Source organism: Cellulomonas sp. GTC20042, from assembly GCF_055389595.1.
Map to the genome: position 1 here is coordinate 2161197 of NZ_AP043678.1, position 229629 is coordinate 2390825.

The window sequence follows — 229629 nt, forward strand, 5'->3', positions numbered from 1 at the left end:
AGCCAGCGCTCCAGCCCGCGGATCGGCCAGACGTCAGCCGCCGACCGGCGCGGGGAGAGGCGAGGTGTGGGCAACACCAGTGAGGCCATGCGCGGTCTTCTCCCAGTAGTGCGGCTTGGTGATCAGCTGCCAGAGCGCCTTGTACGCGGCGACCGAGTGCAGCAGCCAGTAGAACGGGTTGGCGAGCCCCCACAGCACCAGGCCGTAGCGGCGGCGCTTGAACGCACCCATCATCGAGACGTAGATCATCAGCGCGCTGCCGACGCCGAGGTTGAACATGCTCAGCCAGAGCACCCACCCCGGGAACAGGAACTCCAGCGTGGCGGGGTCGGCGAACAGCGACAGCACGAACACCGCGTACAGCAGCGGCACCGCGAGGAAGGTCGCGGGCGTGCCGCCCACCAGGAACAGGAACGACAGGGTCTGCCGCAGACCGGCGATCCGCACCAGGCGGAACGGGTTGCGCAGGTGCACCAGGGTCGTCTGCATGTACCCCTTGATCCAGCGCGAGCGCTGCCGGACGAAGTTCGGGTACGAGGTGTTGGCCTCCTCGTAGGTGGTCGAGTCGATCACCCCGACGTGGAAGCCCTCGGCGCTGGCCCGGATGCCCAGGTCGGCGTCCTCGGTGACGTTGAACGGGTCCCAGCCGCCGAGCCGGCGCAGGCCGCTGACCCGGAAGTGGTTGGAGGTGCCGCCCAGCGGGATCGCGAGCCTGCCGTACTCCAGCCCGGGCAGCATGTAGTCGAACCAGAACGAGTACTCCAGCGTGAACATGCGGGTCAGCGGGTTCTCGTCCGCGTTGAAGTAGTTCAGCGCCGCCTGCACGCACACCAGGTCCTCGCCGGCCTCGCGGAAGGCGAGCACGGCCTTCTTCAGCTGGTCGGGCTCCGGCTTGTCCTCGGCGTCGTAGATCACCAGGAACTCGCCGGTGGCGAACTCGAGGCCGACGTTGCACGCCTTCGGCTTGGTCTGCGGCTGGCCGGCGGGCACGGTGATGAACCGGAAGTGCGCCGGCGGGTTGGCGGCCTCGGCGGCGGCGCGGGTCTCGGTGTCGTCCTCCTCGACCAGGATCAGCACCTCGAGCAGGTGCGCCGGGTAGTCCAGCGCGCCGAGGTTGCCGATCAGGTTCGCGACGATGTTCGCCTCCTTGTACACCGGCACGAGCACGGTGTAGCGGGGCAGGTCGTCGTCGTCCAGGGCGGCCAGGGCGGCCGGGTCGGTGCGGGCGACGTTCTCCATCCGCGCGCCGCGCAGCGAGGCCCAGAACTTGAAGCCGGTGCCGATCAGGAACGCGATGCCGACCACCACGGACAGCGTGACGATCGCGACCCGCGGGGCGGCGACCACGGCCAGCACCAGCAGGACCAGCAGGATCACGCCGACGACGCGCTGCCAGCCGACGAGCACCGTGCGGGCGGACTGCGCGGGCGAGCGGCCCCACAGCCCGAGGCTGGCCTTGTCCCGCAGGTCGCCGCCGAAGCGCTCCAGCACGGCCTGCTGGAACTCCCACTGGTCGGCGAGCACCAGGAACGGCTCCTCGCCCAGGCGCTCGGCGATCCGGCGGCGCATGGCGTCGCTCGGCACGTCCAGCACGGCGACCACACGGCTGCCGTCGGCACGCTTCTCCAGCGGCAGCCAGCCGTCACGCAGCAGCTCCTCGACGTCGACGTCCTCCAGGTCGCCGTCGACGGGCGCGCTGCGGGACGGCACCACGTAGGGCAGCCCCCACAGGTCGGCCAGGGCCCGGGTCAGCGACTCCGAGTCGACCGCACCGATCGCGACCAGCACCTCGCCGACGCGGGCACCGCTGACCTTCGCCACCGACTCCGCCGCGTCCAGCGTCTCCGGTCGCACCAGCCCGCGGTCGACCAGGTAGTCGCCCACCCGGCGGTCGTTGTCGTGGCGCCCCACGGCTCCCCCCTCGTCGTCCGGCCGTCGTCCCGTCACGGTACCGATCGGCACCGACGTGCGCTCGCGCAACGATTGCGCCGGTCAGGACCTTCATGATCGGCTCGGAACGACCGATGGTGAGGGGGTGAGTCCCCTGCCGACCCTGGAGCGGCGACGCCCCGGCCGGCAGCCGGTCCACGAGCTGCTGGCGACCGGCGGCGTGCACTGCGTGTACCAGCCCGTCGTGGAGCTGGCCACCGGCAGCCTGGTCGGCCGCGAGGCGCTGATGCGCACGCCGGAGGGCTCCGGCTGGGACTCCCCGCTGGACCTGCTGGACGGCGCCGAGCGCGCCGGGCTGCTCTGCGAGCTGGAGACCGCGTCGATGCGGGCCGCGCTCACCGACGCCGAGCGGACCGCCGCCGGCGCCGCGCACACGCTCTTCCTCAACATCGAGCCGCGCACGCTGTCCCGCCACCTGGTCGCCGTGCTGGAGACGCTGGACCGCCGCGCGCCCGGCGTGCGGATCGTGGTGGAGATCACCGAGCGCGCGCTGGCCTCCGACCCCGCCGGGATCCTGGACGCCGCCGACCGGCTGCGCGAGGTGGGCTGCGTGATCGCCCTGGACGACGTGGGCGCCGAGCCCGCCTCGTTGGCGTTCCTGCCTCTGCTCGCCCCCGAGGTGATCAAGCTCGACCTCGGCCTGCTGCGCACCCTGGAGGACCCGGCCACGATCACCGTCGCCGACGCCGTGCGCGCCCGCGCCGAGGCCACCGGCGCCCGCGTGGTGGCCGAGGGGATCGAGACCCGGGACGACCTGACCCGGGCGCTGGTGCTCGGCGCCGACCTCGGCCAGGGCTGGTACCTGGGTCGCCCGCACCGCCCGGTGCCGGAGGGCGAGCGGCACACCGCGCGCATCCCGCGCGCCGAGCCCACCCCGTCGATCGGCTCCACCCCCTTCGAGGTGGTCGCCGCCCGCCGCGCGGTCCGGCCCGCCCCCAAGCACCTGCTGCTCCCGCTGTCCCGCACCCTGGAGGCCTCCGGGGTCAGCGGCCGGGTGCCGCCGCTGGTGCTGGGCTCGTTCCAGGACGAGCGCTTCTTCGCGGGGAAGACCAGCGAGCGCTACCGGCTGCTGGCCGAGCGGCTGCCCTTCGTCGGCGGCCTGGGCGTCGGCGTGCCCGCCGACCTGCCCGAGGGCGTGCGCTGGGCCGAGGTCGCCGGGGACGACCCGCTGTCCCGCGAGTGGTCGGTGGTGGTGCTCGGCGCGCACGACTCGGTGGCGCTGGTCGGGCGCGAGCTCGGCGCCGGACGCCCCGGCCGGCGGGACGCCGCACGCGAGTTCGCCTTCGCGGTCACGCACGACCAGACGCTGGTCACCGCCGCCGCGCGCTCGCTGCTGGAGCGGTTCCGCGCCGAGCCCTTCGGCTGACCCGCCCGCTACGACGCCCGCAGCTCGATCGTGCGGCGGGTGCGCTCGGCCAGCCAGCCGCGGTCGACCTCGTGCCCCAGGCCCGGGCCGGTCGGCACCGGCACGATCCCGTGGTCCGCGACCACCGGCGGCACCACCACGTCCCGGGCGTAGTACTTGTCCGAGCCGGAGACGTCCGAGGGCAGGGTGAACCCGGGCAGCGAGGACAGCGCCACGTTGGCCGCACGCCCGATCCCGAACTCGTGCATCCCGCCGCACCACACCGGCATCCCGTGCCGCCGGGCCAGGTCGTGCGCGGCGCGGGCCGGCCCGAGGCCGCCCATCCGGGAGACCTTGATGTTGAGCACCCGGCCGGAGCCGAGCTCCAGGGCCAGCGCGAGGTCCGCCAGCGTCTCCACCGACTCGTCCAGGCAGACCGGGGTGGACACCGTGCGCTGGAGGCGTGCGTGGGCCAGCAGCTCGCGGGGGGCGAAGGGCTGCTCGATCATCGTCAGCCCGTGGTCGTCCAGCGCGCGCAGCGCCGCCAGGTGCTCCTCGGCCTCGGTGTAGGCGCCGTTCGCGTCCACGTGCAGGTCGAGCCGCGAGAAGGCCGCCCGCACGGCGCGCACCGGCTCGACGTCCCAGCCGGGCTGGATCTTCAGCTTGACCCGCGGGTACCCGGCGGCGACCTGCGCGGCCACCTGCTCGACCAGCGCGTCGATCGTCGGCTCGATCCCGAGCGACACCCCGGCCACGACCTGGGTGCGCTCCCCGCCGAGCGCCGTGGCCAGCGACTCGCCGCGCGCCCGCGACCACAGTGCCCACACCGCCATGTCCACCCCCGCCCGCGCGAAGGCGTTGCCGCGGACCTTCGCCCAGGTGGCGGCGGCCTCGTCCGGGTGCTCCCAGCGGGCGCCGAGCAGCGCGGGCAGCAGGAACTCCTGCGCGATCGTCCAGCAGGTCTCGACGGTCTCCGGGTTGTAGTAGGGCGCGGCCGCCGAGGCGATCTCGCCCCAGCCCTCGACGCCGTCGGCGTCGACCAGCCGGACCAGCACGTGGTCCAGCCAGGACTTGCGGTGCGAGGAGGTCTGGAACTCGTGCACGAGGTCCTGGCGGACCAGGTGCAGCGAGGCGGTGACGACGCGCACGGGGTGCTCCCTAGAGGTAGAGGCCGAGGTCGTGGGCCAGCCGGTCGCGGGTGGCGATCCGGCGGCGGGCACCCTTGGCCGAGGCGGCGGCCAGGGTGGCGAGCACGTGCGACACCGCGACCACGGCGGTCGGCGAGTCGGCGTAGGAGGCGGACTCGGTGTCCACCACCACCGTCTCGGCGGCCACCTCGGCCAGCGGGGCCCGCGAGTGGTCGGTGATCGCGACCAGCACCCCGCCGGCGGCGGCGAAGTGCCGGGCGAGCTGCACCGTCTCCCGGCGGTAGCGGCGGAAGGAGTACGCCACCAGCACGTCGGTGGATCCCACCTCGCTCAGCACGTCGAGGGCGGGGACCGTGGCGCCGTCCACCAGGTGCACGTGCGACAGTCCCACCGCCAGATCGCCCGCGAGCAGCGCGGCGTGCCCGTAGGACTTGGCGGTGCCCGCGACGAACCGGCGGCGCGCACCGACCACCAGCGCGGCGGCCCGGGGCAGCGACCCCCGCTCGACCACCGCGGCCAGCGCGCCGGGCAGGTGCTCGGCCTCCTGCGCGGCCACCCGGCGTTGCAGCGCGTCGGCGCTGCCGGTCCCCGCGGACCCGCCGAGGCGCTGGGCGTACCGCTCGTCCGGCGTGGCCGGGTCGCGCGGCGCGGCCGGGTCGCGTGGGGGCGTCATCGGTCGCCGGCCGGGTCGAAGCGGTACACCGAGGTCGCGGTGTCGATCCGGCGGCAGGAGGCTGCCACCAGCCCCTCGGCGAGCAGCGCCGGGACGGCCTCGTGCAGCAGCGCGCGCACCGAGGCCGCCAGTGCGGGGTTGCGGGCGTCCAGGGTGGCGATCCGGGCGGGCAGCGGCAGCCAGCGCGAGCCGTCCCCCGCGTCCAGCGGCAGGCCCCAGGTCTCCGGACCGGCGTCCACGTGCGGGGCGGGCGGATCGCTGTGCCCGGCGCCCGCGTCCGAGCCGGCGAGCTGCCACTCGACCACCAGGCGATCCGTGCCGGGGCCGTAGAAGTCGGGGTGGAACCAGCGGGCGTGCGCACCGAGCACGTCGAGGTTGAAGTGCGCGTTGCGGGCCACCGCCGGGTCGTAGGACCAGCGCATCGTGCTCGCGCCGTGCGCCAGCGCGATGGCCGCCTGCTCTCGCTTGAGCCGCCGGCCGATCCCCTGCCCCTGCACCGAGGCGTCCACCACCGCCGCCTGCGAGTAGTGGTAGGTCCGCCCGTCCGGGTCGGCGCCCGCGAAGCCGTAGGCGAAGCCCACCACGCGGTCGTCCGGGGTGAGCACGCCGACCACCGATCCCCCGTTCGCAGCCAGGGCGGCCAGCAAGCGCGGGTTCACCCCGTGCGCCGGGTCCTGGTAGCCGAACACCCGGCGGTACAGCTCGGCGGCGTGCTGGAGCTCGTCGGGCGCGGTGAGCGTGCGGGCGACGAGGCCGTCGGGCGCGGGGGTGGCCGCAGTGTCCACGAGGGGGCACCTCTCTGCGTGGATCGGATCGGGAGCGGGTGGATCTGCGGGTGAGCGTAGACCCGATCGCGCGGATACGTGACGGATGTTCACCGGTCGGATCGACGGGACCTCGTGCTTGCCCGGTGTCGGGCGCGGGTCTACGTTGCGTATCCATGGACCTCACCGCCGCCGCCCAGGCGCGCCTGCCGCAGGACGTGGCACGCCTGCTCCGCTATGCCGGCCACGAGACCCCCACCGGCGACGCCGCCGCGCTGGACTCCTTCGCCGACGTGCTGGTCGCCGACGCGGGTGCGCTCGGGATGACCGGCGGCCGGGTGCCGCTGGGGGCCACGGGGGCGGCGTCGGGATCGGGCTCCGGCGACGCGGTGCGGCTGCACCTGGCGGGGACGCCGGGTGCCGACCACCGCCCCGCGCTGCTGCTGGTGCACCACGACACCGTGCACCCGGTCGGCTCGCTGGCCGGCGCCGTGCCGCTGCGCGAGGACGGCGACCTGCTGCACGGGCCCGGCACCTACGACATGAAGGGCGGGATCGTCGTCGCCCTGGCCGCCGTCGCGCTGCTGCGCGACCTCGGGCTGCCACACCGCCCGGTGGTGCTGGTCAGCACCCCGGACGAGGAGGTCGGCTCCCCCACCTCCGCCGACCTGGTCCGCGCGAGCGCCGCCGACGTCGCCTACGCGCTCGGTCTGGAGGCGCCGATGGCCGACGGCACGCTGAAGACCTCCCGGCGCGGCTCGACCCGGCTGCGGCTGCACGTCACCGGCCGCGCCGCCCACGCCGCCGTCGACCCCGGTGCCGGCGTCCCGGCGATCGACGAGCTGGTCGACCAGCTGATCGCCGTGCGCACCGTGCTCGCCGACCACCCCGACGTGCTCGCCAACGTCGGCACCGTGCGCGGCGGCACCCGCACCAACGTCGTCTCGGCGGCGGCCGAGGCCGAGATCGGGCTGCGGTTCGTCACCACCGCCGAGGAGGAGCAGGTGCTGGCCCGGCTGCTGGCCCCCGCACCGGTGCGCCCCGGGGCGGTGGTCGGCGTCGACGTGCTGTCCCGGCGGCCCGCCTGGGGACCGGGCACCTCCGACGCGCTGCTCGACCGCGTCGCCGAGGCCGCCGGCACGATCGGTCAGCAGGTGACCGGTGCCGCCGCCCCCGGGGCCGCCGACACCAACCTCACCGGGGCGCTCGGCGTGCCGACCCTCGACGGGTTCGGGCCGCTGGGCGGCGGGGCGCACGCCGTCACCGAGCACGTGCGGGTGGGATCGATCGCGGAGCGCGCCGCGCTGCTGGCCGCGGTGCTGCACCGGGCTTGACTGCGCGCGCGGGCGCGCGGCCTGAGCCCGGCGCCGCACTGCGCGATCGGGCCGGGCGTGTGGGCGGCAGCGCCTACGCTCGTCGGGTGACGACCTCCGACCCGCAGCTCCTCGTCCCCAGCACCGCCGACGCCGCCGGTGACGTGGAGCCGAGCCCGGAGCCGCGCGTCCCCGGGCTGTCGCCCTCGCGGGCCAACGACTACCAGCAGTGCCCGCTGCTGTTCCGGTTCCGGGTGGTCGACCGGCTGCCCGAGCCGCCGAGCAGCGCCGCCGCCCGCGGCACCCTGGTGCACAGCGTGCTCGAGCGGCTGTACGACCTGCCGCTCGGCGAGCGCACCACCGCCGCCGCGCACGATCTGATCCCCGAGGCCTGGGACCGGTTGCTGGAGCGCTCCCCCGAGGTGACCGGCCTGTTCGCCTCCGAGGAGGAGCGCGAGGCGTGGCTCGGCACCGCGCGGCTGCTGCTCGACACCTACTTCACCCTGGAGGACCCGAACCGCCTCCAGCCCGGCGAGCGCGAGCTGTCCGTGCGCACCCAGCTCGACGACGGGCCGCAGCTGCGCGGCATCGTGGACCGCCTCGACGTCGCCCCCGACGGCGCGCTGCGGGTGGTCGACTACAAGACCGGCAAGTCGCCGAACCCCGGCTACGAGGGCTCCGCGCTGTTCCAGATGCGCTTCTACTCCTACGTGCTCTGGCGCGAGCGCGGCGTGCTGCCCCGGATGCTCCAGCTCGTCTACCTCGGCAACGGGCAGATCCTCCGGCACCAGCCGTCCGAGGAGGAGATGCGCACGCTGGAGCTGCGGCTGCGGTCGCTGTGGGAGTCGATCGAGGAGTCCGCCCGCACCGGGCAGTGGCGCACCCGGCGGTCCCGGCTGTGCGACTGGTGCGCGCACCGGGCGATCTGCCCCGAGTTCGGCGGCACGCCCCCGGAGATCCCCGAGGGCGCCGTCGAGCGGGCGATCGGCGTGGTGCCGATCGCGTCCTGACGGCCGCTGGATGCCCGGTCAGCGGCCGAGCAGGTCCAGCACGTCGCCCCGGCCGATCCGCAGCAGGTCGTCCACCGTCACGTCCGCCAGCGACCCGGTCACGCTCAGCCCGGGCAGCGCCGGGATCTCCCGGAACACCTCCACCGCCAGCACCCGCGCCCCCGAGGCCACGCCCGAGGTGATGCCGGTCGGCGAGTCCTCCACCACCACGCACCGCGCGATGTCCACGCCCAGGCGCTGCGCGGCGGTCAGGTACGGCTCCGGGTCCGGCTTCGGCGCCCGCACGTCGTCCCCCGCCACCACCACGTCGAACAGCCCCGCCGTCGCCGCGAACGGATCGGCCAGCTCGCGGTAGGACGAGGTCACCAGCGCCTGCGGCACGCCCAGCGCCGCCACCGCCGTCATCAGCTCGCGCGCCCCCGGCTGCCACGGCGTGTCCGCCGCCACCGCCGCCGCCACCCGGCCGTTGAGGAAGTCGATCACCTCGTCCACCGACAGGCCCACGCCCCGGCCCCGCAGCACCTCCGCCGACACCCGCATCGGGTTGCCGACCAGGGTCAGCCCGTCGTCGTGGCTCCAGGTGCCGCCCCAGGACTCGACCAGCTCGCTCTCGGCCGCCATCCACAGCGGCTCGGAGTTGATCAGGGTGCCGTCCATGTCCCAGAGGATCGCGGCGGGCAGGGCGGTGTCGGGCAGGGCGGTGGCAGTCGACTCGGTCACCGCACGAGGCTAACCGGAGCGTGGGACCGGCCGGTGAACGCCAGGGAAGTCGACCGGCGAATCCACCCCCGCAGCAGGCCCGCCGCTCCTAGCATGAGCCCCGATGACTCAGGCGGCCGAACTCACCGCGTGGCTCGGCATCGACCTCGACCGAGCGTGGCTCACCGACCAGGTGCGCCGGCACCTGGCCGGCCACGCCCAGCACCTGCTGATCACCGGGCGGCGCCGCAGCGGCAAGTCGACGCTGCTGAAGCGGCTGCACGGCATGCCCGGGCTGCTGCCCGGGGCACGGCACACCCTCCTCCACGTGTGCGACCGCGAGACCGACGGGTCCGCGAACCCGGTCGCCGACTTCCTCATGTCGATCGAGGTCGACCTCGACCGGCAGGACCCGCAGCCAGCGACCTCCGGTGCGGATCCCCGCCTGGAGGGCCCCGGCCCGAGCCACCGCTGGCGCAAGTACCTGCTCCCCCGGCTGCGCGCTCTCGCGGCACGGCTCGACCCGGACCAGCACCTCTACATCTGCGTCGACGGGCTCGACCAGGACCACACGCGCACGGGTCAGCGCCTGGTCGCGTTCCTGCGTGACGACCTGGACGACCTGCCCCCGCAGATCCGTCTCGTCATGACCTGCCAGGACGTCGACACCGAGGCGATCGGCGCGCTGACCTCGGCCCTGCCGGTGAGCGTGCTCGAGCTGACGTCCGACACGTTCGACGGCGAGTGGCGCGACGACCTGCTCGCGTATGCCGCCGAGGCGCAGGCTCGTGGGCTCCCGGTCCGGCCGCCCGAGCGGCTCTCCGGCATGGAGGTGGTCTCCAAAGACTTCACATGCCTGCGCGACGTGCTCATCGACGGCACGGCAAGGGAGGCACCGGTCGGCCGGTTCGACCCACGGCTGCGTGAGGACGTCCAGGCGTGCTTGCACCGGGTCGGCGACGGCGAGCAGCGCGAGCTCGCCCGGCGCCTCCTCGTCGTCGCGGCCGTGCTCACCGGCCCGGTCCCGCGCGACGTCGTCCGCGAGATGCTGCGGACCGACGAGCGCCGGTTCGCCGAGGCGCTGCGCGCAGTCAGCCCTTTCGTGCGGGTGCACGCAGGGACGATCTCGATGCACTCGGACCACTACGCCGTGGAGATCCTGCACGATCGGCTGGACGACGGCCGCGAGGCGTCCGCGCACGGGCATGCCATCGTCGCGAACCACCTCGCCGCGGTCGGCCGCCGAGGCGGTCGGGGCGTCACCGATCCGTACCTGTTCAGCAAGGGCCTGTACCACGCGGTCGCCGCGGACCTCACCGGCGGCGACTACGACGCCCGGCTCACCAGGATCGTGAGGATCGTCGGCGATCGGCTGGTCCACCCCCTCGACGACCACCCGCGCGCCCTGGTCGAGGCTGCGACCGAGAGCTACGTCCGCGCCCTGCTCACCCGAGCGACCTGGACCTCCAGCGCCCCACGCAGGTTGATCCGCCTGCTGGGGTCTCCCAGCGGCGTCGTCCAGGACCGGCTCGCCGTCATCGGCCCCGACCTGATCGCGGCGTGCGGGCCGGGGCTGCGACATCGGGTGCTCCGGGCGCTCGCGCGCAGCGGGCTCCCCTCGGCCGCGAACCTCTGCTCTCGCACGCTCCCGCTCATCACCGACCGGGAGGCCCAGGCGGCCGAGCTCTGGTGGGTCGGCACCCGGGGACGCGGCGCGCGGAGAGCCGACCTCGGCGCCCGGATCGGCCACGACTGGGTGCGCACCGACGAGGTCGGCACCCGCGTCGGCTCCGCCCTGCTGCGCGCCGCCACCGCGCGGCGACCGCGGTCGTGGCGACCGGCCGCGATGCTCACCTTCGGAAGGTTCGCCGCCGACGTGACCATCGGGTCGTGGATCTCCGACCCCCGGTCGACGGTCGAGATCGAGGCCTCGTCGGTGTTCTGGGAGACGATCCTCATCGACCGCCTGCACCTGCCCGGCTGGCCCCCCGTGCTGGCGCGCGGACTCGCCCGGCTGTTCGCCGGGCAGATCGGGGCCACCCTCGGCCGCACGGTGACGACAGCCGGGCTGGCCGTCGGACCGGTACCCGCGCAGGAACGTGCCCTGACGACCGCGCTGCTCGACCAGGCCGCTGACGGGGTCCTCGACGCGCGCAGCATCGCGGTCGCGATGTCCGCGGCCGGCGACTGGTCGAGCCTGGTCCTGGGCTGCGCCGCCGCGTCGACTGCCTTCCGTGACGCCGACGAGTACGTCGCCGCCTTCGCCGAGGTCGTGCAGGCACCGCTGTCGCCGACCGCCGTCGCCTTGATGCTTCAGTCGGTGCTCGCGGTCCCGGTCGAGCAGCAGGTCGCCGTCCTCCCGTCGGTCGAACGACTGCTCGACGCCCACTGGGCCACCAGCCACCCGCTCGGCAGGTCCGACGGACTGACACCCGTCGTCGCCGCGGTCGGCGCCTCGCACGACGCGGGGGCGCTCCTCCCCGGCCTGGTTGCGGCGCTGTCGGGCGCGCGCGGCCCGATCGCCCGCGACGAGGCGGTGGACGCGGTCGCCGCCGTGGTGTCGCTGCGACCCGAGGCCCTCGCCGTCCTGCTCCCGGGGATCACCGCCGGCCTCGGGCGTGGCGGCGCCGAGGTGATCCGGGCCCGGTGCAGCCCCGCGCTGGGCGAGCAGCTGCGCGACGTCTCCCGCTTCGCCACCGCAGCCGCCCTGGCGGTCTTCGAGTACCCAGGGCTTCGCGACGCACTGTTCATCCCGGCGGTCGACCGCGCCGTGCGGTTACGCAGCGCGCGGCGCTGGTCCCGGACGATGCCGGTGACCTTCGTCCGTGCCGTCGCTGACCGGGGATACCGGATCGGCCTGCTGTTCGGATACGACGGGAGGACGCCGTGACGGTGCTGGGCCGCGCGGACCGGGTCGCGCGGGACATCGGCCAGTTCCTCCGGCTTCCGCTGGCGATCACCACCCTGGTGCCCAGCGTCGTCGGCGCGTTCTGGACCGCACGGGCCCCGAACGCGGCGGATGTGACCCTCGCGATCGGCTTCGGTCTCGGCGTCCACCTGTTCAGCGCCGTGCAGAACGACCTCGCGGATCTCGAGGTCGACCGCACCAGCGCGCGCCGCTCGGTGATGCCTCTGCCGTCGGGACGAGCGCCGCTGTGGCTGGCGCACACGGTGGTGCTGCTCGGCGCCTCGTCGGTGCTGCTGATACCCCTGCTGCTGCACGCGTGGACGGCACTCGCGCTCGCCGCGGCGGTCCTGCTCGGCTTCGCCTTCTATAACTACCGGGGCCGCACCGACTCGCACCCCCTGCTGGCCGACGCCGTCTGCGGGCTGGCCTACGCCTCGCCGGCACCGGTCGCCTGCGCACTGGCCGGCCGGCTCGACCTCGCCGTCCTCGTGTGGACCGTCGGCTACGGGCTCCTGGTGGCTCTCTACACCGGCTTCTACGGCGGCTTCCGCGACTACGAGAACGACCGGATGCACGGCCGGATCACCACCGCCGGCTGGCTGCTCGCGTTCGCCCCCACGGTGAGCGGTCCGCGAGTACGGCGCGCCGGTCCGGTGGGTACCGCCGGGATCGCGACCGCCTGCGTGGTGACGGGCGTCGCCGCCGTGCTCGTCTCCGGCCCGCAGCGGCTCGTCCCGACCCTCGGCGCCTGGGCGCTGGCGGTGGTCCCGGCACTCGTGCTCGCGCACCGGGGCCACCGAGCGTTCCCGGACCTCGAAGCGGTCGTCCGTCCGACCGTGGTGATGCTGCCCCTGACCTACGTGGGCGCGCTCGCCCCGGTGGTGGCGTTCGGGCACCCGGTTCCGTGGCTGGTCTGCACCGCGGCGCTGGTGCTGGTGTCGGTGCTGTCACCCACCGGACGCGGACGGGCCGAGCAGGGCTTCGGCCGCTCGGTCGCCGGCGCGACGGTGCGCTCAGACCACGTCTGACACCGTCAGCGTCTTCCGGGCCTTCCTGCGCCACCAGCGGGCCCACTCGACAGTGGTGACGACCTCGTCCCAGGACAGCGGGGCGAGGTCCACCTCGAAGGAGAAGGGAGCGCCCGGCTGGACCCCGCTTGCGAGCGGGAACGGGTTGCGGTGCACGACATAGAGCCATGCGTCCTCACCTGCCCGCTGCCAGAGCAGCCGCACGTCCCGACCGGACCAGCGCCCGCTGTTGGTCAGGGTGACGACCCGGCTCCCCGGGCGCTCCTCGTGCGGACGGGAGGTGACCGCGAGCTCCACCCGGAAACGGGTGCGCACCGCCGCAGCAGCACTGCCGACCAGGGTGACGACCGCCACGACCATGGTGACGATCCCCTCGACGCTGTTGACGTCGAGCCAGGCCGGGAGCGCTGAGATCGCCCCGCCGGGCACAGGCGGCGGCCCGGCGAGCGCCGACGACGGGGTCATGAGCAGCACCGTGGTCAGCCCGACCGCCACCACCGCGCGGCGCGCCAGGATCGCCGCGGCCCTCGTCCTGGCCATCGCCCTCACCCCGTCCGTCCGCCCGCGCGCCCGCTGCCGTCAGGATGACGCGAGGCTAGGGGAAGGCCGGGAGGCCGGACAAGGGACGATCGGCCCCGACCTGCGCGCTCAGTCCCAGTCGTCGATCTTCAGGTCGTACGGCCCCGGCCGCCCCGCGCCCCGCTCGACCAGCTCGCGCAGGCTGAACAGGTACGCGGCCCACTTGGTCGAGCAGTGGTGCAGGAACTCCACCGGCTCCGCCCAGCCCTCGTGGGTGAACAGCACCACGGTCTGCTCCCCCGGCCGACTGAGCCGGAAGTCGACGTGCGTCCCGATCCACTCGGCCGGCCCCTCGACCACCCGCCAGCGCACGTGCGTCGCCGGCTCGGCGGTCACCACCTCGACCAGGTACGGCTCGGGGGCGCGGAACGGCAGCGTGAGCCGCCCCCCGAGGCTGCCGTCGCCCTGGGTGCCGCTGGACCACCAACCGGCGACACCCTCGCGGGTGGCCAGGGCGGCGTAGACCGCGTCCTGCGATGCCCGGATGCCGATCCGGTGCCGGATGTCGACCATGGTGCTCTCCTTCTGGTGGGTGCTGGCGGATCAGTGCGTGCTCTGCTGGTGGATCGCCTCGGCGATGCGGGCGATGCGGCGCAGGCGCGCGTCCCAGGCCCGGCCGACCGCGTCCAGCTCGGCCGCCGCCCGCGCGAGCTGCGCCTCGTCCACCCGGAACCGCCGCTCGCGCCCCTCGGCGGAGGAGCGGACCAGGCCGGCCCGGTCGAGCACGGCGAGGTGCTTGGCGACCGCCTGCCGGGTCACCGGCACGTGCGCGGCCAGGGTGGTCGCCGTGCCGGGGCCCTCGGCGAGCAGCACGTCGAGCAGCCGGCGCCGGGTGGGGTCGCCGATCGCGGACCACAGCGCGTCGTCGGTCATCACGCGCCCCCCGTGCCCTGCGCGACCGCCTCGGCGTGGGTGACGAGGCGGGGCAGGAAGTGCGCCCAGCCCGCGACGTGGTCGGCGTAGGCCTGCTCCAGCACGGCGACCTCCCAGCCGCGCTCGCGGAAGCCGGTCTCGGTCATCCGCAGCAGCGTGCCGGCGCCGTCGTCCTCCAGCGCGAAGGTCACCAGGTAGGACGTCGCCGGGCCGGCCGCCGACCCGGCGGGGTGCCCCCAGCGGAAGGTGAAGGAGCGCGGCGGGTCGGCCTCGACCACCTCGAAGCCCTCGACCACCGCCTCGGCGCTCCCCCGGTCGCCGAACACCAGCGACCCGCGGGCACCGGGGCCGGTGCCGTCGAGGTCGACGTCGTCCGACCACCAGGCGGCGATGTGCTCCGGGGTGCTGACGACGGCGTAGACGACCTCGGGCGTCGCCGCGATGCGCAGCGTGCGCTCGATGCTGCCGGTCTCGTCGGTGGTGGTCATCGCATCCTCCTGCAACGGTTGGTTGCAGACGAGGCTACGACGCGATCCGGTGATGCGCAACCAGTTGTTGCACGAGCGCTCAGGCGAGGACGGGCGAAGCCGGCTGATCCCGGGGACGTGTGACACCCCACCGATACAATCGCCCCGTCGAACTCGCAGGAGATCGCCGTCCGGTCCGTGCCGGGCGACGGCTCCCGTGCCCCGGTCAGCGCCGGGGTCGACCCGCCGGCGGGCGGGGTGCCGAGCCGGACATTCGCACCGCGCACGAGGTGAAGAATGCCGTTCAGCGAAGGCCAGACGATCGTCCACCCCCACCACGGACCGGTCCGCGTCGACCGGGTGGTCGAGCGGGTGATCGGCGGCAGACCGCGCACCTACCTGGAGCTCGTCGCCGGGACGCCGACCCACCCGCTGACGATCAGCGTGCCGGCCGACCGCGCCGACGACGTCGGGCTGCGCGAGGTCTACTCCCCCGCCCGGGTCGCGGAGCTGCTGGCGCTGCTTGAGGCGCCGCAGACACCGGTGACCCAGCAGTGGGCGCGTCGGATGAAGGACCACCAGGAGCGGCTGTCCCGCGGCGACCTGGAGCAGACCTGCCTGGTGATCCGGGAGATCGCGGCGAGCGGCGCCAAGCCCGGGGCCACCGCCGAGGGCCAGCTGCTGCGGCAGGCGCTGGCCGTGGTGGCCGCCGAGGTCGCGCAGGCGCTGCGGATCACCCCGGAGGAGGCCGCGGCCGCGCTCGGGGCGGCGCTGCACCGCGGCGGGCACGCCCCGCTGGCCGTGCCCGCCTGACGCTTCAGCGCGACGCGAAGGCCGCGTCGAAGGCGGCGTCCGGCGGCTCGAACGCGAGTCGCCGGACGAAGGCCAGCGCCTCGGGCGCCCCGACCAGCCGGTCCATCCCCGCGTCCTCCCACTCCACCGACAGCGGCCCGTCGTAGCCGATCGCGGACAGCGCGCGGAACGCGTCCTCCCACGGGACGTCGCCGTGCCCGGTCGAGACGAAGTCCCAGCCCCGGCGCGGGTCGGCCCACGGCAGGTGCGAGCCCAGGCGTCCGTTGCGGCCGTTGGTCATCCGCTTCTTCGTGTCCTTGCAGTCCACGTGGTAGATCCGGTCCCGGAAGTCCCAGAGGAAGCCGACGGGGTCGAGGTCCTGCCACACCATGTGGCTGGGGTCCCAGTTGAGCCCGAACGCCTCCCGGTGGCCGATCGCCTCCAGCGTGCGGACGGTGGACCAGTAGTCGTAGGCGATCTCGCTCGGGTGCACCTCGTGGGCGAAGCGCACGCCGACCTCGTCGAAGACGTCCAGGATCGGGTTCCACCGGTCGGCGAAGTCCTGGTAGCCGGCCTCGATCGCGGCGGCGGACACCGGAGGGAACATCGCCACGTACTTCCAGATCGCCGATCCGGTGAAGCCGACGACGGTGCGCACGCCGAGGCGTGCGGCCAGCCGGGCGGTGTGCTGCATCTCCTGCGCGGCGCGCCGTCGGACGCCCTCGGGGTCGCCGTCGCCCCACACCACGTCGGGCAGCATGTCGCGGTGCCGCTGGTCGATCGGGTCGTCACAGACCGCCTGGCCCTTGAGGTGGTTCGAGATCGCCCACACCTTCAGCCCGTAGCGGTCGAGCACGTCGAGCCGGGACCGCACGTAGGCGTCGTCGTCCCAGCGCCAGGGGTCCAGGTGGTCGCCCCAGCAGGCGATCTCCAGGCCGTCGTAGCCCCACTCCGACGCGAGCCGGGCCACCTCCTCGAAGGGCAGGTCGGCCCACTGGCCGGTGAACAGGGTGATCGGTCGTGCCACGGTTCGTCCCTCCTCGTCGGTCACAACGCCACCCAGCGGCTGGCGTCGGCAGCGCTGCGCTCCACGGCGTCCAGCACCCGCTGCACGTGCAGCCCGTCGGCGAACGAGGGAGCCGGGTCGTCCCCCGCGCCGATCGCCCGCACCAGGTCCACCGCCTGGTGGGTGAAGGCGTGCTCGTAGCCGAGGCCGTGCCCGGCGGGCCACCAGTGCGCCACGTAGGCGTGCTGCGGCTCGGTGACCACGATCCGGCGGAAGCCCGCCGTCGCCGGGTCCTCGGTGGCGTCGTGGAAGTGCAGGACGTTCATGTCCTCGAAGTCGAAGGCCAAGGACCCGAGCGATCCGTTGACCTCCAGCCGGATGGCGTTCTTGCGCCCGGCGGCGACGCGGGTCGCCTCGAAGACGCCGAGCCCGCCGCCGGACAGCCGGGCGAGGAACACCGCCGCGTCGTCCACGGTCACCGGCCCCCGCCCCCGGCCGGACGCCGCCGAGCCACCGAGGCCGCCGCCGGTCCCGCCCGCACCGACCGCGGCCAGCGGACGCTCGTGCACGAAGGTCTCCAGCACCGCGGACACCCCGGTCAGCCGCTCCCCGGTGATGTGCTCGGCCAGGTCCACCGCGTGCGACCCGATGTCACCCAGCGCCCCCGAGCCCGCGCGCTGCCGGTCCAGCCGCCAGGACAGCGGCGTCTCCGGATCGGTGAGCCAGTCCTGCAGGTAGGCTACCCGCACGTGCCGCACCGTGCCGATCCGCCCCTCGGCGACCAGCGTGTGGGCGAGCTGCACGGCGGGCACCCGGCGGTAGGTGAAACCGACCATCGACCGCACCCCGCGCGCGGCGGCGGCCTGCGCGGCGGCGGTCATCGCCTCGGCCTCGGCCAGGCTGCTGGCCAGCGGCTTCTCGCACAGCACATGCTTGCCGGCCTCCAGCGCGGCCACCGCGATCTCGGCGTGGGTGTCGCCGGGGGTGCAGACGTCGACCAGGTCCACGTCCTCCCGGTCGACCACCTGCTGCCAGCCGACCACCGCGCTCTCCCAGCCCAGCCGCTCGGCGGCGGCCTTCGCCCGGGCCGGGTCCCGGCCGCCGAGCACCCGCATCCGGGGGTCCAGCGGCAGGTCGAAGAACCGGGGGGCGGTCCGCCACGCCTGGGAGTGCGCGGCTCCCATGAAGGCGTGGCCGACCATCCCCACCCCGAGGGTCTGCGCCGGCATCAGGACTCGAAGGCCGAGTCGAGGTACTGCTGGACGTTGTCGGCGGTCACCACCGGTGCGTACAGCTGGACGGTGCGCGGCACGCCGGAGGACGCCAGGTCGCTCATCGACCGGTCGCCGTGCGCGATCAGCCGGGCCAGCTTGATGCCGTCGGCCGCCTGGGTGGACGGGTAGATCACCGTGGCGCGGAGCACGGAGTCACCGCTCTGGATCTCCCGCATCACGTTCGCCGACCCGGCACCGCCGACCATGAAGAACTCGTCGCGCCCGGCGTTCTCGATCGCCGCCAGCACGCCGACGCCCTGGTCGTCGTCGTGGTTCCAGATCGCGTCGATCTGCGGGGCCGCCTGGAGCAGGTTGGTGGCCGCCTGCTCGCCGCCCTGCACGGTGAAGTCCGCCGCCACGCGGTTGCTGACCTGCAGGCCGCAGCCGTCCAGCGCGTCGGCGAAGCCCTGCGAGCGGTCCTGGGTGAGCGGCAGCGAGTCGATCCCGGCGATCTCCGCGATCACCGCGTCCGGCTGGTCCCCGAGCTCCTCGCAGATGTACGTGCCGGCGCTGACCCCCATGCCGTAGTTGTCGCCGAGCACCGTGGCGCGAGACGCGAACGGGCTGGAGAACTCGCGGTCGACGTTGATCACCGGGATCCCCGCGTCCATCGCCTTGGTCGCCACGTCGGTCAGCGCGGCGCCGTCGAAGGGCAGCAGCACGATCGCGTCCACGCCGTCGTTGATGAACTGCTCGACCTGGCTGATCTGCAGGTTGACGTCGTTCGTGCCCTCGGCGACCCGCAGCTCGACGTCCTCGTAGCGGTCGGCCTCCTTCTGCGCGGCCGAGGTGATCGCGCCCATCCAGCCGTGGTCGGCCGCCGGGGCGGAGAACCCGATGACCACGGTGTCGCCGGGCTCGTCGTTGTCCGAGACGGCCTGCGGGGCACTGGTCCCCGCGTCGTCGTCCTCCTCCGGGGTGTTCGAGGTGCAGCCGGTGACCACCAGCGCCGAGGCGAGGGCCAGGGCGGCGAGCGGCAGGGCGCGTCGTGCGGTGCGGTGCGACATGAGATCTCCTTCGATCAGGTGCGCGTGCGGGACGAGAAGCGCTGCTGGAGCAGCACGGCGGCGATGATGATCGCGCCGCGGCAGATCGCCTGGACCGAGGAGTCCAGGTTGTTCTGGATGAAGAGGTTGGTGAGCGTCGCGAAGATCAGCACGCCCAGCACGGTGCCGACGATCGTGCCGCGACCCCCGGCGAGCAGGGTGCCGCCGACCACCACGGCGGCGATGGCGTCGAGCTCGTACAGCTGGCCGTTGGTGGACGACCCCGCGCCGGTGCGGGCCAGCATCATCACCGCGGCGATCCCGGCGGCCAGCCCGGACAGCGCGTACAGGGCGACCAGGTGGCGGCGCACCGCGATCCCGGCCAGGCGCGCGGCCTCGGGGTTGCCGCCGATCGCCACCGTGCGCCGCCCGAACGTGGTGCGGTTGAGCAGGAACCAGCCGGCGACGGCCACCAGCACGAAGATCCACACGATCTTCGGCATCCCGAGCAGGTCGCCCTTGAAGGTCTCGTCGAAGGACCGCACGTCGACCAGCTGCGTGCGCCGGCCCGCGATCAGCTCGGCCAGCCCGCGCGCCGCCACCAGCATCGCGAGGGTGGCGATGAACGCGACCACCCGGCCGTAGGCGATCAGCACCCCGTTGACCAGCCCGGCGACGGTGCCGACCAGCAGCGCGCAGCCGACCATCACCCACGGCCCGTACTGCTCCGCCATCTGCTGCGTGGCCAGCGTGCTCGCCCACACCGAGGCGAGGCCGAGCACCGATCCCACCGACAGGTCGATCCCGCCGGCGGTGATCACGAAGGTCATGCCGATGCTCAGCACGCCGATGATCGCGGCCTGGCTGACGATCACCGTGAGGTTGTCCAGGCTGGCGAACCGGCTGCCGGCGGTCAGGTAGCCGACCACGCCGAGCAGCACCAGGGCGACGACGAGGCCGAGCGTCCGGGCCACCGATCCGGACAGCACGCCGCCGGGACGCGGCTGGTCCTTCACCGCCTGCTCGACACGGGCCGACTCGTCGACCGCCGGGCTGGGCTGATCGCTCACGCGCGGGCTCCTTCCATCACCAGGTCGAGCACGGCGTGCTCGTCGATCGACGCGGCGGGGGCCTCGTGCACCACCCGTCCCTCGGACACCACCAGCACCCGGTCGGCCAGGCCGAGCACCTCCGGGATCTCGCTGGAGACCACCACCACGGCGGCTCCGGAGTCGGCCAGCCGGCGCACCAGCGCGTAGATCTCCGCACGGGCGCCGACGTCCACGCCGCGGGTCGGCTCGTCCAGCAGCAGCACCCGGCAGCCGTGCACCAGCCAGCGGGCGAGCATCGCCTTCTGCTGGTTGCCGCCGGACAGCGTGCGGATCGGCCGCTCGACCCCGGTCGGCCGCAGGTCGAGGGCCTCGGCCTGCTCGCGGGCGGCGGCGCGCTCGGCCCGCTCGTCCAGCCACCCGGCGCGGGCGAACCGGCCGAAGGTCGCCAGCGTGACGTTCCGGTACACCGGCTCGTCCAGCAGCAGCCCCTGGCTCTTGCGCTCCTCCGGCGCCAGCCCGACCCCGGCGGACACCGCCGCGCCCACCGCCCCGGCGCGCAGCCGTCGACCCGCCACCGTGACCGTGCCGGCGGTGGCCCGGCGCGCACCGTAGACCGTCTCCAGGATCTCCGAGCGCCCCGATCCGACCAGCCCGGCGAGCCCGACGATCTCCCCCGCCCGCACCCGGAAGGTGACGTCCGCGAAGGTGCCGCGCAGGGCGAGGCCCTGGACGTCCAGCACCACCGGCGCGTCGGGGGCAAGAGCGGTGTCCGGCGGGAAGACGTACTCCACCGAGCGGCCGGTCATCAGCCGGATCAGCTCGCGGGTCGGGGTGCCGGCCACCGGCAGGTCGCGGGCGACGGTGCGGCCGTCCTTGAGCACGGTGATCCGGTCGCCGATCGCGCGGATCTCCTCGAGGCGGTGCGAGATGTAGACCACGGCCACCCCGCTCGCGGTGAGCTCGCGCACCACCCGGAACAGGTTGCCGACCTCCTCCGCGTCCAGCACCGCCGAGGGCTCGTCCATCACGATCACCCGCGCGTCGTGGGACAGCGCGCGGGCCATCGCCACCACCTGCCGCGCCGCCGCCGACAGCCGGCCGACCTCACGGGACGGGGAGATCTCCGGGTGACCGAGCCGTGCCAGCAGCTCGCGGGTGCGCCGGTGCGCCGCGCGGCGCCGGGAAAAGCCCGCGCTGGCCAGCTCGTGCCCGAGGAAGACGTTCTCGGCGACGGTCAGCCCCTCGACCACGTCGAGCTCCTGGTACATCGTCGCCACGCCGAGCCGCAGCGCCGCCACCGGGTGCGGGATCGTCACCGGCTGCCCGTCCACCAGCACCTCGCCGGCGGTGGGCTGGTGCGCACCGGCCAGCACCTTGATCAGCGTCGACTTGCCCGCGCCGTTCTGCCCGAGCAGGCAGTGCACCTCGCCGGGCAGGACGTCCAGGTCCACCCCGTCGAGGGCACGCGCCCCCGGGAACTCCTTGACGATGCCGCGCATCTCCAGCAGCGGCTGCGTGCGGTCCTCGTTGACCATGTGTCGGAACGTACCCGCACTTCTGTCGGCTGGCAATCATAAGTCGGTGGTCGATCGACGAAGTTACCGAACCGAGACCGACACAAGTGGCCTGACTTCGTGGTTCACTGAGGCCCATGCAGGATCTCATCAGGCTCGCCCCCCGGCAGACCGGTGCCGGCGCGATGTTCCAGCTGCTCCGCGACGGCCGCCCGCGCACCCGCGCCGACCTCGCCGCCCTCACCGGTCAGGCCCGGTCCACCATCGCGCAGCGCGTCGACGCCCTGATGGCCGCCGGCCTGATCACCCCCGCCGGCGAGGCCACCTCCACCGGCGGCCGACCCCCCGCGACCTTCGCCTTCCACCCCGCCGCCCGCGTCGTGCTCGCCGCCGAGCTCGGCGCCACCCACGCCCGCCTGGCCGTCACCGACCTCGCCTCCACGATCCTCGCCGAGACCAGCGCCGACCTGCCGATCTCCGACGGCCCCGACGTCGTCCTCGACTGGGTCGTCACCCACGGCCGCGCGCTGATCGCCGAGACCGGCCGCAGCACCGAGGACCTGGTCGGCGTCGGCGTCGGCCTGCCCGGGCCCGTCGAGCACTCCACCGGCCGGCCGATCAACCCGCCGATCATGCCCGCCTGGGACGACGTCGACGTGCCCGGCATCCTCGCCGCCCGCCTCGGCGCCGAGGTGCTGGTCGACAACGACGTCAACGTGATGGCCCTCGGCGAGCACCGCACCGCCTTCCCCGACGTCGACGACCTGCTCTTCGTCAAGATCGCCACCGGCATCGGCTCCGGGATCATCGCTGACGGCCGGCTGCGCCGCGGGGCCCAGGGCGCCGCCGGGGACATCGGTCACATCGCCGTCCCCGGCGCCGCCGACGTCCCCTGCCGCTGCGGCAACGTCGGCTGCCTCGAGGCCGTCGCCGGCGGGCGCGCCGTCGCCGAGGCCCTCACCGCCCAGGGAGTGCCCGCCGCCGGAGGCACCGACGTCGTCGCCCTGGTCCGCGCCGGCGACCTCGCCGCCAGCCGCGCCGTCCGCCAGGCCGGACGCGAGATCGGCACCGTGCTCGCCGCCTGCGTCAGCCTGCTCAACCCCTCGATCGTCGTGATCGGCGGCGTGCTCGCCGAGGCCGGGGAGCACCTGCTCGCCGGCATCCGCGAGGTCGTCTACCAGCGCTCCCTGCCCCTGGCCACGCAGCACCTGCGGATCGTCACCTCCCAGGCGCGCGCGCAGGTCGGGCTGATCGGGGCGAGCGCCATGGCGGTGGACCACGTGCTCGCGCCGGACGCGGTGGAGCGGCTGATCGCGTAGGGCGTGGGGGCAGGCGTCTCGCGCATCGAGACGAATGCGCCGAAACGGCTAGGGCTATCCCTCAACATTGGCGCAGGCCTTGCCATGCGACACATTCGGCCAGAATGCTCGACGACACCGCCACCTGGAAAAGCCGGGCGGACGTCGAGAATGTGGACGTGGTTCCACGCACGAGGCGAGCTGTCCTCGCCACGACGATCGCGGCAGCGATGTGCTGGACAGGGATCCCCGCCGTCGCCGGCACCGATCCCGACGAGAACCCCGGGGTGGACACCGCGACCTCGGTCGACGGCCTCGATGCCCTGGCAGCGCTCGGTGGCGATGTCGCTGCCGAGCAGATCGCCGATCTGATCGGCGACACCGTCGTGCCGGACGGTTCGATCGCCGTCACCGAGCAGATACTCACCGCACTGCCCACGACCGGCGACACCTCGGTCGAGACGGTCTCGCTCGTCAGCGGTGAGACCGTCTCGTTCGACGTCGAGGGTCTCGACGTCGTCGAGCAGTCCGGAGGCGCCGTCACCGGCGAACTCGACCTCGACCGGTCCGTGATGGTGCACGCCACCGACAACGGCGTGCAGATCGTCGCGGTCATCGAGGATGCGGCGCCGACCGCCGACCTCGCGATCTCCACGGAGGTTCCCGCGGGGGCGACCTGGCACGCGCAGGAGGATGGTGGGCTCCGACTCGTCGGGACAGACGGACTGCCGATCATGGTCGTCGATGCCCCGTGGGCGCTCGACGCCGACGGCAAGGAGCTGCCGACCTCGTTCTCCGTCGAGGGAGGCGCCATCACGCAGCACGTCGACACCACCGGGGCGACCTTCCCCGTCGTGGCCGATCCCTCCGCATGGTGGTGGGTCAGCACCACGGCGCAGTGCGTGGCCGGGGTAGCCACCATCATCTCGCCGCTCGCGGCCTCCAAGGTCGCGACCGCGCTCGCCAAGGCGGTCACGGTCATCAACAGGTCGGCGACCGCCAAGAAAGCACTCTCCGCACTGGGTGGGATCAAGGCTGCATTGGGTAAGGTCGCGCAGTACGTCAAGGACAAGTCAGCACTCACCGCCGCGCAGCGAAAGTCCGTCGAGAATCTCATCAAGTTCGGCGGATCGACCGCGCTCGAGGTTCTCGGGATCGGCGGGTGCTGGTCTCTCGTGAACGAGCTGAGGAAATGATCACACTCTCCGCCGCTGTCGCGATGCTCGCCTCGGCCGCCGCGATGCTCGCCCTCGGGCGCCTCCGCGGCGGCCGAGGCGGAGTCGCCATCGCGTCGACCGGGTTCCTCGTCGGCATCGTGGGAGCATTCGTCCTGGACAGCGCACTGGCCCCGTTCGGGCGGGACCTGACCTTGCTGTCGTTCCTGGTGATCGCCGGTCCCCTGATGTGCGTCGTGACGCTCGCGGTGCACCTCGGCGCGCGCCTCCGCGGTCGACGCGGTGGGGACGACGGCTGACATCTGTTTCCAGGTACCCAGGAGCAGCCGGCCCGAAAACCGTTGCCGCTGGCGTGTCGGATCGAGCAGCCTCCAGGCGTGCACCCCGACGACCGCCCCCGGATCGACACCGACCTCGTCCGCCGACTGATCGCCGCGCAGCACCCCCGCTGGGCGCACCTCGACGTCCGACCCATGGAGCAGGACGGCTGGGACAACCGCTCCTTCCGGCTCGGCCCCGACCTCACCGTCCGGCTGCCCAGCGCCGCCGGGTACGTCCCGCAGGTCGCCAAGGAGATCGCCTGGCTGCCGCACCTCGCCGCCGCCCTGCCGCTGTCCGTGCCGGAGATCGTCGCCGTCGGCGAGCCCGGCGACGGGTACCCCTACCCGTGGACCGTGCGTCGCTGGATCGAGGGATCCACCCTGCTCGCGGCAGATCCGGTCGATCCGGGGCTGCTCGCCGACGACCTCGGGGCGTTCCTGCGCGCGCTGCGCGCTGTGCCGACCGCCGGCGGACCCGGACCGGGCGAGCACAGCAGCGGACGCGGGGCACCGCTGGACCAGTGGGACGCGCAGGTGCGGTCCACCGTGGCGGCGCTCGGGGATCGGATCGACGCGGAGCGGGCGCTGGCGCTCTGGTCGGACGCGCTGGACGCGGGGTCGGGGATCGTGCCCCGCTGCTGGTTCCACGGCGACGTCGCCCCCGGCAACCTGCTGCTCACCGACGGACGGATCTCGGCGATCATCGACCTCGGACTGGCCGGCGTCGGCGACCCGGCCTGCGACCTCGCGATGGCGTGGACCGTGCTCGGCGCCGAGACGCGAGCCCGGTTCCGCGCGGCGGTGGACGTCGACGAGGCGACCTGGCGGCGCGGGCGCGGGTGGGCGCTGTGGAAGTCGCTGATCAGCCTGGACGACGCGGTGCACGGGCCGGGCGCCGTGCGGGCTCTGCTCTCGACCGGGGTGCTGCGGGGCCCGGGTGCTGCGCCGGCCGGGTGACGCCCGCGGCGTTCCGCACCGTGCCAGGCCCGGCGCTCGCTACCGTCCAGCCAGGTCCGCCCCTCCCGGCGACCGGAGGAGGGTGGGATGCGCCGCACGTTGATCGGCGGATCGCTGCTGGTGCTGCTGCTCGCCGCCTGCGGGTCGCCCGAGGGGCAGCACGGCGTGTTCGAGTCGATCGACGGCGTCGGCACCTCGGCGCGGAGCGGCCACCCGATGACCGACCGGACCGTCCTGGTGCTCCCGACTGCGGCCGCCGACCTCCTGGGCCCCGGCACAGGACCCGACGGGTCGCCGCCCGAGGTCGGCTACGCCGAGGTCACCGCCGACGAGATCGAGGGCGCGGGCGGTCAGGTCGTCGTCACCGACGACCGCGGGCGCTTCACCCTCGACGTGCCGCCCGGCACCTACTACGGCTGCTGCGCCGAGGGCGATCCCGGCCGTGACCCGCTGGGGATCTACCAGTGCGCGGAGGTCGACCTCGGCGAGGACGCCGAGATCCACGTCGCCTGGGGCGAAGGGTTCGGGTTCTGGGTCGAGGAGTGAGCGCCTCGGGCCACTGGTCGTGCCCACAGTTGTGACCGGCGACGTGCGGCGATCCGGCAATGCGACGCACTTTGTCTCGCTTGGCACAATGAACGACAAAACGGGCACAGGGAAAACACTGGTCCGCGCGCGCGAATGCCTTGATCGATCCTCTGCGGCTGTGCCAGGATCAATTAACACCGCAGGAACACACCCGAACCGAAACGCACGGAGAGGTGCATCTCGATGAATTACTTCATGCAGAAGGCTGTCGCGACCGAAGTCGGTGCCCGGAGTGCCGTCGAATCGCTCCAGGCCAGGATCGACGGCGCGCTCGTCCGCTACGACGCCTGGTTCGTCGTCCTGCTCGCCGTGCTCCTCGTCCTGGCGATGGTCGTCGCGACGGCGCTCGCCATCTGGTGCACGGTCTACAAGAACAAGAGCTTCACCGGCAGCTGGAACTGGAAGTGGACCGGCGTCTCCGTCAACGTCCAGTGCGTCTAGCCGCGTGATCGGGTCCCGTCGTCACCGATGACGGGACCCGATCCGGAAGGAGCTGATCGGGATGTCCGTCCTCGAGGTCGAACACCTCACCTACTCGTACGACCGCACGACGAACGTCCTGCTCGACGTCTCGCTGACGGTGGAGCCCGGAACCATCGTCGGTCTGATCGGACCCAACGGGTCCGGGAAGTCGACCCTGATCAACACCGTCTTCGACCTGCTTCGGCTCCAGCACGGCCGCATCCGGATCGACGGGATCGCCCACGACCACCGCGACGCACGGTCACGGGCCATCCACCTCGCGTCCGACGGCTACCTCCCCGACTTCCTGACGGCACGCGAGTACCTCTCGATGATCGCGCAGCTCTACGACGTCGATCTCGACCACACGGTCGCCGGGGCGCTGCTCCGAGACTTCGCCATGGAGGGTCGCTACGACGACCTGATCGAGGACTTCTCGCACGGCATGCGGAAGAAGACGCAGCTGATCTCCGCGCTCCTCGTCCGGCGACCCCTGACAGTCATCGACGAGACGCTCAACGGCATCGACGTGGAGGCACTCGACCGCGCGGCCGCCGAGCTCATGACGTTGCGATCCGACGGCCACGCCGTGCTGCTCTGCACGCACGACTTCACGGTGCTCGAACGGGTCGCCGACAGGATCGTCCTGCTCGACTTCGGCGTGACCGTGCTCGACGAGCCGGCGGAGGCTCTGCTCGAGCAGGGCGGAGGGCTCGCCGAGTTCGTCATGGGGTACCTGAAGTCCGGGTCCCGGTAGCGATGCGGATCGCTCGTGCGCTCGTCGTGGCGCGGATGCTGCTCATCTTCTTCGTCAGGCGGGCGCTGTCGGCCGGCGCCCTCCGGCTCCGCTCCGTCCGCATCGGGATCACCCTCGCCGCGACCGTCTACGTGGCGGGGACCACGGCAGCGGCCTACCAGTTTCTCGACGGCCTCACCGAGGACCCAGCGGTCTGGAGCCTGCTGTTCGACGCGACGACGGTCTCGACGATCGTCTGGGTGCTGATCGCGCTGCTCATCGTCAAGGTGCTGTTCGTCCACGCCGACGGGATGCTCGAGCTGACCTTCCAGCTCCCCGTCACGAACCGCGAGCGTGCGCTGGCGCTGCTGGTCTACGAGGTCGCGATGACCGGGGTGATCGCTGCGGGCGGGTTGTTCGCCCTCTGCGCCTGCTCGATCGCGCTCCTGGGCGTGGCCTCCGTCGAACCGGTGCTCACCTCGCTCGTCCTCCCGGCGGTGCTCACCTACCTCGTCGTGTCGGTCCTCTACCAGCTGCTGACCCGGCTCTGGGTCGTCCTGCGGCTGGATCGCATCGCCGGCGTGCTGAACATCGTCGCCCTGTTCGGGCTCGTCATCCTGGGCACCGGTCGCAGCCAGGCGCTGGTCGGCGAGATCACCGGCGCCTACCTGCAAGGGCGGGAGGCCCACCTCTGGGTGACCACCGTCAGCCGGCTCCAGCGATCGATCGGCACCGTCCCCACGATGCTCGCAGTCCTGCTCGCGGTGGCGGCTCTGTCCGCCCTCGTCGTGGCGCTGTCCCCCCGACGCCACGTCCACCAGGGCCGCTACGTACGGCTCTGGACCGGCCGGAGGTTGCGTCACCTCCTCAACCCCTACGACCTGAGCCTCCTGCGCAGCTCCCAGACCGTCACCGCGGTCGTCCTCGCGCTGCTCGTGCACGTCTGGCTGGCGGCACGCGGGACCAACCCCGTCTGGGCGATCACGGTCGTGCCCTTCAGCGGCCTCTACCAGTTCAGCAGCACGACGCCACTGCGCGTCATCTACGGCAGTCGGCACTCGCCGCTGCACACCTTCGGCCTGATGATCCGGGCCCAGGCGGTGCTCGTCGTCCCGTTGACCGCAATCTTCGCCGCGGTCGCGGCCTGCCTCGACACCGCGTGGGCCGGTGCCACCTGCACTGCGCTCGGGGTGACCGTGGTCACCTCCGTCGTGATGGTCGGCATCGGCGTGATCTTCCCCACCGAGAAAGACAACCCCCTGGCGGTGCTCGTCGGGGTCACCTCGGTCGCGATGGTCTCCGCGCTCGGCGCGATGGCGATCGGGATGCTCAACCTGCCCGCGGCTGCCGTCGTGACGATCGCGTGCTTAGCCGTGCTGATGTTCGCCACCTATTCCGTTCTGGGAATATCGGCAGACAATTCAAGGAGACGTCATGAAACGAGTTCTTCCGATCGTCAACATCGTCGTCGGATCGGCGATCCTGACGCTCATGATCTGCGTGGGATCGCTGCTGATCATGATGTTCACGGGAGACAACTCCGGTGACGTTCACCGCACCGGGTTGTTTGGTGCGCTCGAGTTCCGGTCGGTCGAGAGCTCGGACGGAGCGGTGGATCTGACGCTCGGCGTCACCAACGCGGTCCCGGTGCTCGTCGTGTTCCTGGCGACCGCACTGTGGCTGACGCTCGTCCGCGGGACCTACCGCTTCCTCGCGAGGCGTCGCGCGGCGCTCATCGCGCAGAAGGCCGCCGCCGGCCTGGACGTGAGCTAGCGGACCGTGCGCCCACGGCAGGGCGTCCGCGCGGCGCTGCTGACCACCACCGGCGCGGTGGTGAGACTCGCCTGGCCCGCCTACACGGTCCTGATCCCGCTCACGCTCGGCAGCCTGCTCTGGTGGATCTGGTCGGGCGACCACGCCTTCATCGCCTTGACCGCGAGGTGGTGGACCGTCACGCTCGGCGGCCTGGTCGGATCATTCCTCGTGCACGAGCTCGCCCACGCGCTGGTCCTCCTGCGGATCCCCGGGGTGACGCGCGTGCGTCTGGAGACCTCCGCGCTGCGCGTCTCGCAGATCCCCGAGGGCTCGCTCACCCGGGCGGAGAGTGTCCTCGTCGCCCTCGCCGGCCCGATCGCTGCGGGGACCGTGGGAGCGGTCCTCCTGACGATCGGCAGCGCGACGGGATGGTGGTACCTGATGCACCTCCTCTTCCTGCTGCCGCCGTTCGGTGACGGCATGGCGCTCCTCGGCGCCGCACGATCGATCATCGCGCGAAGACAGGGGGCACCGCACTGAGGGCACCCGTCGTCAGCCGAGGGCGCAGCAGCTCACCAGCCGCTCGCGCAGCACCGCCGACCGCACCGCGAACCCGCGCTGCCGCCGCACGTACTCCGCCTTGCCCTCCGGCGTCTCGATCGCCACCGGCTCCAGCCCGAACCGCGACACGTCGTAGGGCGAGGCCTGCATGTCGGTCCGGCGGATCTCCGCGGCGAGGGCGAAGCAGTCCAGCAGCAGGTCCCCCGGCACCAGCGGCCCGAGCTTGAGCGCCCACTTGTACAGGTCCAATCAGTGTCGGTTCCTGCATCTGACCCTAGTGTCGCACCCGGGTCGTACCGTCCCCGCTATGAGAGACGAGACCGACGACAAGCGCCCGTGCCGCGCCTGCGGGAAGCCCATCACCATCGACCCACGGATCATGACCGAGGGCACGCTGAGCGGCCAGCCGGAGACCATCGGCATCCGCGTCTGCCTGAACCCGAAGTGCCCGAGCAAGGTGGGCGGCGGAGAGGTCCCGCTGAACTTCCGCGTCTGAATCGGCCACGCGGGCGCTGCACTCGACCTAGCCTCAGGGCATGACTATCGAGGGCTACACCTGGAAGGCAGACGCGCACGCACTGCTGCTCCGCGACGACATCCTGTCCCCGTTGCCAGAACTGTTCCCGCCGGACGAGGATCCCATCAGGGTGCAGACGTTGGCCTCACGGGACAAGGAACCGGAGTACAAGTTCATCCCTCGTGAGGAGTTCGTCCGCTTGTACCTGGAGCGTGTGCCGGTGCCAATCGTGGCGGTCAAGCCCTCTACGCCCCTGGATGGCGTCCTTCGGAACATGGAGTTCCGCGAGGAACTAGGTGAAGCCCTGCTGCGCGACATAGGCGAGAACGCCGACCCGAACGACCCAAACCGGTTCGTCGACTTGAAGGTCACTGGTGACGAACTCGACCTCGTGAAGCCTCCTAGCCCCACCACCGCCGACGACGCTCCAGCGCCTCGACCCGCTGACCCAGCGCAGTGAGCGTGTCGCCCTGTTCCTTCTGAGCGGCCTCGATCCGGTCCAGGCTGTCCTTGATGTGGTTCCCGCCGTTGTTCGTCGTGAGCGTCTTCTTCACGTCGTTGACGGCGGAGGCGGAGCGCCGGGCCTGGACCCACGCGCCCACCTGGGGCACGAAGAGCACGCCGACGATGAACACCACGAGCACGAGGGCCTGCCACGGGTTGACGATCGCGCTGAGGTCGATCTGGTCGGGGGTCACGCGGGCTCCTCGGTGGGCTCGGGGTCGGGCTCGGTGGGTGCGGGGTCGATCCGCTCGTGGAACTCGACATGGGTGTCACGACCGGGGTCGGGCACGAGGACGCCGCATCTGAGGCAGGACCGGGACCCGGGCTCGAAGTAGGGCATCAGGAGGCCGCGAGGAAGGTGCCTGCGATGGCGGTGGGCACGGTGCCCGGCTGCACGGTCACGTTGCCGCTCACGGTGAAGGTCGGCCACAGACCGGTGGTCGCCCACCCGATGGTCTGACGAGCGGGGCGGAAGCCGACCGGCAGCGTGAACGCGGTCTCGCCGTTCACGACGGTGCCGGACTTGGTGACCGCTCCGGCGACGTAGACCGTGCGCCCGACCTTGCGGACGACGACGCCGTTCCAGCCTCCCCCGACGTAGCCAGACCACCCGGTGTTGAAGGTCGTGATCTGGACCCAGTCGGTATCGGTCTCCAGCGTCGTGAGCCGACCGGCCTGGGCCTGCACGTCGGCGTCGATCTGCTCGGCGAGCCGCTGGCTGATCAGAGCGAGGTCGTTCGCGTCGCCGGACGTGGCGTACGTGTAGCCGCGCTGGCTGGTGGATGCGGGCATGGGATCACTCTCCAGTGCTGATCGTGACGTTCTCGGGCTGACGGGTGGTGACGTGCCCCCGCCCGCTAGGGATGTCGAAGTCGATGCGCCTGACCAGGTGCCGCTCCTGCGGTCCGGTCGGCAGGCCGACGGTGATGGTCTGGCCAGGGCGGACCCACCAGGGCGCGTGCTCGAATTCGATGCTGAGCGAGCGGCCACGGGACACGGTCCGGCGCACGATCGACGCGGCTGCTGCCTTGGCCTGCGCAGCACTGCCCTGACGCTCGATCGTGACCGTCTTGACCTTCCGGCCCACGGCGGGCACGGACAGCGGGCCGTCGGTGACCTCTGCCCACCCGAACGCCGTGCGACTCTCGCCGTCGTACCACTGGTAGACCACGACGACGGTGTTCGCCCACTCCTCACGGGAGAGGTCGGCCTGCGACCTGGTGATGGTTCCCAGCGCCCCGACGTTGAGCATGGCTGCCGCCGAGCCCGCATTCACCGGCTGGGGCACGACATGGAACGTGCCGAGCCCGTCGTGGTAGGCCCAGGCTCCGATGCGGTCGGCGATGTCGGAGATGGTGGGCCAGAACTCGTCCTCGCGGTCTACGAGGAGGGTGTCGGCTCCGGTGACGAACTGCCCGCTGGCCGACACCTTCACGGTGGCACCGGGGACGGCCCAGCCGATGAGTGCGGCGATGGCCGCTCCCCCGTCAGACGCGGCGGTGAACGACATGCTCGTGGCGATCGGCTTGGTGTCCTGCACGGCGTGCTCGCCGGAGACGGCCACGATGGTCATCGTGTTGTCCGGGCGGTTCACGACGCGCGACAGCAGCCGCAGATCGGCCAGCACATGGCTCTCGCTGGTCCCCGGGACGCGGTAGCCGGTGGTGAGCACCAGGCGGCGGACCAGCCGAGGATCGAGGGCGTCGAGGGTCGCCTGGGTGTCGGGGACGCGGCAGGTCAGGGTGGCCACGATGTGCGGAGCCGCGTCCTCGTCGTAGGTGACGGTCCCGTCGATCACGTCGAGGGTGATCGGGTCGATGCCGGAGCCCGTCACCAGGACGTTGGTGAGCATGGTCAGTGCCCCGCCGAGTCGCGAGGACCAGGCGGGGTCGAAGGGTGCGGTCAGCGTGCTCACTGCGGACCGATCAGCAGATCGAGGACCGTCGGGAACTCCGCCCGGGATGCTGCCAGCGTGGGGTTGCGGGCGGTGCTCGCGGCGATGGTCCAGCCGATCGAGCCCCGCAGCGGCGTCGTCGGGGCAGCCACCTCCGTGTACTCGACTTCGAGAATCCAGCGCCGGGGGTCGGTCGTCTCCGGCTGGAGGTCCAGGGAGGTGCTGGTGCCCACGATGTACATGTCCTGCCCGAGGTAGTCGGGCTGCCTGAGCAACACGGTCTCCCCGGCGTTGAACACGCGCTCCAGCGCCGTCCCCGCCTGGTAGTCAGGAGCCCAGATCTTGAGGGTGCCCCGGCGCAGCGTCTGACTACCGAGCGTCACCAGCGGGTCGGGGCGGTTGATGACCTGCGCGACGGTCGTCGTGGTCTCCCGGCCCAGGGTCAGCCCGGGTGCCAGGTCGTACCACTCGCCCTGAGAGGGCAGCGAGGCCGGGGCGATGCGCGCGCGGGTCACCGCGCCGTCCAGGGTGGCGGTGGCCGTCGCGGTCTCGGTGGTCCCAGTGATCGAGTTGAAGACCTCGACCGAGTACACCAGCGGCCCGAGCATCGACGGCTCGAAGTCGGTCGCGACGAACTCACCGGCGGACAGGTCCGAGCCCTCGTAGATCCGCACCGGCCGGGTGCCGTTGGCGTCGGCGCGGGTGAAGGTGCGCAGGGTGTAGGCGTCGTCGGCGTCGGGGACCGAGTCCAGGCGCAGGTACCCCAGCCGCAGCGAGGCGGTGTCCCCGGCAGCGAGGGACTGCGCGAACTTGAAGGTGATGGACAGGCTCGCGGCCGGGCTCGTGGCGACGAACTCAGCGGAGAGCCAGGTCGAGGGACCCGACTCCGGTGCGACGCTGGTGCCCGAGATCGACAGCCGCCATGGACCGGACCACCCGATGCCGGTCCCGTCACCCTTGTCGGCGATGTAGCCCCCGGCGGCAGCAGCCACAGTCACCCGGTACCGCACACCGACGGTCAGGCCGGTGAGCACCTTCATCAGGCCCAGGTGTGTCGGGACGACCACCGGGCCCGACGTCGGGGCGAACCGCGCGGCGATGTTGCCGACGGGCTCGAACACCCGCGTTGCCGACAGCCCGGCCGGTGCGGTCGCGGTCAGGGTCACGCTGGTGTCGTCGGCCATGAAGTCCGACTGCGTCAGCGTGGTCCCCGTGACCACCGGCACCACGCGCAGCCAGATGAACCCGAACTGGATCGGCTGGTTCGCGGCCAGGTTCGTGAACTCCATGACGTGGCTCGTGGCCGTTGCGGTGAAGTCCAAGACGTAGGGGGTGTCCGGCATCGCCCCGGAGTTCTGACCGACCGGCCACGCGCCGTCGTCCTCGAAGTCCGGCATCCCGTGCCGCAGGACGGTGGTCGCGCCACCCATGCTGACCTCGATCGGCCCGTCGTACGCGCCCGACGGATCCAGACCGATGTAGACCAGGTACCGCTGCCCGACGGTCAGGCCACTGATCGTGCGACGCACCCCGTGGGAGCGGGCCGGGTAGGTGCCCGGGGTCGTCATCGTGTAGGCCTGGAACTGGAGGGAGCCGAAGGCACCGACGCCGTTGGCCGTGATCCGCCAGTTCCACGGGCCGAAGGTCGTCCACCGGCTCGCCGTCGCGAGGATCGCCGCAGCGTCCAGACCGGTCAGGGTCTCCGACACCACCGTCGGGTAGGCGGGCACCGACGCCGAGGCGTGCAGGCGCACGGCAGCCTCACCGGGCAGCGGGGTCGCGGTCAGGGTCACGGGCATGTCAGGGCCTCCGGAATCCGGCGATGGCATCGAGCGCGACCTGGACGGTCGGGCGAACCCCGCGCAGTGCGGCATCCACAGCGGTCTGTGCCTGCGAGCGATCGACGTTGACGGTGGCGGTCACGTACGGGCTGGTCGATCGCGTCCAGGAATTCAGCGTGTCCTGAGCCGCGTTCGTGAACAGTTGGACGTCGGTGCGCTTGCCGCTCGGCAACTCCGACAGCGCCTGGTCCCACAACTCGGTCTTGGCCCGGGCGTTGTCGGTGGACTCCATCACGCCCTCCAAGCCATTCACGATGTCCTGGAGACGGGACTTCCTGGCCCGGTCCTCCTGCGCCAGCGGAGCACCGTCGTACGCCGTGGTGATCTCGTCCTGCTTGGCCTTGGTCTTCTCCAGGACTTCGTTGATCGCGTCCTGGTCACCGGCCCACGCCCGCAGCATCGTGGACGTCGAGACACCCGCCCGCTCGGCGCTGTCCTCCACGTTCTCCAGCGACGTCGCAGCCCCGTCGGCACCCGTGATGATGTCGTTCATCGCGTCCTTCAGGTACTGCTCCGACAGGTACTTGTTGCCGCTCTCCGTCATGTCCTCGTACATGTCGGAGATCCGCTGCTGGGTGGCCTCGCTGTTCTCCCGCCAGGCGTTGTAGAACAGGCCGGCGGAGGCAGCCAGACCGCCGAGCGCGAGGCCGACCGGACCGGTCAACGTGCCCGCCAGACCGCCGAGCGTGCCCTGCACCAGGTCGACGGCAGAGTCCATGTCGCCGCTGAACGAACTGGCGACCTCGGAGAAGTTCTGCCGGGCCTCGTCCTTGAACTCCCCGGTGGCGTCCTCTGCCTCGCGGGAGCCACGGCGGACGTTGTCGCCCAGGTCGTCCCCGGCCTTCTTCGACTGCCGGTCTGCCTCGCGGGCAGCGTCGCGGAAGGCATCTTCGAGCGCGTCCAGCGCCTTCTCGGCGGTCCTCGTGCCGCTCTTGACCTCGTCGCCCAGGGAGTTCCCGGCCTTCTCGGTCGCGCGGTCGGCGGACTTCGCGAGGTCCTCGAAGACGTCCACTGCGTTCTCGATCGCGTCAGCCGCCTGCTGGCCGCCACGCTTGAGCGGGTTGACGTCCCAGTCCATCTTCCACAGGAAGCCGCCTGCCACGTCACGCCCCCTTCTCGAACGCCTCGAAGATGAGCCGGATGCTGGTCTGGCTCCAGAGCGCGTAGACGCGCGGACCGATGTCGTTCACCGCCGGGTAGAGCACGCGCCCGCCCTTGACCTCGTTCGGCACCTGCCGACGGGTCCGGCGGGTGATCGAATACTTCGCGCCCTTCGGCGACGTGCCCTGGTACTCCCTGCGCAAGTTGCGGGCCGGGCTGCCGAACTCCCACGCGGCCCACGCCCTCGCACGCCCGGGGGTGAAGCCGCCGGAGAGCGGCCGGGTGGAGGACGCGGCGACCAGAGCAGGCCTGGCACCGACATTGACCCGGGCGCCCTTGGCGAGCACGAGGCCATCCATCTTGGTGCGCACGTTGCTCTGCACCGCCCCCTGCCAGGCCGGGTTCACCACCTCGCGCACGGACCGGTTCAGGGCCTTGCGGGTGGTGGCGTCGATCGAGCGCAGCGCGACCACAGCAGCCCGCGCCTCCCTCGGCCCCTCCACCCGCGACGCCACGTCAGGAGCCCGAGGCCGGGACGAGCGTCGGCTTGCCCTCCATGCCGAGCGTGACCGAGGCGGTCGAGACGGCGTTCACGGCGCCACCCACCGCGCCCGAGGTCACGATCACCACGCCCTCGAACGAGGGCCCCGAACCGTGGGTCGGGGTGAACTTCACCGGGATGTGCTCGCCCTCGTGGTCCCAGAAGTAGCGCGAGAGCGACTTGGCGGAAGCCCAATCCTGGGCGTAGTCGACACCGCAGGTCCAGGTCGGGACGGTGGCGTCGGTGATGGTGTTCTGCTTGCCGCCCGCCCAGGTCACCGTGCCACCCGATGGGGTGAAGGTGACGCTGGAGGCGTGCGCGGCGAAGTCGTCCGGCGTGCCCGTACCGAACAGGAGGTCGAACTCCTTGAGCACCAGGGCCTTCGGAGAGGCGAGGACGGTCATGGTCAGTTCTCCTTCTGAGTCTGGACGGTGAGCGTGAGCGAGTAGGCGTTGAATCGGTCCTGGATCACGCCCCGGACGGCCTCACCGACGGACAGCGCGGGCAGGTCCCCGACAACGTCCAGCAGCGGCAACAGCGCGTCCTCCAGGGCGTCCTCCGCCTTGGCCGGGTCCTCCGCACCGACAGCGAGGCTGATGACCACCTCGACCTCCAGCAGCCCCCAGGCAGCGGTGCTGGGCCTCACGCTCTTCTGCTCGACCATCACGGTCGGGGCCTTGCCGACCCCGTCCAGGTCGCGGCCGTAGGCGTAGATCCGCCAAGTGTCCGGCAGACGGTCGGTCAGGAAGTCGGCGATCTCACTCCGGAGGCTCATCGCGGACCCCTGATCCAAGGCGGTCGCAGCAGACCCTTCACCGTGCGGTCGAGCGGGTAGACGGTGATCCTCATCCCGTCGGGACCGATCTGGTCGTCGGCGCCCGCGATGAGCGATCGGTAGATTGCCCGGGCCTGCATGACGAGCGCGACCTTGTACCGGGCGGGCACCTCGGCGTCCTCGGCCAGCGTCGGCGCGTAGGCCGAGCACTGGTCCTGGGCAGCCTCCAGCACGATGGTGAGCGTCTCGGTGGACAGGGCGGCGGCGTCCGTCCACAGACCGTCCAGCAGGTCACTGTCGGGCTCGATCCACAGCACGGACGCCACCTCCCTCCGTCTCGTCGGGCGCTCGGTCAGGCGGTCGGGGTGACCAGGGCGACGGACTTGGCGTCGTTGGACACCCCCGCCCAGTAGCCGAAGACGCCGGTCTCGACGCCGCCCGTGGCGATGGACACGGTGTCCACGCGGATGGGGCTGCCGGGCAACTCGTAGAGCGTCGCGGCCTCCTTGGCCCCCACGACGACCTTGTTCGTCAGCGCGGCGTTGGCGGTCGGGACGATCTGGAAGCCCGTCAGCGACCCCTCCTCCAGACCGAGCGCGGCGTTGAGGTAGGCCAAGGTGTCGTCCGCGCGGGTGAGCAGCATGTCGCGGTAGAGCGCGGAACCGACGATGGCGAAGGTCGGCAGGCCGCGCTCGGCGTTGATGACGCTCAGGGCGCCGTCCACGATGAGCGCGGCGGCCCGGGAGACACCCGACGGCGTCGTGGCCAGCGAGGAGTTGACGGCGGTGAAGTTGCCCGCCGTGGTGAGCAGCGAGATGACCTTGCCGTCGATCTTGCGCTCGTAGTCGTTGGTCGCCTCGCGGTAGAAGCCGCTCCAGAACCCGTCAACCTTGAAGTCGACGAAGGCCCGGTCGACGGCCGCCGCACCGGCGATCCGCGAGGCGTCAAGGGTGACCGCCTCGGTCTTGACCTCGGTGGAGGTCGGCTGCGCCGGGAAGCCCGCGTAGTCGCCCACCGTCGGGGTCTTGCCCTCGGTGAACTTCCACCCGACGGCGTGCAGGCCCGTGAGGTCGCCGTGGCTGATGAGGTTGGCGAACCGCCGCTGGTAGGTCCGCGAGGCGTACACCTCGCCCAGCCACTGCTTGACCTGGGCCGACTCGGCGTCACCCTGGATCACCTGGTCCAGGGCCGCCAGGAGGCGCCCGGAGTTGATCGAGCCGTGGGCCTCGGCCAGGCGCGCGAACAGCGTCCGGCCGTCGTTGCCCTTGGCCTTGGTCGGGTTGGTGCCGCGCATCCCGCCGGGGAGCGACGCGGTCAGCGTCTGGCGCTCGTCCTCCGGGGCGTCGGCGGTCGTGGTCTCGTCCACGGTGATCTCCTCGTCCGCCGCGCTCGCGGCATCGTCCTCGGGCTGGTCGCCCTCGGGGGTCTGGGGGTCCTGCTCGTCCTCGTCGTCGAGGTCGCCCGCGTCGGCGGCCATGAGGGTCGCGCTCGGGAAGGCACCGGCCAGTACAGCGGCGGCGGCGTACAGGCGTCCGGCCATGGCCTTGCCCGCGCGGATCACGACGCCGGAGACCTCGGCCGACAGGGAGTTGCGCTCGCCGCGCTCGACCTCGTCCAAGTAGGCGTCGCCCTCGGCCGTGCGGGCCACGGAGAACGCGGCGACGATCCCGGCGTCGGTGTCGGTCAGCGTCAGCGCACGGCCCACCGGCTGCTCGGAGTCGTGCTGGAGGTTGAGCGTCACGACCGACGGGTCGGCCGGGATCTCGAACGCACCGCGCGGGACGGCGAACTTGCCGAGGTTCGTCCGTCCGACCTCGCCGTAGGGCAGGAGCAGCCCGGAGACGACGCGGTCCGCGCGCGACGCGGTGAGCGTCCCGGCGACGATGGTGGCGTTGGTCATGGCTCAGTCCTCCGAGGGCGACGGCAGGCCCGAGTTCGGGCCGGACAGGTGGGAGATGTCGAGCGCGATGCGCGTACCCGGCGCGGTGCAGTCGTCCATCGAGAGGCGGGAGTCGACCAGGGAGGCCCAGCCCCGCAGGCGGTCCAGCAGGATCGAGCGCGTCGCCTCGGTCGACTCGTAGGTCAAGGACGCAGCGACGCCGCTGGCATCGAGGAGGTTCGCCGGGATGCCCGTGAGCCGGGCGACGTCGAGCGTGCTGGCGTTCCGGCCCTGCTCGTACAGACCGATGTCGGCCTGCCCGAAGGCCTCGACCGCGATCCCGAAGGGGACGTAGACGACGCTGCCCGTACGGGGGTCACGGCGGGCGTTGATGTAGCCGTCGATGAGGTCCTTGACCTCGTTCTGCGGCTCGCCGGTCTCCGGGTCGATGGGGTCCTCGGGAGAGCCGTCGGACCGGCCCGCCTCGTTCTGCTCCTTGAGGAGCGTCGTGGGGACCGGCGTGCGCACTCGCTGGCCCACGGCCGCCGAGAGGTCCAGCGCCTGTCGGATCGTGTCGGAGCCGGTGATGAGCAGGCCCTCATCCCGGCCGGTGAACAACACGACCTCACCGGCCTTGGCCTCCTCGTCATCGACGAGGATCTGGAACTGCTCGTCGAAGTCCCACCGCTCCGGCGGCACCCGCATGGCGTCGCCGATCTGCCCGTTGCTGGCGCGGTCGACGGCCCAGAGCGAGAACCCGCCGAACAGCAGGTCGTCGAACGTCCAGGCGAGGCGGCGCTGGGGCGGCATCTCCGAGTCGGTGCGGGTCAGCCACCGGGGCTGGCGCGCCATCCGGGTCTCGTTCTGGAACGCCCGCAGGACGCCACCGGCCAGCGACTCGGTGATGAGGTTGCGCGCGCCGACCACGGCCGGGACCCGCATCGCCTCCTCGCGCGTCGCCGGGAGGTTCTGCGCTCCGAGCCAGTCCGCCGCCATGACGTTGACCGACATGCCGGGCGACCACGGCGAGTGAATCCGCGCTCGACGACCGGGCGACAGGATCTCCGCCGCCTGCGTCGAGGGGACACGCCCCATGCCGAAGATCCGCACAGGACAAGCCTGGTGCGAGTGGTTATCACTCGCGGGTGCGTCGCCTCGCCCTGGCCCGCGCCACCTGCCACGCCTTGCTACGCGGGTGCTGCTGCTGTTCGTGCCTGACCCCGGCGGCGACCACCTCGGCGCGCGTGGATGCGACGATCCGCCACGGGCAGCCCGGCAGCCCGCACACGCCGACCGCCGACGCTGGCGTGGTGTCGACCATCACGACGACGCGATCCGTCCTGCTCGGCGCACCGGCGTCCCGTCCAGCAGCCAGAGAGCGTGCGAGGCGGCCACGATGGCCGCGATCTCACCCTTCCCGGTGCGCCGCATGAACGCCCGGCCGTCGCGCCCCAGCGGACGCCAGGCCACCGACTCGACGGCGGCGTTGAGGTCGGCCTGGTCGTAGTGCTCGACCCGCCCCTCGCGGATCTCGGTGGCCAGGTGCTGCGCCGCTGCGCCCACGTGCAGCGTCTTCGGCTCGACCACCTGGACGGCCGGACGCACGAACCTCCGCAGCGCCTGCGCGGTGCCGACGTTGCCGCCGCCGATCCCGTCCACCGCGATAGCCGCCCGAGCCTGCTTGGCGACGTCGTACGCGAACTTCGTCGCCCAGGTGACTCCGGGCCGGAACGCCAGCACCTCGATGCACGCCTTGCCCGCGTCGTTGCGCCAGACGGCCACCACGGCCGTGCAGGTCTGATCCTTCGGGGTCTCGACGCCGATGACGACCCGGCTCCCCCGCGCCTCGGGAAACGGCGCCGCCGAGCGCTTCCACGCCTCGACGTCGAGCGCTCCGGTCGTCGCGTCAGTCGGCCAGACGCACAAGTACTCGCGGCTGAACGAGATCAGGTCCATCGTCTTCCGGCGCTTGTCCAGGACCTTCATCGGCGTGAGCGCGGTGCCGTCCGGCTTCCGGCTCGACGGGCCGGGGTGCACGCGGCGCCAGACCTTGAGGTCCTCCGGGTCCTCGTCGTCCCGAGCGGAGTAGTCGAGGATGCCCAGGTCCCGGTCGGCCTTCGTCCGGCCCTGGACCAGCAGCCCCCAGAACAGGCCGGTCCTGGTCTTGCCCGGTGTCCCGCTCACGATCAACTGAGCCAGTGGGCCGCGCGTGTCCTGGAGCGGACGCACGGCGTCGAGGAAGTCCTGGCCCTTCGGTCCGTCGAACTCCCCTGCCTCGTCGATCACGATGTCATCTGCCGCTGCCGATCGCACGGCACCGGCCTCCGGCGGCACGACCCAGATGCGGGACCCGTTCGGGAAGTCGATGTGCTCGCGTCCGCCGTTCCTGAACACGATGGCCACGTCGGCGCCGCTGCGCGCCTCACGCGACTCGACAGCGTGCCCGCTGGCGATGAGCAGCGTGGCGTGCTCCAGCAGGATGCGGGACGCGACGTTGCCCGACTGCGCCGTGACGACGCACCGGTAGCCCGGCCGGGTCAGCGCCCGCCCGATGAGCACCGCCCACAGACTTGTTGTCTTCGTCGAACGCCGGGGCATCTGGATGACGGCGGTGTCGTACTTCACCCCGCCGCCGCGCCCACGGGCCTCCAGCAGCCGGGCCACCCGCTCGCCCTGGTCGAACAGCGGCAGCCCGAGGGCAGCAGCGCCGAGGTGAGCCGCGGAGATGTCGGTCTCGCGCGGCACGGCGGACGCGTAGGTCGGCCTAGCCACGGGCCACCTCCACACGCACGAAGGCAGAAGCAAGCGTGCGTGGGCTGCCAGCGAGACTCAAAAACCAACCCCTGATGCCTCGGTCTCGCTCCGGCGCCATGCCCGGGGACGCGGCCGGACGCTCCGAGCGACGGGCGTTCACGATGCGTGCGCCCAGCCGTCCGCCTGCTGACATGTTGCATCGAGCATGCTCGGGGGCCTGGTTGTGGTGGCCGTGGTCACCACCCAGCGCGAGATCCTCGACGTGCCCAACCTGCCAGCCATGAGCGGGTGCGTCGGGGATCGGGACGATCAGCCGGCCGCAGCGCCAGCACACGACCTCGCCCGCCTCGACCAGGGGCCTCCACCTGGCACGGGCGGTGCGCACCGTGGCGCCGTTCCACCCGCTCACCGGCTGAAATCCTCTCGCTGAGCCGCCATCTCGGCTACGACCTCGGCCAGCACGGCGCGCGCCAGGTCGCGGGCCTCGCGCGCTCGCATCCGGTCGAAGGCGTCGGCGATGCGGCGGTGGGCGGCGTCGTCGGCACGATGGCAGGAGACGCACAGGGGCACGTAGCGCTCGGGATCGAGGCTGTACCGCACGCCACCCTCGGTCTCCACCTCGGCCGGGTCGCCGTGGTCGTATGCCCATTCGTCTGCCGGGGCACCGCACGACCGGCATCCCCAGGCGTCGGCGGCAGCACGGCCACGCGCGGCTCGCACTCGGCGGTGCACGCCGTTGTACGGCTGGCGGGGGGCCTGCGGGTGGGCGTCGCGATTGCCGCACGAGCGCACGTAACCGGCGCGGAGATGGTCGGCGCGTGCCCGGGTCCTGGCGCCGCAATCGCAGGCGGCCGACCAGACCGGGGTGCGGTGGCCGCCCGGCGAGACGTACGTGCCCACGCGCCCGACGACGGTGAGCGCGCCGAAGCGGGCGCCGGGGTGGACGGTGGTGGTGCGCATCGTGTCTCCTCGAAGTCGGGGGCTCTCATCTCTTCGATGGAGACGCGCCGTGCCGGACAGGGTCACCACCCCGCCACCGCCGCGACCGGCTCCGGCTCCACGCGAGGACGCCACACGAGCACCTCGGCCTCCGCCTGCCTGGCGCGCTGCCGGACCCTGCTGGAGCCCACGTCGATCGACCACGGACCGTGCCCGAGGAGCGCTGAGCCGTAGTAGCGACCGGCGACCACGAGCCCCGTGCCCGCGATGGCATCCATGGCCCGGAACGCCGCGCTCCGACTCAGCGGCGTGAGCGCCATGAGGTCCTTCGCCGAGATCGGACGGTCGACCGGCCCGAGCAGAGCGGTAGCCCTCCACCAGTCGTAGGCGTACCTCCCCATCTCGGACCACAAGTCGTTGCCCGGCTGGAGAGCGACCAGCCAGCGCCGCTGTTCGAAAGGGCTGAGGGCAGGTCGCAGTCCCAGTTCGCCCCCACCCACACCTTCATCCATGTCCACATAGGCAGCACTGTGTTCAACGGTGCTAGTAGAGGTATCTGAGACGGTGGGGGCGAACTGGGACTGCGACGGCATCTCGGTCGACCAGCGACCCACCTCGACCAGACCATCGGCGCGACCGGAGCGTCCGGGCTCGAAGGCGAGCAGACCCCGGTCGATCGCTTCGGTCAGCGGCCAGCGGCTGTGGTCGACTCCGGTGTAGACCTCAACGGTGCGTCGATCGATGCGGCGGTGCTGCCGGTCCTCGCCGATGAGGTCGCGCACCGTCCACGCGAAGGCGAGCGCGCGGCTGGAGATTTTCTTATCTTCCAAGGCCGGTCGCCATTCCGTGGGTCGCTCGGGTGCGGTAAGTTCCTGCATGTCGATCCGTTCTCGTCGGGTCGTCCACGCCCCCGGATGTTCGCGCATCGCGGGGGCTCCTCATGCCCACGCTAGGCGTGAACATGCAGGTAGTCGAGTCGCTCGGTCACGATTCGGTGACATTCTGGTGACGGGTTTGATAAACCCTATAGTCGCTATAAGGAACCTTCACAACAATGTCGGGACCGTGTGAGACGGTCGCCGCGTGAAGATGGACTCCGAGACGATCGAGGTCGTCCGGCGCGCTGCCGTGGCGTTCCATCGCCGACACGCTCGGCGCGATCAGATCGACCTCGACGACCTGGTCGGCGAGGGGTTGCTGGGGGTCGCCGAGTGGTTGGCCAAGACCGACCGGGACGAGGTCGCCCCGGGGGTGATCTACCAGCGCGCTCAGTGGGCGATGAGCAGGTGGGCGCGCCACCGGTTCCACTACCAATGGCGCCGGTCCACGCCCTACAGCGAGCCCGCGTTCGACCCCCACGTCCTGGCGCGACTCGACCTGCCGGACCGTCAGGACGTCGAGCGTGAGGTCATCGAGCGCGACCGGTTCCGCGCCTACGCCCGCGCGATCGGCCGCCTGAGCCCGGGCTACCGCGCTGCGCTGCTCGTGCCCCTGACCGACCCAGACGACTGCCGCCTGATGCGACTGTCGGCAGGGACGCGCTCGCAGGCCAAGGCGGTCGTCCGTCGCTGGATGCGCGATGGCGTCACGCCGCTGAGGCGGCCTCGCGGCGCGTGATCCGGACCGACTCGGGCTGCCGCCGCGTGCGGGGCTCGATCGGCAGCACGACCACATCGAACCGCGACCGCACGAAGGCGCGGCGCCTCTCGTCGTCCAGGTCGTGCCAGGCTCCCGTCGGCGCGAACGTCTGACCCTCAGCAGCGATGGCCTGGAGCCGGGCGAGGTTATCGGCCAGCCGTCGCTCGATGTCGGCGCTGGCCTTGAGCACGACCGCCATCGACAGGCCGTCGGCGGCAGCGGCGGCGATCTCCTCCAGGCGTGCGCGCAGTTGCGCAGCCTCGTCGCCCAGCCGGGCCTCCTCCGGCGTCTCCCCGGGGGTCCGGAAGCGCGGTCGGCCGCCCGGGGTCGACTCGGGTCGACTCGCCACCTCGGCGACCCACTGACCGAGCAACTCGGACTTGATCGAGAGGTGCCCACTCGGGCACCGATGCGACTGGTACTTGTACGGCGCCTTGCCCTGCCAGTGCGCGATCAGGCCGCGCCCGCACCCCTCGATGCCGCAGCGAGCAACGCCGGTGAGCCAGTGCTTGCGGGGTGTCCCGCCCTTCCCGCGCTGAGGGTCGGCGAGCACGGCCTGGACCGCCGACCAGGTCCCTTCGTCGACCAGAGCGTCCCAGCCACCCGATCCAGCGATCTCGCCCCGGTACGACTGGAGCCCGGCGTTCCTCGGGCTCTTGAGCACCTGGAGCACCGACGTCCTGATCCAGGACTTGCCGCGAGCCGTGAGTGCACCGGCGCTGTTCCAGTCTCGCGCGATCTGCGCGATGGTCTTGCCCGCCAGGATGCCCTCGTACGCCTCGACCACGAGCGGGGCGTCGGACGATGGCGCCCCGTCCCTGGTGAAGCCGAACGGCGCGACTGGCCACCACGGACGTCCAGCGGCGACGCGCTGACGATGGGCGGCTCGTTGCCGTTCGGCCTTGTGCTCGCCTTCGAACGTCGACCATGCCGTAACGGTGCGCGCGACGGCTCGCCCGGTCGGGTTGCTCAAATCCAAGGTCCCCGCGCGCACGGTGTGGACATTCACCCCCGCGTCCAGGACCCGCTCCAGGTCGCGCGAGACTCGCACGAGCCGGTCTTGATGCCAGGCGAGCACATCGCGCCCGGCTGCCAGCGCGGCCTCGAAGCCGGGTCGCACTCTGCCAGTCGTCGCCGAAACGTCGTTGTCGACGAACACCTCAACGATGTTGAGCCGGTGCGCGCCAGCGTGCTCGCGGCACTCGGCCTCCTGGCGCTCGATAGCGACACCATCGCCCGTCGCGTCCAGAGACTGACGCAGGTAGAGACTCACATCGTTCATCGCGCGTACTCCGAAACGATCCTGCGCACCTCGGCGGCGGTGAGTGTCTTCTTCTCAAGCAGGGCTCTAGCGACCTCGGTGATCGTTGCCATACCTTCGGCAACCCAAGCGACCTGGGCTGCGAGCCACTCGGGGTCGTTCTTGTGAGCGTCGTCGATCGCGGCCATGTCGTCTCGTCCGGCCTCGAACAGGACCGTTGCAACATCAGCCATGTCGATGGATCCGTCGCCGCTACGCATCGCACTGAGCATCTCCGCGCACGGCCCCGCAAAGTGCAGCCGGTCTCCGATACTCGACCTCTCACGGCGAGCGCCGTACCTCACCAGTTGACCCTTCACCCCTGCGGTGCGCGGTCGAACGGTGACGTACCGGAACGGCACGAAGAGCACGGCGTGAGCCCAAGCACGCCCCGACTCGTGGATCGCGGTTCCGATGTCCATGAGTCGATCATGCAGCAACCGACAGTCTTAGTCCATGTTCGCGTGCAGGCACCCCGGCTGCTCCATCGCGACCTGCGTCTCACGCGTCGGCTGCACGGTGTTGCGGGCCACGGCGTCGGGGGTGAAGAACCGGAACGCGTCGATGTGCGTGCAGCGGATCCGGTGCGCCTCCACCACCGCGTCGGTCCCGTCCTCGCCGAGTCGCAGCGGCAGGGCGTGCCGATGCTCGCCGGGGCGCTCGCGGTAGACCATCGCCCACTCGTGCAGGCCGAAGCAGCCGGTGGCGGCAGGGCGGGACGCGGTGGCGGAGAGCAGGGCGTGCACGTAGCGGATGGTGTCACCGCGATCGGCGAGAAAGGCCTCGACGTCGAGCGTGACCGTGCCGGACGGATCCGTGCGGTACCAGCGCCACGCGGCGTGAGGGGCGGGCGCGCCCGGGCCGGGCCGCAGGTGCACGCCCGCGCCGGGGTGCCAGCGGCGCAGGTGCGCGGGCTTGGCCGGGTAGTACTCGAACAGGAAGTCCTCCACCGCGTGCCGCTCGCCACGCGCCCGGCGCTCGCGGTGCCCGGCGGTGAGGGCGTCGGCGCGCTCGGCGTGCGCCTCGGCCAGGGCGGTCCAGGTCGTCGGGTCGAGCGCGGTCATGCCGTCCAGGGTAGGAGAGCCCGCCGCGACCGGGATCGCACCGGCACGGTGAGCACCGCCAGGCAGGCGGCGACCAGGCCGACCCCGATCCACCCGCCGGGGGCCAGCCGCTCCCCCACGACCAGCACCGCCAGCACGGCCGCCACCGCGGGCTCCAGCAGCGAGAGCGTCGTCGCGGTGGACGCCGGCACCCGCGCGAGCCCCCAGCCGAACAGCACGTAGCCGAGGAACATCGGCACCACCGCCATGTACAGGCCGACGGCGGCGTTGCCCCAGGAGCCCAGCAGCGGCCCGCCGGTGACGGCCAGCACCGGCAGCAGCAGGATCCCGCCGATCCCGAACACCGCACCCATCGCCCCGCGGGAGGGCACACCGGCGCGCATCAGCCGGTGCGCGACCCAGGAGTACAGCGCGTACGTCAGCCCGGCGACCAGCCCGAGCAGCACCCCGACGACCACGTCGGTCCCCGCACGCGATCCGTCGGACGCCCCCGCCTCCGCGGTGCAGAGCAGCACCATGCCGAGCAGCCCGAGCCCGGCGCCGACCACCCACCGGGGGGGCAGCCGCCGCCGATCGACCACCCGCTCCACCAGCGCCGACGCCAGCGGGGCCGAGCCGATCGAGACGACCGTGCCGACCGCCACCCCCGCGAGCCGCATCGACGTGTAGAACGCCAGCGGGTAGACCGCCACGGCCAGCGCTCCCAGCAGCACCAGGCCACGCCGCCGCACCAGGATCGATCGCGCCGCCCGGATCGCCCCCAGGGCCGTCGCCGCCTGGAGCAGCCCACCGATCCCCATCGCCGCCGCGCCGATCGCCAGCGACCCGACCTCCGGCGCCAGCGCCGCCGCGGTGCCGGTGGTCCCCCACAGCGTCGAGGCGGCCAGCACCGCCCACGCTCCGCGAGCCGCCGATCGCTCGGCCGTGCTCACCCGCAGGCCAGCAGGTCCGCCGCGATCCGGCGCGCGCGCAGCAGCCGGGTGTCCACCCCGTCCAGACCGGCGCGGGCCATCGCACCCTCCAGCAGGTAGGACAGGTGCTCGGCGAGATCGGCGGCACGACCCGGGTCGTCAGGGTGGATCGCGGCCAGGTGCCCGGCGATCAGCGCCTCGACCTCCTCCTTGTGCCGACGCACCGCGTCCCGCCCGGGATCGCCCACCGGCAGCTCGCCCGCCGCGTTGAGCAGCCCGCAGCCCCGGAAGCCCCGCTCGTACGCCTGGTCGGCATGGTCGGTGTACGCGTCGAACACCGCCAGCACCCCCGCGACCGGGCCGTCGGCATCCGCCAGGCGTGCCTGGTACAGGTCGATCCACTCGGCGTGCCGGGCGGTCAGGTACGCGGCGACCAGCTCGGCCTTGGAGCCGAAGGAGTTGTACAGGCTCATCTTGGCGACACCTGCCTCGGCGATCACCGCGTCGATGCCGGTGGCGGCCACCCCGTCGGCGTAGAACCGGCGGGCGGCGGCGGCGAGCAGGCGCTCGCGGGCTGGTGCGGGCACGGCGCGTCTCCTGATCGTGAACTAGACAGACCGGTTTATCTACTTCGCGTCAGCGTAGGACTCCACCACGTTCACGTCCAGGGCGAACTCCACCGGCGTCTCGCCGAACAGCAGCCGGCCCGCCTCCACCGCGGACTCTCGCACCGCCTCCGCCACCTGATCGGCGATCGGCTCCGGGGTGTGCACCATGATCTCGTCGTGCAGGAAGAACACCAGGTGCGGCCGCCCCGGCATCCCGGCGATCCGCAGCCGGAGCAGCGCCATCCAGCACAGCGCCCACTCCGCCGCCGTGCCCTGCACCACGAAATTCCGGGTGAACCGCCCCCAGTCCCGTGACCGGCGTCGCGCCACCCGGACCTCCTCGGCCGACGCCCCCTCCGCCGAGGCCGCCTGCCGGTTCGCCAGCCACTCCGCACCCGGGGTCGGCGACGACCGGCCCAGCCAGGTCGTCACCTGCTCGCCGCGCTCCCCCGCCCGCGCCGCCGCCTCGACCTCCGCCACCGCCCGCGGGTACGCCCGGGTCAGCTGCGGCATGAGCGCGGCGCTCGCCCCGGTGGTCGCCCCGTAGATCGCGCCGAGCATCGCGTACTTCGCCTGCTGCCGGTCCTCGACGATCCCGGCCTGCACCACCCCCGCGTACAGATCGCGGTGCCGCCCCGCCGCCGCCATCGCCCCGTCGCCGGACATCGCCGCCAGCACCCGCGGCTCCAGCTGCGCCGCATCCGCCACCACCAGCAGGTGCCCCGGATCGGGCCGCACAGCAGTCCGCACCTGCGCCGGCAGCTGCAAGGCCCCGCCGCCGCTCGACGCCCACCGCCCGGTCACCACCCCGCCGGGCACGTAGTCCGGGCGGAACCGGCCGTCCGACGCCCAGCGATCCATCCACGCCCAGCCGTTCGCCGACAGCAGCCGCGCCCGCTTCTTGTACTCGATCAGCGGCGCCGACACCGGGTGGTCCAGCGCGGCGATCTCCCAGCGCCGGGTCGACTCCACCTCCAGCCCCGCCGCCCGCAGCGCACGCAGCAGGTCCGGCTGCGAGTCCGGGTTGAGGCCCGGACGGTCCAGCGCCGCCGCGACCTGATCGGCCAGCTCCTGCAGGCGCGCCGGGCGCACCCCCTCCGGCGGGCGCGGACCCAGCACCTCGGTCAGCAGCGCATCGTGCACCTCCGCCCGCCACGGCATCCCGTCGAAGCGCATCTCCGCCGCGATCAGCGCCCCCGCCGACTCCGCCGCCAGCAGCAGCCGCAGCCGCCCGTCGTCCCCGGCCTCGTCCATCGAGCGCAGCTGCCGGGCGAGCTCGGCCGCCACGTCCAGCGGCTCGTCCGCCTGCTCCGGCTCCACGTCGAACAGGCTCGGCGTCTCGTGCTCCGGCGCCCCGCCCGGCGCGCCGGTGGGATCCGTGACGACCGTCAGCCGGTCCCAGGCGTCCGCCGGCCCGCGCGCGATCGTCGTGCCCGCCGCGCGGGTGCTGCGGCGCAGGATCACGTGGCACAGCCGCAGGTCGTGGCAGCGCTCCACCCGCACCCCCGCGGTCAGCAGCGCCGGGTACCAGTGCTCCGTGTCGTCCCACACCCAGCGTGGACGGTCCGCCGCCTCCCGCGCGGCGACGTGGGCGGGCAGATCGGCAGCCGACACCCGCACCGGATCACCCAGGTCCCCGGCGACCGCCGCCGCCCCGTCCACGGCCTCGCGCAGCACGGCACCGCCCGGCAGGCCGGGATCCGCGGCGACGAGCACGAGGGGCACGGTCCATGGTCGCAGCCGGCACCGACACGCTGGTCACACCGCTCCCCCCGCGCGCGGCCTACGCTGGGACGATGAGCGTGCAGCCGAGCCTCCCCGAGCACGAGACCATCCTGCTCGCGGCCTTCGAGGGCTGGAACGACGCCGGGTCCGCCGCCAGCCAGGCCCTCGAGCACCTGCACGAGGTGTGGGGCGCCGAGCAGGTCGACGAGCTCGACCCCGAGGAGTACCACGACTTCCAGGTCAACCGCCCGGTGATCGGGCTCGCCGCCGACGGCTCCCGCGAGATCACCTGGCCCACCACCGCCGTCGCCGTCGCCAGCGCCCCCCGCTCCGGCCGGCGGATCGTCCTCGTGCACGGCATCGAGCCGTCGATGCGCTGGCGCCGGTACTGCGGCGAGCTGCTCGACATCGCCGCCGGGCTGCGGGTGACCACCGTGATCACCCTCGGCGCCCTGCTCGCCGACGTCCCGCACACCCGGCCGATCCCGGTCACCACCACCTCCGAGGACACCCAGGTGCGCGAGACCCTCGACATCGAGGCCAACACCTACGAGGGCCCCACCGGAATCGTCGGCGTCCTCCAGCACGAGGCCGCCGCGCGGGGGCTGCGCACGATCTCCCTGTGGGCCGCCGTCCCGCACTACGTCGCCCACCCGCCGTCGCCCAAGGCCACCCTCGCGCTGCTCGGCGCCGTCGAGCACCTCAGCGGCGAGCCCGTGCCGCTGGGCGACCTGCCCGAGGACGCCGCCGCCTGGCAGGACGGCGTCGACGAGCTCGCCGGCGAGGACTCCGAGATCGCCGAGTACGTCCGCCAGCTCGAGGAGGCCAAGGACACCGCCGACCTGCCCGAGGCTTCCGGCGAGGCCATCGCGCAGGAGTTCGAGCGCTACCTGCGCCGCCGTGACAAGGGCATCGGCGGCTGATCGGCCCGTTCTGTGCGGGTCAAGCCGCTACCGTCGAGGTCGTGACCAGCAGAATCGCGGCCTTCGGACTGATCCTGATCCTGGCGCTCGGCCTCGCCGCCTGCACCGGCCCCTCCCCCGGACCCGACGACGCCGACCTCGTCGCGGCGATCGAGGACCTCGACGGCGTCGTCCAGGTGCTGCCCGAGCGCGACTCCGAGGACGACGCGCTGCTCTCGCTGGCCGTGCAGACCACGCTGCCCGGCACCGACGACCTGATCGACCTCGGCACCGCCGTCGCCGACCTGGTCGACGCCCACGACGGACCGCCCACCCAGCTCTGGCGCGACGAGGCCGACGACGTCGCGGGCGTCCGGGTGGCGCTCGGCACCGGGGCCGAACCCGCCGAACGGCTGGACCAGGTCCGCGCGTTCCTCGCGCTCGCCGGGGTCACCGGCACGCAGATCCAGGGTGAGAGCGACTCCGTCTCCGTCGTCGCCGCCGCCGACCTCGTCGCCGTCGCCGAGACCGCGCAGCGCCTCGACGTCCCGCTCGCCATGGTCGCCACCCACGCCCAGCGCGTCACCGGGTACCTGCCCGACGGGGCGTTCACCCCGGCATTCGCCCGCCTCGTCGCGCAGATCGATGCGTGGGACGGCGTCACCGGCATGTTCCTGTCCGGCGACGGCGGCCTGCGCGTCGACGTCCAGGTGACCGGCGACGACCGCGTCACCGCCGTCGCCGACGCCCTCACCGCCCTCGACGCACCCGAGGGCGAGGAGATCGCGTACTCCGTCGGGTCGTCCTTCCGCTCGCTCGGCGGGGTCGTCGGCCGGGCCGCCAGCCCCGCCGACCCGGCCGCTGCCGACAGCACCCCCGGCGACGTCTGGCCCGACGACCCCGGCGCACCCGCCTGCGGCCCCGGCGACCTCGCGATCACCAGCACCGGCCTCGACGCCGCCGCCGGCCACCGCTACCTCACCCTCGTCGCCACCAGCACCGCCGACCATCCCTGCGCCGTCGAGGGCACCCCGGCGATCACCTTCCTGCGCGCGTCGGGCACCCCCGTCCCCGACGTCGAGACCGGCACCCCTACCGGCAGCCCCGTCGGCGCCCGACAGGTCCTCCCCGTCGGCGGTGCCGTCCAGGCCGCGGTGGAGTGGCGGGCCATGTCCACCTCGCAGGACCCCGACGTCACCGTGTCGCTCCGGGTCACCGCCGTCGCCGGTGGGCCCGAGGTGGACGTCGCGGTCGCCGCCGAGCTCGACGTGCTCGCAGGGGCGGCCGTGCAGATCGGGCCCTGGCAGAAGCTCTCGACCGCCGGATGAGGGCCGGATCCGCTCGTGGAGCGGGTGCCGACGCGTCCACAGGCCCGATCCGCCGTCGTCGTCCCCAGGGCTGTGCTGGCGGGGCGACGGTGGATCCGTGTGCGTGCCTAGCCTGCCCGGCATGGACCTCGACCAGCACGCCCCCGCGCCGCCCAGGCCACCGGGCGACCCCGACCTCAGCGGGATCGCGACCGGCAGCGCGCTGGCCGTGCTGCTCGAGTCCCTCGACCCCCGCACCGCCACCGACGCGGCGCTCGTCGAACGCGTCGCCGCTGCCCGCCGGCTCGAGTCCTGGGCGCACGCGCTCGCTGCACGGGACGCCGCCGAGCTCGCCGGACGCCCGTCGATGAACCCCTCCTGGGACCCCGCCGCCGGACACCCGCCTGCCCAGGCCTGCGTCGCCGGCGACGAGCTCGCCATGCGGCTGTCCTGCTCCCGCCGCGAGGCCACCCGGCTGGTCGACCACGGGCGCGCCTTCACCCGCGACCTCACCGCCACCGGCGAGGCCCTCGCCGCCGGAGCGATCTCCACCGTCGCCGCGGGCCTGATCGCCGACCGCCTCGGCGACCAGCCCAGCGAGATCGCCACCGCCGTCGAGGCGCGCGTGCTGCCCGAGGCACCGTTCCGCACCCCCACCCAGCTCGCTCGCGACCTCGAGCGCGCCCTGATCGAGATCGACCCCGCCGAAGCCGCCCACCGCATCGAACGCGCCCAGGCGGGGCGCCGCGTCTACCGCCCACGCCCGCTGCCCGACGGGCTCGCCTCGCTCACCGCCATCCTCCCCGCCGCCACCGCCGCACGGATCGACGCCACCCTCGACACCGCCGCCCGCGCCGCCCGGTCCGCCGGCGACCCCCGCACCCTCGACCAGCTCCGCGCCGACGGCCTGCGCGACCTCGTCCTGCCCTCGGACCAGCCCGCCGACGGCGATCCCACGCCCAGCACCGGGCGCGCACGCGGCCACCACCGCACCGAGGTCCGCATCACCATGCCGCTGACCACCGTGCTCGGACTCGACGACCAGCCCGCGGACCTGTCCGGCATCGGGCCGATCGACGCGCACAGCGCCCGCGAGGCAGCCCTCGCCGCCGGCGCCGTCTGGCGCAGGATTGTCACCGACCCCGTCACCGGTGCCGTCCTCGACGTCGGACGCACCACCTACCGGCCACCCCGCGCCCTCGTCCGGCACATCCACGCCCGGGACACCCAGTGCGCCCGGCCCGGCTGCTCCACGCCCGCCGAGGCCTGCGACATCGACCACACCGTCGAGTACCACGCCCCGCCCGACGGATCGCCCCCCGGTGCCACCGCGCACGACAACCTCGGCGCGCTGTGCCACCGCGACCACCGGCTCAAGACCGACGGCGGGTTCACCCTGCGCCAGACGTCGCCCGGGGTGTACGTCTGGACGACACCTACCGGCGAGCGGCACCTGGTGCAGCCGGGGGCTGACGGGCGTCATCGGCCGCTCGGGGTGGCCGGCGACGGCGGCGACGGTGGGCAGCAGCCGGCTGCGGCGCCGGGTGAGGCCGCGGTAGCGCCACCGTTCTAGGCAGAGTGGTTCCCAGAAGAGGCGTGCTCAGCCATCCCGTGTCGGGAAGCGCGATGCCACGCAGTGGCGCATCCGCTCAGACGCTCGCCTCGCCGTACGCAGACACCCGGGGGCCATCCGCGAGGAGCGCGTGCCAGCGCTCGATCAGCGCGCGCATCCGAGGGTCCGACTCGACGCGTAGCTGGTCGTGCTCGTACACCGACCTGTCGCGGTACTCCATGATCTCGACGAACGCGTCCGGGTCGTCGAGCGACCACTGCAACCGCACCCTGATCCCGTCCGGCTCCTCGTACACCGGTCGCGCCTCGGCGAGGAACCGCTCCAGGTCGGCGCGGCGCCCTGGTAGGACGCGTCCGTGCAGGTAGAGGGTGATCACGCGTGCCATCCTGCCAGCGACCGCCCGCTGCGCGCAGGCAGACCGGGCCGCGAGAACTCGCCCCGTACGCCCGCTACAGCCGCACCCCGAGCAGCGCGTTCACCGCCCGCGCCACCACACCCGGCGCCCCGAGGTGGTCCTCCGCCGCATCCTCGGCCCGCCCAGCGAGCGCCCGGTCGGCCCACGCGTCCACCGCCCGCAGGGCCCGCGGCGCGTCGAGGTCCTCCGCGACGGCGTCCCGGATCGCGGCGAGGGTCTCGGCTGCATCGGGCCCCCCGTTGCCGGACACCGCGGCCCGCCAACGGTCGAGCCGCGCCTCCGCCGTCGCGAGGCCCTCCGCCGTCCACTCCCAGTCGCTGGCGTAGTGGTGGTCGAGGATCGCCAACCGCACGGCCATCGCGTCGACGCCCTGCTCGCGCAGTCGCGAGACGAGCACGAGGTTGCCGAGAGACTTGCTCATCTTCTCGCCGTCGAGCCCGACCATGCCGGTGTGCACGTGGGCGCGCGCACCGTGGCCGGCGTCGAGCAGCCGCGCGTGCGAGGTGCTCATCTCGTGGTGCGGGAACCGCAGGTCGGACCCGCCGCCCTGCACGTCGAAGGGCAGTCCGATCCCGTTGCGGGCGATCACGGCACACTCGATGTGCCAACCGGGGCGCCCGGCGCCGAGGGTGCGGCCGTCCCACGAGGGTTCACCCGGCCGCGCCGCCCGCCAGAGCAGCGGGTCGAGGGCGTCGCGCTTCCCCGCGCGCACCGGGTCTCCCCCGCGCTCGCCGAACAGCGCGAGCATCTCGGGTCGACCGAGCCGCGCGACCGCGCCGAACGCCGCGTCCGACGTGAGGTCGGCGTAGATGTCGTCCACACCCTGTCCCTGCGCGTCGGGCACGCCGACCCGGTAGGCGGCACCAGCGGCGACCAGTGCCTCGACGGCGTCGACGACTGCGGGGACGGACTCGACGGCGCCCGTGTAGACGTCGGGCGGGACGACGCCGAGGGCGGTCATGTCCTCGCGGTAGAGCGCGGTCTGGTCGGCGGCGAGGTCTTGCCAGTCGACACCGGTGGCCTCGGCGCGCTCGAGGAGCGGGTCGTCGACGTCGGTGACGTTGGAGGCGTACCTGACCCGCTTGCCCTCGTCGAGCCAGCCGCGCACGAGCAGGTCGAAGGCGACGTAGGTGGCGGCGTGGCCGAGGTGGGTGGCGTCGTACGGGGTGATGCCGCAGACGTAGAGCGTGGCGTCGGCCCCGGGGGCGGCGACGACGAGCTCGCCGGTGGAGGTGTCTCGCACGCGGACGGGTCGGCCCTCTCCGGGCAGCTGGGGGATCTGCGGGGCGGGCCAGGTCAGCACGGCAGGAAGCCTAACCCGGGTGACCGGGGTGTCTGTGCGGCGCGTCGCCGAGCGGTCGTGCCCGGGGCACTGGGACGATGCCGGACGTGGAGAGCGCGTGGGTGAACGGTCCGGACGGCTGGACGGCGACGGAGCCGGAGGGTCTGCTGGCGTTGCTGGCGGGGCCGCAGCCGCCGTCGGCGTGGGTGCACGTCGACTCGATCGAGCTGCTGGCGGACGCGGCGCGGCAGGCGGGTGTGCCGGAGTCGGTGGTGCGCCGGTCGGTGGACGTGCCGGGTCAGCGCGACCCGCGTCACCCGCAGCTGCGCAAGCTGCCCGGCGGCGGCCGCTACCTGCTCAGCCCGACGCTGGCCTACGACGCGCAGACCCGGGACGTGCGCACGGGCACCTGGGCGTGCCTGGTGGTGGACGACGTGACGATCACCGCCGAGGAGGGCCCCGCCGGCCTGCTGGACGAGGTGCTGGACCGCCTGGGTGACGACGAGCACCTGCCGCAGGACGCGCAGAGCCAGGTGTTCGCGGCGGTGCTGATGGCGCTGGTGGGCCGGGCGAGCGATGTCGAGCTGGGCATCGGCGAGGCGGTGGCGGACGTCGAGCAGATCGTGTTCTCGCAGGACTCGCCGGACCCGGCCGCGGACGTGTACGACCTGAAGCGGGAGATCGCGGAGGCGCGGCGGGCGCTGGTGCCGCTGCTGGCGGCGTTCCCGGATCTGGTGGCGGAGCAGGAGGACCAGCAGCGGGAGACGAAGACGATGCGCTGGATGCGTCGGCTGGACACGATGCTGAGCAAGGTGGACCGGCACCTGGACTCGAGCGACGCGCTGCTGGGCGACATGCTGTCGGTGCATCTGTCGCGGATCTCGGTGCGGCAGAACGAGGACATGCGCAAGATCTCGGCGTGGGCGGCGATCATCGCGGTGCCGACGCTGATCGCGGGGGTCTACGGGATGAACTTCGACCACATGCCGGAGCTGCACTGGCTGGCCGGCTACCCGCTGTCGCTGCTGGTGATGGGCGCGGCGGCGTTCGCGCTGTTCCGGCAGTTCAAGCGCGCCGGCTGGCTCTGAGCCGGTCGGACCAGGCCCAGCCGGCTCAGGCCCCGGCGAGCGGCTCCAGCACTCCCGACACGAGCAGCAGCGCGACCACGGCGGCGAGCCCGATCCGGTAGACCACGAACGGCCGGTAGGACCGTGTGGACACCAGCTTGAGGAACGCGATGATCACGACGTACCCGACGACGAACGCGATCAGCGTCGCGACGAGGGTGGCGGCGAGGCCCGGGGTGCCGGCGGCGCCGAAGTCGCCGACGCTCTTGCCGAGCTGGAACAGCCCGGAGCCGAGCACGGCGGGCACGGCGAGGAAGAACGAGTACCGCGCGGCGGCCTCGCGGGTGTAGCCCATGAGCAGGCCGGCGGTGATGGTGCCGCCGGAGCGGGAGACGCCGGGGATGAGCGCCATGGCCTGCGCGAGGCCGAAGTAGACCGCGTGCTTCGGCGTGAGCGCGTCGAGCGGCAGCTCGCGGCGGGACCGTCGGTCGGCCCAGTCGAGGATCAGCGCGAAGACGACGAGGGTGAGCACGATCAGCCAGAGGTTGCGGAACGGCTGCTCGATGACGTCCTGGAACAGCAGGCCGAGCACGACGATCGGGATGGACCCGAGGGCGATGAACCAGGCCATCTGCGCGTCGGGGTCGCGCTGCCCGCCGACGGGGGCGCCGAGGCGGGACCGCCAGTCGCTGCCGAGGTCGCCGCGGACGGCCCGCCACCAGTGGGTGATGATCCGGGCGAGGTCGCGCCGGAAGTAGAGCAGCACGGCGGCCTCGGTGCCGATCTGGGTGATGGCGGTGAAGGCAGCGCCGGGGTCGCCGGAGCCGATCAGCTCGCCCACGATGCGCAGGTGCGCGCTGGACGAGACGGGCAGGAACTCGGTGAGCCCCTGCACCAGGCCGAGGACGATCGCCTCCCAGATGCTCATGGTCCGCCACCCTAGCCGCGGCGTCTGCGGTCGCTGACCAGCCACCCCGCGCGTCGCGCCCGGTTACCCTTCGACGCATGGAACAGCGCCAGCTCGGACGTACCGGCCTGCGGGTCTCCCACCTCGGTCTCGGCACGCTGACCTGGAGCCGGGACACCGAGGAGCAGGACGCGGCGGAGCAGCTGCGCGACTTCGTGGACGCGGGCGGCTCGCTGGTGGACACGTCGGCGTCCTACGCGGACGGTGGCGCGGAGGAGCTGCTGGGCTCGCTGCTGGGCACGGTGGTGCCGCGCGAGGACGTGGTGCTGTGCACGAAGGCCGGTGTCCGCCGCACGCCGGAGGGCGGGGTGGTGGACGCCTCGCGCGGGGCGCTGCTGGACACGCTGGACGCGTCGCTGCGTCGGCTGGGCACGGATCACGTGGACCTGTGGCTGGTGCAGACGCCGGACCCGCGCACGCCGCTGGCGGAGACGGTGAGCGCGCTGCGCCGGGCGGTGGACTCGGGGCGGGCGCGCTACGTGGGGCTGTCGAACCACGCGGGCTGGCAGGTGGCGCGGGCGGCGACGCTGCTGGCCGAGGACCCGGGGCTGGCGGCGGTGGAGGCGGAGTACTCGCTGCTCCAGCGCGGGATCGAGCGCGAGGTGCTGCCGGCGGCGGCGGACCTGGGCGTGGGTGTGCTGGCGTGGTCGCCGCTGGGCCGTGGCGTGCTGACCGGCAAGTACCGACGCACGGTCCCGGCGGACTCGCGGGCGGCGTCGGCGCACCTGGCGGGCTTCGTGGAGCCGTACCTGGGGTCGGTGGCGGCGGCCGTGGTGGAGGCGGTGGTGACGGCGGCGGACGGCCTGGGGCGCGCGCCGCTGGAGGTGGCGCTGGCCTGGTTGCACGGCCGCCCGCAGGTGGCCTCGGCGATCGTGGGTGCCCGCACGCCGGCGCAGCTGCGCGCGTCGATCGCGGCGGAGGACGTGGTGCTGCCGCCGGAGATCCTGCGCGCGCTGGACGAGATCAGCGCCCCGGCGGTGGGCTACCCGGAGCGCCTCGGCCGCCGCTGAGGGGCCTGCCCCCGAACGACCTAGCGGTGCGCGAGGTCCTCGTCGTCGTGGTCGTCGAGGTAGTCCTCGTCGCCCTCCTCGAGGTCCTCGTCGTCCTCGTCCTCGTCGTCGTCCTCCTCGGCGAGGTAGAACGGCGTGGCCTCCCCGTGGACGGTGCCGAGGGCGTCGTCGTACACCTCGAAGGCGTCGGCGAGCACGTCGTAGGCGTCGTCCACCGCGGGGTCGTCCTCGCCCCGACGGGTGGCCACAGCGGTGTAGTGCGCCTCGAGAGCAGCGATGAGGCGGTCCAGCGCCGCGCGGGGATCGATCGTCATGCCCTGACCGTACCGCCGCACCAGGCACAATGGCACCGACGAATCGCAGGCGGAGGGTGGTGGCATGGCGCGCAGCGACGCTGCTCAGTACGAGTACCGGGTCGTGACGATCCCCCGGAGCATCACGCGCTCGGACGCGCGCAAGATGCTCACGGACGAGGCGGAGCACGGCCGCTGGGAGCTGGCGCGCACGCTGCTCTTCGCCGGCGGGGAGCGCAAGGTGTGGCTCCGCCGCCGGATCATCCGGGTGAGATCGACCCTGGGGTACTTCCAGGACTGAGGGCTGACGTCTACGCCTCGCGCAGCAGCCCGTCGAGCACGCGCACGCCGAACCGCAGGGCGTCGGTGGGCACGCGCTCGTCGACGCCGTGGAACAGCGCGGTGAAGTCGAGGTCGGCGGGCAGCCGCAGCGGGGCGAAGCCGTAGCCGGTGATGCCGAGCCGGGCCAGCGACTTGTTGTCGGTGCCGGCGGACAGCATGTACGGCAGCACGACGGCCTCGGGGTCCTGGGCGCGCAGCACGTCGGTCATGGTGTCGACCAGGGCGCCGGTGTGCGCGACCTCCAGCCCGATGTCCAGGTGCTCGGGCTCGACGCGCACGTGCGGGCCGGCGAGCTCGCGGACCTTCGCCAGGACGTCCTCGTGGTCGCCGGGCAGCGGGCGCACGTCGATGGTGGCGGTGGCGCGGCTGGGGATGACGTTGCTCTTGTAGCCGGCGTGCAGCTGCGTGGGGTTGGCGAGGGTGCGGATCGAGGAGCCGACGAACCGGCGGGCGGGGCCGAGCGCGCCGATCAGCCGGTCGATGGCCAGCGGGTCGTCCACGTCGAGCGGCAGGCCGGTGAGGTCGGCGACGCCTTCCAGCAGGGCCAGGACCGTCGGGGTGATCCGGATGTCCCACTGGTGGGCGCCGATCCGCGCGACGGCGCCGGCCAGCTCGGTGACGGCGTTGTCGGGGTTGACCGCGGATCCGTGCCCGGCCTGCCCGTCGGCGACGAGCCGCAGCCAGGCGATGCCCTTCTCGGCGGTCTGCAGCAGGTAGGCGCGACGCCCGTCGACGTCGACGGAGAAGCCGCCGACCTCGCTGATCGCCTCGGTGGCGCCCGCGAACAGCTCGGGGCGCTCGTCGACGGCGTAGCGGGCGCCGTAGCGACCACCGGCCTCCTCGTCGGCGAACATGGCGATCACGACGTCGCGGGCGGGGCGGCGGCCCTCGCGGACCATCTGGCGGACGACCGCGAGGATCATCGCGTCCATGCCCTTCATGTCCACGGCGCCGCGGCCCCAGACCATGCCGTCGAGCTCCTCGCCGGCGAAGGGGTCGACCTTCCAGTCCTTGGCCTCGGCGGGGACGACGTCGGTGTGCCCGTGCAGCACCAGCGCGGGGCGGGAGGAGTCCTCGCCCTCGAGCCGGACGACGACGTTGGCGCGCCCGGGTGCGGACTCGAAGAGCTCCGGCTCCAGGCCGACCTCGTGCAGCAGCGCCATGACGTGCTCGGCGGCGGCCCGCTCCCCCGGTCCGGAGCCGTCACCGTAGTTCGAGGTGTCGATCCGGATCAGGTCCTGGCAGATCCCGACGACCTCGGCCTCCGCGGTGGTGCCGGTGGATCGCGCGGGGTCGGACGTGCTGGTGCCGGAGGTGGGGGTCATGCCCTCCACCGTACCCGGCCCCAGCAGCGGCGATCAGGCCTTGTCCAGCCCCCGGCGCGCGAGCAGCGGGGCGATCTCCGGGTCGCGTCCGCGCAGGTCACGGAACGCCTCCATCGGGTCGACGGACCCGCCGCGCGACAGCAGCCGCGCTCGGAAGGTGTCCCCGTTCTCGCGCTTCAGGCCGCCGTTCTCCCCGAACCAGGTGACGGTGTCGGCATCCAGCACCTCGGACCAGATGTACGAGTAGTACCCGGCCGAGTACCCGCCGCCGAAGACGTGGTTGAAGTACGTCGTGCGGTAGCGCGGCGGCACCGGGGCGAAGTCGACGCCGGCGGCGGCCAGCGCGGCGGCCTCGAAGGGCTCGACCTGGTCCACGTCGGTGGGGACGTCCTCGGGGGCGAGCTGGTACCAGGCCTGGTCGAGCAGGGCGGCGGCCAGGTACTCGGTGGTGGCGAAGCCCTCGCCGTCCTGCCGGGCGGCGATCAGGGTGTCGATCCACTGCTGCGGCATCGGCTCGCCTGTCTGGTGGTGCACGGCGTAGGCGCGCAGGATGCTCGGCTCCCACGCCCACATCTCGTTGACCTGCGAGGGGTACTCGACGAAGTCGCGCGGCACCTCGGTGCCGGACTGCGAGGGGTACCGCACGGCGGAGAACAGGCCGTGCAGGGCGTGCCCGAACTCGTGGAACATCGTGATGACCTCGTCCCAGGTGAGCAGCGAGGGCTCCCCCGGCGCGGGCTTGGGGATGTTGAGGTTGTTCACGACGACCGGGCTCTCGGCGAGCATCGCGGACTGGTCGACCAGGTTGTTCATCCAGGCGCCGCCGCGCTTGGAGTCGCGGGTCCAGAAGTCGCCGACGAACAGGCCCAGGCCTGAGCCGTCGGCGTCCTGCACCTCGAAGACGCGGGCGTCGGGGTGGTAGCCGACCAGGTCGGTGCGCTCGGTGAACGACAGGCCGTAGAGCTCGTGGGCGGCGCGGAACACGCCCTCGTGCAGCACGCGGTCGAGCTCGAGGTAGGGGCGCAGCAGGGCGTCGTCCAGGGCGCGGGTCTCCTTGCGGACCTGCTCGGCGTAGTACGCCCAGTCCCAGGCCTCCAGGGTGGCGCCGGGCACGTCGCGCTGGAGGGCGCGCTCCAGCTCGGCGGCCTCGGCACGGGCGTTGGCGACGGCGGCCGGGGCCAGCCGGCCCAGGATGTCGTCGACGGCGGCGGTGGTGCGGGCGGTGGCGTCCTCGACGACGTAGGCGGCGTGGTGCGCGTAGCCGAGCAGGCGGGCGCGCTCGGCGCGCAGCCGGGCGAGGGCGAGCAGGGTGGCGCGGGTGTCGTGCTCGCCGCCCCGGCCGCCGCGGGTGACGGAGGCGGTGTGCAGGCGCTGGCGCAGGCCGCGGTCGCGCAGCACGGACAGCGCGGGCTGGCGGGTCGGCAGGATCAGCTCGACCAGCCAGGCGCCCTCGTGGCCGCGACCGGCGGCGGCCTGGGCGGCGGAGGCGCGGGCGTCGTCGGCGAGCCCGTCGAGCTCGGCCTCGTCGGTGACCAGCACGGCGGCGGCGTTGGTCTCGGCGAGCAGCAGCCGGCCGAAGACGGTCTCCAGGCGGGTGATCTCGCCGTTGAGCTCGCGCAGCCGGGTCTGGGCGTCACCCTCCAGCCGCACGCCGGCGCGCACGAAGCCGGTGTGCAGCCGCTCCAGCAGCCAGGCGGTGTCCGGCTCGAGGGCGATCGTGCCCTCCTCGACCTGCGCGCGCAGGGCGTCGACCCGGGCGAACAGCCGGGGGTCCAGGTAGATCGCGTCGTGGTGCTCGGCGAGCAGCGGGGCGATCTCCTCCTCCAGCTCCTCCAGGCCCGGCGTGGAGTCGGAGGACGACTGGTTGAAGAACACGGTGGCGGCGCGGTGCAGCAGCCGGCCGGAGCGCTCCAGGGCGTCCAGGGTGTTCTCCACGGTGGCGGGCTCGGCGGAGGCGGCGATGGCCTCGACCTCGGCGCGCTGCTCCGCCATGCCGGCGATCAGCGCCGGTCGGTGGTGCTCCTCGCGGATCCGGGTGAAGTCCGGCAGGCCGTAGGGCAGGGCGGACGGGGTGGCGTACGGGTTGTCGTCGTCGAGCATCGAGGTCATGCCGCCATCATGGCCGACGTCGGTGACATCCGGCTCAGCGCGCGGGCCGCGGGTCGGCGCGCAGCAGGGTGCCGACCCACTCGTCCCGCCGCACGCCGCGCTGCACGGCGCCGCCGCGGATCTCCCCCTCGACCCGGAACCCGGCGCGCTCGGCGACCCGCCGCGAGGGCAGGTTGCCCAGGTAGGCGCGCCAGGTCACCCGCTCCAGGCCGAGCCCCCCGAAGGCGGCGTCCAGCACCAGGGCCACCGAGCGGCTCATCAGGCCGCGGCCACGGGACGCGGGCGACAGCCAGTAGCCGATCTCGGCGGAGCCGGGCGGCTCCATCGCCAGGCCGATCATGCCGAGCAGGTCGCCGCTGGCGGCACCGCGGATCGCCCAGTTGCAGCCGGTGCCGGCGGCCCACCCCCCGGCGACCAGGTGCGTGACGAAGGACTCGGCGTCCTCGCGGGTGTACGGGCTGGGCACGGTGGTCCACGCCTGGATCGACGGGTCCTGGCAGAGGTGCGCGATCCGGTCCACGTCGGAGGCGTCGGGCGCGCGGAGCAGGACGACGCCGTCGGTCATCTCGAAGGGTTCCATGGCCGTCGAGCGTGCCACAGCCGGGCAGGCGCTGTCCCGGTCTTTGGCCTGGTCACCCGTCGTGTCGCGCCGGGGTGCACCCGTCTGGAGCACCCCGGCGCGACCACGGGCGGCCGCGTCAGGCGAGCAGCGCGGCGGTGTCCTGCACCGGCAGGCCGTGCGCGGCGCCGACGCCGGCGTGGAACAGCCCGCCCGCGTGGGTGGACAGGCCGGCGGCCAGCGCCGGGTCCTCCGCCAGGGCGGTGCGCCAGCCCTTCCCGGCCAGCGCGGCGAGGTAGGGCAGGGTCACGTTGGTCAGCGCGTGGGTGGAGGCGACCGGGACGGCACCGGGCATGTTCGCCACGCAGTAGAAGACCGCGTCGTGCACGGCGAAGGTGGGCGCCTCGTGGGTGGTGGGGCGGGTGGACTCGAAGCAGCCGCCCTGGTCCACGGCGATGTCGACCAGCACCGACCCGGGCCGCATGGTGGCGACCATCGCGTCGGTGACCAGCCGCGGGGTGCGGGCACCGGGCACGAGCACCGCGCCGATCACCAGGTCCGCGTCGGCCACGGCCCGTTCGATCGCGTAGGCCGAGGACGCCAGCGTGCGCACCCGCCCGCCGAAGGCGGTGTCGATCTCGCGCAGCCGGGGCACGGACAGGTCGAGCACGGTGACGTCGGCGCGCATGCCGACGGCGACCTCGGCGGCGTGCTGACCGGCCACGCCGCCGCCGATCACCACGACGCGGGCCGGGGCCACGCCGGGCACCCCGCCGAGCAGCCGGCCGGAGCCGCCCTCGTTCTTCATCAGGTGGTAGGCGCCGACCTGCGCGGCGAGCCGGCCGGCCACCTCGCTCATCGGGGCGAGCAGGGGCAGGGCGCCGTCGGCGGTCTGCACGGTCTCGTAGGCGATCGAGGTGACGCCGGAGGCGAGCAGCGCGTCGGTCTGCGGACGGTCGGCGGCCAGGTGCAGGTAGGTGAACAGCACCAGGTCCTCGCGCAGGTAGCCGTACTCCGAGGCGATCGGCTCCTTGACCTTGCAGACCAGCTCGGCGCTCCCCCACACCTCGGCGGCGGTGGGGACGATCGTGGCGCCGACGGCCGCGTACTCGGCGTCGGTGATCGCGGAGCCGAGGCCGGCGCCGGCCTGCACGAGCACGACGTGCCCGTCGGCGACGAGGCGGTGCACGCCGGCGGGCGTGATCGCGACGCGGTACTCGTGGTTCTTGACCTCGGCGGGGATGCCGATCCTCATGACGTCTCCTGGACGGTACGGGGCCGCGGGGTGCGGGCCGCTACGCCGATCAGACTGAACTTCCTGATGTTTCCACAGGGTGTCGCCGTGTATCGCTTCGTTACGCTGCGGCTGTGACCGAACATCCTGCGGCGCCCGGTGTGGCGTCGACCACAGCACCGAACGATCTTCGCGCACCGGTCGCCGGGCCGCTCGTGCTCGACGCCGTGGACCGGCACCTGGTCCGCCTGCTCCAGGACGACGGCCGGATCGCGAACAACGCGCTGGCCGCCGCGGTGGGGATCGCCCCGTCCACCTGCCTGGCCCGGGTGCGCGCGCTGCGCCGTGCCGGGGTGCTGCGCGGCTTCCACGCCGACGTGGACCCGGCCGCGCTCGGTCGCGGGCTGCGGGCGATGGTGGCGGTGCGGATGGCGGCAGGGTCCCGGCAGAGCCTGGCGCCGTTCGCCCGGTCGATCGCCGACCGCCCCGAGGTGCTGGACGTGTACTTCCTGGCCGGCGCGGACGACTTCCTGCTGCACGTCGCCGTGCGGGACACCGCGGAGCTGCGCACCTTCGTCGTCGACCAGCTCAGCGACCGGCCCGAGGTCGCCAGCACGGAGACCAGCCTGGTCTTCGACCACCTCCGCGGCGGCGTCGCGGTCTGACGCCGGGCTCCCCGTCAGAGCCTGTCCCGCACCGCCGCCCAGGTGCGCGCCCGGCGCTCGGCGGCCCGCAGCAGACGGGGGTCGGCGCGGTGCGACCACGCCCACAGCCCCTGGTCCAGCGTCCGCGCGAGCCCCCAGCGGGCGGCGGCGGCCGGGTCGACCCCGGCGTGGCCGGCGAGCAGAGCGGTGCGGTGGGTCAGCGTCGCCACCGGGTCAGCGGCGGTGCGCCAGGGGTCGGCCACCTGCTCCAGCAGCGGGGCGAGGTCGTAGCCGGGGTCGCCGCTCATCGCCTTGGGGTCGATCGCCACCCACGGGTCGTCCGGGTCGGGCCCGCGCAGGATGTTGCCGGGGTTGAGGTCGCCGTGCAGCACGACCGGGTGCGCGAAGGCGGGTGCGCGCTGGGTGCGCAGGGCGTCGTCGACCAGTTCGGGATCGACCCGCGCACCGGCCCGCGCGGCGCGATCGGCGCGCTCCTCCACCAGATCGGCCCACGACGCGGTGACGACGTGCAGCGCCGCCAGCCCGTCCGGCACCGGCGCCGCGGTCAGCCGGCGCACCACGGCTGCCGCCTCGGCGAGCCGCCGGTCCACCGGGGTCCGGGCCGCGCGCAGCGGCGTGCCCGGTCGCACCCGGCGCAGCAGCAGCGCCCAGTCGGCGGCGTCGGCGTCGACCAGCGCCGCGGCACCGTGACCGGCCCAGGCGCGCAGCACGGCGGCCTCGGTGGCGGCCTCCTCGTGCGGGAAGGAGATCTTGAGCACCAGGTCGGCGCCGTCGGCATCCCGGGCGGGTGCGCACCAGGAGGAGCGGCCGGAGGCGAAGGGCGCACCGAGTCGCAGGTCCCAGCGCGCGACGGCGGCGGCGACCAGGGCGGGCAGCCGGGCGATCCACTCCCGGCCGTCCGGGGTCGATCCCGCGCCCTGGCGCAGTGCCGGGGTGATCACCACCGGCGCGCCTGGCCCGTGCGGGGGCACCGGTCGGGCCACGATCGGCTGGTGGGCTGCTCCGCGCACCTGCCCACCCTAGGGTCGGCGCGACGGGGAGGCCGTGTGGTCGAGGTGGTGCACCGCAAGCAGCGCACCGGCGCGCCCGCGGGCTTCTTCGCCTGCGAGGCGGCCGGGCTGGACTGGCTGCGGGTGCCGGGCGGCCCGCCGGTGGTGCGGGTGCTCGGGGTCGGCGCGGACCACCTCGACCTGGAGCGCCTGCCCGAGACGGCGCCGACCCGCCGCGCGGCGCACGAGCTCGGCGAGCGGCTGGCGGTGCTGCACGACGCCGGAGCACCCGCGTTCGGCAGCCCGCCGGCGGGCTGGGACGGCGACGGGTTCTTCGGGCCCGTGCAGCAGCCGCACGTGATGCCCGCGGGGGCGCACGCCTCCTGGGGCGAGTTCCTGGCGGAGCGACGGATCGAGCCGATGCTGGCCGCCGGGCTGCGGGTGCACGCCTTCACCGAGGGCGACCGCGCGATGCTGCGCGACCTGGCGGCGCTGCTGCTCTCCGGGGCGCTGGACGACGACGACCGGCCGGCACGTCTGCACGGGGACCTGTGGTCGGGGAACGTGCTGTGGACGCCCGCAGGGGCCACCCTGATCGACCCGGCCGCGCACGGCGGGCACCGGGAGCACGACCTGGCGATGCTGGCGCTGTTCGGCTGCCCGCACCTGGACGAGGTGCTGGCCGGCTACCAGGAGGTGCACCCGCTGCGTCGCGGCTGGCAGCACCGGGTCGGCCTGCACCAGGTGTACCCGGTGGGCATGCACGCGGTGCTGTTCGGCGGGGGCTACGCCGCGCACCTGCGTCGGCTGGTGGTGCCGTACCTGTCCTGACGGGGCGCCGTCCGACCCCGGGTACGGCAACGGCCCCGGGGGACCTCCGCACTCTCGTGCGGGGATCGACCCCGGGGCCGTCAGTGCCAGGACAGCATCCGTACGTCACCGCCCACCGCGCCCGCTTGTCCTTCTCACGCGCGGCTTGAACCGTCTCGGCCTGGTTGGAGACCGTCGGTGACGAGCCACCCGGACCGCGTCCGTCCACCCCTCTCAAGGGGAGCGTGCTCCGCGTCCGGGCCGACCCTTCGCGGTGGGATGCTGCCACCACCACGCAGGCCGGGAGATCTCAGTCTCGCCCGGTACAGCGCCGGTGGTCCAGCGATTATTCCCGTGGGCTCAGATCAGCCGATCGGGTCGGTGGTCATCCGGACGGTGAGGGTGACCTCGTCGCCCTTCTCGGCGGAGCCGGACTTCGGGTCCTGGGTGACGACGACCCACTGGCTCGGGTCGTCGATCGTGCGGCCCTGGCCGGAGGCGTCCGCCACCTGCACGACGAGGCCGCGGGCCTCCAGGGTCTCCTGCGCGGAGACGAGCAGCAGGTTGGTCTGGTCGATGACCTGCACCTCGGTCGACGCGGCGGTCTGCTCGGCGGACGGCTCGTCCGAGGAGGCGGAGCCGGCGGTGTTGCCGCTGGCGCAGCCGGCGAGCAGGGCGACCGTCGTCGCGGCGGCGCCGATCACCGCGAGGGTGCGGGTGGACGGTCGACCGGCACGGGCGATGGACATGTTCATCGAGGGCCCTCCTGGGCTGTTCTCTGGCTCCTCGTGCGGAGCCGTGGTTCCGGGCGCGCAGTGCCGGGGTCGCCGGAACCACGCGAGGGCACGGCGACGCCTCTGCGAGACGTGGACCTGGGAGGTCATCCGGGGCTGCGCGTCAGCGCGGCGGTCCGGGCGCGGGCGTCGAGCCCTCGTGGGCAGTCTACGCCTGTCGCCTGACAGGTTACGAACAGATTTCTGAGGTTCCACCCGGCGCGGGCACAGGTTCACCGGCACGGGTGGGACGAGTCTCACACCACCAGCGTGGGCTCCTCGGGCTCGGCCAGGGACAGCACGGCGCCCACCACGCCGGGGTGCTCGCGGACCCGCCGCTCGAGCAGGGCGAGCACGTGCGCGGCGTCGTCCTCCGGCAGGTTGCCGACCAGGTCCACCGCGCCGGTGAGGAAGACCTGCCGGGCGCCGACCACCTCCAGGCGCAGGTCGGTCACCCGCGCCACCTCGGGCATCGCCGCCAGGATCCGCACCGCCGCCGCCCGCACGGCAGGGTCGACGCTCTCCCCCACCAGGAACCGGCGGTTCCGGTCGATCAGCACCACCGCGACCACGGCGAGCAGCACACCGACCAGGATCGAGCCGACGGCGTCCGGCACGGTCGATCCGGTGATCTGGTGCGCCGCGATCCCCGCGCCCGCGATCACCAGGCCGACCAGCGCGGCCGCGTCCTCGAAGAACACCGCGCGCACGGTCGGGTCCGAGGTGGCCAGCACGTGCTCGAGCAGGTCCTGATCCCGCCGTGCCGCCGCGCCCCGCGCCTGCCGCCACGCCTGGAGGAAGGACACGCCTTCCAGCACGAACGCGACCGCGAGCACCACGTACGCGACGAGGAAGGAGTCGGCGGGCGCGGGGTGCACGAGCTCCTGGATGCCGTGGGTGATCGACACGCCCGCGCCGACGGCGAACAGGCCGATCGCGGCGAACAGCGACCAGACGTAGACCTCGCGGCCGTAGCCGAGCGGGTGCGAGCGGTCGGCAGGCCTGGCGGCGCGGCGCTGCGCGACCAGCAGGAACACCTCGTTGCCGGTGTCGGCCCAGGAGTGCGCGGCCTCGGCGAGCATGGAGGCGGCACCGGTGAGCACGGCGGCGACGGTCTTGGCGAGGGCGACCAGCGCGTTGGCGGCGAGGGCGACGACGACGGTCAGGGTGCTCTCGGCGTGGGTGTCCGGCGCGCCGGCGGGAGTGGCCATGGCACCGGGGTAGCACAGGGCGGGGACCTGCGCACGCGTCTAGGCTCGGATCCGATGACCTCTGCCGCCGACAGCACCCCGCCCGACCCGACCCCCGGAACCCGGACCTCGCGCCGCCTCGCGGCCCTGCCGTCCTGGTGGCCGACCTCCTGGCCCGGCGGCGGGCACCCGACGCCGCCGCCCGGCGTGCGCCGCCGCCGCTGGGGTCGCTGGCTCGGACTCGGCCTGGTCGCGCTGCTGGTGTCGCTGGTGATCGGGGTGACCACCGCCAGCGCGGAGTCCAGCCTGGGTCCGCACGAGGCGCTCTACGAGGTGACCACCGACTCCGAGGTGACCATCGACCTGGGGCCGTTCGGCACGCTGGTGATCGACTCGCCGCTGCCGCTCACCCTCGGGGCACGGGTCACGGTGGAGGAGATCCCCGAGGACATCGACGCGCTGGACGGCGTCGACACCCTCCAGGCGCTGACCGGCGACCTCCAGGGCTACCTCCAGTTCTTCACCGGCCCGCAGGCCACGATCCAGGACGCCGCCTGGGCGCTGGTCCGCGACGCGCTGGCCCGCACCGGGGTGCTGCTGGCGGTCTTCGTGGTGCTCGGCTGGGCGGCGCGCGCCCTGCTCGGCCCCCCGCGACGCCGGGAGATCCTCGCCGCCGTGCACGCGCACCGGCACCAGGCGGTCGCCGGGACGCTGGTGGTGGTGCTGGTCGGCGGGCTCGCCACCGCGAGCGAGGCGGGGCGCGCCCGCAACCGTGAGCCGGAGGGCCGCACGACGGCGGTGTTCGACGACACCCCGCTCGAGGGGGCCCGGATCACCGGGCGGCTCGGCGGGATCATCGACACCTACGGCGGCCTGGTGGTGCAGGCCTACCGGGAGAACGAGGAGTTCTACCAGCGGGCCGACGAGGCGCTGGTGGCGGCGTGGGACGAGTGGGAGGCCGCGGACGCCGCCGGCGAGGACGAGCCGGACGGGGACGAGCAGAGCGTGGCGGCGACCGACGAGCCCGGCCCGACCGACGACCCCAGCCCCAGCGACACGCCCAGCCCCACCGACGACGAGACCGCCGAGCCGGTGACCCTGCTGGTGATCTCCGACCTGCACTGCAACGTCGGCATGGCCCCGCTGATCACCACCCTCGCCGAGCGCTCCGGCGCGCAGATCGTGCTGGACGCGGGCGACACGACGATGAACGGCACCTCGGTCGAGCAGTACTGCGTGAGCACGATCGCCCGCGCGATCCCGGACGGCGTCACCCTGGTCACGGCGCCCGGCAACCACGACTCGCCGCAGACCACCGAGCAGTACGCCCGCGCCGGCGCCACGGTGCTGGACGGCGAGGTGATCGAGGTCGCCGGGATGCGGCTGATCGGCGACCACGACCCCAAGGTCACCCGCGTCGCCGCCGAGACCACCCAGGACGAGTCCTACCCCGACGTCGCGAAGCGTCTGGTGCAGGCCTGCGAGGACTCCGCCGACGGGGTGGACCTGGCGCTCTTCCACAACCCGCGGATCGCTCCGGCGATCTTCGCCGACGGCTGCATCCCGGCGATGGTCTCCGGGCACTTCCACACCCGCACCGACCCGGAGCAGGTCGGCGACGGCATCCGGTACATCAACGCCTCCACCGCCGGCGCCGTGGACGACGCACCCCGGATCGGGCCGCTGCGCGGGATCGCCGAGATGACCCTGCTGCGCTGGGACCCCACCTCGCGGCGGATCCTGGACTGGCAGCTGGTCGACATCGACCCCGAGGCGCAGGCCACCGTGCACGACCGGGAGCGCTGGCCCGTCGCGGTCCCCGACCCCGACCCCGAGGCCGACGAGGCGAGCACGGAGGCGACGGACGCGCCCACACCCTGAGCGCTGGGCGTCACCTCGTCCCGGTGGGTGAGATCTCCCCGGGTGCGCACTGCCGATCGCGGGCGCGCCGTGCCAGACTCCCGTGCCATGACCGGCGCACCCGAGACGAGCAGCACCCTGCGGTGCTCCCTCGTGTGCGCCCGCGTGCTCTGTCGGGCCTGACCGCCACCCCAGCCGTCAGCATCCCGCCGGGCGCCCCGTGAGGCGTCCGCGCCGCCACCCCCTCGGTCCCCCGTGACGCGAGCGGCGGCGACCCGTCCCGTGGAGCCCGTCATGACCGTCCAGCCGATCACCCGTCCGCTCGCCCCGCACCGCACGGCCGCACCGCGCGTGCTGCGCGCCGTCCCCGACCTGCCGACCGCCGCCGGCCCGCGCGCCGCGACGTTGCCCGATCCCCGCATCCGTGACTTCGAGCGGCTGCTCGCCGGGCTGCCGACCGGGCCGGCGGTGCTGATCGACGTGCCGGGCCGCCGCCTGCTGGTGGACGGGGCGGAGGTGCCGCTGACCCTCCAGGAGTTCGACCTGGTGGTGTACCTGGCGCGGGCCGCCGGCCGGGTGGTCACCCGCGAGGAGCTGTACGAGAGCGCCTGGCACCGGCAGACCCTGTCCCCGGTGACCCGCACGGTGGACGTGCACGTGCGCCGGGTGCGGGCGAAGTCCGGGCTGGACGCCCTGATCACGACGGTGCGCGGGGTGGGCTACCGGCTCAACCCGATCGAGGACCTGCACCTGATCGGCTGAGCCCCCCGGTCGGTCCAGAGCCGGTCACGCCCCGGAGGACTCGCGGACCTGGAGCGTGAACGGCGCGGTCACCAGCACGGGCTCGTGCGGCGCACCGTCCCCCGCCGACCGCTGCACCAGCAGCTCGACCGCGGTGCGCGCGATCTCGGCGCGACCCGGCTCGACGGAGGTCAGCGTGGGCGTCGAGTAGGACGACTCCTCGGTGTCGTCGAAGCCGACCACGGCGACGTCCTGAGGCACCGCGACCCGCCGCCGGTGCAGGGCGTGCAGCACGCCGTGCGCCAGGGCGTCGTTGAAGGCGAAGACGGCGTCGAACCCGATCCCGGCGTCCAAAAGGTCGAGCACGGCGCGCTCGCCGCCGGCGCGGTGCCAGGTGGCGGCGGCGACCTCCAGGGCGGGATCGACGGCGACGCCCGCGTCGGCCAGGGCGGCGCGGTAGCCCTCCAGGCGCAGGGTGGCCGATCCGGGCCGGTCGTCGGTGGGTGCACCGAGCGCCACGACGCGGCGCCGGCCGAGGCCGAGCAGGTGGGCGGTGGCGGCGCGGGCGCCCTCGACGTTGCTCATGGTCACGTGGTCGGCGGCGGAGCCGAACACCGACTCCCCCAGCAGCACCAGCGGGAACTCGACGGCGAACCGCTGGCGGTCGTCGGTGTGCAGGGCCAGCGGGGAGAAGATCACCCCGTCCACCAGGTGCCGCAGCGCGCCCTGGAGCACCTCGACCTCGCGGTCCCGGTCGCCGCCGGTCTGCTCGATCAGCACCCGCAGGCCGTGGGCGTCGGCGGCGGTGATCACCGAGTCGGCCAGCTCGGCGAAGTACGGGGAGCGCAGCTCCGGCACGACCAGCGCGATCATCCCGGTCCGCCCCTGCCGCAGGTTCCGCGCGGAGACGTTCATCCGGTAGCCGAGCGCGGCCAGCGCCGCCTCGACGCGCTCGCGGGTCTCCGGGCGGATGTAGGGGTAGCCGTTGACCACGTTGGACACCGTCTTGGTCGAGACGCCCGCCGCCTCCGCGACGTCCCGCATGGTGACGTTGCCCGTGCTGCTCATCGGCTCTCTCCCGCGCTCCTTCATCGATGACCAGGACCACAGTAGGTGGCCCGGGGCACGACGGAAGACCCGGACGCCGAGGTCGGTGCGCCGATAGCCTCGGGGCGGATCGAAGGTGGTGGGAGATGTCGGGGCGCAAGCAGTCCGCGATCGTGGTCGGCGTGGACGGCTCGGAGACGTCGCTGCGCGCGGCGGCGTACGCGATGGGATCGGCACGCCGCCGGGGCACCCGCCTGGTGGTGGTCTATGCGCGGGTGCCGGCGGGCGGGCTCGCCGGGTTCATGGACTCGACCGGGGCGAGCCGGGCGCTGGCGATGCGCGAGCAGGACCGGATCGAGCAGATGCTGCGACAGGCGCGCACCGAGGCCGCCGACGAGGGCGTGGAGATCGAGCTGCTGGTCCGGCAGGGCGATCCGTACCAGGTACTGTCCGAGGTCGCCGACGAGCTGCGCGCGGACTGCGTGGTCGTCGGCTCCTCGGAGAGCCTGGGCCACCGGGTCGCCGGGTCGATCGCGGTGCGGCTGGTGCGCGGGGCGCGCTGGCCGGTCACGGTCGTACCGTAGGCGCCCCAGCCCCTCAGACCGCGCGCAGCGTCGCGTCCAGCGCGTCCACCAGCAGGGTGAAGCTGCGGTCCACCGGGGACGGCAGGCCGAAGCCGCCGGAGCGCTCCAGGTCGACGAAGCCGTGCAGGGCGGCGCGCACCACGCGGATCCGGTCGACGTCCTCGGCGGTGATGCCGTAGCCGTGCAGCGCGACCACGATCGCGTCGATCGCCTGCCCGGCGGCGTCCTGCCAGGCGGCCGCGTCACGGTGCCGCTGGGTGAGCGGGTAGGTGCCGGGGTGCACGCGGGCGAACTCCCGGTAGGCGGCGGCGACGTGCTCCAGGGCGTCCCGGCCGGACCGTCCGCGCGAGGCGTCGCCGACGGCGGCGGCGAGGTCGGCGGTGACGGCGGTGGCGATCCGCTCGACCAGGTCGTCCAGCCCGCCGACGTGCTTGTACAGGCTCGGGGTCTGCACGCCGAGGTCGGCGGCCACCCGGGACAGGGTCAGCGCCTCCAGGCCGTGCTCCTCGACGACGGCGGCGGCCCGCCGCACCACGATCTGCGGGTCAAGACCGGCGCGCGCCATCACGGACCTCCTCCAGGAAGGCGAGCACGGCCGGGGCGACGACCTCGGGGGCCTCGAGCATCGGCGCGTGGCCGACGCCGGGCACGAGGAGCAGGTCGCCGCGCACGGCTCCGGCGGCCCACTCCCCCTCGGCGCGCGGGTCGGACCAGTCGGGATCGGCCTCGCCCATCACCACCAGCGCGGGGGCGGTGACCTTCTCGAGCCAGGGGCCGACCACGGCGTGATCGGTGCGGGTGGTGGCGAGGAACGCGGACCAGCGCCCGGGCCGGGTGAGCGCTCGGGTGGTGACGGCGGCGCGCTGGCGGGCGGCGGCGCGGCCGAGCCCGGGCCAGAGGCGGGCGGCGTAGGCGCGCCAGACGGCGGGGCCCCAGGGGCGGAGCAGCGCGAGGCGCAGGGCGAGCGCGAGGGCGCGTCCGCCGGTGGTGCGCAGGAAGGGGCCGAGCAGCACCAGACCGCCGACCGCCTCGGGACGCCGACCGGCGGCGATCACCGCGGCGGCGGCGCTCATCGACGCGCCGACCAGCACGGCGGGGCCGTCCTCGGGGCCGCGCAGCGCGTCGACCGCGGCGAGCAGGTCGTCGGCGGTGGCCTCGTCGCCGTAGCGGGCGAAGCCGGTGTCGCTGTCGCCGTGCCCGCGCAGGTCGAGCAGGGCGACGCGGTACCCCTGCGCGACCAGCGCGTCGGCCAGCGGGCGGTAGGCGTCGCGCAGGTCGCCCATCGAGGGGGAGCAGACGACCAGCGGGCCGCTCCCCCGGACCTCGACGGCGACCCGGCGACCCTCGATCTCGATGTGGCTCATGTTCATAGCACGAAGGCTAATGCCATTAGCCGCACTGAGCAAGGGCGGGCCTACGCTGGGCGGCATGACGATCGCCGCACCGGGGCCGCGCGGGATCGACGAGCGCTTCGACCGGCTCGATCCCGCGGTCTGGACCGCCGCCCACCTGCCCGCCTGGTCCTCCCGCGCCGAGGCCGCCGCGACCTGGGCGGCGGACGCCGACGGCCTGCACCTGAGCCTGCCGCCGGAGCACCCGCGCTGGTGCCCCGACCTGCACCCCGAGCCGCTGCGGGTGTCCGCGGTGCAGAGCGGCACCTGGTCCGGACCGGTGGGCTCGACGCAGGGGCAGCAGCCGTTCCGCGACGGGCTCGTGGTGCGCGAGCAGCAGCCGGCGGTCTGGGGCTGCACGCCGTTCCTCGGCACCGTCGAGGTGGTCTGCCGCGCGACGATCGGCCCGGGATCGATGTTCTCGGCCTGGCTGGTCGGGATCGAGGACGTGCCGGAGCGCTCCGGGGAGATCTGCCTGGTGGAGGTGTTCGGCGAGACGCTTGCCGGTGGGTCCGCCGCCGTCGGGTCGGGGGTGCACCCGTTCCGCGACCCGCTGCTGCACGAGGAGTTCGACGCGCCGGTGCGGGCGATCGACGTCGCGGCCTGGCACGCCTACGCGGTGGACTGGGCGCCGGGACGGCTGACCTTCCGGATCGACGGGGCGGTGACCCGGGTGGTCGAGCAGGCGCCGGACTACCCGGTGCAGATCATCCTCGGGCTGTTCGACTTCCCCGACCGGGTGCCCGCCGGGTCGCCGACACCGGAGCTGGTGGTGCGATCGGTGCACGCGCAGCCGAGCTGAGCCGCTACAGCACCTCGCGCCGGGTCAGCGAGCGGAACGCCAGCGCACCCGGGGCGATCGGCAGCCAGAACGTCGCGAGCCGGTACACCAGCACCGCGGCCAGCGCCGGGGCCGAGGGCACGCCGATGCCGGTGAGCGAGGCGAGCAGCACCGCCTCCACCGCGCCGATGCCGCCCGGGGTCGGCGCCGCCGTCGCCACCGTGCCGGCGGTCAGCGACACCAGGGCCACCGCCGCGAAGGACGCGTCCGCACCCACCGCGCGCACGGACACGTACAGGCAGACCACGTAGCCCAGCGGCAGCAGCACCACCCCGCCGAACAGGGTCGCGAGCTTGCCCGGATCGCCGAGCACCCCCGCCATCGCCTCCGCGGAGGCGCGCACCGCCGGGACCAGCCGCCCGGAGATCTGGGCGCGCACCTTCGGCAGCATCAGCGCCAGCCCGGCCAGCCCGAGCACCACGCCGACGATCGCGGCGATCATCCCGAGCGGCGGCAGCTTGTTGATCTCCCCCTGGAGCACGCCGGTCGACCCGGCCCACACCGCGCAGGCCGCCAGCAGCGTCAGGTGCACCACCAGCACGGCGGTCTCCTTGGCGGCGCTCGCCGAGACGGCCACCGCGGTCGGGAAGCCGCGCTTCTGCAGGTAGCGGATGTTCAGGCCCACCTGCCCGACGCCCGGCGGGGAGAACGTCGCCACGAAGGACGAGGCCAGCGCCACCCCGGTCGCCTCCGGCACCGACACCCGCCCCGGCGTGCCGCCGGCCAGCCCGAGCGCCGCGCCGACGTAGGTCGCCAGCGAGGCCAGCACCACCAGAGGCACCCACTTCAGGTCGGCGCCGCGGGCCGCGTCCAGCATCGCCGGCAGGTCGGTGAGCTGCGGGGCCAGGAAGTACACCGCCGCGCCGAGCATGGCGCCCATCAGCAGCACGCGCGGCTTGATCCGCTCGACGTCCTCGAACACCGGGGCGTCCACGCCGGTCACCCGGCAGACCTCCGTCACCAGCGGCGGCAAGCCGTCCTCGGAAGCCTTGAGCGCGGCGCGGGTCGGCGCCGTCAGCGCCGCCGGTACCAGCCGGGTCAGCGCCTCGCCGAGGATCCCCCGGCCCAGCGTCCGGTCCACCGCGGCCACCGCGCGCTCCGGGCCGACGATCGCGGAGGTGCCCGCCAGCAGCTCGGCGACGTCGCCGGCCAGCAGCGAGTCCTCCGCGCCGGGCTCGCCGCGGTCCAGCCCGCGCAGGTGCACCGCGCCGTCCTCGCCCAGGACCACGTGGTCGGTGTCGAGCTGGCGGTGCGCCACCCGGGCGGCGCGCAGCAGGGCCACCTGCTGCCAGGCACGGTCCAGCAGGTCGTCGGTGACCTCGTCGACCGGCAGCTCCGCCAGGGAGCGCCCGGGCAGGGCGTCGGTGGCCAGCAGCGCCTCCCCGCGCGGGGCGCGCGCCACCGCCCGCACCGCCGGCACCCGCACGTCTCGTGAGGCCGCCAGCAGACCGACCATCGCCTCCGCCGCCACCGCACGCCCCGGCGAGGCGAACGGGCTGTCGTCGCCGACGCCGCGCCAGCGCGCCCGCCGGTAGGCCCGGGTGATCCGGTCCACCCGCCACTGGTGCTCGTCCAGCACCTTCACGTCCACCGGGCACGGCGTCTCGCCCGCGCGCGCCACCGGCAGCACCCGGTACCGGCCCGGGCCGTCGCCGACCCGCTCCACCTCGGTCACCGGCAGGCCGCCGGTGGCCAGCACCTGCCGCACGCCGGTCGGGGTGAGCGCGTAGTCGCTGCGCCCCAGCACCAGCAGCACGAACGCGCCGACCGCGGCGCCGGTGCCGATCGCCAGCACCACGTCCAGCGGGGCACCGGTCGCGGTCGCCACCCGGGTCAGCGCCAGCACCACCAGCAGCGCCCACACCGTGCGCCGCCACCACCGGGAGAACGCCGGCGAGAGCACCACCGCCGCCGCAGCGAAGGCGGCGACCAGCGGCGTCGGCGGCCAGTCCACCCCCGCGTGCGACTCGTCCACCAGCGGCACCAGCGGGCCGGTCTCGCCGTCCCCGAGGAACCGGCGCAGCAGCGCGAACGCCACCGGCCCCGCCGTCACCGCCAGCACCGTGCGCAGCAGCAGCCCGAACCGCCGCCGGGCCAGCAGCGCCACCGGCGCCCCGACCACCAGCGCCAGGTAGGCGATCTGCACTCCCACCAGCACCGCGAAGGCCACCGGGCGCGACACGGCCGCGAACCCGTCGGTGATGTCCGCGTTGAGGCCCGCCAGGGTGCGGTCCGCGATCTTCGCCGCCGTCGCGCCCACCAGGGACACCAGCGTCGCCACCAGCAGCGTCAGCAGGTCGGCCGGCGAGCGGCGCAGCCGGACCTCGCGGTACGTGCCCCGCACGTCAGGGGCTCGTCCCGCACGGCGTCTCACGACCGGCGAGTCTAGCCGCGCGCCCCGGTGCACCCCGGGCGGGACGCAATTCCGGACGACCGCGCGGCCCTGATCCGGCTACGATCTCGCCCCTGTGAGCCGCATCGTCGAGACCCTGGTCCCCCGACGGCTCGGCATCCCGTTCCGCTGGCTGCTCGGATCCTCCTGGACCAGCAACCTCGGCGACGGGATCGCGCTGGCCGCCGGCCCGCTGCTGATCGCCTCGCTCACCGACGACGCCCGGCTCGTCGCCCTCGGCGCCACCCTGCAGTGGCTGCCCCCGCTGCTGTTCGGCCTGCTCGCCGGCGTGCTCGCCGACCGGCTGGACCGCAAGCGGATCGTCGTCGTGGTCAACCTGATCCGCGTCGCCGTGCTCGGCGTGCTCGTCACCACGATCGCCACCGGGCACGTCTCGATCGCCGTCGCGCTCGGCGTGCTCTTCGCGCTCGGCACCGCCGAGGTGTTCGCGGACAACTCCGCGCAGACCCTGCTGCCCATGCTCGTCGCCCGGCGTGACCTGGCCGTCGCCAACTCCCGGCTCCAGACCGGCTTCATCACCGTCAACCAGCTCGCCGGGCCGCCGGTCGGCGCCGCCCTGTTCGCCGCCGGCGCCTTCTGGCCCTTCGTCAGCGAGGCCGTGCTCGTCGCCTTCGCCGCGCTGCTCGTCTCACGCGTCGTGCTGCCGGCCGCCGCCCCGCGCGACCCCGACGCACCGCGGTCGCACATCCGCGCCGACATCGCCGAGGGCCTGCGCTGGGTGCGGCACCACGCCGCCGTCCGCACCCTCGTGCTGACCATCTTCACCTTCAACATCACCTTCGGCGCCGCCTGGTCCGTGCTCGTCCTCTACGCCACCCGCCGGCTCGGCATGGGCGAGGTCGGCTACGGCCTGCTCACCACGATCAGCGCTCTCGGCGGGCTCGCCGCCACCACCGCCTACGGCTGGATCACCCGCCGGGTCAGCCTCGGCAACCTCATGCGGATCGGCCTGATCGTCGAGACCCTCACGCACCTCGGCCTCGCGCTCACCACCCGCCCGTGGGTCGCCATGGTCATCTTCTTCGTCTTCGGCGCGCACACCTTCGTCTGGGGCACCACCTCCGTCACCGTCCGGCAGCGGGCCGTGCCGACCGCCCTGCAGGGGCGCGTGGGATCGGTGAACACCGTCGGCGTGTTCGGCGGGCTGGTGATCGGGTCCGGGCTCGGCGGGGTGCTCGCGGAGCACTGGGGGGTGACGGCGCCGTTCTGGTTCGCGTTCGCGGGGTCGGCGGTGTTCGTGGTGGCGATCTGGCGGGAGCTGCGGCACATCGCGCACGGGGACGCGGAGGACTGAGGCTCGGCGAGGACGCCTCGACGAGACCGGAGGGAATCCTCTCATCGCACACCGAGCGCGGTGAGACCGCTACCTGCTCGCCGACTTATGCACGAGTGCGGCACCTGGCCCGGAAGAGATCACGTTCCCGTCCGGCAGGAAAAGTAGCCAGCTCACCATGTCCGGCACTGCTGTCGGCCCGACGAGGAGCATCAGATCACCCGTCAGCGTGATCGCCAACCACGGCCCCTCAGGATCGAACTCCGCGTTGACGACCGCTTCACCGTCGAATCGCGCAGCGGCCCGCTCCATCGTCGCCGCGGTGTCGTGCGACGTCGCTATCACCGACGACCCGTGCCGCATCATCCACCGTGCGCCGTACACCCACAGGTAGTACTCGCCGATCGTCCGCCCCAGCGAGTTCACGCGGGTGCCACCGAGGTTCATCGTGACGAAGCTGCCGATGCCGATGTCCGGTTCCCACACCCGCTTCCCCACAAGCGCGTGGAGCGCCGACATCAAGGCTGCTCGAGCCTCGTCGCCCCGCGTCACCCGGCACCTCCGAACATGCACACCGCTTCCTCCACGATGTCGTGGAAGCCGAAGCCTTGCTTGGTGATCGCTTGGTGCAATTGCGTCTGTTCCTCCTCCGTCAGCCGTCGACCGATCTGTCGTTCAGCAGCTTGTACAGCGTCTCTGAACTGCTTGTTCTGAACGGTGTTGTCGCGAGGCGTCTTCCAGTCCGGCCCGCGCGAGCTGCTCCGTCGAGACCACTCGTCCTCCTGGTACCGCTGCGCCAACGCTACGCCGGTGCCGGCTGCGACAGCACCGGTCGCGGCGACCGCAGTCACGGTCGCTGCGCTCGCGGTCACGACGACGACGCCGACCCCGGCGGTCACGCCGCAGATGACCGATGCGACACAGGCTGCGGCGAGGGCGATCCCCGCGCCGACCGCAGCGGCAGCGCCGACCAGACCCCAGTCGATCAGTCCGAGCGGGTCGGTGATCTGGAGAGGGTTCCCTTCCGTGTAGCCGTACGGCATCTGCGTGACGTCGAGCATCGGGTCGACGCTCAGGAACTGCGCCGTCTCCGGGTCGTAGTAGCGAGCTCGCAGATAGACCAGCCCGGTGTCGTCGGTGTATTCACCGGCATAGCCGAATGCCGTCACCTCCGAGACGGCGACGCCTGCCGCCCCCGACTCGACCCCATAGGCCGAGTAGTCCGACGCCGCGATGACGACGCCGCCCGCATCGGTGACCGCCCGGACGTTGCCGGTCAGGTCGCCATGGAGGTATTCGACCTCGCCGTCCGAGTCGACCTGTGCGATCGGGCTGCTGCTGGCACCGTAGACATACCGGTACGCCCCGTCCGTCAGCAGCTCGGCGACGGCTCCTTGCGTCGCCCAGGAGTAGGCGACGGACGACCCGTCACTGCTCGCGGTGGCGCGCAGGCCGTCCGCGAAGTACGTGTAGGCGTGGTCGACACCGTCGCTCGACGCCGAGACGAGCCGATTCGCCGCATCCCACATGAAGGTCCGGGCCTGGTCGCCCGTGACCTCGCTGATGCGGTTGCCGCGCCCATCGACGTCGTACGAGGTGGTGACCCCGAGTGCCGTGCTCGACACCAACGAGCCGTCGTCGCCGTAGGTCAACGAGGTCCCGGTGTCCAGCGTGGTGACCTTGCCGCCCGCCGTCAGCGCGACGTCCCCGGCGAGGTGTCCCGTGACCTCGTCGAGCACACCGCGCGGGTCCCACGCATACTCCGACACGACTGTCGTGGCACCCCGGGTGGTGGCTTGCTCGATGAGCAGACCAGCGTCGGTGTACGCGTAGGCCAGGTCGAGCAGGGATGCCCCTGACCCGTCCACGGTCGTCGAACCGGTCAGCTGTCCGGCTGGGTCGTGCTGGATCCCCGTGCTGACCCCGTTGGGGAAGTCGATCTGAGCGAGCCGCCCGTCAACGGACCAGTCGTAGTCGATCGTGCCCGCGATCGGATCCGTGAGGGTCGCGAGTTGACCGGCAGCGTCGTACACCGACGTCGTGCGCGTGCCGTCCGGGTAGGTCACGGCGGTCCGGTTGCCGTCACCGTCCCACTCGTACGCGACGAGCGCACCGGCGCGGGTCTCGGCCGTGAGACGCCCGAGCACGTCGTAGGCGCGGGTCGATGTGCCGGTGGCATCGCTGGTCTCGATCAGTCGACCAGTCGCGTCATATGTGTACGTGACATCCCCGGTGGTTTCGGGGTAGTCGATGCCGGTGACGCGATCAGCGGCGTCGACCGAGTAGGTGGTCACCGTCCCGTCGGCAGCGGTCTGGCTGGTCAGATTGCGAGCCAGGTCGTACGCGAGCGTGACCGTGCCGCCGTCCATGACACGGGAGACGACGTTCCCGGCCGCGTCGTAGGTGTATGTCGTCGCCCCTCCGTCGGCGTCGGTCGCCGTGGACAACCGCCCATCCGCGTCGTACGTCCAGGTCAGCGTCGAGCCGTCAGCCCGGGTCACCGAGGTCTGCCGACCCGCAGCGTCGTAGCCGTTGCTGATCGCCCGTCCGTCGGCGTCCGTCACGGACGCCACCCGGCCCGCGAGATCGTAGGTGGTGGTCGTCGCCGTGCCGTCGGCCGCCATCACCGAAACCACCTGATCAGCGGCGTCGTAGGCAGTCACCGTCCGCGCGCCCGACGGCGCCACGACTGCGACGACGCGGCCCCGTGCGTCGTGCTCAGTCGTCGTCGTGCGGCCGAGCGGATCGGTCTCGGTCGTCCGGTTGCCCGCCGCGTCGTAGGTGTACGTCGTCACGCCACCGCCTGGAGAGGTCACCGTGAGGACCCGACCCGCGTCGTCGTAGGTGTAGGTGGTGCGCCCGCCCGATGCATCGACCACGGCGGTGACCTGACCGGCCAGGTCGTACTCGGTCTCCGTGACCGCGTCCTCGGCGTCGGTCGTCGTGAGCACAGCGCCTGCCGCGTCATAGGTGAAAGACGTCTCGGCGCCGGTGGCATCGGTGGACGACAGCACCCGGCCGGCCGCGTCGTAGGCGTAGGTCGAGGTGAACTGCCCGGGAGCGGCACCGACCTGACGCGGGTCCGACGTCGACGTGAGCCGTCCGGTGGCGTCGTAGGTCGCAGCCGAGATCGCGCCGTCCGGGGCGGTCGACGACACCAGATTGCCCACCGCGTCGTCGTCGAACGACGTCACCAGACCGAGCGCGTCGGTCGCGGTGGCGACGGACCCGTCGATGGTCACCGTGAAGGTCGTGACAGCACCGTCCGGGTCTGTCCGTGACACCGCGTTCCCGTGCTCGTCGTAGGTGAACGCGGTCGTGGCACCGTCCGGAGCGGTCCTGGTCAGCGGCAGGTCCATGGCGTCGTAGGTGGTGGTGCTCGTCCGGCCCAGCGGGTCGGTGACCGAGGTCGTGTTGCCCCGCGCGTCGTAGGTGACGGTGGTGGTGTGGCCGAGCGGGTCCGTGGTGGACACCCGCAGCCCGTCGACGTAGCCGTAGGTCGTCGTCGCCTCGGCGTCCGTGCCGAGCGCCACGGTCTGCGCGACCACCGCGCCGTCGTCGTAGGTGCTGCGCGTCTTCGACCCGTCCGGCGCGGTCACGACGGTGGTCCCGTCGCCGTTCGCGTCGATGTCGTAGGCGAAGGTCGTCACCCGGTCGAGGGCATCGGTCTGCTCGACCACCCGCTCGTCCTGGTAGACGTTCTCGACCCGAGCTCCGCGGGCGTCGCTGAACGCGACGACGCGGTGGGCGGCGTCGTACTCGTAGGTGGTCACAGCACCGTCGACCGCGGTGACGCTCACCAGGTCGTCGGCGGCGTCGTAGGTGTACGAGACCGTGCGGCCGGTGCTGTCGGTCGCGGCGGTGACGTTCCCGTCGGTCCAGGTGAGGTCGATGAACCGACCACGATCGTCGGCGATCCGCGCGACGTGCCCGTCGGCGTAGGTCAGCGTGCGGGTGTTGCCGTTGCGGTCGGCGATCTGCGTGAGTTCGCCGGTGGCGGCGAAGACGTAGGTCAGGCCGTCCTTGCGGGCGAAGGCGTAGGTGCCGTCGTCACGCTCCTCCAGGGTCGCCTGGACACGCTGCGCGGTGGCGAAGCCCTCCTCGGTGCGGGCGAAGGGGACGAAGGAGCCGTTCTCCTGGACGACGACGAGCTGCAACGAGTCGGCCAATGTGGCACCCCCGGTTGACGCCGTCCTCTCGACGCGCATGCCGAGCGAGTCGGCCCATCCATGCCCGAACGGCCCGTCGACCGAACCCAGCGTGGAGCCATAGCTGCGCGTCACGGCGAGATCTCCGAGAGTCAGGTCGGAGACCGAGTCCCAGAACTCGCCGGTATAGGTGTTCACCGGGTCGCCGGCGCAGGTCTGACAGCTCGGGATCGACGGGTTGTACCCGCCGGAGGTCTCCCAGCGCACTCCGTTGCGCATCGTCCCGCCGTCCGAGGACGGCACGTAGACCGTGGGACTGACGGCCTGGATGTCGTCATCCACACCGCTCGACGCCGCGACGACACTGCCGTAGGCGTGGCCCTGGGTGGCGTCGACCGTGGCGATGCACCAGTGACCGGTCGTGCACTTGTGCACCACCTTGTCCGCGGTGACGTCGACGATGTACACCGCGTAGTGACCGGCGGTCTTGCCGACCTCTTGGTCTGGCGGAGCGATGACTGCCACCCGACCGCCCTGCACCGGACCGTACTGGTAGATCCCCGTGGTCCATGTCCCCCGCGGCACGACACGTGGCGCGGTCATCAACGCGATCCGGGACGGATCCTCCGTCGAGGCGACGAATGCCCGATAGCTGCGGACGCCTGTGTAGTAGACGGTGTCCACCTCGCACGGGAACGAGGTGCACCGGGCGAGGATGTCGCCCGACCCGACCTCTTGGATGTAGGTCTCGTACAGCCCGTCCGTATCCGGCGGGAGGTAGATGTCCGCGGTGAGGTGGATCGTGTCGCCCGCACGGATGTGCGGCGGTGCCGTAAAGCTGAGGTTGAGGCTTCGGTCATACCAGCCGTCGTAGACCAACTGCGCCACGACAACGGGTTCCGAGACGCCGTCGTAAGTGGCGATCTCGACGGCGACGTCATGCTGCGGGCCGTCGTAGGTGGCGTAGTACGGGCTGTGGCACTCGAACGGGAGCTCGTCGTCCGAACAGACGTGGTGGCCTGTGACCAAGTCGCGGACTCGGAGGTAGGCGCCCTCAGGGATCGATGCTCCTGGTGTCGCCGTCGCGTAGAACTCGTACCAGGTGCTCGTGCCCGTGTACGGCGTGCTGTACCACCAGTAGCCCTGGTCGTCCTTGTGCTCGTACTCGTTCACGCGAGTGCCGATGGACAGACCCCAGCCGCCGTTGGTGCCCTCGGTCAGATCCAGGGCGGTGCCGAGCACCGGCGCTGCGGCCTGCGTTGTCACCGGGTCAGCAGGCGCTGCGACCTCCGCCGGTGTGGGCTCGGTCGCCACCACCGGTTCCGAGAACGAGTCCCCCGCTCGGGCGATGAACGACCCCGACTCGTCGTCCGGCACCTCGACCGCGCACTCGTCCTCACCGACGCAGGTCGCCAGGATCGCGCCGTCGTCGGCCTGGATCACCACCGGCTGCGTGGGGTCGTCACCAGTCCCACGCGCGACGAGCGTCGTGCCGTCGTCCTCCAGCGCGAGGGTGAGCGGAGATGGCTCACGCTCGACAGGCTGTGTGTCGGTCGCAGCCACCGCAGCAGTGGGCATCTCGGCGGCCTCGGCCGGGAACCCAGGGTCCCTGACCACCATGACCGCCGTGCACGCGAAGACGGTGACCAAGGCAACTGCACTGCGTACAGCACTGATCCGGACCACGGTTCCCCCTACCGCGCGACGACGCGCGACCGTCGTGTCGACGGCAGCTGCCGCCGGTCCGGACGCTAGCGACGCCGCAGGTCAACCACTGGAGAACGGTTGCCGTTCACCCGCCCGCCGCACTCGCTCACCCGCACAGGGGACGCACAGCCTGCCTCCCCCAGCCAACGAGATCGGTGGTTCGTGCACGACACGCCTGCGCGACACGCCGCGCAGGCCGCAGAACCACCGACCTCGTGGGAAGGGCGGGGAGGGAAAGCAGCCGTCAGGCCTCGGGGGCCACGCCGGCCAGGGGCTTGGTGCGGGACCTCCCGGCGGCGTCCTTGAGCACGACGTACTTCACGTCGACGTGCGGCTCCAGGGCGCTGAACTTGTCGTTGGGCGCGCCGATCACGAGCTGGAAGCCGAGCCCGCGCCAGGCGCCCACGGCGCGGCCGGTGAACCGGGCGTCGGCCTTGATCAGGGCCTCGTCCAGGAACACCGGGGCGTAGCGTGGGCGGTCGGCACCGGCGTCGCCGAGCTGGTAGCGCAGGGCGGCGCCGACGATGAACGCGACGAGCTCCTGCGACTCGCCGCCGGACTTCTCTCCGATGTGGTCGTAGAGGGCGACGTGGTTGCCCTCCAGGTCGACCTTCTCGGCGCTGAGCCGCACGTGGCGGCGCACGTCGACCAGGTCGGCGAAGTCGGGGGCGGTGCGGCGGATCCGGTCGATCACCTTGGCCATCCGCAGGTAGCGCTTCTCGCGCTCGGCGTCGGTGGCGTCGGTGGACAGCAGCTCGTGCAGGTCGCGCAGCTCCTTGCGGAACCGGGCGACGACGGTGGACTGGGTGTCGCGTGCGTCGATCCGCAGCCGGTGGTCGTCGTCGGCGAAGGGCAGGTCGGCGAGGATGTCGTTGACCGGCCGGATCCGCTCCTTGATCTCCCGCACGGAGCGCGCGAGGGCGTTGTGGAGGTCGGTCAGGTCGTTGCCGGACAGCCGGAGTAGACTCTTGCGCCAGTCACTCTCCAGCTCGTGCAGGGCGTTGGTCTCGAGCTCGCCGAGGATCCGCTCGAAGTCGGCGTAGGAGCCGTCCGGGTCGGTGCCGAGGTTGGGGTCGGGCCAGCGCTCGACGAAGGTCTCGAACGCCCGGCGCAGCGCCTCGCGGGAGGTGCCGACGGTCTGCTCGGCCCGCTGCCGGTCGGCGCGCAGCAGCTCGGAGGCCCGCGCGACGGTGGCGTCGAAGGCGGCCAGCGCCTCGGCGGGCGAGGCGTCCTCGGCGGTGCCGCTGCCGGCGTCGATCAGCCCGTCCAGGTACGCGCGCTGGTCGTCGGCCACGACCACCTCGGCGTCCTCGGCGGCGTCCAGCGCGGCCTGGGCGACGTCGACCTCGTCGGAGGTGGCGGACCAGCGCTCGCCCAGGGCCTCGACGGTGCCCTTGGTGCGGCCGAGCTCCTCGCTCAGCGACCGGATGGTCTTCTCGAGCTGGTCGGCGCGCTTCTGCAGCCGGGTGACCTCGGGGTTGCCGGAGGTGACGTCCTCGATGACCTGCGCCCAGCGGGCCCGGTCGGCCTCGGCGCCGGCGACGTCGATCTCGGCCCAGGTGGTCTCGTCCACCGCGCGGTAGGCGCCGAGCTCGACCTCGTGCTGGTCCAGGCCTTGCTCGGCGTCGTCCACCCGGCGCTCGGCCAGCGCGAGCCGCTCGCGGGACCGGGCGATCTGCTCGTCCAGGTACGCGAGCCGGCGGGTGTTGGTGAAGCCGAGCACGTTCGGCCGGCCGCCACCACCGTGCGCGCCCTGCTTGCCCTCGGACACCTGCCCGGAACGGGTCAGGGCCTTGGCGTGCTGGGACAGCTCGCCGGCGGTGTCGACGCAGACGTAGGCGTAGCGGCTGGCCAGCTCGGTGCGCAGCCAGCCGGTGAACGGGCCGCTGCGGAAGTCCAGCCGCCCGGGCAGGGTGCGCTGGTCCAGGGCGACGTCGGAGCGCAGGTCGGTGGGCACGCCCTCGAACCGGATCCGCCGGGCCACCGGGACAGTGTTGATCGCCTTGCGGAACGCCCCGAGGTGCGCGATGTCGATCAGCAGCCGGGTCGCGAAGCCGCCGAGCGCCAGGTTGAAGGCCTCGCGCCACGGCTCGTGCTCGGTACGCACCTCGATCAGCTCGGCGACGAAGGGCAGGTCGTCGGCGGTGAGGCCGGCCGCCTCGGCCAGGGCGGCGCGGGCGCGCAGCAGGTCGAGCGGGATGCTGCCCTGGCCCTTGGCGGCCTCGGCGCGCTCGGACTCCAGCACGGCCAGGTCGACGCCGGCGGCCTTTTTCTCGGTCATGGCGTCGCCGAAGCCGCGCCGGGCGGAGGCCTTGGCGTCGCCGTCGGCCAGCGCGTCGCGGGCGCGGGCGCTCAGATCGGCGAAGTCGGCCTCGGAGGCGATCCCGACGCCGAGGGCGGCGGCCAGCACCTCGCCGATCTTCTCCCGGGCGGCACGCACCCGGTCGAGGCGGTCCTCGGCGCCGCGCAGCTCGCGCTGGGCGGTGGCGAGCTTGTCGCCGCCGGAGGCCCACAGGGTCTCCTTGACGCCGTCGAGCTCGGCACGGGCGGCGTCGACCCGGCTGCTGGTCTCGGTGGCCTGCCGCTGGGCGCCGGTGCGGGCGCGCTGCAGATCGGTCTCGACGGCGCGCAGCAGGCCGAGCCGGCGCTCGAACCGCCAGAGGGCCGCCGGGGACGCGGCGTCGTCGAAGGCGCCGGTCCGGTCGATCACGCGCAGCCGCTCGGCGGCGGCGTCCACGGCGGCGCGGTGCGCACGGATCGGCTCCAGCGCCTTGACCTGCTGCCGGGCGGTGATCATCTGCTCGCGGGTGCCGCTGAGCTTGTCGAACTGCTCGACCACGGCGTCCGCGGTGGCGAAGGTGCTCGGCTCCTCCAGCACCATCGCCTTGTACAGGGCGTCAACCGTGGTGATCTGCTGCCCGGCCTGGATCCGGCCGAGCAGGGCGACCGCCTTGGTGCCGTCGCCCGCCGCGCCGATGCCGAGGGTGGAGTGCAGGCGGGCGGTGAACTCGCGGTCGGTGTCGTAGGCGGTCAGCCCGGCATGGGTGATCGCGGTACGGGACAGCCGGTCGACCGCGGCATCCTCCAGGTCGCGCAGGTCGAACGTGCCGTCGGTGGTGGCACGCACCGCGACGACGTCCTCCAGGGTGCGGGCGGTGGACGGCACGTACCAGGCGCGCACGCCGGAGAACTCGCGCCCCGACTGGTCGGCCCAGGTCATCGCGATGGCCGACCAGGTGTCGACGCCGTCGCCGCGCAGCACCCGCTGCCGGGTGCCGTCCTCGGTGCGCGACTCGTCCAGCTTGCCGCGCGCGTAGGACAAGATGTTGCGCTGGTCCTTGCCGCGCGGACGCCCGACCACGCCGCCGTTGGACGCGCCGTTGAAGGGCGTGGTGTGCGGCATGAGCAGGGCGATGTAGGCGTCCATCAGCGTGGACTTGCCGGAGCCCGAGCCGCCGGACAGCAGCGTCGCGGTGGACGCCAGGCGCACCCGGTGGTGGCCGTCGTAGCCGCCCCAGTTCACCAGCTGGAGGTCGCGGGCCACCCACTGCTGGCCGGTGGAGGCCGCCGGGATCAGCCCGAACAGGGAGTCCACCATGGTCATCGTGCGGCCTCCTCGGCGGTGCCGGTCTCGGGGTCGATGTCGGCGTCGGTCAGGTCGAGCGTCGGGTGGTCCGCGGGGGCGTCCAGGTCGCCGCCGGTGGGGATGTGCGTCTCGCTCGGGGCCGGGGTCGCCGGGGCGGGATCGGCGGGGTCGGCAGGCTCGGGATCCGGATCGTCGATCTCGGGCTCGTCGTCGACCGGCTCGGGCTCCTCGATCTCGGGCTCGTCGACCGTCGCCAGGCTCTCCCCGCGGTTCTGCGCGCGCAGCCAGTCCCGCAGCTCGACCAGGTGCTCGTTGCTCAGCACGATCTCGACCAACGGTGTCACCCGGTAGCGGCCCTCGGACTCCTCCTCGATCAGCCCGTCCTTCGCCAGGCGGGCGACGGCCGCACGCACCTCGCGCTGCCGGGCGGCGACGTTGGTGTCGTCCGGGTCGAAGTAGGTCAGGGCGGTCTGCTCGATCTCCTCGACGTCCACCCGCACGGAGGTCTCCCCCGCGCCGTGCCCGCGCTGGAACACCGTGCGCAGGTGCACCAGCACCAGGGTCTCGGCGCGCGAGTAGGCGTCGTCACGCAGCAGCACCGGCACGTCGAGCTCGGCGGAGCGCACCTGCCGCTTGTAGGCGATCCCCCGCTGGTGGTCGACCACCAGGTGCACGAACAGGTCGTGCAGCCGCGACTCGATCACCTGCTGGTTGTCCAGCAGCACCCGCCACTGCTGGCGGTTCTTCTCGGCGAGCAGGAACCGGCGCTGGAGCAGCCGGACCAGCACGCGGCGCACCTCGGCGTCGAGCGTGCCGGAGTCCCCGGCGAACAGCTCCGCGGGGTCGTCCTCCATGGACACGGGCGCGATGAACGGGTCCTCGCCCGGCACCTCGACCTCGTCCGGCGTCGTGGTGGTGTCAGTCATGGGTCTCGTCCTTCACTCGTGCCGTCACGCCGCCGAAGGCGAACCGCCGGCGGGTCCCGTCCGGGCGGACCGCCTCGACGTAGGCGATCTGGCCGGTCTCCGTCATGCCGAGCTGGTGCGCGATCTCCAGCAGGCCCAGCAGGTCCACCGGGCGGCGCAGGGTCTCCGGCGCGGAGCCGAAGGCCGCCGCCACGTCCACCTCCGGCTGCCCGGCGGTCGCCAGGGCGGCGAGGTGCGCGTTCAGGTCCGCGTAGCGCGGACCGCCCCAGGCCAGCGCCTCGTCGGCGGCGGCGGGGTCGTCGTCCTCGTCCCGCTCGACCAGCGGTGCCGGGGCCTGCGGCGGGCGCAGGTCGCCAGGGGTCTGGCGCAGGTGGTCCACCTCGGCCACCGGCAGCCGGCGCAGCGGGTCGACGGCCTGCCCGCGCCGCGATCCGGGCACCCAGGTCTGCATGCCGGTCATCACGTCGCGCAGCAGCTCGTCCACCTGCCGGTCGCGCAGCGGGTCGTGGTTGCGCACCTGCGCGGTGATCACGTACGAGGCCTCGCGCTGGGCGGCGAACACCTGCTCCAGGCCCTGCTCGATCCGGCGGCCGATCTCGTGCAGGTCGAGCCGCTGCTGCGCCGCGAGCCGACGGGTGAACCGGTGCCGCAGCACCACGTCGAGCTGCGCGGACAGCCGGTCCAGCCGCTGCGGGTCGCCGATCAGCCGCAGCGCGCCGGCGAAGGCCCGGCCCTCGGCGGTGGACAGCATCACGTGCTCGCCGCGCTCCAGGTACTCGCGCAGCACCTCGCCGGTGGGGCGCTCGTCCTGGCGCAGGGCGGTGACCACGTCGCGCTGCATGGACTTGATCGACTCGGCGACCCGGGCGAAGTCCGCCGGCAGCTCCCGCACCAGGTGCAGGACGTTCTCGGCCTCCTCCATCAGGGTGTCGTCGTCGACCTCGTCCACGGTGCCGGTGCGGCTGATCCGGTCCAGCTCGGCGCGCAGCCGGGCGATCTCGGCGTCCAGCCGGGCCATCCGCACCAGCACGTCGGGGTCGGCGTCCTCCGCGAGCCGGTCCACGGCGTCGAGCAGCGTGCGCACCCGGGAGCGCGAGACGCGGGCGTGGGCGCCCCCGGCGCGGCCGGCGACCTCCAGCGCGCCGACGGCGTGCGCGGACAGGTGGTAGACCTCGACGTCGTCCTCGAGCACCTGGCGCACCAGCCACCCGGCGTCCGCCCACTGCCGGCACAGGTCGCGCGCGGACCCGGTGGGCAGGTCGTCGCCGAGGCCGGCGGAACGCAGCTGGTCGAGGGCGTCGCCGACCTCGGTGTGCGCGTCGGCGACCGCGACGGTGGGGCGCTCGGCGGTGAACACCAGCGACAGCAGGGACACCACGAGCGGGGCGTGCCGTTTGTGCAGCAGGTCGAGCATGGGGTTCTGGAAGGCCCGGACCGCTCCCAGGTAGGCCCCTTCGGCACGTGTGATCATCGCCGGACAGCGTAGGTGACCGGCGGGGTCGACCGTGACAGCGACGGGCCGGACGGACCGGTGCGCCTCAGGCCCCGACCAGCGCCAGCGCCACGCCGAGGTCCTCCGCGTCCGCCGCCAGCGGCAGCACGAGCACCTGCGCGCGGAACCCGATCCGTCGGGCCACCGGGGCCGCCCGCACCGCCGACCGGGCGACCAGCCCGCGCACCGACACCAGGAGGTCCACGTGGGTGCGCCGCTGCGGGTACACCGTCGCGCCCACCACGTACCGCGGATCGAACGCGGGGTCGAAGTGCCGGGCGTCGGTGGCGGTGAGCACGTGGGTGAGCTCGACCAGCCGTCCGATCGCCCCGGGGCTGAGGTGCTGGTGCTGCTCGGCGAAGGCGTCGAGGAAGCCGACGTAGGCGCCGCCGGACCGCAGGCTGTAGCCCATCCACTGCGTGCTGCCGCCGGCGGTGATCCGCAGCGCGAGCAGGTCGCCGTCGGCGCGGAAGCCGGCCAGCGCCTCGCGGAACCACTGCTCCATCGCGGGGTCCAGCGCGACCGCCGCCCCGCCGAGCGCGGTGTCACCCTTCCAGCCGCCGGCCTGCACGGCGAGGAAGTCGGCGTCGGCGGCGGGGTCGTCGGAGACGTCCTGGAGCAGCAGCGGTCCCCCGGCGGCACGCTCCAGCGCCCGGATCCGCCGGCGGACGTCCTTGCGGCGGCCGGACCCCATGTGGTCGTAGGCCAGCGGCAGGTCGAGCACGCGACCGAGGTCGCGCGGGCCGGACGACGCGGGGGCGGGGGCGGGCGCGGGCGCGGCGGGGTCCGGCGCGGATGCCGGACGATCCGGGGCCGGGGACGCGGGGCGGGCCGCGAAGGCGCTGTCCACCCGGCGCCGCTCGTGCACCAGCATCGGCGTGCGGGCGAGCACCGCGGCCAGCGCGTCGGCGAGCACGCCCTCGCCCGGGAAGTGCTGGAGCTGCACCAGCCCGGGCAGCCCGACCTCCGGCACCGCGCGCAGCAGCGCCTCCAGCGCCTCCTCCTCGTGCCCGGCGCGGACCAGCGGGTGGTGCCGGTCGGAGTACGTGGTGAGGAAGGAGCCGCCGGTGGTGGTCGCCCGCACCGGCAGCCCGGGGGCGACGGACTTCGTGGTGACCGCGAGCAGCCCCAGCCACTGCCCCCGCCGTTCCACGACCACGAGCCGCACGTCGGCGGCACCGGGGCTGCGGTGGCAGGCGGGGACGAGGTAGCGCGGGTCGAGGAACGCGTTGGGCTCCGCGGCGTCCGCGGCGAGCGCGCGCCAGGCCCGGACGTCGGCGTCGGTGACGGCGGGCAGCGGGATGAGCCGGGAGTGCACGGCGTCCTCCTCGGGCGTCGGGCGCTGGGGCTGGCGGACCCTCGGGCGAGGGCTCGGACGTGGACGACGGCAGGAGGCGCTGCACCGGGTCGCTGTGCGGCGCCCGTGCCGTCGCGAGACACACGGTACTGTCCGTTTTGATGGGATATGAGGGGTTTCGCGGGTGAACCTGTCGTGCCGACATTGCACGAATGCCTGCTTCAGCTCTCGCGAAGGCTGCATCCGTGCAATCTCGACGCGCCCAGGGTCCGCCCGGCGCGCGACGCGGGACGCTAGCGTCGAGGCCCATGACCCTGGACCAGCAGCTCGCCCACCTGGCCACCGGGGAGGTCTACGACGACCTCACCCCCGAGCTGGTCGACGCCCGCCGCCGCGCCGTGCTGGCCACGAACGCGTACAACGCCGCCTTCGGCCGTGAGCAGGCCGAGCGCGAGGCGCTGCTGCGCGACCTGCTCGGCACCGTGGGCGAGGGCGCGAACTTCGAGCCGACGTTCCGCTGCGAGTTCGGCGTGAACATCCACCTCGGCGCGCGGTTCTGGGCGAACTTCGACTGCGTGATTCTCGACGGCGCCCCGATCACGATCGGCGACGACGTGCTGCTCGGCCCCAAGGTCGGCCTGTACACCTCGAACCACGCCCTCGACCTGACCGAGCGGGTCACCGGCGCCTGCCTCGCCCGCCCGATCACGATCGGCGACGGCGTGTGGATCGGCGCGAACGTGACGGTGCTGCCGGGGGTCACGATCGGCGCGGGCGCGGTGATCGGCGCGGGCAGCGTGGTCACCCGGGACGTCCCGGCCGGCACGGTGGCGGCGGGCAACCCGGCGCGGGTGCTGCGGGCGATCACCGACGCCGACCGCACGGGGTACGTGGCGCGGCACTGAGCGGTCGGACGGCCGGCTCACCCCGCGGCGAGCAGCCCCGTGCACCGCTCCAGCAGGTCGGCGTTGTCGTCCACCAGGTCCCGCTCGGTGGTCTCGTGCTCCTCGTCCCCCACCACGCCGACGTCCTCGACGGCGAGCCCGGCGGAGCGGCCGGTCCGGACCATGCGGCGCACGGCGATCGTGTAGCCGATCCCGGGCGGCAGCGGCGGCAGGGTGCGGTGGGCGGCGTGGTACGCGTACTCGACCTCGGCGGCGGTCCACACGTTCGCGCCGCCGGCGCCGGAGGCGGCGCCGACCGAGACGATCCGGCCGATGCCGTGGTCGGCGATCCCGGCGGCGAACAGGTCCCCGCAGGAGTACGTGCCGGCGTCCACCACGGCGACGACGGGGCCGGTGTAGGCGCGGGCGGTGGCGGCGCAGGCCTCGGGGTCGGTGATCGGCAGGTGCTGGGAGAACGGCTCGCCGAGGTCGAGGGCGGTGCGCGTGGAGTCGGCCCAGTCAGCCAGGTCGGCGCCGTTGGCCTCGGCGCCGGTGACGTCGACCATGGCGCGGGTGGCGCGGCAGGCGAAGCGTGCGGGCTCGACCCGGTCGGTGAGCAGCGCGAGGGTGCGCTCGGCGGCGTCGATCACCCCGCCGGGGTTGGCGCGCAGGTCGATCATCAGGCCCGCGCCGGGCAGCGCGGCGAGCAGCCGGGCCACCTCGGCGACGAAGGCCCCGGGCCGCTGCACGTCGAAGGACCAGATCCGCAGGTAGCCGAACTCGCCGTGCGAGGTGCGCACCACGCGCGCGGACGGCACGTCGGAGAAGGTGGTGGCGAGCCAGCCGGGCCGCTTGGCGAGGGCGACGCCGGGCTGCTCCTGCTCCCAGAGCGCGGTGGCGAACAGCAGCTTGCGGGCGCGCCGGGCGTGCTCGCCGATCGCGTCGACGGCGCGGTGGGTGCGGGTGACAAGCCGGTCGTCGGCGGTGCCCGCGGTGCCCGGCGCGAGCATCCGCCGCTCCATCCGCGCGGCCCGGTCAGGCACGGTCGGCGGGTCGCCGGGTCGGCGGTACCCGACCTCGACCCACAGCTCGTCCGGCGGCGGCAGGTACGCCAGCGGTCGCTGGGTGAGCGTGGCCAGCGCCCGGGCCCGGCGCGCGTCGGGGCGCCCGCCGGACAGGGTGTCGGCGTGCAGGTCCACCGCGCGGGCCACCGGCACGCCGTTCCAGGTGGTCAGCCGGACGCCGGGCCGGAAGCCGCGCGGCACCCCGGCGCTGGTCTTGGTGACCACGAAGGTCGGTGCGGTGTACGGGCCGAGGTGCTCGACCAGGAACGGCAGCGCGGCGACCTTCGCAGCGGCGCCGGTGCCGATCAGCAGCTGGGTGTGCTGGTCGCGCAGCCGGTTGACCAGGCGGTTCAGCGCGCGCAGGAACCCCGCGGAGTCCAGGAACGGGATGTCCCGGCGCAGCGCCGCGAGCGCCCGCACCGGATCGACGCCGTAGAGCGCACGCTTCTGGGCGTCGTGCACGTAGACGTCGGTGAGCAGGGTGGTCCACAGGTCGATCAGGTCGTGCCGCTGCACCGGGGTCAGCGTGACGTCGGCGACCGCCGCGGGGTCCGGCGCGCCCCGGGTCCGCAGCGGAGCGCCCCGACGCGCGCGGGCCGCCCGGCCTCCACCGCCGGTCACGGCAGGAACCGCCCGCGCAGCGGGTCGAGCACCCCGCCCTGGATCGGCGAGGCGTCCAGCAGGTCGAAGTAGGCGGCGTCGTGCTCCAGCGCGGGCACCGGCGGTATCCGCACGGTGGACGGGTCCTTCGGCGGGCCGGCGCGTCCGGTGCGGCGGGAGTCCGGCATGTCGAGGAACAGCTCGAGCTCGGCGTCCGGCGCGAAGCGCGATCCCCCGGCGGCACGGGCCTGCGCCCCGGCGATGGCCTGCTGCGGATCCCGCTGCACGGCGCGCAGCGCGTCGGTGATCGCCCGCCAGGACCACGCCGCGCCGGGCCGGTCCGGTCGGGGCAGCGCCGCCCGCCGGGGCAGGCCCGCGACGGTGAACGCGAAGTCCGGCTCGGTCCCGATCTGCGCCATCCGGTCGGCGTCGCCGTAGCGCGGCACCCCGCCGACCACCACCAGCGAGACGTCCTGCTCACGGGCGGCGACCACCTGCTCCCACGGGTCGCCGCCGCGGTCGTGCAGCACCACGACGTCCGCGAGCGCCCCCGGCACGAGCCGGCCGACCGGGGTGTGCCAGCAGCGTTCGAGCAGGGTGCCGGGGTTGCAGGTGACCATCTCGACGATCTGCGCGTCGGTGAGGGCGTAGCCGAACCGGTCGGCGGCGATCCGGGCGGCCTTCATCTCGCCGAGCAGGTTCTTGGTGCCGGAGGGTCCCCAGTCGGAGCCGAGGCAGACGGTGACGCCCTGGGCGCGGGCGTCGTCGATCAGGGTGGTCTCGCCGTAGAGCAGCAGGTCGGACAGCGGGGACCAGACGACACCGCCGGCGTGGGCGACGTCCCAGCGGGCCCAGTCGGCGGCGTCGACGGCGCAGCAGTGCACGGCCATCAGGGTGGGGAGCAGGCCGTGCTCGGCGTCCAGGTCGGTGTAGTCGCGCAGCACGCGGGAGCCGCGCCGGCCCTCGGCGCAGTGGTACAGGAACCCGGCGCCGGCGGTCATCCGGCGCACCGCCTCGGTGAGCGCCTCGCCGGTCTTGGTGACCACGGAGGTGTAGATCAGTTCGTCGGTGCCGCCGAGGTTCTCGGCGTCGACGTTGCGCAGCACGGTGCGGTAGCCGCGGTTGGCGGTGGGCCAGCCCTGGGCGGCGGTGGCGCCGCCGGCCAGCGCGCACCTGCACGTAGGCGAGCAGCGCCTCGGGGCTGGCCTTGGCGTACACCCAGGCGGGCTCGGTGATCGACGCGGTGTAGGTGTCGGCGTCCGGCCAGTGCTTGTTGTGCAGCCAGGGGTCGGTGCGGCCGGGCTCGGCCCACAGCGGCAGGGCGTTGTAGGCGAGGTGGTTGTGCATGTCGATCAGGCCGGGGAGCACCAGGTCGTCGCCGACGTCGAGCACGGGGGCGCCGGTGAACCCGGGGGTGCCGGCGCGGCCGTGGGTGACCGCGACGACGCGGCCGTCCTCGATCCAGACCCGTCCGCGGGTGGGCAGCCGGTCGGCGCCGCGGGCCATCGTCGCGACGCGTCCGTGCAGCACGAGCTGAGCCATGGTCCCCCCTGACCCCGCCGTCGGCGGTGACGGTGCGGACGACGGTACTCCCGCAGGATCATGCGGGAGAAGGGGTCTTGCGCGCGGGGTCCGCGATCCGCTGCACTGGTCTCCTCACGCACGGGACGAGGGGGACCCGATGGCGGGAGACCTGTTCGACGGCGGCCCGACGGGGGCGTTCCGGGCGCTGTGCCGCACCTATCCCGACGCGACGGTCTACCGCGGGGACGACGGGTTCCGCTCGTCCTGGGGGCCGGTGTTCTACCGGGGGCGGGCCGACGGCACGGCGCGGCTGCTGGTGGTCGGCCAGGACCCGGCGCAGACCGAGGCGTTCACCCGACGCATCCTGTCCGGGCAGGCCGGTCGCCGGGTGCAGGGCTTCGTCGAGAAGGCGGGGTTCACCCGGCGGTACCTGATGGTCAACGTGTTCCTGTACGGGATCTACCACCAGGGGATGGCGCTGCCGCACCGGGACGACCCGGGGATCGTCGCGTACCGGCACGCGTGGTTCGCGGCGGCACTGGCACCGGGGCGGATCGAGGCGGTGGTCACCTTCGGCACCCCGGCGTTCGAGGCGTGGCGGACGGTCCTGGCCTCGCCGGAGGGTGTCGCGGCGGGGGCACCGGCGGTCCCGCACGTGCGGGCGCTGCACCCCACCGCGGACAAGCCGGAGGGGCCGATCAGCCGCGCCGACCTGCTGGCGAACTGGGACGTGGCGCTGGCCAGGCTGCGCGCGGTGGTCACCCACCCGGACGTGACGCGCCCGCTGGTCCCCTACGGCGACGACTTCTCCCCCGCCGAGCTGCCGCCGATCCCGGCGCGGGACCTGCCGATGGGCCTGCCGGCGTGGATGCGGTCCACCGACTTCTGGGCGGCGCTCGGCGACCCGCCGGGCACCGAGCGCGCGAACATCACGATCACGGTGCCGGATCTGCCCTGAGCCCCTTGCCGCGCGAGGTCCCGCAGGAGGATCGTGAGGGCCCTCGCCCGGCCGCTCCCCCGCGGAGCGCCGCCCGCCGCGCCCGCCCGGTCGTCGTCGACCGCCAGTCCTCGTCGACCGCCCGGCGCCGGCACCGCGTCGGCACGCGCCGCGCACCCTCACCTGCATGCTTCCCCAAGGGGATGATCCGTCATGTCCGAGGACCAGGAGGGATCCGCCGTCGAGCACCGCTCGTCCCGCGGGGTCCGCACCGCGTTCATCACCGCGAACACCTTCCGCGCGAAGGCGGTCCGCTACGTCGAGATCGACGGCGACGCCGTCTTCGAGGGCGACATCGTCCTCGGCACGGTCGAGCAGGTCGAGGCCGAGTCCGAGCAGCTCAAGGCCGAGCTGCGCGGCGAGGTCCAGCTCGGGGTGATCATCACCGGCAGCCAGTTCCGCTGGCCCGGCTGCCTGGTGCCGTACGACATCGACCCGGGACTGCCCGATCAGGCCCGCGTCACCGAGGCCGTGGAGCACTGGCAGACCCGGACGAACTTCCGGTTCGTGCTGCGCACCGCCGCGAACGCCGCCACGTACCCGAACTGGATCACCTTCCGCGTCGGCAGCGGCTGCTCCTCGGCGGTGGGCATGCGCGGCGGCCAGCAGTTCATCAACCTCGCCGCCGGCTGCGACCGCGGGCGCACCATCCACGAGATCGGCCACGCGGTCGGCCTGTGGCACGAGCAGTCCCGCGAGGACCGCGACGCCTTCGTCACGATCAACTGGGCGAACATCCAGTCCGGCTTCGAGCACAACTTCGACCAGCACATCACGGACGGCGACGACGTCGGCGCCTACGACTACGGCTCGATCATGCACTACCCCCGCGACGCCTTCGGGATCAACGGCGCGGAGACGATCACCCCCACCGACCCCACCGCGCAGATCGGCCAGCGCACCGCCCTGTCCGCCGGGGACATCGCCGCCGCGAACGTGCTGTGCCCCGGCGCGCCCAAGCCGCCGTTCGAGACCCTCAAGGAGCTCGGGCCGGAGACCCTGAAGGAGCGGCTGCCCGAGACGGTCAAGGAGCGCCTGCCGGAGACGATCAAGGAGAAGGTCCCCGAGACGCTGAAGGAGCGGCTGCCGGAGACGATCAAGGAGAAGATCCCCGAGACGCTCAAGGAACGCATCGAGACCGTGAAGGAGACCTTCGAGACGATCCGCGAGGGCGGCGGGTTCTCGATCCAGGAGCAGACCCTGCCCGGGCTGCCGGACCTGCGTGGCGGGGTCGGCGGTGCCGTCCCGTTCGCGCTCGGCACGCCCTACGCCGGCGTCCAGGCCGACGCCGGGGCCGAGACCGGTGGCGAGGACCTGGCGGCCCGGGTGGCGGCGCTGGAGGCCGTGGTCGAGGCCCTGTCCGAGCACCTCACGCTGCTCACCGATCCGGGCGCCGGCGACTTCGGGCTCCAGTGACCCGATGATCGTGGTGATCTCGCACCCGGCGGACGTCCACGCCACGGCGGTGCTCGACCGGCTGTCCGCCGGCGGGCACGAGGCGGTGCTGCTCGACTACGCGGGCTTCCCGCACGAGCAGACGCTGACCCTGGACTACGCCGACCCCGCCGCGCCGGAGGTCCGGGTGACCGACGCGGCGGGGCGCACCACGGGGCTGACCGGCGCCACCGCCGTGTGGTGGCGCCGTCCGCAGCTCGTCCGGCTGGACGCCGTCACCGATCCGGCCGCGCGCGGCTTCGCCTACGGGGAGTGGCAGGAGGCGCTCGGCGGTCTGCACGCCCTGCTGCGCTGCCCGTGGATGAACCCGCCCGCGCTGGATGCCGCCGCCTCGCACAAGACCACGCAGCTGCGGCTGGCGCACGTCCTCGGCCTGCGGGTGCCGCGCACCCTGATCACCTCGGATCCGGACCAGGCCCGGGCCTTCGTCGAGCGCATCGGCCTCGGGTCGACGATCTACAAGATCTTCTCCGCCACCGAGCAGATCTGGCGCGAGACCCGACGGCTGCGCGCGGCGGACCTCGACCTGCTCGACACCCTGCGGCTGGCCCCGGTGATCTTCCAGGAGTTCGTGCCCGCCGTGGCCGACATCCGGGTGACGGTGGTGGACGGGACGCTGTTCGCGCTGGCGATCGACAGCACCGCCACCGGCTACGACACGGACTTCCGCCTCGGCATGGCCGACGCCCGGCTGTCCGCCAGCACCCTGCCCGAGGGCGTCGCCGACCGGCTGCGTCGGCTGGTGGACCGGCTCGGGCTGGTCTACGGGGCGATCGACCTGCGGCTGACCCCCGAGGGCGAGCACGTGTTCCTCGAGATCAACCCCGCCGGGGAGTTCCTGTTCGCCGAGCACGGCGGCGGGCTGCCGATCACCGAGGCGGTCGCCGGGTGGCTGGCCCGGCCGGACCCGGCGCCGACGCGGGGACGACGGTGGGCAGGACCGCCGGACCACGGCTGAGGATCAGCGCGGCAGCAGCGCGAACACGCCCCAGCCGAAGTGCTCTCGGGTGAACTCGGCGTACTGCGCGGGCTCGGTGGCGAGCAGCCCGCGGACCTGGTCGTGCAGGTCGTGCTCCGGGTGCGCGTCGGCCCAGCGGCGCATGGTCAGCCACTGCGGCGCCTGGTAGCGGTCCCAGGACTCCTGCGTCGCGCAGACCATCTCCACCACGTCGTAGCCCAGCGTGCCGAAGGAGGCGAGCAGCCCCGGCAGGGTCAGGTAGTCCTCGACCGACGCGACCCCGCACCCGGCCACCTGCTCCGCCGTCGTGGGCACCCGCCGCCAGTACGGCTCCCCGACCAGCAGCATCCCGCCCGGTCGCAGGCTGCGCCGCAGCAGGTCGAGGGTGCCCGGCACCCCGCCGCCGATCCAGGTCGCCCCCACGCACGCGGCGAGGTCCACCGGCTCCTCGGTCACGTACCCGGCGGCGTCCGCCTCCACGAACCGCACCGCGTCGTCGACGCCCAGCTCGATCGCCCGCGCCCGGGCCGGGGCCAGGAAGTCCGGGTTGAGGTCCACGCCGAGCCCGGTGACGCCGTGGTCGCGCGCCCAGGTGCACAGCAGCTCCCCCGACCCGCACGCCAGGTCGAGCACCCGCGTGCCCGCCGGCAGGTCGAGGGCGGCGCCCAGGGTGGCGAGCTGCTGCTCGGTCAGCGGGTTGTGGATGCGGTGCCGGGACTCACGGATCGAGAAGACGCGCAGGTCGAACACGGGTGCTCCTTCGCACGGACGGGCTGGTCCGGCGAGGCTAGGGCGGCGCTGAACGCCGCGACCAGGGATTTCCGGCTGGCTCAGATCGCGACGACCGGCAGGTCCACCGCCGCTGCACCCGGCGGTGCCATCGACTCCAACATCGCGCGTCCGCTCGAGAGACTGGACTGGACTCTGGACTCTGGACGCGGACGTCGCCGCCGCCCAACCCGGCCGCTGATAGTTCCGGCACCCAGGCATTCGGGCTCGCGGAAGACTGAGCAGCTGACTCGGATGGCAGTCAGGTATCGCAACCTCGGTCAAGCCCTCGCGACTCGCAGTTCATGTCTACTTGCTCACATCGCAATTGCGCACGCGGTCCGTTCCCTTAGTGCCAGTTTCTTCACAGGCGGCAACCGCCGTCAGATCAGACCAGCAGAGGGGCACAATGAAGATTCGCTGCCGCGTAATCGGCGCAATAGCACTCACCTCGGTCTCGTTGCTCGTCGCAACCCCGGCACTGGCCGGGACTCCGACGCCACCCGAGCCCGTCATGCAGAGCGACACCGAGACCACTGCCACGACCTGTGACGAGTTCGCCGCCGAACGCGAGGGCGAACAGGGTGACTGGCTCTGTGTCGGGCGCGTCGTCACGCTCTACGAGGAGGTCGACGGGCAGTCGAGTCCTGCCGAGACCTTCGAACTGGCCCAGGCCGACACGGGGAACGGTCCCTGGAGGGGTGTTCACCCCGCAGCTTGTGCAGAGCGACTATGTCTCGAACGTCACCGCGCCGTGGAACGCCAGCGTGTCCGGCGTTGCATACAGCGGGAATCTGAAACTCCGCACCAACATCAAGAACCACTCCTCGGATCTTACGATGAGCTACACGTCCTCACCGGGCGCATCACTGATCTGGTCGGTTCGGATCCGCCGCGACAACACGCTCGCACCCGACGACACGGTCTTCACGTTCCCCGACGCGTATGGCAGCTCGCCAGAGGCGACCAGCTACTCGGTGTTCGAGCCGGCGTGGGACGAGGGGTACAACAAACTCCCCTACGACGGCGCCAAGTACTTCTACGACATGTACAACGTCCGGCTCGGGGCGCAGGGTAAGGTCCTCCAGGGCGTTGGATCCGCTCAGAGCGATCGGATGACCTGCTACAAGACGGTCAGTTGCAAGTTCAAGTGGAATGTACGTGCGCGTGCGGCCGCTGCGCATGCTGCTGGCCGCACGCGCACAGCCCACGCAGGGGGTGGCTATGGACACCGAGGAACTCAAGTTTCTCTTGCGGAGCAGTTGCCCTAGCGACCGGTGGGGGCGATTCGCGACTGCGTTTCATGACCAGCGACAGGGCGAGCTTGGCTCGTTCTTGTTCCGGTCCACCACGCGCTGGGCCGTCCAGATCGACGGAGCCGTCACCATCGCTCGCGCTGACGCGATCGAACGCACCTGGTCACGGCACGACAACCGGACATTGTCCGCACCCACACGGCTGCCATCGAGGCCACCATGGTCCATGGCGATCCCCGCGACTGCCCCCATCTACGGAGGCGTCGACGACGACTGGTCCATCACCGGCGTCGAGCCCCATGCCATCGAGGACCGAGTCGTCGCTACGCTCCGCGGCCAGGATGACACCCGAGCAACCATGGTCGTAGACGCAACCACCGGGATGATCCTGAGGCTGGCAACTCCGTCATGGACCGCGACACTCGACCTCGCACCCGAGGACTCCGCGCTCGCTTCGCGCCTTGAGCGCCACATCACCCGAGCTGCGACGGGACTCTAGAGCGCGGCATGAGGATGCGTACCGACAACACTGCCTAGCTGACGACGCCGCCATCATCCTGACCGCGACCTTGGATTGAGGCTGACTTCGACTCGCCCTAGATCGCGACGACCTGCACGTCCACCCCGGCCGGCGCGTCGCCCCGGGGCAGCGGGACCGACCGGGTCGACAGCAGGTCGCCGGTGGACGTGCGCTCGGCGCCGCTCACCGCCACCCGCGCCCAGAGCACCAGGTCACGGGCGGGCTCCGGCGCCGGCAGGTCGAGGGTCACCGTGACCACCGGCTCGGCACCCTGCTCGGCGGTGGTGACCACGTCGACCGCGGACAGCACCACCGCGGCGACGTCCTGCTCGGTCACGTCCCGCAGCTCGACGCGCACCGGCGTGCCCGGCGCCGGCCGCGCGGCCGGGTCGGCGAGCACCACGCGCACGGTGACCTCCATGCGGGCGACGATACGCCGGGTGCTCGGCCGCGGCCCGGGCGCACGAGACGCACGAAACCGCCCCCCGCGTGGCCTGCGACTGCGTAGGGTCGACCGGGTGACCGGCACCTCGACCCCCACCGCCGCCGAGGCCGAGCCGGCAGGTCGTGGCCAGGGCTACGTGAACCGCCCGCCGCCCACCCGGACCGAACGCGCGGTCGCCGAGGTGCTCAGCCTGCTCGGCGCGGTGCTGGTGCTGCTGGTGGTGGTGCGGATCGTCAGCTGGCTGCCGGTGATCGGGCAGGTGTCGCCGGAGAACGTGTTCCGCGGGTCGGTGCTCGCGGCGGTCTACCCGGTGCTGCGGCTGCTGGACCTGCTGCTCGGCAGGATCGGCGCCCGCTGGCCCACCCCGGCCCGTGCGACCGTCGCGCTGCTGCTGGCCGCCGGGGTGGTCGCGGCGGTGCTGTCGCTGTTCCTCCCGCACCCGGCCGGCACGGCGCTCGGGACGGCGCTGACCGTCGCGATCATGGTCTGGCTGGTGCGCAGCGCGCCGCAGACGCTGATGACGCGCTGACGGCCCCGCACCCCGGACGGATCCGGGGCACGGGGCCGCGTGGCCGCCTGGGCCCGTCAGCGCACCGTGAGCGTCAGCGCACCGCACCCACCGGCTCGGACTCGGTGCCCACCAGCGTCCCGTCGGCGCCGGTCTCCTCGGCCTGCTCCAGCGCGTGCCCCTCGGTGTCGACGTGCGGCAGGACGCGGTCGAGCCATCGCGGCATCCACCAGGCCGACTCGCCGAGCAGCGAGAGCATCGCCGGCATCAGCACCAGGCGGACGATGAACGCGTCCGCGATCACGCCGATCATCAGGCCGAAGGCGATCGACGCCGCGACGTTGAAGGTGCTGGAGGCGAACCCGCCGAACACCACCGTCATGATCGACGCCGCGGCGACCAGCACCGGCGCGGACCGGGCGAAGCCCTCACGGATCGCGGCCTTGGCGTCCAGGCCCTTGTCGTGCATCTCCTTGATCCGGGAGACCAGGAACACCTGGTAGTCCATCGCGAGCCCGAACAGCACGCCCACCAGCAGGATCGGCAGCAGGCTCATCATCGGGTCGCCCTGCGGCGCCTGGATCAGCGGGAAGTTCCAGCCCCACTGGAACACCGCCGTGCTGGCGCCGAAGGAGGCGAGCACCGACAGCAGGTAGCCGGCGGTGGCCAGCACCGGCACCAGGATCGAGCGGAACATCAGGATCAGCAGCGCCAGCGAGATCAGCACGATCACGATCACGTACTTGATCAGGGCGGTGTTCAGCGCGGCGGTCTGGTCGATGCCGATCGCGGTCTCGCCGGTGACCTCCAGGTGCACCCCGGGGGTGGCGTCCTCGGCGTCGCGGATCGTGTGCACCAGCTCGGTGGTGGCGTCGTCGATCGGGCCGCCGGTGGGGATCAGCGTGATCCGGGCGTAGTCGCCGTCGGCGTTGATCTCCGCCGGGACCACCATGGCGACACCGGGCAGGTCGGCCAGCTCGGCCTCGATCGCGGCGGTGTGCTCGGCGATCGCGTCGCCCTCGGCCAGCACGATCAGCGGGGACTGGATCCCGCCGAACTTGTCCACGATCAGGTTGTACGCGGTGCGCTCGGTGCCCTGCGGGTCGGTGCCGCCGGGGATGCTGAACGCGGTCTTCATGCTCAGCGCGGGCAGCGCCACCACGACCAGCACCGCCACGCCGGCCAGCAGCGAGAGCACCGGGCGCTTCACCACGCCGTTGCCCCAGCGGGTGAGGAACCCGGAGGTGGCGTGCTGCGACTCGTCCCACACCCGCCCGGCGGCGAGGTCGGCGCGATGCTTCTTCGACAGCGTCTTCAGGCCCATGGTGCGCATGAGCACCGGCAGCAGCGTCAGGGAGACCAGCACCGCCACCAGCACGGCGAACGCCGCCGCGACACCCATCATCGTGATGAAGCCGATGTTCGCGACCAGCAGGGCCACCAGCGCCACGATCACGGTCAGCCCGGCGAACACCACCGCCGTGCCCGCGGTGCCGGTGGCCTTCGCGATGGCGTCCACCACCGGCTTGCCGGTGCGCAGCTCGTTGCGGAACCGGGACAGGATGAACAGCGAGTAGTCGATCCCGACCGCCAGGCCGAGCATCGCGGCCAGGATGATCGTGTTCGAGCCGATCGGCGTGATCGACCCGTAGGCCAGCACCCCGACCAGGCCCACGCCGACGCCGACCACCGCGGCCAGCAGGTTGGCACCGGCGGCACGCATCGATCCGAAGGTCAGCAGCAGCACCAGGAACGCCATCAGCACGCCGAGCATCTCGCCCACGCCCTGCTCCGGCGCACCCAGCGGCACCAGGTTCCCGCCGAGCTCCACGCCCAGGTCGGCCGGCGCGTCGTCCCGCAGCGCGAGCGCCGCCTCGTAGGCCGCCTCCTGCGCGTCCTTGCCGTCCAGGGTGCCGTAGGTCAGCGTGCTCACCGCGACCGTCCGGTCCGGCGAGACGTACGGGCTGGTGGCGTCGAAGGGATCGGCGACGGTCTGCACGTCGGGCAGGTCCGCGGCCTCGGCCAGCACCTGCGCGATCTCGGCGGCCACGGCCGGATCGGTGACCAGCGCGCCGTCGGCCGGGTGGAAGACCAGCTGGAGGCTGGTGTCGCGGGACTCCTCGGCGGAGGCGCCGCCCTCGGTCGGGAAGTGCTCGTTCATCACCTCGAGCGCCTGCGTGGACCGCGAGCCCGGGATGGTGTCGGGGGCGGACTCCCCCGACCCGTTGACCGCGAGCACGCCGGTGACACCGGCGAGCAGCACGATCCAGACGAGCACCACCGCCCACCGGTGGGTGGCGCTGAAGCGCCCCAGTCGGGAAAGGAACGTGGACATGGTTCTCCTTGGGCGAAGACGGCATCGGGGGATTCGCCATCCATGCTGCGGCGGGCGGGGTGGTCGGCGAATCGGGCGGCTGGCGTGATCGGGGTACCGCATCCGCGGTACGCGACGACGAGGGCGCTGCGCCGACCGGGTCGTCGGTCACCTGCGTCCACCCCCTGACCCCGCGCCCCCGGTCGGCCCGTCCGGCGCAACCATGCACGGACCGCCCCCGGAGAGGATCCCCGCATGACCACCCGGCGTCTGCCCCGCCCGCGCGAGCTCGCCCCGCTGCTCCGCCCCGCCGCGATCGACCTCGACGGCACCCGTCGCCGCCTGGCCGGCGCGCACACCGTCGAGGACCTGCGGCGGCTGGCCGCCCGGCGCGTGCCGCGCGCGATCTTCGACTACGTCGACGGCGGATCCGAGTACGAGGTCACCCTCGGCCGCAGCCGCCGGCTGTTCCGCGAGCTCGAGCTGGTCCCCTCCGTGCTGCGCGGAGTCCAGGACGTCGACACCTCCCGCACCCTCCTCGGCCGCCCCGCCGCGCTCCCGCTCGTCTACACTCCCACCGGCGTCACCCGCGTCATGCACCACGAGGGCGAGCGCGCCGTCGCCCGCTCCGCCGCCCGCCTCGGCATCCCCTACGGCCTGTCGCTGATCTCCACCACCTCGATGGAGGACGTCGCCGCCGCCGCACCCGGCGGACGCAACTGGCTCGGCACCGGCGTCCCCCGCGACCGCGACTTCGCCGCCCGGATCCTCGACCGCGCGCAGGCCGCCGGCTACGAGGCGCTGGTCGTCTACGTCGACGCCCCCACCCCCGGCGCCCGCCTGCGCGACCGGTACAACGGCCTGACGATCCCCCCGCGCCCCACCCTGCGCACCATCGCCGACGGCGCCCTGCACCCCGCCTGGTGGTTCGACCTCTTCACCACCGAGCCGATCGCCTTCCCCAACGTCGACGTGCCCGCCGGCGGCTCCGTGCACCAGATCTCCTCCCAGCTCGGCAACCCCGCCGCCACGATCGACGACTTCGCCTGGCTCGCCTCCCGCTGGGACGGACCCGTGCTCGCCAAGGGTCTCGCCACCGCCGCCGACGCCCGCCGCCTGGTCGACGCCGGCGCCACCGCCGTCGTGCTGTCCACCCACGGCGGCAGGCAGCTCGACCAGGGACCCCTGCCGCTGCGTGCGCTGCCCGAGGTCGTCGCCGAGGTCGGCGGCGAGGCCGAGATCTTCGTCGACACCGGCGTGCTGCACGGCGCCGACGTGGTCGCCGCCGTGGCGCTGGGTGCCACCGGGGTGTTCGTCGGGCGGGCCTACCTGTACGGGCTGATGGCCGGGGGCGAGCGCGGGGTGGACCGGGTGGGGGCGATCCTCGCGGAGCAGGTAGCGCGGGTGATGCGGCTGCTGGGCGTGCGGTCGCTGGACGAGCTGGGGGCGGGGCACGTGCGGTTGCCGTGAGGGGGTGGCAGGGTCGCCGCCGGACGTCACGACCGCTCTCGGCCATGCACGACGAAGGCCCCGATCTGGCGGGATCGGGGCCTTCGTCGTCGCTGTCTCAACGAGTGTCCGGAGGGGGACTTGAACCCCCACGCCCTATACGGGCACTAGCACCTCAAGCTAGCGCGTCTGCCATTCCGCCACCCGGACAGGGTGTCTCCTGCCGTTCCGTCCTGAGCGCAGTCATGCGCCCCGACAACCCGTCAGGTGCGGCAGAAACATAGCACGGAGTGGCGTCCGAGCACGCATCGGCCCTCGGAGGCAGACTGGCAGCCGGGCACCGCGCGACCTGGCGCGACGTGCCGATGAGCAGCAGCGTGGAGGTGACGCCCACCATGGCCGACCTGGGCAGCAGCGGCGACCGGACAGGGGTCGGACGACCGACGGGCCGGGCGTCGAGCGCCCCCGGATCCGCCTCACGACGGGTCGCCGGGACTCGACGACCGGGGCTGGACGTGATCGCGGACGACGGGGTCCCCCGCTGGCTGCGGACCTCGGCGGGGGTGACCTGGCGGCTGCTGGTGCTGCTCGCGGGGATCGGCGTGGTGTTCTACGCCACGGGACAGGTGCAGCTGCTGTTCATCGCGGTGTTCATCGGGTTCGTGATGACGGCGGTGCTGCGGCCGGTGGTCGACTTCTACGCCCGGGTGATGCCGCGACCGCTGGCGACGGCCCTGGGGCTGCTCAGCGGGTTCCTGGTGGTCGCCGGGATGTTCTTCTACGTGGGCTACTCGGTGGCGAACCAGTGGCAGGCGCTGTCCAAGCAGTTCGGCGAGGGCATCGACCAGATCGTCGACTGGCTGGAGAACGGGCCGCTGCCGGTGACGATCACCAGCGACCAGATCGCCCAGTGGATCGACAACGGGCGGCAGTGGATCGAGGACCACGCGGCGGACCTCGCCGGTCAGGCGGCGTCCTCGGCGGGCTCGGTGGTCGAGGTGTTCACGGCGATGGCGCTGGCGGTGTTCTGCGCGATCTTCTTCCTGGCCCGCGGGCAGGACATGTGGACCTGGTTCGTCAACCAGCTGCCGCGCTCGGTGCGCGGGTCCTGGACGACGGCGGGCGGTGCGGGCTGGTACACGTTCTCCGGCTACACGCGCGGCACGGTGATCATCGCGGTCACCGACGGGCTGCTGGCGTTCGTGCTGCTGTCGATCCTCGGCGTGCCGCTGGCCGCGCCGCTGGCGGTGCTGGTGCTGATCGGTGCGTTCATCCCGCTGATCGGCGCACCGGCGGCGATGGTGATCGCGATGATCGTGGCGCTGGCGGCGAACGGGCCGATCAAGGCGGCGATCGTCGGCATCGGGATCGCGCTGATCGGGCAGTTCGAGGGCCACGTGCTGCAACCGCTGGTGATGGGCAAGCAGGTGTCGCTCCACCCGGTGGTGGTGGCGCTGTCGGTGACCGCAGGCACGCTGACCGCGGGGATCCTCGGCGCGGTGATCGCGGTGCCGCTGGTGTCGGTGGCCTGGGCGGTGTTCTCCCAGCTCCGGGTGCCCGAGCCGCCGGAGGAGGGCACGTCGGCCGAGGAGGTCGCCGACGCGGTGGAACCGGTGGACGACGACGGACCGTCCGACGCCGAGGACCGCCCGTGACCGACCTGTTCGACGCTCCCCCGCCCGAGCCCTTCGCGCCGCTGCGCCGCTGGGTGGAGGAGGCGCGCGCGGCGGGCGTGGGGCAGCCGCTGGCGGTGACGCTGGCGACCGCGGGCGCGGACGGCCGGGTGACGAGCCGGGTGGTGGTGCTGCGCGGGATCGACGACGACGCGGTGACGTTCACCAGCGCGCGGACCGGCACGAAGGGCGCGCAGATCCGGGAGAACCCGTGGGCCTCGGTGACGGCGTTCTGGCCGGCCTGCGGGCGCCAGGTGAACCTGGCCGGGCCGGTGACCGAGGTCGGCGGCGAGGTCGCGGACGCGATGTGGGCGGCGCAGCCGTGGGCCGCCCAGGTCGCCACCGCCCTGTCCGTGCAGGGCGCGGCGCTGGACGACGAGGAGGACCTGCGCCGACGGGTCTGGGACCGCGCGGTGGCGGGCGGCGAGATCGCGCGGCCGGCGGGCTGGGTGGCGTACCGGGTGATCCCGGAGCACGTGGAGCTGTGGCAGACCAGCCCGGACGACCGGCTGCACCGGCGGCTGCGGTACGAGCGGTTGGCGGGCGGTGGGGCGGCAGCGGCGGGCGGCGCCGGGTCGGCAGGCGGCACCGCGGGTGGTGCGGCGGCAGCGGACGGAACCGGGCCGGCGAGCGGCGGGATCGGCGGAGCGGCTGACGGCGCGCCGCCTCGTGCCGGGTGGCGGGCGGTGCGGCTCCAGCCGTGACCGCGCCGTCTCGGCCGGTGCCTACCGGCTCGGCGGGACCGGCTCCCCCAGCGTCTCCAGCCCACGGGCCAGCAGGTCCACGACCTCGGGCGACGGCGGCAGCAGCGGCGCGGGCAGCGCTCCGGCGGGTGTGCCGCGCAGCGCGGCGACGGCGTGCACCGCGCGCGGTCCGCCGTGCGTCATGACCAGCGTGGCGAACGCCCCCAGTCGATCCATCAGGGCCCGTGCGGGATCGATCCGCCCGGCGGTGGCCTCCCGCGCCACGGCGACGTACCACTCGGGCAGCACGCCGGCCAGGCCCGAGTGCCAGGTCCGCGCCCCCGCGATCAGCGCCTCGGCGCCGAGCACGTCGCCGCTGAAGCCGATCTCCACCTCAGCGGGCAGCCGGGCGCCCAGCGCCGCGACCCGGGTGCGCAGGTCGTCGAGGTCGCGCCCACGGTCCTTGACCCCGCCGACCCCGGGCAGCGCGGCGACCCGTGCGAGCAGGTCGACGGAGTAGTCGAAGCCCGTGCTCACCGGGTTGTGGTACGCCCACACCGGCAGCCCGCCGCGCGCGGCGACCGTCGCGATCAGGCCGAGCACCTCGTCCTCGGCCAGCGGGAGGTAGGACATGGTCGGCACCAGCACGGCGTCCGCGCCGGCGTCCCGCGCGTCCGCCGTGTGATCGAGCACGTCGGCGGTGGTGAGCGCGCCGACACCTGCCATGACCGGCACCCGGCCCCCGACGGCCTCGACGGCGGCTGCGACGACGGTCCGGCGCTGCGCTCGGTCGAGGTAGGCGAAGCCGCCGGTGCTGCCGAGGACTGCGACGCCGGACACCCCGGCGCTCACGGCGCGCTCGACCAGCGTGCCGAGGGCGTGGGTGTCGACGTCGCCGTCGGCGGTGCGCGGGGTGGGCGGGTAGGCGACCAGGGGTCCGAACAGCGGCATCGGCCGAGTGTAGGTCGGGTGGCAGGCGAGGCGGCGGGGTTCGGCCTCGGCGGTGCGGGAGGGAAGCGACGGAGGGCAGCGCGGGTCGACGCTGCCGAGCAGCGCGGGCGACGGGCGAGCAGTGCGGTCCAGCAGCGCGGGTGCGCGGCATCGGTGATCGGCGCCGGGCCTCCCCGCGGGCGGTCATCGCCGCCGGAGCACCCACCGGCGCAGCGTCCACGTGCACGCGATCAGCAGGACCACCCCCACGACGGTGGGCACGCGCGAGTCGGTCAGCACCCCGCCCAGGGCGAGCGCACCGGCCACGACCAGCACGACGACGCCCAGGAGCACCGGTCGTCGCGCGCCCGCCCCGCGCAGCCCCGGTCCCTCGTCACCGCGTGCACGCCGCCACCGCGTCACCCGGGCCGCGCGTCCTCGGCCCTGGCCGCCGCCCGCCCGGCTGCCCGTCGCGGGCCGGCCGGCCGTCGCGGGCCGGGTGCTGATCGCGCGGGCGGGTCGGCGCCCGGGAGGTGCGGGGCCCACGGGCGCCGGCCGGCGAGCGGGCGTCATTGGAAGTCCCGGGAGGTGGTCCGCACCTGGAGCGACAGCGGTGCGAGGTGCTCGGCGACGAGGTTGGTCGCCCCGTCGGCGCGCTCCAGCCGGCCCCGGACGACGAGTGCGCGCGAGGTGCGGGCGGTCTTGCGGAACCGCTGCCACAGGCCCGAGGAGCACACGACGTTGAGCAGCCCGGTCTCGTCCTCCAGGGACAGGAAGGTGACGCCGCCTGCGGTGCCGGGCCGCTGCCGGTGGGTGACGACGCCGGCCACCGCGACCCGGCGGTCGGCCTCGTGCCGGAACGCCTGCTCGACGCGCAGCACCCCGGCGGAGTCCAGGCCGTCCCGGACGTGCTGCGTCGGGTAGGAGTCGACGGACACGCCGGTGGCCCAGACGTCCGCGACGTCGAGCTCGACCGCGCTCATGCCGGGCAGGGTCGGGGCCTGCACGCCGACGCTCACCCCGGGCAGGGTGTCCGGCCCCTCCTGCGCGAGCGCGCCGGCGGCCCACAGCGCCTCGCGACGGGTGACGCCGAGCGTCTCCAGGGCGCCGCCGGTGGCCAGGGCCTCGAGCTGGGCGGTGGACAGGTCGACCCGCCGGACGAGGTCGCGCAGGTCGGCGAACGGGCCGTGGGCGTCCCGCTCGGCGACGATCCGCTCGGCGACCTTCGTCCCCAGGGTGCGGACGGTCGCGAGCCCCATCCGCACGGCGAGGGAGCGGACCGGGGTCGCGTGCGGGGCAGGCAGCGCGCGGTCCTGCTCGGGCCCGCCCGCCGCCGCCTCGCCCCGCCCCGGGCGGCGCGGGACGTCGGCGGTGCCGGACTGCTGCGGGGTCAGCAGCGGCTCTCCCCCGTCGGGCTCCGGGCCGACCCGCTCGACGACGGCCTGCACGGCGGAGTGCTGCACGTCGGGGCGCAGCACGGTCAGACCGTGCCGGCGGGCGTCGGCGGCGAGCGTCTGCGGCGAGTAGAAGCCCATCGGCTGCGCGGCGAGCAGCCCGGCGTAGAAGGCGGCCGGGTGGTGCACCTTGAGCCAGGCGCTGGCGTAGACCAGGAACGCGAAGGAGTACGCGTGCGACTCGGGGAAGCCGAAGTCGGCGAACGCCTTGAGCTTGTCGAACACCTCCTCGCGGGTCTTCGCGTCCAGGCCGTTGCGCGCCATGCCCGCCATCAGGCGCTCGCGCATCGCCTCCATCTTGTCCAGCGACCGCTTGGACCCCATGGCGCGGCGCAGCTGGTCGGCCTCGGCGGGGGTGAAGTCGGCGACGTCGATCGCCATCTGCATGAGCTGCTCCTGGAACAGCGGCACACCGAGGGTGCGCTTCAGCGACTTCTCGAGCTTCGGGTGCAGGTAGGTGACCTTCTCGCGCTTGCGGTAGCGCTCGATGTAGGGGTGCACCGACCCGCCCTGGATCGGCCCGGGGCGGATCAGCGCGACCTCGACCACGATGCCGTAGAAGGTCCTGGGCTGGAGCCGGGGCAGCGTGCCCATCTGCGCGCGGGACTCCACCTGGAACACCCCGACGGTGTCGGCGGCGCACAGCAGGTCGTAGACCAGCGGGTCGTCCTCGGGCAGGCCGTGCAGGTCGAGCCGGGGACCGCCGTGCCGCTCCACCTGGTCGAAGGCGAGCCGCAGGGCGGTGAGCATGCCGAGGCCGAGCAGGTCGAACTTCACCAGCCCGGCGTCCGCGCAGTCGTCCTTGTCCCACTGCAGAACGGTGCGACCCGGCATCCGCGCCCACTCCACCGGGCACACCTCGATCACCGGGCGGTCGCACATCACCATGCCGCCGGAGTGGATGCCGAGGTGGCGCGGCAGCCGCAGGAACCGGTCGGCGAGGTCGATCACCTGGTCCGGGATCTCGTCCAGGTCGCTCGCCGGTGGCGGCCGGTGCGCGGGGACGACGTCGTGCCGGTCGGGGGTGGGCTCGCCGGCCAGGGCGTCGGTCGCTTCGGGGTCGGGCCGGGCGGGACGCGGCGCCGGGGGCTCCGGCTCGTGGTTCCAGCCCCAGACCACGCCGTCGGGGTCGCGCTTCTGGGCGGCGAACTGCACGGCACGGCGCTCGTCGGCGGTGGCTGCTCCCCCGCTCGGTGCCGTCGAGGAGCCCCGCGCCGTCGAAGAGCCCTGCGCCGCGGAGGAGCCCTGCGCCGCCGGGGAGGTGGGGGCGGACCGCGGGTGCCCCAGCGACGGGCTCCACGGCGAGGAGGTGCCCCGTTCGGGTCGCGGCGGCGGGGCGGCCCACTCCTCGCGGGCCTCGCCGGACCACCACGGGTGCCGGGGCTGCGGGCCGCGCAGGCTCCCCCAGCGCTCGATCGACTTGCTCCACGCGTCCTGCTGCCCGACGTCGTGGCCGAGCGCGCGGGCGGCGTCGCGCACGGCGGACCGGGCCCGGTAGGAGATGACGTTGGCGACCTGGGCGGCGTGGGTGCGCCCGTGCTTGCGGAAGACGTACTGGATGACCTCCTCGCGGCGCCCGGACTCGATGTCCACGTCGATGTCGGGCGGCCCGTCGCGCTCGGGCGCGAGGAAGCGCTCGAACAGCAGCTGGTGCTTGACCGGGTCGACGGCGGTGACCCTGAGCGCGTAGCAGACCGCGGAGTTGGCGGCGGACCCCCGGCCCTGGGCGAGGATGCCGTTGCGGCGGCAGAAGTCGACCAGGTCGTAGACGACCAGGAAGTACCCGGGGAAGCCGAGCTGCTCGATGACCCGCAGCTCGTGCTCGAGCTGCGCGTAGGCGCCGGGGACCCGCTCGGTCTCGGGCGGGCCGTAGTGGTCGCGGGCGCCGAGCATGACCAGGTGGCGCAGCCAGGTGGCCTCGGTGTAGCCGGGCGGCACCGGGTACGGCGGCAGCCGGGGCGCGACGAGGTGCAGGTCGAAGGCGCACTCCGCGCCGAGGGCGGCGGCGGTGGCGACGGCCTGCGGGTGCCGGCGGTGGCGCCGCAGCATCTCGGCGGCGGACGCGAGGTGCCCGGTGGGGGCGCCGGGCAGCCAACCGTCCAGGTCCTCCATGGACGAGCGGGCGCGCACGGCGGCCAGGGCGGCGGCGAGGTCGGCGTCCCGCGGGGTGGCGTAGTGCACGTTGCCGGTGGCGACCAGCGGCAGCCCGGTCTCCGCGGCGAGGTGCGCGAGGGCGTCGGCGATCTCGGAGTCGAAGGGCCCGCCGGCCTCGGTGATCTCGACGGCGACGTTGTCCGGGCCGAACAGCGCGGCGAGCCGGTCGAGCTCCGCGCGGGCGCGCTCGATCCCTCCGGCGGCCACCCCGGGCCCGTGACCGGTGAGGGCGCTGCGCACGGCCCCCTTGCGGCAGCCGGTCAGCACGAGCCAGCGCCCGTCGGCGCGCTCGGCGAGATCCTCCAGCCGGTAGGCGGCCGCACCCTTCTGCCCGGTGGCGAGGTGGGCCTCGGCGATGGCCCGGGACAGCGCGCGGTAGCCGTCGGGGCCGCGCGCCAGGACCGGCAGGTGGACGGCGCGCGGGTCGGGGACACCGGTGGGCGGGTCGAGCACGTCGGGACCGGCGACCCCGGGCACGGGCAGGTGCAGCTCGGCACCGAAGACGGTCGGCAGGTTCACCGCGCGCGCGGCCTCGGCGAACCGGACCACCCCGTACAGACCGTCGTGGTCGGTGAGCCCCAGGGCGGTCAGGCCGAGCCGGTGCGCCTCGGCGGCGAGCTCCTCGGGCTGGCTGGCGCCGTCGAGGAAGCTGAACGCGGAGTGCGCGTGCAGCTCGGCGTAGCGCGGGCCGTCAGTCATAGACGGCCTCGCAGGTCCAGCCGCCGGGGCGGCACGCGAGCAGCAGGGCGCGGCCGTCGGCCAGGGTGACCTGGACGTGCACGGACACGCGCGGGCCCTCCGGCGACCACCAGCGCTCGGCCAGCGGCCACGGACCCGCCCAGCCGGCGACGACGTGCTCGGTGGGGCGCTGCCGCGCGGACCCGGCGGTGCGGACCCGGGCGGGGTCGCCGCTCATGGTCAGCCGGTCGTCGAACATGACCGGGCGCCCCTCGGCGTCCAGCACCTCGACCGGGGCCGGGCGCTCGGGGACGGTCGCGGGGGCGGGCGCGGGCAGGCGCCCGGGCCAGGGCCGGTCGGCAGGTCGCGGCGCGACGGCCTGCGCGCCCCAGGGTTGCAGGTGCACCTGGTCACGGACGTCCCGCCCGCCCTGCACGGCGGCGGTCAGCACGCCGTCGCCGCCCAGCAGCCCCTGCACCCGGTCCAGCGCACGGTGCGCGCGCAGGTCCCCGCCGGACGGCCCGCCCCACAGCCGACCCTGCTCGGACCCGGCAGGGGCGACGTCCTCGGCGGTGATCGACAGCGACACCAGGCCGACCGGTTCGCCGAGGTCGTCCCCCTCGGCGGCGGGTGCCGGACGCCCGGCGGGCGTGCCGGTGGTGAGCCAGCCCTCCAGCTGCCAGCGGATGCGGTCGGTGATCCGGGCGGCCGACAGCCCGCCGAGCCCGCCCAGGTCGGTGCGCCAGGTGCGGGTGAGATCCTCGCCCTCGTCGGTGCGTGCCGCGATCCGCAGCCGGCCGCAGGTGACCGACCGGGCGATCAGCAGGTCGTGCAGCTCCTCCGCGAGTCGGCGCCCGGCGAAGGTGGCGACGTCCACCCGGTGCGCGGGCGGGTCCAGGGCGGTCGACACCTCCAGGTCGGTCTCCGGGCGACGCCGGGCGGGCGGGCGCAGGTCCTCGCCGCGCGCCAGCGTCCACGCCCAGGTGCCGCGGGCGCCGAACCGGGCGTGCACGTCCCCCGGGGTCAGCACGGCGAGGTCGCCGAGGGTGCGCAGGCCGAGCCGCCGCAGCAGGTCGATCAGGTCCGCGACCTCCCGCACGGCGTCGTCCTGCACGGCGGCGGGTGCGAGGTCGCCGATGTCCCGTGGCGCGAGGAAGGCAGCGGAGCCACCGACGGGCACCACCTGGTCGGTGCGGGCGGCGAGCACCGCCGCGAGCAGGCCGTCGGCGGTGCCGACCTGGCACTCGTGGCCGGTCTGCCCGGCGACCGCGGAGACGATCCGCTCGGCGAGCAGGTCCTCGGTGCCGTGGTACCGCGCCGCGCCCTGGGCGGGCAGCAGCAGGAGCCCCGGGCGGGCGACCTCGATCCCGGCGACGACGGTCTCGACCGCGGTGGCGACCGGTTCGAACAGCCGGGCGTCACGGTCGTCGTCGGCCGGCAGCAGGACGATCTCCGGGCAGACGCCCTGCGCCTGCCGACGCCGCATGCCGCGCCGCACGCCCTGGGAGCGCGCGGGGGCGGAGACGGCGGCGAGGGTCGCGCCGTCGAGCACGGCCGCGGGCAGGTGGGCTGGGGTCTCGGTGGCGCGCAGGGCGGCGACGACCGGCCAGTCCGGGGCCCAGACGACGGTGGTGCGCGCGCCGGACGGGGGCCGGGACGGGGCCGAGGTGGCGGACGGGGTTCGCGGGGCGGAGGTCGGGGCGCCGGGCGCGGAGGTCGAGGTGCCGGGCCCGGAGGCCGACGCGCCAGGCCCGGAGGTCGAGATGCTGGGCGCCGGGGCGCCTGGGGCAGCACTGATCGCCCGCCTGCCAGGTGCCTGCCGGGGTGTCGTCGCGGCGCGGGTCGTCGCCCCACGCGCCGCCGTGGTGCGTGGCGCGCTCATCCGACGAGCCTCAGCACGGGGGCGTGGTCCGTCCCGGTGGGTGCGAGCGCGGGGGCGGCCGCCGGGGCGGCGGGGGCGACCGGCAGCCCGTAGGGGTCGGTGGTGCCGTCGAGCGGCAGCACGATGCTGAGGTCCTGCGCCCGGCCCGCGCTCCCCCGGCCGGTGCGGATCAGGTGCAGCTCGTGGGCGCGCAGCCGACCGTCGCCCTCGCCGACGCCGGACCAGCGGCGCCCCTCGACCGTCAGCACGCAGCCCGCACCGGGCCACGGCGAGGTGGCGATCAGCACGGACCCGCGGTCGCGGGCGCGCGCCATGAGCCGGCGGCGGTCGGCGTCGGTCAGGACGGCCCCCGGTCCGACGACCACGACGTCGATCCCGTCGAGCAGGGCGGCGACCACCGTGGGCGCCTCCACGCCGGGGCGCGGCACGACGGCGAGCCGCTGGAGCGCGACCCCGGTCTGCGCGGCGGCGAGCAGGCCGAGGCTGGGCTGCCCGACGACGGCGGCCCACGCCTCGCGCGCGGTGCAGGCGGCGGCGATCATCGCGAGCACCAGGGAGGTCGAGCCGAGCACGGCGGTGGTGCTGCCCCGGCGCAGCCCGTCCGGCAGCAGCGGGGCCAGCGCGGGCGGCACGGCCAGCGGCGGACGGTCGGTGAGCAGCACGGAGCCGCGCGAGACCCCCTCACCGGCGGGACGGGCGCCTCCGCCGAGGGGCGCCAGGGACGTGACGGCACCGGGCGACACGGCGGCGGTGGGCAGCACCGCAGGCACCGCGGTTCCCCCGGGCACCGCGGACGACGACGGCAGCAGGGTCACGGGCGGCGGCGAGGTCACGGGCGGTGACGACGGGACGGACGACGCGGGCGGGCGCGGCTGCTCCGTCGCTCCGTGCGAGGTCGTCGGGGCGGGCGTCGCCACCGGGATCGACGGGTGACCCGCCGGAGCGCGCCCGAGGTCGCCGTCGGCAGCCCCCGCCGACGCGGGTCGAGGGGCAGCGGCGGCACGGGACGCCTCGGGACGCGACGGCACGACGCGACCCGGGACGGCACGGCCCCGGTCGACGGAAGGCTGGGCAGCGGGATGCTGATCGGCGGATGGCTGGGCGGCGCGGGTCCGGACACCTGCGGGCAGCGCGGGATCGTCCGTCGGGCGCGCGGGAGCGGCGGAGGGCGTCGGACGGCGGTCGGTCGCCGCGCGATCGGTGGGCAGGCTGCGCGCACCGGTCCGCAGCTCGGCGCGGGCCAGCACCGCCCGCGCCTGGGCGATGCGGTCCTCCTTCGCCGTCGCAGCCGTCGTCGCGGCAGCAGCACCCGCCATCGCCCTCACCTCCCGTCTCCCGGTCCCGGCAGATCGCCGCCGTCACACACCCTCTCGAACACGTGTTCGATCATGCCAGTAGACGCTGACACGCGGAGGGGTGTCAATCCGGCATCACCCGCCCTGGGGACGACGCCCGGGACGGTGCTCGTCGTCCCCAGCCGACCCCGGCACCGACTGCGTCCTGTCGGCGGTGAGGGGCATGATGGCGGGGACCCGATCCACCGGCGCACGCGCCCACCAGGAGGAGGACCATGGCTGTCCCGCTGACCCGTCCCATCGCCCCCGAGCCCTACTCCCTGCTGCCCGTGGTGCCGTCCTTCGACGTCGTGAGCAGCGACGTCGCGCACGGCGAGCCGCTCCCCGCGCTGCACACGGCGGAGGGCGGCGACGTCTCCCCCGCGCTCACCTGGTCGGGCCACCCCGAGGGCACCCGCTCCTTCGTGGTGAGCTGCTTCGACCCGGACGCCCCGACCCCGGCAGGCTTCTGGCACTGGACGCTGGTGGACGTGCCGGCCGACGTGACCTCGCTGCCGCAGGGGGCCGGGTCGGCGGACGGGGCGCTGCTGCCCGCCGGTGCGTTCCAGGTCCGCAACGACGGCGGCTCGGTGGGCTACGCCGGCGCCGCGCCGCCGCCCGGCGACCACCCGCACCGGTACGTCTTCGCGGTGCACGCGTTGGACGTCGAGCACCTGGGCGTCACCCCGGACGCGACGCCGACGGCGGTGGCGTTCACGGCGCTGTTCCGCACGCTCGCCCGCGCCACGATCGCTCCGACCTTCGCCCGGTGATCGCCCGGCGCTGACCACGGGCAGCGTTCGCCGCGCCCTGATCATCGATCGCCGGGCACGTCCCGGCAGAACGCCCGGCGATCGATCCACCGCCCGCGCCACGGCAGCCCCGCCGCGCACGACCCCACCCGCCCCGTCGCACGATCGCGGTCACCTCGCGGAACACCCCTGACGTGCGGCGGGACGCGTGGGTAGCCTGCGAGCATGCCGCTGACGCTCGGATCCCTGACCTGGCTGCGCGCCCTCGACCACCCCGACCTGCTGGCCGCACCGACGGCCGCCGCGCTCGCCGCGTGGGCCGAGGCCGACCCGGAGGTGGCCGACGGCACCTGGGTGACCGCGATCGACCCGGACCTCGCGGACACCGCCGCGATGACCGAGGCCTACGCGCTGCCGCTCGCGGTGTCCGGCAACTGCGTGCTGGTGGCGGGCAAGCGGGACGGCGCCGAGCGGGTGGCGGCGGCGGTGGTCCGCGCGACCACCCGGGCCGACGTGAACAACGCGGTGAAGCGGCTGCTCGACGTGCGCAAGGCGTCGTTCCTGCCGATGGACCGTGCGGTCGAGGAGTCCGGGATGGAGTACGGCGGGATCACCCCGCTCGGCCTGCCCACGGGCTACCGGGTGCTGGTGGACGCGGGCGTCGTCACGCCGGACCCGGACCCGGCGGCGGGCGACGTGGTGATCGTCGGATCGGGCCTGCGCCGCTCGAAGCTCGCGCTGACCGGCGCGCTGCTCGCCCGGATGCCGGGCGCGGAGGTCGTGCCCGGCCTCGCGCTCGCCTGACCGCACCCACCCCTCACCACCCGGCGTCCGGGAGGACCCATGAGCACCGCAGACCCGCAGCGCACGATCGTCGGCGCAGGACCGATCGGCTCGGCCCTGGCCACCCTGCTCGCAACGCGGGGCGATCGGATCACTCTGGTGACGCGATCCGGCGGCGGCCCCACGCACCCGCTGATCGATCGGGTGGCCGCGGACGCCACGGACGCCGCCGCGCTGACGGCCCTCGCCGAGGGCGCGACCGCGCTGTTCAACTGCGCGAACCCCGGCACGTACATGCGCTGGGAGCGGGAGTGGCCGCCGCTGGCCTCGGCGCTGCTGACGGCGGCGGAGCGCACGGGCGCGACGCTGGTGACACTGAGCAACCTGTACGGCTACGGCTCGGTGGACGTGCCGATCAGCACCGATCTGCCGCTCGCGGCGACGGGGCACAAGGGTCGGCTGCGGGCACGGATGTGGGCGGACGCGCTGGCGGCGCACGAGGCGGGTCGGCTGCGGGCGACCGAGGTGCGCGCGGCGGACTACATCGGCCCGACGGTGACCGCCGCGGGCGGGCTGCTGTGCCGGTACGCGGACGCCGCGCTGGCCGGTCGCACGGTGTGGTCGTTCGGCGACCCGGACGTGCCGCACTCGTTCAGCCACGTGCCGGACGTCGCGACGGTGCTGGCCGCGGTGGCCGACGACGAGCGGGCCTGGGGCCGGGCGTGGCACGTGCCGGGCGCCGATCCGCGGACCGTGCGGCAGGTGCTCGCCGACCTGGTCGCGGCGGCCCCGTCGGCACCGGACGGTCCGGTGCGGGTCCGGCGCGTCCCCCGGGCGGCGCTGACCGCGCTGTCGCCGGTGGTCCCGCTGATCCGTGAGCTCGGCGAGGTGCTGTGGCAGTTCGACCGGCCGTTCCGGATCGACGCCGCCGCGACCACCGCGACCTTCGGGATCACCGGCACCCCCTGGGACGAGGTCGTCGCGTCCACCGCGACCGGCTGGGCGCCGACGGCCCACTGACCCGCCGTCGAGTGGGGAGATCCCGTCGCCCAGACCGGACATCCAGCGACAGGTTCTCCCCTCTCGGCAAGCGAGGCGATCAAGGCGCGCCGGGCCGAGCAGGACGCGCGAACCGCCCGGGGCTACCGTCGCGGGATGACCGCCGTCCCGCCGCACCCCGCGCGCGCCCGTACCGAGGTGGACGCCGTGGTGGTCGGCTCGGGGCCGAACGGGCTGGCGGCGGCGGTGACGCTGGCCCGCGCGGGGCTGGAGGTGCTGGTCCTGGAGGAGCAGCCGACGGCGGGCGGCGGCGCGCGCACCCTCGACCTGGGCCTCGCGCCGGGGATCGTGCACGACCTGTGCTCGGCGGTGCACCCGATGGCGTGGGCCTCGCCGTTCTTCCGCGCGACCGGGATCACCGACCGGCTCGACCTGCTGACGCCGGTGGCGTCCTACGCGCAGCCGCTGGACGGCGGGCGGGCGGCGGTCGCGTTCCGGGACCTCGACCGCACGGCGGCGGGCCTCGGCGTGGACGGTCCGGCGTGGCGGCGGCTGCTCGCCCCGCTGGCGCTCCGCTGGGACGCGGTGGTGGCGCTGGCGCTCGGCGATCACCGGAACCTGCCCGCACCCGGCGACCTGCCGACAGCCGCGCAGTTCGGCGCCGCCCTGATGCGGCACGGCACGCGGCTGCCCGATCCGTGGCGCACCCCGGAGGCGGCGGCGCTGCTCACCGGGGTCGCCGCGCACGCCACCACACCGCTGCCGTCGCTGTCGGCGGCGGGCACCGCCCTGCTGCTCGCCGCGCTGGGCCATGCGAGCGGTCACGCAGACGGTCACGCGCGCGCCCACGTCGGCGCGGGCTGGCCGGTGGTGCGCGGCGGGTCGGGGGCGATCACGGCGGCGCTGCTGGCCGACCTGGCCGCGCACGGCGGCCGGGTGCTGACGGACCACCCGGTGCGCGGGCGGGCGGACCTGCCGCCGTCCCGGCTGCTGCTGCTCGACACCTCGCCGCACGCCGCGGTCCGGATCCTCGGCGACGCGCTGCCGACCCGCACGGCCCGCACGTACTCCGGCCACCGCTACGGCGCCGCCGCCGCGAAGGTGGACCTGGTGGTGACCGGCCCGGTGCCGTGGGCGCACCCGGAGGTCGGGCTGGCCGGCACGGTGCACCTGGGCGGCGACCGGGTGCAGGTGGCCCGCGCGGAGCACGCGGTGACCCACGGCCGGCACGCCGACGCCCCGGTGGTGCTGCTCTCCGACCCGGCCTCGGTCGACCCGGGGCGGGAGGTCGACGGGATGCGGCCGGTGTGGGCGTACGCGCACGTGCCCGCCGGATCGCCGGTGGACCCGACCGAGGCGGTGCTGCGGCAGGTCGAGCGCTTCGCCCCCGGGTTCCGCGACACCGTGGTCGCCGCGCACGGGATCCCGGCGGCCCGGATGGCCGAGCACGACGCGAACCTGGTCGGCGGCGACGTGGCAGGCGGCGCGGTGGGTCTGGGCCGGATGCTGCTCGGCGCGGGCGGTGCGCGCGTCGACCCCTACGGGACCGGGGTGCCCGGCGTGCTGCTGTGCTCCGCCTCGGTGCCGCCGGGGCCGGGCGTGCACGGGATGGCGGGGTGGCATGCCGCCCGGCGCGGGCTGCGCTGGCTCGGGGTCGCCACCCGTTGAGACCGAGCGGCTCGTCGAGGGCTCGTCAGACCTTCGCGGTCGTGCTCAGGCGCTCGTCCCCTTCTGCCTGCTGACCCCGGCGGCCGTTGCGGGCCGATCGGTCGGCGGCTTGGGCGGGCGAGGGACGACCCGTCCCGACTGCGAGAGCCCGGAGTAGCCGCCGGACGACGGGGCGAACCACTTGCCGCGGGGCTCGGGCTTGGACCGCGTGTCCTTGGTCATCAGCTCTCCTCGTCCGGGTGGGGTTCAGTATCGATCTCGGCAGGCAGGAAGTCCACGGACACCGCTGCGGTGCACCGGATCACCATCCCTCCGGGCGCGTGGCACACGTCGGTGAAGGTCCCGTCGTCGTCGATGACCCACCCCTCCTGGACGAAGAGCTCCTGCGGGTTCGGGAACGAGCTTGCATACGACTCCGCCCCGAACCACCCTCCGATCCAGGTGCCGTCGGCGAAACGCACCCTGACCCAGCCGGCCGCGCCTCGGCTGAATGCGAAGTCCCACGCGCTCGGGGTCGGGTCCCAGGGTCTGCGCAGGCCCAGTCGATCGCTCAACCCCGCGGAGACGCGCGTGTACCAGCGGGACGACTCGACGTAGTACCAGGTGCGGGCGACGAGCCACGGGATGCCGAGACCGAAGAGGATGAAGTACAGCCCGAGGTCGTCGAGGTTCTCCAGCGCTTTCGCGGGCTGGACGAGGTACTCACGGATCAGCGATCCGAACAGCAACGCGTAGAGCCCCGCGAAGATCGCGGTCCCGACGATCGCGTGCAGCAGCCGCGCCGAGAAGTCGGCATGCTCCGGGTCAGGTCCTGCGACGTGTCGACGAGAGGCCTGGTAGACGAATCCGGGGACCACGACGGCGAGGACGACCGTGGCCTGCACCCACGTCTCGGGCATGGTCTCCTCCGGCGCCTTCGGGACCGGGCAGGGTCAGGCCGGTCGGTCCCAGGAGTGTTCCACCTGTCAGACCTTCGGCGACGACGAACCTGCGTTCTCAGATCACCCCCGCCGCGCGCAGCTGCTCCGCCAGTGCGGCCCCGTCCTCGGCGTGCGCGAGCACCACCGGCGAGTCCCCGATGTCGGCGACCGCCTGCCGGGTGGCGGGGGTCGGCGCGGGCAGACCACCGGCGGCGACCTGCTGGGGCGCGGACAGCCGCCGGACGACGATGGCCTCGACGCGGCCGGGTCGGTCGTGGGCGAAGGTGGCGTAGACCTGCGGGTCGTGCTGGCCGTCGTCACCGACCAGGATCCAGCGCAGGTCGGGCAGCTCGTCGGCGAGGCGGCGCAGGGTGCCGGCCTTGTGCTCGCGGCCGGAGCGCATGAGCGCGGTGCCGGTGGGGCCGAGATCGGTGAGCAGCAGGGCGCCGCGGGGCAGGCCGACCCGGTCGAGGAAGCGTGCGAGGGCGCCGGCGGTGTTCCACGCGCCGGTGGACAGGTAGAACACCGGGGCGTCCGGGTGCTTTTCGGTGAGGCTGCGGTACAGGTCCGGCATGCCGGCGACCGGACGGCGGCGGGCCTCGGCGCGGACCAGGAAGTTCCAGGCGGCGACGTGCGGGCGCGGCACCATCGTGACGAGCACGGTGTCGTCGATGTCGCTGACGATCCCGTGCGTGGCGGCGGGGTCCACCACCTGCACGGGCGCGGGGACCTCGGTGTCGTCGCCGTCGACGGTGAGCCAGAGCGTGGCCCAGCCGGGGTCGAGGTCGACCCGGACGTCCTGGTCGACGTAGCCGCCGCGATCGGTGGTGGCAACGGCGATCTCGGGGCCGCCGGGCTCGGCGTGCACGCGGACGGTGGCGCTGGGCAGCTCGGCGGACATCAGGTTCCGCCAGCCGCGCCGCTCGACGCTGCCGGGCGTCGGCGCGCCGGGGGCGGTGAGCAGCACGCGGGCCCGCACCCGGGCACGCCCGCGGACGGCGTAGCTGGGGTACGCGACCACGCGGGGGCCGTAGCCGCGCCGGGTGAGCAGCCGGACCAGCGTGCGGGTGACGGCGTCCTCGGCACGGGTCGCGAGGCGGCCGGTCACGCGGGCGATCGTCATCGGTCCAGTATCGGCACGGGTCGGGCGCCCGCGCGCGGGGTGCGTCCGTGATCGGCCGGTGCCCGGGACCGCGCCGGCGCGGGTACGTCCCGTCGATCGGTCCCGGTCGCCGGTGCTCCCGCTCGGCGTCCGGCAGGGTCAGCGCAGGTAGGCCCGCGCCGCCGCGCGCACGGCCGCGCCGGTGCGCTCCAGCGACTCGGTGCGCAGGCGCCACTGCTGCCAGAACAGGGTGACGTCCTCGTGCCGCCCGGGGTCGAGGTCCACCAGGGTCCCGTCGCGCTCCCCCGCCTCGGCGTCGGCCTCGGGGAGCATGCCCCAGCCGAGGCCGAGCCGGACGGCGGTGACGAAGTCGGCGGAGGCGGGCACGTGGTGCCGGGGCGGGGCGGCGGGGTCGACGCCGCGAGCGCGCAGGTAGCGGTCCTGGAGGTCGTCCTTGCGGTCGAAGACCACCACGGGCGCGACCGCGAGCGCCGACGTGGTGGCCCCCTCGGGCAGCAGCCGGCGGGCGAGGTCGACGGCGGCCATGGGCCGGTAGCGGAGCACGCCGAGGCGGTGCACGGTGCAGCCCTGCACGGGTCGGTCGGCGGTGGTGACGGCGGCGACCACGGTGCCGTCGCGCAGCAGGTCGGCGGAGTGGTCCTGGTCCTCGCGGTGGACGTCGAAGCAGATCGTGCCGGCGAGCGGGGCGAGGGCGGGCAGCACCCAGGTGCCGAGGGAGTCGCTGTTCACCGCGAGGGGCACGACGGGCCGGGCCGCCCCGGAGCCGCCCGCTCCGCCGCCGACGGTCGCCGCGGCCTCGTCGGCGAGCGCCACCATCTGCCGGGCGAGCCGGAGGTAGACCTGCCCGGCCTCGGTGACGCCGGTGGGGCGGGTGCGGCGCACCAGCACCTGGCCGACGGCGTGCTCCAGCGTGCGGATGCGTTGGCTGACGGCGGGCTGGCCGAGGTGCAGGACGATCGCGGCTCCCTCGAAGGAGCCCTCGTCCACCACGGCGAGCAGCGCACGGAGCTGCGGCAGGTCGACCTCGGGCACGCCCGGATCGTACGGCCTCACACCCGCGTGAGGCGGAGGGTGCGGGCGGTGGCTGCGGGCAGGGCGGGGTCCAGGTCCAGGGTGAGCACCCCTGCCTCCGGGTCCCACCCCACCGCCCAGCCGTCCAGCCGCTGCGGGAAGTGCGCGTCCACCCGCACCCGCGACCCGGCGAGGTGCGGCACCGGCAGCACCACGCGACCACCCGACACACCCGGCCGCCGCCACACGCTCAGGTAGGCCGCGTCCGAGCCAGCCGCCCCGCCGTCCGCGCCCGACCCCCCAGCCCCAGCCCCGGCCACGTCCGCCACCCGCAGCCCCAGCGCCACCCAGCCGTCCTCCCACCCCGGCAGCCCGAGCGGCCAGAACGGCACGGTCCGGTCGAGCACCGCCAGCACCTCGCGGTGCGCGGCGACGGCCTGGCGGACCAGCGCGCGCTCGGCGTCGGTCATCCGGTCGAGGTGCCCGGACAGGTACATCCGGCCGAGGATCCCGTTGACCAGCGCGAACGTGAAGGTCTCGACGGGGTCGCCGCTGCGCGGGTAGGCCCAGTTGCCGGCCTGCTCGGGCAGGATCGACGCGGGTGCGGCGGCGGCGATCGGGGCGTACATCACCGGGTCCTGCTGGTCGGAGGTGGACTGGAGGTGCAGGCGGGAGAGCAGGGCGTAGTCCATCCGCATGGCCCCGGAGGCGCAGCCCTCGATCAGCAGGTCGGGGTGGCGCGCGTGCACCTCGTCGATCCAGTCGAGCAGCGCGCGGGCGTGCTCCAGCAGGCCGTGCCCGGGGGCGAGCCCGCCGAGGTCGGTGCCGGGTCCGGGCATGGTGTTGCAGTCCATCTTGATGAACCCGGCGCCGTGCTCGTCGACGATCCGGTCGACGACGGCGTCGACGTGCGCGCGGGCGGCGGGGTGCCGCAGGTCGAGCAGGTGGCGGCCGTGCTCGGCGACGCGCACGCCGCCGCGGGTGAAGAAGGCCTCGTCGGGCAGGCTCACGGCGAGCGGAGAGCGCACGCCGACCACCTCGGGCTCCAGCCAGAGGCCGGGGGTCATGCCGTGCGCGCGGATCCGGTCGGTGACCTCGGTCAGCCCGCCGGGGAAGCGCCGGGCGGAGGGCTGCCACGCGCCGACGGAGTCCCACCAGTGGCCGTCGGCGTACCAGCCGGCGTCGATGCAGAACACGTCGGCCCCGACCGCGGCGGCGGCGTCGACCAGCGGCAGCAGCACCTCCGTGGTGGGGTCGCCCATCAGGGTGTTCATGTAGTCGTTGAACACCAGCGGCATCGCCGCGTCCGCAGCACGAGCACGCCGGATGCCGCGCCGGTGCGCGGTCAGCGCCGCGAAGGCGTCCTCCGCCCCGCCGCGCACGGCGGCGACGCCCACCGGCACGCTGGTGAAGGTCTCCCCCGGTGCGAGGCGCAGCGTCCACTGGTGCTCGGCGTCGGTGGGGCCGGTGAGCAGCAGGTACGCCGCGGTGCGGGTCTCGCCGATCTCATGCAGCCAGGGACCGTCGTGCTCGACCTGCCAGGCCAGCGCGTAGGGGGTGCTGCGCGCGGTGATCACGCCGGTGGGCAGGGCCTCGCCGGTGGACCAGGAGCCCCGGTCGGTGAGCGTGTACCGGCTGCGCGGCGGGTGGTGCTGGAGGTCGCGGTCGATCCGGGCCAGCCCGACCTCGCGCAGCGGGCGGGTGCTCCACCGGCTCTCGGCCACCCAGTCGCTCGCGCCGGCGACCAGGTCCAGGTCGTCCACCGTCGTCCCGGCGTCACCGAGGATCGAGCCGATCGCGAGGGAGGACACCAGGTCGAGCAGCACCGGGGCGTCGCCGTCGTGGCGCACCTCGGTCCACGCCTGCACCGAGGACGGGCCGGTCGTCCGGAGGACGCTGGTGACGGTGAGCCCGGTGATCGCCTCGGCCTGCACGATCCGCAGCCCGCCGGGGTCGACGACGTGCCCGACGTACCGCAGCGCCGCCCCGAGCACGGTGTCGACGTGCCGGAACCCGCCGGGGAACCGCCCGTGGCCGATCGCGGAGATCTCCACCAGCGGCTGGTCCCCCACCGGCCCGCTCGCACCCGAGCCCCCGGGCAGCAGACCCACCAGCCGCACCGGCCCGTCCGGCTCGGCCACGCACCGCAGCAGCAGGTCCCCCGAGGCCCAGACGACCTCGACCGCCCCGCGGTCGTCCCGTCCGTCCTCCAGCCCGCAGTCCCGTGCCGACCCCGCAGCCCCGGAAGCCCCAGCCGTCACGCCGCCCGCCGTCCCGACCGTCCTGCACCCGACCGCACCCGGTCGGCCGCGGCCCCCGGGTGCTCCACCCACTCGCCGAGCCCGTGGTCGTAGCACCGCGAGTTGTCGATCGCGCTGCGGTCGAAGCCGAGCTCGGTGGCGACCACCTTGCCCAGCCGCTCCGGGTCGGGCGCCGCCTGCGCGAGCAGCCGGGTGTAGTCGTGGTGCGGGTCGAGGATCACCGCGTCGGAGGGCCCGCGCTCCACCACCCGCCCGCGGTACAGCACCAGGATCTCGTCGGAGAAGTGCCGGGCGGTGGCCAGGTCGTGCGTGATGTAGAGCACGGCGAGGTTGTCCTCGCGCTGCAGCCGGCCGAGCAGGTTGAGCACGCCGAGCCGGATCGACACGTCGAGCATGGACACCGGCTCGTCGGCGATCAGCACCTGCGCGCCGGGGGCGAGCGCCCGGGCGATGGCGACGCGCTGCCGCTGCCCGCCGGACAGCTCGTGCGGACGGCGCTGGGCGAAGGCGCTGGCCGGGGTGAGGTTGACCCGCTCGAGCATCTGCGCGACGCGCTCCTGCGTCTGCTTCGACCCCTTCGTGCGGTGGTGCAGCAGCAGGGGCCGGGCGACGTGGTGCTCGATGGTGTGGAACGGGTTGAGGGACGCGAACGGGTCCTGGAACACCATCTGCACGTGCCGCCGGTAGACCGAGCCCATCACCGGCGTCCGGTCGTCGAGCAGCACGTTGATCTCGCCGGAGGTCGGCTTCTCGAGCTTGGTGAGCAGCTTGGCGATCGTGGACTTGCCCGATCCGGACTCCCCCACCAGCGCGACGGTCTTGCGCGGCACGAGGTCGAAGGACACCCCGTCCACCGCGCGTAGCGTGGACCGCTTGAGGCCCTCGCGGATCGGGTAGTCCTTGGTGAGGTTCAGGACCTCGACGCTGGTCATGCGGTGGCTCCCTCGTCGTCGAGCACGCCGGTGCGGATGAAGTCCCCGCGCTCGCCGGACAGGCTCGGGAAGGAGCCGAGCAGCCGACGGGTGTAGGGGTGGGTGGCCTCGCGGTAGAGCCGGTCGGCGGTGTCCAGCTCGACGATCTCGCCGCGCAGCATCACCGCGATCCGGTCGCTGATCTCCAGCAGCAGCGGCAGGTCGTGGGTGATGAAGACGACCGCGAAGTCGAGCTCGTCGCGCAGCCGGACGATCTCGCGCAGGATGTCGCGCTGCACCACCACGTCCAGGGCGGTGGTCGGCTCGTCCATGATCATGATCTGCGGCTCGAGCAGCATCGCCATCGCGATCATCACCCGCTGCCGCATCCCGCCGGACAGCTCGTGCGGGTAGGACGCGAGCCGACGCGGGTCCACGCCGACGCGTTCCAGCACCTCCACCGAGCGCGCCTCGACCTGCTTCCTGGACAGCCCGGGGCGGTGCGCGCGCTGGGTGTCGGCGAGCTGGGTGCGGATGCTGAGCACGGGGTTGAGCGCGTTCATCGCGCCCTGGAACACCATGGACAGCTTGTCCCAGCGGAACCGGCGCAGCGCCTCGTCGGACAAGCCGAGCACGTCGACGTCGGTGCCGTCCCGGTCGTGGAAGGTGACCTCGCCGGCGGCGATCCGGGCCGGCGGCTGGTGCAGCCGGTTGACCGCGTAGGCCAGGGTCGTCTTGCCGCACCCGGACTCGCCGGCCAGGCCGAGGATCTCCCCGGCGTGCAGGTCGAGGGTGGCGCTCTTCACGGCGTGCACCGGCGGGGTGACCTCGTAGACCACGTCGAGGTCCCGCACGGTGAGCACGACCCGGCGCTCGTCGGCGGCGCTCATGCCCGCACCCCCGCAGCCCCGGAGCGGCGCTCGGCACGGGCGGCCTCCCGCTCGAGCTTCGCGATCCGGCGCACCTGCTTGCGGTGCACCCGCACGTTCTTCAGCTTGGGGTTGATCACCTCGTCGATCGAGAAGTTGATCAGCGAGAGCCCCATGCCGAACAGGGCGATCATCAGACCCGGTGGCACGAACCACCACCACGCGCCCAGCGACAGCGCGAAGCCATTCTGCGCGTAGAACAGCATCGTGCCGAGGGTCGCGGAGGACGAGGAGCCGAGCCCGATGAACGACAGGCCGGCCTCGGACAGGATGCCCGCGATCACCGCGAACACGAACTGCGAGGCGATCACCGGCAGCAGGTTCGGCAGGATCTCCACCGCGATCACCCGCCACGCCCGCTCGCCGCTCACCCGGGAGGCGGCCACGTAGTCGCGGCTGCGCACCGAGAGGGTCTGCGCGCGCAGCACCCGCGCCGAGCCGGCCCACGAGGTGATGGCGAGCACGATCGCGATCGTCCACCAGCCACGCGCCTCGCGGGGCACGAAGGCGGCGATCACGATCACCAGCGGCATGCTGGGGATCACCAGGAACACGTTGGACAGCAGCGAGAACCCCTCGTCCGCGATGCCGCCCAGGTAGGCGCCGTAGATGCCGATCACGACGGAGAAGATCGTGGCGAGCACCCCGACCAGCAGGCCGATCTGCAGGGACCCGCGGGTGGCCCAGGCGAGCTGCGCGAGCACGTCCTGCCCGGTCTGCGTGGTGCCGAGCACGTGCTCCGAGGACGGCCCGGTCAGGCCGATGTCGCGGATGGTGGACGGGTCGCTCACCAGGTACGGGCCGATGATCCCGAACAGCGCGATCCCCACCACGAGCAGGATGCCCACGGCGAGCCAGGGGGTCATGGTCGGCAGCATCAGCCGCCAGGAGGAGGTGCGGGCGCGGCCCTCGTCGCCGCTGCCCGTCTCGGCGTCGATCGCGGCGGTGGCCTCGATCGCCTCGGTGATGTCCGGCTCGGTGGCCGGCGTCAGGTTGGTCACGCGCGTCTCCTAGCCCTTGGCCCGCGTGCGGGGGTCGATGAGTCCGTAGAGCAGGTCCACCAGCAGGTTCGCGCCGAGCACCGCCAGCGTGATGAACAGGAACACGCCCTGCATCAGCGCGTAGTCGTTGTTGGTCACGGCGTTCAGCAGCCGGGAGCCGATCCCCGGGTAGGAGAAGATCTGCTCGGTGATCACCGATCCGGAGACCACGAAACCCAGCGAGATCGCGAAGCCGGCGATCGACGGCAGCACCGCGTTGCGCGCCGCGTAGTGCCGCTGCACCCGGCGGTCGGTCAGGCCCTTGGCCCGGGCGGTGAGGATGTAGTCCTCGGACAGCGTGGAGACCATCATGTTGCGCATCCCGAGCAGCCAGCCGCCCAGGGACGCGATCACGATCGTCAGCGCCGGCAGGATGCCGTGGTAGATCGCCGAGCCGATGAACTCGGCGTTCCACCCGGGGTCGAGCACCACGTCGTAGCCGCCCTGCCCCGGCAACCACCCCCAGGTGCGGGACAGCAGGTAGACCAGGATCAGCGCGAGCCAGAAGTACGGCACCGCGGCCAGCAGGGTCGTGCCGGGCACCAGCGAGTCGAGCCAGGTGCCGGGGCGCCAGCCGGCGAGCATGCCCAGGCTGACGCCGATCACCGCCGCGATGATCGTGGCGATGCCGACCAGGGCGATCGTCCACGGCATCGAGGTCGCGATCACGTCGGTGACCTTCGCCGGGTAGTAGGACACCGACACCCCGAGGTCGCCCTGGACCAGGTTGCGCAGGTACATCCAGTACTGCTGGAGGATCGGGATCGAGTCGTCGCCCCCGAGCAGGAGCGCGTAGGCCTCACGGGTCTCCGGGGTCACCGTGCCGCCGCGCTGCTGGAGCTTGGCGAGCAGGATGTCGACCGGGTTGCCGGGGAGCATCCGGGGGATCAGGAAGTTCAGGGTCAGGGCGGCCCACAGGGCCACCGCGTAGAACCCCAGCTTCCGCAGCACGTACCTCACGGGGCTCCCTCCTGCGGTGCGTTCGTGCTCGGGGACGACGACATCGTGGTTACTCCCCCGTCGGGGTGAGGTGCTTGAAGATCTCCGCGGCGTCCAGCGCCGACCACACCGCCGGGAAGGCGTACATGTCGTCCTGCGTGGGCCAGCCGGTGAACTTCTGGACGTTCCACTCGGAGGTGGTGCCGCCGGTCATCACCGGGACGTACGGCATGTCCTGCACGATCGCGTCCTGGATGATCGTGAACTGCTCGGCACGCGCCGGGTCGTCGAAGTCGAGCGTCTGCAGGGTCTCGATCGCCGCGTCCACCGCCGGGTCGGAGAACCGGGCGAAGGCGTTGCCCGAGGCCTCGCCCACCGGCGTCGCCGTGGTGAAGAAGTACTGGTAGACGTAGTACGGGTCCGGCGCGGGGCCCTGCCAGAGCGAGTCGATCGCGAGCTGGAAGTTGCCCTTCTGCTTCTTGTCGGTCCACTCGTTCCACGAGGACTGGGTGGAGACGATCTCGATGCCGGCCTCCTTGGCCTGCGCGGAGATCGCGTCGATCGCGGTGATGTAGTCGGTCCAGCCGGTGACCACCTCGACGTTCAGGCTGACCCGCTGGCCGTCCTTGGCGTAGATGCCGTCGGAGCCCTTGGCGTAGCCGGCGTCCTCCAGCACGGCGGCGGCCGCGTCGGCGTCGGCGCTGCCCTCGGCCACCGGGTCGGTGATCGTGTCGGAGATCCACTGCTCCTGGCTGGGCACCAGCGCGAAGGTCGGCGAGATCTCGGATGCCGTGCCCTGGAACGCCAGGTTGTTCAGCTGGTCGCGGTTCATCGCCAGGTAGAGCGCGTGCCGCACGGCCGGGTCGGTCTGCGGGCCGGTGCAGCCCTGCTCGACGCTGGAGCAGGTGGCGAGCACCATCTGGCTCTGGTTGGCGGTGAGCGAGTCGTAGCCGGGGTAGTTCGCCGCGACGTCCTGGATGTTCGGCACCGGGCCGGTCTGCCAGTCGATGTCACCGGCGGCCAGCGCGTCGGCACCGGCCTGGTTGCCGGACAGCGAGAGCCAGCGGATCGCCTTGAGGTCGGGCGCGCCGCCCCAGTAGTCCTCGTTGGCGACCAGCGTGAAGGCCTGCGGCTTGAAGTTGTCCAGCAGGTACGCGCCGGTGCCGATCGGCTGCTCGATCACGTCCTCGGTGGGGTTGATGTCCGCCCACAGGTGCTGCGGGACGATGTACTGGCCGAGGATGTCCGGCGCCTTGACGAAGGCCGGCGAGTCGAAGGTGATCGTCAGGTGGGTGTCGTCCACGACCGCCGTGGTGCCGTCGAAGCCGATGTTGTTGATCGACGGGGTGTCCTTGAGCAGGTCGAGCGTGAACGCGACGTCCTCGGCGGTGAAGGCCTCGCCGTCGGACCAGCTCACGCCCTCGCGCAGGGTGACCGACAGGACCGTGCCGTCGTCGTTCCAGGAGTACTCGGTGCCGAGCAGCGGCACGGGGTCGGAGACCTGCGCCTTGTTGAAGAAGAACAGCGGCTCGTAGATCGTGCCGCGCCCGCCGATGTTCGACGGGGAGTACGGGTTGAAGTTGATCTGGTAGTCACCGGCCTGGCCGGTGTACGCGATCAGGGTCTGGGCCTCGCTGACGCCGGTGGTCCCCTCGGAGGAGTCCGGGTCGTCCCCGCCGCCGGAGCAGGCGGTGAGCAGGAGGGTCAGGACTGCCGCGCCGGCCAGACCGGCCCGCACCCGTCGCCTCGACCGTGCAGGTGTTCGGATCATCATCGTTCCTCTCGTCGCCGCTGACGAAGGTCGCGGATCGCGACTGGAGCCTTCTTACCCGACTTAATTAAGTGCGTCAACCAACTCGTGCCAGAATGCAGGTCACAGCTCGGTCACTGCGGCATGCTCGGACCGGTCCTCCGACCGGCCGGGCGCCGGCCGCAGGGCCCCGCACGGATGTGGCACGAAGGGACGGATCCCATGACGACGCACGCACCGCTCGCCCCGACGGCGCTGCCGACCCGCTGGCCCGCGCTGGGCCAGGCGGAGCGCGGCGCCCTGCGCGAGGTGCTGATCCACGGGCCGATCCCCCGCACCGAGATCGCCGCACGCCTCGGCCTGTCCCGCGCCAGCCTGACCCGGGTCACCCGCGCACTGGTCGAGCACGGGATGATCGGCGAGGTCGGCCTCGAGATGCGCGCCCGCACCGGCCGCCCCTCCGAGCTGCTCCAGGCCCGGTCCGACACCTACCGCCTGCTCGGGATCAAGCTCACCGCCGACGTGCTCTACGCCGCGGTCACCGACCTCACCGCCCAGGTGGTGAGCACCACCGAGGAGCGGATCGTCGACCGGTCCTTCGACGCGGTGATCGCGCAGATCGAGGCCCTGGTCGGCCGGCTGCGCGAGGTGCACACGCTGTGCGCGGTCGGGGTGTGCCTGGCGGGCGACCTGGTGGGTGCCGGCCTGGCGCAGGTGGTGGTCGACTCGCCCTACCTCGGATGGACGGACGCGCAGGTCACCGCGGTGCTGACCGAGCGGCTCGGCCTGCCGGTGACCACCGAGAACGACGTGCGCGCCCTCACCGCGGCCGAGCACTGGTTCGGCGCCGGCGCGGGCTGCCGGTCCATGGCGCTGGTCACCGTCGGCACCGGCGTCGGCCTCGGGCTGGTGGTGGACGACCGGATGGTCGGCGGCTCCACCGGGCGCGCCGGGCGGCTGGACCACCTGGTGATCGACCCCTCCGGCCCGATCTGCGGACTGGGTCACCGCGGGTGCGTCAGCGTGTACCTGACCAGCGGCGCGATCGCCGGATCGCTCGGCGTCGGCGTCACCTACGAGCAGGTCGTCGCGATGGCCGAGCAGCGGCACGCGGGCGCGGTGCTGGCGTTCCGCGAGGCCGGGCGCGCGCTCGGGGTGCTGATCGGGACGGTGGCCAACGTGCTCGACCCGGAGAAGATCGTGCTCACCGGCGACGGCCTGGCCGTGATGCGCCTGGCGCCGGAGGCGGTGTGGGCCTCCATCGACGAGGTGCGCAACCCGCCGGGGGCCGCCACGCCGCTGGACGTGCAGCCCTTCGACTTCGCCGAGTGGGCGCGCGCCGGGGCCGTGGCGGCGCTGCGGAGCCTGCTGGAGCCTGTCGCCTGATCGGCCGCTCTTAGTTTCACAGGTTGACAAAGCGGGGTCGGTGACTGGAACCTCGGGGTGCGAGCCAGCCGACATCGAGGGAGATGCTGTGACGACCGCACCCGTACCCGCACCCGTCCGGATCACCCCTGGCCTGGCCTTCGGCGGCGACTACAACCCCGAGCAGTGGGACCCCGCCGTCTGGCGCGAGGACGTCGCGCTGATGCGCGAGGCCGGGGTGAACGTCGTCACCCTCGGCGTCTTCTCCTGGGGGCTGCTCGAGCCGCGCGAGGGCCAGTACGACTGGGCGTGGCTGGACGAGGTGATCGGCCTGCTGCACGACGCCGGGATCGCGATCGACCTGGCCACCCCCACCGCCGCACCGCCGAGCTGGCTGCTGCACGCGCACCCGGAGATCCTCCCGGTGGACCGCGACCTGCACCCGCAGCACCCCGGCGGACGCCTGGGCTGGTGCCCGAGCAGCCCGGTGTTCCGCCGGCACGCGCTGCGGATCGTCACCGCGCTCGCCGACCGCTACGGCCACCACCCCGCGGTCCGGCTGTGGCACGTCAGCAACGAGCTCGGCGGCGGCAACGCCCGGTGCTGGTGCGACGTGTCCGCGGCGGCGTTCCGCTCGTGGCTGGCGCAGAAGTACGGGGACGTGGCGGCGGTCAACGCCGCCTGGGGCACCGCGTTCTGGGGCCACCGCTTCGGCGACCTGGCCGAGATCGTGCCCCCGCGCGGCCACCGCGACATCGGCGTGCCGGGCCTCTACCTGGACTTCGAGCGGTTCTCCTCCGACGCGCTGCTCGACCACCACCGCGCCGAGGCCGCCGTGATCCGCGCCCGCAGCGACGCGCCGGTCACCACCAACCTGATGATCGGGGTCGGACCGCACGTCGCCGACTACGCCACCTGGGCCGCGGACGTGGACGTCGTCGCGACCGACCACTACACCCTGGTCGCCGACCCACGCCGCGCCCAGGACCTCGCCTACGCCGGCGACCGCACCCGCGGCCTGTCCCGCTCGCTGCCCGGCGGTGGCCGCGCCCCCTGGCTGCTGATGGAGCACTCCACCGGCGCGCCGAGCTGGCAGGAGCGCAACCGCGCCAAGTCCCCCGGCGAGATCCTGCGCAACGCCCTCGGGCACGTGGCGCGCGGCTCCGACGGCGCCCTGTTCTTCCAGTGGCGGGCCTCGCTCGCCGGCACCGAGCAGTTCCACTCCGCGATGCTGCCGCACGCCGGCACGCAGACCCGGGTGTGGCGCGAGGTGGTCGAGACCGGGCGGGTGCTGGGCGCGATCTCCCGGGTCGCCGGCTCCCCCGTCGAGCCCGCACGGGTGGCGCTGCTCGCCGACGACGAGTCCGGCTGGGCGCTGGAGCAGGGCCTCAAGCCGCACCGCGCGCTGCGCTACGCCCGCGAGCCGCGCCTCTGGCACGGGCTGCTGTGGGACCGCAACGTGCTGGTCGACGTGCTGCCCGCCGACGCCCCGCTGGACGGCTACGACCTGGTTCTGGTCCCGACGCTGTTCGTGGCCGATGCCGCGCTCGGTGCCCGGCTCGGCGCGTACGTGGCCGGCGGCGGCACCGCCCTGGTCACCTACCTGTCCGGGGTCGTCGACCGGGACAGCCGGGTGATCCCCGGCGGCTACCCCGGCGCGTTCCGGGACTGGCTCGGGGTGTGGACCGAGGAGTTCCGGCCCCTGCAACGGGACGAGTCCGTGCGGCTGGACGACGGCAGCACCGTGGTCGAGTGGACCGAGGACACCGTGCTCGCCGGGGCGTCCGCGGTGCTGCGGTACCTGGACGGGGACTCGGTGGGCCGGGCTGCCGTCACCCGGCACCGGCACGGCGCGGGCACCGCCTGGTACGTCGGCGCGCACCTGACCCCGGAGGCCGCCGCACGGGTGCTCGACCAGGTGACCGCCGATCTGGACCTGCGCCCGGCGGCCGTGACGTCTCCCGGCGTGGAGGCCGTGCGGCGGATCACCCCGGACGGCGGCGTGCTGTTCCTGCTCAACCACACCGACGCCGACGCCGAGGTCGAGGCCGCCGGGGTGGACCTGATCACCGGGGCCGCGGTGGGGCCGCGGTTCGTGCTGCCGGCGCGCGGGTGCGCGGTGGTCGCCGAGCACGCCGACCGATCGACCGACGAGGAGACCCGATGACCACCGGCACCACCCTGCACCGCCTGCGCTCCGCCGGGGTCGACCTGCTGCTGCACGTCCCGCCGACCGGCCTGCCCGAGGTGCTGCACTGGGGCGCCGACCTGGGCGACCTCGACCCTGCCGACCCGGCGCAGGTGGCCGCGCTGCGTGCCGCCCTCGGCCGCCCGGTGTCCTCCTCCGCGCTCGACGAGCCGTGGCCGCTGACGATCCTGCCCGGCGAGACCGACGGCTGGCAGGGCCGCCCCGGGCTGGCCGGCGAGCGGGACGGCCGCCTGCTGCTCACCCGCTGGGGCGCCACCGCCGTGCACACCCGCCCCGGAGCGCTCGACGTCACCGCCGAGGCCGACGGCCTGCGGCTGCGCACCCGGTTCCACCTGGACGCCGCCGGGGTGCTGCGCGTCTCGCACGAGATCACCAGCACCGCTGCCGACCCGGTCGCGATCACCGCCCTGGAGGTCGCGCTGCCGATCGGCGACGCCGCGGGCGAGGTGCTCGACTTCACCGGCCGGTGGACCCGCGAGCGCGTCCCGCAGCGCCGCCCGCTGGCCCAGGGCAGCCAGGTCCGCGAGACCCGGCGCGGCCGCACCGGCCACGACTCCCCCATGCTGCTGGTGGCCGGGACGCCCGGCTTCGACGCGTCGCAGGGCGAGACCTGGGCGGTGCACCTGGCGTGGAGCGCCGACGCCGTCTACCGCCTGGACGCCCTGCCCGAGGCCCCGACCGTGATCGGCGCCGGCGCCCTGCTGCGTCCCGGCGAGGTCGTGCTCGCGCCGGGCGAGTCGCTGCGCACCCCCGAGGTCGTGCTCGTGTGGTCCGACGCCGGGCTGGACGGGATCGGCGACCGGCTGCACACCTCCCTGCGCGCACGCCCGTCCCACCCGCGCACCCCGCGCCCGGTCACCCTCAACACCTGGGAGGCCGTCTACTTCAGCCACGACCTCGACCGGCTGACCGCGCTGGCCCGCACCGCCGCCGACCTCGGCGTCGAACGCTTCGTGCTGGACGACGGCTGGTTCCACGGCCGCCGCTCCGACCGCGCCGGCCTCGGCGACTGGTCGATCGACGCCGACGTCTGGCCCGAGGGGCTCGCCCCGCTCGGCGACCTGGTGCACGACCTCGGCATGCAGCTCGGCCTGTGGGTCGAGCCGGAGATGGTCAACCTCGACTCCGACCTGGCCCGCACGCACCCCGACTGGCTGCTGCACCCCGCCGACGCCCCCGGCCGCACCTGGCGGCACCAGCACGTGCTCGACCTCACCCGCCCCGAGGCCACCGCGTACCTGCTGGACCGGATCTCGGCCGTGGTCGCCTCGGCGGGCGTCGACTACCTCAAGTGGGACCAGAACCGCGACCTGCTGGAGGCCGTGCACGACGGGCGCGCGGCCGTGCTCCGGCACACCGAGGCCGTCTACCGGCTGATGGACGCCGTCCGCGAACGGCACCCCGGCCTGGAGATCGAGTCCTGCGCCTCCGGCGGCGCCCGGATCGACCTCGGCGTGCTCGACCACACCGACCGCGTCTGGGCCTCCGACACCAACGACCCGATCGAGCGCCTCGACATCCAGCGCTGGACCGAGCTGCTGATCCCGCCCGAGCTGATCGGCGCCCATGTCGGCCCGACCGTCGCGCACACCACCCACCGCCCCGCATCCCTGGACCTGCGGATCGCCGTCGCGCTGATCGGCTCCGCGGGGATCGAGTGGGACATCACCGGCTGCACCCCCGCCGAGCTCGACACCCTGCGCGGCGGCATCGCCGCCTACCGCCGCCTACGCCCCCTGCTGCACACCGGCCTGCTCCGGCACCCCGTGCAGCCCGACCCCGGCCTGCACGTCACGCAGGTGCTCGCGCCGGACGGGTCGGCGGCTGTCGTGCGGGTGGTGCGCGTCGTGACCGGGGGGCGCGCGCTGCCGACGGTGCTGCGGGTGCCGGGGCTGGACGCGGGTCGGCGGTATCGCGTGCGGCCGGTGCCCGAGCTGACCGTGCCGGACGGGCTGGACGTGCAGCCGGTGCCGTGGCTGGCGGCGGGGTCGGTGACGCTCACGGGAGCGGCGCTCGCGGGGGCGGGCGTGCGGCTGCCGCTGCTCGCGCCGGGGCAGGCGCTGGTGCTGGAGGTGGGGGCGGAGGGGTGAGGGGCGATCCGGCGCGGCTCAGGGCACCCGAGGCGATCGACCCAGTGCAGCCCGGATCGCGTCCTCCACGGTGGACCGACCCGTCGCGGCCATGAGCGCGCGCCGACCGTTCTGCGCGGCGGCCGGTGCGCGGCGCAGAGTGCCAGGCCTGATCGTGAGCCCGCCACGCTCCGCGCGGTCGGCGAGGTCGTCGTACTCGCTCCTCCGGCTCTGGCTCGCCGGTCCGGGCCCGCCCGGCGCGGCGGGGTGCTCGTCGCTCATCCCTCGAAGCGCCCGTCCGTCGGGAAGCGCCGCACGGTGATCTCCTCGTCCGTGCCGCTGCGACGCGCCACGATCACATCCGTCGGGTGGGCGAACCCCGCACGCTCGATCTCGACGATCTCGAACTCCGCGCCGTAGCTCTCGCGCAGGTGCGCGAGCGCCTGCTCCTCGATCTCCTCCGGCGGCGGCGCGAAGTCGCCGAACGCGCCCATCCGGGCTGCCACCACGTCGAGGACGGCGGCGCGGATCGGGTGCGGGGTCTGTCCGTCGCTGGTCATGCCCGGCAGTCTGCCCGGTCTCCGCGACCGCGCCGGCCGATCTGCGCGTCCCAGTCACGGCGCTGAGTCGGTCCGCCGCTCAGCCCCGCGCGCCCGACACCCCCGCCGTCGACCCCCGCGGCACGATCACCGCCCCGCGCGTGTGCACCACCCGCGGCGGCTCCGGCTCCAGCAGCACCTCCGCGAGCCGCAGCCCGAGCCCGCGGATGTCCCGCGCGACGACGGACAGCGGCGGCCGGGCGAGCTGGCACTCCGGGGAGTCGTCCCAGGCGAGCAGCGACAGGTCCTCCGGCACCCGCCGCCCAAAGGCCGCAGCCTCCCCCAGCGCCGCGACGGCCATCACGTCGTTGTCGAACATCACGGCGGTGATCGCGGGGTCCTCCGACAGCAGAGTGCGCAGCCCGGCGGCGCCGGCCTCGGCGCTGTAGTCGCCCTGCACGGTGCGCCCGACGGCGCCGGCGTCGGTGACGTACCGCTCGAAGGAGCGGCTGCGGGTGACGGTGTGGAACAGGCGCGCGGGGCCGCTGACCCGGCCGATCCGGGTGTGCCCGAGCCGGGACAGGTAGTCCACGGCGACGCGCATGGCGGCGTCGTTGTCGACGTCGATGGTGGTGACCTCGGTGCGGGGGTACTCGCCGAGCAGCACGACGGTCAGCCCGAGCCCGCGGCACAGGGCGATCCGTGGGTCGTCCGGCTCGAGGTCGTTCACCAGCACGGTCGCGACGGTGCCGTGCTCGGCCCAGCGCCGGTAGGTGGCGAGCTCCTCGTCCTCCTCGGTGACGATGTGCACCAGCAGCCGCACGCCCTGGTCGGCGAGCACGTGCTCGATGCCGTCGATCAGGGCGGTGTGGAACGGGGCGAGGCCGCGGTGCCCCGGGGTACGGCGCACGACGGCGCCGACGGCGCTGCTGGGGGACGCAGGATCCATGGTCCGCAGTATGGCGCGTCGCCTGTGGAATCATCTGCCGGATGAGCCAGGTCCGGGCGCACCCCGCCAGCCGCGGTGCGGTGCTGGACGCGATCCGGCAGCGCGGGTCGGCCAGCCGCGCCGAGCTGGCGGAGGTCACCGGCCTGACGCAGGCGACGATCTCGCACGTGGTGCGCGCCCTGCTGGACGAGGGCCTGCTGGAGGAGACCGGCGAGCGCGAGTACACCGGCGGCAAGCCGCGGACCCTGCTGACGCTGCGCACCCGGGCGATCTGCGGCGTGGGCGTGCAGCTCGGCGCGGACTGGGTGGTGGCGACGGTGGTGGACGCCGTCGGCGCGATGGTCGGCCGCACGCGGGTGCGGGGCGCGCGCGGCCGGACACCGGCGCAGGTGCTGGGCACGGTGGCGGAGGTGGTCGCCGAGCTGCTGGTCACGACGGGAACGGATCGGGACCGGGTGGTGGGGATCGGCCTGGCCTCCCCCGGGCTGCTGGACGTGGACCGCGGGGTGGTGCTGCGCTCGCGCTCGCTGCCGGGCTGGGCGGGGTTCCCGCTGCGGGACGAGCTGGCACGGCTGACCGGGCTGCCGGTGGCACTGGACAACGACGCGACGGCGGCGGCCCTCGGGCACTTCTGGGGCGGGGCGAGCGTGGGCTCGCGGGCGCACTGCACGGTCTACATGGGTGCCAGCGTGGGCACCGGGATCGTGCTGGACGGGGCGGTGTTCCGCGGCGCGTCCTCGAACACCGGGGCGATCGGGCACCTGGCCGTGCACCGGGGCAGCGTGTGGCGCGGGCGGACCGTGGAGGACGTGGTGGTGCCGCGCGCGGTGGCAGAGCGGGCGCGGGCGCTGGTGGCGTCCGGCGCGGCCACCCGGATCCGGCTCAGCCCGGAGGCGGACTGGCTGACCGACTTCGACGCGGTGGCGACGGCGGCGGTGCAGGGCGACGACGTGGCGCTGGCGCTGGTCGAGGAGTCGGCGGAGCACCTGGGCGACGCGGTGCTCGCCATCGCGAACATCCTCGACCTGGACTCGGTGGTGCTGGCGGGCCCGGCGTTCGCGGTGGCCGGCACGATCTACCAGCGGCACCTGGAGCAGCGCCTCGCGACCGAGCTGTTCGCCGCCGAGCGGCACCCGGTGCACGTCGCCCTGTCCGGGCAGGTGGCCGACGCGGCCGCCGTCGGGGCCGCCACGCTGGTGCTGCAACGCGCGCTCGCACCCCGCTGACCTGCTGTTCCCCGGTCGCGCCGCCTCACATCTCCTTCTTTCTTGACTGACTTAAGTAACCCCGGCAGAGTGGGACCCGCGCCGCACCGGAGCGACGCCCACGGCTCTCGGAGGTTCCTCGCATGACCGTCAGCACCACCGCCGCCACCACCCTCGACCTCGACGGCTCCTGGACCGTGACCGCCCTGTCCGGCGAGGCCCCCGCCGACCTGCTCGGCCGCGAGGTCCCCGCCACCGTCCCGGGCTGCGTGCACCTCGACCTGCTGGCCGCCGGCCTGATCGCCGAGCCCTTCGACGCCGACAACGAGGCCGCGCAGCAGTGGATCGGTTCGACGGTCTGGCGGTTCGCCCGCACGTTCACCTGGACGCCTGACGGCGCCGCCCGGCACGACCTGGTGGCCCAGGGCCTCGACACCCTCGCCACAGTCGTCCTCAACGGCACCGTGGTCGCGCAGACCGCCAACCAGAACCGCTCCTACCGCTGGGGCGTCGACCACCTGCTGCTCCCGGGCGAGAACACGATCGAGATCACCTTCGACGCGCCCGTGCCGGCGGCCGAGCGGCGCGAGCGGGAGAACGGCGGCCACTTGTTCCACGTCAACCACCACCCGTACAACGCGATCCGCAAGACCGCGTCGAACTTCGGCTGGGACTGGGGCATCGACGTCGCGACCTCCGGCATCTGGCGCTCGATCGGGATCGAGGGCTGGTCGGACGTGCGGATCGCCGCGGTGCGCCCGCTGGTGGACGTCGCCGGGACAGCCGGGGTGCTCACCGCGCACGTGGACCTGGTGGACGACGGGGTGCCGCAGGCCCGCCCGGTGCGGGTCGTGGTGTCGCGCGACGGCGAGGCGATCGAGGCCACCGCCACCGTGCGCGGCAGCGGCGTCGTGACCGTGGTGGTGCCGGACGTGGCGCTGTGGTGGCCGCGCGGGCACGGCGAGCAGCCGCTGTACGACGTCGAGATCAGCGTCCCCGGCGCGACCCCGTGGCGGCACCGGGTCGGCTTCCGGACCGTGCGGCTGAACACGTTGGCGGACGCCGCCGGCCACCCCTTCGAGATCCTGGTGAACGAGCGCGTCGTGCACGTGCGCGGCGCCAACTGGATCCCGGACGACGCCTTCGTCACCCGGATCGACCGGGCGCGTCTGGAGCGCCGGGTGGCCGACGCCACCGAGGCGAACATGAACCTGCTCCGGATCTGGGGCGGCGGCATGTACGAGTGGGACGACCTGTACGAGATCTGCTCCGAGCAGGGCGTGCTGGTCTGGCAGGACTTCCTGCTGGCGTGCGCCGCCTACGCCGAGGAGCCCTGGCTGGCCGAGGAGATCGAGGCCGAGGCCCGCGAGGCGGTGACCCGGCTGAGCAAGCACCCCAGCCTCGTGCTGTGGAACGGCAACAACGAGAACCTGGTCGGCTACGCCGAGTGGGGCTGGCGCGGCACGCTGGAGGGTCGCACCTGGGGCGACGGCTACTACCGCGAGACGTTCCCGGCGATCCTGGCCGAGCTCGACCCGACCCGCCCGTACATCCCGGGCAGCCCGTACTCCGCCGACGCGCACCTGTCCCCCAACCTGCCCACCGACGGCACGGTGCACATCTGGGACGTGTGGAACGAGAAGGACTACCGCGCCTACGCCGACTGGCACCCGCGGTTCGTCGCCGAGTTCGGCTTCCAGGGCCCCGCCGCCTGGACCACCCTGTTCGACGTCGTGCACGACAGCCCGCTGCACCCCGACGGCCACGAGCTGCTGGTGCACCAGAAGGCCAACAACGGCAACCTCAAGCTCGAGCGCGGCCTGCGCGGTCACCTGCCCGAGCCGCGCACGATCGACGACTGGCACTTCGCCACCCAGCTCAACCAGGCCCACGCGCTGCACTTCGGGATCTCCCACTTCCGCGCGCTGGCGCCCTACACCTCCGGCACCGTGGTCTGGCAGCTCAACGACGACTGGCCGGTGGTCTCCTGGGCGGCCGTCGACCACGCCGAGCGCCGCAAGCCGCTCTGGTACGCGCTGCGCGACGTCTACGCCCCGCGCTTCGCGACGATCCAGCCCGCCCTGCCCGAGGTGACCGCGCTGGTCGGATCGCTCGCCGCCGGCCCGGCCGATCGCTACGAGCCGAGCGCCGACGCGACCCCCGGGCACGTGCTGGTGCTGCACGACGACACCGACGCCGGCTGGTCCGGCGAGGCCGTGGTCGAGCGGATCACCCTGGACGGCGCCCTGCGCGCCCGCTGGTCGGCCCCGGTGAGCGTGCCCGCGCGCGGGGTGGCCCGGTTGGCGCTGCCCGCCGAGGTCACCGCGTCCACCGATCCCACCCGCGAGGTGCTGGTCGCCACGCTGCACGGCTTCGCCCGCGTGATCCTCGACCTGGCCGAGATCGTCGACCAGGATCTCGACCCGGACGCCCTGATCGCCACCGTCGACCCGACGGAGCACGGCGCGGTGGTGACCGTCCACGCCCGCTCCTACCTGCGCGACGTGACCCTGCTGGTCGATCGCGCGCACCCCGCGGCGCGGGTGGATCGTGCGCTGGTCAGCCTGCTCCCCGGCGAGGAGGCGGTGTTCACGATCACCGCCGACGGGCCGCTCGACCCCGCCGCCGTGCTCGACCCCCGGGTGCTGCGGCACGCCGGACAGCTGCGCGGGGCCCCGGTCGGCACGCCGCTGCCGGGCGCCGTGGCCACGACGGAGGTGAGCGCGTGACCGCCACCCCTGCCGCCGCGCAGGACCCGCGGCCCGCGAGCCCGTGGGCGGCGCCCGCACCGCTCGGCCCGCGCCGGTTCCCGGCCGGCTTCGGCTGGGGCGTCGCCACCGCGGCCTACCAGATCGAGGGGGCCGCCCACCTGGACGGGCGCACCGACTCGATCTGGGACGTGTTCGCCCGGGTGCCCGGCGCCGTCGAGGGCGGGGACGACGGCGAGATCGCCGACGACCACTACCACCGCTACCCCGCCGACGTGGCCCTGATGCGCGACCTCGGCGTGCGGACCTACCGCTTCTCGACCTCCTGGGCGCGCATCCGGCCCGACGGCGGACCGGTCAACCCGCAGGGCCTCGCGTTCTACGACCGGCTGGTGGACGAGCTGCTGGCCGCCGGCATCGACCCCTGGCTCACGCTCTACCACTGGGACCTGCCGCAGGCCATCGAGGAGCAGGGCGGCTGGACGGCCCGCGCCACCGCCGAGCGCTTCGCGGAGTACGCGCTGGACGTGCACGCCGCCCTCGGCGACCGGGTGCGCTCGTGGACCACCCTGAACGAGCCGTGGTGCTCGGCCTTCCTCGGCTACGCGGGCGGCCAGCACGCCCCCGGGATCCGGGACGACGTCGCCTCGCTGCGCGCGCTGCACCACCTCAACCTCGGGCACGGGCTCGCGGTCCGGGCGCTGCGCGAGGCCGATCCGGACGCCCTGCTCGGGATCACGCTGAACTTCTCCCGCTACGCCCCCGAGGACCCGGCCAGCGCCGCCGACCGCGACACCGTGCGCCGCCTGGAGGACGCGCAGCACCGGGTGTTCACCGAGCCGATCTTCCACGGCGCCTACCCCGAGGGCTTCCTCGCCGACGTGGGCCCGCTCTGGCCGGACGACCTGGTGCACGACGGGGACCTCGCCACGATCGCCGCCCCGATCGACGTGCTGGGCGTCAACTACTACAACTCCTGGCTGATCGGCGCCCCCGACGGCTCCGGCACGGTCTCCCCCTCGGGCGCCTCCGCCGACGCCGGGGTCTCCCCCTGGCTCACCGCGCGCGAGTCACGCTGGGTGCCCACGCAGGCGTCCCGCACGGCGATGGACTGGGAGAACCACCCCGGGGCGTTCCGCGAGCTGCTGCTCGACCTGCACACCTCGCTCACCGGCCCGGCCGGCGCGCACCTGGTGATCACCGAGAACGGCGCCGCCTACGACGACACCACCGTGACCGACGGCGTCGTGCAGGACCCGGACCGGATCGCCTACCTGCACGAGCACCTGGCCGCCGTGCACCAGGCCGTCGAGCAGGGCGCCGACGTGCGCGGCTACCTGCTGTGGACGCTGCTCGACAACTACGAGTGGGCCTACGGGTACTCCAAGCGGTTCGGCCTGGTGCACGTCGACCGGGACACCCTGGAGCGCACGCCCAAGGCGAGCGCGCACTGGTACGCCGAGGTCATGCGCTCCGGGGTGCTGCCCGCGTCCTGATCATCACGAGGATCGATGCAGCATCGATCGCAGTCATTGGACCGATGCTGCTCGATCTCCGTACGGTCGCGGCGTGGACCACCTCGTCACCGCCCTCACCGGGCTCGCGTTCGGGCTCTCGCTGATCGTCGCGATCGGTGCGCAGAACGCCTTCGTGCTGCGCACCGGCCTCACCCGCACCCACGTGCTGCCGGTGGTGGCGGTGTGCGCCCTGTCCGACGCGGTGCTGATCGCCGCAGGCGTGGGCGGGCTCGGCACGCTGGTGCAGGCGGCGCCCGTGGTGCTGACGGTCGCGCGGATCGCCGGGGCGGCGTTCCTGCTCGGCTACGCGGTGGTCGCCGCGCGGCGCGCGTGGCGTCCGGCGGCGGGGCTGGTGGCAGCGGCGCCGGGGGCGCCCGGGGCCGATGCCGGCGAGGCGGGCGTCGGCGGGGCGGCACCGGATCCGTCGGCCGAGGAACCGGTCGCGCCGGCTGCCCGGGTCTGGCCGGTGGTCGGCACCGCCCTCGCGCTGACCTGGCTCAACCCGCACGTCTACCTGGACACCGTCGTGCTGCTCGGCTCGGTGGCCGGCACCCACGGCGACGACCGCTGGTGGTTCGGCGCCGGGGCGGTGCTCGGCAGCGTCCTGTGGTTCACCGGCCTCGGCTACGGCGCGCGCCTGCTGCGACCGGTGTTCGCCCGGCCCGCCGCGTGGCGGGTGCTCGACGCCGGGATCGCCGTGGTGATGGTGCTGATCGCCGCGAGCCTGCTGCTCGGGCTGTGACGCCTCAGCGCGCCTCGGCGGGGTCCGGCACGGCGGGGCTCGTGGTCGCGCGGCGCCGGCGCACCGCCGTGATCGCGTAGATCCCCACGATCACCGCCACCAGCCCGGCCGTCGACAGCAGCTGCCCGCGCGCCGATCCGTCCGTGAGCATCAGCACCACCACCCCGGCGAGCGCGGCCAGCGTCGCCCAGGTCAGCCACGGGTAGCCCCACATCCGCACCGTCAGCGCCTCGCCGCGCTCGCGCGCCTCCGCCTCGATCCGCGGGCGCAGCCGCAGCTGGGACACCGCGACCAGCACCCACACCACCAGCAGCGCCGCACCGACCGCGTTGAGCAGGATGCCGAGCAGGGTCTCCGGCAGCAGCCAGTTCAGGCCGACCGCGACCACGCCGAGCGCCACCGACACCAGCACCGCCACCCACGGCACCTCCCGCCGCGAGACCCGCCGCAGCACCGCCGGCCCGTCACCCCGCCCGGCCAGCGAGAACGCCATGCGCGAGGTCGCGTACACGTTCGCGTTGAAGGCCGACAGCAGCGCGATCACCACCACCACCTCCATCACCCGCGCGGCACCCGGCAGCCCCGCCAGGTCCAGCACGGCGACGAACGGCCCCTCCCGGAGCGCGGGCGCGTCCCACGGCAGCACCAGCACCATGATCGCCACCGAGCCCACGTAGAACAGCAGGATCCGCCACAGGATCGTCCGGGTCGCCCGCGCCACCGCCCGCTGCGGGTCCCGCGCCTCGGCGGCCGCGATCGTCACGATCTCGATCCCGCCGAACGCGAACAGCACCACCAGCAGCCCCGCGACGATCCCGCCGATCCCCTGCGGCGCGAAGCCCCCGTCACCGAGCAGGTGCGTCGTGCCCACCGGGTCCGTGCCCGGCAGCCAGCCGAGGACCAGCAGCACGCCCACGACCAGGAACAGCACGATCGCCGCCACCTTGATCGACGCGAACCAGAACTCCAGCTCGCCGAACTGCCGCACCCCGGACAGGTTGACGACCGCGAACAGCGCCACCACCACCAGCGCCACCGACCACTGCGGCACGCCCGGCGCCCAGCCGGTGACGATCCGCGCGACCCCGGTGACCTCCACGCCCAGCACCATGATCAGCGTGAACCAGTACAGCCAGCCCAGCGTGAACCCCGCCCACCGGCCGAGCGCCGCCTCCGCGTAGACCGAGAACGAGCCGCTGGCCGGCATCGCCGAGGCCATCTCCGCCAGCATCCGCATCACCAGCACGACCAGCAGCCCGGCGAGCGCGTAGGACACCAGCACCGCCGGCCCCGCCGTCGCGATCCCGACGCCGCTGCCGAGGAACAGCCCCGCACCGATCGCCGAGCCGAGGCCCATCATCGTCAGGTGCCGGGGCTTGAGCCCCTGCCGCAGGTGCTCGGCGGTGACCTCGTCGGAGGTGGTGCTGCCGTCAGCGGCAGCAGGCAGGGCAGAACGCATCCGGCCACCGTAGCGGCGACCCGCCCCGCGCCCCGCATCGCGGGCTGGGCGCTCGTACCCGACCCCCGCTCGCCGAGTTGTCATCTTCTGTCGCTTCCCGGCCCCGCGAAGCGACAAGAGATGACAACTCGACGGACGATCGCCGCTCGGTCGAGGGCGGTCACGATCCCGGCGGGCACGGCCTGCGCGATCCGGGGCGCGTCGATCCCCGCGGCGTCCGCCGGGTCGACGGCCGCCGCCACGGTCATCACCACCTCGTCGGCGTGGTCGGCGCGCTGCACCGTCACGCGGGCGGCCAGCGCGTGCCCGAGGTCGGCGGCCGCAGGCGCGCACCTCAACGCACGCGCGTCGCCCAGAACGCCACCGCCGCCGCGGCCGCGACGTTGAGCGAGTCCACCCCGCCGGCCATCGGGATCCGCACGGTGAGGTCCGCCGCCGCGATCGTCGCCGGCTTCAGCCCGTCGCCCTCCGCACCGAGCACCAGCGCCAGCCGCTCGGGCGCGTCCGCCTCCAGCACGTCCAGGCTGATCGAGTCGTCCGACAGCGCGAGCGCCGCCGTCACGAACCCCGCCGCGCGCAGCGTCTCGATCCCGGACGGCCACGGGTCGATCCGCGTCCACGGCACCTGGAACACGGTGCCCATCGACACCCGCACCGACCGCCGGTACAGCGGGTCCGCGCACCGCGGGGTCACCAGCACCGCGTCCACCCCGATCGCGGCTGCCGACCGGAACGCCGCGCCGACGTTGGTGTGGTCGACGACGTCCTCCAGCACCGCCACCCGCCGCGCACCCCGACCGCCCCGTGCGTCTGCCAGCACGTCCGCCACGGTCGGCAGCGGCGGCCGGTGCATCGACGCCAGCGCACCGCGGTGCACGTGGAAGCCGGTGATCGCCTCCAGCACGGCGGGCTCCGCGACGTAGACCCGCACCGGCTCCTCGCCCGGGGCAGCAGCGAGCATCCGCTCCAGGTCGGGCAGCCAGCGCGGCGAGACCAGCACCGATCGCGGCCGGTGCCCCGCGGCGAGCGCGCGGCCGAGCACCGTCGAGGACTCGGCGATGTACAGGCCCTTGGCCGGCTCGTGCCGGGAGCGCAGGGCGACGTCGGTCAGGGCGACGTAGTCGGCGAGCCGCTCGTCGTCGGGATCGGTCAGGTGGACGATGTCGAGCGCGGGCACGTCGGACATCCTCCCGCCTCCACCGCCCGGCACCGAACCCACCTGGCCGTCCGACCGGCATGCGCGCCGCCGATCACGCCCCGGTCAGCCGAGGAACTCCAGCGCCGCCGCGACCATCAGCCGCCGGCCGGCCGCGATCGTCGGGGAGTCCACCGGGGCGAACTGCGCGGTGTGGTTGCCCGGCACGTCGGGGCTGAACCCGACCGTGTACCCCTCGCCGAACCGCTCGGGCGCCATGCCGCCCCAGAACCAGAAGGCGTAGGGCACCGGCTCGCCCGGGTACCGGCCCTTCGGCAGGCCGTACTCGGAGAAGTCCTCGCTGCCCATCAGCGGCGGGGCGATCCGGATCGCGCCCTCGGGCATCACCGCGCGCTGCGCGGCCATCACGCGGTCCACGATCTCGGGGGTGTTCACGGTGGCCGGCGGGTTCTCCCGGATGGTGATCGTCGGCGGCTGCGGGCAGCGCGCCGCCACCGACTCCGCCTCCACGATCCGCCGCACCGCCGCGACGGCCCGGTCCATCGACGCGTCCGAGCGCGCCCGCAGGTTGACGGTGAATCGCGCCTCGTCCGGGATGATGTTCGACTTCGTGCCCGCGTGGAACGTGCCGACGGTGACCACCACCGGGTCGTCCGCCGGGGTCTCGCGGGACACGATGGTCTGCAACCGGGTGACCGCGTACGCCGCGGTGAGCACCGGGTCGACGGTGACCTGCGGCATCGACCCGTGGCCGCCGCGCCCGTGGATCGTCACGTCCAGCGTGCTGGACGCCGCCATCAGCAGCTCGCGCGCGTGGTTCGCCACCCCCGCCGGGATCGGCCCGACATGCTGACCGAGCGCCACGCCCGGCTTCGGGAACCGGGTGAACAGGCCGTCCTCGAGCATGTCGCGCGCGCCGGCGGCGGTCTCCTCCGCGGGCTGGCCGATCACCATCAGCGTGCCGCGCCAGCGGTCCCGCCCCTGCGCGAGCGTGTCGACCGCCGCGGCCAGCGCCGTGACGTGCATGTCGTGCCCGCAGGCGTGCATGGTCGGCACGGTCTCCCCCGCCGGGTTCACGTCGGTGTGCCGGCTCTGGTACGGCAGACCGGTCTCCTCGAGGATCGGCAGCCCGTCCATGTCCGCGCGCAGCAGCACGGTCGGCCCCTCGCCGTTCCGCAGCAGACCGACGACGCCCGTGCCGCCGACCCCCTCGGTCACCTCCAGCCCGCTCGCCCGCAGCTCCGTCGCCAGGGCCGCCGCGGTGCGGTGCTCCTGCCCGGACAGCTCGGGGTGCGCGTGCAGGTCGCGGTAGAGGTCGCGCCAGTGCTCGGCCCGCGCGTCCGCGGTGTCGAGCAGCGTGGCGGCGCGGTCGGGGTCGGGCCGGTCGATCGGGTCGGGCACGTCGGTGGTCCCTCCGGGTCGGGGTGCCCGCGCACGGGCCGGAACGTTCTCGACACGGTACCCCGGCAGGTCAGGGGTGGGACGGCGCGCCCGACGATCGATCTCTCGGCGGATCGGCTGCCGGCAGGAACCGCTCCACGAGCGGTCGTCGAGCCGTCCACAGGCTTGGATCGCGTTCGCCGTCCCCAGGCCGACCGCCCCGGGCCGACGTCCTGACGCCGGCCGTGCCTAGCGTCACCGCATGCCACCCGACGACCCCCGCCTCCTGCCGCACCGCACCCTCGACCTCCCCCGCCACGACGGCACCTCACCTCACCGTGACCGTCACCTGCCCGACCTCGATCCGTGGCCCGTCGACCCGGTCTCCGCGCTCCCCCGGACCCCGCCCGGCGGTGCGCTCGCGCTGCTGATCGAGGCGGTCGACCTGGACAGGCTGACCCGCACGGAGGTGCTGGAGGTGGTGGCCGCCTGCCGACGCCACGAGCAGTGGCTCCGCACGACGATCGCGCGGGTCGCGGCGGCGCTCGTCGCCCGGCGGTGAGGGCCCGTGGTCCCGGCACACCCGAGATCCCGTGGCACCCGGCGGACCTCGTGACCGACCTCCCGGGATCGTCCGACGTACCCGGCGCGATCGTGACCGCCGCGAGCTCGCTGGACGACCTGGCCCGCCTGGGCCCGGCCGCCACCGCCGTCGCCGCGGTGTTCGCGCTGATCATCGGTGTGATGACCGTGGTCCAGCGGGCCCGCGCCGACCGGCGGGACCAGTGGTGGAAGCGCGCACGGTGGGCGCTCGACCTGACCTTCTCCAAGGATGCACGCAGCGCCGCCCGGGGCTACTCCGTGCTGACCCACCTCGCCGACAGCGAGCTTGCACGCAAGGACGAGCAGATGCTACTCATAAGTGTCTGGGACTCACCCCTGCACCCCCAGGAGCCCGCCGACGGAGAGCCGCCGACCCCGCACGAGACAGAGGTGAACGATGACCGACAACCGCAGAACCGATCAGCCGGACCCCGTCGATCCCCAGACGGCCGTCGACCGCCACCCCGAGGTGCGCCAGAACGCCGCCCGCCTGCGCCTGGTGACGGACCGCCGTGCGGACCTGATCAGCCCGCAGTGGGTCCATGACCTCGCGAACCTGCCCGACTACGGCACCCTCGAGATGACCCGATGGCAGAAGTTCTGGTTCCGTCGTCGCCGTCGCCGGGAGCAGCGCCGCCGCTGAACCCAGGCACACCCCGGGAGCCCACCCGCCTCATGGGTGCAGCCGGTAGAACCGGAACAGGTCGTGCTCGACATCGAGCACCTCGACCCCGGCGAACCCGGCGGCGCGCGCGTACCGGTCCAGGGTCTCCGGGCGCATGACGGTACCGGTGCCGACGCCTCCGGGCCGGGACAGCCCGTCGGGCAGGCACACCCCGAGCGAGAACCCGTAGAACCAGCGCTCCAGCGGCCCGGCAGGGGCGACCCGGTCCGCCTCGACGCGCTCGTCGGCGACCAGCACCCAGCCGTCGGGGGCGAGCACCCGGACCGCCGCCAGCACGGCCACCGGGTCCGCCATGTCGTGCACGCACTCGAAGGCCGTCGCCACGTCGAACGGCCCCGCGGCGAGCACGTCGGGATCGGCCACGTCGGCACCGACGAACCGCACCCGGCCGCTCAGCCCGGCCTCGGCGGCATGGGTGCGCGCGGCGGAGACCGAGGGCGCGTCGAGGTCGACGCCGACCACCGCGACCCGGGGATAGGCCTGCGCCAGCCCGATCGCCGACCACCCCTCGCCGCACCCCACGTCGACCAACCGGGCACCGGCGAGCAGCCGCGCGTGCAGGTCCGGCACCTGCTGCGCGATCAGGTCGGCCAGTCCGCGCAGGAAGAACGGCCGGTTGATCGCCGCCTGCGCCTGCCGGGCGTCGTCGCCGAGCCGCGTCCACGACACGCCACCGCCGGTGCGGTAGGCCGCGTGCAGCTCGTCCACCACCCGCCCGCTGGCCGCATGGAACCGCCCGAGGGGTGCGAGGTAGGTGAGCGCGTCCGGGTCGGCCAGCACCTCGGCGGCTCCGGCGGTCAGGGCGTACCGCGGCTCCGCGTGACCGTCGGCACCCACCTGCCCGTCGGCCCCCGGCTGCTCGACCAGGTACCCGGCGGCGGCCTGGTGCTCCAGCCACTCGCGCACGTAGCGGGGATGGGTCGCCGTGCGCTCGGCGAGCTCTGCGGCGGTGCTCGCGCCGTCGCGGGCCAGCGCCCGGTACCAGCCGAGGCGGTCCCCGGCGTGGACGGCGGCGATCTCCTGGGCACCGAGGCTGGCGGCGAGCAGCCGGGCGGCGACGTCCTCGACCGCCGGACCGACGGAGGCGAGCAGGTCACCCGGGGCGATGGCGGCGTCCGGGGCGAGATCGGTCGCCGGCGGGGCGACGACGGCAGGGTCCGCCGCGTCCGCGGGGCCGGGGGTGGGTCGGTCGTTCATGAGGACCTCCGGGATCAGGGCCGCGGCACTGCGCCGGCCCGGTTCGCCTGTCGCTCTGCGATCTCGCGCGGGCCCCGCGTCGTCGCGGTGCCCGGCGGTGCGTGAATCGTTATCGATACCGTTTTCCACGCGCTAGGGTGTCCCCCATGGGGCAACGAGTCACGATCTCCGACGTCGCGCGTACGGCCGGCGTCTCCGTCGCGACCGTCTCCAAGGTGCTCAACGGACGATACGGCGTCGCGCAGGCCACCTCCACCCGGGTGCTCGAGGTGATCGACGAGCTCGGCTACGAGTCCAGCCTGGTCGCCCGCAGCCTGCGCTCGCACCGCACGCACGTGATCGGCATCCTCGTCGCGGAGTTCGAGCCGTTCAGCACCGAGATCCTCAAGGGCGCGGCGAGCGCGGTGAGCGAGGCCGGCTACGAGCTGCTCGCCTACACCGGCGGGCGGCAGAGCGGCGGCACCGGGTGGGAGCGCCGCTACCTCTCCCGGCTCAGCGGCACCCTGATCGACGGCGCCGTGCTGGTCACGCCCACGGTGGTCGACGCGGACGCCGGCGTGCCGGTGGTCGCCGTGGACCCGCACACCGGCCCGGTCGGACCGCCGACCGTCGACTCGGACAACCTCACCGGCGCGGTGCTCGCCACGCGCCACCTGCTCGACCTCGGCCACCGGCGGATCGGCTTCGTCGCCGGACGCCCGGACCTGGAGTCCTCCCGGCTGCGTGAGGCCGGCTACCGGCGCGCCCTCACCGAGGCCGGGATCCCGGTGGACGAGAGCCTGATCCGGGTCGGCGACTACCGCAAGGAGTCCGCGCGCGGCCCGGTGGCCGAGCTGCTGGCGCTGCCCGAGCGCCCGACCGCGGTCTTCGCGGCGAACGACATCACCGCCATCGCGGCGATGGAGGTCGCCCAGCAGGCCGGGCTGGACGTGCCCGGCGACCTCTCGGTGATCGGCTTCGACGACGTGCCCGAGGCGGCCGCCGCGACTCCCCCGCTCAGCACCGTCCGGCAGCCGATCCAGGCGATGGGTGCCGCCGCGGTGCGCATGCTCGTCGCCCTGCTCGACGGAGAGGCCCCGGACAGCACGCACGTCCGGCTGCCCACCACGCTGGTGCCGCGCGGGTCCACCGCCGCCCCGCGCCCCTGACGCGCGCACGTCGCACCCACCCCGCACGCCCGCGCCGACCCCACGCCGCGCCTGCACGACACGCCGTCTCTCGTGCGGACCACGCGGCATGTCGTGCAGTCTCGGCGTGTGGGGCCGAGGCCAGGTCTCGCGTCAGCGGCGGCGCCAGGTCCCGTCCTCGGCGCGGGCGAGCAGCGCGGCGGCGTCGCGGTCGGCGATCACCAGCAGGTCCGGGTGCGTGCGCAGGATCGTGGCCGGGCGGTCCTCCCCGATCGGCCCGGTCAGGGTCTCCGCCAGCGCCTCGGCCTTGGCGGAGCCGCTGACGACCAGCACCGCACGCCGCGCGCGCAGCACCATCGGCGCACCCATGGTGACGACATGCGTCGGGCGCGGGTCGAGATCGGCGACCAGCCCGGCCCAGGGCAGGTCCTGGCGGATGTCGTAGCGGTAGATGTCCTGGTCGAACCGGGTGACGCCGGGCATGTTGCCGCAGAAGTGGCAGTCGGCGCCCAGCCCCATGAGCATGAGGTCCAGCCCGCCGTGCTCCCGCAGGTCGGCGCGGATCGCGTCGGCGCCCTCGGGGGTGAGGGGGTGGATGTTGGTCTCCACGATCCCGGCCGGGCCGTAGAGGTCGCGGCGCAGGTCGGTCAGGGTGACGCCCTCACGACCGGGCAGCGGCAGCTCGTCGAAGGGGTAGAAGTGCACGTCGGCGAGGTCCGCCGGCCGGGCGGCCATCCACGGGGCGAGGATCTCGTAGACACCCTTCGGGGTGGCACCGGCGGTCCAGGCCATGTTGACCCGCCGGTCGGTGAGCAGGGCGCCGGTCAGCACGGCGGCGGTGGTGCGGCTCAGCGCCGCGTAGTCGTCCTCGATGACGAGTCGCACAGGGTCTCCCTCGACGGGGCGTCCGCTCCGGGTGGCTGCACGAGGAGGTCCGGGCGGGCGCCGACAGCCACGGTCGCCGTGGCGGCGTTCCTCGGGCGGAGCGTCGACCGTCGGGGACCGATCTCGGCATCGACGCCGATCGACACCCCGGGACCGCGTTCCTCACCCGGACACGGCCACGCTAGCAGCCGGACGGTGCCATCCCGGGCCGCAGGCGTGCTCGCCGCCGACGCGGCCTCGACCACCCGTCGCAGCAGGCGTGATCCCGCCCGCACGATCTCCCGCATCCCGGCGCAGCACGCGTGCTCTCGCCGCCGACGCCGCCTCAGACCACCCGGCGCAGCGCCCGTGCTCCGGCGAGCGCCGCCAGCCCGCCGACGACGGCGACCACCGGCACCACCAGGAACGCCGTGTGCGCCCCCACGGCGTCGGCGGCCCAGCCGAGCAGGAAGGGCGCGACGCCGATCGCGGCCCCGCCGGCGACGGTGGCCCGCGCCTGCGCCCGGTCGGTGGCGCCGGCCGAGGCACCGAGCAGCAGCGCGATCCCCAGCGGGTAGTGCGCGCCGTAGCCGAGGCCCGCGACGAACAGGCCGGTCAGCGCGAGCCACGGCACGGTGGCGGTCCACAGCAGGGCCCAGCCGACCACGGCGATCCCGTAGGCGGCGGCGAGCAGCTTCGCCGGGGCGACGCGCAGCGACAGCGGTCCGACGATCAGCCGCACCACGGTCATCCCGGCGACCAGGCCCGCGGTGGTGGCGGTGGCGATGTCGGCGCCCGCGCCGGTGCGGTCGATCACCAGGTCGGTGGCCCAGTAGGTGGTGGCGTTCTCCAGCGCGATGGCGGCGACGATCGTGACGAGGAACCAGCGGGAGGCGCGCCGCAGCGAGGCGGCGGGACGCCCGGACGTCACCGCGTCCCCCGCTCTGGCCCCGGCAGGAGCCGCGCCATCCGCGCCCGACCACGCCCCGGCAGGAGCCGCGCCGTCCGCACCCGACCGCACCTCGCCCGACGCGGACGCGTCCGCCGCCCCCGCGCCGTCCCCCGCCGCGTCCGCCCCCACCGCCGCGACCTCCGCCGCCGCCACCCGCGCCCGGTCCACCCGGGGCAGCGCCCGCGCGAGCGCCCCCTCCATCGGCAGCCGCCGGGCCGCGACGGCGGCGACCACCGCCAGCACCGCGGTCACCGCGACGGCGGGCCGCCAGCCCCAGCCGAGGCCGACGCAGGCGCCCACGGCCAGCGGTCCGACCAGCCCGATCCCGGATCCGGCGGCGTTCCCCTCGGTGACGGCGGCGGAGGCGACCCGTCCGTGGTGCAGCGCGAGACCGGCCTGCGCGGCGCTGATCGCGATGTTGCCGCCGACCGCGAGCACCACCACGCCGGTGAGCGTGACCGGCAGCGCCCGTCCGAGCAGCAGCACGGCCAGACCGCCGGCGATCAGCAGCCCGGACAGCACCAGCGACGCGCGCCGGCCGATCCGCAGCACGAGGCGCGGGGTGAGCGCGGCGGCGCCGATCGCGCCGACGGCCATGGCGGTGCCGTGCAGGCCCGCGGCGGCCTTGGAGATCCCCAGGTCCTCCGCGAGCAGCGGGACGCTGGGGTTGAAGGAGTAGAGGAACCAGCCCCACGCCACGAAGTAGGCGTACATGGTGACCGTGAACCGGTCCCGGTGCAGCCGAGGGGTGTCGGCCGCCTCGCTGCGCGTCGTCACGCGAGCACAGTAGCGGCCCGGGACCGGCGCTTCGTGCACCGGTCCCGGGCCGCGTGGTGAGCCCTGCGCCTTCAGTCCTCCACGGAGACCGCCGCGGCGAACTGGCTGGCGTACAGCCGGGCGTAGGCCCCGCCGGCGGCCAGAAGCTCGTCGTGCGAGCCCTGCTCGACGATCGAGCCGTGCTCCATCACCAGGATCACGTCGGCGTCGCGGATGGTCGACAGCCGGTGCGCGATCACGAAGGAGGTGCGCCCGGCGCGCAGGGCGTTCATCGCCTGCTGCACCAGCACCTCGGTGCGGGTGTCGACCGAGGACGTCGCCTCGTCCAGCACCAGGATCGCCGGGTCGGCCAGGAACGCCCGCGCGATGGTGAGCAGCTGCTTCTCACCGGCGGACAGGTTCGCGGCCTCGTCGTCGATCACGGTGTCGTAGCCCTCGGGCAGCGCGCGGACGAACGGGTCCACGTGCGTGGCGACGGCGGCCTCGGTCAGCCGCTCCGGCGAGACCTCCTCCACGCCATAGGCGATGTTGTCCCGGATCGACCCGCCGAACAGCCAGGTGTCCTGGAGCACCATCCCGACCTGACCGCGCAGGTCGTCGCGGGTGAGCGCCGCGGTGTCCACCCCGTCCAGGGTGATCCGCCCGCCGTCGATCTCGTAGAACCGCATGAGCAGGTTGACCAGCGTGGTCTTGCCGGCACCGGTCGGTCCGACGATCGCGACGGTCTGGCCGGGCTCGGCCACCAGCGACAGGTCCTCGATCAGCGGCTGGTCCTCGACGTACCGGAAGGACACGTCCTCGAAGACCACCCGGCCGCGCACCGGCTGCGGCAGCGCGGCCGCCGGCACCGGGTCGGGCTCCTGCTCGGGGGCGTCCAGCAGCTCGAACACCCGCTCGGCCGAGGCGACGCCCGACTGGAGCAGGTTCATCATCGAGGCGATCTGGGTGATCGGCTGGGTGAACTGGCGCGAGTACTGGATGAACGCCTGCACGTCGCCGAGGCTGAGCGATCCGGAGGCCACCCGCAGGCCGCCGACCACCGCGACGATCACGTAGTTGAGGTTGGCGACGAAGCCCATCGCGGGCTGGATGATCCCGGAGATGAACTGGGCCTTGAACGACGCCTGGTAGAGGTCGGCGTTCTGGTCGTGGAACTCCTGCACCGCCTGGCGCTGCCGGCCGAACACCTTGACCAGCGCGTGCCCGGTGTACATCTCCTCGATGTGCGCGTTGAGCGTGCCGGTGACCTTCCACTGCTGCACGAACTGCGGCTGCGAGCGCTTGGCGATGGCCGTCGTGATGAAGATCGACAGCGGGATCGTGACCAGCGCGACGACCGCGAGCAGCGGGGAGATCCAGAACATCATCGCCAGCACGCCGACCACGGTGAGCACCGAGGTGATCAGCTGCGACATGGTCTGCTGGAGGGTCTGCGCGACGTTGTCGATGTCGTTGGTGACCCGGCTGAGCACCTCGCCGCGCGGCTGGCCGTCGAAGTACTTCAGCGGCAGCCGGCCGAGCTTGGCCTCGACGTCGGAGCGCATGGTGCGCACGGTGCGCTGCACGGCGCTCGTGGTGATCAGGCCCTGCACCCAGGAGAACAGCGCCGAGACCACGTAGACCGCGACCACCCAGAGCAGCAGCGTGCGCAGCCGGTCGAAGTCGACGCCCTGCCCGGGCACGACCTGCATGCCGGACAGCATGTCGGCGAGCTTGCCCTGGCCGTCGGCGCGCAGCCCGGCCACGGCCTGCTCCTGGGTGACGCCGGCGGGCAGCATCTTGCCGATGACGCCCTCGAAGATCACGTTGGTGGCGTTGCCGAGGATCTTCGGGCCGGTGACCGACAGCGCCACCGAGACGATGCCGAGCAGCACGACCAGCGACAGCCACCAGCGTTCGGGGCGCAGCACGCCCACCAGCCGGCGGAGGGAGCCCTTGAAGTCGAGGGACTTCTCCCCCGGCATCCCCATGCCGCCCATCGGGCCGCCGCCGCCGGGTCCGCGGCGCACGGGCGGACGCCGCGCGGTGGTGGTGGTGCCGGTCTGCGGGGCGGGCGCGTCCGCCGTGGTCTTCTCGGCGCTCATGCCGCCTCCTCCGCGCTGATCTGGGAGAACACGATCTCCTGGTAGGTCTGGCAGCTCTCCATCAGCTCGGCGTGCGTGCCGCTGCCGACCACCGATCCGCCGTCAAGCACGACGATCCGGTCGGCGTCGCGGATGGTCGCGACGCGCTGGGCCACGACCACCACGGCGGAGTGCCGGGTCTCGGGCACCAGCGCGGCGCGCAGCGCGGCGTCGGTGGCGAAGTCGAGGGCGGAGAACGAGTCGTCGAACAGGTAGATCGACGGTCGGCGCACCAGCGCCCGGGCGATGGCGAGCCGCTGCCGCTGACCGCCGGAGACGTTGGTGCCGCCCTGGGCGATCGGGGCGTCCAGCCCCTCGGGCATCTCCTCGACGAAGGACCGCGCCTGGGCGACCTCGAGGGCGTGCCACAGCTCCTCGTCGGTGGCGTCCTCCTTGCCGTAGCGCAGGTTGGAGGCGACCGTGCCGCTGAACAGGTAGGGCTTCTGCGGCACCAGGCCGATCAGCCCCCACAGCACCTCGGGGTCGAGGTCGCGGACGTCCACGCCGTCCACGGTCACCGCGCCGTCGGTGGCGTCGAACAGCCGGGGCACCAGGTTGACCAGCGTGGTCTTGCCGGATCCGGTGGACCCGATGATCGCGGTGGTGCGCCCGGGCTCGGCGACCAGGTCGACGTGGTGCAGCACGGGCCGCTCGGCACCCGGGTAGCGGAACTCGACGTCGCGCAGCTCCAGGCGACCGGTGGGCCGCGGCAGCGGGGTCGGGGCGACCGGCGGGACCACGGAGGTCTCGGTGTCCAGCACGGCGGTGATGCGCTCGGAGGACACCACGGCACGGGGCACCATCACGAACATCATCGACGACATCATGACCGCCATCAGGATGTACATGATGTAGCTGAGGAACGCGGTCAGCGCCCCCACCTGCATCTCGCCGGAGTCGATCCGGCTGGAGCCGAACCACAGCACGCCGACGCTGGTCACGTTCATGATCAGCATGACCAGCGGGAACATCGCCGACATCAGCCGGCCGGCCCGCAGCGAGGTGTCGTACAGCGCGTCGTTGGCCTCGCCGAACCGCTCGGACTCGCGGCGCTCGCGCACGAAGGCACGGATCACGCGCAGGCCGGTGATCTGCTCGCGCATGACCCGGTTGATCCCGTCGATCCGCACCTGCATCAGGCGGAAGTACGGCACCATCCGCCAGACGATCAGGCCGACGACGACGCCGAGCACGGGCACGACCACGAGCAGCAGCCCGGACAGCGCGACGTCCTCCTGGAGCGCGAGGATCACCCCGCCGACCAGCATGATCGGGGCCATCACCATGATCGTGAAGGTCATCAGCACGACCATCTGGACCTGCTGGATGTCGTTGGTGGTGCGGGTGATCAGCGAGGGGGCGCCGAACTGGCCGACCTCCCGCGCCGAGAACGTCTGCACGGTGCCGAACAGCCGCTCGCGCAGGTCACGCCCGAAGGACATGGCCATCTGCGCGCCGAAGTAGACCGCGAGGATCGAGCAGGCCACCTGCACCAGGCTGATCGCGAGCATGAGCGCCCCGATCCGCAGGATGTAGCCGGTGTCGCCCACGGCGACGCCCTTGTCGATGATGTCGGCGTTGAGGCTGGGCAGGTACAGCGTGGCGACGGTCTGCGCGAGCTGCAGCACCATCACCGCGGCGACCTGCCGGCGGTAGGGCCTCAGGTGCTCACGGAGCAGTCGGAGGAACATGGGACTCCTGACGAGTGACGGGGGTGGGCGGTGGCGTCCGGCTGGGGGTCGGACGCGGTGCGGCGTCGGGGCGTCGTCAGCGGTCGGGGCGTCGTGGGTGCGGCGCGCCGGCCGTGGTCAGCGAGCGGTGCCGTGCAGCAGGACGTCGACGATCTGCGCGGTGGGCGTCTCGGCGTCCTCGGCCAGTCCGGGGGGACCCTGGCCCATGGTGGTGGCGAGCAGGATGCGCACGAGCACCTGGGGCTCGACGCGCAGGTCGTCGCGGAACGGGTCGAGGCGACGGGCCGCCGCCTCGTTCAGCGCGGACATGGCGCGCAGGTGCGCGTCGCGTCCGTGCCGGAACTTGCCGTGGCCGCCCTCGTCGGCCGCACCCCGGGCGGTGCGCACCGCGTGGGCGCGCCGACCCTCCTCGGAGGTGAGGATGCCGTGCACGGCGACCATGACCCGGCGCAGCCGGCGCGCGTTGCCGGCCAGGTGCTCGGCGAGCTGCGTGACCTCGTCGGCCAGGGTGGCGGTGGGCGGCAGCGCGTCGATCGCGGCGACCGCGTCGGTGGGGTCCATCACCTGCTGGGCGGCGGACATCAGCAGCTCGACCTTGTCGTCGAACGCCCGGAACAGCGTCCCCTCGGCGACGCCGGCGGCCAGCGCGATCTGCCGGGTGGTGACCTGGGCACCGTGCATCTCGAGCAGCGGGATCGTGGCGACGGCGATGGCGGTCCGCCGGTCCTCGCGGCTCAGCGGGCGGGCACGCCCGGGGCGGCCGCTGTCCGTGGGCACGACGTCATCCATGCCGCCCAGCGTAAGTGAGTGAGCACTCACTCGCAAAATCGTCGCCCCCGGCAACTGATCGATCATCACCCCGCACCCCCGCCTCGTCGCCCGGACCAACGTCCCGCGGCGGGGTGCCGTTCCCGTCTCCGGTCCCCACTGCGCGGCGCGGAAGGGTGCCGTTCCCGCTCACGACCTGACGCGGGCGACCCGCCGCGCCCGGGCACGACGACGCCCGCCGTGCGCACGGCACGACGGGCGTCGTCGTCGATCGGTCCCCGCCTCGGCGGGAGGCGACCGGTTCAGCCGGGGATCACGGCGCAGGCGGCGTGCCCTGCTCCGGGGCCGGCGGGACCGGCGGCACCGGCGGGTACGCCGACGTGGGCGGCTGCTCCCCCGTGTGCCGCGCCCCACCCTGCTCCGGACGCTGCCCCACCTCGGCGGTCGGGTCGAACGGCCGGCCGCTGAACGTGCCGGCGCTGGTGGCGTCGGCGGTGGCGGCCTGCGACTCGCGCCGGGCCTCGGCCAGCGCCTCGGCCGGGTCGACCAGCGAGGTCGGCGGCAGGACGTCGGCACCCAGCGGGGACTCCCCCGCCGGACGGCTCGGCGCCGCGGGAGCGCCCGGGGCCCCGCCGAACGCTCCGGCGAAGCCCTGGGTGAGCTGGCCGAGCGCGCCGGTCAGCTCCGAGGGCACGATCCACACCTTGTTCGCCGGCGAGGACGCCAGCTTCGGCAGCGTCTGGAGGTACTGGTACGCCAGCAGCTTCGGGTCGGCGTCGCCACGGTGCACCGCGTCGAACACCTGGAGGATCGCGCGCGACTCGCCCTCAGCGGTGAGGATCGCGGACTGCGCCGCACCCTCGGCCCGCAGGATCGCCGCCTGCTTCTCGCCCTCGGCGGTGAGGATCTGCGACTGCTTGACGCCCTCGGCGGTGAGGATCGCGGCACGACGGTCGCGCTCGGCGCGCATCTGCTGCTCCATCGCGCCCTGCACCGAGGCGGGCGGGTCGATGCTCTTCAGCTCGACGCGGTTGACCCGGATCCCCCACTTGCCGGTGGCCTCGTCGAGCACGCCTCGCAGCTGGCCGTTGATCTGGTCACGGCTGGTCAGCGTCTGCTCGAGGTCCATCGAGCCGATCACGTTGCGGAGCGTGGTGACGGTGAGCTGCTCGATGCCGGTGATGTAGTTCGCGATCTCGTACACGGCCGACTTCGGCTCGGTCACCTGGAAGTAGATGACCGTGTCGATGCTGACCACCAGGTTGTCCGAGGTGATCACGGGCTGCGGCGGGAAGGACACCACCTGCTCGCGCAGGTCCACCCCGGCGCGCACCCGGTCGACGAACGGGATGATCAGGTGCAGGCCGGCGTCCAGCGTCCGGTTGTACCGACCCAGCCGCTCCACGAGCAGCGCGACCGTCTGCGGGACGACGCGCACCGCCCGGGCGAGCGTCACCACCACGAAGATCACCAGGATCGCCAGGAACACGTATCCCACGATCGCGCCCACGTTGGTCTCGTCCACGCCGCCTCCTCGATGGCCCGCCCCCTGGCCGGCCGTCCTCGTCCGGTGCCGCGACCGGCCGGTCGCGACGGTCAAGCAGATCTGGTGCGCGGACCGTGGCCCGCGCCGGAGCCCCTCAGCGGTCCGCGGGCTCCGGGTGCTCCGGGTTCTCGGCAGCGGTGCCGCCCCCGGCGACGGCGTCCACCACGGCGGTCGCCCCGTCGATCCGGACCACCCGCACGTCGGCACCGGTGGCGAAGGTCGCGCCCGGCAGCGCCGCCCGGGCCGACCACACCTCGCCGGCGAGCTTCACCCGGCCACCGCCGTCGTTCGTCGGCGCGACGACCACGGCGGGCCGCCCGACCAGCGCGGCGGAGTTGGTCTCCACCAGCTCGGTGCGGGCGCGCAGGTGCCGCAGCAGCCAGGGCCGCAGCGCGAAGAGCAGCAGCAACGAGCTCACCGCCGCGAGCAGGATCTGCCCCGCCACCGGCAGCCCCAGCGCCGCGCCGAGCGTCCCGCCCAGCGCGCCCCCGGCCAGCATCAGGAAGATCAGGTCCAGCGAGAACATCTCCAGGACGCCCAGCAGCATCGCGCCACCGAGCCACCACAACCAGCCCATGACCGCTCCCCTCCTCGTGGTCGTCGACGACCACCGGTCCCGCGTGCACCACCTGAGCGGCAGCGTCCCGGGACGGGGCGTCGTCGTCGCGGCACCCAGGCCGCACCACCGATCCTAGACGGTGCCTTTGCCGATCCGTGAGGTATCGCCCGGATCGGTTCTCAGCCCGCTCTCATCCGGCGGAGCGTGCGGTCCAGCGGTCGCCCACCCGGTCCACCTGCAACGGCGTGCCGAAGGCCTCGCTCAGCGTCGACGCCGTCAGCACCTCCGCGACCGGCCCGGCGGCGTGCACCCGGCCGTCGCGGAGCAGCAGCAGGTGGGTGAAGCCCGGCGGGATCTCCTCGACGTGGTGGGTCACCAGCACCAGCACCGGGGACCGCCGGTCGGCGGCCAGCTCGGCCAGCGCCGACACCAGCTCCTCGCGCCCGCCCAGGTCCAGGCCGGCGGCCGGCTCGTCCAGCAGCAGCAGCTCGGGGTCGCTCATCAGCGCGCGGGCGATCTGCACCCGCTTGCGCTCGCCCTCGCTCAGCGTGCCGTACCGGCGGTCGGCCAGCCGGTCCACGCCGAACGCGGCCATCAGGTCGTGCGCCCGGTTCTCGTCCACCGCCTCGTAGGTCTCGCGCCAGCGGCCGGTCATGCCGTAGGCGGCGGTGAGCACCACGTCGCGCACCTGCTCGGAGGCCGGGATCCGCTCGGCGAGCGCCGCGCTGGCCAGGCCGATCCGCGGGCGCAGCTCGAAGACGTCCACCCGGCCGAGCCGCTGGCCCAGCAGGTCGGCGGTGCCGCTGGTCGGGTGCATCCGCCCCGAGGCGACCTGGAGCACGGTGGTCTTGCCCGCGCCGTTGCGACCGAGCACCACCCACCGCTCGCCCTCGCGGACGGTCCAGGACACCTGGTCGAGGATCGTCGTCGTCCCACGCCGGACGGACACGTCATGCAGGTCGAGCACCGAGGTCATGGCACCCGACCCTAGTCGCGGAGCCGCGCGCCGGGGTGCGCCGCGCGCCGCGTAGGTTGGTGGCGTGGACCACTCACCCCTCACGCTGCCCCGATCGGTGCTGCTCGCGCTCTGGCTCGCCGAGGGTCCCGCCGGCGCGGGCCCCGGCCACGTGCAGCGGGTGCTCGACGCGGTGCAGGGCGAGGACGAGCCGCACCGGGTGGTGGTCGGCGACGGCGTGCCCGGCCTGCCCGAGGCCGGTACCACCCCCGGTCTGGCCGATCTGGTCGCCGCCTGGGCGAGCGGGCCGCGGTCGGTCGCCGCGGTGCTCCCGACGCCGGGCGACGCCGCGGGCACCCCGGCCGTCGTGGCGCAGCACGCCCAGGCCGCCGGCGAGGCGGTGCTGGTGACCACCCCGGACGGGTCCTGGGCGGCGGTGCCGGAGGTCGAGCGCTTCGGCAGCGTCTACGAGCCGGGCCACCTGGTGACCTGGCGGGTGCTCGCGGTGCCGGACTGGGAGCACGCGCTGGCCGGGAACCTGGGCAGCCTGGCCGACGCCGAGCACGACCTCACCCGCGCGCTGGCCCGCGCCACCGACGCGCTGGTCACCCTCGACCTGTCCCGCTGGCGCCCCGAGGCCGCCGAGCAGATCGCCGCGCTGCGCTCCACGGCCGACCCCGGCTGGCGGCTGCCGCCCGGCACCGAGCAGCGCCGCGTGCGGGTGCTCACCACGGCGGTCCGGCTGCGGGCGATCGTCGCGCTGGCCACCGCCGACGACGGCGCCGCGGTGAACGTGTTCCAGGCCGACCAGCGCACCGGTGCGCTGCGGGACGTCGACCACGCCGCCCGCCGCGCGATCGCGGTGGCGACCCACCCGGGTCCGCCGGCCCGCTGACCCGGTCGCCCGGCACCGACCGCCGGCGCCCGCGCGACCCGCGCCCGCGCCTCAGCGCGCCGCCAGCACCGCCCGGTACACGTCCAGCGTCCGCTCCCCGATCGCGTCCCAGGAGAAGTGGTCCTCGACCCGGGTGCGCGCCGCACGGCCCCACGCCGCCGCCCGCTCCGGGTCGTGCACCGCCTCGGCCAGCGCGGCACCGAGGTCGGCGACGAACCGCTCCGGGTCCACCGGGGTCCCGGTGCCGTCCCGCACCTGCTCGATCGGCACCAGCCAGCCGGTGCGCCCGGCGTCCACGACCTCCGGGATGCCCCCGGTGGCGGTGCCGACCACCGGCAGCCCCACGGCCATGGCCTCGAGGTTGACGATGCCCAGCGGCTCGTAGACCGACGGGCAGGCGAAGACCGTGCACACCGACAGCACCGCGACCAGCTCCGGGCGGGGAAGCATCCGGTCGATCCACACCACGCCGTCGCGGCGGGTGCGCAGCTGCTCGACCAGGGCGGTGACCTCGGCCAGGATCTCCGGGGTGTCCGGCGCGCCCGCGCAGAGCACCAGCTGCACCTCGGGCGGCAGCGTCTCGGCGGCGCGCAGCAGGTACGGCAGGCCCTTCTGCCGGGTGATCCGCCCGACGAAGACCACCGCGGGCCGGTCGGGGTCGATGCCGTTCGCCACCGCGAGCGCCCGCGCCTCGGCCTGCTCCTGCTCGCCGGCGGGTCGCCGCCAGCCGGTCAGGTCGATGCCGTTGTGCACCACGTGCACGCGCTCGGGGTCGATCGCCGGGTAGCAGCGCAGGATGTCGGCGCGCATGCCGGCGCTCACCGCGATCACCGCGTCGGCCGCCTCGAAGGCGGTCTTCTCCGCCCAGGACGACAGCGCGTAGCCGCCGCCGAGCTGCTCGGCCTTCCACGGGCGCAGCGGTTCCAGGCTGTGCGCGGAGACGACGTGCGGCACGCCGTGCAGCAGGCTCGCGAGATGACCGGCCAGGTTCGCGTACCAGGTGTGCGAGTGCACGAGGTCGGTGCGCTGCCCGGTGCGGGGGCCCGCGTCGCCGCCGGAGACGTCGTCCACGTGCTGCCGGCCGATGCCGTCCACGATCGCCAGGTCCACCCCGAAGGTGGCCAGCGCCGGGTTGGCGCCGGTCAGCGCCTCGGGCACGTCGTAGCCGGCCACGCCGGGCTCCTCGCGGGGGCCGTCGAAGCAGTGCACGCGCACGTCGACGGCCCGTCGCAGCACCGCGGCGAGCTCCGCGACGTGCACGCCGGCCCCGCCGTAGACGTGCGGCGGGTACTCCCGGGTCAGCAGATCGACTCTCACGCGCGACACGCTAGCGCGGAAACGCGCGTTCACCTCGCCGCAGGGGCCGCGCGGGGCCTAGGGTTCGGGGCATGGCAGCGCCGCGCATCCTGGCAATCGTCCTCGCAGGTGGAGAGGGCAAGCGGCTCATGCCGCTCACCGCGGCCCGGGCGAAGCCCGCGGTGCCCTTCGGCGGCATCTACCGGCTGGTGGACTTCGCGCTGTCGAACCTGGTGAACTCGCACTACCTGCACATCATCGTGCTCACCCAGTACAAGTCCCACAGCCTCGACCGGCACGTGTCGAAGACGTGGCGCATGTCGACCCTGCTCGGCAACTACGTGTCCCCGGTGCCCGCGCAGCAGCGGGTGGGCAAGCACTGGTACCTGGGCAGCGCGGACGCGATCTACCAGTGCCTGAACATCCTGGACGACGAGCGGCCGGACATCGTGGTGGTGGTCGGCGCCGACCACGTGTACCGGATGGACTTCTCGCAGATGGTCGACCAGCACATCGCCACCGGCGCGGAGATCACCGTCGCGGGCATCCGGCAGCCGATCGACATGGCCGACCAGTTCGGCGTGATCGAGACCGACCCGTCCGACCCGCACAAGATCGCCGCGTTCCGCGAGAAGCCGACCGACCCGGTGGGCCTGCCGGACGCCCCGCACGAGATCCTCGCGTCGATGGGCAACTACGTCGTCAACACCGACGCGCTGGTGCGGGCGGTCACCGAGGACGCCGAGAACCCGACCTCGCGGCACGACATGGGCGGGGACCTGGTGCCGGCGTTCGTGGAGCGCGGCACGGCCGCGGTGTACGACTTCAAGGACAACGACGTGCCGGGGTCCACCCCGCGCGACCGCGACTACTGGCGGGACGTCGGGACGCTGGACTCGTACTACGAGGCGAACCAGGACCTGATCTCGGTCGAGCCGGTGTTCAACCTCTACAACGACGCCTGGCCGGTCTACACCGGCTACACGGGCCTGCCGCCGGCCAAGTTCGTGCACGCGGGCGCCGGGCGCCTGGGCCACGCGGCGGACTCGATCGTCTCCCCCGGCGTGATCGTCTCCGGCGCGACGGTGTCCGGCTCGGTGCTGTCGCCCGGGGTGTACCTGCACTCGTGGGCGCAGGTCACCGACTCGGTGCTGATGGACGGCGTGACGGTGAACCGCTACGCGCAGGTGCACCGGGCGATCCTGGACAAGAACGTCGTCGTGCAGGACCGCGCCCGGGTCGGGATCGACCGCGAGGCGGACCTGGCGCGCGGGTTCACCGTGACCGAGTCCGGGATCACCGTCGTGCCGAAGGGCACCGTCGTCGAGGCCTGACGGCTGGCTGACCACGCAAATCACCGGCGGGGCGCGGCCCGGGATGCGATGCTCGCTGACGTGCTGCTCACGCTGACCTCCACCGCCCCGCAGGCCGCCGACCTGGGCTTCCTGCTGCACAAGCACCCGGACCGGGTGCAGCGCTTCGACGTCTCCGGCGGCGCGGCGCACGTGTTCTACCCCGAGGTCGGGCCCGAGCGGTGCACCGTCGCGCTGCTGCTGGAGGTCGACCCGGTGGCGCTGGTCCGCGGCTCCGGGCCGGGCGGCAAGGGCGGCGGCTTCGCCCTCGCGCAGTACGTCAACGACCGGCCCTACGCGGCCTCCTCGCTGCTGTCCGTGGCGCTGCGCTCGGTGTTCCGTTCGGCCATGGCGGGACGCTGCGACGCCCGGCCCGAGCTGGTGGACGCTCCCCTGCCGCTCACCGTGCACCTGCCGGCGGTGCCGTGCCGGGTGGAGGACGACGACCTGATCCGCGGGCTGTTCGAGCCGCTGGGCTGGCGGGTGCGTGCCGAGCGCCTGCCGCTGGACCCGACGCTGCCGCACTGGGGACCCTCGCGCTACGTCGACCTGGTGCTGGAGGGCGAGCAGACCGTGGCCGCCGCGCTGTCCCACCTGTACGTGCTGCTGCCGGTGCTGGACGGCTCCAAGCACTACTGGGTGGGCGCGGACGAGATCGACAAGCTGCTCGGTGCCGCCGGCGCCTGGCTGCCGGACCACCCGGAGCGCGAGCGGATCACCCACCGCTACCTCGCCGGTCAGCGGAGCCTGGCCCGCACCGCCCTGGACCGGCTCGCCGAGGTGGACGACACCGTGCTCGCCGCCGAGGAGGAGCCGGAGGACGCGGCGACCGTCCCGCTGGCGCGCACCCGCGCCGCCGCCGTGCTGGCCGAGCTGCGCGCGGCGGGTGCCCGCAGCGTCGCCGACCTGGGCTGCGGGGAGGGCGCCCTGATCGACCGGCTGCTGGACGAGCCCACGATCACCCGGGTGCTCGGCACCGACGTCTCGGTGCGCGCCCTGGAGCGCGCCGCGCGGCGCGTCGACCGCCGGGCCGAGCGGCAGCGCGAGCGGCTGACCCTGGTGCAGTCCTCGCTCACCTACACCGACGACCGGCTGACCGGCTTCGACGCCGCCGTGCTGATGGAGGTGGTCGAGCACCTGGACCCGCCGCGGCTGGGCGCCCTGGAGCGCGCCGTGCTCGGACACGCCCGCCCGGCCACGCTGGTGGTCACCACCCCGAACGCGGAGCACAACGTGCGCTACGGGCTGCACGACGGCGAGCACCGGCACGCCGACCACCGCTTCGAGTGGGACCGTGCCGCGTTCCGTGCCTGGGCGCAGGGCGCCGCCGAGCGCCACGGGTACGCCGTGCGGTTCGTCGCCGTCGGCGAGGACGACCCCGACGTCGGGCCACCGACCCAGATGGCCGTGCTGACCCGGGGGGAGGCGGCATGAGCGACCTGGTGGTTCCGGACCTGTCCCTGGTGGTGCTGGTCGGGGTGTCCGGCTCCGGCAAGTCCACCTTCGCCGCCCGGCACTTCGGCCCCTACGAGGTGCTGTCCTCCGACGACTTCCGCGGCTGGGTGAGCGACGACCCCGCCTCGCAGGAGGCCACCGCCGATGCCTTCGCGCTGCTCGCGCACGTGGCCGGCACCCGGCTCGACCACGGTCGGCTCACGGTGGTCGACGCGACCAGCGTGCAGCCCTCGGCGCGCCGCGAGCTGGTCCGGCTGGCCCGCGACCACGACGTGCTGCCGGTCGCGGTGGTGCTGGACGTGCCGGTGGCCGAGGCCCTGGCCCGCAACGCGGCACGCACCGACCGGGCGATCCCGGACCACGCCGTCCGGCGGCAGGACGCCCAGCTGCGCAAGGCCCTGCGCGGGCTGCGCACGGAGGGCTTCCGCACCGTGCACCACCTGGTCGGCACGGAGCAGATCGACGCCGCGACGATCGTGCGCGAGCCGCTGCGCAGCGACCACCGCACCGACTCGGGGCCCTTCGACCTGATCGGCGACGTGCACGGCTGCCTTGGCGAGCTGCTGACCCTGCTGGGCCGGCTCGGCTACGCGATCAGCACCGACGCCTCCGGACGGCCCGTCGACGCCGCGCACCCGGAGGGCCGGCGCGCGCTCTTCCTCGGCGACCTGGTGGACCGCGGCCCGGACAGCGTCGGCGTGCTGCGCCTGGTGATGGGCATGGTCGGCGCCGGCCACGCCCTCGCCGTGCCCGGGAACCACGAGCACAAGCTGGTGCGCGCCCTCGACGGCCGCGACGTCACCGTCGGCCACGGCCTGGCGGGCACGCTGGACCAGCTCGCCGGCGAGGACGAGGCGTTCCGCGCCGAGGTGCGCGAGTTCTGCGACGGGCTCGTGGCGCACCTGGTGCTGGACGAGGGGCGGCTGGTCGTCGCGCACGCCGGGCTGACCGAGCGGTTCCACAACCGTGCGTCGGGCCGGGTGCGCTCCTTCGCGCTGTTCGGCGACACCACCGGCGAGACCGACGAGCACGGTCACCCGGTGCGCCTGGACTGGGCGGCCGACTACCGCGGGTCCGCCGCCGTGGTCTACGGGCACATCGCCGTCGAGCGGCCGACCTGGGTGAACAACACGCTGTGCGTCGACACCGGCTGCGTCTTCGGCGGCTACCTCACCGCCCTGCGCTGGCCGGAGCGGGAGATCGTCCAGGTGCCCGCCGAGCAGACCTGGGCCGACCCGGGCCGCCCGTACCACCCGGTCGCCGCCGACTCCCCGGAGGGCGCGCACCGCGAGCCGGACGTGCTCGACGTGACCGACGTGCTGGGCCGCCGCTCGGTCACCACGGCGCTGCACGGCCGGGTCACCGTCGCCGAGGAGAACGCCGCCGGGGCGCTGGAGGTGATGAGCCGCTGGGCCATCGAGCCGCGCCGGCTGCTCTACCTGCCGCCGACCATGAGCCCGTGCGCCACCGCGCCCGCCGGCGACCTGCTGGAGCAGCCGTCCGCCGCCTTCGACCACTACGCCGCCGACGGCGTGACCGAGGTCGTCTGCGAGGAGAAGCACATGGGGTCGCGCGCCGTCGTGCTGGTCTGCCGCACCCCCGAGGTCGCCGCCGACCGCTTCGGCCTGCCCGCCGGCACCACCGGTGCCGTGCACACCCGCACCGGCCGTGCCCTGCTCGCCGACGACCTCGCCGAAGCGCTGCTGGCACGGGTGCGGGAGGCCGCCACCCGCGCGGGCACCTGGGACCGCCTGGGCGACGCGGACGGCCCCGCCGACTGGCTGCTGCTGGACGCCGAGGCGCTGCCCTGGTCGCTCAAGGCCGGCGAGCTGCTGCGCGAGCAGTACGCCGCCGTCGGCGCCGCCGCCCGGGGAGCCCTGCCCGCCGCGCTCGCCGTGCTCGACCAGGCCGCCGCGCGCGGGGCCGACGTCGCCGACCTGGCCGCGCGCACCGCCCGGCGCACCGAGGACGCCGAGCGCTTCGCCGCCGTCTACCGGCGCTACGCCTGGGACGTCGACGGCCTGGACGGCGTGCGCCTGGCCCCGTTCCAGGTGCTCGCCACCGATCGCGGCACCTACGAGCAGCGCGACCACCTGTGGCACCTCGAGGTGATCGACGCCCTGGTCGCGGCCGACCCCACACAGCTGCTGCTGACCACCCGGCGGCTGGTCGTCCGCACCGACGACGACGCCTCCCGCGCCGCGGGCGAGCAGTGGTGGACCGACCTCACCGGTGCCGGCGGCGAGGGCATGGTCGTCAAGCCGCTCGCCAACCTGGTGCGCGGGCCGCGCGGCCTGGTGCAGCCCGGCGTGAAGGTCCGCGGCCGGGAGTACCTGCGGCTGATCTACGGCCCCGAGTACACCGAGCCCGGGCAGATCGACCGCCTGCGCAGCCGCAGCCTCACCCGCAAGCGCTCGCTCGCGCTGCGCGAGTACGCGCTGGGGATCGAGGCGCTGCACCGCGCCGTCGCCCGCGAGCCGCTGTGGCGGGTGCACGAGGCGGTGTTCGCGGTGCTCGCGCTGGAGTCGGAACCGGTGGACCCGCGGCTGTGAGGCGGGGCGGCGGGGCGCCGCGTGCCCACGGGTCGGCACCGGATCCCACCCCCGCGCGCCGCCCGGTAGCGTGCCCCGCGTGAGCCAGGACAGCGCCCCCGCCCGCCTCGTCGTCATGGACGTGGACTCCACGCTCATCACCGCCGAGGTGATCGAGCTGCTGGCCGCGCACGCCGGCGCCCGGGAGCAGGTCGCGGCGATCACCGAGCGCGCGATGCGCGGGGAGCTCGACTTCGCCGAGTCGCTGCGCGAGCGGGTCGCCACGCTGGCCGGGCTGCCGACCACCGTCTTCGCCGAGGTGCTGGCCGAGATCGTGCTCTCCCCCGGCGCCGAGGAGCTGATCGCCGAGCTGGGCCGTCGCGGCTGGCCGGTGGCGCTGGTGTCCGGCGGCTTCGTCGAGGTGGTCGGACCGCTCGCCGCCCGCCTGGGGATCACCCGCTACCGCGCGAACGCTCTGGAGGTGGTCGACGGCCGGCTCACCGGGCGGGTCGAGGGCGAGATCGTGGACCGGGCGGTCAAGGCCCGCACGCTGCGCGAGTACGCCGACGCCCTGGGGGTGCCGATGGCGCAGACCCTGGCGATCGGCGACGGCGCGAACGACCTGGACATGCTGGCGGCGGCGGGCTTCGGGGTGGCGTTCAACGCCAAGCCGGTGGTCTGCGCGCAGGCCGACGCCGTGGTGCGCGACCGGCTGGACGGGGTGCTGGCGCTGCCGGCCTTCGCGCCGGACGCCGCCTGACCTGCCGGGCCGCCGGCACCCTCGCGCCGCCGGAGCGCGCGACCCGCCCGCGTCAGGCGGGCGAGACCACGCGGAGCAGCCGCGCGGCGTCCGGCACCAGGTCCGCCCACGCCCCGGGCACGTCGAGCACCGAGTAGGTGGCGGTCGGCACGCCGACCCGCACCCGCGCCATCGCCGCGGTGTCCGAGCCCGGCCCGGCCAGCGCGGCAGCGGTCTGCGAGACCGTCGGCTCGTGCCCGACCACCAGCACCGTGCCCGCGCCCGGGTCCACCGCGTGCAGCAGCCCGAGCAGGGTGCGCACCCCGGCGGAGTACAGCTCCTCGCTCAGCCGGGCCACCTCCGGCGCCAGGCCGAGGCCGGCGCGCACCAGGTCCCAGGTCTGCCGGGTGCGGATCGCCGAGGAGACCAGCACCACGTCGGGCACCAGCGCGTCGGCGCGCAGGGACGTCCCGACCTCGGACGCCTGGCGACGGCCGGCAAGCGCCAGCGGTCGCAGGTGGTCCTCGAGGGAGCCGCCGGGCTCCGCCTTGGCGTGGCGGAGCAGGACGAGCTGGCGGGTCACGGCATCGGTCACACCGATTAGGGTCGCACGTCCGGCGCCCCGGGGACGACGACGCCCGGCCGCCGTCCCCGGGAGCGGGGCGACGACCGGGCGGTCGCGGAGGGACGAGGGCTACTGGCCCATGGCGTGCACGCCGCCGTCGACGTGCACCATCTCGCCGGTGGTCTTGGGGAACCAGTCGGACAGCAGGGCGGCCACGGCGCGGGCGGCGGGCTCCGGGTCGGACACGTCCCAGCCGAGCGGCGCGCGGCCGTCCCAGCCGTCCTCCATCGACGCGAAGCCGGGGATCGACTTGGCGGCGGTGGTGCGGATCGGGCCGGCGGAGACCATGTTGACCCGGATGTTCTCCGGGCCGAGGTCGCGGGCCAGGTAGCGCGAGGTGTTCTCCAGCGCGGCCTTGGCGACACCCATCCAGTCGTAGACCGGCCAGGCGAAGCGCGCGTCGAAGGTCAGGCCGACGATCGAGCCGCCGCCGGTGAGCAGCGGCCGGGTGGCCAGCGCCAGCGACTTGAGCGAGAACGCGGACACCTCGAGCGCGGTGGCGACGTCGGCCCACTCGGCGGCCAGGAAGTTGCCGCCCATCACGGACTGCGGCGCGAAGCCGATCGAGTGCACCACGCCGTCCAGGTGGTCCACGTGCTCGCGGACGCGGCCCTCCAGGGCGGCCAGGTCCTCGGCGTCGGTGACGTCGAGCTGCACGACCGGTGCCTCCTGCGGCAGCCGGCGGGCGATGGCCTGGGTCAGCCGCGCCTGGCGGCCGAAGGAGCTGAGCACCACCTGGGCGCCCTCCTGCTGCGCGAGGCGGGCGACGTGGAACGCGATCGAGCCGTCGGTGAGGACACCGGTGACGAGGAGCTTCTTGCCGTCGAGGAGACCCATGGTGGTTCCGTTCTGCTGGTACGGGCGGGGACAGATGCTGTGGGGGTCAGTGACCCATGCCGAGGCCGCCGTCGACCGGCAGCACGGCGCCGGAGATGTACCCGGCGGACGGCGAGGCGAGGAACTCCACCGCGGCGGCGATCTCGTCCGCGGCGCCGAAGCGGTGCGCGGGGATCGACGCCAGGTAGGCCTCCTGGCGGTCGGCGGGCAGCTCGGCGGTCATCGCGGTCTCGATGAAGCCGGGGGCCACCACGTTCGCGGTGATCCCGCGGGCACCGAGCTCGCGGGTGATCGAGCGGGCCATGCCGACCAGCCCGGCCTTGGTGGCGGTGTAGTTGACCTGCCCGGCGTTGCCGTACAGGCCGACCACCGAGCCGATCATCACGATCCGCCCGCGACGCAGCCGGATCATGCCCTTGGACGCGCGGCGCACGCAGCGGAACACCCCGGTCAGGTTGACGTCGAGCACCTGCTCGAAGTCCTCGTCGGTCATCCGCATCAGCAGCTGGTCGCGGGTGACGCCGGCGTTGGCGACCAGCACCTCGACCGGGCCGTGCGCGGCCTCGACGGCAGCGAAGGCGGCCTCGACGCTCGGGGTGTCGGTGACGTCGCCCGCCACGCCCAGCACGCCCTCGGGGGCCTCGCCGGAGCGGGTGATCGTGGCGACCTTGTCGCCCGCGGCGACGAAGCGCTCGGCGATGGCCTTGCCGATGCCGCGGTTGGCGCCGGTCACCAGCACGGAGCGCGGCTCGGGGCGGGGGGCGGTGGTGTTCGTCGTCTCGGGCACGAGAACTGACGGTATCCGACGGTTCCGGGGCCCGCGGTGCACCGGCGTGCCCCATGTTGCCGGGCCGGTGTTGTCCGGATCGCACAAAGGCGGTGCGGCCCGACGTGACCGGCGCCTCAGCGTCGGCGCGCCCGCCCACCCGCCGCGCGCGGCCGGCCGCGCCTACGATCAGGTGTGAGCAGGCGGCCCCCGGTGCAGCGCGTCACCGACGCACCCGAGTCCCTGGCGGCCGACCAGGCGCGCCGGACCCGGAACTACCTGTGGCAGATGGGTCTGCGCGTGGTGTGCTTCCTGCTGGCCGTGGTGCTCTGGCCGCACGTGCCGCTGTGGGTCAGCCTGACGCTGCTGGTCGGCGCCGTGGTGCTGCCCTACGTGGCGGTGCTGCTGGTGAACGCCGGGCGCGAGCGCCGCGACCCCGCCCCGCCGGGGGTGGAGCTCGACCCGCGCCTGCTCGGCCCGGGCTGGTCCGCCGGTTCGCACGACGCCCCGATCGATCCCGCACCAGGAGAGCACCGATGAGCCAGCCCACCCCGGACAGCGTCGACGAGCTGGTCTGCTCCGCGCGCGGCTGCCGGCAGGAGGCCACCTGGGGCGTGCTGTGGAACAACCCGACGCTGCACACCCCCGAGCGCCGCAAGGTCTGGCTGGCCTGCGACGCGCACCGGGAGTACCTGGAGGAGTACCTGCGCGCGCGGGTGTTCTGGAAGTCCACGGTCCCGGTGGCCGATCTGCCGCGGGTGGAACAGGGCGCTCCGGGGCTGCCATGGCGCTGACCGGCGCGGTGCCGGGGCTGTCCCGGCTGAGCCCGCACGCCCGGCGCGCGGTCGGGCTGGTGCTGCTGGCGGTGGTGCTGGCGACCGCCTGCACGTTCCTCGGCCGGTGGCAGTGGAACCGGCACGTCGCCCGTGACGCCGCGATCCGCCTGGTGGAGGCCAACTACGACTCGACGCCCGTGGCGCTGGCCGACCTGCTCCCCCGCACGGACGCGACGCTGGACCCCGACGACGTCTGGCGGCAGGTGACCGTCGAGGGCCGCTACGACGCGGACGCGACGGTGCTGCTGCGCAACCGGCCGGTGGACAGCCAGCCCGGCTTCCACGTGCTCGTGCCGCTGGTGCTGACCGACGCGAGCACCGGCGCCGATCCCGTCGTGCTCGTGGTCGACCGGGGCTGGGTGGCCTGGGACGACGACGCCAGCGGCGAGATCGACGTGCCCGCGCCGCCGTCCGGCGAGGTGGCCGTGACCGTGCGGATGCGGCGGGACGAGCCCGCCAGCGACCGCAGCGCCCCCGCCGGGCAGGTGCAGGCGATCCACGTGGACCAGGTGCTCGCCGCCGGCGGCATCAACCGGGCCGCGACCTCCTACGCCGCCTACGGCGCGGTGGTCACCGAGCAGCCCGCCGCCGCGACGGCGCTGGGCCGGCTGCCCGCACCGAGCACCGACCCCGGCTCGCACCTGTCGTACGCGTTCCAGTGGTGGACCTTCGCTCTCGGCGCGCTGGTCGGCTTCACCTGGATGGCGCGGCGCGAGGTCCGCGACGGGCGGGCGCTCGCGGAGGCGGGTGCGGCGATCGGGGACGACCCGACGCGTGCCGGGACGGGGCCGGGCACCGGCAGCGCTCCCCCGGCCGCGGGAGCCGCGCCCGGCACGTCCCCCGCACGCCGACGTCGCCGCCCCTCCGACGAGGAGACCGAGGACGCGCTGATCGACGCGCAGTCCTGACCCGCGGCCGGGTCCGCGTGGCTCAGGCCAGCGTCACGAGCTCCAGGTAGGACGGGTTCCACAGGTCCTCGTCGCCGTCCGGCAGCAGCACCACCCGCTCCGGGTTCAGCGCCTCGACCGCGCCCTCGTCGTGCGAGACCAGCACCACCGCGCCGGTGTACGAGCGCAGCGCCGCCAGGATCTCCTCGCGGGAGGCAGGGTCCAGGTTGTTGGTCGGCTCGTCCAGCAGCAGCACGTTCGCCGAGGACACCACCAGCGCCGCGAGCGCCAGGCGGGTCTTCTCGCCGCCGGAGAGCACCCGGGCGGGCTTGTCCGCGTCGTCGCCGGAGAACAGGAACGAGCCGAGCACCGAGCGCACCTGCGTGTCGGTGAGGTCGGGGGCCTGCGAGCGCAGGTTCTCCACCACGGTCCGGTCCAGGTCGAGCGTCTCGTGCTCCTGGGCGTAGTAGCCGAGCTTGAGGCCGTGCCCGGGGATCACCTCGCCGGTGTCCGGCTCCATCAGCCCGCCGAGCATCCGCAGCAGGGTCGTCTTGCCGGCGCCGTTCAGGCCGAGCACGACGACGCGGCTGCCCCGGTCGATCGCCAGGTCGACCCCGGCGAACACCTCCTGCGAGCCGTAGGACTTCGACAGGTCGGCGGCGGTGAGCGGGGTCTTGCCGCAGGCGGCGGGCTCGGGGAACCGCAGCCTGGCGACCTTGTCCTGCGCGCGGACGTCCTCCAGGCCGGACAGCAGCCGCTCGGCGCGGCGGGCCATGTTCTGCGCGGCGACGGTCTTGGTGGCCTTGGCGCGCATCTTGTCGGCCTGCGCCATCAGCGTCGAGGCCTTCTTCTCGGCGTTGGCGCGCTCGCGGCGGCGGCGCTTCTCGTCGGTCTCGCGCTGCTTGAGGTACGCGTCCCAGCCGAGGCTGTACTGGTCGAGCTCGCCGCGGTTGGCGTCCAGGTGGAACACCTTGTTCACCGTGTCGCGCAGCAGGTCGACGTCGTGGCTGATCACGATGAACCCGCCGGGGTACACCTTGAGGTAGTCGCGCAGCCAGATGATCGAGTCGGCGTCGAGGTGGTTGGTCGGCTCGTCCAGCAGCAGGGTGTCCGCGCCGGAGAACAGGATGCGCGCGAGCTCGACGCGGCGGCGCTGACCGCCGGACAGGGTGCCGATCTGCTGGGCGAGGATCCGGTCGTCCAGGCCAAGGTTCGCGGTGATCCGGTGCGCCTCGGACTCGGCGGCGTAGCCCCCGGCGGCGGTGAACCGCTGCTCGAGGCGCGCGTAGCGCTCCATGGCGGCCTCGCGGGTGTCGTCGTCCGCGCTGGCCATCGCGCCCTCGGTCTCGCGCATGGCGGCGACGATCTCGTCCAGGCCGCGCGCGGACAGCACCCGGTGCATCGCCAGGGTGGTGAGGTCGCCGGTGCGCGGGTCCTGCGGCAGGTAGCCGATCTCGCCGGAGCGGCTGATCGTGCCGCCGGTGGGCTGCGTCTCGCCCGCGAGGGTCTTGGTGAGCGTGGTCTTGCCGGCGCCGTTGCGCCCGACCAGGCCGATCCGGTCCCCCGCGGCGAGCCGGAAGGTCGCCGAGGACAGCAGCGTGCGCGCCCCGATCTGGAGCTCGACGCCCTGCGCTGTGATCACTGGTTCCCTCGTCCTGTCCTCGCCCGCACGCGGGCGCACCGATGCCGCGCGCTCCCTCGCGGCCCGGCACAAACGCCGCTCATTCTACGAGGCTCCATGCCCCCGGGCCGACCCCATATCCGCGGTGCGCACCTGCCGGAACCTCCAGCCGTGGGGTGCCGGGCTTGGCCGGGCCGTCCAGAGACCCGCCGCCGGGCCGACGGCTAGCGTGGCCGCGTACGGTGCCGCCCCCGCGCACCGCCCACCCGAAGCGAGGCGCAGCCGATGTCCGACACCTCCCCCGCCGATCGCAGCGTGCCCGCGATGCCCGTCGACGCGGCCGTGCCGGTGCCGGTGACCCGCACCTCCGTCGCCACCGACGTGGCGCTGGTCGCCACCTTCGCGGCCTTCGTCGCCGTGTGCGCCGTGCTCCCCGCGATCCCCACCGGCGGCGCGGTCCCGATCACCCTGCAGACCTTCGGCGTGGTGCTCACCGGCCTGGTGCTCGGCCCGCGGCGCGGCACCCTCGCTCTGCTGCTCTACGTGGCGGTCGGCCTGGCCGGGCTGCCGGTGTTCTCCGGCGGCGCGGGCGGGCTCGGCGTGCTGGGCGGCGCCTCCGCGGGCTACCTGCTGGCGTTCCCGGCGGCGGCGGCTGTCGCGGGCGGTCTCGGGCTGCTGGCCCGGCGGGCCCGTCCGGCGTGGCGGGTACCGGCGTTCTTCGGCGCGGCGACCGCCGCCACCCTGCTCACGGTGCACCCTCTGGGCATCGCGGTCATGGGCTGGCGGCTGGGCATGTCGGCCTCGGAGGCCGTCGCGGCCGGCGCGGTGTTCCTGCCCGGCGACGTGATCAAGAACGTGCTCGCCGCGGTGGTCGCCGCCGCCGCGGTCCGCGCGTTCCCGGACCTGCTGCGCGGCCGGTGATCGAGCTCGACGGCGCGCTGGTCACCGCCTGGGCGCCGGGGGCGGCCGCCGCGGACGGCCGCGGGGACGGCCGGCGCGGGCGGTCAGCGCCCGAGCACGTCGTGCGGATCCTCGGCCCGGTGACCTGCACGCTCACCGAGCGGCGGGTCGCGGTGGTCGGCGCCAACGGCTCCGGCAAGTCGACCTTCGCCCGCCTGCTCAACGGCCTCACCCTGCCCTCGGCCGGCACCGTGCGCGTCGACGGCCTCGACACCGCCCGCGACGGGGCCGCCGTCCGTCGCCGGGTCGGCTTCCTGTTCACCGATCCCGACGCGCAGGTCGTCATGCCGACCCCCGTCGAGGACGTCGCGCTGTCCCTGCGCCGCACCGGCGTCCCCGCCCGCGAGCGCGACGCCCGCGCCCGCGAGGCGCTGGACCGGGTCGGCCTGGCCGATCGCGCCGACCTGCCGGTGCGCGCCCTGTCCGGCGGCCAGCGCCAGCTGCTCGCCCTCGCCGCCGTCCTCGCCACCGAGCCGCAGGTGCTGGTCTGCGACGAGCCCACCACCCTGCTCGACCTGCGCTGGCGCGCCGCCGTGGACCGGATCCTCGCCGACCTGCCGCAGCAGGTGGTGGTCGTGACCCACGACCTCGACGCCGCCGCCCGCGCCGACCGGGTGCTGGTGGTCGACGACGGGCAGGTGGTGCACGACGGCGCCCCGGAGACGGCGATCGCCGCCTACCGTGGACTGATGGCCGCGCCCGACCCAGCCCCGCGCCCGTGACCCTGCTCGGCCTGCACCGGCCCGCACGCACCCCCCTGGACCGCACCCCGGTGGGTGCCAAGCTCGCCGCGCTGGCCCTGCTCGGCCTCGCCGTCGTGCTCACCCGGGGGGTCGTCGCGTCGACCGCGCTGCTCGGCGTGGTCGTGCTGGCCGCCGTCCTCGCCCGCCTCCCGCTGCGTCGCACCCTGCGCGCGCTGCTGCCGGTGCTGCTCACCGCCGCCCTCGCCGGGGCGTACCAGTGGTGGGCGCGCGGGTGGACCTCCGCGGTCGAGGTGGTCGCCGATCTGCTCGCCCTGGTGCTCGCCGCCACCGTGGTCACCGCCACCACCCCCGCCGACCGGCTGCTCGACGTGCTGACCCGTGCTGCCCGCCCGCTGCGCCACCTCGGCATCTCCCCCGACGTCGTCGCGCTGACCGTGGCGCTGGTGCTGCGCACCGTGCCGGAGATCGCCCGCACCGTGCACGAGGTCCGCGACGCCGCCCGCGCCCGGGGTGTCGAGCGCGACCCCCGCGTGTGGCTCACCCCCGCCGTGCTGCGGGTGGTCGGCCGGGCACGCGACCTCGGCGAGGCGCTGGCCGCGCGCGGGATCGTGGACTGATCAGGGTCTTCCCTCACCACGGCACGCAATTCGGGCGCGCGTAGGGGAAACCACTCACGCGACGCCACGCGACGCGCTGACCTGTGCCAACGTCGGACTCTCGCCCCGTCGCCCGGCGGGACGCACCGATGCCGCAGCAGGGAGCACGCGATGGCCAACATGAACGTCAGCTACCAGGAGATCGAGCAGGCCGCGACGCGGCTCGCCACCGGGCAGGAGGAGCTGACCACCCGGCTCACCGAGCTGCGGACCTTCATCGCGAGCCTGATCTCCTCGGGCTTCGTCACCGACCAGGCCTCCGTCGCCTTCGGCGAGTCCTACGAGCAGTTCACCACCGCCGCCACGCAGACCGTCGGTGCGCTGACCAACCTCGCGCAGTACCTGCGGTCCACCGCCTCCACCCTGTCGGAGGTCGACTCCCAGCTCGCGGCCGGCCTGCGCCGCTGACCACGTCCGTCGCGCGGGCGGCCCGGCGATCGGTCCGCCCGCGCGACGTCGTCGTGCCCGGAGAGGAGCACAGGTGCGCACACGTCTGGTCCTGCGTCGCCCGGGTGGCGTGGAGACGGCGGTCGTGGTCACGGCCAGTGCCGGGACGACCGCCGGTGACCTCGCCGACGCGCTGCTCCGCGGCGGCTCCGGGCACGAGGTCACCGGCACGCCGACACTGCGCCTCCAGCGCCCCGACGACGACGCCCTCCGCACCGTCCCGGGCGCGACCACGCTGGTCGACGCGGGACTGCGCGCCGGCTCCCTGATCACCCTGACCGGCGAGGGCGCCGGCTACCGCGAGCCCGAGGGCCCCGTCGTCGCCCGCCTGACCGTGCTCAGCGGTCCTGACGCGGGCCGCACCTGGGACCTGGCGGCCGGCGTGGTGGTGATCGGGCGCGGGCCGGCCAGCGGCGTGCGCCTCGACGACCTGATGGTCTCCAAGACGCACGCCCGGCTGCTGGTCGGCGAGGTGGTGGAGATCGTGGACGCCGGCTCGTCGAACGGCCTGGTCGTCGGGGACGGCCGGGTGCCGCGCCTCGTGCTGCGACCGGAGGACGTCGTGCTGGTCGGCGGCTCGGAGATCCAGGTGCGCCCCGTAGCCGGCAGCGTCCTGCCGGGGATCCCGGCGCCCACCGCGCCACCGAGCGCGACCGTGGAGTTCGTCCGGTCGCCGCGCGTGCTCGGCCGCTACGCCGAGCGCACGCTGCCCGCGCCGGAGGTGCCCCGCCCGTTCACCCCGCAGCGGCTGCCGTTCGTCGCACTGATCGGCCCGGTGCTGATGGGCGCCGGCATGTACACGATGACTCGCAACCCGATGTCGCTGATGTTCCTCGCCCTGAGCCCGATGCTGATGCTCGGCACCTGGTGGGATTCCCGGACGACCGGACGCCGCAGGTCCCGCTCCGAGGCCGCCGCGTTCCACGAGGGGCTGCGCCGGCTGCGTGACCAGGTCGAGCAGGACCACCTCGAGGAGCAGCAGGCCCGACGGCGGGAGACCCCGGCCACGCGCGACCTCGTCGAGCACGCGCTCGGCCTCGACGCCGGCCTGTGGGCGGCGCGTCCGGACTCCCGGGACTTCCTGCACGCCCGGCTGGGCACCGGCACCGACGTCTCGCGCACCACCGTGGAGACCCCCGCCCGCGGATCGGCCGACCCGGAGCTGTGGGACGAGCTGCACGCCGTGCTGGCCGAGCTGCGGGACGTGACGGACGTGCCCATGGTCCTCGACCTCGCCGAGTCCGGCGTCATCGGCGTCACCGGACGCCCGGAGCCTGCCCCCGCCGTCGCCCGCGCCCTCGTCGCCCAGCTCGTGTGCGGGCACTCCCCCGCCGAGCTCGTCCTGGTGGCGCTGACCTCGCGGGCCAGCGCGCCGCGGTGGGACTGGCTGCTCTGGCTGCCGCACGCCGACTCCCCGCACTCACCGCTCACCGAGCACGTCGGGTCGGACCCGGCCGCGTGCGCCCGCGTGCTGCTCGGGCTCGAGGAGCTGATCGCCGCGCGCCGGGCGGACCGCACCCACGGCGCCACCGTCCTCCCGCGCGTGCTCGTTCTGGTCGAGGACGACACCCCGGCGGACCGCGGTCGACTGGTCCGCGTGGTCGAGGAGGGCCCCGCCGTCGGGGTGCACGTGCTGTGGTGCGCCCCGCGGCCGCAGCGGCTGCCCGCCGCCAGCAGGTGCGTGCTGGTCGTCGACGACGCCGGAGCACGGGTCGGGTCCACCACCGACGGCACCTGGCACGACCTGGTCCCCGAACGGCTCGATCCCGCCGAGGCGCACCGGCTGGCCCGCCACCTCGCGGGCGTGCGCGACGCCGGTGCACCGGTGCCGGACGAGTCCGACCTGCCGCGCGGGGTCGGCTTCCTCACGCTCGCCGGGCACGACCTGGCCGAGGACCCCGCCTCCGTCGTGGCTCGGTGGCACGAGACCGGTTCGGTGCTCGACCGCACCGGCACGCCCGTGCGTCGGCGGACCGACGCCGCCCTGCGCGCCGTGGTGGGTCAGGGCGCCGATGGGGAGTTCGTGCTGGATCTGCGGGCGCAGGGTCCGCACGCGCTGGTCGGTGGCACGACCGGGTCGGGCAAGTCGGAGTTCTTGCAGGCGTGGGTGCTGGGGATGGCGGCGGCGCACAGCCCGGACCGGGTGTCGTTCCTGTTCGTGGACTACAAGGGTGGGGCGGCGTTCGCGGACTGCGTGGACCTGCCGCACTGCGTGGGTCTGGTCACCGACCTGTCGCCGCACCTGGTGCGGCGCGCGCTGGCCTCGCTGCGGGCCGAGCTGCGTCACCGCGAGCACCTGCTCGCCGCCGCGGGGGCGAAGGACCTGCTGGCGATGGAGCGTGCCGGCGATCCGCGGACCCCGCCGGCGTTGGTGATCGTGATCGACGAGTTCGCGGCGCTGGTGCAGGAGGTGCCGGAGTTCGTCGACGGGGTGGTCGACGTCGCCCAGCGTGGCCGCTCGCTCGGTCTGCACCTGATCCTGGCGACCCAGCGCCCGGCGGGGGTGATCAAGGACAACCTGCGCGCCAACACCAACCTGCGCATCGCGCTGCGGATGGCCGACGAGCACGACTCCACCGACGTGCTCGGATCGCCGATGGCCGCGCAGTTCGACCCCCGGGTGCCCGGGCGGGGTGCGGTGCGCACCGGGCCGGGACGACTCGCCATGTTCCAGACCGGCTACGTCGGCGGACGCAGCGACGCCGCACCCGCCGCGCCCGCCGTCAGCATCGAGACCCTCACCTTCGGACCCGGCGAGCCGTGGGTGCTCGCGCCCCGCCCCGGCCCACAGGCCGAGCACCCCGACGGCCCCACCGACGCCGCGCGCGTCGTCGCGACCCTCGGCGCGGCCGCGCGCCGGGCCGGCGTGCCCGAACCCCGCCGACCCTGGCTGCCCGAGCTGCCCACGGTGCTCACGCTCGACCTGACCACCGAGCGGGACGACGCCACCCTCCCGCTCGGCCTGATCGACGTCCCCGCCGAGCAGGCGCAGGTCCCGTTCCTGCACCGGCCCGAGCAGGACGGCACCCTCGCGGTCTTCGGCACCACCGCCTCCGGGCGGTCCACGGTGCTGCGCTCGGTGGCGCTGTCCGTGGCGACCGCGCAGGGGCACGTCGAGATCTACGGCCTGGACCTCGGCGGCGGGGCGCTCGGCATGATCGCCGCGCTGCCGCAGGTCGCCGCGGTGGTCGACGGGGACGACGAGGAGCGGGTCGCCCGCGTGATCACCCGGTTGTGCGCCACCCTCGACGAGCGCGCCGATCTGTTCGCGCGGGTGCACGCCGGATCGCTGAGCGACCACCGCCGGCTCACCGGCACGCACCTGCCGCGGATCTACCTGCTGGTGGACGGGATCGCCGCCCTGCACGACGCCTACCAGTCCCCCGGGCGCATCGGCACCTACACCGGCCTGCTGCGGCTGGTCGCCGAGGGTCGTGCCGTCGGCGTGCACGTGATCCTCACCGCGGAGCGGCCCGGTGCCCTCACCACTGTGATGTCCGCGCAGATCTCCCGTCGGCTCGTGCTCCGCCAGGCCGACGCGAACGCGTGCGCCCACCTCGGCGCTCCCCCGGACCACCACGGCCCCGACCTGCCGCCCGGCCGTGGCGTGCTCGCCGGCAGCACCGACGAGATCCAGGTCGCCGTGCTCGCAGGCGCCACGGAGAGCGCCCTCCAGGCCGTCGCCGTGGTCGAGATCGCGGACAGGCTGCGTGCCGCGGGTGCGCCGGTCGCGCCACCGGTCGGTCGGCTCGCGGCCGAGATCGATCCGCTCGATCTGCCCGGCCAGGTCGACGGCCACCCGGTGCTCGGGATCGCCGCCGACACGCTCGCCCCGATCGGCTTCGAACGCGCCGGCACCCTGCTCGTCGCCGGTCCCGGAGGCAGCGGCCGGTCCACCGCCGTCGCCTCGATCGCCGCCGCGATCCACCGGCACGACCCTGCTGCACCGTTGTACCGGTGCGGCCCCCGCCGCTCCCCCGCCTCCCGGGTGGACGGGTGGACCGAGCAGGCGCACACCCCCGCCGAGATCGCCGACCTCGCCCGCCGCCTGCTCCCGCTGCTCAGCGAGCCGGTCGATCCGGAGCACCCGGCGATCACCCTGGTCGTCGAGGGCTACTGCGACCTGCCGACCACCGAGGCCGAGGCGCCGCTGCTCGCCGCTGTCCGCGCCGCCCGCCGCAACGGGCACCTGGTCGTCGCCGAGTCCGAGACCTCCGCCTGGGCCTCCGGCTGGCCGCTGGTCGCCGAGATCCGCGCCGGCCGGTCCGGGATCGCCCTGCAACCCGACCAGCCGGACGGCGACGTGCTGTTCCGGGTGGCGTTCGACCGCATGCGACGCGCCGACTTCCCGGTCGGACGCGGCCGGTACGTCACCGCCGGGCGCTCCCGCACCGTGCAGCTGCCCGCCCCGCCCGCCCGAGGAGACGCTCCGTGACGACACCCCCTGCCCGCACCCCGCGACCCGGGGGCGTCCTCGCGCTCGGGCTGATCCTGCTTGCCGGCTGCGGCCCGGCGGACGAGCCTGGGCCGACCCCGACGCCCTCGGTGACCCGCGCGCTGCCGGTGGCGCAGATCGGCGCGCTGGTGCCGGCGGAGCCGGGGGCGAACGAGCTCGAGGACACGCCGGCGGTGCAGGCGATCCGGGAGACCGATGTGATCGTCGCCTGGGCGAACCTGACCGACGACGCCGGAATCGCCCAGGTGACGAAGCGGATCGACCCGAAGTCCCATCCCGCGCTGGTCGGGCTGAGCTCGGCCGTGGAGCGAGACCCGTACGTCCGCACCGGCCCGATGCCGTTCGTGGCGCTCGGCGTGATCGACAACGCCGACGGCTCGACGACGGTGCGCACGTGCATACGTTTCACACCTGAGTCGTACGCCTCGAAGTCAGACGGCTCGATGCGCCAGCACCTCGATGACTACGGCGGGCTTTCCGACATCACCGTCTTGCCGCTGACCCCGGACGAGATCGCCGACCTGGCGGCGGTCGGGCTGACCGCACCGGCGCTGCGGGTCCGTTCCTACCAGGCCGTCTCGGGCGGGTGCGACGCCTCGGGCGTCGTGGTCCAGCAGTTCGAGAACTGGCGCGACGTCGCCCCCGTCGGCCGCTACTGACACCCCCGATCACCCCGGACGAGAGGCAGCACCGTGCCCGACCTCACCCTCGACCAGACCGTGCTCACGCCGGTGCTCTCCACCCTGGTCGGCCTGCGCGCGCAGGCCGACCCCGACCGACCGCCCCCGTCGATCTCGCTGTGCGGGTCGGACGAGGTGATCGGCGCCTACGTGCAGGCATTCCGGATGATCGCCGCGCAGGACGCGACGTGCTGGTCCGGGTGGGCCGAGCTCGGCGGGCGGGCGGTGGACGTGCTCGCCGAGCTCGGCCGGGTCGACGCGAGCCTCGCGGCGGGTCTGCGGTGAGCGGGGCGGGCTCTCGTCCTGACGGGGGTGTGCCGAGCGTGTGCGAGTCGGCCGCGGCCCTGGTGCGAGGGCTGTCGACCACGCTCGCGCAGGGCCGCAGCCACGTCGAGGCGCAGGTCGCGCTGGTCGGCGTCGAGGTGTGGAACGGGGTGGCCGCGCAGGCGTTCCGGGACTCGGCGGCCATCAGCACCACCGAAGCGGTGGCCGGCGTGCAGGCCTGGGACCGGCTGGCCGCCGCGCTGTCCGGCTACGCCGCCGAGCTGTCGGCGATGCAGGACGAGGCCGACGGCCTGCGCACCCGGCTCGCCCGGGCGCAGGACGACCTGACCCACGGGAAGTCCGCGCTGTCCCGTGCCACCACCGCCACCGCGACCACGGACGACGACGCGTCGGGCACGGTCGACCCGCGCCTGCGGCTGGCGGTGAGCACCGCACAGGCCGAGATCGCCACCGCCCGGGCGCTGCTGGACGCGCTCGGCGAGCGCCGCCGCGCCCTGGACCGCCGCACCGCCGACGCCCTGCTGGACGCCCCCGGACCCGGCGCACGGGCGTGGGCCGCGCTGGCCTACCGCGCGGACGGCTCCGCACGCCCGCTGGCCACCACGATCGACCAGGTGCTCGACCGGCTGCTCGACGGGACGATCACCACCGAGGACCACCTGCTGCTCGCCCGGCTGCTGTCCATGCACTCCGGGGACCAGGCCGCGATGTCCCTGCTCTACCGCGAGCTCGGCGCCGCGGGGGTGACCGACCTGCTGGTCAACCTCGCCACCGTCGAGGACCTGCACGACGACCTGCCGACGGGCACCACCACCGCCGGGCTCGCCGCCCAGATCGCCGCCGGGCTGGTCACCGCCTCTCGGGCCTGGACACCGGGCACCGCCACCGCCTTCGGCGCCGCGCTGCTGGACACGATCACCCCCCACGGCCGGCGGCCCGCAGTCGCGTTCCTGCTGGCGGCCGAGGGCCTGGACACCGACGTCGTGCTCGGCGCCTTCGACCGTCTGGAGGGGCTGCGCGGCACCGATCCCGAGCGGTTCGACGAGCTCACCGGGACCCCACCCAGCATCGGGCCGACCGTGCTCGGCCTGAACCAGCACACCGTCGAGGCCGCCATCACCACCGCGCTCGGCGGCGGCCCCGGCTCACTGACCGGGGCGATCTTCGCCCAGCTGGCCCGCCACCCCGAAGCTGTCGTGGACCGGTTCGCCGGGCAGGACGCCCGCGTCGACTACTGGTTCGGGCAGCACGCCTGGGGCGGCGACCGGTTCGAGGGCCCCGCCACCCTGCTCGACGCGATCGCCCACGACGCCGACCTCCAGGCCGCCCGCGCCACGGACCCGCTCGGCGACACCTGGCGCGAGGCGATCGGGGTGCTCGCCGCCGCCTCCGAGGCCCTCGGCGGGAACCTCTCGTTCGAGGTCGGGGCCCTGTCGCCGACCGCCGCCCGCGACCTCGCCGAGGCGCTGGCGACCGTGATGCCGGAGATCGCCGCGGGGTTGAGCAGTGGCGTCATGGTCGAGGACCTCGAAGGCGGAGGTAGCTCATATGTGCAAGCGGTGGGCTCCGCAGGTGCGTTCGACGCTGCTCCATTCGACGTCCAGCGGGGCAACCTGTCCCGCCTGCTCGGCGTCACCCTGCTCGACCCCGCCGCCCTCGCGACCTTCTCCGGGGCTGCCGGCACCTACGCCACCGAGGTCCTGGCCCACGTGACCGGCCCGAACCACCCCGACGTCGACTCCGCGACGACCCTGCTGGACGGTGTCGGGTCCTTGTTCGGCCTGACCCACGGCTCCTACACCGCCCAGGACACCTGGCACGCCGAGGCCCTCGGCGACCAGGCCCGCCACGAGCTCGACACCGTCATGACGATCTCCTCGCTCATCCCCGGCGTCAGCACCGGTCACGCCCTCGCCGACTACCTCGCCCAGGTCGCCACCGGCACCGCCCTGGACCACGGCGCCAGCCTGGACCCCCGGATCATCAGCCAGCAGGACCTCGACGCGCTCGTCGACCAGGGCACCGGCATGGGCGGGGACCTCCTGCACGAGACCGTCAACGCCACCCTGACCGCCCGCTGGGACGCGATCACCCCCGCCTACACCGGCACCAGCGACCAGCCCCTGGGCGCACCGACCCTGACCAGCACCCTCGATGACTCCTACGCCACCACCGCCACGGCCGTCACCAACCCCGTCGCCACCGGCGACTACGACGTCCGCGTCCCCGGCGAGACCCAGCCCCGCAACCCCCGGGACATGCCATGACACGCACCACCCGCACGATCACCGCCACCGCGACCGTGCTGCTCGCGCTGACCGCCTGCACCACCGCGCCCGACCCCACCCCGACACCCACCCCCGAGCCCACTGGCCCCTGGCCCGCCGCCGACATCGCCCCCCTCACCCCACCCGACCCCGCACCCAGCGACCTGGAACAGACCACCGCCGTCCAGGTCATCCGCGAGACGATGATCGTGCTGGCCTGGGCCAACCTCACCGACACCATCCACTTCGCCCAGTTCACCCAATGGATCGACCCCGCGAGCAACCCAAGCGTGGCCGGGCTGAACGACGACGCGACCGAGACGATGCATGAGTACCCCTGGGTATCCACCGGTCCGGCGGCGTGGGTTCCCGTCACAGTTGTGGAGAACCTTGACGGGTCCACAACAGTCCGCACCTGTGGCGCCTCTTCTCGAGAGATGGAGGTCTCGAAAGCAGACGGCACGCCTCGGCCGAGATTCGCGGATCTGGGCCGCACCTCCGACATCACCCTCTCGCCCCTCACCCCCGACGAGATCGCCACCCTCGAGGCCCAGGGCCTGACCCCGCCCTCGCTGTGGGTCCGCGACTACCAGGCCGTCAGCGGCGAGTGCGACGACTCCGCCGTCATCGCCCAACGCTTCGAGAACTGGCAGGACGTCGCCCCCATCGGCGACTACCCCCTCACCGACCCCTACCTCGTCCGCGTACCCGGCGAGGACGAACCCCGCCGACTGGAAGACATGCCATGACCACCGGTCGAGCCGCATCGGCGCGCACGCGTACGGTGGTCGACGTGCCAGCACGACCCGACCCCGACGAGGACAGCCCCACCCGCCCCGCCGCCGACGAACCGCCCCGCCCGGTCAGCGCGCCGTTGCAGCAGATCACGATCACGATCGGCTTCGGCCTGATGACGATCGGCACCCTGATCGCCCTGGTGATCGACCCCTCGTGGTGGCGGGTGGTGACGGTGCTGTGCTTCGCCGCGACCATCCCGGTGGCCCGCGCCGCCGTCCAGGCGCGGGTGGCTCCCGGCGCGCCGGGGGTGCCGCCGACGACGCACCTGCGCAGCACCCTGCTGCCGCTCGCCGCCCTGGCGCTGGTCGCCCTCGGCCTGTGGAGCGTCCGCCTCGCCGCCTGACCCCCGGACGCCCCCGCAGGTCACGCCCGCTAGAGTGCCGCGGGACCGCGCCGCCCGGGCACGGTCGGAGGGGGACGACGGGTGCGCGCACCGGCACGAGGACTGCTGACCGGGGCCGCCGTGCTCGCGATCGCGCTGACGCTCACCGCCTGCGGGCCGGTGAACCGCGGCACGTCCCTCGGCGAGGGGCTGGAGGCGGCCGTGCGCGACCTGCCGGGCGTGTCCGAGGTCGAGGGCGGCGGGCAGAACCCGCTGCCGTGGTCCGGGACCGCCGACAGCACGGTCACCCTGGACGCGTCCGCCACCGCCGAGCAGGTGCTCGTCGTGGCCGAGGCGGCGTTGGCGGAGATCGCGCAGGGCGACGGCGACCTGACCGCGGTGCTGGAGCAGCAGCGCGACGGCGTGCTGCTGACGATCGCGCTGGACGAGCGGGGCTGGGCGGACGTCGACCTGCTGCGCGGCGCGCACGAGGCAGCCGCACTGATCCCGGAGGGCACCGTGCAGGTGCGCCCGGTCGACACCGCTCGCCCGGACAGCGCCCGCCCGGACAGCGCCGAGCGGACCCGCCGCGCGGAGGTGCAGGTCGACGGCGGCCTCGCGGCCGACCTCCCCGCACTGCTGCCCGCGTACGTCGCGCTCGACGGCTGGGACGAGGCGGCGCTCGCGCTGTGGTCCGCCGACGGCCGTGCGGGCTACGAGATCGACCCGCTCACCCCGGCCACCGCCGAGCCGGTCACGGCCCTCACCGCCGCCGGCGTCCCCGTGCTCCGTGCCGGCCTGGGCACCACGGGCGGCACCCTGCGCGTCCCGCCGCGCTCCGTCCCCGACGCCCGCCGGGTGCTCGCCGAGGCGCTGCCCGGCCTCGACCTGACGGTCTCCTCGCAACAGGTCGCCCCCAGCCCGGCTCCGAACCCCGCCCAGGGCACACCGGCCCCGACCTCCTGACTCCCGGCGCGCGAACGGCCGGCCACCCCGCAGGGCGACCGGCCGTCGCGAACACGCGCTCGCGTCAGATGTTGAACCCGAGGGCCCGCATCTGCGCGCGGCCGTCGTCGGTGATCCGCTCCGGGCCCCACGGCGGCATCCACACCCAGTTGATCCGGAAGGAGTCGACCAGTCCCTCCAGGGAGGTGCCGGCCTGGTCCTCGATCACGTCGGTCAGCGGGCAGGCCGCCGAGGTGAGCGTCATGTCGATGGTGACGTGCCGGTTCGGCTCCAGGGCGATCCCGTAGACGAGGCCGAGGTCGACGACGTTGATCCCGAGCTCAGGGTCGATGACGTCGCGCAGCGCCTCCTCGATGTCGGCGGCGTTCGCCGGTGCCTGCGGCGGCGTGGTGGTGTCGCTCATCGTGCCTCCCCGTCGTGGACCGGCGTGCCGGCCCCGGTGGTCCGTGCCGCGGCGGCCTGCGCCACGGCGTCCTTCATCGCCGCCCAGCCGAGCAGCGCGCACTTGATCCGTGCGGGGTAGCGGGCGACGCCGACGAAGGCGACGCCGTCCTCCAGCTCCTCGTCGGGCTCGTAGCCCTCGGGCAGCACGCCGCGGGTGTCCATCAGGTCGCGGAACTCCGCGGACAGCGCCAGCGCGCGGTCCAGCGACTTGCCGGTGACGGCCTGGGCCATCACCGAGGCGGACGCCTGCGAGATCGAGCACCCCTGGCCGGTCCAGGTGAGCTCGCCGAGCACGGGCTCCCCCTCGCCGTCCAGGCGCACCCGCAGGGTCACCTCGTCGCCGCAGGTCGGGTTCACGTGGTGCACCTCGACGTCGTAGCGCTCCTGCTCCCCCCGGTGGGTGGGGTGCTTCGCGTGGTCCAGGATCACCTGCTGGTACAGCTGCTCCATCGATCCGGTCATGTCAGTCCTCCAGCCCGAAGAACGTCCGGACCCCCGCCAGTGCTTCCCGGAACACCGCGATCTCCTCGTCCGTCGTGTAGACGGCCGCGGAGGCGCGGGCGGTGGCCGCGACGCCGAACCGGCGGTGCAGCGGCTGCGCGCAGTGGTGGCCGACCCGCACGGCCACGCCGGCGTCGTCGAGCACCTGGCCGACGTCGTGCGCGTGCACGCCGTCCACCACGAAGGACACCGTGGCCAGCCGGTCGCGGGTGTCGGTCGGGCCGATCACCCGCACGCCGGGCACCGAGGCCACCGCGTCGAGCAGCAGCCCGGTCAGGTGCGCCTCGTGGGCGGCGACCGCGTCCATGCCGAGCTCGGACAGGTAGGTCGCGGCGGCGCCCATGCCGATCGCCTGGGAGACCATCTGCGTCCCCGCCTCGAACCGGCGTGGCGGCGGCGCGAAGGTGGTGGTCTCCATGGTGACGACCTCGACCATCGACCCGCCGGTGGTCACCGGGGGCATCGCCTCCAGCAGCTCGCGGCGGCCGTAGAGGGCGCCGACGCCGGTGGGGCCGAGCATCTTGTGCCCGGAGAACGCGGCGAAGTCGACGCCGAGCGCCCCGAGGTCCACCGGCAGGTGCGGCACGCTCTGGCAGGCGTCGAGCACGGTCAGCGCGCCGACCTCGCGGGCCCGGGCGACGAAGCGCTCGACCGGGGTGATCGCCCCGGTGACGTTGGACGCGTGCGTGAACGCCAGCACCTTCGTGCGGTCGGTGACGACGGTGTCCAGGTCGTCGACCCGGATCCGCCCGTCGTCCTCGACGCCCAGCCAGCGCAGGGTGGCGCCGGTGCGGGCGGCCAGCTCCTGCCACGGCACCAGGTTCGCGTGGTGCTCGGCCTCGGTGACGACGATCTCGTCCCCGGGGGCCAGCGCGAACCGCTGCGCCGCCGCCCCGCCGCGACCGGCGGTGGCGTTGGACATGGCGTAGGCGACCAGGTTGATCCCGGCGGTGGCGTTGGAGGTCCACACCAGCTCGTCCTCGGCCACGCCGACGAAGCCCGCGACCTGCTGGCGCGCGGTCTCGAACGCCTCGGTGGCCTCCTCCGCGAGCTGGTGCGCCCCGCGGTGCACGGCGGCGTTGCGCTGCGCGTAGAAGTCCTGCTCGGCGTCCAGCACCACCTCGGGCTTCTGCGAGGTGGCGCCGGAGTCGAGGTAGACCAGCGGGCGGCCGTGGCGCACCGTGCGGTGCAGCAGCGGGAAGTCCGCCCGGACCGCCGCCAGCTCGGCGGCGTCCAGGACGCGCGTGCTCGCGCGCTCCTGCGTGTCGGTCATCTCGTCCTCGATCCGTGTGGTGCGTGCGTCAGGCGGAGGCGCCCGTGGTGAGGAACCGGTCGTAGCCCTCGTTCTCCAGGCGCTCGGCCAGCTCCGGGCCGCCCTCCTCGGCCACGCGGCCGTCGACGAAGACGTGCACGAAGTCCGGCTTGATGTAGCGCAGGATCCGCGTGTAGTGGGTGATCAGCAGCACGCCGAGGTCGGTGGCCGCCTTGGCGCGGTTCACGCCCTCGGAGACGATGCGCAGCGCGTCGACGTCCAGGCCGGAGTCGGTCTCGTCCAGGATCGCGACGGCCGGCTTGAGCAGCTCCATCTGGAGGATCTCGTGGCGCTTCTTCTCGCCGCCGGAGAAGCCCTCGTTCACCGAGCGCTCGGCGAACTGCGGGTCCATCCGCAGCAGCTCCATGGCGCCGTTGACGTCCTTGACCCAGGTGCGCAGCGGCGGGGCCTCGCCGGCGATGGCGGTCTTGGCGGTGCGCAGGAAGTTCGACACCGACACGCCCGGCACCTCGACCGGGTACTGCATGGCGAGGAACAGGCCGGCGCGGGCCCGCTCGTCCACGGACATCGCCAGCACGTCCTCCCCGTCCAGGGTCACGGTGCCGCTGGTGACCTGGTACTTGGGGTGGCCGGCCAGCGAGTACGCCAGCGTGGACTTGCCGGAGCCGTTCGGGCCCATGATCGCGTGGGTCTCGCCGCTCGACACGGTGAGGTCGACGCCGCGCAGGATGGGCTTGGGGCCCTCCTTCGTCTCGACGCTGACGTGCAGGTCGCGGATCTCCAGGGTGGACATCTCGGTTCTCCTCGTTCTGAAAAGCCTCAGGCTGAAAGGTCAGGGGTGCGTGCTCAGCCGACGTCGACGAGCACGCGCTCGCCGTCCACGGTCAGGGGGTACACGGGGACGGGGCGGACGGCCGGGGGGCTCAGCGGCTCGCCGGTGCGCAGGTCGAACTTCGACCCGTGCAGCCAGCACTCCACCGTGCAGTCCTCGACCTCCCCGTCGGACAGGGACACCGCGCCGTGCGAGCAGATGTCGCTGATGGCGTGCAGCGAGCCGTCCTCGGCGCGGACCACCGCGACCTCGACGACCCCCTCGGGGCCCTCCAGCTCGACGCGCAGCGCGCCGGCCTCGGGGACGTCCTCGGTCATGCAGGCGAGCTGGGCGCTCATGCGGTCTCGGTCTCGGCGGCCTCGACGACGCTCGCGGCGCCCTCGGCGAACTCGCTCATCGACCGGGCGAGCTCGGCCTCGATCGCGGCGATGAGCCGCTCCTCGACCTCCGGCACGCCGATCTGCCCGATCAGCTCCGCGAAGAAGCCGCGCACCACCAGGCGGCGGGCGTCGGTCTCCGGGATGCCGCGCGAGCGCAGGTAGAACAGCTGCTCGTCGTCGAACCGGCCGGTGGCGCTGGCGTGCCCGGCACCCTCGATCAGCCCGGTCTCGATCTCCAGGTTCGGCACCGAGTCGGCGCGCGCCCCGTCGGTGAGCACCAGGTTGCGGTTGAGCTCGTAGGTGTCGGTGCCCTCGGCCGCCGCGCGGATCAGCACGTCGCCGACCCACACCGTGTGCGCGCCCTCGCCCTGGAGCGCGCCCTTGTAGGTGACCCGGCTCTTGCAGTTCGGTACCGCGTGGTCCACGAACAGCCGCTGCTCCTGGTGCTGGCCCGCGTCGGCGAAGTACACGCCGAGCATCTCCACCGAGGCGCCCTCGCCGACGAACTCGGCGTCCGGGGTCAGCCGGACGACGTCGCCGCCCAGGGTGACCGCGATGTGCTTGACGGTGGCGTCGCGGCCCAGGCGCAGCCGGTGCGCGGTGTTGTGCACCGAGCCCTCGGCCCAGTCGTGCACCGTGACGACGGTCAGGTGCGCACCGTCCTCGGCGACGATCTCCACGGTCTCGCTGAGCAGCGCCGAGCCGACGTGGTCGATCACGACGGTGGCCTGCGACAGCGGCTTGGCGTGCACGAGCAGGTGGCTGCCGGTGGCCTCGAGCTGGCCCTCGACCCCCTCGACCCGCACCGAGGTGACGGTCGACGCGACGGCCTCCTGCGGGATCGTCACGACGGTGGCCCGCGGGAACGAGGCCCACGCCACGGCGGCGGCCCGGTCACCCGGCACGCCCGCGCGGCCCAGGCGGGCGTCGTCGCGGTCGACGATCTCCACCTCGACCTCGGGGGCGTTCACCACGGTGGTGAGCACGCCGTGCCCGGACAGCACGCCCTCGGTCGCCCCGGCGAACAGCGGCGCGAGCCGGTCCACCGGCGAGAACCGCCACTCCTCCTCGCGCCCGGTGGGCACGGGGAAGTCGGTCACGTCGAAGGAGGTCGCACGCGCGGCACGGGACGCCTCGGGGATCACCCCGACGCCGTGGCTGTGCGCCTCGTCGGCCGTCGCCCGGCTGTGGTCGGTCGACAGGTTCTGCGTGGTGGTCGACATCAGCCGACGGCCCCTTCCATCTGCAGCTCGATCAGGCGGTTCAGCTCGAGGGCGTACTCCATGGGCAGCTCGCGCGCGATGGGCTCCACGAACCCGCGCACGATCATCGCCATGGCCTCCGTCTCGGTCATGCCGCGGGACATCAGGTAGAACAGCTGGTCCTCGCTCACGCGGGACACGGTCGCCTCGTGGCCCATCGACACGTCGTCCTCGCGGACGTCCACGTAGGGATAGGTGTCGGACCGGGAGATCTGGTCGACCAGCAGCGCGTCGCAGAGCACGTTGGACGCGCTGTGGCTCGCGCCCTCGAGGACCTGCACCAGGCCGCGGTACGAGGTGCGGCCGCCGCCACGGGCCACCGACTTCGACACGATCGAGGACGAGGTGTGCGGGGCGGCGTGCACCATCTTGCAGCCGGCGTCCTGGTGCTGGCCCTCGCCGGCGAAGGCGATGGACAGCGTCTCGCCGCGGGCGTGCTCGCCCAGCAGGTAGATCGCCGGGTACTTCATGGTGACCTTCGAGCCGATGTTGCCGTCGACCCACTCCATCGTCGCGCCCTCGGCTGCGGTCGCCCGCTTGGTGACCAGGTTGTACACGTTGTTCGACCAGTTCTGGATCGTCGTGTACCGCACGCGGGCGTTCTTCTTCACGATGATCTCGACCACCGCGGAGTGCAGCGAGTCGGACTGGTAGATCGGCGCGGTGCAGCCCTCGACGTAGTGCACGTAGGAGCCCTCGTCCGCGATGATCAGCGTCCGCTCGAACTGGCCCATGTTCTCGGTGTTGATCCGGAAGTAGGCCTGCAGCGGGATCTCCACGTGCACGCCCGGCGGCACGTAGACGAAGGACCCGCCGGACCACACGGCCGTGTTGAGCGAGGCGAACTTGTTGTCGCCCGGGGGGATCACCGAGCCGAAGTACTGCTCGAACAGCTCCGGGTACTCACGCAGACCGGTGTCGGTGTCGACGAAGATGACGCCCTGCGCCTCCAGCGACTCCTGGATCTGGTGGTAGACGACCTCGGACTCGTACTGCGCGGCGACGCCGGCGACCAGGCGCTGCTTCTCCGCCTCCGGGATGCCGAGCCGGTCGTAGGTGTTCTTGATGTCGTCCGGCAGGTCCTCCCAGGAGGTCGCCTGCTTCTCGGTCGAGCGCACGAAGTACTTGATGTTGTCGAAGTCGATGCCCGACAGGTCCGCGCCCCACCAGGGCATGGGCTTCTTGTCGAACAGGCGCAGCGCCTTGAGCCGTGTCTTGAGCATCCACTCCGGCTCGTTCTTCAGCGCCGAGATGTTGCGGACGACCTCCTCGGACAGACCGCGCTGGGCGATCTGGCCGGCGGCGTCCGGGTCGTGCCAGCCGTAGCCGTAGTTGCCGATCGAGGCGATCGCCTCGTCCTGGCTCATCGGCTCGGCAGGCTTGCCGGTCGAGGTGTCGGTCGATGCCGTCATGCTCGTCGTCCTTCCGTCAGGCGCACGGTGCGGGGGCTCGGTGCGGGGTGCTCGTCGTGGGGTGCGTCGGGGCGGGTCCCCGCCGTCGTCGGACGCACCGGGATGATCGGGATGTTCGTGGTGCAGACGTGGCCGCCGTGGGCCAGCGTCGCGAGGCGCTGCACGTGCACGCCGAGCATCCGGGAGAAGGCGTGGGCCTCCGCCTCGCACAGCTCGGGGAACTCGCTGGCGACGTCCTGCACCGGGCAGTGCCCCTGGCAGAGCTGGATCGCGTGCGAGCCGGGCACCGGGCGGGCGGTGGCGGCGTAGCCCTCCAGGGCCAGCCCCTCGGCCAGCACCCGGGCGCGCTGCTCGGTGTCGTCACCCGCCTCGGCCAGCGCCTCGGCGTGCCGGGTCTCCAGCTCCAGCACCCGGCGCTCGGCGAAGTCACGGACCGCGGCGGCGCCACCGATCTCGGCGACGAAGCGCAGCGCCTGGCTGGCCAGCTCGGAGTACTGCTGGGTCAGCGCGGCCTGCCCCGCGGTGGTGACCACGTAGCGCTTGGCGGGCCGACCACGGCGGGCGGGGCCGGAGGTGGCGGCCTCGTGCACGCCGATCTGCCCCTCGGCCTCCAGCACCGCGAGGTGCCGACGGATCGCCGCGGCGGTCAGGTGCGTGTCGGTGGCCAGGTCGGCCGCGGACACCGGGCCGTCGCTCGCGATCAGGTCGAGCACCCGACGACGGGTGCCGGCGTCGGCCTCCGCCTCACGGACGGCGTGCGGTGCGAGGTCGTCCGGACAGCCGGCGCCCTCGGGTGCCGCAGGGTCTGGGGTCGAGCTCATGCGCACCTCCCTCCGCTGGGACGGGCCACCGGGAGCGACCCGGGGCACCACGACGCCCGGCAGGGCGTCCGATATCGGCAACATCCTTGTTGCCGAAATAAGTCCTGGCAAGCAAGGCGAACCTCACCCGGGGGCGCCGCGCGGTGGATCCGGCCCCCGGTGAGCGGCCTCGTCCGCCTACACTCGCGGGGTGCTCGGCCTGTCCTCCTCCCCGCCCGCCGTCGTGGTGCGCGGGCTCGTCAAGCGGTACGACGGCCGGGCCGTCGTCGACGGGCTCGACCTCACCGCCGAGCCCGGTCGGGTGACCGCGGTGCTCGGCCCGAACGGCGCCGGCAAGACCACCACCGTCGAGTGCTGCGAGGGCCTGCGCTCCCCCGACGCCGGCGAGGTCCGGGTGCTCGGCCTCGACCCGGTGGCCGACGCCCGCGCCCTGCGCCCCCGGGTCGGCGTGATGCTCCAGGACGCGGGCCTGCCCACCGGCGCGCCGGCGCTGGCGGTGCTGCGGCACGTCGCCGCGATGTACGCCGAGCCGCGCGACCTGGACGAGCTGGTCGACCGGCTGGGCATCGCCCCCTTCGCCCGGACCACGGTGCGCCGGCTGTCCGGCGGGCAGCGCCAGCGCCTCGCGCTCGCCACCGCCGTCGTCGGCCGGCCCGAGGTGGTGTTCCTGGACGAGCCCTCCGCCGGGATGGACCCGCAGGCCCGCCACGCGGTGTGGTCGCTGGTGGACGAGCTGCGCGCCGACGGCGTCGCGGTGGTGCTCACCACGCACCTGATGGACGAGGCCGAGGCGCTCGCCGACCACGTCGCCGTCGTGGACCACGGCCGGGTGATCGCCCAGGGCACCGTGCCCGAGCTGCTGCACGCCGAGGGGCTGCTGGCCTTCGACGCCGCCGCCGGGCTGGACGCGACCGCCCTGGGCACGGCGCTCGGCGCGGGCGTGCGCGAGACCGGCCCCGGCACCTACCAGGTGGAGGCCGCCGCCACCCCCGCGCTGGTCGCCGCGCTGGCCGGCTGGTGCGCCGAGCGCGAGGTGCTGCTCACCCGGGTCGACGCCGCCGGCCGCCGCACGCTGGAGGACGTCTTCCTCGACCTCACCGGGAGGAACCTGCGATGAGCACCGCTATTCCGCGCGCCGCCGCGCCCGCGCCGCGCGCCGCGGCCCCCGCCCGCCGCCGCGTGCTGGCCCAGGCCGGCTTCGAGGCCACCGCCGTGCTGCGCAACGGCGAGCAGCTGCTGGTCACGCTGATCATCCCGGTCGTCGTGCTGATCGGTCTCGGCAGCACCACGCTGGTCGAGGTCACCACCGGCGGCGCCGCCCGGATCGACGTGGTCACCCCCGGCGTGCTCGGCCTGGCCGTGCTGGCCGGATCGATGACCTCGCAGGCCATCGCCACCGCCTTCGACCGCCGCAACGGCGTGCTCCGGCTGCTCGCCACCACCCCGCTCGGCCGGGGCGGGCTGCTCGCCGGCAAGGCGCTGGCGGTGCTCGCGGTCGCGGTGCTCCAGGTGGTCGTGGTCGGCGGGGTGGCCCTGGTCGCCGGCTGGCGGCCGATCGCGTCCGGCCTGCCCGCCGCCGCGCTCGCGCTGCTGCTCGGGGTCGCCGCGTTCACCGCCCTCGCCCTGCTGCTCGCCGGGACGCTGCGCGCCGAGGCCGTGCTCGCGGTGGCGAACCTGCTGCTGGTCGCCCTCGCCGTGGTCGGCGGGATCGTGCTGCCGGTGGCCGACCTGCCGGACGGATGGGCGCGGGTGGTCGAGCTGCTGCCCACCGGCGCGCTCGGCGAGGCCCTGCGCACCGCCCTGGTGGACGGGGCGTTCCCCGGGGTGCACCTGGCCGTGCTGGCCGCGTGGGTGGTCGTGCTCGGCGCGGCGGTGCGTCGCTGGTTCCGCTGGTCCTGACCGGAGCGATCGCCGGACCGTCGACCGGTCGGCCCGACCACGGCGCGCACGGCCGGACCCGCCCGGCGTGACCAAGACCTCCCCGCGACCGTCCGACCCGCACGCACCCGCGCCCGTACCCTGGACGACGTGAGCCGCCCCGACGTCACCGCCGACCCCGCGCCCCGGCCCGAGACCCCCGCCGCGCCCGCGCGCACCACCCGAGGGCGCCGCCTCGGCACCGCGCTGCGCAGCGCGCCCGACGCGACCCGCCGCTGGGTCGCGACGCACCGCGACCGCCTGACCCGCGGCGTGCTGGTCGCCAACCTGGTCGCCCAGATCGGCATCGTCGTCACCGGCGGCGCCGTCCGGCTGACCGGCTCCGGCCTCGGCTGCTCCACCTGGCCGCAGTGCGAGCCCGGGCACTTCACCCCGCAGTTCCACGAGGCGACCACGATCCACCCCTACGTCGAGTTCGGGAACCGCACGCTCACCGGTGTGCTGGGGATCATCGCGGTCGCGGTGGCCCTGCTGGTGTGGACCGACCGGCGCCGCTCCCCCGCCTACCGCTGGCTCGGCTTCGCCCCGATCCTCGGCGTGGTCGCGCAGGCGGTGATCGGCGGCGTCACGGTGCTGCTCGACCTGCACCCCGCCGTGGTCAGCACGCACTTCCTGGTGTCGATGGGCCTGGTGATCACCTCCGCGCTGCTGCTGCACCGCAGCACCGAGGGCGACGGCGCCCCGCGGCCGGTGGTCGGCGCGCTCGCCCAGCGCCTGGTCCCGCTGATGTGGGCGGTGCTCGCGGTGCTGCTGGCGCTCGGCGCGGTCACCACCGGCGCCGGCCCGCACTCCGGCGACGAGGAGGTCGGCTACCGGTTCGCCGTCGACCCGCTGCTGATGGCCCGGGTGCACGCCCTGGCCGCGTGGGCGTTCATCGCCGTGCTGGTGTGGCTGCTGGTGCTCAACCGCCGGCTCACCGGCCCGGTGCGCAGCCGGGGCGTCGCGATGCTGGCGATCGTCGCGCTCCAGGCCGTGATCGGCTACGTCCAGGTCGCGACCGACCTGCCGGTGCTCCTGGTGCTGCTGCACATGCTCGGCGCCGGGCTGCTCGCCGCCGGCACGACGCGGTACCTGCTCACCTTCCGCACCCGCGGCTGACGTCGCCCGACCCGAGGGCCCAGACCCCGCGCGCCACCACGCGCCGCCCGCGGCTGGCGTACATCGCGTCGTCCGCCCGCCCGAGCAGGTCGCGCACCGTGTCCTCCGGGCCGGCGACGGCCACCCCGTGGCTCCACGAGGGTGCGTCCGTCGGCATCCGGTCCTGGGTCCGGGTCGCCCACCGCTCGGCCGCGTCCGCGCCGATGAGCACCACGGCGAACTCGTCCCCGCCGATCCGACCGATCGCCTCGTCGTGCTCCAGCGCCTCGCGCCACACGTCGACCAGCCCCACCAGCGCGTCGTCACCGGCCAGGTGCCCGAGGCTGTCGTTGATCCCCTTGAAGTCGTCGACGTCCAGGTAGACCACCGCCAGCGGCCCGCCGCGACGCCGGCTCCGGACGAGCAGGTCCGCGACCCGCTCCTCGAAGGCCGCCCGGGTGAGCGCGCCGGTCAGGTCGTCCGTGGTGGCCACCAGGCGCAGCCGCGCGGCCAACCAGGCGACGATCCCGCTGCTGACCACGGTGGTCGCCGCGATCACCAGCCAGGTCATCGCCCGGAACTCCACCGGCGAGACCGCCATCGCGATGCCGAGCACGACCAGCACCAGCTCCAGCACCCGGCGCAGCAGCGTGCGCCCGCCCAGCAGCGCGGCCGCCTGACCGCCGCACACCATGCCCAGGCCGGTGGTCACCACCCCGGCGGCCGTGCGGCAGACCGCGATCAGCACCCCGCAGACCAGCACCCCGATCACCAGCGCCACCAGCGCGGACCAGCGGCGGTCCCGCAGCAGCCAGGCGACCCCGGCGGTGGCCAGCAGCACCGCCGAGGACACGTACCAGAACTCCACCCGGGTGCCGGCGTTGGGCGGGCGCACCGCGCCGAGGAAGGTCAGCACCGCGCAGACCAGCAGCGCGAGCGCCACCTGGTGCGCCGTGAGGAACAGCCGCGCGCTGCTGGTCGGGACCCGGGCGCTCGGCACATCCGTCCCATCGGGCGACGGGGTCGGTCCCTGACACGTCCGGGTCAGGATCCACCGGTTGGCGGACACCTGGCCGGGCGATCGGCGGGGTCCGTCCGGGCGACGGGGGTCACCCGCACGGGCGCCGCCGACCCCGGTGCGGCAGCGCGACGGTGCGGGTGACCGTGGACGACGACGGGCCCCGAGGATCGCTCCTCGGGGCCCGTCGGTCGGATCAGGTCGTGCGCGGCGCTCAGACCTCGCGCAGCGTCGTCCAGCCCCGGTCGCGTGCGGCCGCGGCGGCCAGCACGCCCACCACGGCGCTCGGGCTGTGCAGCCGACCGGCCAGCACCGCCTCGACGGCCTCGTCCAGCGGGACCCAGAGCGGGACCATGCCCGCCTCCTCGTCCTCGCGGACGAAGCGCTCGTCCTCCGGGACCGGCTGCACGTCGCGCGCCAGGTACACCAGGATCTGCTCGTCCGAGCCACCGGGGGTGGTGAAGAACTCGGTCAGCAGGTGCCAGGTGCCGGCCCGCAGGTCGGCCTCCTCGGCGAGCTCGCGCGCGGCGGTGAGGTGCGGGGCCTCGCCGTCCACGTCACGCAGCCCGGCCGGCGGCTCCCACAGCTCGGAGCGCACCGGGTGCCGGTACTGCTGGAGCAGCAGCACGCGGTCCTGCGCGTCCAGGGCGATCACCGCGACCGCGCCGGGATGGGCGACGAACTCGCGCACCACCTGCGACACGCCCAGGTCGACGGTCTCGGACACCAGGTCCCAGATCTTCCCGTGGTGCAGGTCGGTGTGCGCGAGGACCGGGCGCGGGGCGGGCCGGTCGACCGGCCCGCCCACGACGTCCTGCTGCTCCGGCACGCTCAGGCCTGCGCGCCGTCGGCGACCGGGGTCACGCCGCGCACCGCGAGGGCCGCACCGATCAGCCCGGCGAACAGCGGGTGCGCCTTGGTCGGGCGCGACTTGAACTCCGGGTGCGCCTGCGTGGCCACGTAGTACGGGTGCACCTCGCGCGGCAGCTCGACGAACTCGACCAGCGAGGAGTCGGGCGAGACGCCGGAGATCACCAGGCCGGCCTCCTCCAGGCGCGCCCGGTAGGAGTTGTTCACCTCGTAGCGGTGACGGTGCCGCTCGGACACGCGGGTGCTGCCGTAGGCCTCCGCGATCACGGAGCCCTCGGTGAGCACGGCGTCGTACGCGCCCAGGCGCATGGTGCCGCCCAGGTCGCCGTCGCCGCCCACGATCGCCAGCTGCTCGGCCATGGTGGCGACCACCGGGTCGACCGGATTCGTGTCGAACTCGGAGGAGGAGGCGCCCGGCAGGTCCAGCACGGTGCGGGCGTACTCGATCACCATGCACTGCAGGCCCAGGCAGATGCCGAGCGTCGGCACCGTGTTCTCGCGGGCCCAGCGCAGCGCGCCGAGCTTGCCCTCGATGCCGCGCACGCCGAAGCCGCCCGGCACCAGCACCGCGTCCACGCCGCCCAGCGCACGCTTCGCGCCCTCGGGGGTCTGGCAGTCGTCGGAGGTGACCCAGCGGATCTTCACCTTGGCCTGGTGGTGGAAGCCGCCGGCGCGCAGCGCCTCGGTCACCGACAGGTAGGCGTCCGGCAGGTCGATGTACTTGCCGACCAGCGCGACCTCGACGTGGTGGGCGGGTGCGTGCACCCGGTCCAGCAGCTCGTCCCAGCCGCTCCAGTCCACGTCGCGGAAGGTCAGGCCGAGGCGCTGCACCACGTAGGCGTCCAGGCCCTCGGCGTGCAGCACGCGCGGGATGTCGTAGATGCTCGGCGCGTCCTTGCAGGCGATGACGCCCTGCGTGTCGACGTCGCACATCAGGGCGATCTTCGACTTGATCGACGTCGGCAGGTCGCGGTCGGCGCGCAGCACCAGGGCGTCCGGCTGGATGCCGATGTTGCGCAGCGCGGCCACCGAGTGCTGCGTCGGCTTGGTCTTCAGCTCGCCGGAGGGCCCGATGTACGGCACCAGTGAGACGTGCAGGAAGAAGACGTTGTCGCGGCCGAGCTCGTGGCGCACCTGACGGGCCGCCTCGAGGAAGGGCTGCGACTCGATGTCGCCGACGGTGCCGCCGATCTCGGTGATGATCACGTCGACGTCGTCCGCGGCCTGCGACCGCATGCGCGTCTTGATCTCGTCCGTGATGTGCGGGATCACCTGGACCGTGTCGCCGAGGTACTCGCCGCGCCGCTCCTTGGCGATCACGTTCGAGTAGACCTGGCCGGTGGTGACGTTCGCCGAGCCGACCAGGTCGACGTCGAGGAACCGCTCGTAGTGACCCACGTCCAGGTCGGTCTCGGCACCGTCCTCGGTGACGAAGACCTCGCCGTGCTGGAACGGGTTCATCGTCCCGGGGTCGACGTTGAGGTAGGGGTCGAGCTTCTGCATCGTGACCCGCAGACCACGGGATCGCAGGAGTCGTCCGAGGCTGCTGGCGGTCAGGCCCTTGCCCAGTGAGGAGACGACGCCCCCCGTGACGAAGATGTGCCGGGTCGTGGAATCCGACCGCCCGGAGAGTCGGTGTACGCGCTCTGCCACGGGCCTCCACCTTACTGCACGCGAGCCGTCCTCGGGGCCGTCCGTCAGGGTGGCGTGCCCCACGTCCCCCGTCCGGGGCGATTCGCGACCGCCCCGGCCGCGTCCGCGCACCCATCCGCGCGCAGGTCGTCGCGCGTGCCGCCATGCTCCGCCGAGACTGCACGACATGCCGCCTCGCGCGTGCGGCACGCGGCGTGTCGTGCCGTCTCGGTGAGGTGCGCGAGCCCTGCGAGGCGCGCGAGCCGCGCGGGGTCAGCGGTACACGCGGTCCAGCTGGCGCAGCACGTCCGGCAGCGTGGGCAGCGCCGCCGCCCGGGCGAGCGCGGCCTCGCGCAGCGCACCGGCCCGCTCCGGGTCGACCAGCACGCCGACCACGGCCTCAGCCAGCGCGGCGGCGTCGCCCACCGGCACCAGCACGGCGGCGTCCTCGGTCACCTCGCGGGTGCCGCCCGCGTCGGTGGCCACCACCGCGGCGCCGAGGGACAGCGCCTCCTGCACGGCGAGCGGCTGCCCCTCCCACACCGCCGTCGAGGCGACCACGTCCGCGGCGGCCATCAGGTCGGCCACGTCCTCGCGCCGCCCGAGCAGCCGCACCGGCGCACCGGTCGCCGCCACCTGGGCCGCCAGGTCGCCGTGCAGCGGGCCGTCGCCGGCCACCACCCAGCGCAGCCCGGGCCGGTGCCCCGCTGCCGCGACCGCGGCGTCGACCAGCGTGCTCAGCCCCTTCTGCGGGGCCAGGCGAGCCACGGTCACCACCAGGTCCTCCCCCGGCACGATCCCGAGCGCGTCCCGCGTCGCCGCGACGTCGCCGGCGGCGTCCGGCCGGGCCGGTGCCGGCACCAGCGCCCGGTCCGCCACCCGTGCGCCCTGCGAGCGCGTGAGCGCCACCAGGTCGCCGGAGACGCCCAGCACCACGTCGGCCCCGCGGGCGACCACCGTGCCGAGCACCGTCGAGAACGCGCGCACCGCGGCCCCGCCCACCGGCAGGTTGTGCAGGGTCACCACCACGCGCGGGCGGGCGGTCCCCGGCCGGCGGGGCGCCCCGCGCACGGCCAGCACCGCCAGCGCGCCGGCCCGCAGCCCGTGGGCGTGCACCGCGTCCGCCCCGCGCGCCACGGTCGCGAGCCGGGCCACCGCGGCGACGTCCGAGGCGTGCGGGCGATCGGCGATCTCCACCGCGTGGAAGCCCACCCCGGCACCCTCGGGCGCCACCGTCGGACGCAGTCCCGCCGGTCCGGCCACGATCACCTGGTCGCCCCGCTCGGCCAGCGCACCGGCGACCTGCGCGACGTGCCGCGCCACCCCGCCCGCGCTCGACCCCAGCACCTGCACCACCCTCACGGCGCACCTCCCGTCGATCCGGGCAGCGGCACCGTCGGCCCCGCCCCCGTCGTCCCGTCCGTACCGATCGCCGCACCCGCGTCCGCGGCACCGGGGGTTCCCGCCGCTCCCCCGCCGCCCGCCGCTCCGCCGCCCGAGCGCCGCAGCAGCCCGGTGAGCGTCGAGCGGTCCAGCCACCACACCAGCGCGAGCACCAGCGCCAGCGCCACCGCGCCACCGCCGGTCGCGGCGACCACCGCGCCCCCGGCGCCGCCGGTCAGCCGCTCCACCGCGTCCACGGTCCACCGCCCGGCCAGCGCGCCCAGCGCCCCGCCGACCAGCAGCACCGCCAGCGTCCGCACCAGCCCGGTCAGCGCCTCGGCCCCGGCGGCCCGGCGCAGCACCGCCAGCAGGGCCACCCCGGCGACCAGCATGCCGGTGGTGTTGCCCACCGCCAGCGCGCGCAGGGTCGCCGGACCGTCGCCGCCCGCCGGCACGATCACCAGGCAGGCCACCCAGGAGGCGACCATCACCGTCGCCCAGCCGGCGCTGGTCGCGAGCACCGCGAGCCGTCCGCGCTCCAGTGCGTACAGCGCCCGCGACACGTGGAAGATCAGCCCGAGCCCGAGCAGGCCCGGTGCCATCAGGGTCAGCGCCGGGGACAGCGCCTCGATCACCTCGGCGTCGCCGCGCCCGACCACGGAGAACACCGTCGTCGCCGCGGGGGCCACCGCCACCAGCACCGCCGCGCCGACCACCGCGGACATCAGCACCCCGCGGGTGGTCAGCGCCGCCAGCGGCGCGTAGCCCGCCCGGTCCGGCCGCGCGGCACGCTCGGCCAACCGCGGGAACGTGCTGGTCGCCAGCGGCACCGACAGCACCGCGTAGGGCAGCACGTACACCGCCTGCACCATGCTCTGGTACCCGGAGACCGCGCCCGCCGTGCCGTAGCGCCCGGCCAGCCACAGCGTCACGAGCACCGCGACCTGCTGGGCGACCAGCGCGCCGACACCGGCCAGCGCCAGGCCGCGCGCCCGGCCGCCGACGCCCTCCGGGAACCGGAAGGTCGGGCGCAGCCGGATCCCGCTGCGCCACACCGGCACGAGCAGCGGCAGCCCCATCACCGCCACACCGGCGGTGGTGCCCCAGGCCAGCAGCGAGGCGGCCCCGGCGGGCAGCGCCTCCGGCGAGGGCACATCCGCCGACCCGAGCCCGACCATCCGCCCGTAGCCCGCGTAGGTCGCGATCACCACCAGGCTGGACAGCACCGGCACGAACGCCGGCCAGAAGAACTTGCGCTGCGCCTGGAGCACGCCGGACAGCACCACGGCGAGCCCGTACAGCGGCACCTGCACCGCGAACACCCGGATGAAGAACGCCACCAGGTCCCGGGTGCTGCCGGCCTCGTGCACGAGCAGCGCCGCGAGCGGACCGGCCAGCACCGCCAGCAGCAGCGCGAGCAGCGACAGCACGCCGAGCGCCCAGCCGAGCATCGCCGAGGCGATCCGGTCCACGTCGGCGCGCATCCCCCGCGCCAGCGGCCCGGCGATCACCGGGATCAGCGCACCGGCGAGCGCGCCGCCGGCGGCCACCTCGAACAGCACGTTCGGCAGCGTGTTCGCCAGCGTGTACGCGTCACCGATCGACGCGAAGCCGACCGCGCTGCCGAAGACCAGCGTGCGCACGAAGCCCAGCAGACGGCTGACGACCGTCACGACCGAGATCAGGGCCGCGGCGCCCGCCAGACCGGTCAGGACGCCCCGGCGGGTCACCGCTCCGGCGCCCCGTCGGCGTCCGGCTCGACGGGCGTCACGGGCTCGGCCGCGGGCACGTGCGCCGGGCGACGACCCCAGCCGTCGATCTCGCGCAGCACCGGCGTGCGGGCGATCACCTGCGTGAAGCTCACCCGCTCCGAGGCCACCGTCAGGGCCACCACGCCCGCCAGCAGCGCCAGGCGCACCGGTCGGGGGCAGCGCTGCACGGCCATGATGCCGAGGGTCGCGCCCAGGGCGTTCGCCCCGGAGTCGCCGAGCATGTCCTGCTCCGCGAGGTCGTCCGGCAGCTCGGCGACCACAGCACCGGCCACCGCCGACGCAGCGCCCTCGCCGGGTCCGCCCAGCACGACCACCGGGGCCGCCGCGATCGCCGCCGCCTTGAGCGCGCGCCCGGGGCGCAGGTCCAGCAGGTTGAGCAGGTTGGCCGAGGCCGCGATCAGCGCACCGTCCACCGCGACGTCCGCCAGGCGCTGCGCCGCGCGGGCCGCCCCGGTGCGGGCGGTCGGGTGCGGGCGGCTCAGCGCCGCGGCGACCAGCGCACCGGCGCCGATGCCGAGCACCTTGAGCCCGCCGGTGGTCAGCTCACCGTGCGCCAGCGCGCCCAGGTGACCGCGCAGCCCCTTGGCCTGCGTGCCGTCCCGCTCCTCGGTCAGGTCGTCGACCAGGCCGAAGGCGCCGGCCGAGGTGGTCGCCACCGCCGTCGCGAGCCCGTCGCGCACCGAGGGCGCGCCGAGCACGCCGCCGGCGAGCAGCCCCACCGCGACGGCCGGGCCGCCCAGCAGGCTCACCGGCTCGCCCCGGTGGTTCGTGCGCTCCCACTGGCGGGCGCCGCCCGGGGGCTCGTCGTCCAGCAGACCGCGGGTCACCGTGGTGGCGACCCGGGCCGTCACCCCGGCGACGGCCCGACGCAGCACGCTCACCCCTCGGCCCCGGCGTCGCCGGTCCCGTCGCCCGTGCCGGCGTCGCCCTCGGCACCGGTGGCGTCACCGGCCACGCTGCGGTCCACCGGCGGCAGCACCACGGCGGTGGGGATCACGGTCAGGCCGTCGCCGATCCCGTAGTGGCCGTTGGTCCCACCGATCCGCGCGTTCAGCGCCAGCGGCACCGACACCCGCCCGGCGATCGTGTCCGCACCGCTGACCGTGGTCACGGTGTCGGCGGCGTCGTCGTCGGCACGGATGGCCGCGACCAGCGAGCCGTCGACGGCGGGGCCGTCCACGACCACGGCGCCCTCGGTGCGCCGCTGCGCGACCTCCGCCAGCGCGATCTGCGCGGTCAGCGTCGCCTGGAGCTCGTCGGCGTCCGGGGTCGCGTCCGCGGCGTCCTGCACCAGCACGCCCGGGCTCACCAGCACCACGGCATCGGCGGGGGTGGTGATCCCGTCGCCGTAGGTCACCAGCGGGTCGTCACCGGAGTTGAGCAGGCTGAGCAGCGTGCTCGCGTTGGTGCTCAGCACGTCCGGGTCGGCCGGGTCGGCACCGGTCAGGCCCTGCACCAGCGCCTCGGCAAGCGAGGTCTCCACCGCGGCGTTCGTCGCGGGCTGCGGGTCCAGGTAGTCGAGCAGGTTCGCGACCAGCGCCTGCCGGAACGAGCGCAGGTCGGTCGAGGACCACTCGGCGGCCAGGGTGACGCGGGCGGTCAGCGTGGCGCCGGCGGCGGTCAGCTGCTCCTCCACGCCGGTCAGCGCGTCGCCGTCCACCGTGCCGAGCGCGACCACCGCGACGCGGCGGTCGGCCAGCGTGCCGTCCACCAGCGCGGGGCCGGCGGCGGCGATGTACTGCTCCGAGGCGGCCAGGTCCGAGGCCGAGGCGTCGAGCTCGGTGCGCAGCTGGTCCTTCTCCGAGCGCAGCTGGTCCACCTGCCCGGTCAGCGTGTCGCCGATGCTCTCCTTCAGCGGGCCGGCGCCGAGCGCGATGCCCACGGCGAGCGCCAGGAACACCGAGATCAGCGAGACGAGGTGGTAGCGGAAGTCGATCACAGCGAGAGCTCTCGGTCGCAGGCGCCGGGGATCACCGCGGCGGCATCGGTCAGGAAGAAGACGGAGGGTGCGGTCACGGCGTGCCGCCGAACAGCGAGCGGACCCACGACAGCAGGTCGTCCCAGCGCGCACCGGTCAGGCCGATCAGCGTCTGGCCCGCGGTGGTCGAGGCGAGCGCCACGCCGAGCGCCAGCAGGCCCGCGAGCACCAGCAGCGTCAGCTGGAGGTTCGAGATCCGGTTCCGGTACAGCCGGGACACGCCCTTGGCGTCGACCAGCTTGCTGCCGACCCGCAGCCGGGTCAGGAACGTGCTCGCCATGCCGGACCGGCCCTTGTCCAGGAACTCCACCAGCGTGGCGTGCGTGCCGACCGCGACGATCAGCTCGGCGCCCTTGTCGTCGGCGAGCAGCATCGCGACGTCCTCGCTGGTGCCGGTCGCCGGGAAGACGATGTGCGGCACGCCGAGCTGGTCCACCCGGGACAGCCCCGGCGCACGACCGTCGCGGTACGCGTGCACCACGATCTCCGCCCCGCAGCGCAGCGCCCGGTCGGAGACCGAGTCCATGTCGCCGACGATCATGTCCGGCGTCCAGCCGGCCTCGAGGATCGCGTCCGCGCCGCCGTCCACGCCGATCAGCACCGGGCGGTACTCCCGGATGTACGAGCGCAGCGTGACCAGGTCGTCCTTGTAGTGGTAGCCGCGCACCACGATCAGCACCTGGCGGCCGTCGATCTGCGTGCTGATGTCCGGCACGCCCACGCCGTCGAGCAGCAGGTCGCGCTCCCGGCGCAGGTAGTCCATCGTGTTCGCCGCGAAGGACTCCAGCTGCACGGACAGGCCCTCGCGGGCGGCGGCCTGGTCGACGGCCACGGTCTGCTCGGTCTGGAGCACGCCCTCGGCCAGCAGCTTGTCGCCGTCGTACACCGCGCCCTCGACCAGCCGGAGCGTGCGACCCTCGCGGATCGTCATCACGTCGGGGCCGAGGTCGTCGATCAGCGGGATCCCGGCGGACACCAGGATGTCCGGACCGAGGTTCGGGTAGCGGCCGGAGGTCGAGCGGGCAGCGTTGAGCACCGCCGCGGGCTGGCAGGCGACGAGCGCCTCGGCCGAGACCCGGTCGATGTCGACGTGGTCGATCACGGCGATCTCCCCGGGACGGAGCCGCTTGGTCAGCGACTTGGTCCGAGGATCGACCCGGGCGGGGCCGACGAGCTCGCCCCCGAGGGGCGCGGCGGAGCGTCTACGCAGGGGCAGGAGTTTCATCGCCGTTCATCGTGCCACGTCCGCGGCCTCCAGAAGTTCCGCTGCATGTGCGCGCGCCGTGCCGGAGTCCTCCTGGCCGGACAGCATCCGGGCCAGCTCGCGCACCCGGTCCTCGCCCTCCACCTCGCGCACGTCCGAGGCGGTCACGACGTCGCCGCGGGTCTTGGTGACCACCAGGTGCCGGTCCGCGAAGGCCGCCACCTGCGCCAGGTGCGTCACCACCAGCACCTGCGCACCCTGCGCCAGCACCGCCAGACGGCGGCCCACCTCGGTCGCGGCCCGTCCGCCGACGCCGGCGTCCACCTCGTCGAAGACGAACGTGCCGGGCCGGTGCTCCCCCGCGTCCGGCGAGGTCGCCAGCGCCACCTCCAGCGCCAGCATCACCCGCGACAGCTCGCCGCCGGACGCCCCCTTGCCCAGCGGCCGGGCCGGCGCACCCCGGTGCGCGACCAGCAGCATCTCCACGAGATCTCCACCGTGCGGACCGGGCTCGGGCGCGTCGTCCACCCGCACCTCCAGGCTCGCGCCGGCCATCGCCAGACCGGCCAGCTCCGCGCTGACCGTCTCGGCGAGCCGTGCGGCGGCCTCCCGGCGGGCGCTGCCGATCGTGCGCGCGAGGTCCGCGATCTCCGCGTCCAGCGCGTCACGCTGCTCGGTGAGCGCAACCACCCGTTCGTCCCCGCCGTCGATCTCCAGCAGCCGGCGCGAGCCCTCGTCGGCCCAGCGCAGCACCGCCTCGACGTCCTCGCCGTAGGACCGGGTCAGCGTCGCCAGCTCGGCCCGGCGCGCCTGCGCCGCCTCCAGCCGCAGCGGGTCGGCCTGGAGGTCCTGGAGGTACGACGCGAGCTCGGTCGCCACGTCGGCCAGCAGGTACCCCGCCTCGCGCACCCGCTCGTGCAGCGCGGCGAGCCGCGCGTCGTGCGCTCCGCCGGAGTCCAGCAGCCGCCGGGCATGCTCGACCACACCGGCGGCGCTGCCCTCGATCCCGGCACCGTCCTCGTCCCCGGCCAGCGCACCGTGCGCCCCGGCGGCCGCGGCACGCAGGTCCTCGGCGTGCGCCAGCCGCTCGACCTCCTCGGCCAGCGCGACGTCCTCTCCGGGCTGCGGGGCCACCCGCTCGACCTCCGCGAGCCCGAGCCGCAGCAGCTCCGCCTCGCGCGCCAGCTCCTGCCGGCGCGCGATCAGGTCGTCGATCTGCGCCTGCACGGCGCCGCGCCGCCCCCAGGCCGTGCGGTACGCCGCCAGCACCTCGCCGTGCGCCGCCCCCGCGAAGGCGTCCAGCGCCTCCCGCTGGTGGGCGGGCGAGCGCAGCCGCGCCTGGTCCTGCTGGCCGTGCACGGTCACCAGGCTCTCCGCGAGCTCGCCGAGCACCGCCGCCGGCACCGAGCGACCGCCCAGGTGCGCGCGCGACCGCCCCACGGCGCCGTCCGTCGCCGCACCGACCGTGCGGACCAGCAGCAGCCCGCCGTCGTCGTCCAGCGCCGCGCCGGCCTCCTCGGCCCGGGCCAGCACCGGCGAGCCCGCCGGCACCACCACGCGCCCCTCGACCACCGCCGAGCCGGCGCCGGTGCGCACCGTCGCCGGGTCGGCCTTGCCGCCGAGCAGCAGGTCCAGCCCGGTCAGCACCATGGTCTTGCCGGCACCGGTCTCCCCCGACAGCACGGTCAGACCCGGGTGCAGCCGGACCTGGGCGGACGTGATGACGCCCAGGTCGCTGATCGTGATCTCCTCGAACACGCGGTCAGTCCCCCCGGTCCTCGACGTTGCTGCGGTCCTCGGAGGGGCGGCCGCGCCACCCCACCACCGGCAGCCCGAACTTGTTCACCAGCCGGTCCGTGAACGGCGCCGGCGTCAGCCGGGCCAGCCGCACCGGCACCGGGCTGCGCCGCACCTCGACCCGCGATCCCGCGGGCACCTCGATCCGGCGACGCCCGTCGCACACCAGCACCGCCGCGGAGGGCGAGCGGGTGAGCACCTCCACCGCCACCACCGCGCGCGGGCCCACCACCAGCGGGCGGGCGAACAGCGCGTGCGCGGACAGCGGCACCACGATCATCGAGTCCACGTCCGGCCAGACCACCGGACCGCCGGCCGAGAACGCGTGCGCCGTCGACCCCGTCGAGGTCGCCAGCACCACCCCGTCGCAGCCGAAGGAGGACAGCGGGCGGTCGTCGACCTCCAGCACCACCTCGACCATCCGCGCCGGCTCGGCCTTCTCCAGCGCCGCCTCGTTCAGCGCCCAGCCCGTCACCGGCTCGCGCCGGCCCGGCACCTGGACCTGCACCTGCAGGGTCGTCCGCTCCTCGACCGCGTAGTCCCCCGCGGCGATCCGGCGCACGGCCTCGTTGATGTCGTCCCGCTCGCTCTCCGCGAGGAAGCCCACGTGCCCGAGGTTGATCCCGAGCAGCGGCACCCCCGCGGCGCGCGCCAGCTCGGCCGCGCGCAGGATCGTCCCGTCACCGCCGAGGATCATCGCCAGCTCGATGTCGTGGAAGGTCAGCCCCGGCACGTCGTCACCGGCCAGCACCGCGGTGAACCCGGCCTGCTCCAGCGCCGCCACCGCCTCCGCCGTCGCGGTGACCGCCTCCGCCCGGCCGGAGTGCGTGACCACCAGCACCCGTCTGCTCATCCGATCCCTCCCGGTCCGTCGTGCACCGCCGCGTCGACCAGCGCCAGCAGCGCCGCGTCGTCCTGGCCGGCCTTGTCGGTGGCGGCACCGGTCGTGGGTGCCACCAGGTGCAGGAAGTACTCGACGTTCCCGCTCGGCCCGGGCAGCGGGCTCGCCACCGCGCCGGCCACCGTCAGCCCGAGATCACGGGCGCACCGGGCCACGCCCAGCACGGCCTCCGCGCGCTGCTCGACGCTGCGCACCACCCCGGTCGACCCCAGACGCTCGCGCCCCACCTCGAACTGCGGCTTCACCATCACCAGCAGGTCCGCGCCGGGCGCCGCCACCGCCGCCAGCGCGGGCAGCACCAGCGTCAGCGAGATGAACGACAGGTCCGCCACCACCAGCGACGGCACCGGCAGCACGTCGCCGGCCGTCAGCGCGCGCACGTTCACGCCCTCACGGGAGTCCACCCGGGGATCGGCGGCCAGCCGCTCGACCATCTGCCCGTGGCCGACGTCCACCGCCACCACGTGGCGCGCACCGCGGCGCAGCAGCACGTCGGTGAAGCCGCCGGTGGACGCACCCGCGTCCAGGCAGTCCCGCCCGGTCGGGTCCACCGCGAAGACGTCGAGCGCACCGACCAGCTTGTGGGCGCCCCGGGAGGCGTAGTCCGCCCCGTCGGAGGCGTCCGCGGCCACCCGCAGCTCCTCGCCGTCGGCGAGACCGGTGGACGGGCGGCGCACCGCGCGCCCCGCCACCGTGACCCGGCCCGCCGCGATCAGCTCCGCCGCGTGCCGGCGCGACCGGGCGAGGCCGTCGCGCACCAGCGCGGCGTCCACCCGCGTCGCCACCCGGTCAGCCCTCCGCGTCGGCGAGCCGGTCCTGGAGGGCCTGGTGCACGGCGTCGAACACCGCGAGCTGCTCGCGCAGGCCGAGGTCCGTGACCTCGGTCAGCCGCACCATCGCCTCGTCGACCGCCTGGTCGCCCGTCGGCTGCACCGTCATCGTCCCTCCTGGCGTCCGCGTCCCGCGGCCGGTCGTCCCTGCACGTCCGCGTCCACGCTACCGGTCGCCGCACCCGTCGGCGTCGAGGCCGCGCGCATCGTGCTCACCGCGCGACGGCCAGCTCCGGCACCGAGCCCGCGTCGAGCACCGTGCCGCCGTCCACCGCGTCCCACGCCGCCGCGCACGCCGCGCGCACCACGTCCACCCGACGGTCCTCGGCCTCGGCCGAACCCGCCGTCAGGTCAGCGGGCACGGCGCCCTCGCGGACCTCCAGGCGGCCGTCCACCACGCGGGCGGCGGCGTCCCGGCAGGTCCACCAACCCTCCGCGGCCCGGGCGGGCAACGGGTGCGGCAGCAGCAGGCCCCGCAGGTCCGCCGCCACGTAGTGCGGACGGAACCCGGGATCGGCCAGCACGTCGTCCCGCGCCGTCGACACCCCCGTGAGCACGTGCAGACCGGCGAAGCCGCCCGTCCGGGCACCCGCGAGATCGGTGTCCAGGCGGTCGCCCACCACCAGCGGCTCCCTGCCGCCCACGCGCTCCACCGCCAGCTCGTACATGGTCGACGCCGGCTTGCCCGCCGAGTCCGGCACCACGCCGGTCGCCGCCTGCACCGTGCCCACCAGCGCACCGTTGCCGGGTGCGAAGCCGCGCGCCGTCGGCAGGCTCAGGTCGAGGTTGCTCGCCACGAACCACGCGCCGCCCGCCACCGCGTACGCGGCCTCCGCGAGCTGCGCCCAGCCGACCTCCGGCGAGAACCCCTGCGCCACCGCCTCCGGCTGCTCCTCCGCCGAGGTCACCACGACGAAGCCCTTGGCCCGCACCGCCGAGACCATCCCCGCTCCGCCGACGACCAGCACCTTCGCCCCCGGCGACAGCCGGGTCGCCAGCAGCTCGGCGGCGGCCTGCGCCGCGGTCATCACGTCGCCCGCGGCGGTCGGGATGTCCAGCGAGGTCAGCTGCTCCGCCACCGACTCCGGCTCGCGCGAGGCGTTGTTGGTCACGAAGACCAGGCGCATCCCCGCGGCGCGCGCGCCGGCCAGCCCCGCCGACGCCCCGTCGATCGGCTCGTGCCCGCGGTACGCGACCCCGTCCAGGTCGACCAGAGCCAGGTCGTAGCGCTCCGCCAGCGCGATGTCGCTGCCGAGCAGTCGTGCGTCGCTCACTCGTCCTCCGTGCTCGTCTCGTCGGCCGCGGCCGGCGCGTCGGCGTCGGCCGTGTCGTCGGCGTCGTCGTCCTGGGCCTGCCCGGCCTCGGTGCTCTCGGGCGTGGCCACGGCGTCCTCCGCCGCGTCGACCTCGTCCGTCACGTCGACCTCGTCGGCGTCGTCTGCGTCCTCGGCTGCGGGCTCGGGCTCGACGGCCTCCGCGTCGCCCTCGTCCGACGGTTCGACGTCGTCCTCGGGCTCCGCGTCGAGGTCGTCCTCGCCGTCCACATCCGCCGGTTCCGCGTCGAGGTCGTCCTCGCCGTCCAGGTCAAAGAGGATCACGTCGTCCTCCTCCTCGACCTCGCCGGACGCCTGGGCGAGCAGCGTGGCCGGGAACGGCGCCAGCACGGCCTCCGCCTCGGCGTCACGACCGCCCGCGCGCAGCGCCTCCGCCCGGGCCTGCGCGACCCGCGCCGCCAGCAGCCCACGCGCCGGACCCACCTCGACGTCGGACAGCACCGCCAGCGCGGCGTCCGGGTCGCCCAGGTCGAGCCGGGCACCGCTGACCACCATCGCCAGCTCCGTGCGCCCGATCGGGTCGAGCCCCTCGGCCTCCGGCGACGCCCACAGCGCCACTGCCCGCTCCGGCCGCTCCAGCCCTCGCTCGCAGTCCGCCATGATCGGCAGGTGCTCCGAGGAGCCGTTCAGCCGGCGCACCGTGCGCAGCTCGCGCAGCGCCTCGGCGAACCGACCGGTGCGGTAGGCCGCCAACCCGGCCGCCTCCCGCACCACATCCACCCGGCCGCCCCGGCGCACGGCCGCCTGGGCGTGCTCGTAGGCCAGCTCCGGGTCGCTGTCCAGCAGCCGCCCGGTCATCACCAGGTGACGGCCGACCACGTCCGCGTTGTCCTTGCTCAGCGTGCGCAGCCGCGCCCGGACGTCCCGGTCGAGCGCGCCGAAGACCACGTCCTCCGGGATCTCCGGACCGGACACCCGCACCGACTGCGGCGGACGGCTCGGACGACGCTCGTCGTCGTCGGACCCGCGTCCGCCGGCGTACCCGCGGGCACCGCCCGGACCGGAGTGCGGTCGCCCGCCCCGGTCGTCACGGAAGCCGCCCCGCGCGCCCCCGGGCTGACCCCACGACCCGCGGTCACCGCGCTGGCCCTGACCCGGCCGGCCCTCGCCGTCCCGACGGAAGCCGCCCCGCTCACCTCGGTCGCCGCCACGGTCGTCGCCCCGGAAGCCACCACGATCGCCCCGGTCGCCCCCAGGGAACCCACCGCCCTGCGGACGGTCGTCGCGACGGAAGCCACCGCGCTCGTCGGACCCGCGCTCACGATCGCCGCGGTACCCCGGACGGTCGCCGCCCCCGGACCGCTCGTCGCGGCGGAACCCCGGACGGTCGTCACGGCGGAAGCCGCCACGGTCGTCGGAGCGCCCGCCCGCGCGGTCGTCACGCCGGAACCCGCCGCGATCCGGCCGGTCGCCGGAGCGGAAGCCCCCGCGATCCGCACCGCCGCCCGAGCGGAAACCGCCACGGTCGCCCCCGGCACCCGAGCCGAAGCCACCACGGTCGCCGCGGTCACCCGACCGGAAGCCACCACGGTCGTCCCGGCCCTCGCCGCCGCGGAACCCGGCACCGCCCGCGCCACGGTCGTCACGACGGAACCCACCGCGATCGTCCCGGCGGAAGCCGCCCTGGTCGTCCCCACGGCGTGCGTCGGGGCGGATGCCACCCCGGTCGCCGCCACCGAACCCTCCGGTGCGCGGCCGGTCGTCGCGACGCTCACCGCGGTCGTCCGCGCCGCGCCACCCACCGCGCGTGCCGGCGCCGCCACGGTCATCCCGTCGGGCGTCGTCGCGCCCGCGGAAGCCGGCCCCCGACGGACGCCGGTCGCCGTAGCCGTCACGGCCTCGCGCGTCACCGGACGGTCGGTCGGACCGCCCGTAGCCGCGGTCGTCAGGTCGGTCACCCGAGGGACGCGACCCACCACGGTATGCCGGACGGTCGCCGCCTCCGGACCGCTCGTCCCGGCGGAACCCCGGACGGTCGTCACGACGGAAGCCACCACGGTCGTCCGGACGCCCACCAGCACGATCGTCACGGCGGAACCCGCCACGCTGGTCGCCGCCCTGCCCGGGCCGGTCGTCCCGGCGCGGCCCGCGGAAGCCACCACGGTCGCCGCCCTCGTACCCGGAGCGCTGCCCACCGCCGCCGAAGCCGCGCCCGTCCTGTCGCTCACCGCGCGTACCGGCACCGTAGCCACCGGACCGCTGACCGTCCGGACGCGAGTACCCGGACCGCTCGCCGTCCTGCCGAGGACCACGGAACCCGCGGTCGTCGCGCTGCGCGCCGGAGAACCCACGACCCCCACGCGAGCCGCCCTCGGCACCGCGAGCACCCGGACCCCGTCCACCGAAGCCGCGCTCGCCGGACCCACGGCCCTCGAAGCCACCGTCACGCGCGCCACGATCGTCGCGCGCCGGCCCCCGACCGCCGCCGAACCGGTCCTGCCCACCGGGACGCGCACCGGCACCGCTGGGACGCTCGCCGTACCCGCCCGAGCGCGCACCCGCACCGCCGGAACGCTCACCGGCACCGCCGGTCGCACCGACCCCGCGCCACCCGCTCGACCGTCCGCCACCCTGGCCCTCGGCCGGACGGGACGACCCGCCCTCGCGTCCCGGACGCTCGTCGCGTCCCGCGCGCGCCGGACCGCGGCTGCCCGCGACCCGCGGGGTCCGACCGGTCCTGCCACCGGTGCCGCCGCCGGACCGGCTCCCGAAGCGGGCAGACCCACCCGTGCGCCGATCACCACCCTGGTTGTCAGGGCGCCCGGCGCCACCCGAACGCGGCTCGCGCTCGTCGCTGCTCATCTCGTACTTCTCCTCGTCATAGACCGCCGACCATGGTCTCATCCCCGGCGCACGAACCCGACATCGGGCATGCGTCGATCAGCACCCGCCGACGACCGGCTGCGTCGTCGTCCTCCCCCGCACGCACGAACGGACCCGTCCAGCGGAGCACGACATCCCGGCGCCGCAGAGTCCTCCCTCGCACACGTGAACGAACCCAGCCGGGCGCGTACCCATCGCGACGAGTTGACGCCCACACCGAGGGACAGCGGACCGCAGCCGTCAGCTCGGCAGCTCCCGGGTGATCGCCCGGGCCTGCGCGTCCAGGACGGTCCGCTCCGGAGCCGTCCCCCAGGAGCCACGCAGCACGAAGCCGTCATCGGCGAACCGCGGGAACACGTGCAGGTGCGCGTGGAACACCTCCTGGGATGCCGCCGCACCGTCGGCGAGGAACAGGTTGATCCCCTCGCACCGCACGTCGGCACGCTCAGCGGCGACCCCTCGGATCGCCAGGCTGACCCGCTGCGCCGTGACGAACATCTCCGCGCCGACCGCCGGAGGCAGATCGCCGAGCCCGACATGGTGCTCACGCGGCACGACCAGCACGTGCCCCGGAGTCACCGGATCGACGTCCATGAACGCCAGCACACGCTCCTCCGCGACGACCACGCTCGCGGCGACCCGTCCCGCGACGATCCCGCAGAAGACGCACCCGCTCTCGACAGCCATCGAGGCATCGTCGCAGATCACAGGCCTCCCTGATCCCGCCACTGCGCGCCCAGGGCCCGGCGCGCTCCGGTGAGCACTCCGTCTAGCGGCTGCCGACGATCCGCCATCGGGCCCGAGCCTCGGCACGGCCCGTGCCGCGATCGGCCGGAGCGAATCATCCGGGGACGAAACGGCGGCATCGTTCAGGAACGACCCGGTGGGATCGGACATGCCCGACCCGGTGGCATCGTCCGGGAATGCCCTCGTCCGAGCACGACCGATGTCCGAGCACGGATCATTGTGCGGGTACGGATCAGTGTCCGGGTACGGATCAGTGTCCGGGTACGACGAAGAGCCACCCCCGCAAGGGGGGTGGCTCTTCGTGAAATGGTGTCCGGCGGCGTCCTACTCTCCCACACCCTGGCGAGTGCAGTACCATCGGCGCTGAAGGGCTTAGCTTCCGGGTTCGGAATGGGACCGGGCGTTTCCCCTTCGCTATGACCGCCGTAACTCTGTCGAACTTGTCAAACACAGGCCACCAACCCGCACGCAGGGCGCGCGGGGGTGGGTGTTCGCGGTTCGGGAACCGCACAGTGGACGCGACACATCAAAAAGTGTTGTGGTGAAGTTGTCGGCTTATTAGTACCGGTCAGCTGCGGCAGTCGTTAGTCCTGCCTTCCACATCCGGCCTATCTACCCGGTGGTCTAGCCGGGAGCCTCTCAGACCCGAAGGTCCGTGGAAACCTCATCTTGAAGCAGGCTTCCCGCTTAGATGCTTTCAGCGGTTATCCCTTCCGAACGTAGCCAACCAGCCGTGCTCCTGGCGGAACAACTGGCACACCAGAGGTTCGTCCGTCCCGGTCCTCTCGTACTAGGGACAGCCCTTCTCAAGTTTCCTGCGCGCGCAGCGGATAGGGACCGAACTGTCTCACGACGTTCTAAACCCAGCTCGCGTACCGCTTTAATGGGCGAACAGCCCAACCCTTGGGACCTACTCCAGCCCCAGGATGCGACGAGCCGACATCGAGGTGCCAAACCATGCCGTCGATATGGACTCTTGGGCAAGATCAGCCTGTTATCCCCGGGGTACCTTTTATCCGTTGAGCGACGGCGCTTCCACAAGCCACCGCCGGATCACTAGTTCCGACTTTCGTCCCTGCTCGACCTGTCAGTCTCACAGTCAAGCTCCCTTGTGCACTTGCACTCGCCACCTGATTGCCAACCAGGCTGAGGGAACCTTTGAGCGCCTCCGTTACATTTTAGGAGGCAACCGCCCCAGTTAAACTACCCACCAGGCACTGTCCCTGATCCGGATCACGGACCGAGGTTAGATATCCAGAGCGACCAGAGTGGTATTTCAACGTTGACTCCACCGACACTGGCGTGCCGGCTTCACAGTCTCCCACCTATCCTACACAAGCCGCACCGAACACCAATACCAAGCTATAGTAAAGGTCCCGGGGTCTTTCCGTCCTGCTGCGCGTAACGAGCATCTTTACTCGTAGTGCAATTTCGCCGAGTTCGCGGTTGAGACAGCGGGGAAGTCGTTACGCCATTCGTGCAGGTCGGAACTTACCCGACAAGGAATTTCGCTACCTTAGGATGGTTATAGTTACCACCGCCGTTTACTGGGGCTTAAATTCTGAGCTTCGCCTTGCGGCTGACCCGTCCTCTTAACCTTCCAGCACCGGGCAGGCGTCAGTCCGTATACATCGTCTTGCGACTTCGCACGGACCTGTGTTTTTAGTAAACAGTCGCTTCCCCCTGGTCTCTGCGGCCCTCCACGCTGCCCCGGGCAAGCCGGTTCACGTTTCAGGCCCCCCTTCTCCCGAAGTTACGGGGGCATTTTGCCGAGTTCCTTAACCACGATTCACTCGATCGCCTTAGTATTCTCTACCTGACCACCTGAGTCGGTTTAGGGTACGGGCGGCTAGAACCTCGCGTCGAAGCTTTTCTCGGCAGCATAGGATCACCCAATCATCCAGCATACGCTGTCACCATCGGTTCTCAGGCTTCACGAGTGGCGGATTTGCCTACCACTCACCCTACGGCCTTGGACGTGGACTACCATCGCCACGCTGGGCTACCTTCCTGCGTCACTCCTGTTAATACGCTTACCTACTACCGGATCGGGTCACGCGCTCCCCCACACGGTGCTCCCCGAAGGAAGCGGTGCGTGGGCTCGGGCGCTTAGCATCACCGGGCTCGGTATGGGCGGTTCTTCGCCGGTACGGGAATATCAACCCGTTGTCCATCGACTACGCCTGTCGGCCTCGCCTTAGGTCCCGACTTACCCAGGGCGGATTAGCCTGGCCCTGGAACCCTTGGTCATTCGGCGGACGGGTTTCTCACCCGTCATTCGCTACTCATGCCTGCATTCTCACTCGTGTGGCGTCCACCACTGGGTTACCCCGCAGCTTCACCCGCCACACGACGCTCCCCTACCCATCCACACGTCTGAACCACGAAGGCTGAACTGTTGTGTGAATGCCACAGCTTCGGCGGTATACTTGAGCCCCGCTACATTGTCGGCGCGGAATCACTTGACCAGTGAGCTATTACGCACTCTTTCAAGGGTGGCTGCTTCTAAGCCAACCTCCTGGTTGTCTGTGCAACTCCACATCCTTTCCCACTTAGCATACGCTTAGGGGCCTTAGCTGGTGGTCTGGGCTGTTTCCCTCTCGACTACGGAGCTTATCCCCCGCAGTCTCACTCCCGCGCTCTCACTTACCGGCATTCGGAGTTTGGCTAACGTCAGTAACCTGGTAGGGCCCATCGGCTATCCAGTAGCTCTACCTCCGGCAAGAAACACGCGAGGCTGCACCTAAATGCATTTCGGGGAGAACCAGCTATCACGAAGTTTGATTGGCCTTTCACCCCTAACCACAGGTCATCCCCCCGGTTTTCAACCCAGGTGGGTTCGGTCCTCCACGCGGTCTTACCCGCGCTTCAACCTGCCCATGGCTAGATCACTTCGCTTCGGGTCTAGAGCACGCGACTGTATCGCCCTATTCGGACTCGCTTTCGCTACGGCTTCCCCACACGGGTTAACCTCGCCACGTACCACTAACTCGCAGGCTCATTCTTCAAAAGGCACGCCGTCACCCCTGCTAGGGAGGCTCCGACGGATTGTAGGCACACGGTTTCAGGTACTATTTCACTCCCCTCCCGGGGTACTTTTCACCTTTCCCTCACGGTACTTGTCCGCTATCGGTCACTAGGTAGTATTTAGGCTTAGCAAGTGGTCTTGCCAGATTCACACGGGATTTCTCGGGCCCCGTGCTACTTGGGATCCCCTTCGGGAGGCCATGCCATTTCGTCTACGGGGGTACCACCCTCTGTGCCGGGCCTTTCAATGCCCTTCGACTATGACACGACTTTCTGACTCCCTGCTGACTCGGCAGAATCAACTGAAAGGTCCCACAACCCCGCACACGCAACGCCTGCCGGCTTGACACGCATACGGTTTGGCCTGATCCGCTTTCGCTCGCCACTACTCACGGAATATCTCTTCCTGCCGGTACTGAGATGTTTCACTTCCCGGCGTTCCCTCCACACACCCTATATATTCAGGTGCGGGTCACACGACATGACTCGTGCGGGGTTTCCCCATTCGGACATCCTCGGATCACGGTTCGTTTGCCAACTCCCCGAGGCTTATCGCAGGCTACAACGTCCTTCTTCGGCTCCTAGTGCCAAGGCATCCACCCTGTGCCCTTAAAAACTTGACCACAAAGACAATACTTCAAAAGATGCTCGCGTCCACTGTACAGTTCTCAAACAACGAACGATCCCCGACCTTACGCCAGCGCCTACCCAACACCGTTCACCTCGCGGTGAGCTGGTGGGCGGTTCGACCGACCGACCGGACCCGTCAGAAGCAACACCCCAAAGCGGGCTGTTCCCTCAGGACCCAACAGCGTGCCTGAGCGACCCATCCCCTGACCGACTATGCGAGGTTCCACCCACCGAAGCGGGGTACTGACGCGGCGCCGACCCGAAACGAGTCACCGTAGTTGATGTTCCACCCATGAGCACCACCCCAGACGCGAACGGCCTGAGCATGGTCTCTGCACACCCCCCTGAGCCACTACAGCATCAGGGGCGATGTCAGAAGCTCCTTAGAAAGGAGGTGATCCAGCCGCACCTTCCGGTACGGCTACCTTGTTACGACTTAGTCCCAATCGCCAGTCCCACCTTCGACGGCTCCCCCCACAAGGGTTGGGCCACCGGCTTCGGGTGTTACCGACTTTCGTGACTTGACGGGCGGTGTGTACAAGGCCCGGGAACGTATTCACCGCAGCGTTGCTGATCTGCGATTACTAGCGACTCCGACTTCATGGGGTCGAGTTGCAGACCCCAATCCGAACTGAGACCGGCTTTTTGGGATTCGCTCCACCTCGCGGTATCGCAGCCCTTTGTACCGGCCATTGTAGCATGCGTGAAGCCCAAGACATAAGGGGCATGATGATTTGACGTCATCCCCACCTTCCTCCGAGTTGACCCCGGCAGTCTCCTATGAGTCCCCACCATCACGTGCTGGCAACATAGGACGAGGGTTGCGCTCGTTGCGGGACTTAACCCAACATCTCACGACACGAGCTGACGACAACCATGCACCACCTGTACACCGACCTTGCGGGGCAACCATCTCTGGAAGTTTCCGGTGTATGTCAAGCCTTGGTAAGGTTCTTCGCGTTGCATCGAATTAATCCGCATGCTCCGCCGCTTGTGCGGGCCCCCGTCAATTTCTTTGAGTTTTAGCCTTGCGGCCGTACTCCCCAGGCGGGGCACTTAATGCGTTTGCTGCGGCACGGAACTCGTGGAATGAGCCCCACACCTAGTGCCCAACGTTTACGGCATGGACTACCAGGGTATCTAATCCTGTTCGCTCCCCATGCTTTCGCTCCTCAGCGTCAGTTGCGGCCCAGAGACCTGCCTTCGCCATCGGTGTTCCTCCTGATATCTGCGCATTCCACCGCTACACCAGGAATTCCAGTCTCCCCTACCGCACTCTAGTCTGCCCGTACCCACTGCAAGCCCGAGGTTGAGCCTCGAGTTTTCACAGCAGACGCGACAAACCGCCTACGAGCTCTTTACGCCCAATAATTCCGGACAACGCTTGCGCCCTACGTATTACCGCGGCTGCTGGCACGTAGTTAGCCGGCGCTTCTTCTGCAGGTACCGTCACTTGCGCTTCTTCCCTGCTGAAAGAGGTTTACAACCCGAAGGCCTTCATCCCTCACGCGGCGTCGCTGCATCAGGCTTGCGCCCATTGTGCAATATTCCCCACTGCTGCCTCCCGTAGGAGTCTGGGCCGTGTCTCAGTCCCAGTGTGGCCGGTCGCCCTCTCAGGCCGGCTACCCGTCGTCGCCTTGGTAGGCCATCACCCCACCAACAAGCTGATAGGCCGCGAGCCCATCCCTGACCGATAAATCTTTCCAGACGCATCAGATGCCTGAACGTCACATATCCAGTATTAGACCTCGTTTCCAAGGCTTATCCCAGAGTCAGGGGCAGGTTACTCACGTGTTACTCACCCGTTCGCCACTGATCCAGCGAAGCAAGCTCCACCTTCACCGTTCGACTTGCATGTGTTAAGCACGCCGCCAGCGTTCGTCCTGAGCCAGAATCAAACTCTCCGTAAATGTCTACATGGCAACCACCCACCGAAGCAGGCGATCCACCGACACACGAAACGACCCACCACCGCTGGCGATGACGGATCAGTCAAATTCGGCTTGATTATGAGAACCAACCCCGACGGAAGTAGAGGTCAGTCCTCAGTCAAAGCCAAGACCCACCACTTGAAGCAACCCTCCCCGAACGGGAAAGACCACCCGAGCGATGAACCATCTTGGCATCAACTACTAGGCACACTGTTGAGTTCTCAAAGAACAGACGCGCATCCCCGCTCAACGGCTCTCACCGCTTCGCACCGGAGGCTGCCATTCAATCCTACCAGACATTTCCCGGCCCGTTTCCCACCGTTTCACCGGAAAGAAAACAACCAACAAATGCCATCCCAGCACGCACCGTACCGGGCACACCGAAATGCGCCACACGATGCTACAGGGAGTGGCCGCTCCCCGGGACCAGCCACCACGGTTCGATCCGCGTTGTCCGTTCCTCCCTGGCGGGGCGACTCGGAGAACATTACGCGGACGTTTCGCCCGACGTCAACTCGGCGGTCACCCGCCCGTCATCAGGGGCGACGGGCGCGCAGCAGGCCGCGGACGAACGCTGCCTGACCGGCGTGCTGCACCGCGTCGTCCAGGACGCTGACCAGGCGCACGCCCCGGGTCACCGGCGGGTCCCAGCGGGGGTCGACCACCTCGTCCAGCGCGGCGTCGGTCAGGGAGCGCACGTACGTGAGCGAGGCCGCGGTGGCGGCGTGGGCGTAGCCGACGAGCAGGTCCGCCGGCGCCCGGACGAGGGCCACCTGCTCGGGCGTGTGCCCGTAGCCGTGCTCGGCGTCCTCCAGCGGCAGGCCGAAGCGGGCGGCCCACCCGTCGGCGGTCCAGACCTCGGCGTTCTCGGACAGCGCGGCGACCTGGGCGTCCTGCTCCCGGGCCAGGTGCCAGAGCAGCCAGGCGATCGTGTTGGCCTCCGGACCCACCCGTTCGGCGAGCTGGTCCTCGGTCAGGCCTGCGACGGCACGCCGCACCAGGTCGTCCAGCCGTCCGAACCCCTCGGTCAGCACCTGCACGCCGTCCACGCCCGCTCCCCTCGATCTCGGCGGCCCCGGCGGGTCGCCTGTCCTCCCACCGTCCCACCACCACGGCGGATCGGCGCGTCGGCTCAGGCGCGGGAGGCCTCGGCGCGGTCACGGATGCCGCGGAGCATGCCGGTGGACATCAGCAGGCTGATCCATTCGGCCACCTCGACGACGGGACGCGCCGAGGGACGCAGGAAGGCGTAGCGCTCGCGCACCACCAGCCGCGTGCTGCCCTCCACCGGCCCCGGGCGCAGCACGAAGGACCACACGAAGTCGAAGGGCATGGAGTCCTCGGCCTCGGACATCGGCACACCACCGGCGAGGACGAGGGCGGACCCGGGATCAGCGTGCACGACCTCGAGGCCTACCTGCTCGGCGAGGTGCACCCGGTCCCCCACCGCGATCTGCTGCCACTCCGGGACGATCCGGTCGGCGCTGTGGATGCCGAGGCCGACCAGGTTCTCCAGGGCGTCGTAGGTGTAGAAGCCGCCCCGCCCCTGCCCGAGCTGGGCGAGCCACGGCCACACGTCCTGCGCGGTGGCGTGCACGGTGATCGCGCGGGTGGCGACCAGGTCGGCGTGCGGCAGGCGGTCGTCGCCGGGCAGGGTGCGCGCCACCTCGTCCTGGCGGGCGCCCCAGCGCAGCGACTGCTGACGGAGCAGCGCGTAGCCGACCCCGATCGCGGCGGCGGTGGTCAGGGTGCGCAGCAGACGGTGGCTCATGTCCGCCATCGGACCACGCCACGCTGTGCGCTCACCAGGGCCGTCGGTCCCGAGGCCGCCACCGACGGTCACCGCACGCGCGAGGGCCCCCGTGACCGGGTGGTCACGGGGGCCCTCGAGGAGAGCGTGCTGCGTCAGGCGATGCGGCCCGTGGCCTCGTCACCGATCTTGTGGACGACGACCGAGTTGGTGGAGCCCACCACGCCGACCGGGGTGCCCGCGACGACGACGACGTAGTCGCCGACCTCGGCCAGGCCCTGCGCGCGGAGCGTGGACTCGACCTGCGCGACCATCTGGTCGGTGCTCTCGACCTGCGGCACCTCGTAGGTCTGCGTGCCCCAGCTCAGCGACAGGGTGTTGCGGACCGAGGTCTGCGGGGTGAAGGCCAGCAGCGGGATCGAGGAGCGCAGCCGCGACATGCGGCGGGCCGAGTCACCGGACTGCGTGAAGGTGACCAGGTACTTGACGCCCAGGGTCTCGCCGATCTCGGCGGCGGCACGGGTGATGGCACCACCGCGGGTGTGCGGGGTCGAGCCGAGCGGCGCGATGCGCTCGCGACCGAGCTCCTCGGTGGCCTCGATGATCCGGGCCATGGTGCGGACCGTCTCGATCGGGTACTCGCCCACGCTGGTCTCGCCGGACAGCATGACCGCGTCGGCACCGTCGAGCACCGCGTTGGCGCAGTCGGAGGTCTCGGCGCGGGTCGGGCGCGGGTTGTTGGTCATGGACTCGAGCACCTGGGTGGCGACGATGACCGGCTTGGCCATGCGACGGGCCATCTCGACCGCGCGCTTCTGGACCAGCGGCACCTGCTCGAGCGGCAGCTCGACGCCCAGGTCGCCACGGGCGACCATGATGCCGTCGAAGGCGTCCACGATCTCGGCCAGGGCCTCGACGGCCTGCGGCTTCTCGACCTTGGCGATGACCGGGACGACCCGGCCCTCCTCCTCCATGATCCGGCGGACGTCGTCGTAGTCGGCGGCGTTGCGGACGAAGGACAGGGCGATGATGTCCGCGCCGGTGCGCAGGGCCCAGCGCAGGTCCTCCTCGTCCTTCTCCGACATGGCGGGGACGGACACGGCGACACCGGGCAGGTTGATGCCCTTGTTGTTGGAGACCGGGCCGGCGACCTCGACGCGGGTGACGACGCGCGGGCCCTCGACGGCGGTGACGCGGACCAGCACACGGCCGTCGTCGATCAGCAGCGGGTCGCCGACGCGGGCGTCGTTCGGCAGGCCCTTGTGGGTGGTGGAGACGAGCTCCTTGGTGCCCGGGACGTCCTCGGTGGTGATCGTGAAGGTGTCGCCCACCTCGAGGTAGTGCTTGCCCTCGACGAAGCGGCCCAGACGGATCTTCGGCCCCTGGAGGTCGACAAGCACCGCGACCGAGCGGCCAGAGGCCTTGGCCGCCGCGCGCACGTTGTCGTACACGCGCTGGTGCACCTCGGTGTCGCCGTGGCTGCGGTTCAGACGCGCCACGTCCATCCCGGCGTCGACAAGGGCCTGGATCTGCTCGGCGGACTCCGTGGCGGGGCCGATGGTGCAGACGATCTTCGCTCTACGCATGGGGAACAGCCTAGGCCTTTCGTGATGGTCGGTCCCGGTGCCGAACGTCCCGACGGGCGGCGCGCCCTGTCGAGGTCCTGACGATCGGTGCGGGTCGGTGCGTGCGTGCGGACGGTTGCGCCGGTCGCCGCGACGTGCGGGTCCGGACGTCCCCGTCGGACGAAGTCTACGCAGGAGCCGCTGCCCCGCCCTCACCGCGTCCACCCGGACGCGCCGACGGCGCGGGGCGGATGCGTGTGCACCCACCCCGCGCCGTCCGATCTGCGGGACCTACGTCCTCGCCGTCGCGCGTGCACCGCGCCCGCGCGGCACGCGTCCGCACCCGCGCGACCACCTCAGGCGCGCAGCGCGACCGTCCCCGCGGCGACCGGGGCCGGCAGCTCGGTGGCGCCGGTGAGGTACGTGTCCACCGCGGCCGCGGCCGCACGCCCCTCGGCGATGGCCCAGACGATGAGCGACTGGCCGCGCCCCGCGTCGCCGGCGACGAACACGCCGGGCTGGGAGGTCGCGAAGTCGTCGCCCCGCGCCACGGTGCCCCGCCGGGTCAGGTCGACGCCGGTCTGCTCGACCAGCTCGGCGGTCTCCGGGCCGGTGAAGCCCATGGCGATCAGCACCAGGTCGGCGGGGACGTCGCGCTCGGTGCCCGCGGTGGGCTCGCGACGGCCGTCCGGCAGGTACTCGGTGGTGGCCAGGCGCAGGGAGCGCACCTGCCCGTCCTCGTCGCCGAGGAACGCGACGGTCGACGCCAGGAACGCGCGCTCGCCGCCCTCCTCGTGCGAGGAGGAGACCTCGAAGACGACCGGGTCGGTCGGCCACGGCTGGGAGGCCGGGCGCGAGGTCGGCGGCTTCTTGCCGATCGCGAGGGTGGTCACCGAGGCGGCGCCCTGGCGCAGGGCGGTGCCGACGCAGTCGGAGCCGGTGTCGCCGCCGCCGATCACGATCACGTGCTTGCCGGCGGCGTCGATCGGGTCGGCGACCGGCTTGCCCGCGACCTGCGCGTTGGAGCGGTGCAGGTAGTCCATCGCGGGGTGGATGCCGGCCAGCTCGCGCCCGGGCAGCGGCAGCTCGCGCGGGACGGTCGAGCCGGTGGCGACCACGACGGCGTCGTAGCGCGCGCGCAGCTGCGCCCAGGTGAGGTCACGGCCGATCTCGACGCCGGCGCGGAACCGGGTGCCCTCGGCCTCCATCTGCTCCAGGCGGCGGTCGATGTGCCGCTTCTCGAGCTTGAAGTCCGGCACGCCGTAGCGCAGCAGGCCACCGATCGCGTCGTCCCGCTCGTAGACGGCCACGGTGTGACCGGCCCGGGTGAGCTGCTGGGCGGCCGCCAGGCCGGCGGGGCCGGAGCCGACCACCGCGACGGTGTGCCCGGTGAGCCGCTGCGGCACCTGCGGCACCACGAACCCGCGGTCGAAGGCCTCGTCGATGATCGAGACCTCGACGTTCTTGATCGTGACCGCCGGCTGGTTGATGCCGAGCACGCAGGCCGACTCGCACGGCGCCGGGCAGATCCGCCCGGTGAACTCCGGGAAGTTGTTCGTCGCGTGCAGCCGCTCGATCGCCTCGGCCCACTGGCCGCGCCACACCAGGTCGTTCCACTCGGGGATGAGGTTCCCCAGCGGGCAGCCGTTGTGGCAGAACGGCACGCCGCAGTCCATGCAGCGGCCGGCCTGGGTGTGCAGCAGCACGGCGGCGTCCGGGTCGGTCTGCACGGAGCGGTGCTCGTGCACCTCGCGCCAGTCCATCAGGCGCAGGGCGATCGGCCGGTTGGCGGGCAGCTCCCGCTCGCGGACCTTCAGGAACCCACGGGGGTCAGCCACGTGCCACCTCCAGGATGCTCTCCCACACACCGGGTGCGGTCGGGTCGAGCCCGTCGGCCTCGGCCTGCGCCAGGGCGACGCGCACGCGGGCGTACTCGCGGGGCTGCACACGGGTGAGCCGGGCGCGGGTGCCCTCGGGGTCGGTCAGCAGCTCGGCGGCCACGCGGGAGCCGGTCTCGTCCAGGTGCCGGTGCAGCAGGTCGAGCACCAGCGCCATCTCCTCGTCGTCCAGCGGGTCGAGGCCGAGCTCGCCGGACTCCAGGGACTGCACGTTGACGCGCTCGCGCTTGAGGTCGAGCACGAAGGCGCTGCCGCCGGACATGCCCGCCGCGAAGTTGCGGCCGGTGCGGCCGAGCACCAGGACGGTGCCGCCGGTCATGTACTCGCAGCCGTGGTCGCCCACGCCCTCGACGACCAGCGTCGCGCCGGAGTTGCGCACGCCGAACCGCTCGCCGACCACCCCGCGCAGGAACATCTCGCCGGAGGTGGCGCCGTAGCCGATCACGTTGCCGGCGATCACGTTGTGCTCGCCGCTCAGCACGGCGTTGCGGTCCGGGCGGACCACGATCCGGCCGCCGGACAGGCCCTTGCCGACGTAGTCGTTGGCGTCGCCCTCCAGGCGCAGCGTGATGCCGCGCGGCAGGAAGGCGCCGAAGGACTGGCCACCGGAGCCGGTGAGCACGACCTCGATCGTGCCGTCCGGCAGGCCCTCGCCGCCGTACCGGCGGGTGACCTCGTGGCCGAGCATGGTGCCGACGGTGCGGTTGACGTTGCGCACCGGCAGCTCGATCCGCACCGGGCGGGCGTCCTCCAGGGCGTCGGACGCCAGCGCGATGAACTGGTTGTCCAGCGCGCGGTCGAGGCCGTGGTCCTGGTCGTGCACGTGGTGCAGGGAGGACCCGGGGACCGGCTCGGGCAGGGCGAGCACCGGCGAGAGGTCGAGCCCCTCCGCCTTCCAGTGGTCCACGGCGGCGCGGGTGTCGAGCAGCTCGACGCGGCCGACGGCCTCCAGCAGGGTCCGGAAGCCCAGCTCGGCGAGGATCTCGCGCACCTCCTGCGCGATGAACTCGAAGAACGTGACCACGAACTCGGGCTTGCCGGTGAACCGCTCGCGCAGCTCGGGGTTCTGGGTGGCGACGCCGACCGGGCAGGTGTCCTGGTGGCAGACGCGCATCA

199 protein-coding genes, 1 tRNA gene, 3 rRNA genes and 3 pseudogenes (2 of these 206 running past the window's edge) are annotated in these 229629 nt (G+C 73.7%); 77 read left to right on the forward strand and 129 right to left on the reverse strand.

What is annotated here, in order from left to right:
- Positions 1 to 89 carry the start of a hypothetical protein gene (locus tag ACZ5HG_RS10125; RefSeq protein WP_464175763.1) on the reverse strand. Its footprint begins 1066 nt before the window's first position, so the window shows 89 of its 1155 coding nt (coding positions 1-89); its start codon is at positions 87 to 89; its stop codon lies beyond the left edge, outside the window.
- Positions 34 to 1911, reverse strand: coding sequence for a glycosyltransferase (locus ACZ5HG_RS10130; protein WP_464175765.1), 1878 nt, complete (start codon positions 1909 to 1911; stop codon positions 34 to 36). Before ACZ5HG_RS10130 ends, ACZ5HG_RS10125 begins: the two co-directional genes overlap by 56 nt.
- 124 nt (positions 1912 to 2035) lie before the next feature.
- On the opposite strand from ACZ5HG_RS10130, the gene ACZ5HG_RS10135 reads away from it, so the two are divergent.
- Positions 2036 to 3316 (forward strand): sensor domain-containing phosphodiesterase, encoded by a 1281-nt coding sequence (locus ACZ5HG_RS10135; RefSeq protein WP_464175767.1) that lies wholly within the window; start codon positions 2036 to 2038, stop codon positions 3314 to 3316.
- Between the two features lie 8 nt (positions 3317 to 3324).
- Here the strand turns inward: ACZ5HG_RS10135 and menC are convergent, their stop codons facing one another.
- From menC to ACZ5HG_RS10150, 3 genes are read right to left on the reverse strand one after another with little or no spacing between them, the layout of a single operon-like run.
- On the reverse strand, positions 3325 to 4443 hold the full coding sequence (gene menC / locus ACZ5HG_RS10140) for an o-succinylbenzoate synthase (RefSeq protein ID WP_464175769.1): 1119 nt from the start codon (positions 4441 to 4443) through the stop codon (positions 3325 to 3327).
- A gap of 10 nt (positions 4444 to 4453) precedes the next feature.
- On the reverse strand, positions 4454 to 5116 hold the full coding sequence (locus ACZ5HG_RS10145) for a MurR/RpiR family transcriptional regulator (protein WP_464175771.1): 663 nt from the start codon (positions 5114 to 5116) through the stop codon (positions 4454 to 4456).
- A complete protein-coding gene (locus ACZ5HG_RS10150; protein ID WP_464175773.1) occupies positions 5113 to 5901 on the reverse strand; it encodes a GNAT family N-acetyltransferase in 789 nt (262 codons plus the stop codon). Before ACZ5HG_RS10150 ends, ACZ5HG_RS10145 begins: the two co-directional genes overlap by 4 nt.
- 155 nt (positions 5902 to 6056) lie before the next feature.
- On the opposite strand from ACZ5HG_RS10150, the gene ACZ5HG_RS10155 reads away from it, so the two are divergent.
- Positions 6057 to 7214 carry a M20/M25/M40 family metallo-hydrolase gene (locus tag ACZ5HG_RS10155; protein WP_464175775.1) on the forward strand — a complete coding sequence of 386 codons (1158 nt, stop codon included), beginning with the start codon at positions 6057 to 6059 and terminating at the stop codon, positions 7212 to 7214.
- 86 nt (positions 7215 to 7300) lie between these two features.
- Positions 7301 to 8203 carry a RecB family exonuclease gene (locus tag ACZ5HG_RS10160; protein ID WP_464175777.1) on the forward strand — a complete coding sequence of 301 codons (903 nt, stop codon included), beginning with the start codon at positions 7301 to 7303 and terminating at the stop codon, positions 8201 to 8203.
- Positions 8204 to 8221: 18 nt separating this feature from the next.
- Here ACZ5HG_RS10160 and ACZ5HG_RS10165 read toward each other — a convergent pair whose 3' ends face one another.
- On the reverse strand, positions 8222 to 8923 hold the full coding sequence (locus ACZ5HG_RS10165) for an HAD family hydrolase (protein WP_464175779.1): 702 nt from the start codon (positions 8921 to 8923) through the stop codon (positions 8222 to 8224).
- A 103-nt stretch (positions 8924 to 9026) separates the two neighbouring features.
- Here ACZ5HG_RS10165 and ACZ5HG_RS10170 point away from each other — a divergent pair, with 103 nt between their 5' ends.
- Positions 9027 to 11792 carry a P-loop domain-containing protein gene (locus ACZ5HG_RS10170; protein WP_464175781.1) on the forward strand — a complete coding sequence of 922 codons (2766 nt, stop codon included), beginning with the start codon at positions 9027 to 9029 and terminating at the stop codon, positions 11790 to 11792.
- A complete protein-coding gene (locus tag ACZ5HG_RS10175) occupies positions 11789 to 12838 on the forward strand; it encodes a UbiA family prenyltransferase (protein WP_464175783.1) in 1050 nt (349 codons plus the stop codon). Before ACZ5HG_RS10170 ends, ACZ5HG_RS10175 begins: the two co-directional genes overlap by 4 nt.
- Here the strand turns inward: ACZ5HG_RS10175 and ACZ5HG_RS10180 are convergent.
- From ACZ5HG_RS10180 to ACZ5HG_RS10195, 4 genes are all read right to left on the reverse strand, one after another.
- Positions 12824 to 13378 (reverse strand): hypothetical protein, encoded by a 555-nt coding sequence (locus ACZ5HG_RS10180; RefSeq protein WP_464175785.1) that lies wholly within the window; start codon positions 13376 to 13378, stop codon positions 12824 to 12826. The two genes, ACZ5HG_RS10175 and ACZ5HG_RS10180, sit on opposite strands and share 15 nt — an antisense overlap.
- Before the next feature lie 108 nt (positions 13379 to 13486).
- Positions 13487 to 13930: an SRPBCC family protein gene (locus ACZ5HG_RS10185; RefSeq protein ID WP_464175787.1), complete on the reverse strand. Its 444-nt coding sequence runs from the start codon at positions 13928 to 13930 to the stop codon at positions 13487 to 13489.
- Between the two features lie 30 nt (positions 13931 to 13960).
- Positions 13961 to 14290 carry an ArsR/SmtB family transcription factor gene (locus ACZ5HG_RS10190; RefSeq protein WP_464175789.1) on the reverse strand — a complete coding sequence of 110 codons (330 nt, stop codon included), beginning with the start codon at positions 14288 to 14290 and terminating at the stop codon, positions 13961 to 13963.
- Positions 14290 to 14778 (reverse strand): SRPBCC domain-containing protein, encoded by a 489-nt coding sequence (locus tag ACZ5HG_RS10195; protein WP_464175791.1) that lies wholly within the window; start codon positions 14776 to 14778, stop codon positions 14290 to 14292. Before ACZ5HG_RS10195 ends, ACZ5HG_RS10190 begins: the two co-directional genes overlap by 1 nt.
- Positions 14779 to 15054: 276 nt before the next feature.
- On the opposite strand from ACZ5HG_RS10195, the gene ACZ5HG_RS10200 reads away from it, so the two are divergent.
- The gene (locus ACZ5HG_RS10200) at positions 15055 to 15570 is read left to right on the forward strand and encodes a CarD family transcriptional regulator (RefSeq protein ID WP_464175793.1); all 516 of its coding nucleotides are present in this window, start codon (positions 15055 to 15057) and stop codon (positions 15568 to 15570) included.
- A 4-nt stretch (positions 15571 to 15574) separates the two neighbouring features.
- Here the strand turns inward: ACZ5HG_RS10200 and ACZ5HG_RS10205 are convergent, their stop codons facing one another.
- From ACZ5HG_RS10205 to ACZ5HG_RS10225, 5 genes are read right to left on the reverse strand one after another with little or no spacing between them, the layout of a single operon-like run.
- Positions 15575 to 16576 carry a sugar phosphate isomerase/epimerase family protein gene (locus tag ACZ5HG_RS10205; protein ID WP_464175795.1) on the reverse strand — a complete coding sequence of 334 codons (1002 nt, stop codon included), beginning with the start codon at positions 16574 to 16576 and terminating at the stop codon, positions 15575 to 15577.
- A gap of 20 nt (positions 16577 to 16596) precedes the next feature.
- Complete coding sequence (locus ACZ5HG_RS10210) at positions 16597 to 17784, reverse strand: Gfo/Idh/MocA family protein (protein WP_464175797.1); 1188 nt, start codon at positions 17782 to 17784, stop codon at positions 16597 to 16599.
- Positions 17784 to 18836 (reverse strand): substrate-binding domain-containing protein, encoded by a 1053-nt coding sequence (locus tag ACZ5HG_RS10215; RefSeq protein WP_464175799.1) that lies wholly within the window; start codon positions 18834 to 18836, stop codon positions 17784 to 17786. Before ACZ5HG_RS10215 ends, ACZ5HG_RS10210 begins: the two co-directional genes overlap by 1 nt.
- Positions 18837 to 18850: 14 nt before the next feature.
- Positions 18851 to 19885: an ABC transporter permease gene (locus ACZ5HG_RS10220; RefSeq protein ID WP_464175801.1), complete on the reverse strand. Its 1035-nt coding sequence runs from the start codon at positions 19883 to 19885 to the stop codon at positions 18851 to 18853.
- Positions 19882 to 21402 carry a sugar ABC transporter ATP-binding protein gene (locus ACZ5HG_RS10225; protein WP_464175803.1) on the reverse strand — a complete coding sequence of 507 codons (1521 nt, stop codon included), beginning with the start codon at positions 21400 to 21402 and terminating at the stop codon, positions 19882 to 19884. The genes ACZ5HG_RS10220 and ACZ5HG_RS10225 overlap by 4 nt, the downstream gene beginning before the upstream one ends.
- A 116-nt stretch (positions 21403 to 21518) precedes the next feature.
- Between ACZ5HG_RS10225 and ACZ5HG_RS10230 the strand changes: the two genes are divergently transcribed.
- From ACZ5HG_RS10230 to ACZ5HG_RS10275, 10 genes are all read left to right on the forward strand, one after another.
- Positions 21519 to 22700, forward strand: a complete 1182-nt coding sequence (locus ACZ5HG_RS10230) for an ROK family protein (protein ID WP_464175805.1) — start codon at positions 21519 to 21521, stop codon at positions 22698 to 22700.
- Between the two features lie 104 nt (positions 22701 to 22804).
- On the forward strand, positions 22805 to 23875 hold the full coding sequence (locus ACZ5HG_RS10235; RefSeq protein ID WP_464175807.1) for a hypothetical protein: 1071 nt from the start codon (positions 22805 to 22807) through the stop codon (positions 23873 to 23875).
- Positions 23872 to 24153 (forward strand): hypothetical protein, encoded by a 282-nt coding sequence (locus ACZ5HG_RS10240; protein WP_464175810.1) that lies wholly within the window; start codon positions 23872 to 23874, stop codon positions 24151 to 24153. Before ACZ5HG_RS10235 ends, ACZ5HG_RS10240 begins: the two co-directional genes overlap by 4 nt.
- Before the next feature lie 78 nt (positions 24154 to 24231).
- The gene (locus ACZ5HG_RS10245) at positions 24232 to 25131 is read left to right on the forward strand and encodes an aminoglycoside phosphotransferase family protein (RefSeq protein WP_464175812.1); all 900 of its coding nucleotides are present in this window, start codon (positions 24232 to 24234) and stop codon (positions 25129 to 25131) included.
- A gap of 87 nt (positions 25132 to 25218) precedes the next feature.
- On the forward strand, positions 25219 to 25677 hold the full coding sequence (locus tag ACZ5HG_RS10250; protein WP_464175814.1) for a carboxypeptidase-like regulatory domain-containing protein: 459 nt from the start codon (positions 25219 to 25221) through the stop codon (positions 25675 to 25677).
- A gap of 225 nt (positions 25678 to 25902) precedes the next feature.
- Positions 25903 to 26160 (forward strand): hypothetical protein, encoded by a 258-nt coding sequence (locus tag ACZ5HG_RS10255; protein ID WP_464175816.1) that lies wholly within the window; start codon positions 25903 to 25905, stop codon positions 26158 to 26160.
- Positions 26161 to 26221: 61 nt separating this feature from the next.
- On the forward strand, positions 26222 to 26938 hold the full coding sequence (locus tag ACZ5HG_RS10260) for an ATP-binding cassette domain-containing protein (RefSeq protein ID WP_464175818.1): 717 nt from the start codon (positions 26222 to 26224) through the stop codon (positions 26936 to 26938).
- 2 nt (positions 26939 to 26940) lie between these two features.
- A complete protein-coding gene (locus tag ACZ5HG_RS10265; protein WP_464175820.1) occupies positions 26941 to 28464 on the forward strand; it encodes a hypothetical protein in 1524 nt (507 codons plus the stop codon).
- Positions 28418 to 28690: a hypothetical protein gene (locus ACZ5HG_RS10270; protein ID WP_464175822.1), complete on the forward strand. Its 273-nt coding sequence runs from the start codon at positions 28418 to 28420 to the stop codon at positions 28688 to 28690. The genes ACZ5HG_RS10265 and ACZ5HG_RS10270 overlap by 47 nt, the downstream gene beginning before the upstream one ends.
- Before the next feature lie 6 nt (positions 28691 to 28696).
- Positions 28697 to 29212 (forward strand): hypothetical protein, encoded by a 516-nt coding sequence (locus ACZ5HG_RS10275; protein ID WP_464175824.1) that lies wholly within the window; start codon positions 28697 to 28699, stop codon positions 29210 to 29212.
- 12 nt (positions 29213 to 29224) lie between these two features.
- On the opposite strand, the pseudogene ACZ5HG_RS10280 reads toward ACZ5HG_RS10275, so the two are convergent.
- A pseudogene (locus ACZ5HG_RS10280) lies at positions 29225 to 29482 on the reverse strand (3-methyladenine DNA glycosylase); the annotation flags it as partial.
- 58 nt (positions 29483 to 29540) lie between these two features.
- Between ACZ5HG_RS10280 and ACZ5HG_RS10285 the strand changes: the two are divergent.
- A complete protein-coding gene (locus ACZ5HG_RS10285; protein ID WP_464175827.1) occupies positions 29541 to 29729 on the forward strand; it encodes a hypothetical protein in 189 nt (62 codons plus the stop codon).
- A 40-nt stretch (positions 29730 to 29769) separates the two neighbouring features.
- Entirely contained in the window at positions 29770 to 30210 is a 441-nt protein-coding gene (locus ACZ5HG_RS10290) for a hypothetical protein (protein WP_464175829.1), read from the forward strand.
- Here ACZ5HG_RS10290 and ACZ5HG_RS10295 read toward each other — a convergent pair.
- The 14 genes from ACZ5HG_RS10295 to ACZ5HG_RS10360 all read right to left on the reverse strand — a co-directional run bounded on the left by ACZ5HG_RS10295 (position 30152) and on the right by ACZ5HG_RS10360 (position 42904).
- Positions 30152 to 30448, reverse strand: coding sequence for a hypothetical protein (locus ACZ5HG_RS10295; RefSeq protein WP_464175831.1), 297 nt, complete (start codon positions 30446 to 30448; stop codon positions 30152 to 30154). The two genes, ACZ5HG_RS10290 and ACZ5HG_RS10295, sit on opposite strands and share 59 nt — an antisense overlap.
- 145 nt (positions 30449 to 30593) lie before the next feature.
- The gene (locus tag ACZ5HG_RS10300) at positions 30594 to 31046 is read right to left on the reverse strand and encodes a hypothetical protein (protein ID WP_464175833.1); all 453 of its coding nucleotides are present in this window, start codon (positions 31044 to 31046) and stop codon (positions 30594 to 30596) included.
- A gap of 4 nt (positions 31047 to 31050) precedes the next feature.
- Complete coding sequence (locus ACZ5HG_RS10305) at positions 31051 to 32169, reverse strand: hypothetical protein (protein ID WP_464175835.1); 1119 nt, start codon at positions 32167 to 32169, stop codon at positions 31051 to 31053.
- Positions 32166 to 33947 (reverse strand): hypothetical protein, encoded by a 1782-nt coding sequence (locus ACZ5HG_RS10310; RefSeq protein ID WP_464175837.1) that lies wholly within the window; start codon positions 33945 to 33947, stop codon positions 32166 to 32168. Before ACZ5HG_RS10310 ends, ACZ5HG_RS10305 begins: the two co-directional genes overlap by 4 nt.
- A 1-nt stretch (position 33948) precedes the next feature.
- On the reverse strand, positions 33949 to 35091 hold the full coding sequence (locus ACZ5HG_RS10315; protein ID WP_464175839.1) for a hypothetical protein: 1143 nt from the start codon (positions 35089 to 35091) through the stop codon (positions 33949 to 33951).
- Between the two features lies 1 nt (position 35092).
- Positions 35093 to 35593, reverse strand: a complete 501-nt coding sequence (locus ACZ5HG_RS10320; protein WP_464175841.1) for a hypothetical protein — start codon at positions 35591 to 35593, stop codon at positions 35093 to 35095.
- Between the two features lie 13 nt (positions 35594 to 35606).
- Positions 35607 to 36035: a hypothetical protein gene (locus ACZ5HG_RS10325; protein ID WP_464175843.1), complete on the reverse strand. Its 429-nt coding sequence runs from the start codon at positions 36033 to 36035 to the stop codon at positions 35607 to 35609.
- A 2-nt stretch (positions 36036 to 36037) separates the two neighbouring features.
- Positions 36038 to 36406, reverse strand: a complete 369-nt coding sequence (locus tag ACZ5HG_RS10330; RefSeq protein ID WP_464175845.1) for a hypothetical protein — start codon at positions 36404 to 36406, stop codon at positions 36038 to 36040.
- Positions 36403 to 36732 (reverse strand): hypothetical protein, encoded by a 330-nt coding sequence (locus ACZ5HG_RS10335; RefSeq protein ID WP_464175847.1) that lies wholly within the window; start codon positions 36730 to 36732, stop codon positions 36403 to 36405. The genes ACZ5HG_RS10330 and ACZ5HG_RS10335 overlap by 4 nt, the downstream gene beginning before the upstream one ends.
- A gap of 26 nt (positions 36733 to 36758) precedes the next feature.
- Complete coding sequence (locus ACZ5HG_RS10340; RefSeq protein ID WP_464175849.1) at positions 36759 to 38306, reverse strand: HK97 family phage prohead protease; 1548 nt, start codon at positions 38304 to 38306, stop codon at positions 36759 to 36761.
- Positions 38307 to 38309: 3 nt separating this feature from the next.
- Positions 38310 to 39296: a hypothetical protein gene (locus tag ACZ5HG_RS10345; protein WP_464175851.1), complete on the reverse strand. Its 987-nt coding sequence runs from the start codon at positions 39294 to 39296 to the stop codon at positions 38310 to 38312.
- A gap of 309 nt (positions 39297 to 39605) precedes the next feature.
- Positions 39606 to 41030 carry a hypothetical protein gene (locus ACZ5HG_RS10350; RefSeq protein ID WP_464175853.1) on the reverse strand — a complete coding sequence of 475 codons (1425 nt, stop codon included), beginning with the start codon at positions 41028 to 41030 and terminating at the stop codon, positions 39606 to 39608.
- A gap of 414 nt (positions 41031 to 41444) precedes the next feature.
- On the reverse strand, positions 41445 to 41999 hold the full coding sequence (locus ACZ5HG_RS10355; protein ID WP_464175855.1) for a hypothetical protein: 555 nt from the start codon (positions 41997 to 41999) through the stop codon (positions 41445 to 41447).
- A 62-nt stretch (positions 42000 to 42061) separates the two neighbouring features.
- Complete coding sequence (locus ACZ5HG_RS10360) at positions 42062 to 42904, reverse strand: hypothetical protein (RefSeq protein WP_464175858.1); 843 nt, start codon at positions 42902 to 42904, stop codon at positions 42062 to 42064.
- 163 nt (positions 42905 to 43067) lie between these two features.
- On the opposite strand from ACZ5HG_RS10360, the gene ACZ5HG_RS10365 reads away from it, so the two are divergent.
- The gene (locus ACZ5HG_RS10365; RefSeq protein WP_464175860.1) at positions 43068 to 43595 is read left to right on the forward strand and encodes a sigma-70 RNA polymerase sigma factor region 4 domain-containing protein; all 528 of its coding nucleotides are present in this window, start codon (positions 43068 to 43070) and stop codon (positions 43593 to 43595) included.
- Here ACZ5HG_RS10365 and ACZ5HG_RS10370 read toward each other — a convergent pair.
- From ACZ5HG_RS10370 to ACZ5HG_RS10395, 6 genes and pseudogenes are all read right to left on the reverse strand, one after another.
- Positions 43564 to 44889 (reverse strand): recombinase family protein, encoded by a 1326-nt coding sequence (locus ACZ5HG_RS10370; RefSeq protein WP_464175863.1) that lies wholly within the window; start codon positions 44887 to 44889, stop codon positions 43564 to 43566. The genes ACZ5HG_RS10365 and ACZ5HG_RS10370 overlap by 32 nt on opposite strands.
- A 5-nt stretch (positions 44890 to 44894) precedes the next feature.
- Positions 44895 to 45338 carry a hypothetical protein gene (locus ACZ5HG_RS10375; protein WP_464175865.1) on the reverse strand — a complete coding sequence of 148 codons (444 nt, stop codon included), beginning with the start codon at positions 45336 to 45338 and terminating at the stop codon, positions 44895 to 44897.
- Positions 45339 to 45368: 30 nt separating this feature from the next.
- Positions 45369 to 45980: pseudogene (locus tag ACZ5HG_RS10380) on the reverse strand (3-methyladenine DNA glycosylase); the annotation flags it as partial.
- Positions 45977 to 46918: a DMT family transporter gene (locus tag ACZ5HG_RS10385; protein ID WP_464182141.1), complete on the reverse strand. Its 942-nt coding sequence runs from the start codon at positions 46916 to 46918 to the stop codon at positions 45977 to 45979. The gene ACZ5HG_RS10385 and the pseudogene ACZ5HG_RS10380, both read right to left, overlap by 4 nt.
- The gene (locus ACZ5HG_RS10390; protein WP_464175867.1) at positions 46909 to 47478 is read right to left on the reverse strand and encodes a TetR/AcrR family transcriptional regulator; all 570 of its coding nucleotides are present in this window, start codon (positions 47476 to 47478) and stop codon (positions 46909 to 46911) included. The genes ACZ5HG_RS10385 and ACZ5HG_RS10390 overlap by 10 nt, the downstream gene beginning before the upstream one ends.
- Before the next feature lie 39 nt (positions 47479 to 47517).
- Positions 47518 to 49224 carry a bifunctional 3'-5' exonuclease/DNA polymerase gene (locus ACZ5HG_RS10395; RefSeq protein ID WP_464175869.1) on the reverse strand — a complete coding sequence of 569 codons (1707 nt, stop codon included), beginning with the start codon at positions 49222 to 49224 and terminating at the stop codon, positions 47518 to 47520.
- Between the two features lie 71 nt (positions 49225 to 49295).
- Here ACZ5HG_RS10395 and ACZ5HG_RS10400 point away from each other — a divergent pair, with 71 nt between their 5' ends.
- The 3 genes from ACZ5HG_RS10400 (at position 49296) to ACZ5HG_RS10410 (ending at position 53006) form a co-directional block, all read left to right on the forward strand.
- Positions 49296 to 50147 (forward strand): PAC2 family protein, encoded by an 852-nt coding sequence (locus ACZ5HG_RS10400; protein WP_464175872.1) that lies wholly within the window; start codon positions 49296 to 49298, stop codon positions 50145 to 50147.
- A 41-nt stretch (positions 50148 to 50188) separates the two neighbouring features.
- A complete protein-coding gene (locus tag ACZ5HG_RS10405; RefSeq protein WP_464175874.1) occupies positions 50189 to 51454 on the forward strand; it encodes a DUF4232 domain-containing protein in 1266 nt (421 codons plus the stop codon).
- A gap of 121 nt (positions 51455 to 51575) precedes the next feature.
- Positions 51576 to 53006: an HNH endonuclease signature motif containing protein gene (locus tag ACZ5HG_RS10410; protein ID WP_464175876.1), complete on the forward strand. Its 1431-nt coding sequence runs from the start codon at positions 51576 to 51578 to the stop codon at positions 53004 to 53006.
- Between the two features lie 76 nt (positions 53007 to 53082).
- Here the strand turns inward: ACZ5HG_RS10410 and ACZ5HG_RS10415 are convergent, their stop codons facing one another.
- Together ACZ5HG_RS10415 and mshC are read right to left on the reverse strand one after the other, a co-directional pair.
- Positions 53083 to 53391, reverse strand: coding sequence for a hypothetical protein (locus tag ACZ5HG_RS10415; protein WP_464175878.1), 309 nt, complete (start codon positions 53389 to 53391; stop codon positions 53083 to 53085).
- 64 nt (positions 53392 to 53455) lie between these two features.
- Positions 53456 to 54724, reverse strand: a complete 1269-nt coding sequence (mshC, locus tag ACZ5HG_RS10420; protein WP_464175880.1) for a cysteine--1-D-myo-inosityl 2-amino-2-deoxy-alpha-D-glucopyranoside ligase — start codon at positions 54722 to 54724, stop codon at positions 53456 to 53458.
- 86 nt (positions 54725 to 54810) lie between these two features.
- Between mshC and ACZ5HG_RS10425 the strand changes: the two genes are divergently transcribed.
- Complete coding sequence (locus tag ACZ5HG_RS10425) at positions 54811 to 55791, forward strand: CorA family divalent cation transporter (protein ID WP_464175882.1); 981 nt, start codon at positions 54811 to 54813, stop codon at positions 55789 to 55791.
- A 25-nt stretch (positions 55792 to 55816) separates the two neighbouring features.
- Here ACZ5HG_RS10425 and ACZ5HG_RS10430 read toward each other — a convergent pair whose 3' ends face one another.
- Positions 55817 to 56698, reverse strand: a complete 882-nt coding sequence (locus tag ACZ5HG_RS10430; protein WP_464175883.1) for an undecaprenyl-diphosphate phosphatase — start codon at positions 56696 to 56698, stop codon at positions 55817 to 55819.
- 77 nt (positions 56699 to 56775) lie between these two features.
- Here ACZ5HG_RS10430 and ACZ5HG_RS10435 point away from each other — a divergent pair, with 77 nt between their 5' ends.
- Positions 56776 to 57747, forward strand: coding sequence for an aldo/keto reductase (locus tag ACZ5HG_RS10435; protein WP_464175885.1), 972 nt, complete (start codon positions 56776 to 56778; stop codon positions 57745 to 57747).
- A gap of 20 nt (positions 57748 to 57767) precedes the next feature.
- On the opposite strand, the gene ACZ5HG_RS10440 is transcribed toward ACZ5HG_RS10435, so the two are convergent.
- Complete coding sequence (locus tag ACZ5HG_RS10440) at positions 57768 to 58061, reverse strand: primosomal protein (RefSeq protein WP_464175887.1); 294 nt, start codon at positions 58059 to 58061, stop codon at positions 57768 to 57770.
- 64 nt (positions 58062 to 58125) lie between these two features.
- Here ACZ5HG_RS10440 and ACZ5HG_RS10445 point away from each other — a divergent pair, with 64 nt between their 5' ends.
- Positions 58126 to 58341 carry a DUF5703 family protein gene (locus ACZ5HG_RS10445; RefSeq protein WP_464175889.1) on the forward strand — a complete coding sequence of 72 codons (216 nt, stop codon included), beginning with the start codon at positions 58126 to 58128 and terminating at the stop codon, positions 58339 to 58341.
- A gap of 10 nt (positions 58342 to 58351) precedes the next feature.
- Here the strand turns inward: ACZ5HG_RS10445 and ACZ5HG_RS10450 are convergent, their stop codons facing one another.
- The 4 genes from ACZ5HG_RS10450 to ald all read right to left on the reverse strand — a co-directional run bounded on the left by ACZ5HG_RS10450 (position 58352) and on the right by ald (position 63630).
- Complete coding sequence (locus tag ACZ5HG_RS10450) at positions 58352 to 59707, reverse strand: M20/M25/M40 family metallo-hydrolase (RefSeq protein ID WP_464175891.1); 1356 nt, start codon at positions 59705 to 59707, stop codon at positions 58352 to 58354.
- Positions 59708 to 59740: 33 nt separating this feature from the next.
- Complete coding sequence (locus ACZ5HG_RS10455; RefSeq protein ID WP_464175893.1) at positions 59741 to 61816, reverse strand: M3 family metallopeptidase; 2076 nt, start codon at positions 61814 to 61816, stop codon at positions 59741 to 59743.
- A 34-nt stretch (positions 61817 to 61850) separates the two neighbouring features.
- Entirely contained in the window at positions 61851 to 62396 is a 546-nt protein-coding gene (locus tag ACZ5HG_RS10460; RefSeq protein ID WP_464175895.1) for a GNAT family N-acetyltransferase, read from the reverse strand.
- A gap of 118 nt (positions 62397 to 62514) precedes the next feature.
- Entirely contained in the window at positions 62515 to 63630 is a 1116-nt protein-coding gene (ald, locus tag ACZ5HG_RS10465; protein ID WP_464175897.1) for an alanine dehydrogenase, read from the reverse strand.
- Between the two features lie 113 nt (positions 63631 to 63743).
- Between ald and ACZ5HG_RS10470 the strand changes: the two genes are divergently transcribed.
- Complete coding sequence (locus ACZ5HG_RS10470; protein ID WP_464175899.1) at positions 63744 to 64274, forward strand: Lrp/AsnC family transcriptional regulator; 531 nt, start codon at positions 63744 to 63746, stop codon at positions 64272 to 64274.
- 14 nt (positions 64275 to 64288) lie between these two features.
- On the opposite strand, the gene ACZ5HG_RS10475 is transcribed toward ACZ5HG_RS10470, so the two are convergent.
- Positions 64289 to 65284, reverse strand: coding sequence for an aminoglycoside phosphotransferase family protein (locus ACZ5HG_RS10475; protein ID WP_464175901.1), 996 nt, complete (start codon positions 65282 to 65284; stop codon positions 64289 to 64291).
- Positions 65285 to 65320: 36 nt separating this feature from the next.
- Here ACZ5HG_RS10475 and ACZ5HG_RS10480 point away from each other — a divergent pair, with 36 nt between their 5' ends.
- On the forward strand, positions 65321 to 66094 hold the full coding sequence (locus ACZ5HG_RS10480) for a fructosamine kinase family protein (RefSeq protein ID WP_464175903.1): 774 nt from the start codon (positions 65321 to 65323) through the stop codon (positions 66092 to 66094).
- A gap of 344 nt (positions 66095 to 66438) precedes the next feature.
- Here the strand turns inward: ACZ5HG_RS10480 and ACZ5HG_RS10485 are convergent, their stop codons facing one another.
- Together ACZ5HG_RS10485 and ACZ5HG_RS10490 are read right to left on the reverse strand one after the other, a co-directional pair.
- Positions 66439 to 66828 carry a PASTA domain-containing protein gene (locus ACZ5HG_RS10485; protein WP_464175905.1) on the reverse strand — a complete coding sequence of 130 codons (390 nt, stop codon included), beginning with the start codon at positions 66826 to 66828 and terminating at the stop codon, positions 66439 to 66441.
- Between the two features lie 275 nt (positions 66829 to 67103).
- Positions 67104 to 68057, reverse strand: a complete 954-nt coding sequence (locus ACZ5HG_RS10490) for a cation diffusion facilitator family transporter (RefSeq protein WP_464175907.1) — start codon at positions 68055 to 68057, stop codon at positions 67104 to 67106.
- A 54-nt stretch (positions 68058 to 68111) separates the two neighbouring features.
- On the opposite strand from ACZ5HG_RS10490, the gene ACZ5HG_RS10495 reads away from it, so the two are divergent.
- Together ACZ5HG_RS10495 and ACZ5HG_RS10500 are read left to right on the forward strand one after the other, a co-directional pair.
- Positions 68112 to 69917 (forward strand): metallophosphoesterase family protein, encoded by a 1806-nt coding sequence (locus tag ACZ5HG_RS10495; protein ID WP_464175910.1) that lies wholly within the window; start codon positions 68112 to 68114, stop codon positions 69915 to 69917.
- A 273-nt stretch (positions 69918 to 70190) separates the two neighbouring features.
- Positions 70191 to 70658 (forward strand): winged helix-turn-helix domain-containing protein, encoded by a 468-nt coding sequence (locus tag ACZ5HG_RS10500; protein WP_464175912.1) that lies wholly within the window; start codon positions 70191 to 70193, stop codon positions 70656 to 70658.
- Between the two features lie 24 nt (positions 70659 to 70682).
- Here the strand turns inward: ACZ5HG_RS10500 and ACZ5HG_RS10505 are convergent, their stop codons facing one another.
- Positions 70683 to 71705 carry a LacI family DNA-binding transcriptional regulator gene (locus ACZ5HG_RS10505; RefSeq protein ID WP_464175914.1) on the reverse strand — a complete coding sequence of 341 codons (1023 nt, stop codon included), beginning with the start codon at positions 71703 to 71705 and terminating at the stop codon, positions 70683 to 70685.
- 125 nt (positions 71706 to 71830) lie between these two features.
- Here ACZ5HG_RS10505 and ACZ5HG_RS10510 point away from each other — a divergent pair, with 125 nt between their 5' ends.
- Positions 71831 to 72268, forward strand: coding sequence for a universal stress protein (locus ACZ5HG_RS10510; RefSeq protein ID WP_464175916.1), 438 nt, complete (start codon positions 71831 to 71833; stop codon positions 72266 to 72268).
- Between the two features lie 13 nt (positions 72269 to 72281).
- Here ACZ5HG_RS10510 and ACZ5HG_RS10515 read toward each other — a convergent pair whose 3' ends face one another.
- Entirely contained in the window at positions 72282 to 72833 is a 552-nt protein-coding gene (locus tag ACZ5HG_RS10515; RefSeq protein ID WP_464175918.1) for a TetR/AcrR family transcriptional regulator, read from the reverse strand.
- Positions 72814 to 73638: an alpha/beta fold hydrolase gene (locus ACZ5HG_RS10520; protein ID WP_464175920.1), complete on the reverse strand. Its 825-nt coding sequence runs from the start codon at positions 73636 to 73638 to the stop codon at positions 72814 to 72816. Before ACZ5HG_RS10520 ends, ACZ5HG_RS10515 begins: the two co-directional genes overlap by 20 nt.
- A gap of 58 nt (positions 73639 to 73696) precedes the next feature.
- Between ACZ5HG_RS10520 and ACZ5HG_RS10525 the strand changes: the two genes are divergently transcribed.
- Positions 73697 to 74461: a glycoside hydrolase family 16 protein gene (locus ACZ5HG_RS10525; protein ID WP_464175922.1), complete on the forward strand. Its 765-nt coding sequence runs from the start codon at positions 73697 to 73699 to the stop codon at positions 74459 to 74461.
- 4 nt (positions 74462 to 74465) lie between these two features.
- Here the strand turns inward: ACZ5HG_RS10525 and ACZ5HG_RS10530 are convergent, their stop codons facing one another.
- Entirely contained in the window at positions 74466 to 76844 is a 2379-nt protein-coding gene (locus ACZ5HG_RS10530; RefSeq protein WP_464175924.1) for a lysylphosphatidylglycerol synthase domain-containing protein, read from the reverse strand.
- A 124-nt stretch (positions 76845 to 76968) separates the two neighbouring features.
- Here ACZ5HG_RS10530 and ACZ5HG_RS10535 point away from each other — a divergent pair, with 124 nt between their 5' ends.
- A complete protein-coding gene (locus tag ACZ5HG_RS10535) occupies positions 76969 to 78207 on the forward strand; it encodes an MFS transporter (RefSeq protein ID WP_464175926.1) in 1239 nt (412 codons plus the stop codon).
- A 69-nt stretch (positions 78208 to 78276) separates the two neighbouring features.
- Here the strand turns inward: ACZ5HG_RS10535 and ACZ5HG_RS10540 are convergent, their stop codons facing one another.
- The 6 genes and pseudogenes from ACZ5HG_RS10540 to ACZ5HG_RS10565 all read right to left on the reverse strand — a co-directional run bounded on the left by ACZ5HG_RS10540 (position 78277) and on the right by ACZ5HG_RS10565 (position 91363).
- Entirely contained in the window at positions 78277 to 78705 is a 429-nt protein-coding gene (locus tag ACZ5HG_RS10540) for a hypothetical protein (RefSeq protein ID WP_464175928.1), read from the reverse strand.
- 29 nt (positions 78706 to 78734) lie between these two features.
- Positions 78735 to 83984 carry an RHS repeat-associated core domain-containing protein gene (locus tag ACZ5HG_RS10545; protein ID WP_464175930.1) on the reverse strand — a complete coding sequence of 1750 codons (5250 nt, stop codon included), beginning with the start codon at positions 83982 to 83984 and terminating at the stop codon, positions 78735 to 78737.
- A 301-nt stretch (positions 83985 to 84285) separates the two neighbouring features.
- Positions 84286 to 87645, reverse strand: coding sequence for an ATP-binding protein (locus tag ACZ5HG_RS10550; RefSeq protein WP_464175932.1), 3360 nt, complete (start codon positions 87643 to 87645; stop codon positions 84286 to 84288).
- 248 nt (positions 87646 to 87893) lie between these two features.
- Positions 87894 to 88553, reverse strand: a pseudogene (locus tag ACZ5HG_RS10555) (DUF4194 domain-containing protein); the annotation flags it as partial.
- The gene (locus ACZ5HG_RS10560) at positions 88546 to 90024 is read right to left on the reverse strand and encodes a DUF3375 domain-containing protein (protein WP_464175934.1); all 1479 of its coding nucleotides are present in this window, start codon (positions 90022 to 90024) and stop codon (positions 88546 to 88548) included. The gene ACZ5HG_RS10560 and the pseudogene ACZ5HG_RS10555, both read right to left, overlap by 8 nt.
- A 67-nt stretch (positions 90025 to 90091) precedes the next feature.
- A complete protein-coding gene (locus tag ACZ5HG_RS10565; RefSeq protein ID WP_464175936.1) occupies positions 90092 to 91363 on the reverse strand; it encodes a GNAT family N-acetyltransferase in 1272 nt (423 codons plus the stop codon).
- A gap of 287 nt (positions 91364 to 91650) precedes the next feature.
- Between ACZ5HG_RS10565 and ACZ5HG_RS10570 the strand changes: the two genes are divergently transcribed.
- Positions 91651 to 92247, forward strand: coding sequence for a sugar O-acetyltransferase (locus ACZ5HG_RS10570; protein WP_464175939.1), 597 nt, complete (start codon positions 91651 to 91653; stop codon positions 92245 to 92247).
- Positions 92248 to 92264: 17 nt separating this feature from the next.
- On the opposite strand, the gene ACZ5HG_RS10575 is transcribed toward ACZ5HG_RS10570, so the two are convergent.
- A complete protein-coding gene (locus tag ACZ5HG_RS10575; protein WP_464175941.1) occupies positions 92265 to 93911 on the reverse strand; it encodes a S41 family peptidase in 1647 nt (548 codons plus the stop codon).
- Positions 93908 to 94996, reverse strand: a complete 1089-nt coding sequence (locus ACZ5HG_RS10580; protein ID WP_464175943.1) for an amidohydrolase family protein — start codon at positions 94994 to 94996, stop codon at positions 93908 to 93910. The genes ACZ5HG_RS10575 and ACZ5HG_RS10580 overlap by 4 nt, the downstream gene beginning before the upstream one ends.
- A 575-nt stretch (positions 94997 to 95571) precedes the next feature.
- On the opposite strand from ACZ5HG_RS10580, the gene ACZ5HG_RS10585 reads away from it, so the two are divergent.
- The 3 genes from ACZ5HG_RS10585 (at position 95572) to ACZ5HG_RS10595 (ending at position 98824) form a co-directional block, all read left to right on the forward strand.
- Entirely contained in the window at positions 95572 to 96372 is an 801-nt protein-coding gene (locus tag ACZ5HG_RS10585; RefSeq protein ID WP_464175945.1) for a uracil-DNA glycosylase family protein, read from the forward strand.
- A 192-nt stretch (positions 96373 to 96564) separates the two neighbouring features.
- Positions 96565 to 97827 carry a Dot/Icm T4SS effector Zinc-dependent metalloprotease LegP gene (legP, locus tag ACZ5HG_RS10590; protein ID WP_464175947.1) on the forward strand — a complete coding sequence of 421 codons (1263 nt, stop codon included), beginning with the start codon at positions 96565 to 96567 and terminating at the stop codon, positions 97825 to 97827.
- 4 nt (positions 97828 to 97831) lie between these two features.
- Positions 97832 to 98824: an MvdC/MvdD family ATP grasp protein gene (locus ACZ5HG_RS10595; RefSeq protein ID WP_464175949.1), complete on the forward strand. Its 993-nt coding sequence runs from the start codon at positions 97832 to 97834 to the stop codon at positions 98822 to 98824.
- A gap of 3 nt (positions 98825 to 98827) precedes the next feature.
- Here ACZ5HG_RS10595 and ACZ5HG_RS10600 read toward each other — a convergent pair whose 3' ends face one another.
- Positions 98828 to 99574, reverse strand: a complete 747-nt coding sequence (locus tag ACZ5HG_RS10600; protein ID WP_464175951.1) for an SAM-dependent methyltransferase — start codon at positions 99572 to 99574, stop codon at positions 98828 to 98830.
- Between the two features lie 719 nt (positions 99575 to 100293).
- Between ACZ5HG_RS10600 and ACZ5HG_RS10605 the strand changes: the two genes are divergently transcribed.
- Complete coding sequence (locus ACZ5HG_RS10605; protein WP_464175953.1) at positions 100294 to 100863, forward strand: hypothetical protein; 570 nt, start codon at positions 100294 to 100296, stop codon at positions 100861 to 100863.
- A gap of 581 nt (positions 100864 to 101444) precedes the next feature.
- Here ACZ5HG_RS10605 and ACZ5HG_RS10610 read toward each other — a convergent pair.
- Complete coding sequence (locus ACZ5HG_RS10610; protein ID WP_464175955.1) at positions 101445 to 101789, reverse strand: hypothetical protein; 345 nt, start codon at positions 101787 to 101789, stop codon at positions 101445 to 101447.
- A 97-nt stretch (positions 101790 to 101886) separates the two neighbouring features.
- Here ACZ5HG_RS10610 and ACZ5HG_RS10615 point away from each other — a divergent pair, with 97 nt between their 5' ends.
- Entirely contained in the window at positions 101887 to 102342 is a 456-nt protein-coding gene (locus ACZ5HG_RS10615; protein ID WP_464175957.1) for a hypothetical protein, read from the forward strand.
- 73 nt (positions 102343 to 102415) lie between these two features.
- Here the strand turns inward: ACZ5HG_RS10615 and ACZ5HG_RS10620 are convergent, their stop codons facing one another.
- The gene (locus ACZ5HG_RS10620; RefSeq protein WP_464175959.1) at positions 102416 to 104656 is read right to left on the reverse strand and encodes an MMPL family transporter; all 2241 of its coding nucleotides are present in this window, start codon (positions 104654 to 104656) and stop codon (positions 102416 to 102418) included.
- Between the two features lie 234 nt (positions 104657 to 104890).
- Between ACZ5HG_RS10620 and ACZ5HG_RS10625 the strand changes: the two genes are divergently transcribed.
- Complete coding sequence (locus tag ACZ5HG_RS10625; protein WP_464175961.1) at positions 104891 to 106105, forward strand: alpha-hydroxy acid oxidase; 1215 nt, start codon at positions 104891 to 104893, stop codon at positions 106103 to 106105.
- 105 nt (positions 106106 to 106210) lie between these two features.
- On the opposite strand, the gene ACZ5HG_RS10630 is transcribed toward ACZ5HG_RS10625, so the two are convergent.
- Positions 106211 to 106294, reverse strand: a tRNA-Leu gene (locus tag ACZ5HG_RS10630).
- Between the two features lie 155 nt (positions 106295 to 106449).
- Between ACZ5HG_RS10630 and ACZ5HG_RS10635 the strand changes: the two genes are divergently transcribed.
- The gene (locus ACZ5HG_RS10635) at positions 106450 to 107739 is read left to right on the forward strand and encodes an AI-2E family transporter (protein ID WP_464175963.1); all 1290 of its coding nucleotides are present in this window, start codon (positions 106450 to 106452) and stop codon (positions 107737 to 107739) included.
- Complete coding sequence (locus ACZ5HG_RS10640; RefSeq protein WP_464175965.1) at positions 107736 to 108461, forward strand: pyridoxine/pyridoxamine 5'-phosphate oxidase; 726 nt, start codon at positions 107736 to 107738, stop codon at positions 108459 to 108461. The genes ACZ5HG_RS10635 and ACZ5HG_RS10640 overlap by 4 nt, the downstream gene beginning before the upstream one ends.
- 21 nt (positions 108462 to 108482) lie before the next feature.
- Here ACZ5HG_RS10640 and ACZ5HG_RS10645 read toward each other — a convergent pair whose 3' ends face one another.
- From ACZ5HG_RS10645 to ACZ5HG_RS10665, 5 genes are all read right to left on the reverse strand, one after another.
- Positions 108483 to 109391 (reverse strand): dihydrodipicolinate synthase family protein, encoded by a 909-nt coding sequence (locus tag ACZ5HG_RS10645; protein WP_464175967.1) that lies wholly within the window; start codon positions 109389 to 109391, stop codon positions 108483 to 108485.
- 183 nt (positions 109392 to 109574) lie between these two features.
- Positions 109575 to 109724 carry a hypothetical protein gene (locus ACZ5HG_RS10650; RefSeq protein WP_464175969.1) on the reverse strand — a complete coding sequence of 50 codons (150 nt, stop codon included), beginning with the start codon at positions 109722 to 109724 and terminating at the stop codon, positions 109575 to 109577.
- A 215-nt stretch (positions 109725 to 109939) separates the two neighbouring features.
- Positions 109940 to 113677, reverse strand: coding sequence for a PHP domain-containing protein (locus ACZ5HG_RS10655; RefSeq protein WP_464175971.1), 3738 nt, complete (start codon positions 113675 to 113677; stop codon positions 109940 to 109942).
- Positions 113670 to 115538 carry a DNA polymerase Y family protein gene (locus ACZ5HG_RS10660; RefSeq protein WP_464175973.1) on the reverse strand — a complete coding sequence of 623 codons (1869 nt, stop codon included), beginning with the start codon at positions 115536 to 115538 and terminating at the stop codon, positions 113670 to 113672. Before ACZ5HG_RS10660 ends, ACZ5HG_RS10655 begins: the two co-directional genes overlap by 8 nt.
- Positions 115535 to 116299: a hypothetical protein gene (locus ACZ5HG_RS10665; RefSeq protein WP_464175975.1), complete on the reverse strand. Its 765-nt coding sequence runs from the start codon at positions 116297 to 116299 to the stop codon at positions 115535 to 115537. Before ACZ5HG_RS10665 ends, ACZ5HG_RS10660 begins: the two co-directional genes overlap by 4 nt.
- Positions 116300 to 117108: 809 nt before the next feature.
- On the opposite strand from ACZ5HG_RS10665, the gene ACZ5HG_RS10670 reads away from it, so the two are divergent.
- The 4 genes from ACZ5HG_RS10670 to ACZ5HG_RS10685 all read left to right on the forward strand — a co-directional run bounded on the left by ACZ5HG_RS10670 (position 117109) and on the right by ACZ5HG_RS10685 (position 121074).
- Positions 117109 to 117645: a YbhB/YbcL family Raf kinase inhibitor-like protein gene (locus ACZ5HG_RS10670; protein WP_464175977.1), complete on the forward strand. Its 537-nt coding sequence runs from the start codon at positions 117109 to 117111 to the stop codon at positions 117643 to 117645.
- A 204-nt stretch (positions 117646 to 117849) separates the two neighbouring features.
- Positions 117850 to 118428, forward strand: a complete 579-nt coding sequence (locus ACZ5HG_RS10675) for a YbaK/EbsC family protein (protein ID WP_464175979.1) — start codon at positions 117850 to 117852, stop codon at positions 118426 to 118428.
- Positions 118429 to 118467: 39 nt separating this feature from the next.
- On the forward strand, positions 118468 to 119427 hold the full coding sequence (locus ACZ5HG_RS10680; protein WP_464175981.1) for an NAD-dependent epimerase/dehydratase family protein: 960 nt from the start codon (positions 118468 to 118470) through the stop codon (positions 119425 to 119427).
- 135 nt (positions 119428 to 119562) lie between these two features.
- A complete protein-coding gene (locus ACZ5HG_RS10685) occupies positions 119563 to 121074 on the forward strand; it encodes a phytoene desaturase family protein (RefSeq protein WP_464175983.1) in 1512 nt (503 codons plus the stop codon).
- 45 nt (positions 121075 to 121119) lie between these two features.
- On the opposite strand, the gene ACZ5HG_RS10690 is transcribed toward ACZ5HG_RS10685, so the two are convergent.
- The 10 genes from ACZ5HG_RS10690 to ACZ5HG_RS10735 all read right to left on the reverse strand — a co-directional run bounded on the left by ACZ5HG_RS10690 (position 121120) and on the right by ACZ5HG_RS10735 (position 131979).
- Positions 121120 to 121296 carry a hypothetical protein gene (locus tag ACZ5HG_RS10690; RefSeq protein WP_464175985.1) on the reverse strand — a complete coding sequence of 59 codons (177 nt, stop codon included), beginning with the start codon at positions 121294 to 121296 and terminating at the stop codon, positions 121120 to 121122.
- Entirely contained in the window at positions 121296 to 121973 is a 678-nt protein-coding gene (locus tag ACZ5HG_RS10695; RefSeq protein WP_464175987.1) for a DUF6338 family protein, read from the reverse strand. Before ACZ5HG_RS10695 ends, ACZ5HG_RS10690 begins: the two co-directional genes overlap by 1 nt.
- A 97-nt stretch (positions 121974 to 122070) precedes the next feature.
- Positions 122071 to 123117 (reverse strand): App1 family protein, encoded by a 1047-nt coding sequence (locus tag ACZ5HG_RS10700; protein WP_464175989.1) that lies wholly within the window; start codon positions 123115 to 123117, stop codon positions 122071 to 122073.
- Positions 123118 to 123255: 138 nt separating this feature from the next.
- Positions 123256 to 124149, reverse strand: a complete 894-nt coding sequence (locus ACZ5HG_RS10705) for a LysR family transcriptional regulator ArgP (RefSeq protein WP_464175991.1) — start codon at positions 124147 to 124149, stop codon at positions 123256 to 123258.
- Positions 124150 to 124166: 17 nt separating this feature from the next.
- The gene (locus ACZ5HG_RS10710; RefSeq protein WP_464175994.1) at positions 124167 to 126389 is read right to left on the reverse strand and encodes a glycoside hydrolase family 36 protein; all 2223 of its coding nucleotides are present in this window, start codon (positions 126387 to 126389) and stop codon (positions 124167 to 124169) included.
- Positions 126386 to 127321, reverse strand: a complete 936-nt coding sequence (locus ACZ5HG_RS10715) for an ABC transporter ATP-binding protein (RefSeq protein WP_464175996.1) — start codon at positions 127319 to 127321, stop codon at positions 126386 to 126388. Before ACZ5HG_RS10715 ends, ACZ5HG_RS10710 begins: the two co-directional genes overlap by 4 nt.
- Complete coding sequence (locus ACZ5HG_RS10720) at positions 127318 to 128190, reverse strand: ABC transporter ATP-binding protein (RefSeq protein WP_464175998.1); 873 nt, start codon at positions 128188 to 128190, stop codon at positions 127318 to 127320. The genes ACZ5HG_RS10715 and ACZ5HG_RS10720 overlap by 4 nt, the downstream gene beginning before the upstream one ends.
- The gene (locus tag ACZ5HG_RS10725; protein WP_464176000.1) at positions 128187 to 129230 is read right to left on the reverse strand and encodes an ABC transporter permease; all 1044 of its coding nucleotides are present in this window, start codon (positions 129228 to 129230) and stop codon (positions 128187 to 128189) included. The genes ACZ5HG_RS10720 and ACZ5HG_RS10725 overlap by 4 nt, the downstream gene beginning before the upstream one ends.
- Positions 129231 to 129239: 9 nt before the next feature.
- On the reverse strand, positions 129240 to 130229 hold the full coding sequence (locus ACZ5HG_RS10730; RefSeq protein WP_464176002.1) for an ABC transporter permease: 990 nt from the start codon (positions 130227 to 130229) through the stop codon (positions 129240 to 129242).
- Between the two features lie 49 nt (positions 130230 to 130278).
- Positions 130279 to 131979, reverse strand: a complete 1701-nt coding sequence (locus ACZ5HG_RS10735) for an ABC transporter substrate-binding protein (RefSeq protein WP_464176004.1) — start codon at positions 131977 to 131979, stop codon at positions 130279 to 130281.
- Between the two features lie 201 nt (positions 131980 to 132180).
- On the opposite strand from ACZ5HG_RS10735, the gene ACZ5HG_RS10740 reads away from it, so the two are divergent.
- The 3 genes from ACZ5HG_RS10740 to ACZ5HG_RS10750 all read left to right on the forward strand — a co-directional run bounded on the left by ACZ5HG_RS10740 (position 132181) and on the right by ACZ5HG_RS10750 (position 137622).
- The gene (locus tag ACZ5HG_RS10740; RefSeq protein ID WP_464176007.1) at positions 132181 to 133344 is read left to right on the forward strand and encodes an ROK family protein; all 1164 of its coding nucleotides are present in this window, start codon (positions 132181 to 132183) and stop codon (positions 133342 to 133344) included.
- 88 nt (positions 133345 to 133432) lie between these two features.
- Complete coding sequence (locus ACZ5HG_RS10745; protein WP_464176009.1) at positions 133433 to 135490, forward strand: beta-galactosidase; 2058 nt, start codon at positions 133433 to 133435, stop codon at positions 135488 to 135490.
- Positions 135487 to 137622, forward strand: a complete 2136-nt coding sequence (locus ACZ5HG_RS10750; protein WP_464176011.1) for an alpha-galactosidase — start codon at positions 135487 to 135489, stop codon at positions 137620 to 137622. The genes ACZ5HG_RS10745 and ACZ5HG_RS10750 overlap by 4 nt, the downstream gene beginning before the upstream one ends.
- A 257-nt stretch (positions 137623 to 137879) precedes the next feature.
- On the opposite strand, the gene ACZ5HG_RS10755 is transcribed toward ACZ5HG_RS10750, so the two are convergent.
- Positions 137880 to 138161, reverse strand: coding sequence for a hypothetical protein (locus ACZ5HG_RS10755; protein WP_464176013.1), 282 nt, complete (start codon positions 138159 to 138161; stop codon positions 137880 to 137882).
- 79 nt (positions 138162 to 138240) lie between these two features.
- Entirely contained in the window at positions 138241 to 139089 is an 849-nt protein-coding gene (locus ACZ5HG_RS10760) for a LacI family DNA-binding transcriptional regulator (protein WP_464176015.1), read from the reverse strand.
- Positions 139090 to 139130: 41 nt separating this feature from the next.
- On the opposite strand from ACZ5HG_RS10760, the gene ACZ5HG_RS10765 reads away from it, so the two are divergent.
- The 4 genes from ACZ5HG_RS10765 to ACZ5HG_RS10780 all read left to right on the forward strand — a co-directional run bounded on the left by ACZ5HG_RS10765 (position 139131) and on the right by ACZ5HG_RS10780 (position 145261).
- Positions 139131 to 140315, forward strand: coding sequence for an ROK family transcriptional regulator (locus ACZ5HG_RS10765; RefSeq protein ID WP_464176017.1), 1185 nt, complete (start codon positions 139131 to 139133; stop codon positions 140313 to 140315).
- A 122-nt stretch (positions 140316 to 140437) separates the two neighbouring features.
- Complete coding sequence (locus ACZ5HG_RS10770; RefSeq protein WP_464176020.1) at positions 140438 to 143023, forward strand: glycoside hydrolase family 2 protein; 2586 nt, start codon at positions 140438 to 140440, stop codon at positions 143021 to 143023.
- Positions 143020 to 144498 (forward strand): GH1 family beta-glucosidase, encoded by a 1479-nt coding sequence (locus tag ACZ5HG_RS10775; RefSeq protein WP_464176023.1) that lies wholly within the window; start codon positions 143020 to 143022, stop codon positions 144496 to 144498. The genes ACZ5HG_RS10770 and ACZ5HG_RS10775 overlap by 4 nt, the downstream gene beginning before the upstream one ends.
- A 73-nt stretch (positions 144499 to 144571) precedes the next feature.
- The gene (locus tag ACZ5HG_RS10780) at positions 144572 to 145261 is read left to right on the forward strand and encodes a LysE/ArgO family amino acid transporter (RefSeq protein WP_464176026.1); all 690 of its coding nucleotides are present in this window, start codon (positions 144572 to 144574) and stop codon (positions 145259 to 145261) included.
- A 4-nt stretch (positions 145262 to 145265) separates the two neighbouring features.
- Here the strand turns inward: ACZ5HG_RS10780 and ACZ5HG_RS10785 are convergent, their stop codons facing one another.
- The 4 genes from ACZ5HG_RS10785 to ACZ5HG_RS10800 all read right to left on the reverse strand — a co-directional run bounded on the left by ACZ5HG_RS10785 (position 145266) and on the right by ACZ5HG_RS10800 (position 149277).
- Positions 145266 to 146720 carry an amino acid permease gene (locus ACZ5HG_RS10785; RefSeq protein WP_464176028.1) on the reverse strand — a complete coding sequence of 485 codons (1455 nt, stop codon included), beginning with the start codon at positions 146718 to 146720 and terminating at the stop codon, positions 145266 to 145268.
- Between the two features lie 80 nt (positions 146721 to 146800).
- On the reverse strand, positions 146801 to 147007 hold the full coding sequence (locus tag ACZ5HG_RS10790; RefSeq protein ID WP_464176032.1) for a hypothetical protein: 207 nt from the start codon (positions 147005 to 147007) through the stop codon (positions 146801 to 146803).
- A gap of 47 nt (positions 147008 to 147054) precedes the next feature.
- Positions 147055 to 147906, reverse strand: coding sequence for a TrmH family RNA methyltransferase (locus tag ACZ5HG_RS10795; RefSeq protein WP_464176034.1), 852 nt, complete (start codon positions 147904 to 147906; stop codon positions 147055 to 147057).
- Between the two features lie 75 nt (positions 147907 to 147981).
- Entirely contained in the window at positions 147982 to 149277 is a 1296-nt protein-coding gene (locus ACZ5HG_RS10800; RefSeq protein WP_464176037.1) for an amidohydrolase, read from the reverse strand.
- Between the two features lie 241 nt (positions 149278 to 149518).
- On the opposite strand from ACZ5HG_RS10800, the gene ACZ5HG_RS10805 reads away from it, so the two are divergent.
- Together ACZ5HG_RS10805 and ACZ5HG_RS10810 are read left to right on the forward strand one after the other, a co-directional pair.
- On the forward strand, positions 149519 to 149818 hold the full coding sequence (locus tag ACZ5HG_RS10805; RefSeq protein ID WP_464176039.1) for a hypothetical protein: 300 nt from the start codon (positions 149519 to 149521) through the stop codon (positions 149816 to 149818).
- Between the two features lie 438 nt (positions 149819 to 150256).
- On the forward strand, positions 150257 to 150502 hold the full coding sequence (locus ACZ5HG_RS10810) for a hypothetical protein (protein ID WP_464176042.1): 246 nt from the start codon (positions 150257 to 150259) through the stop codon (positions 150500 to 150502).
- 30 nt (positions 150503 to 150532) lie between these two features.
- On the opposite strand, the gene ACZ5HG_RS10815 is transcribed toward ACZ5HG_RS10810, so the two are convergent.
- A complete protein-coding gene (locus tag ACZ5HG_RS10815) occupies positions 150533 to 151741 on the reverse strand; it encodes a class I SAM-dependent methyltransferase (RefSeq protein ID WP_464176044.1) in 1209 nt (402 codons plus the stop codon).
- A gap of 146 nt (positions 151742 to 151887) precedes the next feature.
- On the opposite strand from ACZ5HG_RS10815, the gene ACZ5HG_RS10820 reads away from it, so the two are divergent.
- On the forward strand, positions 151888 to 152889 hold the full coding sequence (locus tag ACZ5HG_RS10820) for a LacI family DNA-binding transcriptional regulator (RefSeq protein WP_464176046.1): 1002 nt from the start codon (positions 151888 to 151890) through the stop codon (positions 152887 to 152889).
- Between the two features lie 132 nt (positions 152890 to 153021).
- Here the strand turns inward: ACZ5HG_RS10820 and ACZ5HG_RS10825 are convergent, their stop codons facing one another.
- The 8 genes from ACZ5HG_RS10825 to ACZ5HG_RS10860 all read right to left on the reverse strand — a co-directional run bounded on the left by ACZ5HG_RS10825 (position 153022) and on the right by ACZ5HG_RS10860 (position 163124).
- Entirely contained in the window at positions 153022 to 153753 is a 732-nt protein-coding gene (locus ACZ5HG_RS10825; RefSeq protein WP_464176049.1) for a 6-phosphogluconolactonase, read from the reverse strand.
- 325 nt (positions 153754 to 154078) lie between these two features.
- Complete coding sequence (locus ACZ5HG_RS10830) at positions 154079 to 155461, reverse strand: MFS transporter (RefSeq protein ID WP_464176051.1); 1383 nt, start codon at positions 155459 to 155461, stop codon at positions 154079 to 154081.
- A gap of 71 nt (positions 155462 to 155532) precedes the next feature.
- Complete coding sequence (locus ACZ5HG_RS10835; protein WP_464176054.1) at positions 155533 to 157545, reverse strand: ABC transporter ATP-binding protein; 2013 nt, start codon at positions 157543 to 157545, stop codon at positions 155533 to 155535.
- Positions 157542 to 159275: an ABC transporter ATP-binding protein gene (locus ACZ5HG_RS10840; protein ID WP_464176056.1), complete on the reverse strand. Its 1734-nt coding sequence runs from the start codon at positions 159273 to 159275 to the stop codon at positions 157542 to 157544. The genes ACZ5HG_RS10835 and ACZ5HG_RS10840 overlap by 4 nt, the downstream gene beginning before the upstream one ends.
- A 117-nt stretch (positions 159276 to 159392) precedes the next feature.
- The gene (locus ACZ5HG_RS10845) at positions 159393 to 160064 is read right to left on the reverse strand and encodes a TetR/AcrR family transcriptional regulator (protein WP_464176058.1); all 672 of its coding nucleotides are present in this window, start codon (positions 160062 to 160064) and stop codon (positions 159393 to 159395) included.
- A 292-nt stretch (positions 160065 to 160356) separates the two neighbouring features.
- Positions 160357 to 161568, reverse strand: a complete 1212-nt coding sequence (locus ACZ5HG_RS10850) for an SPFH domain-containing protein (RefSeq protein WP_464176061.1) — start codon at positions 161566 to 161568, stop codon at positions 160357 to 160359.
- A gap of 115 nt (positions 161569 to 161683) precedes the next feature.
- Entirely contained in the window at positions 161684 to 162166 is a 483-nt protein-coding gene (locus tag ACZ5HG_RS10855; protein ID WP_464176063.1) for an NfeD family protein, read from the reverse strand.
- 172 nt (positions 162167 to 162338) lie between these two features.
- Entirely contained in the window at positions 162339 to 163124 is a 786-nt protein-coding gene (locus ACZ5HG_RS10860; protein WP_464176066.1) for an ABC transporter ATP-binding protein, read from the reverse strand.
- Between the two features lie 64 nt (positions 163125 to 163188).
- On the opposite strand from ACZ5HG_RS10860, the gene ACZ5HG_RS10865 reads away from it, so the two are divergent.
- Positions 163189 to 163998, forward strand: a complete 810-nt coding sequence (locus ACZ5HG_RS10865) for a hypothetical protein (RefSeq protein ID WP_464176068.1) — start codon at positions 163189 to 163191, stop codon at positions 163996 to 163998.
- 51 nt (positions 163999 to 164049) lie between these two features.
- Here the strand turns inward: ACZ5HG_RS10865 and glgA are convergent, their stop codons facing one another.
- Positions 164050 to 165315, reverse strand: coding sequence for a glycogen synthase (gene glgA, locus ACZ5HG_RS10870; RefSeq protein ID WP_464176071.1), 1266 nt, complete (start codon positions 165313 to 165315; stop codon positions 164050 to 164052).
- Between the two features lie 71 nt (positions 165316 to 165386).
- Here glgA and glgC point away from each other — a divergent pair, with 71 nt between their 5' ends.
- From glgC to serB, 4 genes are all read left to right on the forward strand, one after another.
- Positions 165387 to 166628 carry a glucose-1-phosphate adenylyltransferase gene (glgC, locus tag ACZ5HG_RS10875; RefSeq protein WP_464176073.1) on the forward strand — a complete coding sequence of 414 codons (1242 nt, stop codon included), beginning with the start codon at positions 165387 to 165389 and terminating at the stop codon, positions 166626 to 166628.
- Positions 166629 to 166676: 48 nt separating this feature from the next.
- Positions 166677 to 168080, forward strand: a complete 1404-nt coding sequence (locus tag ACZ5HG_RS10880) for a 3' terminal RNA ribose 2'-O-methyltransferase Hen1 (RefSeq protein WP_464176076.1) — start codon at positions 166677 to 166679, stop codon at positions 168078 to 168080.
- Complete coding sequence (locus ACZ5HG_RS10885) at positions 168077 to 170653, forward strand: polynucleotide kinase-phosphatase (RefSeq protein ID WP_464176078.1); 2577 nt, start codon at positions 168077 to 168079, stop codon at positions 170651 to 170653. Before ACZ5HG_RS10880 ends, ACZ5HG_RS10885 begins: the two co-directional genes overlap by 4 nt.
- A gap of 79 nt (positions 170654 to 170732) precedes the next feature.
- Entirely contained in the window at positions 170733 to 171392 is a 660-nt protein-coding gene (serB, locus tag ACZ5HG_RS10890) for a phosphoserine phosphatase SerB (protein WP_464176080.1), read from the forward strand.
- Between the two features lie 52 nt (positions 171393 to 171444).
- Here serB and ACZ5HG_RS10895 read toward each other — a convergent pair whose 3' ends face one another.
- The 3 genes from ACZ5HG_RS10895 to fabG all read right to left on the reverse strand — a co-directional run bounded on the left by ACZ5HG_RS10895 (position 171445) and on the right by fabG (position 173620).
- Positions 171445 to 171966 carry a SixA phosphatase family protein gene (locus ACZ5HG_RS10895; RefSeq protein ID WP_464176083.1) on the reverse strand — a complete coding sequence of 174 codons (522 nt, stop codon included), beginning with the start codon at positions 171964 to 171966 and terminating at the stop codon, positions 171445 to 171447.
- Positions 171967 to 172065: 99 nt separating this feature from the next.
- Positions 172066 to 172833: an enoyl-ACP reductase FabI gene (gene fabI, locus ACZ5HG_RS10900; RefSeq protein WP_464176085.1), complete on the reverse strand. Its 768-nt coding sequence runs from the start codon at positions 172831 to 172833 to the stop codon at positions 172066 to 172068.
- Between the two features lie 46 nt (positions 172834 to 172879).
- The gene (gene fabG / locus ACZ5HG_RS10905; RefSeq protein WP_464176088.1) at positions 172880 to 173620 is read right to left on the reverse strand and encodes a 3-oxoacyl-ACP reductase FabG; all 741 of its coding nucleotides are present in this window, start codon (positions 173618 to 173620) and stop codon (positions 172880 to 172882) included.
- Positions 173621 to 173794: 174 nt separating this feature from the next.
- Between fabG and ACZ5HG_RS10910 the strand changes: the two genes are divergently transcribed.
- Genes ACZ5HG_RS10910 through ACZ5HG_RS10920 form a run of 3 tightly spaced genes read left to right on the forward strand, consistent with a single transcriptional unit; the run spans position 173795 to position 175343 of the window.
- Positions 173795 to 174139 carry a DUF3099 domain-containing protein gene (locus tag ACZ5HG_RS10910; RefSeq protein WP_464176090.1) on the forward strand — a complete coding sequence of 115 codons (345 nt, stop codon included), beginning with the start codon at positions 173795 to 173797 and terminating at the stop codon, positions 174137 to 174139.
- Positions 174136 to 174393 carry a hypothetical protein gene (locus ACZ5HG_RS10915; RefSeq protein ID WP_464176092.1) on the forward strand — a complete coding sequence of 86 codons (258 nt, stop codon included), beginning with the start codon at positions 174136 to 174138 and terminating at the stop codon, positions 174391 to 174393. The genes ACZ5HG_RS10910 and ACZ5HG_RS10915 overlap by 4 nt, the downstream gene beginning before the upstream one ends.
- The gene (locus ACZ5HG_RS10920) at positions 174384 to 175343 is read left to right on the forward strand and encodes an SURF1 family cytochrome oxidase biogenesis protein (protein ID WP_464176095.1); all 960 of its coding nucleotides are present in this window, start codon (positions 174384 to 174386) and stop codon (positions 175341 to 175343) included. The genes ACZ5HG_RS10915 and ACZ5HG_RS10920 overlap by 10 nt, the downstream gene beginning before the upstream one ends.
- Positions 175344 to 175365: 22 nt before the next feature.
- On the opposite strand, the gene ACZ5HG_RS10925 is transcribed toward ACZ5HG_RS10920, so the two are convergent.
- Positions 175366 to 176964: an ABC-F family ATP-binding cassette domain-containing protein gene (locus ACZ5HG_RS10925; RefSeq protein WP_464176097.1), complete on the reverse strand. Its 1599-nt coding sequence runs from the start codon at positions 176962 to 176964 to the stop codon at positions 175366 to 175368.
- A 303-nt stretch (positions 176965 to 177267) separates the two neighbouring features.
- Here ACZ5HG_RS10925 and ACZ5HG_RS10930 point away from each other — a divergent pair, with 303 nt between their 5' ends.
- From ACZ5HG_RS10930 to ACZ5HG_RS10980, 11 genes are all read left to right on the forward strand, one after another.
- A complete protein-coding gene (locus tag ACZ5HG_RS10930; protein ID WP_464176100.1) occupies positions 177268 to 177864 on the forward strand; it encodes a biotin transporter BioY in 597 nt (198 codons plus the stop codon).
- A complete protein-coding gene (locus tag ACZ5HG_RS10935) occupies positions 177861 to 178625 on the forward strand; it encodes an energy-coupling factor ABC transporter ATP-binding protein (protein ID WP_464176102.1) in 765 nt (254 codons plus the stop codon). The genes ACZ5HG_RS10930 and ACZ5HG_RS10935 overlap by 4 nt, the downstream gene beginning before the upstream one ends.
- Positions 178622 to 179224, forward strand: coding sequence for a CbiQ family ECF transporter T component (locus ACZ5HG_RS10940; protein WP_464176104.1), 603 nt, complete (start codon positions 178622 to 178624; stop codon positions 179222 to 179224). The genes ACZ5HG_RS10935 and ACZ5HG_RS10940 overlap by 4 nt, the downstream gene beginning before the upstream one ends.
- Positions 179225 to 179374: 150 nt before the next feature.
- Positions 179375 to 179671 (forward strand): WXG100 family type VII secretion target, encoded by a 297-nt coding sequence (locus ACZ5HG_RS10945; RefSeq protein ID WP_464176107.1) that lies wholly within the window; start codon positions 179375 to 179377, stop codon positions 179669 to 179671.
- 73 nt (positions 179672 to 179744) lie between these two features.
- Positions 179745 to 184145 carry an FtsK/SpoIIIE domain-containing protein gene (locus ACZ5HG_RS10950; RefSeq protein WP_464176109.1) on the forward strand — a complete coding sequence of 1467 codons (4401 nt, stop codon included), beginning with the start codon at positions 179745 to 179747 and terminating at the stop codon, positions 184143 to 184145.
- Entirely contained in the window at positions 184142 to 184825 is a 684-nt protein-coding gene (locus tag ACZ5HG_RS10955; protein ID WP_464176111.1) for a hypothetical protein, read from the forward strand. Before ACZ5HG_RS10950 ends, ACZ5HG_RS10955 begins: the two co-directional genes overlap by 4 nt.
- A gap of 33 nt (positions 184826 to 184858) precedes the next feature.
- Entirely contained in the window at positions 184859 to 185131 is a 273-nt protein-coding gene (locus ACZ5HG_RS10960; RefSeq protein ID WP_464176113.1) for a hypothetical protein, read from the forward strand.
- A 38-nt stretch (positions 185132 to 185169) separates the two neighbouring features.
- Positions 185170 to 187398 carry a hypothetical protein gene (locus tag ACZ5HG_RS10965; protein WP_464176115.1) on the forward strand — a complete coding sequence of 743 codons (2229 nt, stop codon included), beginning with the start codon at positions 185170 to 185172 and terminating at the stop codon, positions 187396 to 187398.
- A complete protein-coding gene (locus ACZ5HG_RS10970; protein WP_464176116.1) occupies positions 187395 to 188147 on the forward strand; it encodes a hypothetical protein in 753 nt (250 codons plus the stop codon). Before ACZ5HG_RS10965 ends, ACZ5HG_RS10970 begins: the two co-directional genes overlap by 4 nt.
- Positions 188148 to 188191: 44 nt before the next feature.
- Positions 188192 to 188539 (forward strand): hypothetical protein, encoded by a 348-nt coding sequence (locus ACZ5HG_RS10975; protein ID WP_464176118.1) that lies wholly within the window; start codon positions 188192 to 188194, stop codon positions 188537 to 188539.
- 81 nt (positions 188540 to 188620) lie between these two features.
- On the forward strand, positions 188621 to 189484 hold the full coding sequence (locus tag ACZ5HG_RS10980; protein WP_464176120.1) for a hypothetical protein: 864 nt from the start codon (positions 188621 to 188623) through the stop codon (positions 189482 to 189484).
- 64 nt (positions 189485 to 189548) lie between these two features.
- Here the strand turns inward: ACZ5HG_RS10980 and ACZ5HG_RS10985 are convergent, their stop codons facing one another.
- The 8 genes from ACZ5HG_RS10985 to ACZ5HG_RS11020 are packed head-to-tail and all read right to left on the reverse strand — an operon-like array spanning position 189549 to position 196409.
- Positions 189549 to 189887 (reverse strand): metal-sulfur cluster assembly factor, encoded by a 339-nt coding sequence (locus ACZ5HG_RS10985; protein WP_464176122.1) that lies wholly within the window; start codon positions 189885 to 189887, stop codon positions 189549 to 189551.
- The gene (gene sufU, locus ACZ5HG_RS10990) at positions 189884 to 190390 is read right to left on the reverse strand and encodes a Fe-S cluster assembly sulfur transfer protein SufU (protein ID WP_464176125.1); all 507 of its coding nucleotides are present in this window, start codon (positions 190388 to 190390) and stop codon (positions 189884 to 189886) included. The genes ACZ5HG_RS10985 and sufU overlap by 4 nt, the downstream gene beginning before the upstream one ends.
- A 1-nt stretch (position 190391) precedes the next feature.
- Positions 190392 to 191702 (reverse strand): SufS family cysteine desulfurase, encoded by a 1311-nt coding sequence (locus tag ACZ5HG_RS10995; protein WP_464176127.1) that lies wholly within the window; start codon positions 191700 to 191702, stop codon positions 190392 to 190394.
- A 28-nt stretch (positions 191703 to 191730) separates the two neighbouring features.
- A complete protein-coding gene (gene sufC, locus ACZ5HG_RS11000; protein WP_464176129.1) occupies positions 191731 to 192495 on the reverse strand; it encodes a Fe-S cluster assembly ATPase SufC in 765 nt (254 codons plus the stop codon).
- 53 nt (positions 192496 to 192548) lie between these two features.
- On the reverse strand, positions 192549 to 192872 hold the full coding sequence (locus ACZ5HG_RS11005; protein ID WP_464176131.1) for a non-heme iron oxygenase ferredoxin subunit: 324 nt from the start codon (positions 192870 to 192872) through the stop codon (positions 192549 to 192551).
- A complete protein-coding gene (gene sufD / locus ACZ5HG_RS11010) occupies positions 192869 to 194137 on the reverse strand; it encodes a Fe-S cluster assembly protein SufD (protein WP_464176133.1) in 1269 nt (422 codons plus the stop codon). The genes ACZ5HG_RS11005 and sufD overlap by 4 nt, the downstream gene beginning before the upstream one ends.
- Positions 194137 to 195588, reverse strand: a complete 1452-nt coding sequence (gene sufB, locus ACZ5HG_RS11015) for a Fe-S cluster assembly protein SufB (protein ID WP_464176136.1) — start codon at positions 195586 to 195588, stop codon at positions 194137 to 194139. Before sufB ends, sufD begins: the two co-directional genes overlap by 1 nt.
- Complete coding sequence (locus tag ACZ5HG_RS11020) at positions 195585 to 196409, reverse strand: helix-turn-helix transcriptional regulator (protein ID WP_464176138.1); 825 nt, start codon at positions 196407 to 196409, stop codon at positions 195585 to 195587. The genes sufB and ACZ5HG_RS11020 overlap by 4 nt, the downstream gene beginning before the upstream one ends.
- A 199-nt stretch (positions 196410 to 196608) precedes the next feature.
- On the opposite strand from ACZ5HG_RS11020, the gene ACZ5HG_RS11025 reads away from it, so the two are divergent.
- The 3 genes from ACZ5HG_RS11025 to ACZ5HG_RS11035 all read left to right on the forward strand — a co-directional run bounded on the left by ACZ5HG_RS11025 (position 196609) and on the right by ACZ5HG_RS11035 (position 199445).
- Positions 196609 to 197526, forward strand: a complete 918-nt coding sequence (locus ACZ5HG_RS11025) for an ABC transporter ATP-binding protein (RefSeq protein WP_464182142.1) — start codon at positions 196609 to 196611, stop codon at positions 197524 to 197526.
- Positions 197523 to 198308 carry an ABC transporter permease gene (locus tag ACZ5HG_RS11030; RefSeq protein WP_464176140.1) on the forward strand — a complete coding sequence of 262 codons (786 nt, stop codon included), beginning with the start codon at positions 197523 to 197525 and terminating at the stop codon, positions 198306 to 198308. The genes ACZ5HG_RS11025 and ACZ5HG_RS11030 overlap by 4 nt, the downstream gene beginning before the upstream one ends.
- Positions 198309 to 198437: 129 nt before the next feature.
- Positions 198438 to 199445 carry a COX15/CtaA family protein gene (locus ACZ5HG_RS11035; protein WP_464176142.1) on the forward strand — a complete coding sequence of 336 codons (1008 nt, stop codon included), beginning with the start codon at positions 198438 to 198440 and terminating at the stop codon, positions 199443 to 199445.
- On the opposite strand, the gene ACZ5HG_RS11040 is transcribed toward ACZ5HG_RS11035, so the two are convergent.
- The 23 genes from ACZ5HG_RS11040 to gltB form a co-directional block, all read right to left on the reverse strand.
- Positions 199423 to 200424: a GGDEF domain-containing protein gene (locus tag ACZ5HG_RS11040; RefSeq protein WP_464176145.1), complete on the reverse strand. Its 1002-nt coding sequence runs from the start codon at positions 200422 to 200424 to the stop codon at positions 199423 to 199425. The genes ACZ5HG_RS11035 and ACZ5HG_RS11040 overlap by 23 nt on opposite strands.
- Positions 200425 to 200656: 232 nt before the next feature.
- Positions 200657 to 201271 (reverse strand): NUDIX domain-containing protein, encoded by a 615-nt coding sequence (locus ACZ5HG_RS11045; RefSeq protein WP_464176147.1) that lies wholly within the window; start codon positions 201269 to 201271, stop codon positions 200657 to 200659.
- Between the two features lie 2 nt (positions 201272 to 201273).
- A complete protein-coding gene (locus ACZ5HG_RS11050) occupies positions 201274 to 202965 on the reverse strand; it encodes a CTP synthase (protein ID WP_464176150.1) in 1692 nt (563 codons plus the stop codon).
- A gap of 252 nt (positions 202966 to 203217) precedes the next feature.
- Positions 203218 to 204306 (reverse strand): glycosyltransferase family 4 protein, encoded by a 1089-nt coding sequence (locus tag ACZ5HG_RS11055; protein ID WP_464176152.1) that lies wholly within the window; start codon positions 204304 to 204306, stop codon positions 203218 to 203220.
- Positions 204303 to 206000 carry a murein biosynthesis integral membrane protein MurJ gene (gene murJ / locus ACZ5HG_RS11060; protein ID WP_464176156.1) on the reverse strand — a complete coding sequence of 566 codons (1698 nt, stop codon included), beginning with the start codon at positions 205998 to 206000 and terminating at the stop codon, positions 204303 to 204305. The genes ACZ5HG_RS11055 and murJ overlap by 4 nt, the downstream gene beginning before the upstream one ends.
- 53 nt (positions 206001 to 206053) lie before the next feature.
- On the reverse strand, positions 206054 to 206974 hold the full coding sequence (locus tag ACZ5HG_RS11065) for a hypothetical protein (protein ID WP_464176158.1): 921 nt from the start codon (positions 206972 to 206974) through the stop codon (positions 206054 to 206056).
- A gap of 2 nt (positions 206975 to 206976) precedes the next feature.
- Complete coding sequence (locus ACZ5HG_RS11070) at positions 206977 to 208038, reverse strand: copper transporter (protein WP_464176161.1); 1062 nt, start codon at positions 208036 to 208038, stop codon at positions 206977 to 206979.
- Between the two features lie 73 nt (positions 208039 to 208111).
- Positions 208112 to 209302 carry a putative cytokinetic ring protein SteA gene (steA, locus tag ACZ5HG_RS11075; RefSeq protein WP_464176163.1) on the reverse strand — a complete coding sequence of 397 codons (1191 nt, stop codon included), beginning with the start codon at positions 209300 to 209302 and terminating at the stop codon, positions 208112 to 208114.
- A 6-nt stretch (positions 209303 to 209308) separates the two neighbouring features.
- Complete coding sequence (recN, locus tag ACZ5HG_RS11080) at positions 209309 to 211039, reverse strand: DNA repair protein RecN (protein ID WP_464176165.1); 1731 nt, start codon at positions 211037 to 211039, stop codon at positions 209309 to 209311.
- A gap of 4 nt (positions 211040 to 211043) precedes the next feature.
- A complete protein-coding gene (locus tag ACZ5HG_RS11085) occupies positions 211044 to 211931 on the reverse strand; it encodes an NAD kinase (protein ID WP_464176167.1) in 888 nt (295 codons plus the stop codon).
- Positions 211928 to 212764, reverse strand: a complete 837-nt coding sequence (locus ACZ5HG_RS11090) for a TlyA family RNA methyltransferase (RefSeq protein WP_464176169.1) — start codon at positions 212762 to 212764, stop codon at positions 211928 to 211930. Before ACZ5HG_RS11090 ends, ACZ5HG_RS11085 begins: the two co-directional genes overlap by 4 nt.
- Positions 212765 to 212768: 4 nt before the next feature.
- Positions 212769 to 212918 (reverse strand): hypothetical protein, encoded by a 150-nt coding sequence (locus tag ACZ5HG_RS11095; protein WP_464176171.1) that lies wholly within the window; start codon positions 212916 to 212918, stop codon positions 212769 to 212771.
- Between the two features lie 103 nt (positions 212919 to 213021).
- Complete coding sequence (locus ACZ5HG_RS11100) at positions 213022 to 214083, reverse strand: HAD-IIA family hydrolase (RefSeq protein WP_464176174.1); 1062 nt, start codon at positions 214081 to 214083, stop codon at positions 213022 to 213024.
- Entirely contained in the window at positions 214080 to 215057 is a 978-nt protein-coding gene (locus tag ACZ5HG_RS11105; protein WP_464176175.1) for a hypothetical protein, read from the reverse strand. The genes ACZ5HG_RS11100 and ACZ5HG_RS11105 overlap by 4 nt, the downstream gene beginning before the upstream one ends.
- Positions 215058 to 217205: 2148 nt before the next feature.
- Complete coding sequence (locus tag ACZ5HG_RS11110; RefSeq protein ID WP_464176177.1) at positions 217206 to 217652, reverse strand: HIT family protein; 447 nt, start codon at positions 217650 to 217652, stop codon at positions 217206 to 217208.
- A gap of 371 nt (positions 217653 to 218023) precedes the next feature.
- Positions 218024 to 218140: ribosomal RNA gene (gene rrf / locus ACZ5HG_RS11115) — 5S ribosomal RNA — on the reverse strand.
- Positions 218141 to 218250: 110 nt separating this feature from the next.
- Positions 218251 to 221362, reverse strand: a 23S ribosomal RNA gene (locus ACZ5HG_RS11120).
- 394 nt (positions 221363 to 221756) lie between these two features.
- A 16S ribosomal RNA gene (locus ACZ5HG_RS11125) occupies positions 221757 to 223279 on the reverse strand.
- Together the 16S, 23S and 5S rRNA genes form the textbook arrangement of a ribosomal RNA operon.
- Positions 223280 to 223836: 557 nt before the next feature.
- Positions 223837 to 224349, reverse strand: a complete 513-nt coding sequence (locus ACZ5HG_RS11130) for a mycothiol transferase (RefSeq protein ID WP_464176179.1) — start codon at positions 224347 to 224349, stop codon at positions 223837 to 223839.
- 83 nt (positions 224350 to 224432) lie between these two features.
- Complete coding sequence (locus tag ACZ5HG_RS11135; protein ID WP_464176181.1) at positions 224433 to 225071, reverse strand: SRPBCC family protein; 639 nt, start codon at positions 225069 to 225071, stop codon at positions 224433 to 224435.
- A 134-nt stretch (positions 225072 to 225205) separates the two neighbouring features.
- Positions 225206 to 226636, reverse strand: a complete 1431-nt coding sequence (pyk, locus tag ACZ5HG_RS11140; protein ID WP_464176183.1) for a pyruvate kinase — start codon at positions 226634 to 226636, stop codon at positions 225206 to 225208.
- A gap of 335 nt (positions 226637 to 226971) precedes the next feature.
- Complete coding sequence (locus ACZ5HG_RS11145; protein ID WP_464176185.1) at positions 226972 to 228453, reverse strand: glutamate synthase subunit beta; 1482 nt, start codon at positions 228451 to 228453, stop codon at positions 226972 to 226974.
- A protein-coding gene (gene gltB, locus ACZ5HG_RS11150; protein ID WP_464176187.1) for a glutamate synthase large subunit crosses the window boundary here: on the reverse strand, positions 228446 to 229629 show its end. The gene runs 3388 nt beyond the window's last position; the window shows 1184 of its 4572 coding nt (coding positions 3389-4572); its start codon lies off the right edge, out of view — the gene reads right to left on this strand; it ends in the stop codon at positions 228446 to 228448. The genes ACZ5HG_RS11145 and gltB overlap by 8 nt, the downstream gene beginning before the upstream one ends.

What these genes read in the sequence shown, in the direction of transcription:
- ACZ5HG_RS10145 (WP_464175771.1), bottom strand. Translation starts at nt 5,116, where the DNA reads ATGACGCCCCCACGCGACCCGGCCGCGCCGCGCGACCCGGCCACGCCG.
- ACZ5HG_RS10155 (WP_464175775.1), top strand. Translation starts at nt 6,057, where the DNA reads ATGGACCTCACCGCCGCCGCCCAGGCGCGCCTGCCGCAGGACGTGGCA.
- ACZ5HG_RS10170 (WP_464175781.1), top strand. Translation starts at nt 9,027, where the DNA reads ATGACTCAGGCGGCCGAACTCACCGCGTGGCTCGGCATCGACCTCGAC.
- ACZ5HG_RS10180 (WP_464175785.1), bottom strand. Translation starts at nt 13,378, where the DNA reads ATGGCCAGGACGAGGGCCGCGGCGATCCTGGCGCGCCGCGCGGTGGTG.
- ACZ5HG_RS10185 (WP_464175787.1), bottom strand. Translation starts at nt 13,930, where the DNA reads ATGGTCGACATCCGGCACCGGATCGGCATCCGGGCATCGCAGGACGCG.
- ACZ5HG_RS10190 (WP_464175789.1), bottom strand. Translation starts at nt 14,290, where the DNA reads ATGACCGACGACGCGCTGTGGTCCGCGATCGGCGACCCCACCCGGCGC.
- ACZ5HG_RS10195 (WP_464175791.1), bottom strand. Translation starts at nt 14,778, where the DNA reads ATGACCACCACCGACGAGACCGGCAGCATCGAGCGCACGCTGCGCATC.
- ACZ5HG_RS10200 (WP_464175793.1), top strand. Translation starts at nt 15,055, where the DNA reads ATGCCGTTCAGCGAAGGCCAGACGATCGTCCACCCCCACCACGGACCG.
- ACZ5HG_RS10210 (WP_464175797.1), bottom strand. Translation starts at nt 17,784, where the DNA reads ATGCCGGCGCAGACCCTCGGGGTGGGGATGGTCGGCCACGCCTTCATG.
- ACZ5HG_RS10215 (WP_464175799.1), bottom strand. Translation starts at nt 18,836, where the DNA reads ATGTCGCACCGCACCGCACGACGCGCCCTGCCGCTCGCCGCCCTGGCC.
- ACZ5HG_RS10225 (WP_464175803.1), bottom strand. Translation starts at nt 21,402, where the DNA reads ATGGTCAACGAGGACCGCACGCAGCCGCTGCTGGAGATGCGCGGCATC.
- ACZ5HG_RS10230 (WP_464175805.1), top strand. Translation starts at nt 21,519, where the DNA reads ATGCAGGATCTCATCAGGCTCGCCCCCCGGCAGACCGGTGCCGGCGCG.
- ACZ5HG_RS10235 (WP_464175807.1), top strand. Translation starts at nt 22,805, where the DNA reads ATGCTCGACGACACCGCCACCTGGAAAAGCCGGGCGGACGTCGAGAAT.
- ACZ5HG_RS10240 (WP_464175810.1), top strand. Translation starts at nt 23,872, where the DNA reads ATGATCACACTCTCCGCCGCTGTCGCGATGCTCGCCTCGGCCGCCGCG.
- ACZ5HG_RS10250 (WP_464175814.1), top strand. Translation starts at nt 25,219, where the DNA reads ATGCGCCGCACGTTGATCGGCGGATCGCTGCTGGTGCTGCTGCTCGCC.
- ACZ5HG_RS10255 (WP_464175816.1), top strand. Translation starts at nt 25,903, where the DNA reads ATGAATTACTTCATGCAGAAGGCTGTCGCGACCGAAGTCGGTGCCCGG.
- ACZ5HG_RS10260 (WP_464175818.1), top strand. Translation starts at nt 26,222, where the DNA reads ATGTCCGTCCTCGAGGTCGAACACCTCACCTACTCGTACGACCGCACG.
- ACZ5HG_RS10265 (WP_464175820.1), top strand. Translation starts at nt 26,941, where the DNA reads ATGCGGATCGCTCGTGCGCTCGTCGTGGCGCGGATGCTGCTCATCTTC.
- ACZ5HG_RS10285 (WP_464175827.1), top strand. Translation starts at nt 29,541, where the DNA reads ATGAGAGACGAGACCGACGACAAGCGCCCGTGCCGCGCCTGCGGGAAG.
- ACZ5HG_RS10290 (WP_464175829.1), top strand. Translation starts at nt 29,770, where the DNA reads ATGACTATCGAGGGCTACACCTGGAAGGCAGACGCGCACGCACTGCTG.
- ACZ5HG_RS10300 (WP_464175833.1), bottom strand. Translation starts at nt 31,046, where the DNA reads ATGCCCGCATCCACCAGCCAGCGCGGCTACACGTACGCCACGTCCGGC.
- ACZ5HG_RS10310 (WP_464175837.1), bottom strand. Translation starts at nt 33,947, where the DNA reads ATGCCCGTGACCCTGACCGCGACCCCGCTGCCCGGTGAGGCTGCCGTG.
- ACZ5HG_RS10325 (WP_464175843.1), bottom strand. Translation starts at nt 36,035, where the DNA reads ATGACCGTCCTCGCCTCTCCGAAGGCCCTGGTGCTCAAGGAGTTCGAC.
- ACZ5HG_RS10330 (WP_464175845.1), bottom strand. Translation starts at nt 36,406, where the DNA reads ATGAGCCTCCGGAGTGAGATCGCCGACTTCCTGACCGACCGTCTGCCG.
- ACZ5HG_RS10340 (WP_464175849.1), bottom strand. Translation starts at nt 38,306, where the DNA reads ATGACCAACGCCACCATCGTCGCCGGGACGCTCACCGCGTCGCGCGCG.
- ACZ5HG_RS10345 (WP_464175851.1), bottom strand. Translation starts at nt 39,296, where the DNA reads ATGTCGGTCAACGTCATGGCGGCGGACTGGCTCGGAGCGCAGAACCTC.
- ACZ5HG_RS10355 (WP_464175855.1), bottom strand. Translation starts at nt 41,999, where the DNA reads ATGCGCACCACCACCGTCCACCCCGGCGCCCGCTTCGGCGCGCTCACC.
- ACZ5HG_RS10360 (WP_464175858.1), bottom strand. Translation starts at nt 42,904, where the DNA reads ATGCGCGAACATCCGGGGGCGTGGACGACCCGACGAGAACGGATCGAC.
- ACZ5HG_RS10365 (WP_464175860.1), top strand. Translation starts at nt 43,068, where the DNA reads ATGGACTCCGAGACGATCGAGGTCGTCCGGCGCGCTGCCGTGGCGTTC.
- ACZ5HG_RS10375 (WP_464175865.1), bottom strand. Translation starts at nt 45,338, where the DNA reads ATGGACATCGGAACCGCGATCCACGAGTCGGGGCGTGCTTGGGCTCAC.
- ACZ5HG_RS10400 (WP_464175872.1), top strand. Translation starts at nt 49,296, where the DNA reads ATGAGCGTGCAGCCGAGCCTCCCCGAGCACGAGACCATCCTGCTCGCG.
- ACZ5HG_RS10410 (WP_464175876.1), top strand. Translation starts at nt 51,576, where the DNA reads ATGGACCTCGACCAGCACGCCCCCGCGCCGCCCAGGCCACCGGGCGAC.
- ACZ5HG_RS10415 (WP_464175878.1), bottom strand. Translation starts at nt 53,391, where the DNA reads ATGGCACGCGTGATCACCCTCTACCTGCACGGACGCGTCCTACCAGGG.
- ACZ5HG_RS10430 (WP_464175883.1), bottom strand. Translation starts at nt 56,698, where the DNA reads ATGAGCATCTGGGAGGCGATCGTCCTCGGCCTGGTGCAGGGGCTCACC.
- ACZ5HG_RS10435 (WP_464175885.1), top strand. Translation starts at nt 56,776, where the DNA reads ATGGAACAGCGCCAGCTCGGACGTACCGGCCTGCGGGTCTCCCACCTC.
- ACZ5HG_RS10440 (WP_464175887.1), bottom strand. Translation starts at nt 58,061, where the DNA reads ATGACGATCGATCCCCGCGCGGCGCTGGACCGCCTCATCGCTGCTCTC.
- ACZ5HG_RS10445 (WP_464175889.1), top strand. Translation starts at nt 58,126, where the DNA reads ATGGCGCGCAGCGACGCTGCTCAGTACGAGTACCGGGTCGTGACGATC.
- ACZ5HG_RS10450 (WP_464175891.1), bottom strand. Translation starts at nt 59,707, where the DNA reads ATGACCCCCACCTCCGGCACCAGCACGTCCGACCCCGCGCGATCCACC.
- ACZ5HG_RS10455 (WP_464175893.1), bottom strand. Translation starts at nt 61,816, where the DNA reads ATGACCTCGATGCTCGACGACGACAACCCGTACGCCACCCCGTCCGCC.
- ACZ5HG_RS10460 (WP_464175895.1), bottom strand. Translation starts at nt 62,396, where the DNA reads ATGGAACCCTTCGAGATGACCGACGGCGTCGTCCTGCTCCGCGCGCCC.
- ald (WP_464175897.1), bottom strand. Translation starts at nt 63,630, where the DNA reads ATGAGGATCGGCATCCCCGCCGAGGTCAAGAACCACGAGTACCGCGTC.
- ACZ5HG_RS10485 (WP_464175905.1), bottom strand. Translation starts at nt 66,828, where the DNA reads ATGAACATGTCCATCGCCCGTGCCGGTCGACCGTCCACCCGCACCCTC.
- ACZ5HG_RS10490 (WP_464175907.1), bottom strand. Translation starts at nt 68,057, where the DNA reads ATGGCCACTCCCGCCGGCGCGCCGGACACCCACGCCGAGAGCACCCTG.
- ACZ5HG_RS10495 (WP_464175910.1), top strand. Translation starts at nt 68,112, where the DNA reads ATGACCTCTGCCGCCGACAGCACCCCGCCCGACCCGACCCCCGGAACC.
- ACZ5HG_RS10500 (WP_464175912.1), top strand. Translation starts at nt 70,191, where the DNA reads ATGACCGTCCAGCCGATCACCCGTCCGCTCGCCCCGCACCGCACGGCC.
- ACZ5HG_RS10505 (WP_464175914.1), bottom strand. Translation starts at nt 71,705, where the DNA reads ATGAGCAGCACGGGCAACGTCACCATGCGGGACGTCGCGGAGGCGGCG.
- ACZ5HG_RS10510 (WP_464175916.1), top strand. Translation starts at nt 71,831, where the DNA reads ATGTCGGGGCGCAAGCAGTCCGCGATCGTGGTCGGCGTGGACGGCTCG.
- ACZ5HG_RS10515 (WP_464175918.1), bottom strand. Translation starts at nt 72,833, where the DNA reads ATGGCGCGCGCCGGTCTTGACCCGCAGATCGTGGTGCGGCGGGCCGCC.
- ACZ5HG_RS10520 (WP_464175920.1), bottom strand. Translation starts at nt 73,638, where the DNA reads ATGAACATGAGCCACATCGAGATCGAGGGTCGCCGGGTCGCCGTCGAG.
- ACZ5HG_RS10525 (WP_464175922.1), top strand. Translation starts at nt 73,697, where the DNA reads ATGACGATCGCCGCACCGGGGCCGCGCGGGATCGACGAGCGCTTCGAC.
- ACZ5HG_RS10540 (WP_464175928.1), bottom strand. Translation starts at nt 78,705, where the DNA reads ATGTCGGCGCTCCACGCGCTTGTGGGGAAGCGGGTGTGGGAACCGGAC.
- ACZ5HG_RS10550 (WP_464175932.1), bottom strand. Translation starts at nt 87,645, where the DNA reads ATGACCATGGTGGACTCCCTGTTCGGGCTGATCCCGGCGGCCTCCACC.
- ACZ5HG_RS10560 (WP_464175934.1), bottom strand. Translation starts at nt 90,024, where the DNA reads ATGATCACACGTGCCGAAGGGGCCTACCTGGGAGCGGTCCGGGCCTTC.
- ACZ5HG_RS10570 (WP_464175939.1), top strand. Translation starts at nt 91,651, where the DNA reads ATGACCCTGGACCAGCAGCTCGCCCACCTGGCCACCGGGGAGGTCTAC.
- ACZ5HG_RS10585 (WP_464175945.1), top strand. Translation starts at nt 95,572, where the DNA reads ATGGCGGGAGACCTGTTCGACGGCGGCCCGACGGGGGCGTTCCGGGCG.
- legP (WP_464175947.1), top strand. Translation starts at nt 96,565, where the DNA reads ATGTCCGAGGACCAGGAGGGATCCGCCGTCGAGCACCGCTCGTCCCGC.
- ACZ5HG_RS10595 (WP_464175949.1), top strand. Translation starts at nt 97,832, where the DNA reads ATGATCGTGGTGATCTCGCACCCGGCGGACGTCCACGCCACGGCGGTG.
- ACZ5HG_RS10610 (WP_464175955.1), bottom strand. Translation starts at nt 101,789, where the DNA reads ATGGAGGTCACCGTGCGCGTGGTGCTCGCCGACCCGGCCGCGCGGCCG.
- ACZ5HG_RS10620 (WP_464175959.1), bottom strand. Translation starts at nt 104,656, where the DNA reads ATGTCCACGTTCCTTTCCCGACTGGGGCGCTTCAGCGCCACCCACCGG.
- ACZ5HG_RS10625 (WP_464175961.1), top strand. Translation starts at nt 104,891, where the DNA reads ATGACCACCCGGCGTCTGCCCCGCCCGCGCGAGCTCGCCCCGCTGCTC.
- ACZ5HG_RS10635 (WP_464175963.1), top strand. Translation starts at nt 106,450, where the DNA reads ATGAGCAGCAGCGTGGAGGTGACGCCCACCATGGCCGACCTGGGCAGC.
- ACZ5HG_RS10645 (WP_464175967.1), bottom strand. Translation starts at nt 109,391, where the DNA reads ATGCCGCTGTTCGGACCCCTGGTCGCCTACCCGCCCACCCCGCGCACC.
- ACZ5HG_RS10655 (WP_464175971.1), bottom strand. Translation starts at nt 113,677, where the DNA reads ATGACTGACGGCCCGCGCTACGCCGAGCTGCACGCGCACTCCGCGTTC.
- ACZ5HG_RS10660 (WP_464175973.1), bottom strand. Translation starts at nt 115,538, where the DNA reads ATGAGCGCGCCACGCACCACGGCGGCGCGTGGGGCGACGACCCGCGCC.
- ACZ5HG_RS10670 (WP_464175977.1), top strand. Translation starts at nt 117,109, where the DNA reads ATGGCTGTCCCGCTGACCCGTCCCATCGCCCCCGAGCCCTACTCCCTG.
- ACZ5HG_RS10675 (WP_464175979.1), top strand. Translation starts at nt 117,850, where the DNA reads ATGCCGCTGACGCTCGGATCCCTGACCTGGCTGCGCGCCCTCGACCAC.
- ACZ5HG_RS10680 (WP_464175981.1), top strand. Translation starts at nt 118,468, where the DNA reads ATGAGCACCGCAGACCCGCAGCGCACGATCGTCGGCGCAGGACCGATC.
- ACZ5HG_RS10685 (WP_464175983.1), top strand. Translation starts at nt 119,563, where the DNA reads ATGACCGCCGTCCCGCCGCACCCCGCGCGCGCCCGTACCGAGGTGGAC.
- ACZ5HG_RS10690 (WP_464175985.1), bottom strand. Translation starts at nt 121,296, where the DNA reads ATGACCAAGGACACGCGGTCCAAGCCCGAGCCCCGCGGCAAGTGGTTC.
- ACZ5HG_RS10695 (WP_464175987.1), bottom strand. Translation starts at nt 121,973, where the DNA reads ATGCCCGAGACGTGGGTGCAGGCCACGGTCGTCCTCGCCGTCGTGGTC.
- ACZ5HG_RS10700 (WP_464175989.1), bottom strand. Translation starts at nt 123,117, where the DNA reads ATGACGATCGCCCGCGTGACCGGCCGCCTCGCGACCCGTGCCGAGGAC.
- ACZ5HG_RS10715 (WP_464175996.1), bottom strand. Translation starts at nt 127,321, where the DNA reads ATGACCAGCGTCGAGGTCCTGAACCTCACCAAGGACTACCCGATCCGC.
- ACZ5HG_RS10720 (WP_464175998.1), bottom strand. Translation starts at nt 128,190, where the DNA reads ATGAGCGCCGCCGACGAGCGCCGGGTCGTGCTCACCGTGCGGGACCTC.
- ACZ5HG_RS10735 (WP_464176004.1), bottom strand. Translation starts at nt 131,979, where the DNA reads ATGATCCGAACACCTGCACGGTCGAGGCGACGGGTGCGGGCCGGTCTG.
- ACZ5HG_RS10740 (WP_464176007.1), top strand. Translation starts at nt 132,181, where the DNA reads ATGACGACGCACGCACCGCTCGCCCCGACGGCGCTGCCGACCCGCTGG.
- ACZ5HG_RS10750 (WP_464176011.1), top strand. Translation starts at nt 135,487, where the DNA reads ATGACCACCGGCACCACCCTGCACCGCCTGCGCTCCGCCGGGGTCGAC.
- ACZ5HG_RS10755 (WP_464176013.1), bottom strand. Translation starts at nt 138,161, where the DNA reads ATGACCAGCGACGGACAGACCCCGCACCCGATCCGCGCCGCCGTCCTC.
- ACZ5HG_RS10760 (WP_464176015.1), bottom strand. Translation starts at nt 139,089, where the DNA reads ATGGATCCTGCGTCCCCCAGCAGCGCCGTCGGCGCCGTCGTGCGCCGT.
- ACZ5HG_RS10765 (WP_464176017.1), top strand. Translation starts at nt 139,131, where the DNA reads ATGAGCCAGGTCCGGGCGCACCCCGCCAGCCGCGGTGCGGTGCTGGAC.
- ACZ5HG_RS10770 (WP_464176020.1), top strand. Translation starts at nt 140,438, where the DNA reads ATGACCGTCAGCACCACCGCCGCCACCACCCTCGACCTCGACGGCTCC.
- ACZ5HG_RS10785 (WP_464176028.1), bottom strand. Translation starts at nt 146,720, where the DNA reads ATGCGTTCTGCCCTGCCTGCTGCCGCTGACGGCAGCACCACCTCCGAC.
- ACZ5HG_RS10795 (WP_464176034.1), bottom strand. Translation starts at nt 147,906, where the DNA reads ATGTCCGACGTGCCCGCGCTCGACATCGTCCACCTGACCGATCCCGAC.
- ACZ5HG_RS10805 (WP_464176039.1), top strand. Translation starts at nt 149,519, where the DNA reads ATGCCACCCGACGACCCCCGCCTCCTGCCGCACCGCACCCTCGACCTC.
- ACZ5HG_RS10810 (WP_464176042.1), top strand. Translation starts at nt 150,257, where the DNA reads ATGACCGACAACCGCAGAACCGATCAGCCGGACCCCGTCGATCCCCAG.
- ACZ5HG_RS10815 (WP_464176044.1), bottom strand. Translation starts at nt 151,741, where the DNA reads ATGAACGACCGACCCACCCCCGGCCCCGCGGACGCGGCGGACCCTGCC.
- ACZ5HG_RS10820 (WP_464176046.1), top strand. Translation starts at nt 151,888, where the DNA reads ATGGGGCAACGAGTCACGATCTCCGACGTCGCGCGTACGGCCGGCGTC.
- ACZ5HG_RS10835 (WP_464176054.1), bottom strand. Translation starts at nt 157,545, where the DNA reads ATGAGCGCCGAGAAGACCACGGCGGACGCGCCCGCCCCGCAGACCGGC.
- ACZ5HG_RS10840 (WP_464176056.1), bottom strand. Translation starts at nt 159,275, where the DNA reads ATGTTCCTCCGACTGCTCCGTGAGCACCTGAGGCCCTACCGCCGGCAG.
- ACZ5HG_RS10845 (WP_464176058.1), bottom strand. Translation starts at nt 160,064, where the DNA reads ATGGATGACGTCGTGCCCACGGACAGCGGCCGCCCCGGGCGTGCCCGC.
- ACZ5HG_RS10855 (WP_464176063.1), bottom strand. Translation starts at nt 162,166, where the DNA reads ATGGGCTGGTTGTGGTGGCTCGGTGGCGCGATGCTGCTGGGCGTCCTG.
- ACZ5HG_RS10860 (WP_464176066.1), bottom strand. Translation starts at nt 163,124, where the DNA reads ATGACCTCGGTGCTCGACCTGCATGACGTGTCCGTCCGGCGTGGGACG.
- glgC (WP_464176073.1), top strand. Translation starts at nt 165,387, where the DNA reads ATGGCAGCGCCGCGCATCCTGGCAATCGTCCTCGCAGGTGGAGAGGGC.
- ACZ5HG_RS10880 (WP_464176076.1), top strand. Translation starts at nt 166,677, where the DNA reads ATGCTCGCTGACGTGCTGCTCACGCTGACCTCCACCGCCCCGCAGGCC.
- ACZ5HG_RS10885 (WP_464176078.1), top strand. Translation starts at nt 168,077, where the DNA reads ATGAGCGACCTGGTGGTTCCGGACCTGTCCCTGGTGGTGCTGGTCGGG.
- fabI (WP_464176085.1), bottom strand. Translation starts at nt 172,833, where the DNA reads ATGGGTCTCCTCGACGGCAAGAAGCTCCTCGTCACCGGTGTCCTCACC.
- ACZ5HG_RS10915 (WP_464176092.1), top strand. Translation starts at nt 174,136, where the DNA reads ATGAGCCAGCCCACCCCGGACAGCGTCGACGAGCTGGTCTGCTCCGCG.
- ACZ5HG_RS10920 (WP_464176095.1), top strand. Translation starts at nt 174,384, where the DNA reads ATGGCGCTGACCGGCGCGGTGCCGGGGCTGTCCCGGCTGAGCCCGCAC.
- ACZ5HG_RS10930 (WP_464176100.1), top strand. Translation starts at nt 177,268, where the DNA reads ATGCCCGTCGACGCGGCCGTGCCGGTGCCGGTGACCCGCACCTCCGTC.
- ACZ5HG_RS10945 (WP_464176107.1), top strand. Translation starts at nt 179,375, where the DNA reads ATGGCCAACATGAACGTCAGCTACCAGGAGATCGAGCAGGCCGCGACG.
- ACZ5HG_RS10970 (WP_464176116.1), top strand. Translation starts at nt 187,395, where the DNA reads ATGACACGCACCACCCGCACGATCACCGCCACCGCGACCGTGCTGCTC.
- ACZ5HG_RS10985 (WP_464176122.1), bottom strand. Translation starts at nt 189,887, where the DNA reads ATGAGCGACACCACCACGCCGCCGCAGGCACCGGCGAACGCCGCCGAC.
- sufU (WP_464176125.1), bottom strand. Translation starts at nt 190,390, where the DNA reads ATGACCGGATCGATGGAGCAGCTGTACCAGCAGGTGATCCTGGACCAC.
- ACZ5HG_RS10995 (WP_464176127.1), bottom strand. Translation starts at nt 191,702, where the DNA reads ATGACCGACACGCAGGAGCGCGCGAGCACGCGCGTCCTGGACGCCGCC.
- sufC (WP_464176129.1), bottom strand. Translation starts at nt 192,495, where the DNA reads ATGTCCACCCTGGAGATCCGCGACCTGCACGTCAGCGTCGAGACGAAG.
- ACZ5HG_RS11005 (WP_464176131.1), bottom strand. Translation starts at nt 192,872, where the DNA reads ATGAGCGCCCAGCTCGCCTGCATGACCGAGGACGTCCCCGAGGCCGGC.
- sufD (WP_464176133.1), bottom strand. Translation starts at nt 194,137, where the DNA reads ATGTCGACCACCACGCAGAACCTGTCGACCGACCACAGCCGGGCGACG.
- sufB (WP_464176136.1), bottom strand. Translation starts at nt 195,588, where the DNA reads ATGACGGCATCGACCGACACCTCGACCGGCAAGCCTGCCGAGCCGATG.
- ACZ5HG_RS11020 (WP_464176138.1), bottom strand. Translation starts at nt 196,409, where the DNA reads ATGAGCTCGACCCCAGACCCTGCGGCACCCGAGGGCGCCGGCTGTCCG.
- ACZ5HG_RS11030 (WP_464176140.1), top strand. Translation starts at nt 197,523, where the DNA reads ATGAGCACCGCTATTCCGCGCGCCGCCGCGCCCGCGCCGCGCGCCGCG.
- steA (WP_464176163.1), bottom strand. Translation starts at nt 209,302, where the DNA reads ATGAAACTCCTGCCCCTGCGTAGACGCTCCGCCGCGCCCCTCGGGGGC.
- ACZ5HG_RS11085 (WP_464176167.1), bottom strand. Translation starts at nt 211,931, where the DNA reads ATGAGCAGACGGGTGCTGGTGGTCACGCACTCCGGCCGGGCGGAGGCG.
- ACZ5HG_RS11095 (WP_464176171.1), bottom strand. Translation starts at nt 212,918, where the DNA reads ATGACGGTGCAGCCGACGGGCGACCAGGCGGTCGACGAGGCGATGGTG.
- ACZ5HG_RS11110 (WP_464176177.1), bottom strand. Translation starts at nt 217,652, where the DNA reads ATGGCTGTCGAGAGCGGGTGCGTCTTCTGCGGGATCGTCGCGGGACGG.
- ACZ5HG_RS11135 (WP_464176181.1), bottom strand. Translation starts at nt 225,071, where the DNA reads ATGAGCCACCGTCTGCTGCGCACCCTGACCACCGCCGCCGCGATCGGG.
- pyk (WP_464176183.1), bottom strand. Translation starts at nt 226,636, where the DNA reads ATGCGTAGAGCGAAGATCGTCTGCACCATCGGCCCCGCCACGGAGTCC.